At 74.4% G+C, this 176,539-nt stretch carries 153 protein-coding genes and 4 pseudogenes; 77 read left to right on the forward strand and 80 right to left on the reverse strand.

The window, feature by feature from the left end:
- The 8 genes from ACIP67_RS34725 to ACIP67_RS34760 all read left to right on the forward strand — a co-directional run.
- Positions 1–3,324: HAMP domain-containing protein (locus tag ACIP67_RS34725; protein ID WP_401697221.1), on the forward strand; the 3,324-nt coding region annotated here is incomplete at its 5' end.
- Positions 3,325–3,376: 52 nt separating this feature from the next.
- Positions 3,377–5,938 (forward strand): SpoIIE family protein phosphatase, encoded by a 2,562-nt coding sequence (locus ACIP67_RS34730; protein WP_401697222.1) that lies wholly within the window; start codon positions 3,377–3,379, stop codon positions 5,936–5,938.
- 216 nt (positions 5,939–6,154) lie between these two features.
- On the forward strand, positions 6,155–6,547 hold the full coding sequence (locus ACIP67_RS34735; RefSeq protein ID WP_401697223.1) for an STAS domain-containing protein: 393 nt from the start codon (positions 6,155–6,157) through the stop codon (positions 6,545–6,547).
- A gap of 356 nt (positions 6,548–6,903) precedes the next feature.
- Complete coding sequence (locus ACIP67_RS34740; RefSeq protein ID WP_401697225.1) at positions 6,904–7,803, forward strand: STAS domain-containing protein; 900 nt, start codon at positions 6,904–6,906, stop codon at positions 7,801–7,803.
- On the forward strand, positions 7,800–8,216 hold the full coding sequence (locus ACIP67_RS34745) for an STAS domain-containing protein (RefSeq protein ID WP_401697226.1): 417 nt from the start codon (positions 7,800–7,802) through the stop codon (positions 8,214–8,216). The genes ACIP67_RS34740 and ACIP67_RS34745 overlap by 4 nt, the downstream gene beginning before the upstream one ends.
- Entirely contained in the window at positions 8,213–8,656 is a 444-nt protein-coding gene (locus ACIP67_RS34750) for an anti-sigma regulatory factor (protein ID WP_401697227.1), read from the forward strand. The genes ACIP67_RS34745 and ACIP67_RS34750 overlap by 4 nt, the downstream gene beginning before the upstream one ends.
- On the forward strand, positions 8,656–9,699 hold the full coding sequence (locus ACIP67_RS34755; protein WP_401697228.1) for a SpoIIE family protein phosphatase: 1,044 nt from the start codon (positions 8,656–8,658) through the stop codon (positions 9,697–9,699). The genes ACIP67_RS34750 and ACIP67_RS34755 overlap by 1 nt, the downstream gene beginning before the upstream one ends.
- Positions 9,696–11,417: a PP2C family protein-serine/threonine phosphatase gene (locus ACIP67_RS34760; RefSeq protein WP_401697230.1), complete on the forward strand. Its 1,722-nt coding sequence runs from the start codon at positions 9,696–9,698 to the stop codon at positions 11,415–11,417. The genes ACIP67_RS34755 and ACIP67_RS34760 overlap by 4 nt, the downstream gene beginning before the upstream one ends.
- Before the next feature lie 395 nt (positions 11,418–11,812).
- Here ACIP67_RS34760 and ACIP67_RS34765 read toward each other — a convergent pair whose 3' ends face one another.
- Entirely contained in the window at positions 11,813–12,286 is a 474-nt protein-coding gene (locus ACIP67_RS34765; protein WP_401697231.1) for a MarR family winged helix-turn-helix transcriptional regulator, read from the reverse strand.
- Between the two features lie 257 nt (positions 12,287–12,543).
- On the opposite strand from ACIP67_RS34765, the gene ACIP67_RS34770 reads away from it, so the two are divergent.
- Complete coding sequence (locus tag ACIP67_RS34770) at positions 12,544–13,923, forward strand: NAD(P)/FAD-dependent oxidoreductase (protein ID WP_401697233.1); 1,380 nt, start codon at positions 12,544–12,546, stop codon at positions 13,921–13,923.
- Between the two features lie 207 nt (positions 13,924–14,130).
- Positions 14,131–16,341, forward strand: coding sequence for an FUSC family protein (locus ACIP67_RS34775; protein WP_401697235.1), 2,211 nt, complete (start codon positions 14,131–14,133; stop codon positions 16,339–16,341).
- Positions 16,342–16,556: 215 nt separating this feature from the next.
- Here ACIP67_RS34775 and ACIP67_RS34780 read toward each other — a convergent pair whose 3' ends face one another.
- From ACIP67_RS34780 to ACIP67_RS34800, 5 genes are all read right to left on the reverse strand, one after another.
- Positions 16,557–16,988 carry a hypothetical protein gene (locus ACIP67_RS34780; protein WP_401697237.1) on the reverse strand — a complete coding sequence of 144 codons (432 nt, stop codon included), beginning with the start codon at positions 16,986–16,988 and terminating at the stop codon, positions 16,557–16,559.
- Positions 16,989–17,016: 28 nt separating this feature from the next.
- Positions 17,017–17,856, reverse strand: coding sequence for a DUF1206 domain-containing protein (locus ACIP67_RS34785; RefSeq protein ID WP_401697238.1), 840 nt, complete (start codon positions 17,854–17,856; stop codon positions 17,017–17,019).
- Between the two features lie 109 nt (positions 17,857–17,965).
- Complete coding sequence (locus ACIP67_RS34790; protein ID WP_401697239.1) at positions 17,966–18,208, reverse strand: DUF5133 domain-containing protein; 243 nt, start codon at positions 18,206–18,208, stop codon at positions 17,966–17,968.
- 61 nt (positions 18,209–18,269) lie between these two features.
- The gene (locus tag ACIP67_RS34795) at positions 18,270–19,106 is read right to left on the reverse strand and encodes a SigB/SigF/SigG family RNA polymerase sigma factor (RefSeq protein ID WP_401697241.1); all 837 of its coding nucleotides are present in this window, start codon (positions 19,104–19,106) and stop codon (positions 18,270–18,272) included.
- 1,148 nt (positions 19,107–20,254) lie between these two features.
- Positions 20,255–20,698 (reverse strand): ATP-binding protein, encoded by a 444-nt coding sequence (locus tag ACIP67_RS34800; protein WP_401697243.1) that lies wholly within the window; start codon positions 20,696–20,698, stop codon positions 20,255–20,257.
- A gap of 327 nt (positions 20,699–21,025) precedes the next feature.
- Here ACIP67_RS34800 and ACIP67_RS34805 point away from each other — a divergent pair, with 327 nt between their 5' ends.
- From ACIP67_RS34805 to ACIP67_RS34815, 3 genes are all read left to right on the forward strand, one after another.
- Positions 21,026–21,247 carry a hypothetical protein gene (locus ACIP67_RS34805; protein ID WP_401697245.1) on the forward strand — a complete coding sequence of 74 codons (222 nt, stop codon included), beginning with the start codon at positions 21,026–21,028 and terminating at the stop codon, positions 21,245–21,247.
- A 70-nt stretch (positions 21,248–21,317) separates the two neighbouring features.
- Positions 21,318–22,796 (forward strand): aminotransferase class I/II-fold pyridoxal phosphate-dependent enzyme, encoded by a 1,479-nt coding sequence (locus ACIP67_RS34810; RefSeq protein ID WP_401697247.1) that lies wholly within the window; start codon positions 21,318–21,320, stop codon positions 22,794–22,796.
- Positions 22,797–23,094: 298 nt separating this feature from the next.
- A complete protein-coding gene (locus tag ACIP67_RS34815; protein ID WP_401697249.1) occupies positions 23,095–23,553 on the forward strand; it encodes a cyclic nucleotide-binding domain-containing protein in 459 nt (152 codons plus the stop codon).
- A gap of 67 nt (positions 23,554–23,620) precedes the next feature.
- Here the strand turns inward: ACIP67_RS34815 and ACIP67_RS34820 are convergent, their stop codons facing one another.
- Together ACIP67_RS34820 and ACIP67_RS34825 are read right to left on the reverse strand one after the other, a co-directional pair.
- Positions 23,621–25,042: an MFS transporter gene (locus tag ACIP67_RS34820; protein ID WP_401697250.1), complete on the reverse strand. Its 1,422-nt coding sequence runs from the start codon at positions 25,040–25,042 to the stop codon at positions 23,621–23,623.
- 90 nt (positions 25,043–25,132) lie between these two features.
- Positions 25,133–25,747, reverse strand: a complete 615-nt coding sequence (locus tag ACIP67_RS34825) for a LysE/ArgO family amino acid transporter (RefSeq protein ID WP_401697252.1) — start codon at positions 25,745–25,747, stop codon at positions 25,133–25,135.
- A gap of 69 nt (positions 25,748–25,816) precedes the next feature.
- On the opposite strand from ACIP67_RS34825, the gene ACIP67_RS34830 reads away from it, so the two are divergent.
- The 3 genes from ACIP67_RS34830 (at position 25,817) to ACIP67_RS34840 (ending at position 27,392) form a co-directional block, all read left to right on the forward strand.
- Positions 25,817–26,716, forward strand: a complete 900-nt coding sequence (locus tag ACIP67_RS34830; RefSeq protein WP_401697426.1) for a LysR family transcriptional regulator ArgP — start codon at positions 25,817–25,819, stop codon at positions 26,714–26,716.
- A 212-nt stretch (positions 26,717–26,928) separates the two neighbouring features.
- A complete protein-coding gene (locus ACIP67_RS34835; RefSeq protein ID WP_385075835.1) occupies positions 26,929–27,177 on the forward strand; it encodes a WhiB family transcriptional regulator in 249 nt (82 codons plus the stop codon).
- Between the two features lie 86 nt (positions 27,178–27,263).
- A complete protein-coding gene (locus ACIP67_RS34840) occupies positions 27,264–27,392 on the forward strand; it encodes a hypothetical protein (protein ID WP_401697254.1) in 129 nt (42 codons plus the stop codon).
- Positions 27,393–27,503: 111 nt separating this feature from the next.
- Here ACIP67_RS34840 and ACIP67_RS34845 read toward each other — a convergent pair whose 3' ends face one another.
- Together ACIP67_RS34845 and ACIP67_RS34850 are read right to left on the reverse strand one after the other, a co-directional pair.
- Complete coding sequence (locus ACIP67_RS34845; protein WP_401697255.1) at positions 27,504–27,953, reverse strand: DUF6098 family protein; 450 nt, start codon at positions 27,951–27,953, stop codon at positions 27,504–27,506.
- Between the two features lie 80 nt (positions 27,954–28,033).
- Positions 28,034–29,431: a M1 family metallopeptidase gene (locus ACIP67_RS34850; protein WP_401697256.1), complete on the reverse strand. Its 1,398-nt coding sequence runs from the start codon at positions 29,429–29,431 to the stop codon at positions 28,034–28,036.
- Between the two features lie 167 nt (positions 29,432–29,598).
- On the opposite strand from ACIP67_RS34850, the gene ACIP67_RS34855 reads away from it, so the two are divergent.
- Positions 29,599–29,946 carry a DUF488 domain-containing protein gene (locus ACIP67_RS34855; protein WP_401697258.1) on the forward strand — a complete coding sequence of 116 codons (348 nt, stop codon included), beginning with the start codon at positions 29,599–29,601 and terminating at the stop codon, positions 29,944–29,946.
- Positions 29,947–30,146: 200 nt separating this feature from the next.
- Here ACIP67_RS34855 and ACIP67_RS34860 read toward each other — a convergent pair whose 3' ends face one another.
- Positions 30,147–31,820 (reverse strand): FAD-binding dehydrogenase, encoded by a 1,674-nt coding sequence (locus tag ACIP67_RS34860; RefSeq protein WP_401697260.1) that lies wholly within the window; start codon positions 31,818–31,820, stop codon positions 30,147–30,149.
- Between the two features lie 29 nt (positions 31,821–31,849).
- Positions 31,850–32,482 (reverse strand): TetR/AcrR family transcriptional regulator, encoded by a 633-nt coding sequence (locus ACIP67_RS34865; protein ID WP_401697261.1) that lies wholly within the window; start codon positions 32,480–32,482, stop codon positions 31,850–31,852.
- 155 nt (positions 32,483–32,637) lie between these two features.
- On the opposite strand from ACIP67_RS34865, the gene ACIP67_RS34870 reads away from it, so the two are divergent.
- The 3 genes from ACIP67_RS34870 to ACIP67_RS34880 all read left to right on the forward strand — a co-directional run bounded on the left by ACIP67_RS34870 (position 32,638) and on the right by ACIP67_RS34880 (position 35,414).
- Entirely contained in the window at positions 32,638–33,264 is a 627-nt protein-coding gene (locus ACIP67_RS34870; RefSeq protein WP_401697262.1) for an alpha-ketoglutarate-dependent dioxygenase AlkB, read from the forward strand.
- A gap of 155 nt (positions 33,265–33,419) precedes the next feature.
- Positions 33,420–34,169 carry an MBL fold metallo-hydrolase gene (locus ACIP67_RS34875; protein ID WP_401697263.1) on the forward strand — a complete coding sequence of 250 codons (750 nt, stop codon included), beginning with the start codon at positions 33,420–33,422 and terminating at the stop codon, positions 34,167–34,169.
- Between the two features lie 9 nt (positions 34,170–34,178).
- Positions 34,179–35,414 (forward strand): DUF4032 domain-containing protein, encoded by a 1,236-nt coding sequence (locus ACIP67_RS34880; protein ID WP_401697264.1) that lies wholly within the window; start codon positions 34,179–34,181, stop codon positions 35,412–35,414.
- A gap of 302 nt (positions 35,415–35,716) precedes the next feature.
- Here the strand turns inward: ACIP67_RS34880 and ACIP67_RS34885 are convergent, their stop codons facing one another.
- A complete protein-coding gene (locus ACIP67_RS34885; protein WP_401697265.1) occupies positions 35,717–36,589 on the reverse strand; it encodes a universal stress protein in 873 nt (290 codons plus the stop codon).
- A gap of 71 nt (positions 36,590–36,660) precedes the next feature.
- Here ACIP67_RS34885 and ACIP67_RS34890 point away from each other — a divergent pair, with 71 nt between their 5' ends.
- From ACIP67_RS34890 to ACIP67_RS34935, 10 genes are all read left to right on the forward strand, one after another.
- The gene (locus ACIP67_RS34890; RefSeq protein ID WP_401697266.1) at positions 36,661–37,014 is read left to right on the forward strand and encodes a VOC family protein; all 354 of its coding nucleotides are present in this window, start codon (positions 36,661–36,663) and stop codon (positions 37,012–37,014) included.
- A gap of 156 nt (positions 37,015–37,170) precedes the next feature.
- Positions 37,171–38,847, forward strand: coding sequence for an FAD-dependent oxidoreductase (locus ACIP67_RS34895; RefSeq protein WP_401697267.1), 1,677 nt, complete (start codon positions 37,171–37,173; stop codon positions 38,845–38,847).
- The gene (locus ACIP67_RS34900; protein ID WP_401697268.1) at positions 38,844–40,373 is read left to right on the forward strand and encodes an ATP-binding protein; all 1,530 of its coding nucleotides are present in this window, start codon (positions 38,844–38,846) and stop codon (positions 40,371–40,373) included. The genes ACIP67_RS34895 and ACIP67_RS34900 overlap by 4 nt, the downstream gene beginning before the upstream one ends.
- A complete protein-coding gene (locus tag ACIP67_RS34905) occupies positions 40,370–40,723 on the forward strand; it encodes a UBP-type zinc finger domain-containing protein (RefSeq protein ID WP_401697269.1) in 354 nt (117 codons plus the stop codon). The genes ACIP67_RS34900 and ACIP67_RS34905 overlap by 4 nt, the downstream gene beginning before the upstream one ends.
- A gap of 425 nt (positions 40,724–41,148) precedes the next feature.
- Positions 41,149–42,366 carry a serine hydrolase domain-containing protein gene (locus tag ACIP67_RS34910; RefSeq protein ID WP_401697270.1) on the forward strand — a complete coding sequence of 406 codons (1,218 nt, stop codon included), beginning with the start codon at positions 41,149–41,151 and terminating at the stop codon, positions 42,364–42,366.
- Positions 42,367–42,482: 116 nt separating this feature from the next.
- Complete coding sequence (locus ACIP67_RS34915; RefSeq protein ID WP_401697272.1) at positions 42,483–43,850, forward strand: CAP domain-containing protein; 1,368 nt, start codon at positions 42,483–42,485, stop codon at positions 43,848–43,850.
- Positions 43,851–43,941: 91 nt separating this feature from the next.
- Positions 43,942–44,901 carry a pyridoxal-phosphate dependent enzyme gene (locus ACIP67_RS34920; RefSeq protein ID WP_401697274.1) on the forward strand — a complete coding sequence of 320 codons (960 nt, stop codon included), beginning with the start codon at positions 43,942–43,944 and terminating at the stop codon, positions 44,899–44,901.
- Between the two features lie 350 nt (positions 44,902–45,251).
- The gene (locus ACIP67_RS34925; RefSeq protein WP_401697275.1) at positions 45,252–46,907 is read left to right on the forward strand and encodes a serine/threonine protein kinase; all 1,656 of its coding nucleotides are present in this window, start codon (positions 45,252–45,254) and stop codon (positions 46,905–46,907) included.
- Positions 46,908–46,981: 74 nt separating this feature from the next.
- On the forward strand, positions 46,982–47,953 hold the full coding sequence (locus ACIP67_RS34930; RefSeq protein ID WP_401697277.1) for an LLM class F420-dependent oxidoreductase: 972 nt from the start codon (positions 46,982–46,984) through the stop codon (positions 47,951–47,953).
- 129 nt (positions 47,954–48,082) lie between these two features.
- Positions 48,083–48,847 carry a DUF2238 domain-containing protein gene (locus ACIP67_RS34935; protein ID WP_401697278.1) on the forward strand — a complete coding sequence of 255 codons (765 nt, stop codon included), beginning with the start codon at positions 48,083–48,085 and terminating at the stop codon, positions 48,845–48,847.
- Here the strand turns inward: ACIP67_RS34935 and ACIP67_RS34940 are convergent.
- Both ACIP67_RS34940 and ACIP67_RS34945 read right to left on the reverse strand, forming a co-directional pair.
- Positions 48,768–49,193 carry a DUF6328 family protein gene (locus ACIP67_RS34940; protein ID WP_401697427.1) on the reverse strand — a complete coding sequence of 142 codons (426 nt, stop codon included), beginning with the start codon at positions 49,191–49,193 and terminating at the stop codon, positions 48,768–48,770. The genes ACIP67_RS34935 and ACIP67_RS34940 overlap by 80 nt on opposite strands.
- Positions 49,194–49,354: 161 nt before the next feature.
- A complete protein-coding gene (locus ACIP67_RS34945) occupies positions 49,355–50,338 on the reverse strand; it encodes an aldo/keto reductase (protein WP_401697279.1) in 984 nt (327 codons plus the stop codon).
- A 136-nt stretch (positions 50,339–50,474) separates the two neighbouring features.
- On the opposite strand from ACIP67_RS34945, the gene ACIP67_RS34950 reads away from it, so the two are divergent.
- Positions 50,475–52,196 (forward strand): cholesterol oxidase substrate-binding domain-containing protein, encoded by a 1,722-nt coding sequence (locus tag ACIP67_RS34950; protein WP_401697281.1) that lies wholly within the window; start codon positions 50,475–50,477, stop codon positions 52,194–52,196.
- Positions 52,197–52,208: 12 nt separating this feature from the next.
- Here ACIP67_RS34950 and ACIP67_RS34955 read toward each other — a convergent pair whose 3' ends face one another.
- The 3 genes from ACIP67_RS34955 to ACIP67_RS34965 all read right to left on the reverse strand — a co-directional run bounded on the left by ACIP67_RS34955 (position 52,209) and on the right by ACIP67_RS34965 (position 55,790).
- Positions 52,209–52,952, reverse strand: a complete 744-nt coding sequence (locus ACIP67_RS34955) for a TetR family transcriptional regulator (protein WP_401697282.1) — start codon at positions 52,950–52,952, stop codon at positions 52,209–52,211.
- Positions 52,953–52,957: 5 nt separating this feature from the next.
- The gene (locus tag ACIP67_RS34960; RefSeq protein ID WP_401697283.1) at positions 52,958–54,460 is read right to left on the reverse strand and encodes an MFS transporter; all 1,503 of its coding nucleotides are present in this window, start codon (positions 54,458–54,460) and stop codon (positions 52,958–52,960) included.
- A gap of 112 nt (positions 54,461–54,572) precedes the next feature.
- Positions 54,573–55,790, reverse strand: coding sequence for an FAD-dependent monooxygenase (locus ACIP67_RS34965; protein ID WP_401697284.1), 1,218 nt, complete (start codon positions 55,788–55,790; stop codon positions 54,573–54,575).
- A 310-nt stretch (positions 55,791–56,100) separates the two neighbouring features.
- Between ACIP67_RS34965 and ACIP67_RS34970 the strand changes: the two genes are divergently transcribed.
- A complete protein-coding gene (locus tag ACIP67_RS34970) occupies positions 56,101–56,553 on the forward strand; it encodes an SRPBCC family protein (protein WP_401697285.1) in 453 nt (150 codons plus the stop codon).
- A gap of 15 nt (positions 56,554–56,568) precedes the next feature.
- Here ACIP67_RS34970 and ACIP67_RS34975 read toward each other — a convergent pair whose 3' ends face one another.
- Positions 56,569–57,276: a ribonuclease H gene (locus ACIP67_RS34975; protein ID WP_401697429.1), complete on the reverse strand. Its 708-nt coding sequence runs from the start codon at positions 57,274–57,276 to the stop codon at positions 56,569–56,571.
- 73 nt (positions 57,277–57,349) lie between these two features.
- Positions 57,350–57,553, reverse strand: a pseudogene (locus ACIP67_RS34980) (VOC family protein); the annotation flags it as partial.
- A gap of 114 nt (positions 57,554–57,667) precedes the next feature.
- On the opposite strand from ACIP67_RS34980, the pseudogene ACIP67_RS34985 reads away from it, so the two are divergent.
- A pseudogene (locus tag ACIP67_RS34985) lies at positions 57,668–58,336 on the forward strand (SAM-dependent methyltransferase); the annotation flags it as partial.
- Positions 58,337–58,406: 70 nt separating this feature from the next.
- Here the strand turns inward: ACIP67_RS34985 and ACIP67_RS34990 are convergent.
- The gene (locus ACIP67_RS34990) at positions 58,407–58,889 is read right to left on the reverse strand and encodes a VOC family protein (RefSeq protein WP_401697286.1); all 483 of its coding nucleotides are present in this window, start codon (positions 58,887–58,889) and stop codon (positions 58,407–58,409) included.
- Between the two features lie 241 nt (positions 58,890–59,130).
- Here ACIP67_RS34990 and ACIP67_RS34995 point away from each other — a divergent pair, with 241 nt between their 5' ends.
- Together ACIP67_RS34995 and ACIP67_RS35000 are read left to right on the forward strand one after the other, a co-directional pair.
- Entirely contained in the window at positions 59,131–59,784 is a 654-nt protein-coding gene (locus ACIP67_RS34995) for an ATP-dependent Clp protease proteolytic subunit (protein ID WP_401697287.1), read from the forward strand.
- Between the two features lie 2 nt (positions 59,785–59,786).
- Positions 59,787–60,389, forward strand: a complete 603-nt coding sequence (locus tag ACIP67_RS35000) for a ClpP family protease (protein WP_401697288.1) — start codon at positions 59,787–59,789, stop codon at positions 60,387–60,389.
- A gap of 21 nt (positions 60,390–60,410) precedes the next feature.
- Here ACIP67_RS35000 and ACIP67_RS35005 read toward each other — a convergent pair whose 3' ends face one another.
- On the reverse strand, positions 60,411–60,815 hold the full coding sequence (locus tag ACIP67_RS35005; protein WP_401697289.1) for a helix-turn-helix domain-containing protein: 405 nt from the start codon (positions 60,813–60,815) through the stop codon (positions 60,411–60,413).
- A 386-nt stretch (positions 60,816–61,201) separates the two neighbouring features.
- Here ACIP67_RS35005 and ACIP67_RS35010 point away from each other — a divergent pair, with 386 nt between their 5' ends.
- Entirely contained in the window at positions 61,202–62,089 is an 888-nt protein-coding gene (locus tag ACIP67_RS35010; RefSeq protein WP_401697430.1) for an RNA polymerase sigma factor SigF, read from the forward strand.
- Positions 62,090–62,156: 67 nt separating this feature from the next.
- On the opposite strand, the gene ACIP67_RS35015 is transcribed toward ACIP67_RS35010, so the two are convergent.
- Together ACIP67_RS35015 and ACIP67_RS35020 are read right to left on the reverse strand one after the other, a co-directional pair.
- Positions 62,157–62,612, reverse strand: a complete 456-nt coding sequence (locus ACIP67_RS35015; protein ID WP_401697291.1) for an ATP-binding protein — start codon at positions 62,610–62,612, stop codon at positions 62,157–62,159.
- A 108-nt stretch (positions 62,613–62,720) separates the two neighbouring features.
- Positions 62,721–63,962 (reverse strand): DUF6777 domain-containing protein, encoded by a 1,242-nt coding sequence (locus ACIP67_RS35020; RefSeq protein WP_401697292.1) that lies wholly within the window; start codon positions 63,960–63,962, stop codon positions 62,721–62,723.
- 263 nt (positions 63,963–64,225) lie between these two features.
- Here ACIP67_RS35020 and ACIP67_RS35025 point away from each other — a divergent pair, with 263 nt between their 5' ends.
- On the forward strand, positions 64,226–65,563 hold the full coding sequence (locus ACIP67_RS35025) for a streptophobe family protein (RefSeq protein ID WP_401697293.1): 1,338 nt from the start codon (positions 64,226–64,228) through the stop codon (positions 65,561–65,563).
- A 48-nt stretch (positions 65,564–65,611) separates the two neighbouring features.
- Here ACIP67_RS35025 and ACIP67_RS35030 read toward each other — a convergent pair whose 3' ends face one another.
- The 5 genes from ACIP67_RS35030 to mgrA form a co-directional block, all read right to left on the reverse strand.
- Positions 65,612–66,616, reverse strand: coding sequence for a serine/threonine-protein kinase (locus ACIP67_RS35030; protein ID WP_401697294.1), 1,005 nt, complete (start codon positions 66,614–66,616; stop codon positions 65,612–65,614).
- Positions 66,616–67,290, reverse strand: coding sequence for a hypothetical protein (locus ACIP67_RS35035; protein ID WP_401697296.1), 675 nt, complete (start codon positions 67,288–67,290; stop codon positions 66,616–66,618). The genes ACIP67_RS35030 and ACIP67_RS35035 overlap by 1 nt, the downstream gene beginning before the upstream one ends.
- A 7-nt stretch (positions 67,291–67,297) precedes the next feature.
- Positions 67,298–69,637 (reverse strand): FHA domain-containing protein, encoded by a 2,340-nt coding sequence (locus tag ACIP67_RS35040; RefSeq protein WP_401697297.1) that lies wholly within the window; start codon positions 69,635–69,637, stop codon positions 67,298–67,300.
- Positions 69,638–69,737: 100 nt separating this feature from the next.
- The gene (locus ACIP67_RS35045) at positions 69,738–70,148 is read right to left on the reverse strand and encodes a hypothetical protein (protein ID WP_401697299.1); all 411 of its coding nucleotides are present in this window, start codon (positions 70,146–70,148) and stop codon (positions 69,738–69,740) included.
- A gap of 440 nt (positions 70,149–70,588) precedes the next feature.
- Positions 70,589–71,581, reverse strand: coding sequence for an L-glyceraldehyde 3-phosphate reductase (gene mgrA / locus ACIP67_RS35050; RefSeq protein ID WP_401697300.1), 993 nt, complete (start codon positions 71,579–71,581; stop codon positions 70,589–70,591).
- A 127-nt stretch (positions 71,582–71,708) separates the two neighbouring features.
- Between mgrA and ACIP67_RS35055 the strand changes: the two genes are divergently transcribed.
- Both ACIP67_RS35055 and ACIP67_RS35060 read left to right on the forward strand, forming a co-directional pair.
- Positions 71,709–72,596 carry a LysR family transcriptional regulator gene (locus ACIP67_RS35055; protein WP_401697302.1) on the forward strand — a complete coding sequence of 296 codons (888 nt, stop codon included), beginning with the start codon at positions 71,709–71,711 and terminating at the stop codon, positions 72,594–72,596.
- Between the two features lie 223 nt (positions 72,597–72,819).
- Positions 72,820–73,335 carry a DUF664 domain-containing protein gene (locus tag ACIP67_RS35060; RefSeq protein WP_401697303.1) on the forward strand — a complete coding sequence of 172 codons (516 nt, stop codon included), beginning with the start codon at positions 72,820–72,822 and terminating at the stop codon, positions 73,333–73,335.
- On the opposite strand, the gene ACIP67_RS35065 is transcribed toward ACIP67_RS35060, so the two are convergent.
- The 7 genes from ACIP67_RS35065 to ACIP67_RS35095 form a co-directional block, all read right to left on the reverse strand.
- Positions 73,299–74,387: an adenosine deaminase gene (locus tag ACIP67_RS35065; protein WP_401697304.1), complete on the reverse strand. Its 1,089-nt coding sequence runs from the start codon at positions 74,385–74,387 to the stop codon at positions 73,299–73,301. The genes ACIP67_RS35060 and ACIP67_RS35065 overlap by 37 nt on opposite strands.
- Positions 74,388–74,478: 91 nt before the next feature.
- The gene (locus tag ACIP67_RS35070; protein WP_401697306.1) at positions 74,479–74,874 is read right to left on the reverse strand and encodes a VOC family protein; all 396 of its coding nucleotides are present in this window, start codon (positions 74,872–74,874) and stop codon (positions 74,479–74,481) included.
- Between the two features lie 153 nt (positions 74,875–75,027).
- Positions 75,028–75,933, reverse strand: a complete 906-nt coding sequence (locus ACIP67_RS35075; RefSeq protein ID WP_401697308.1) for an aldo/keto reductase — start codon at positions 75,931–75,933, stop codon at positions 75,028–75,030.
- A 52-nt stretch (positions 75,934–75,985) separates the two neighbouring features.
- The gene (locus tag ACIP67_RS35080) at positions 75,986–76,855 is read right to left on the reverse strand and encodes a hypothetical protein (protein WP_401697310.1); all 870 of its coding nucleotides are present in this window, start codon (positions 76,853–76,855) and stop codon (positions 75,986–75,988) included.
- A complete protein-coding gene (locus ACIP67_RS35085) occupies positions 76,852–77,418 on the reverse strand; it encodes an RNA polymerase sigma factor (protein ID WP_401697312.1) in 567 nt (188 codons plus the stop codon). Before ACIP67_RS35085 ends, ACIP67_RS35080 begins: the two co-directional genes overlap by 4 nt.
- Positions 77,415–77,579: a hypothetical protein gene (locus tag ACIP67_RS35090; protein WP_385074466.1), complete on the reverse strand. Its 165-nt coding sequence runs from the start codon at positions 77,577–77,579 to the stop codon at positions 77,415–77,417. The genes ACIP67_RS35085 and ACIP67_RS35090 overlap by 4 nt, the downstream gene beginning before the upstream one ends.
- 233 nt (positions 77,580–77,812) lie before the next feature.
- Positions 77,813–78,250 (reverse strand): MarR family winged helix-turn-helix transcriptional regulator, encoded by a 438-nt coding sequence (locus ACIP67_RS35095; protein ID WP_401697314.1) that lies wholly within the window; start codon positions 78,248–78,250, stop codon positions 77,813–77,815.
- A gap of 85 nt (positions 78,251–78,335) precedes the next feature.
- Here ACIP67_RS35095 and ACIP67_RS35100 point away from each other — a divergent pair.
- The 3 genes and pseudogenes from ACIP67_RS35100 to ACIP67_RS35110 all read left to right on the forward strand — a co-directional run.
- Positions 78,336–78,908: pseudogene (locus tag ACIP67_RS35100) on the forward strand (ABC transporter substrate-binding protein); the annotation flags it as partial.
- Positions 78,884–79,511: pseudogene (locus ACIP67_RS35105) on the forward strand (ATP-binding cassette domain-containing protein); the annotation flags it as partial. The pseudogenes ACIP67_RS35100 and ACIP67_RS35105, both read left to right, overlap by 25 nt.
- A gap of 342 nt (positions 79,512–79,853) precedes the next feature.
- Positions 79,854–80,543, forward strand: a complete 690-nt coding sequence (locus ACIP67_RS35110) for an SDR family oxidoreductase (RefSeq protein ID WP_401697316.1) — start codon at positions 79,854–79,856, stop codon at positions 80,541–80,543.
- On the opposite strand, the gene ACIP67_RS35115 is transcribed toward ACIP67_RS35110, so the two are convergent.
- The 6 genes from ACIP67_RS35115 to ACIP67_RS35140 form a co-directional block, all read right to left on the reverse strand.
- On the reverse strand, positions 80,479–82,353 hold the full coding sequence (locus ACIP67_RS35115; RefSeq protein WP_401697318.1) for an ATP-binding cassette domain-containing protein: 1,875 nt from the start codon (positions 82,351–82,353) through the stop codon (positions 80,479–80,481). The two genes, ACIP67_RS35110 and ACIP67_RS35115, sit on opposite strands and share 65 nt — an antisense overlap.
- Before the next feature lie 318 nt (positions 82,354–82,671).
- On the reverse strand, positions 82,672–84,288 hold the full coding sequence (locus ACIP67_RS35120; protein ID WP_401697320.1) for an ATP-binding cassette domain-containing protein: 1,617 nt from the start codon (positions 84,286–84,288) through the stop codon (positions 82,672–82,674).
- A 378-nt stretch (positions 84,289–84,666) separates the two neighbouring features.
- A complete protein-coding gene (locus ACIP67_RS35125) occupies positions 84,667–84,792 on the reverse strand; it encodes a SapB/AmfS family lanthipeptide (RefSeq protein ID WP_389518227.1) in 126 nt (41 codons plus the stop codon).
- Between the two features lie 108 nt (positions 84,793–84,900).
- Positions 84,901–87,468, reverse strand: coding sequence for a class III lanthionine synthetase LanKC (gene lanKC / locus ACIP67_RS35130; RefSeq protein ID WP_401697322.1), 2,568 nt, complete (start codon positions 87,466–87,468; stop codon positions 84,901–84,903).
- 347 nt (positions 87,469–87,815) lie between these two features.
- The gene (locus tag ACIP67_RS35135; RefSeq protein ID WP_401697324.1) at positions 87,816–88,904 is read right to left on the reverse strand and encodes a GNAT family N-acetyltransferase; all 1,089 of its coding nucleotides are present in this window, start codon (positions 88,902–88,904) and stop codon (positions 87,816–87,818) included.
- 422 nt (positions 88,905–89,326) lie between these two features.
- The gene (locus ACIP67_RS35140) at positions 89,327–90,238 is read right to left on the reverse strand and encodes an ion transporter (RefSeq protein ID WP_401697431.1); all 912 of its coding nucleotides are present in this window, start codon (positions 90,236–90,238) and stop codon (positions 89,327–89,329) included.
- A gap of 292 nt (positions 90,239–90,530) precedes the next feature.
- Between ACIP67_RS35140 and ACIP67_RS35145 the strand changes: the two genes are divergently transcribed.
- Complete coding sequence (locus ACIP67_RS35145) at positions 90,531–90,692, forward strand: twin-arginine translocase TatA/TatE family subunit (RefSeq protein WP_401697326.1); 162 nt, start codon at positions 90,531–90,533, stop codon at positions 90,690–90,692.
- Positions 90,693–90,711: 19 nt separating this feature from the next.
- Here the strand turns inward: ACIP67_RS35145 and ACIP67_RS35150 are convergent, their stop codons facing one another.
- The gene (locus ACIP67_RS35150; protein ID WP_401697328.1) at positions 90,712–92,022 is read right to left on the reverse strand and encodes an O-acetylhomoserine aminocarboxypropyltransferase/cysteine synthase family protein; all 1,311 of its coding nucleotides are present in this window, start codon (positions 92,020–92,022) and stop codon (positions 90,712–90,714) included.
- The gene (locus ACIP67_RS35155) at positions 92,019–93,047 is read right to left on the reverse strand and encodes an isopenicillin N synthase family dioxygenase (protein WP_401697330.1); all 1,029 of its coding nucleotides are present in this window, start codon (positions 93,045–93,047) and stop codon (positions 92,019–92,021) included. The genes ACIP67_RS35150 and ACIP67_RS35155 overlap by 4 nt, the downstream gene beginning before the upstream one ends.
- Positions 93,048–93,914: 867 nt before the next feature.
- On the opposite strand from ACIP67_RS35155, the gene ACIP67_RS35160 reads away from it, so the two are divergent.
- Both ACIP67_RS35160 and ACIP67_RS35165 read left to right on the forward strand, forming a co-directional pair.
- The gene (locus ACIP67_RS35160; protein ID WP_401697332.1) at positions 93,915–95,276 is read left to right on the forward strand and encodes a bifunctional o-acetylhomoserine/o-acetylserine sulfhydrylase; all 1,362 of its coding nucleotides are present in this window, start codon (positions 93,915–93,917) and stop codon (positions 95,274–95,276) included.
- A complete protein-coding gene (locus ACIP67_RS35165) occupies positions 95,273–96,415 on the forward strand; it encodes a homoserine O-acetyltransferase (RefSeq protein ID WP_401697432.1) in 1,143 nt (380 codons plus the stop codon). Before ACIP67_RS35160 ends, ACIP67_RS35165 begins: the two co-directional genes overlap by 4 nt.
- Positions 96,416–96,478: 63 nt before the next feature.
- Here the strand turns inward: ACIP67_RS35165 and ACIP67_RS35170 are convergent, their stop codons facing one another.
- A complete protein-coding gene (locus ACIP67_RS35170) occupies positions 96,479–97,588 on the reverse strand; it encodes a rhodanese-like domain-containing protein (protein ID WP_401697334.1) in 1,110 nt (369 codons plus the stop codon).
- A gap of 214 nt (positions 97,589–97,802) precedes the next feature.
- On the opposite strand from ACIP67_RS35170, the gene ACIP67_RS35175 reads away from it, so the two are divergent.
- The 14 genes from ACIP67_RS35175 (at position 97,803) to tgmB (ending at position 113,415) form a co-directional block, all read left to right on the forward strand.
- Positions 97,803–98,507, forward strand: coding sequence for a GntR family transcriptional regulator (locus ACIP67_RS35175; RefSeq protein WP_401697336.1), 705 nt, complete (start codon positions 97,803–97,805; stop codon positions 98,505–98,507).
- 423 nt (positions 98,508–98,930) lie between these two features.
- Positions 98,931–100,310, forward strand: coding sequence for an LLM class flavin-dependent oxidoreductase (locus tag ACIP67_RS35180; protein ID WP_401697338.1), 1,380 nt, complete (start codon positions 98,931–98,933; stop codon positions 100,308–100,310).
- 98 nt (positions 100,311–100,408) lie between these two features.
- Positions 100,409–101,338, forward strand: a complete 930-nt coding sequence (locus tag ACIP67_RS35185; RefSeq protein ID WP_401697340.1) for an ABC transporter substrate-binding protein — start codon at positions 100,409–100,411, stop codon at positions 101,336–101,338.
- A 136-nt stretch (positions 101,339–101,474) separates the two neighbouring features.
- Positions 101,475–102,518: an ABC transporter substrate-binding protein gene (locus tag ACIP67_RS35190; protein ID WP_401697342.1), complete on the forward strand. Its 1,044-nt coding sequence runs from the start codon at positions 101,475–101,477 to the stop codon at positions 102,516–102,518.
- The gene (locus ACIP67_RS35195; RefSeq protein WP_401697344.1) at positions 102,518–103,537 is read left to right on the forward strand and encodes an ABC transporter permease; all 1,020 of its coding nucleotides are present in this window, start codon (positions 102,518–102,520) and stop codon (positions 103,535–103,537) included. Before ACIP67_RS35190 ends, ACIP67_RS35195 begins: the two co-directional genes overlap by 1 nt.
- Positions 103,534–104,379, forward strand: a complete 846-nt coding sequence (locus ACIP67_RS35200) for an ABC transporter ATP-binding protein (protein WP_401697346.1) — start codon at positions 103,534–103,536, stop codon at positions 104,377–104,379. The genes ACIP67_RS35195 and ACIP67_RS35200 overlap by 4 nt, the downstream gene beginning before the upstream one ends.
- Positions 104,376–105,476, forward strand: a complete 1,101-nt coding sequence (locus tag ACIP67_RS35205) for a phosphotransferase enzyme family protein (RefSeq protein WP_401697348.1) — start codon at positions 104,376–104,378, stop codon at positions 105,474–105,476. Before ACIP67_RS35200 ends, ACIP67_RS35205 begins: the two co-directional genes overlap by 4 nt.
- An 856-nt stretch (positions 105,477–106,332) precedes the next feature.
- Positions 106,333–107,604 (forward strand): hypothetical protein, encoded by a 1,272-nt coding sequence (locus tag ACIP67_RS35210; protein WP_401697349.1) that lies wholly within the window; start codon positions 106,333–106,335, stop codon positions 107,602–107,604.
- A 140-nt stretch (positions 107,605–107,744) separates the two neighbouring features.
- The gene (locus ACIP67_RS35215; RefSeq protein WP_401697350.1) at positions 107,745–108,305 is read left to right on the forward strand and encodes a (2Fe-2S)-binding protein; all 561 of its coding nucleotides are present in this window, start codon (positions 107,745–107,747) and stop codon (positions 108,303–108,305) included.
- Complete coding sequence (locus ACIP67_RS35220) at positions 108,302–109,297, forward strand: FAD binding domain-containing protein (RefSeq protein WP_401697351.1); 996 nt, start codon at positions 108,302–108,304, stop codon at positions 109,295–109,297. The genes ACIP67_RS35215 and ACIP67_RS35220 overlap by 4 nt, the downstream gene beginning before the upstream one ends.
- Complete coding sequence (locus tag ACIP67_RS35225) at positions 109,294–111,396, forward strand: xanthine dehydrogenase family protein molybdopterin-binding subunit (protein WP_401697353.1); 2,103 nt, start codon at positions 109,294–109,296, stop codon at positions 111,394–111,396. Before ACIP67_RS35220 ends, ACIP67_RS35225 begins: the two co-directional genes overlap by 4 nt.
- A 310-nt stretch (positions 111,397–111,706) precedes the next feature.
- Complete coding sequence (locus ACIP67_RS35230) at positions 111,707–111,988, forward strand: DUF1232 domain-containing protein (protein WP_401697354.1); 282 nt, start codon at positions 111,707–111,709, stop codon at positions 111,986–111,988.
- A gap of 233 nt (positions 111,989–112,221) precedes the next feature.
- Positions 112,222–112,413, forward strand: a complete 192-nt coding sequence (gene tgmA, locus ACIP67_RS35235; protein WP_401697355.1) for a putative ATP-grasp-modified RiPP — start codon at positions 112,222–112,224, stop codon at positions 112,411–112,413.
- Between the two features lie 15 nt (positions 112,414–112,428).
- Complete coding sequence (gene tgmB, locus ACIP67_RS35240) at positions 112,429–113,415, forward strand: ATP-grasp ribosomal peptide maturase (RefSeq protein ID WP_401697356.1); 987 nt, start codon at positions 112,429–112,431, stop codon at positions 113,413–113,415.
- Between the two features lie 144 nt (positions 113,416–113,559).
- Here tgmB and ACIP67_RS35245 read toward each other — a convergent pair whose 3' ends face one another.
- From ACIP67_RS35245 to ACIP67_RS35290, 10 genes are all read right to left on the reverse strand, one after another.
- The gene (locus ACIP67_RS35245) at positions 113,560–113,865 is read right to left on the reverse strand and encodes a DUF5133 domain-containing protein (RefSeq protein ID WP_401697357.1); all 306 of its coding nucleotides are present in this window, start codon (positions 113,863–113,865) and stop codon (positions 113,560–113,562) included.
- A gap of 122 nt (positions 113,866–113,987) precedes the next feature.
- Positions 113,988–115,757, reverse strand: a complete 1,770-nt coding sequence (locus ACIP67_RS35250; protein ID WP_401697359.1) for an ABC transporter ATP-binding protein — start codon at positions 115,755–115,757, stop codon at positions 113,988–113,990.
- Positions 115,758–116,136: 379 nt separating this feature from the next.
- Positions 116,137–117,414, reverse strand: coding sequence for an ABC transporter substrate-binding protein (locus ACIP67_RS35255; RefSeq protein WP_401697360.1), 1,278 nt, complete (start codon positions 117,412–117,414; stop codon positions 116,137–116,139).
- Complete coding sequence (locus ACIP67_RS35260) at positions 117,411–118,538, reverse strand: branched-chain amino acid ABC transporter permease (protein ID WP_401697361.1); 1,128 nt, start codon at positions 118,536–118,538, stop codon at positions 117,411–117,413. Before ACIP67_RS35260 ends, ACIP67_RS35255 begins: the two co-directional genes overlap by 4 nt.
- On the reverse strand, positions 118,531–119,427 hold the full coding sequence (locus tag ACIP67_RS35265) for a branched-chain amino acid ABC transporter permease (protein WP_389518202.1): 897 nt from the start codon (positions 119,425–119,427) through the stop codon (positions 118,531–118,533). Before ACIP67_RS35265 ends, ACIP67_RS35260 begins: the two co-directional genes overlap by 8 nt.
- Positions 119,424–120,230 carry an ABC transporter ATP-binding protein gene (locus ACIP67_RS35270; RefSeq protein WP_401697433.1) on the reverse strand — a complete coding sequence of 269 codons (807 nt, stop codon included), beginning with the start codon at positions 120,228–120,230 and terminating at the stop codon, positions 119,424–119,426. The genes ACIP67_RS35265 and ACIP67_RS35270 overlap by 4 nt, the downstream gene beginning before the upstream one ends.
- Positions 120,231–120,424: 194 nt before the next feature.
- The gene (locus ACIP67_RS35275) at positions 120,425–121,207 is read right to left on the reverse strand and encodes an ABC transporter ATP-binding protein (RefSeq protein ID WP_401697363.1); all 783 of its coding nucleotides are present in this window, start codon (positions 121,205–121,207) and stop codon (positions 120,425–120,427) included.
- 849 nt (positions 121,208–122,056) lie between these two features.
- The gene (locus tag ACIP67_RS35280) at positions 122,057–123,460 is read right to left on the reverse strand and encodes a PucR family transcriptional regulator (RefSeq protein WP_401697365.1); all 1,404 of its coding nucleotides are present in this window, start codon (positions 123,458–123,460) and stop codon (positions 122,057–122,059) included.
- Positions 123,461–123,598: 138 nt separating this feature from the next.
- The gene (locus tag ACIP67_RS35285; protein WP_401697366.1) at positions 123,599–126,568 is read right to left on the reverse strand and encodes a LuxR C-terminal-related transcriptional regulator; all 2,970 of its coding nucleotides are present in this window, start codon (positions 126,566–126,568) and stop codon (positions 123,599–123,601) included.
- A 488-nt stretch (positions 126,569–127,056) separates the two neighbouring features.
- Entirely contained in the window at positions 127,057–127,989 is a 933-nt protein-coding gene (locus ACIP67_RS35290; RefSeq protein ID WP_401697368.1) for an alpha/beta hydrolase, read from the reverse strand.
- Positions 127,990–128,425: 436 nt separating this feature from the next.
- Between ACIP67_RS35290 and ACIP67_RS35295 the strand changes: the two genes are divergently transcribed.
- From ACIP67_RS35295 to ACIP67_RS35305, 3 genes are all read left to right on the forward strand, one after another.
- Positions 128,426–129,745: a diaminopimelate decarboxylase gene (locus ACIP67_RS35295; RefSeq protein ID WP_401697435.1), complete on the forward strand. Its 1,320-nt coding sequence runs from the start codon at positions 128,426–128,428 to the stop codon at positions 129,743–129,745.
- Between the two features lie 299 nt (positions 129,746–130,044).
- Positions 130,045–130,314, forward strand: coding sequence for a hypothetical protein (locus tag ACIP67_RS35300; RefSeq protein WP_401697369.1), 270 nt, complete (start codon positions 130,045–130,047; stop codon positions 130,312–130,314).
- Between the two features lie 294 nt (positions 130,315–130,608).
- Positions 130,609–131,493, forward strand: coding sequence for a Gfo/Idh/MocA family protein (locus ACIP67_RS35305; RefSeq protein WP_401697371.1), 885 nt, complete (start codon positions 130,609–130,611; stop codon positions 131,491–131,493).
- Positions 131,494–131,514: 21 nt separating this feature from the next.
- On the opposite strand, the gene ACIP67_RS35310 is transcribed toward ACIP67_RS35305, so the two are convergent.
- Positions 131,515–131,793, reverse strand: coding sequence for a GlsB/YeaQ/YmgE family stress response membrane protein (locus ACIP67_RS35310; RefSeq protein WP_389518195.1), 279 nt, complete (start codon positions 131,791–131,793; stop codon positions 131,515–131,517).
- Between the two features lie 721 nt (positions 131,794–132,514).
- Here ACIP67_RS35310 and ACIP67_RS35315 point away from each other — a divergent pair.
- Both ACIP67_RS35315 and sthA read left to right on the forward strand, forming a co-directional pair.
- Positions 132,515–132,721 (forward strand): hypothetical protein, encoded by a 207-nt coding sequence (locus ACIP67_RS35315; RefSeq protein ID WP_385068197.1) that lies wholly within the window; start codon positions 132,515–132,517, stop codon positions 132,719–132,721.
- Between the two features lie 74 nt (positions 132,722–132,795).
- Positions 132,796–134,199: a Si-specific NAD(P)(+) transhydrogenase gene (sthA, locus tag ACIP67_RS35320; protein ID WP_401697372.1), complete on the forward strand. Its 1,404-nt coding sequence runs from the start codon at positions 132,796–132,798 to the stop codon at positions 134,197–134,199.
- 35 nt (positions 134,200–134,234) lie between these two features.
- On the opposite strand, the gene ACIP67_RS35325 is transcribed toward sthA, so the two are convergent.
- The 6 genes from ACIP67_RS35325 to ACIP67_RS35350 all read right to left on the reverse strand — a co-directional run bounded on the left by ACIP67_RS35325 (position 134,235) and on the right by ACIP67_RS35350 (position 141,485).
- Positions 134,235–134,708, reverse strand: a complete 474-nt coding sequence (locus ACIP67_RS35325; RefSeq protein WP_401697374.1) for a DUF5709 domain-containing protein — start codon at positions 134,706–134,708, stop codon at positions 134,235–134,237.
- A 162-nt stretch (positions 134,709–134,870) separates the two neighbouring features.
- Positions 134,871–135,731, reverse strand: coding sequence for a proteasome subunit beta (gene prcB / locus ACIP67_RS35330; RefSeq protein WP_401697375.1), 861 nt, complete (start codon positions 135,729–135,731; stop codon positions 134,871–134,873).
- A 75-nt stretch (positions 135,732–135,806) separates the two neighbouring features.
- The gene (locus ACIP67_RS35335) at positions 135,807–136,769 is read right to left on the reverse strand and encodes a lysylphosphatidylglycerol synthase domain-containing protein (protein ID WP_401697376.1); all 963 of its coding nucleotides are present in this window, start codon (positions 136,767–136,769) and stop codon (positions 135,807–135,809) included.
- The gene (locus tag ACIP67_RS35340; RefSeq protein WP_401697377.1) at positions 136,766–138,262 is read right to left on the reverse strand and encodes a hypothetical protein; all 1,497 of its coding nucleotides are present in this window, start codon (positions 138,260–138,262) and stop codon (positions 136,766–136,768) included. Before ACIP67_RS35340 ends, ACIP67_RS35335 begins: the two co-directional genes overlap by 4 nt.
- A gap of 131 nt (positions 138,263–138,393) precedes the next feature.
- Complete coding sequence (locus ACIP67_RS35345) at positions 138,394–140,736, reverse strand: glycoside hydrolase family 65 protein (protein WP_401697379.1); 2,343 nt, start codon at positions 140,734–140,736, stop codon at positions 138,394–138,396.
- On the reverse strand, positions 140,733–141,485 hold the full coding sequence (locus ACIP67_RS35350; RefSeq protein WP_401697380.1) for a beta-phosphoglucomutase family hydrolase: 753 nt from the start codon (positions 141,483–141,485) through the stop codon (positions 140,733–140,735). Before ACIP67_RS35350 ends, ACIP67_RS35345 begins: the two co-directional genes overlap by 4 nt.
- A gap of 201 nt (positions 141,486–141,686) precedes the next feature.
- Between ACIP67_RS35350 and ACIP67_RS35355 the strand changes: the two genes are divergently transcribed.
- A complete protein-coding gene (locus ACIP67_RS35355) occupies positions 141,687–142,397 on the forward strand; it encodes a nucleoside/nucleotide kinase family protein (protein ID WP_401697382.1) in 711 nt (236 codons plus the stop codon).
- Positions 142,333–142,929 carry a hypothetical protein gene (locus tag ACIP67_RS35360; protein ID WP_401697384.1) on the forward strand — a complete coding sequence of 199 codons (597 nt, stop codon included), beginning with the start codon at positions 142,333–142,335 and terminating at the stop codon, positions 142,927–142,929. The genes ACIP67_RS35355 and ACIP67_RS35360 overlap by 65 nt, the downstream gene beginning before the upstream one ends.
- Before the next feature lie 38 nt (positions 142,930–142,967).
- Here ACIP67_RS35360 and ACIP67_RS35365 read toward each other — a convergent pair whose 3' ends face one another.
- The 5 genes from ACIP67_RS35365 to ACIP67_RS35385 form a co-directional block, all read right to left on the reverse strand.
- Positions 142,968–144,794 (reverse strand): hypothetical protein, encoded by a 1,827-nt coding sequence (locus ACIP67_RS35365; protein ID WP_401697386.1) that lies wholly within the window; start codon positions 144,792–144,794, stop codon positions 142,968–142,970.
- A gap of 8 nt (positions 144,795–144,802) precedes the next feature.
- Positions 144,803–145,690: a carbohydrate ABC transporter permease gene (locus ACIP67_RS35370; protein WP_401697387.1), complete on the reverse strand. Its 888-nt coding sequence runs from the start codon at positions 145,688–145,690 to the stop codon at positions 144,803–144,805.
- 18 nt (positions 145,691–145,708) lie between these two features.
- Entirely contained in the window at positions 145,709–146,686 is a 978-nt protein-coding gene (locus ACIP67_RS35375) for a carbohydrate ABC transporter permease (protein ID WP_401697388.1), read from the reverse strand.
- 47 nt (positions 146,687–146,733) lie between these two features.
- Positions 146,734–148,053, reverse strand: coding sequence for an ABC transporter substrate-binding protein (locus ACIP67_RS35380; protein WP_401697390.1), 1,320 nt, complete (start codon positions 148,051–148,053; stop codon positions 146,734–146,736).
- Between the two features lie 274 nt (positions 148,054–148,327).
- Positions 148,328–149,461: an ROK family transcriptional regulator gene (locus tag ACIP67_RS35385; RefSeq protein WP_401697391.1), complete on the reverse strand. Its 1,134-nt coding sequence runs from the start codon at positions 149,459–149,461 to the stop codon at positions 148,328–148,330.
- Between the two features lie 832 nt (positions 149,462–150,293).
- Between ACIP67_RS35385 and ACIP67_RS35390 the strand changes: the two genes are divergently transcribed.
- The 4 genes from ACIP67_RS35390 (at position 150,294) to ACIP67_RS35405 (ending at position 156,790) form a co-directional block, all read left to right on the forward strand.
- Positions 150,294–152,210 (forward strand): phosphatase PAP2 family protein, encoded by a 1,917-nt coding sequence (locus ACIP67_RS35390; RefSeq protein WP_401697392.1) that lies wholly within the window; start codon positions 150,294–150,296, stop codon positions 152,208–152,210.
- Between the two features lie 288 nt (positions 152,211–152,498).
- Complete coding sequence (locus ACIP67_RS35395) at positions 152,499–153,422, forward strand: MurR/RpiR family transcriptional regulator (RefSeq protein ID WP_401697394.1); 924 nt, start codon at positions 152,499–152,501, stop codon at positions 153,420–153,422.
- A gap of 361 nt (positions 153,423–153,783) precedes the next feature.
- Entirely contained in the window at positions 153,784–154,158 is a 375-nt protein-coding gene (locus tag ACIP67_RS35400; RefSeq protein WP_401697436.1) for a hypothetical protein, read from the forward strand.
- Positions 154,159–154,258: 100 nt separating this feature from the next.
- Positions 154,259–156,790 carry a SpoIIE family protein phosphatase gene (locus ACIP67_RS35405; protein WP_401697396.1) on the forward strand — a complete coding sequence of 844 codons (2,532 nt, stop codon included), beginning with the start codon at positions 154,259–154,261 and terminating at the stop codon, positions 156,788–156,790.
- Positions 156,791–156,828: 38 nt separating this feature from the next.
- Here the strand turns inward: ACIP67_RS35405 and ACIP67_RS35410 are convergent, their stop codons facing one another.
- A complete protein-coding gene (locus ACIP67_RS35410; protein WP_401697397.1) occupies positions 156,829–157,512 on the reverse strand; it encodes a peptidoglycan-binding protein in 684 nt (227 codons plus the stop codon).
- A 59-nt stretch (positions 157,513–157,571) separates the two neighbouring features.
- Complete coding sequence (locus ACIP67_RS35415; RefSeq protein ID WP_401697398.1) at positions 157,572–158,399, reverse strand: hypothetical protein; 828 nt, start codon at positions 158,397–158,399, stop codon at positions 157,572–157,574.
- A gap of 405 nt (positions 158,400–158,804) precedes the next feature.
- On the opposite strand from ACIP67_RS35415, the gene ACIP67_RS35420 reads away from it, so the two are divergent.
- The 3 genes from ACIP67_RS35420 to ACIP67_RS35430 all read left to right on the forward strand — a co-directional run bounded on the left by ACIP67_RS35420 (position 158,805) and on the right by ACIP67_RS35430 (position 161,045).
- Entirely contained in the window at positions 158,805–159,653 is an 849-nt protein-coding gene (locus tag ACIP67_RS35420; RefSeq protein WP_401697399.1) for a bifunctional methylenetetrahydrofolate dehydrogenase/methenyltetrahydrofolate cyclohydrolase, read from the forward strand.
- 139 nt (positions 159,654–159,792) lie between these two features.
- The gene (locus tag ACIP67_RS35425) at positions 159,793–160,491 is read left to right on the forward strand and encodes a TetR family transcriptional regulator (RefSeq protein ID WP_401697438.1); all 699 of its coding nucleotides are present in this window, start codon (positions 159,793–159,795) and stop codon (positions 160,489–160,491) included.
- Between the two features lie 140 nt (positions 160,492–160,631).
- Complete coding sequence (locus ACIP67_RS35430) at positions 160,632–161,045, forward strand: Zn-ribbon domain-containing OB-fold protein (RefSeq protein ID WP_401697401.1); 414 nt, start codon at positions 160,632–160,634, stop codon at positions 161,043–161,045.
- Between the two features lie 196 nt (positions 161,046–161,241).
- On the opposite strand, the gene ACIP67_RS35435 is transcribed toward ACIP67_RS35430, so the two are convergent.
- Both ACIP67_RS35435 and ACIP67_RS35440 read right to left on the reverse strand, forming a co-directional pair.
- The gene (locus tag ACIP67_RS35435) at positions 161,242–161,622 is read right to left on the reverse strand and encodes a PPOX class F420-dependent oxidoreductase (protein WP_389518173.1); all 381 of its coding nucleotides are present in this window, start codon (positions 161,620–161,622) and stop codon (positions 161,242–161,244) included.
- 59 nt (positions 161,623–161,681) lie between these two features.
- Positions 161,682–161,810 carry a hypothetical protein gene (locus ACIP67_RS35440; RefSeq protein WP_401697403.1) on the reverse strand — a complete coding sequence of 43 codons (129 nt, stop codon included), beginning with the start codon at positions 161,808–161,810 and terminating at the stop codon, positions 161,682–161,684.
- 562 nt (positions 161,811–162,372) lie between these two features.
- Here ACIP67_RS35440 and ACIP67_RS35445 point away from each other — a divergent pair.
- Positions 162,373–163,773, forward strand: a complete 1,401-nt coding sequence (locus ACIP67_RS35445) for a S1 family peptidase (RefSeq protein ID WP_401697440.1) — start codon at positions 162,373–162,375, stop codon at positions 163,771–163,773.
- A 195-nt stretch (positions 163,774–163,968) separates the two neighbouring features.
- On the opposite strand, the gene ACIP67_RS35450 is transcribed toward ACIP67_RS35445, so the two are convergent.
- Both ACIP67_RS35450 and ACIP67_RS35455 read right to left on the reverse strand, forming a co-directional pair.
- Positions 163,969–164,142 (reverse strand): hypothetical protein, encoded by a 174-nt coding sequence (locus ACIP67_RS35450; protein ID WP_401697405.1) that lies wholly within the window; start codon positions 164,140–164,142, stop codon positions 163,969–163,971.
- Positions 164,143–164,263: 121 nt separating this feature from the next.
- The gene (locus ACIP67_RS35455; protein WP_401697406.1) at positions 164,264–164,959 is read right to left on the reverse strand and encodes a L,D-transpeptidase family protein; all 696 of its coding nucleotides are present in this window, start codon (positions 164,957–164,959) and stop codon (positions 164,264–164,266) included.
- 189 nt (positions 164,960–165,148) lie between these two features.
- Here ACIP67_RS35455 and ACIP67_RS35460 point away from each other — a divergent pair, with 189 nt between their 5' ends.
- On the forward strand, positions 165,149–165,685 hold the full coding sequence (locus tag ACIP67_RS35460) for a hypothetical protein (protein WP_401697408.1): 537 nt from the start codon (positions 165,149–165,151) through the stop codon (positions 165,683–165,685).
- Positions 165,686–166,007: 322 nt separating this feature from the next.
- Here ACIP67_RS35460 and ACIP67_RS35465 read toward each other — a convergent pair whose 3' ends face one another.
- Both ACIP67_RS35465 and ACIP67_RS35470 read right to left on the reverse strand, forming a co-directional pair.
- Positions 166,008–166,637 carry an MBL fold metallo-hydrolase gene (locus tag ACIP67_RS35465; protein WP_401697410.1) on the reverse strand — a complete coding sequence of 210 codons (630 nt, stop codon included), beginning with the start codon at positions 166,635–166,637 and terminating at the stop codon, positions 166,008–166,010.
- On the reverse strand, positions 166,637–167,722 hold the full coding sequence (locus ACIP67_RS35470) for an S-(hydroxymethyl)mycothiol dehydrogenase (protein WP_401697411.1): 1,086 nt from the start codon (positions 167,720–167,722) through the stop codon (positions 166,637–166,639). The genes ACIP67_RS35465 and ACIP67_RS35470 overlap by 1 nt, the downstream gene beginning before the upstream one ends.
- Before the next feature lie 175 nt (positions 167,723–167,897).
- On the opposite strand from ACIP67_RS35470, the gene ACIP67_RS35475 reads away from it, so the two are divergent.
- Positions 167,898–169,673, forward strand: coding sequence for an ABC transporter ATP-binding protein (locus ACIP67_RS35475; protein WP_401697413.1), 1,776 nt, complete (start codon positions 167,898–167,900; stop codon positions 169,671–169,673).
- 144 nt (positions 169,674–169,817) lie between these two features.
- Here ACIP67_RS35475 and ACIP67_RS35480 read toward each other — a convergent pair whose 3' ends face one another.
- On the reverse strand, positions 169,818–170,117 hold the full coding sequence (locus ACIP67_RS35480; RefSeq protein WP_401697415.1) for a hypothetical protein: 300 nt from the start codon (positions 170,115–170,117) through the stop codon (positions 169,818–169,820).
- Between the two features lie 170 nt (positions 170,118–170,287).
- Here ACIP67_RS35480 and ACIP67_RS35485 point away from each other — a divergent pair, with 170 nt between their 5' ends.
- Positions 170,288–170,653: a nuclear transport factor 2 family protein gene (locus tag ACIP67_RS35485; protein WP_401697416.1), complete on the forward strand. Its 366-nt coding sequence runs from the start codon at positions 170,288–170,290 to the stop codon at positions 170,651–170,653.
- A gap of 97 nt (positions 170,654–170,750) precedes the next feature.
- On the opposite strand, the gene ACIP67_RS35490 is transcribed toward ACIP67_RS35485, so the two are convergent.
- The 4 genes from ACIP67_RS35490 to ACIP67_RS35505 form a co-directional block, all read right to left on the reverse strand.
- Positions 170,751–172,625 carry an endoglycosylceramidase gene (locus ACIP67_RS35490; RefSeq protein WP_401697418.1) on the reverse strand — a complete coding sequence of 625 codons (1,875 nt, stop codon included), beginning with the start codon at positions 172,623–172,625 and terminating at the stop codon, positions 170,751–170,753.
- Between the two features lie 123 nt (positions 172,626–172,748).
- Entirely contained in the window at positions 172,749–173,249 is a 501-nt protein-coding gene (locus ACIP67_RS35495) for a metallophosphoesterase family protein (RefSeq protein ID WP_401697420.1), read from the reverse strand.
- Between the two features lie 71 nt (positions 173,250–173,320).
- Entirely contained in the window at positions 173,321–173,692 is a 372-nt protein-coding gene (locus tag ACIP67_RS35500; protein WP_401697422.1) for a DUF6479 family protein, read from the reverse strand.
- A 50-nt stretch (positions 173,693–173,742) separates the two neighbouring features.
- Positions 173,743–176,187, reverse strand: a complete 2,445-nt coding sequence (locus ACIP67_RS35505) for a SpoIIE family protein phosphatase (RefSeq protein ID WP_401697424.1) — start codon at positions 176,185–176,187, stop codon at positions 173,743–173,745.
- Positions 176,188–176,539: the final 352 nt, after the last annotated feature.

Raw genomic sequence — 176,539 nt, forward strand, 5'->3', positions numbered from 1 at the left:
GAGATCCTCGAACTGAAGAACACCATCAACACGATGGTCGACCAGCTCTCCGCCTTCGCCGACGAGGTCACCCGCGTCGCCCGCGAGGTCGGCACGGCCGGCAATCTCGGCGGGCAGGCCACGGTCCGGGGTGTCTCGGGCACCTGGAAGGACCTGACGGACAACGTCAACGTGATGGCGTCGAACCTGACCGGTCAGGTGCGGTCCATCGCGCAGGTCGCCACCGCGGTGGCGCGCGGCGACCTGTCCCAGAAGATCACCGTCGAGGCCAAGGGCGAGGTCGCCGCGCTCGCGGACGTCATCAACACGATGGTGGACACGCTCTCGGCGTTCGCCGACGAGGTCACCCGCGTCGCCCGCGAGGTCGGCACGGAGGGACGCCTCGGCGGCCAGGCGCACGTGCCGAACGTGGCCGGCACCTGGAAGGACCTCACCGACAACGTCAACTCGATGGCCAACAACCTCACCGGCCAGGTGCGCAACATCGCGCTGGTGACCACGGCCGTGGCCCGCGGCGACCTGTCGAAGAAGATCGACGTCGACGCCCGCGGCGAGATCCTCGAACTCAAGACGACGATCAACACGATGGTCGACCAGCTCTCCGCCTTCGCCGACGAGGTCACCCGCGTCGCCCGCGAGGTCGGCACCGAAGGACGCCTCGGCGGCCAGGCCGAGGTGGAGGGCGTCTCGGGCACCTGGAAGCGCCTCACGGAGAACGTCAACGAGCTGGCCGGCAACCTGACCCGGCAGGTCCGGGCGATCGCCGAGGTCACCAGCGCGGTCGCCGAGGGCGACCTGACGCGGTCGATCAACGTGGAGGCCTCCGGCGAGGTCGCCGAGCTCAAGGACAACATCAACTCGATGGTGGAGTCCCTGCGCGAGACCACCCGGGCCAACCAGCAGCAGGACTGGCTCAAGACCAACCTCGCGCGGATCTCCGGCCTCATGCAGGGGCACCGGGACCTGCCCGTGGTGGCCGAGCTGATCATGGACGAGCTGGTGCCGCTGGTGTCGGCCCAGTACGGGGCCTTCTACCTCGCCGAGGAGGACGGTCGGGGGCCGGAGCTGCGGCTCGTGGGCGCCTACGGCTACCCCGACGACGACGACCGCCCGACCCGTATCCCGTTCGGCCGCTCGCTGGTCGGCCAGGCCGCGCGCAGCCGCCGTACGATCACGGTCGACGAGCTGCCGGCAGGGTACGTCACGATCTCGTCGGGGCTCGGGAAGGTGGAGCCGAGCGCGCTGATCCTGCTGCCGATCCTGTTCGAGGGGCAGGTGCTCGGGGTCATCGAGCTGGCGTCGGTGAGCGCGTTCACCCAGATCCACCGGGACTTCCTGGAGCAGCTGCGGGAGACCATCGGCGTCAACGTCAACACCATCGTGGCGAACGCCCGCACCGACGAGCTGCTCGACGAGTCGCAGCGGCTGACCGCCGAACTCCAGGCCCGCTCGGCGGAGTTGCAGTCGCAGCAGGAGGAGTTGCAGCGGTCCAACGCCGAGCTGGAGGAGAAGGCCTCCCTGCTGGTGGCGCAGAACCGGGACATCGAGGCGAAGAACCTCCAGATCGAGCAGGCCCGGCAGGAGCTGGAGGCGCGGGCGCAGCAGCTGTCGCTGGCGTCGAAGTACAAGTCGGAGTTCCTGGCGAACATGAGCCACGAGCTGCGCACTCCGCTCAACAGCCTGCTGATCCTCGCCCAGCTGCTCGCCCAGAACCCGTCGCGCAACCTGACGCCGAAGCAGGTGGAGTACGCGGGCATCATCCACTCCGCGGGCTCGGACCTGCTCCAGCTGATCAACGACATCCTGGACCTGTCGAAGGTCGAGGCCGGCAAGATGGACGTCTCCCCGGAGCGGGTGCCGCTGCGGCAGCTCATCGAGTACGTCGAGGCGACGTTCCGGCCGATGACCACGCAGAAGAGCCTGGAGTTCTCCGTCAACACGGCTGCCGGGGCCCCCGCGGACCTGCTGACCGACGACTCCCGGCTGCGCCAGGTGCTGCGCAACCTGCTGTCCAACGCGGTCAAGTTCACCGAGCAGGGCGGTGTGGAGCTGCGGATCGAGCCGGTGGCCGCCGACGAGGTGCCCCAGGGCGTGGTGCGGGGCGGCACGGTGGTCGCCTTCCGGGTGCGGGACACCGGCATCGGTATCCCTGAGCAGCACCTGGAGACCATCTTCGGCGCCTTCCAGCAGGCCGACGGCACCACCAGCCGCAAGTACGGCGGCACCGGACTGGGACTGTCCATCACCCGCGAGATCGCCCATCTGCTCGGCGGTGCGGTGACGGTGGACAGCACGCCCGGCAAGGGCAGCACGTTCACGCTCTACCTGCCGGTCGCCCGGGTGGACTTCGAGGAGCCGGCCGGCAACGGACGGGCGGTGGAGCGCAGGCCGGACGACGAGCCGGTGCCGCTCGCGTCGCCCGCCTCCGGCGCCCTGCCGTCGGCGTCCGGCGCGTCCGCGCAGAAGCCCCGCCGGCTGCTGGTGGTGGAGGAGCGTCCGCGCGGTCTGCTGACGCTGGTCGCCGAGAGCGTGGTGGCGGACATCGCGCGCGGCCGGGACGACGGCAGCCCGCCGCCGCCGGTCGACATCGTCACCGCCGTCGGGGCGCAGGAGGCGGCCGGGGCGCTGGCCGCCGAGCCGTGCCACTGCGTGGTGCTGGAGCTGGGCATGCCCGGCGCGGAGGCCTCCCGCTTCCTGGAGGCGTTCCAGGGGGACTCGGCGCTGGCGGGTGTGCCGGTCCTGGTGCACAGCGGCCACCGTGCCGACCTCGCCCAGGAGGAGACGTTGCAGTCCCGGGCCGCGGGCCGGCCGCTGGAGTTCCTCTCCAGCCTGGACGAGCTGCGGGAGCGGATCACGCTGCACCTGTCGGCCGAGGAGCCCGGGGACGTGCTCGCCCTGGTCCGGCCGGACGAGCCGCAGCCCGTGGGGCCCCCGCCCGTCGACGACGCCGTCGTGGGCCGTACGGTCCTCGTGGTGGACGACGACGCGCGCAACCTGTTCGCCCTGAGCGGCATCCTGGAGCTGCACGGCATCCGGGTGCTGCACGCGGAGAACGGGCGTGAGGGCATCGAGACGCTGCGCGGCAACCCGGACGTCGCCCTGGTCCTGATGGACGTGATGATGCCGGAGATGGACGGGTACACGGCCACGGCCGAGATCCGTACGATGCCGCGGTACGCGGATCTGCCCATCATCGCGGTGACGGCCAAGGCCATGCCCGGCGACCGGGAGAAGAGCCTCGCCTCGGGGGCCAGTGACTACGTGACCAAGCCCGTCGACACCCACGACCTGATGTCCTGCGTCCGCCGCTGGCTGACCGCCTGAGCGCGGCCGTCCTTCCGAGCGCCGGTCGTCCCGGCCGAGGAGTCATCGCACCGTGAGCATTCCCGAACAGCCGCACGACCGGCACGACGGTCCGGCAGGGCCGGCGCCGTCGGCCTCCGTCTCCCCGGGGACCGGGGACGGACCGGCACCGCCGGTCCGGAGCTCCGTCGACCCGTCGTCCCTCGCACCGGCCGGCACCGACCCGTCGGTGCCGGCACAGGTCGCCACCGCCCCGCCGGCCTCCGCACCGGGGGCCGGCCGCGGGTCCGAGGGCGCGAACCCCACCCCGGTGGGCCGCCTCGCGGCCACGGTCGAGCGGCTGCGCCGTGAGGTGCGGGCGGCGCAGGCGGAGGCCGAGGGGCGGGCGCTGGTCGAGCTGGCCAAGGGCATCCTGGTGGAGCGGCTGGGGTGCGGGCCGGCCGAGGCCGCCCGGCAGCTGACCGAACTGGCGGAGCAGGCCGGGATGTCGCCGCTGGAGTTCGCGGTGGACGTCATCAACCAGGCCGCCAAGGACCGGGTGTCGGAGGTGACCGACGCCTTCTTCGCGACCGTCTCGGGTGCCGGGGCGCCGGTCGAGACCTCCGCGGCCGTACGGCTGCGGGCCGCGGAGAGCGGGGCGCTGGCCGCGCACGACGCCCAGGCGGTCGCCGACTCCCTGCTGCAGCACGCCCTGGGCCCGCTGGGCGCGGTGGCCGTGGCGATCTGGGCGGCGGGCTCCGACGGGTCGCTGACGCTGGCCGGGAGCGCCGGCTTCCCCGCCGGCGAGGCCACCCGCTGGCGCTACGTCCCCCCGGACGTCCTCACGGTGGCCCGCCACGGGCTCACCGAGCGCTCGGCGCAGTGGATCGCGTCCCTGGCGCAGACCGGGCTGCCCACCATCGGCCGGCACCTGTACCCCGACGGCGGCCGGGTCGCCCTGCCCGCCGGGACCGGGGGGCGGGTCCACGGGGTCCTGGAGATCGCGTGGCCGGGTCCGCTGGAGCCGCAGCCGCCCCAGGTCGTGCGGCAGGTGGAGGCGCTGGCGGAGCTGTGCGCGCACACGCTCCAGACCTACCCCCGCGGTGCGGGCGCCGACGCGGAGCCACGGATGCTGCCGGACGCGGCGGAGCTGATGGACCTGGCGGACGGGCTGCACGACCCGGCGCTCGTGCTGGTGCCGCACGTCGACGCGGCGGGACAGCTGGTGGACTTCCGCATCCAGCACGTCAACGACCGGTTCCTGGACCCGGCGGGACGGCCGCGCGCGGTGGTCAACGGCGCGCTGCTGCTGGAGGCGTACCCGATGGCCGCGGGCGGCAGCGACCTCTTCCAGCGCATCGAGCGCGTCCACGCCACCGGCGAGCCGTTCCGCGCCCGCCGGATGAGTCTGACCGCGCTGGTCGACGAGGTGCCGCTGTCGGCGGTCGCGGATCTGAGCATCAGCCGGCACGGCACCTGTGTGCTGCTGATCTGGCGCATCGAGGACGAGACGGCACGGCTGGCGAGCCTGTTGCAGCACGCGCAGCGCCTCGGCCGTATCGGCGGCTTCGAGGAGAACGTGCTGACGGGCGAGACCACCTGGAACGGGCAGATGTTCGCCCTGTACGGGAGGGACCCGTCGAGCGCCCCGGTGCCGCTGGAGGAACTGGCGGCGTACGCCCATCCGGACGACGCGGTGGCCATCGGCCGGTTCCTGCGCACGCTGCTGCACAACCGCCGTCCGGCCTCCGCCGCCTTCCGGCTCCAGCGGCCCGACGGGGTGACCCGGCACATGCGGATCGTCGCCGAGCCGGTGCTGGACACCGACGGCCGGCTGGTCGCGCTGCGCGGGGCCTACCAGGACATCTCGGCCCAGCACTGGACGGAGGTGGCGCTCGCCGCCACCCGTGACCAGCTCGCCCAGACCGAGCAGCACGCGAGCGAACGCAGCCGGCTGGCGCTCCAGCTCCAGCACGCGATCATGCCGCCCACCCGGCCACCGCTGGAGGCCCCCGGTCTCCAGGTGGCGGTCCGTTACCGGCCCGCCGAGGAGGAGCACCTGGTGGGCGGCGACTGGTACGACGCGGTGGTGCTGCCCTCGCGGCTGGTGATGCTGTGCGTGGGGGACGTGGCCGGGCACGGCATCGAGGCGGCGACCAGCATGGTGGTGCTGCGCAACGCGCTGCGCGGGCTGGCCGTGACCGGTGCCGGGCCGGGCCAGCTGCTGTCGTGGCTGAACATCGTCGCGCACCATCTGACGGGCGCGGTCACGGCCACGGCGGTGTGCGGTCTGTACGACCCGGTCCGGCGGACCCTGCGCTGGGCCCGGGCGGGCCATCTGCCGCCCGTCCTGGTACGCGCCTCGGGCGCCGCGCCGCTGCCGCTGCCGCTGCTGAAGGGCATGCTGCTGGGGGCGGTGCCGGAGACGACGTACGAGGAGGAGGAGATCCAGCTCGCCGCGGACGACACGCTGCTGATGTACACGGACGGGCTGATCGAGCGGCGGGACCGGTCGGTGGAGGAGTCGCTGACGCACCTGCTGAGCCAGGTCAGCACGGTTCCGCCGACGCTGGACCAGCAGTTGGACCGGCTGCTGACCTACAGCAGGTCCGACACGGACGACGACACCTGCATCGTGGGCATCAGGCTGGGGTAGCGCGGGGTCCTCCGGGTCACCCACGGGGCGGGTGCATGCGGGGACGGTTCCGGGGTATCCGCTCGGGCGCGGTACGACGCGAGAGCCGCAGGTGAAGAGGGGAAGCGACACCGGCCGTGTGGCCGGTGGGGCGTCCCGCCTCCACCCGGCTCTCGCGTCGTACCGCAGTCGCCCGCCGGGCCGCACGGCCCGGACCGTCAGTTTTCGGAGGTACTCGTGTCCATCGCCCAGAACCCGCTGTCCGTCGAGGTCACCCTGCCCCGCGACGACGTGGCCCTGGTCACGGTCGAGGGGCATCTGGACCTCGACACCGCGACCGAGTTCCAGGCCCATCTGGCCAACCAGCTCCATCACGGCCGACGCCACTTCCTCCTGGATCTGTCGGCGGTGCCGTTCATGGACTCGTCCGGTATGAACATCATTCTGCGGGTGTACCAGGAGGCGCGGGAGCTGCCCGGCACCGTGCACGTGATCAATCCCACGCCGGCGGTGCGCCGGGTGCTGGACCTCACCGGGGTCAGCCTCACCGTGCCGGTGTCCGAGAAGGTCGACGACGCCCTGGCGCTCATCGACCGTCCGCAGGCCGCCCCGGGTGACGAAGGGGCCTGACCGGCCGGCCGCCGCACACCGCGAACCCGCAGGTGCGCGGCGACCGGCGGCCCGCCCTCCGGCCGACAGTTGCCGTTTGACAACCATAGGCGCGAGGCAACAGAGTGGGCGGACCACTGACCTGGCCGAACTCCGGTGAGGGGCGCAGCCGTTGGAACGAGGACCGCTCGGCCGTCGAACACGCGTCGCCCCTTCGGGCAGGTGTCACGGCGGCCGCCGCACGAGCGGGTTGCCGGGCCGGAGCGGGGTGTCGTGGGCGATCGGCCCGTGGTTAGGGTTGTCGCCCGGCAAGAGTCACGTCCCCCGCCGTGCGCGGCAGGAGCGCGGCGGCAGGAAAGCAGACGAGGAGTGAGGCAGTGCCGGAGCACCAAGCGGCCGCACCGAACGGAACACCGGCCGACGAGATCGGAACCTTCCTGAGCCGCCGCCGGGAGCAGATCGCCCAGCGGTGGGCCGACGAACCCCTGTTCCGCACCGTGTACACCGTCGCGCGCGAGGAGGCGGTGGAGGCGGGCCGGAGCGTGGCGGACGCCCTGGCCCAGGTCGCCCGCACCGGCCGGGTCGAGGACTCCGACAGTCCGGGATTCGGCGCGGTGCGCGAGCAGTTGGCGCGGATGACGGCCGCCCGGTCCCGCTCCGGCCGGACCACCGCCCAGGTGTGCGGCGAGGTGGACGCCCTGCGGATCCACGCCGTGGACCTTCTGGTCGCCGACCTGCCGGACGCGACGGCGGAGCACCTCAGAGACTGCACCACCGCCTTGACCGTCCTCATGGGGACGCTGCGGCTGGTGGTGATGGAGACCGCGCTGACCGAGGCGCGGGCGCGCAGTGACCGGCAGCAGTTGGAGATGCTGGAGGTCGCCACGCCCGTGATCCGGCTGTGGGACGGCATCGTCGCCGTCCCGCTCATCGGCACGCTCGACAGCGCGCGCAGCCAGGTGGTGATGGAGACGCTGCTGGAGGCGGTCGTCGACCAGCAGGCCCGCTTCGCGATCCTGGACATCACCGGGGTGCCGACGGTCGACTCGCTGGTCGCGCAGCACCTGATGAAGACGGTGGCCGCCGTACGGCTGATGGGCGCGGAGTGCGTCGTCTCCGGCATCCGGCCGGCGATCGCCCAGACCATCGTGCACCTGGGACTGGACCTGGGGACCGTGGTCACCCGGGCCGGCCTGGCCGACGCCCTGTCGTACGCCCTCAACGGGCTCGGCGCCGACATCGTGCACACGACGCCCGGTGGTGCGGGTCCACGGTGAACGACCACTTCTCCCCAGCCGGCGCGGTGCCCGTGCCGGTGCTCAGGCTGGGTGACGTCCTGCTGGTCACGTTGCAGGGGGACCTGTACGACGGCGCGGCGGAACAACTCCAGCAGGACATCGTGGAGGCGATCGCCGGCAGCCGGGTGACCGGCGTGGTCATCGACATCTCGGGCGTGGAGATCGTCGACTCCTTCCTCGGGCGGGTGCTGGCCGAGATCGCGGCGAACGCCCGGCTGCTGGCCGCCCAGACCGTCGTGGCCGGCATGCGGCCCGCGGTCGCCCTCACCCTGGTGGAGCTGGGACTGACGCTCCCCGGGCTGCGGACCGCACTGAGCACGGAGGCGGCCCTGGAACTCCTCGGCCTGGACGGCGCGTCCGTCCCGCGCGGCCCTCGCCGGGAGCCCCGGTGAGCGGGACCGCCGCGGGCATCGAGGCCCGCCTGCCGATCCGCACGGAGCGGGACCTGGTGTGGGTGCGGCAGCATGTGCGGCAGGCGGCCGCCGCGCTCGGCTTCAGTCTGGTCGAACAGACGAAGCTGGTCACGGCGGCCAGCGAACTGGCCCGCAATACGCTGGTCTACGGCGGCGGCGGTGAGGTGGACGCGTCGCCCGTCTCCGACGGGCACCACCGGGGACTGCGGCTGGTCTTCTCGGACGACGGTCCGGGCATCGCCGACCTGGAGCAGGCGCTGAGTGACGGCTACACCTCCGGCGACGGGCTGGGCCTCGGTCTGGGCGGCGCGCGGCGGCTGGTGCACGACTTCGCCATCGACAGCACGCCCGGTGCCGGTACGACGGTGACGGTGACCTCGTGGGCGGCCCGCCCGCCCCGGCCGCGTGAGGAGTTCTGATGCCGCGCGTGTGGGACGTCCCGGTGCACGACCCGACGCGGGTGCGCGACGCGCGCGTGGCCGCGGAGGAGGCCGCGGCGCGCGTGGGCCTCGACGAGTCGCGCGCGGCGGCCGCCGCGCTGGTGGCGACGGAGCTGGCCACCAACCTCCTCAAGCACGCCGGCGGCGGCCGGCTGCTCGTGGACACGGTCGCCCCGCCGGGCGGACGGGGCGGGGCCGTCGTCCAGATAGCCGCCGTGGACCACGGGCCGGGCATGGCCGACGTACCGGCCGCGCTGGGCGACGGGTTCTCCACGGCCGGCTCCCTGGGGGCCGGTCTGGGCACCTGCCGGCGGGTGGCCGACGACTTCCACCTGCACAGCGTCCCCGGACGGGGCACGGTCGCACTGGCCCGCGTCGGCGCGGCGGCGTCGGCGGACACCGGGGAGCCCGTGCCCGTGCGGGCCGGTGGGGTGAACGTGCCGTTCGCCGGTGACGAGTTCTCCGGGGACGCCTGGACGTGGGTGCGCGCCGACGACCGGTACACCCTCATGCTGGCCGACGGGCTGGGGCACGGCCCTGAGGCGGCCCGCGCCTCGACCGCCGCGGTCGAGGAACTGCGCCGCTCGGCCCACCTCGGACCCGCTCAGGTGCTGCGCCGCCTGGACGGCGCGCTGCGCGGCACGCGGGGCGCGGCGGTCGCGCTGGCCCAGGTCGACGTACGGACCGGACGGCTGAGGTGCGCCGGGATCGGGAACGTGGGGGCACGGCTGCGCGAGGGCGACTCCTGGCGCCATCTGCTCTCCCGGCCCGGCATAGTGGGCGTGCACCGCCCGGCCACCCTGACCGAGACCGAGGCCGTGTGGGCCCCGGACCGTGTGCTGGTGCTGCACAGCGACGGTCTGCCCAGCCGCTGGGTGCCGCCGTCCGACCCCCTGCTGCCGGCCGCCGACCCGGCGGTGACCGCCGCGGTGATCGTGCGTGACGCCAGCAGCCCCGCCCGCCCGGTGCGTGACGACACCGCCGTGGCCGTCCTGTCCCCGACCCCGGCGGACCGCCCATGATGCGTACCTGGCAGATCACCTCCGTCACCGACGCGGCACGCGCCCGGATCGCCGCCGCGCGCCTGGCCGCCGCGTTCGGCGTCGCGCCCCTGGAGCGGACGCGGCTGGCGACCGCGCTCAGCGGACGGCTGCGCCAGTGTCTGACCAAGGGCGGCACCTGGCGGCTCACCCTGGAGACGGCCGACGGGCTGCTGCGGGCCGATGTCACCCCCGCCCTCGCCGCCGGTGAACCGCCCTGGCAGGTCGCCGTGGACTGCCCCGAACCCGCGGACGCCACCGCGTGGGCCCTGGTCGCCGACGACCCCGGAGTCCTCGCGGAGGCCCTGCTCGGCGCCGACGAGGACACCGGGCTCGTCCTGGACCGGCTCGCCGAACAGGAGGAACTGGTCGCCTTCCACCGGGAGGAGCTGCACCAGACCAACCAGGGCGTCCTGGCGCTGCACGCCGAGCTGGACGCCGCCGGGCGGGCCCAGCGCGAGGCCTTCGCGGCGGAGCGTGCGGCCCGGCAGGAGGCGGAGAGCGCCCGGCGCCGGCTGAGGTTCCTGGCCGACGCCAGCGCGGTGCTGACGGCCTCCCTCAACCACGAGGAGATCGTGCGCCGGCTGCCCGAACTGCTGGTGCCCGAGTACGCGGGCACGGTCGACGTCTGGCTCTTCGAGGACGGGGACGACGACCGCCACCCCTCGGTCCCGCACCCGGCGGCCGCCGTGACAGCCGCCCGCACCGGACGGCCCCAGTACGCGGCCGACCACCCCGGCGGTCTGTCCGGCGTGGACGACCAGCCGCCGTCTGCGCTGCACCCCCGGCGGCCGCTGCTGTGCGTGCCGCTGCCGACGCGGCGCGCGCCGCTGGGCGTGCTGACCCTCACGCCGCCCGGCGAGCGCTGGGACCCCGACGACGCCGTCATGCTGATCGAACTGACCCGGCGGGCCAGCACCGCGCTCGACAACGCGCGGCGCTACGAGCACAACCGGGACATCGCCGAGACGCTCCAGCGCGCCCTGCTGACCGAGCTGCCGACCACCCCGGGGCTGCGGCTGGCGGCCCGCTACCTGCCCGCGACGTACGGGCTGAACATCGGCGGCGACTGGTACGACGCGTTCCGGCAGCCCGACGGCAGCCTGATCACCGTGATCGGCGACGTGACCGGGCACGGGCTGCACGCGGCGGTGATGATGAGCCAGCTGCGCACCGCGCTGCGGGCCTACGCCGTGGACGGGGGCAGCCCGGGCGTGCTGCTGACCCGGCTGCACACCTTCCTGCACCACCTCCAGCCCGACCTGTACGCGACGGCCGTCATCGCCCGCTTCCAGCCGGGCGAACCCGTCCTGACGTGGGCGGCCGCCGGACATCCGCCGCCCGTGCTGCGCGACCCGGACGGGCGGGTGCGCACGCTGGACGCCAAGCCGGGGGCGATGCTCGGCATCCCGCTGCGGCAGGAGATCGCCGACCACACGGTCCCGCTGGCGCCGGGGTCGACCCTGGCCCTGTACACGGACGGCCTGGTCGAGCGGCGCGCCCACGGCATAGACCCGGGCATCGCCCGGCTCGCGGCGGCGCTCGGCGCGTTCCGCACCGAGGAGCTGGACACGGACCTGGACGCGTCGGCCGAGCGCATCCTGGACCCGATGCTCAGCGACTCCGAGCGCGACGACGACGTCTGTCTCCTGCTCAGCCACATCGACAGCCGGACGGGGGCGGTGACTGTGGGGGCCTGAGGCCGGGGGCCTGAGGCCAGGGCCAGGGCCGGAGACCTGAGGCCAGGGCCGGAGGCCGGGGGCCGAGGGCCAGGGCCGGAGGCCGGGAGCCAGGGCCGGAGGCCGGGAGCCAGGGCCGGAGGCCGGGAGCCAGGACCGGGGGCCGGGGGCCAGGACCGGAGGCCGGGGGCCGGGGGCCAGGGCCGGGGGCCGAGGGCCAGGACCGGAGGCCGGGAGCCGAGGGCAAGGGCCGGAGGCCGGGAGCCAGGACCGGAGGCCGGGGCTTGAGGCCGGAGGCCGGGGCCGGAGGCCGGGGCCGGAGGCCGGGGCCGGAGGCCGGGGCCGGAGGCCGGGGCCGGAGGCCGGGGCCGGAGGCCGGAGGCCGGGCCAGGACCGGGGCCGGGGCCGGAGGCCTGTCAGGTGTCCGGTGTGTCGGTGTTGGCCTGCCGGAAGGCGAAGAGACCGTGCTCCAGGGCGGTGCGCTGCGCCGTCGTCATGCCCTCGAACACGGCCGCCAGCCGGCGGACGCGCCGGTCGGTGACGTCCGCGAGGACACGCCGGCCGTAGGCGGTCAGCATGAGCTGCACCTCGCGCCGGTTGCGTGGCTGCACGGTCCGCTCCAACAGCCCGGCCGCCTCCAGCCGGTCGCACAGGCGGCTCGCGGTGGGCAGCCCGATGCCGAGGTGCTCGGCGAGGCCGGTCAGATTGAGTTCCGGGCTGCGCCGCACCGTTCTGAGGGCGAGCAGCTGCCGGTCGGGCAGCCGGGGCGCGGTCTCCTCGGCGGCCGCGAGCCAGCAGGCCACCAGGCTCTCCACCGCGTCCACGACCCGCCGAGCCGCCGCTTCCCGGGTCTCCCCCCGGTCGTTCTCGGAGCCCTCCGCGCACCCCACGCCGCTACCCTCCGGCCACCGCACTTGTCATGTACGTCGAGCTACCCGAAGGGCCCGGGCGTACACAGGTCCATTGACGGGTACGTCGGTTTCTTCGGAAGAAACGTTCGTCTGCGTGCGCCGCCCGGCTGGCGGAACCGCTCCGGTCGGGGTGGGATCGACGGGACCGGCGCCGACCGGACCGATCAGGTGCGAAGGGGCCGTCCGGCGGGCACGCGCATGACGTCGAGGCAGACCGCCCGGAGCCGCAGAAAGGGATGGACATCGTGACACGACCCAGGATCCTGGTGGTGGGTGCGGGCTTCGCGGGGGTGGGGTGCGTGCGGCGCCTGGAGCGCAGGCTCGCCCCCGACGAGGCCGACGTCACCCTGGTGACACCGTTCAGCTACCAGCTCTATCTGCCGCTGCTGCCGCAGGTCGCCTCCGGCGTGCTGACGCCCCAGTCGATCGCCCTCTCGCTGCGCCGCAGCAGCAAGTACCGCACCCGGATCATCCCGGGCGGCGCCATCGGCGTGGACCTCAAGTCGAAGGTCTGCGTCGTCCGGACCATCACCGACGAGATCGTCGACGAGCCGTACGACTACATCGTGCTGGCTCCCGGCAGTGTCACCCGGACCTTCGACATCCCCGGGCTGACGGATCACGCCTTCGGGATGAAGACGCTCGCGGAGGCCGCCTACGTCCGCGACCACGTCATCACCCAGCTCGACCTCGCCGACGCCAGCCAGAACCCCGCCGAACGGGCCTCACGGCTGCAGTTCGTGGTCGTCGGCGGCGGCTACGCGGGCACCGAGACCGCCGCCTGCCTGCAACTGCTCACGCACAACGCGATCAAGCGCTACCCGCGGCTGGACCCGGGCCTGATCAAGTGGCACCTCATCGACATCGCCCCGAAGCTGATGCCGGAGCTGGGCGACCGGCTCGGCCGCAGCGCCCAGGAGGTGCTGCGCCGGCGCGGGATCGAGATCTCGCTGGGGACGTCCATCGCCAAGGCCGGTCCCGAGGAGGTCACCTTCACCAACGGGCGGGTGGTCCCCACCCGCACGCTGATCTGGACCGCCGGTGTCGTGGCCAGCCCGCTCATCGCCACCCTCGGCGCGGAGACCGTCCGCGGGCGCCTGGCGGTCACGTCCGAGATGTGCCTGCCGGGCCAGGACGGGGTGTTCGCGCTCGGGGACGCCGCCGCGGTGCCCGACGAGGCCAAGGGCGAGGCGGGCGCCGTCTGCCCGCCCACCGCGCAGCACGCCATGCGGCAGGGCCGGGCCGTCGCCGACAACGTCATCGGGACGCTGCGGGGCCAGGGGATGAAGCCGTACGTGCACAAGGACCTCGGCCTGGTCGTCGACCTCGGCGGCACCGACGCGGTCTCCAAGCCCCTCGGCGTGGAACTGCGCGGGCTGCCCGCGCAGGCCGTCGCCCGCGGGTACCACTGGAGCGCGCTGCGCACGGGCGTCGCCAAGGCGCGGGTGCTGACGAACTGGACGCTCAACGCGGTCGCGGGCGACGATTTCGTCCGCACCGGCTTCCAGGCGCGCCGGCCCGCCAAGCTGAAGGACTTCGAGTACACCGACAGCTACCTGACGCCGGAGCAGGTGCGGGCACACGTGGAGGGCACGCGGCCGCCCGGGGACGGGTGAGCCCGGGCGGGTGCGGGAGGCGCCGAAGGACTCCGATAGGTTCGGTGGGGTCGTGAGGTCGCGGATCCGTGAGGTCGCGGATCCGCGAGCCCGCGGGTCCGGGATCCGGTGTCTCCGGGTGTGTGAGAGCCACCGGCCGTCGGGCGGGTGGGACGAGGCGGGAGAGAGTACGGCGGCGTGAAGGCGGCACGGTCGGTCGGGACGAGGGTGTGGGATCGGATCCTGGCGTCCGATCCGGGGTTGCTGCGGCTCGCGGCCGGGCTCCGGACGGTCGGCGCGATCGCCCTGACGCTGGCCGTGCTCGCCTCGCTGGGCGCGGACGTGACGCACCTGGTGGCGGGCGCCATCGCGGCCATGGTCGCCACGTTCGCCATCCGGGAGAAGCAGCGCGGCGCCCAGGCCGTCACCCTGGCCCTGGGCCTGCCCGTGGCGCTCGCCTCGGTCTCCCTGGCGGCCCTGCTCAGCTCGCGGGTGGTGGCGGGCGACGTCTTCTTCGTCGTCCTCATCTTCTGCGCCGTCTACGGCCGCCGGTTCGGCGACCGGGGCACCGCGCTCGGCCTGATCGGCTTCCAGGTGTACTTCATGTCCCTGTTCGTCGGGGCCACCGGAGCGACCCTGCCCGGCCTGTGCGGGACGATCGTCGTCGCGTTCGGGTGCAGTGCGGTGGCGCGGTTCGGGCTGGTGCCGCAGACGCCGACGGGCATCCTCGCACGGCTGCGGCACGCCTTCCGGGCGCGGCTGGCGCAGTTGCTGGACGCGCACCTGGACCTGCTCGACGCGGGCCCCGACGACGTGGAGAAGGTGCTGGCGCAGGTGCGCGAGGGCACCGCCCGGCTGCACGAGACGGCCATGATGATCCAGAGCCGGCTGGAGGAGGGCACCCCGGACGAGGCCACCGCCCGGCTGGTGCAGCGCCGCATCGCCGACGCGGAGATCGCCGCCGAACGGCTCGGTCTGCTGCTGCTCACGGCACGCAGCGCCGAGCGGACGCACACCCTGACCCTGCACCTGCCCGGCGCGCCGTTCCCCGCGAGCGGGCGGCTGCCGGTGCGGGACGAGGCGACCGACGTGCTCCGCCGCGACCTGGGGGCGCTGCGCCTGCTGGTACGGCATCCCGTCGCCGACGGCACGGGTCTGGCGCAGGTGCGCAACCGGCTGCTCGGCTACCGGGAGGAGGAGAACCTGCCGGTCGCCTCCCCGGCCGTGCAGGACGTCTTCCGGGGCGTCGGCGAGGCGGCCCGGGCCGTGCTCGGCCTGCGGATCGCGCTCGACGGGCCCCAGGACGAGTCCGACGACAGCCCCGAGACGGCCCGCTCCCGCGAGGAACTGGACGCCGAGGACGCCGCCATCGCCGGGGAGGACGCCGAGGCGGAGGCGGCGGAGGCCACGGGGCTGCGGAGGCCGACGACCCGGGCGGCCGTGCAGGTCGCCGTCGGCTCCTCACTGGCCATCGTCGGCGGCGAGCTGCTGTCGACGAACCGCTGGTACTGGGCGGTGCTGACCTGCTGGATCGTGTTCATCAACACGGCCTCGACCGGGGAGATCCTGGTCAAGGGCTACCGGCGGCTCCTGGGGACCGTGCTGGGCGTGATCGCGGGCATCGGGCTCGCGGGAGTCGTGGGCCACCACACCGTGACGGCGTTCGCCGTGGTGCTGGTCTGCGTGTTCGCCATGTTCTACACGGCGCCGCTGTCGTACACCCTCATGTCGTTCTTCGTCACCGCGGCGCTCGGGGTGCTGTACACGCTGCTGCACACCTACAGCCCGTCGGTGCTGGTGCTGCGGATCGAGGAGACGGCGCTGGGGGTGGTCTGCGGGGTGGTGGCGGCCGCGCTGGTGCTGCCGGTGCACACCGACCGGCGCACGAACGAACTGCTGACGACGGTGCTGGAGCGGCTGGCCGACGTCACCGAAGGTGCCGTCGACCAGCTCAGCGGGGGCCCTCCCGCCGATCTGCTGGACCGGGCCCGCGACCTGGACCAGGCGCTGGCCGACCTCCGGGCAGCCACGAAACCGCTGACCCATCCGGTCACCCCGCTGCGGACCCGCCGGGACACCGCACGGTACGTCGTCGCCCTGCTGGAGACCTGCGCCTACCACGCCCGGTCCCTCGCGGCGACGGCCGAGCTGCTGCCGACCCATCCGTCCATCGCCGCGGACCCGCGGCTGCGCACAGCCGGGCGGCGCAACCTGGACAACATCCGCACGCTCGCGGCGCACGTCGCCGAGCGAGGCGGTACCGCCGAGGTGCGGACCGGCCCGAGCATCGCCGCGCTGCTGGAGCCCGGCGGGCCCGCGACGCCCCGCTACGGCCGGGTCACCGACCGCGTGCTGCGGCACCTGCAACGCCTGGACGAAGCCGTGGTCGGCCTGGCCCGGCCACTGGCCGTCCCGGTGTCCCGACCACCGGAGCGGTGACCGGGGCGCTGGGCAGCCTGGCAGCCGGGGCCGCTGGGTGGCCTGGCAGCCGGGCAGGCGACGGACCGGAGGGCCGGTCAGTGGTCGCCGGTCCGGTCCGGCCGGACCAGGCCGGAGCGGCCCCGGGCCGGTCCCGGCCGGGGTTCGGCCGGGACGGTGGCCGGGCGGTGGCCTGGCCGGGCCAGCCGGCGGGGTCCACGGGCGGCCCGGGGCGGTCAGAAGTCCGTGGGCATGCCGCTGGCGGCGGCGATCCCGCGCAGTTCCTCGGTGTCGCTCTGACGCCGGCGGATGCAGCCGGCGATCTCGGCGAGCCGCTCCGGGTCGGACGCGGTGACGGCGTCGGTGACGACCCGCACCGGGCCGGTCCCGTCGACGTTGATCTCCACGAGCTGGTTGTCCAGCCGGCCGGTGACGGCGGTGGCGATGACCAGGGCGGCCTCGTCGCGGATCTCCTGCGGCAGATCCTCGGTGTCCTGCGGGTCCAGCGCGAAGTCGAGGCTCTCGGGGGCTTGTGCGTCCAGGGCGCGCAACGCGGGCGCGACGACCTTGAGCAGCATCGCGTAGTCCTCGCTGTCCATGCGGACGCGGAGGAGGTCGAGGTACATGTCCACGGGTCGTCCGTCCGGCGGGAACTCGGATTCGTTCATCTCCCCCGGGTTCCCCGGCAGCCGGACGTCAGACCTTCCGCCAGCGGGCCATGGCGAACGAGAAGAGGCCGAAGAGCACCAGACCGGCCGCGACGCAGGCCAGCAGCCCCGGCCCGGCCGGGGTGTCCGCGAAGGAACGCAGCGTGTCGTCGAGTCCCTTGGCCTCGTCGGGCTCGTAGTCGACCGCGGCCCGTACGGCGAAGGCGCCCGCGGCGGCGAACACCAGGCCGCGCGCCGCGCCGCCGGCCACGCCGGTGAAGTCCACCAGCCGTCGCACGCCCGGCGACATCTGTCCCATCCGCATCTTGTCCCGGTAGGAGCGCAGGACGGCGCGCCCGCCGATCCACAGACCCGCGACGACGACACCGACGGCGGCCACGCCCACCAGCCACTGCCCCGCCGGCCACTCCAGCACGCGGGCCGTGACGTCACGGGACTGCTCGTCGCTGGATCCGCCCCCGCTGCCCGATCCCGCGGCGAACGCCAGGACGGAGTAGGCGACGAAGGCGTAGAAGACGCACCGGACGAGTGCCAGCAGCCGCTTCCGCGCCTTCCGCCCCTCGGGCCCGACCGAGCCGAAGACCAGCTCGGACAGCCGCCACAGCGCCATGCCGACCAGACCGGTGCCCAGCGCCCACAGCAGCACGGAGCCGAAGGGCCGGGCGGACAGTTCGGCGAGGGCTCCCTGGCGGTCGGCCTGCTGCCGCTCCTCGTGGCCGAAGGCGATCTGCAGGGCCAGCGCCCCCACCAGCAGGTAGATCACGCCGCGTGCGGTCAGTCCCGCCCTGGCGGCCCACTTCGTGCCCGACCCCCGCGCCGCGCGCTCGGCGCCCGCCCTGCCGTTGCGCGCCAGGACACTCGCGTTCATTCTCGACCTCCCCGGAAGACTCGGGATTTCGGATGCCCCGGCTCGGGCCCCGCACACGCGGGCGCCCCACCGCGGTGACGTACCGCGATGGGGCGCCCGGCCCGGCCGCTCACGCGTACACGCGAGGCCCGTCGTCGGTGTGCGGCCGCGTCGCCGCGTCCGCCTCGGCCGCCGCGGCGAGCCAGCGGCGGGCCGATTCCAGTGCGAGGGTGACGTCCCGCGTCCCGGTGGAGACGCACAGCGTGTAGGCGAGGTCCTGTGCCCGTGGGTCCGTCTCGGCCGGACCGGTCGCCGTCACGGTCTCGTACTCGTCGACGAGCTTGCGCAGGACGGCCGGGTGGGGCATCAGCATCGGTGGGACTCCTTGTCCGTCACAGAGGGGAGGGATGGGTGCGCGGGTCGCCGGTACGGGCTCAGCTCCGGCCGCCGGGGCGGCCGAGGGCCTCTTCCCGCACCTGGGCGCAGCTGCGGCTGATGAGGCGGGAGACGTGCATCTGGGAGATGCCGAGGCGGTCCGCGATGCGGCTCTGCGTCATGTCCTCGAAGAAGCGCATGTAGAGGATGGCCCGCTCGCGTTCCGGCAGGCGGCGCAGGCTCTCCTTGGCGGACTCTCGGTCGACCACGATGTCGTAGGAGGCGTCGGGTCCGCCCAGGGTGTCCGCGAGGCTGTAGCCGTCGTCGCCGGCGGGGAGCTCGGCGTCCAGCGAGAGGGTGCTGAAGCTCTCCAGGGCCTCCAGGCCCGCGCCGACCTCTTCCTCGGTGAGCCCGGTGTGGGCGGCGATGTCGGCGACGGAGGGCTCGGGCGCGCCGGGGTGCTGGGCGAGTTCGCGGCGGGCCACGCGGACCTTGTTGCGCAGTTCCTGCACCCGGCGGGGGACGCGCAGCGCCCACATCCGGTCCCGGAAGTGCCGCTTGATCTCGCCGGTGATGGTCGGGACGGCGTAGCTCTCGAAGGCGCCGCGTTCCGGGTCGAAGCGGTCGACGGCCTTCACCAGGCCGAGCGCCGCCACCTGCCGGAGGTCCTCGAGGGACTCGCCCCGGTCGCGGAACCGTCCGGCGATCCGGTGGGCCATGGGCAGCCAGGCCGTGACGATCTCGTCGCGCACGGCGTCCCGCTCGGGTCCGTCCTCGAGGGAGGTGAGGCGGACGAAGAGACGGGCGGTGTCGGGAGCGTCGTCGTGGGGTCGGCGTGACTGCGCGGTGGTCGTGGCAGGCGTAGCAGGTCGGCTTGTCGACATCTCGATGAGCATGCGGAATCGCTCCTGAACGGTCGTTTCAGGGTCTGACCACGGGAGGGAGGCTGTCGTCCGGGGCATACGGAGCGCCCCGGAGCAGCTCTGCCGCTCCCGTTGACGCGCCTCCGGTCCGAAGCACGAACCTCCGTCTGCCCTGCCCCCGGAGGAACAAACTCCGCAGACCGGGAAGCGGTCCGGATCGGGTTCGCGGGCCGTCGGCACAGGTGGTGGATCGCACGGGCGGGCCCGCCGGGCGCGGGGCTGGGGTGGCCGGCCTCAGGACGCGGGGTGCCGGTGCGGGTCCCCGTCCCGGGGCCACGGGTCCCGTCCCGGAGACACGGGTCCCGTCCCGGAGAGACGGGTCCGGACGCCCGTCACGGCGTCAGGGCGCGGGTCGCGGGGCTCGGGCGGGGCTCCGGGCCATGGGCGCGGGGCCATGAGCGCCGGGCACCGGGTGCCGGGCCATGGGCGTGGGGCGGCAAGCGCCGGCCCCGCCTCCGGAGGGGCGCCAGGCACGGATCGGCCGGTCTCGGGACCGGGCGCCAGGCACGGATCGGCCGGTCTCGGGACCGGGGGCCGGGGTCGGGGCCGGGGCCGGGGCCAGGGCCAGGGCCAGGGCCAGGGCCAGGGCCAGGGCCAGGGCCAGGGCCGGGGCCGGGGCCGGGGCCGGGGCCGGGGCCGGGGCCGGGGCCGGGGCCGGGGCCGGGGCCGGGGCCGGGGCCGGGGCCAGGGCCAGGGCCAGGGCCAGGGCCAGGGCCAGGGCCGCCGGAGCGCGCCGTCTCTCGTGGCCGGGCGACGCCTCAGCGGTCGGAGGGCGGGGCGCACGGCCCGTACGGGCGACGGCGGGTGCGCACGGCCACGGCGGGTCAGCCTCGCGCGTGGACAGCCAGGCACGTGCTACCGCCGGACACGGCACACCCACGGCGGCCGGAACCGGGCCGGAACCTGCCGCGGGCACGGCACAAGCGCCACGCCGGGCCGCGTCAGGCAAGGACACGCACCGGCCGGCCCGGCTCGGCGCATGCCGCCCGTCCACGGGAGGGTGGACGCACGCGGCACCGGCCGAGGGCGGCACACCGGCCGTGGCCGGCCCCCGCCGGCCGTCCGCCGTTCCTCCGGCACGCCGCGCGGGGGCGTACGCCCCGGGCGGCCGTCCGCGCGGCTCAGTGCACGGGCACCACGGCGGTGATGCGTTTGCCGCCGGACGGCAGGTCGGACACCCTGACGTCCCGGGCCAGCCGGCAGACGATCGGCCAGCCGCGGCCGCCGACGCGGCGCCGCCCCTGTTCGTCGAGGGGGTCGGAGACGACGGGCAGGCGGTCGCTGCGGTCACTGACGGACACCCGCACGGCCTGTCCGTCGACATCGACGTCGTAGCCCGTGACGCCGCCTCCGTGGAGGATGGCGTTGGTGGTCAGTTCGGAGGCGACGAGGAGGGCGTCGGAGAGGGCCTCCTCGTCGTACGGCCGGCCCGTGGCCGCGCAGCGTCCGGCGGCCGCGCGTCGTACGGCGGTGCGCACGTCCGACGGGCGGCACGGCGGCTGTCCGTCGCACCGGCGCGGGCTGTCCGGTGCGTCCGTGCCGTGGGTGATGTGGTGGGCACGCATCCTTTCGCTCCCCTGTGCTTGCGCGGTGGTCGATGGCCCGAGGGACCGGTCGGCGGCTTGCCGCCGGACCGCCCGGCCCCTGCGGCTCCGGGACTTCCGGGCCTCTTCGGCGGTCGGCCGCCGGGCCCCGGACGGTGTGGAGGAACCTGCCGCCGACGGGGTCGGCGGAGGCGGTCGGTGCTCGCCCGACTCCGCGGCCGCCGCGGCCCTCTCCCTGCCGGGCGGCGCGGCCCTCTTGGTCCGGCTGCCCAGCCAGGGCCTTCCAAACCTGCCGCACGGTGTCCGGAACGGGTCATCGCCCCGCCCTTTCTGGGGTACGCGGATTCCATGACGGATGTCGTGGACTCGAACGAACTGCTGCGTCGGATCCAGCGCGCCAGGGCCTGCGCGGGCGAGGAGTTGCGCACCTGGCGGTCCCGGAGCGAGGAACTCGGGCGGACCGACCCGGACGCGGCCCGCGACGCGCACGTGCGGGCCCTGTCCTACGAGGCGGTGCTCGACGTCATGAACGAGATCCTGACGCCGGGCCGCCGTCCCGTGGAGCCCTGACCCGGGCCGGCGGGCGGGGGACGGCGGCCCCGCCTCGATTGACGGCCGGGCTCCCGGGAACCCGGTGCGCATGAGCGTCGATCACACCCGCGCACCCGTTCTGGAAGCACTCGTCGACTACCACCGCCAGAGGCGGCTGGCGTTCTCGCCGCCGGGGCACAAGCAGGCCCGCGGCGCCGACCCCGATGTGCGGGCCGTCCTGGGGGACGCGGTCTTCCTGGGCGACGTGCTGGCGTCGGGCGGGCTGGACGACCGGCTGACGCGGGGGCGGGTCCTGGAGCGCGCCGAGCACCTCATGGCGGACGCGGTCCACGCCGACCACACGTTCTTCTCGACGTGCGGCAGTTCCCTGTCGGTCAAGGCCGCGATGCTGTCCGTGGCCGGTCCCCACGAGAAACTGCTGATCGGGCGGGACGCGCACAAATCGGTGGTGTCGGGCCTGATCCTGTCCGGCATCGAGCCGGTCTGGGTCGAGCCGCGGTGGGACGCCGAGCGGCACCTGGCCCATCCGCCGTCCGCCGAGGCGTTCGAGAAGGCCTTCGAGATCCATCCCGACGCCAAGGGCGCCCTGGTCACCAGTCCGACGCCGTACGGCGCCTGCGCGGACCTGCGGGCCATCGCCGAGGTCTGCCACCGCCGTGGGGTCCCGCTCGTCGTGGACGAGGCCTGGGGAGCGCATCTGCCCTTCCACCCGGCGCTGCCGTCCTGGGCGATGGACGCGGGTGCCGACATCTGTGTGACCAGCATCCACAAGATGGGCAGCGGCCTCGAGCAGGGCTCGGTCTTCCACCTCCAGGGCAGCCTCGTCCCCAAGGAGCTGCTCCAGACGCGCTCGGACCTGCTGAGCACCACCAGCCCCTCGGTCCTGCTGTACGCCGGGCTCGACGGCTGGCGGCGTCAGATGTGCCTGCACGGCGAGGAGCTGATGGGCGGGGCGCTGGGGCTGGCGGCCGAGGTGCGGACCGCGATCGAGGAGATCGGCGGGATGCACGTCAATGACCGGGACGACTTCTGCGGTCCGGGACTGGCCGACGACTTCGACCCCCTGCCGGTCATCATCGACCTCGAGGGGCTGGGCATCTCGGGGTTCCAGGCCGCCGACTGGCTGCACGAGCACCGGTCCCTGGACATGCACCTGACCGACCACCGCCGCATCGGCGCCCAGATCACCCACGCCGACGACCGGGAGACGGTGGGCGAGCTGCTCGCCGCCCTCAAGGAGCTCGCCCACACCGCCCCGGACCTGGGGTCCGCGCCGAAGACGGAGGTGCCGGACCCGGCCGAACTGCGACTGGCTCAGGCGCTGCTGCCGCGGGACGCGTTCTTCGGACCGGCCGAGCACGTGCCGCTGTCCGAGGCGGCCGGCCGGGTCGCCGCCGAGATGATCACCCCGTACCCGCCCGGGATCCCCGCGGTGCTCCCCGGTGAACGGCTGACCGAGCCCGTGCTGCGGTACCTGCGCACCGGCAAGGAGGCGGGCATGAACCTGCCCGATCCGACCGACCCGGAGTTCGGGACGGTCAGGGTCGTCACCCGGGACGCGGAGTGAAACAGGTCACGTAACCCGGTTTCCGTTGCGCAGGACCTCCACGAGTGGTTTACGGTTCCTTCATACGTGGTGCGGGGTCGAGACGCTCCCCCGGACACCACCCCTGACCGCCCTGGCTGGCTTCCCCCGTCCAGCCAGGGCTTTTCTCTGCCCCCGCGCCGCTCTCGCGCCACCGTCGCGACGAGTTCCGTACGCCGAGGTGCCCGGGGCGTCCGCAGCGGCTGAAATGGGTGGGAGGGGAACCCGGTTCGCGCCGTCCGACGGATCCGGCACCCCATCCCGGCGAGGAGCCCGCGCCATGACCAAAGCGACGAAACTGCTGACCGCCCTGCCCCCGCCCCAGCGCCGGCGCCTGGTCTCCCTCGCCCGGGAGGTGTCGTTCCCGGAGGACGCCCGGATCTTCGAGGCGGGCGGCACGGCCGACCGCTTCTGGGTCATCCGCTCCGGCGCCGTCTCGCTGACCCAGCAGGTCACCTCCGTACAGCGGGTGACCGTCGCCGGTCTCGGCGCCGGTGACCTGCTCGGCTGGTCCTGGCTCTTCCCGCCGTACCAGTGGGACTTCGGCGCGGAGGCCTTCAGCCCCGTGCGCGCCTACGAGTTCGAGGCGCAGCCGGTGCTCAAGCTGTGCGAGGAGGATCCGGCGCTCGGGCTGTCGCTGGTACGGATCGTCGCCGAGATCCTCGCCCACCGGCTGGAGACGACCCGGGTCAGGCTGATGGAGCAGTACGGGACGCAGTACCGGCGCCGGACCTTCTAGGCCCTCAGGATCCGGTGCCTGTCCGGCCGGGTGTCCCCGCCGTGTCCCGCACCCGGACGCCCCGGTCTCAGATGCGGTAGCGGCGCAGCGCCGGTACCGCCGCGGCGAGCCCCAGCATCACGGCGACGACGAGCAGGCCGCCGCCCGCGACGGCCGCGCGCGGGCCGAAGGCCGCGCCGGCGGTGCCGTGCAGGACGTCGGCCAGCCGCGGGCCGCCCGCGACGACGACGGTGAAGACGCCCTGCATCCGGCCGCGCATCTCGTCGGTGGCGGCGGAGAGCAGGATCGCCCCGCGGAAGACCATGGAGACCATGTCGGCGATCCCGGCGACGGCGAGCAGGACGACGGCGACCCACAGACTGGCGCTCAGTCCGACACCCGTGATCGCCAGGCCCCAGGCGACGACCGCCCCGATGACCATCCAGCCGTGTCTGCGGGCCCGGGAGAAGGTGCCCGAGAAGAGCCCGCCCAGCACCGCGCCGATGGGTATCGCCGCGAACAGCAGGCCCAGGGCGAGGCCCTCGCCGTAGGGCGCGTAGGTCTCGGCGGCCAGTTGCGGGAACAGGGCGCGGGGCATGCCGAAGACCATGGCGATGACATCCGCGAGGAAGGACAGCAGCAGGACCTTGTGGCGGGAGATGTAGCGGAAGCCCTCCGCGATCTCCCGGATCCCGGCGCGCCGGGCGGCCGACCCGGCGAGCGGTGGCAGGGCGGGCAGCCGGAAGACCGCCCAGAGCGTCACGCACAGGGCGACCGCGTCGAGGAGGTACAGCTCGGGCAGGCCGACGACGGGAATGAGGGCCCCGGCCAGCAGCGGTCCGGCGACCAGGCCGGTCTGCATGACGGTGGAGCCGAGGGCGTTGGCCGCGGCCAGCTCGTGGGCCGGTACCAGGCGCGCGATCGAGGCGTTGCGGGCGGGCGAGTTGAGGCCGAAGAACGCCTGCTGCGCGGCGAGCAGCACCATCAGCACCGCCACCGAGTCCAGTCCCACGAGGGCCTGCACCCAGAACAGCACCGAGGTGACGGCGATGCCGGTGTTGGTGATCAGCAGCAGCCTGCGGCGGTCCATGGTGTCGGCGACCGCCCCGCCCCAGAGCGCGAACAGCACCATCGGCAGCAGGCCGGCGAGGCTGGCGTAACCGACCCAGGCGGAGGACCCGGTGATGTCGTAGATCTGCTTGGGGACGGCGACGGCGGTGAGCTGGCTGCCGACGGCCGTGACGATCGTGGAGGACCACAGGCGGCGGTAGGCGGGCCGGCGCAGGGGGCGGGTGTCCATCGCCCAGCGGCGCCAGCCGCCGCGGGCGCGCTCCCGCGGCCCCGGGTCGGCCTCGGCCTCGGTCCCGCTCCCCGTCTCGGGCTCGGTCGCGGTCTCGGCTGTGGTCCCGGACGTGGCCCCGGCGTTGGGCTCGGCCTCGGTGTCGCCTCCGGTCTCGGGCGGGGTGCTGCTCTCGCTCGTGTCCACGGACTTCCTGGTTGCTCGATACATCTTTCTTGTCGGGGATCACTATCGCAGCACCGGCTGTGCCGACGCGTCCGCCATGGACGGGCCGTCTCGCGATACGGACGGAGCGATGCCTCAGGCTCCTACGACGAGCGTCACTCCGAGGGCGATCATCGTGGCCGCGACCAGGCCGTCCAGGACGCGCCAGGCGGCCGGCCGGGACAGGTGCCGGCCGAGCCGCCGGGCACCGAAGCCGAGCGCGGCGAACCAGCAGAGGCTGGCGACCGCGGCGCCCAGCCCGAAGGTCCAGCGCAGCGGCCCCCGGTCGGCGGCGACCGAGCCGAGCAGGAAGACGGTGTCGAGGTAGACGTGCGGGTTGAGCCAGGTCATCGCCAGACAGGTGAGCACCGCCCGCCGGCGTGAGCCGGTCGCCTCGCCCTCCGTGCGCAGGGCGCCGCCCGGCCTGAGCACCCGGCGGGCGGCGAGGGCGCCGTAGCAGAGCAGGAACGCGCCGCCGACCCAGGCGACGGCGGTCAGCGCGCCCGGCCAGGCCACCACGAGCGCGCCCACCCCGGCCACCCCGAGCGTGATGAGGACGGCGTCGGACAGGGCGCAGATACCGACGACGGCGAGGACGGCCTCCCGGCGGATGCCCTGGCGCAGGACGAAGGCGTTCTGGGCGCCGATGGCGACGATCAGGGAGAGGCCGGTGCCGAATCCGGCGGCGGCGGCGGTGAGTGCGGGCGTCATGCCGTCCACGCTACGGAGCCGATCTCCTTGGGTACAGCTAAAGATTCTTACGTATCATTAGCGCTCGTGATGACAGATCTCCCCCTGGACCAGGTGCGTACCCTGCTCGCGGTGATCGACGAGGGCACCTTCGACGCGGCGGCGGCCGCCCTGCACGTGACGCCGTCGGCGGTCAGTCAGCGGGTCAAGGCGCTGGAGCAGCGCACGGGCCGGGTCCTGCTGCTGCGCACCAAGCCGGTGCGGCCGACGGAGTCGGGGGAGATCGTCGTGCGGTTCGCCCGCCAGCTGGCCCGGTTGGAGCGCGACACGCGGTCCGAGCTGGGCATGAGCGGCGACGGCGAGCCGACGCGCGTGACGGTCGCCGTGAACGCGGACTCGCTCGCCACCTGGTTCCTGCCCGCGCTGAGCCGGGTGCGGCAGGAGCCGCCGGTCTGTTTCGAACTGCACCGCGAGGACGAGACGCGCACCGCGGAGCTGCTCCGCGAGGGGCTGGTCATGGCCGCGGTGACCTCCTCGCCCGAGCCCGTGACCGGGTGCTCGGTGCGCGCCCTGGGCCGGATGCGCTACCTGGCGGCGGCGAGCCCCGGGTTCGCCGCCCGATACCTCGACGGCAGGCCCCTGCCCGAGGCCCTCGCCGAGGCGCCCGTGGTGACCTTCGACCGCAGCGACGAACTCCAGGACGGGTTCGTGCGCGGACTGCGCCGCGCGGCCCCGGGCGCGAGCACGGTCCGGCACGCCGTGCCGACCTCGGAGGGTTTCGTGGACGCCGTCGCCGCCGGACTGGGGTGGGGGATGGTGCCGGAGACGCAGAGCGAGCGCCTGCTGACCGGCGGGCACCTCCTGTCCCTGGCTCCCGACCGGCCCCTGGACGTCCCCCTGTACTGGCAGCAGTGGAAGCTCGACTCGCCGGCGCTCGCGTCCGTCGCGGACGCCGTCGCCCGGACGGCGGCGGAGGTGCTGCGCCGCTGAGCATCCCGGCCCGCCCCGCCCACCCGGCACCCACCCGTCCACGCGCCGACGGCTCCCTCCCCCGCGCCGCCCGGCGCCCCCGCCCCGTACGAACTCGGCGCACACGATACGCCCGACGCGGTTTCACCGCCCGTCGACCGGTGACCCGATCGGGAGCCATTCACGGCAATCATCCGGAACAGCACGGACGACTCGGATCACAGGTGACTTCGATGGACGACTGGCGAGAGCATGCCGCGTGCCGCGACGAGGACCCGGACCTCTTCTTTCCGATCGGTACCTCGGGCCCGGCCCTCCTGCAGACGGAACAGGCCAAGGCGGTGTGCCGGCGCTGCCCGGCACGGGAACCGTGCCTGGAGTGGGCGCTGGAGACGGACCAGACCCTCGGTGTCTGGGGCGGGACCAGCGAGACGGAACGCCGCGCCCTCAGGCGGCGCATCAAGGCGCGCCGCAGTTCGTGACGCGCGGCCGGCCCCGGCGGCCGGTGCGGAGTCGGCCTCCCGGTGCAGACCCGCACCGGCCCCCGGGGCCCCGCCTTCCGTACGGCGTGATCACGCCGTGCACCGACCACCGCAGGGTGGGCGACGTCCGCACCGACCACCACGCGGCGGCTGACGTCCGCACCGACCACCACACGGCGGCTGACGTCCGCACCGAAGCACAGCACGGCGGCTGACACCCACACCGAAACACCGCACGGCGGATGACACCCGAACCGACCACCACACGGCGGCTGACACCCACACCGAAACACCGCACGGCGGTGGCGCCCCCTCCTTCCCCCTCCTCACCGCTCCGATCTGCGCAGCGACCCCCACTCCGCCTCCTGCCGGGCCACCTCGGTCCGCGCCTCCTCGATCACCTCGGCGGCGATCCAGCACAGGGGCCGTACGTCGGCCACGAGGGGCTCGTTGTCGGGGCCCCGGCCCGTCTCCCGGCCGGTCAGGATCCAGGGGCGGACGCCGGGGCCCTTCTCGTGGGGCAGATGGGCGTAGTCGTGCAGACGCCGGGCGACCCAGAGGGTGCGGGAGCGGTCCTCCCACCACTGCTCGACGTCGAGGGGGTTGGCGGACAGGCCGGGCATCTGCACGCCGGTGAGGTCGTCCTTGCTGGACACCGCGCCGATATCGGTCGCGGGGCCACGCGACCAGCGCACGTACAGTCCCGGCTCCCGCTCGTTGAGGCCGGCCAGTTCGGCCAGGGTGTGTACGACCGGCAGGTCGTCCGACGAGCTCATGGCATGACCTCCCTCTTCGCCGTCAGGGCAACGGGGTACCCGCCCCGCCCGAGCGGAATCAGTCCCTCCTGCCACGTCCGTCAGGGCCGGTCCGGTTTCCCCGCGGTGTACAGCCAGGCCCGGAACAGTGCGCTGAGCTCCTCGCCGGACTCGCGCTCCGCCAGGCGCTCGAACTGGGCGGTGGTGCCGTTGCCGTGCCGGTGCGCGCGGGCCCAGGCGCGCAGGACGCGGAAGAAGTCCCGGTCGCCGACGGCGGTGCGCAGGGCGTGCAGGGCCATGGCACCGCGGGAGTAGACGGGGGTGTCGAAGAGGTGCGCCCCGCTGCCGGGGTCGCCGGGCGGGAACGCCCACAGCTCGTCGCCCGCCGGGCGGGCGTACAGGGCGTCGAAGGCGGCCTGGGCGCTGTCGCCGCCGTGCTGCTCGGCGTGCAGCCACTCGGCGTAGGTGGCGAAGCCCTCGTTGAGCCAGATGTCCTTCCAGGAGGTGAGGGAGACGGAGTCGCCGAACCACTGGTGGGCGGTCTCGTGGACGAGGGTGCTCAGGTCGGGGGCGCGGTCGTACACGGGCCGGGTCTGGGTCTCCAGCGCGTACCCGGCCTGCGGGGCGTGGTCGACGATCGCCCCGGCCGCGCGGTACGGGTAGCGGCCGAACAGGTCCTCGCACCACTCCAGGACCGACGGCAGCTCGGCGAGGACGGGTGCCGCGGCGGTCGCCTCGCGGGGGTCGACGGCGTTGTAGACCTCGACGCCGTCGCGGGTCGTGGACCGCTCGGTCCGGAACGTCCCGACGGTGGCGGTGGCGAGGTAGGCGGCCATGGGCTCCGTCTGACGCCAGTGGAAGGTCGTCCTGCCCTGTGCGGTGCGCCGGCCGAGGAGGACGCCGTTGGCGACCGCCGTGCGGCCCTCGGGGACGGTGAGGGCGATGTCGTAGGAGGCCTTGTCCGTCGGATGGTTGTCGGCGGGGAACCAGGTCATGGCGCCCTGTGGCTGCCCGGCGACGAAGGCGCCGTCGTCGGTGGGGATCCAGCCGTCCAGGGAGCCGTCGGGGTCGGTGACCGGACCGGGGGTGCCGGAGTAGGTGACGGTGACGCGGAACCGCTCGCCCTTCCGCAGGGCGCGGGCCGGGGTGACGACGAGTTCCTGGCCGTGGCGCCGGTGCTCGGCCTTGACGTGGTCGACGGTGAGGCCGGTGACCTTCAGCCCGTACAGGTCGAGGTCGAAGCGGGTGAGGAGCTGGGTGGCGCGGGCGGTGAGGACGGCGCGGCCGGTGAGGTGACGGCTGCCCGGGTCGTAGCCGAGGGTCAGGTCGTAGTGGTCGACGTCGTAGCCGCCGTTGCCGGCGAGCGGGAAGAAGGGGTCGCCGACGCCGGAGGCGCCCACCGGTCCGGCCGACAGGGCGGGGTCGGCCGCCGTGAGCAGCGCCGCCACGGCGACCGGCACGGTCGCGAGGAGGGCGGGGCGTCTGCGGAGGTGCGTCACGTGCGCTCCTTCGGGGGGTGGCGTGTGAACGGTTCCGATCAGACTAGGCAGCGGCCGGTGCGGATCGCCCCTCGATCAGGTCATGGCCGGCCGCGTCGCCCACCGTTCGGAGGCACCGTCGGCAGTACGCTCCCGGCACCACCCGCCGCCTTGAGGAAGGCCCGCCCGTGAGCGTCCGCGTACGCCGTGTCCACGAACCCGCCGAGCCCGACGACGGGGTCCGCGTCCTGGTCGACCGGCTGTGGCCGCGGGGGCTGTCCAAGGAGGCGGCGCGGGTCGACGAGTGGCCCAAGGCCCTCACTCCGTCGACCGAGCTGCGCCGCTGGTACCACGCGGGCGAGGGCCCGTACGAGGAGTTCGCCCGCCGCTTCGAGGCGGAGCTGGCCGCCCCGGAGGCGGCGGGGGAACTCGACCGGGTCCGCGCGCTGACCCGTGAGGGGCCGGTGACGCTCCTGACGGCCGTGAAGGCTCCCGAGCACAGCCACGCGGCCGTGCTGGCGCGCCTGCTGGCGTGACGGCTCAGCCCCTCCGGCTGCACGACCACTCAGCCCTCCGGCTGCACGACCACTCAGCCCCTCCCGCTGCACGACCACTCAGCCCTCCGGCTGCACGACCACTCAGCCCCTCCCGCTGCACGACCACTCAGCCCTCCGGCTGCACGACCACTCAGCCCCTCCGGCTGCACGACCACTCAGCCCTCCGGCTGCACGACCACTCAGCCCGTCTGCCGGGCCGCCGCCCGTCCGGCCGCGCGGCCGGAGAAGAGGCAGCCGCCGAGGAAGGTGCCTTCGAGGGCGTTGTAGCCGTGGACGCCTCCGCCCCCGAAGCCGGCGACCTCGCCCGCCGCGTACAGGCCCTCGACGGGCCGGCCGTCGGTGCCCAGGGCGCGCGAGTCGAGGTCGGTCTGGATGCCGCCGAGGGTCTTGCGGGTGAGGACGTGCAGCTTGACGGCGACCAAGGGCCCGGCCGCGGGGTCGAGGATGCCGTGCGGCGTGGCGACGCGGCCGAGACGGTCGCCGATGTAGCGGCGGGCGTTGCGGATGCCCTGCACCTGGGCGTCCTTGGCGTAGGGGTTGGCGAGCTGGAGGTCGCGGGCCCGGATCTGGCGGCGCAGGCCGTCCGCGTCGAGGAGGGGTTTCCCGGTCAGCGCGTTCATCTTCGCCACGAGCCGGTCGAGGGTGCCGGCGACGACGAAGTCCGCGCCGCGGTCGAGGAACGCCCGCACGGGGGCGGGCGCGCCCTTGCCGAGGAGACGGTCGCGCAGGACGGCCTTGCGGTCCTTCGCGGTGATGTCGGGGTTCTGCTCGGAGCCGGAGAGCGCGAACTCCTTCTCGACGATCTTGCGGGTGAGCACGAACCAGGAGTGGTCGTGGCCGGCGATGTCCTCGGTGGTGCGCAGGTGCCGGAGCGTGCCGAGGGTGTCGTAGCCCGGCAGGCAGGGGTCGGGCAGGCGGCGGCCGAGGGCGTCGAACCACATCGAGGAGGGGCCGGGCAGGATGCGGATGCCGTGGCCGGGCCAGACGGGGTCCCAGTTGCGGACGCCCTCGGTGTAGTGCCACATGCGGTCGCGGTTGACCAGCCGGACGCCTGCCTCGGCGCTGATGTCGAGCATGCGGCCGTCGACGTAGGCGGGGACGCCGGTGACCATCTCGGCGGGCGGGGTGCCGAGCCGATCGGGCCAGTGGCGCCGGACCATCTCGTGGTTGGCGCCGATGCCGCCGCTGGTGACGATCACGGCCTGGGCGGTGAGTGCGAAGTCGCCGACGCGGTCACGGCGGGAGGGGACACCGCGCGGGGCGTCGTCGGGCGCGAGGAGCGTGCCCCGCACGCCCCGGGCGGCGCCGTCCTCGACGACCAGTTCGTCGACCCGGTGGCGGTGGTGGAAGGTCAGCAGCCCGTCCCGCGCGGCCTGCTCGGCGTACCGGACGAAGGGTTCGACGACGCCGGTGCCGGTGCCCCAGGCGATGTGGAAGCGGGGGACGGAGTTGCCGTGCCCGTCGGCGCGCAGGTCACCTCGCTCGGCCCAGCCGACCGTGGGCAGCAGCGTGATGCCGTGCCCCGCCAGCCAGGACCGCTTCTCCCCCGCCGCGAACTCGACGTAGGCCCGCGCCCAGCGCACCGCCCAGGAGTCCTCGTCGTCGGTGCGGTCGAACTGCGCGCTGCCCTGCCAGTCGCTCCAGGCGAGGTCGAGGGAGTCCTTGACGCCGAGGCGGCGCTGTTCGGGCGAGTCGACGAGGAACAGCCCGCCGAAGGACCAGAACGCCTGGCCGCCGAGGTTGGCGGCGTTCTCCTGGTCGACCAGGGCGACCCGTCGGCCCCTGCTGGTGAGTTCGTGCGCCGCGACCAGACCGGCGAGGCCCGCTCCGACGACGATGACGTCCGCGTCCATGGCGACCGTGCCCTCTCTTTCCGAAGGTGTCAGCTGTCCGTACGGTGTCCGCCGCCGTCGGTCAGCAGCGCGGTGAGCAGCTGCTTGAGCCAGGCGCGGGCGCCGTCCACGTCCTTGTCGAGCAGCAGTTGGGTGGTGACGCCGTCGTACGCGGCGACGACCGCGCGGGCGGCGGCGTCGGTGTCGCCGAGCACGGCGGGCAGCGCGCGGCGGCCGCCGGCGCGGGCGAGCCGGTCGGCGACGGCGCCGCGCAGTGTGGCGCGGTGGTCCAGCAGTGCACGGGCGACGGCCGGGTCGCGGGCGGCGTGCACCAGGAAGTCCGTCTTCACCAGCAGCCAGTCCAGGTCGAGGAGGAGCACGTCGGTGACGCGGTCCACGGAGGCGGGCACGTCGAGGTCCGCTCCGTCCCCGGCGAGCGCGTCGGCGACCTGCCGGGCGATCAGGTCCGCGCGCTGCCGGTAGAGCGCGAAGAACAGCTCGTCCAGACTGCCGAAGTTGGAGTAGAAGGCGCCCCTGCTGTAGCCGGCCGCCTCGCAGACCTCCTCGATGGAGACCCGTCCGAACCCCTTGGCGGCGAACACCGCGAAGGCCGCGTCGAGCAGCTCGGCGCGCGTGCGCGCACGGCGCCGGGTGAGACGCCGGGCCGTCCGCTCCTCCACCATGCCGGACCTCCGTTCGATACGGGAATGTATCCGATACACCGGTGTATCGAAAGGTGCGTCGAAAGGTGCATCGGTGTGGCACAACGGGCGCGGGAAGTCCCGCGGGCGCACCTCCCCTGGGAACATATTTTCGATTACCGAGTTACGCTGGAGCCATGACCAGGCACCTCCAGGCCTCCCTCTTCGACCAGACCGACGAACCGCGCCTCGGCCCCCTCGACGGGGTCCGCCGGACCGTGCTGGGCCTGGGCGCCTGGATCGACGTGCTGCCGGGCTGGCTCACCGGCTCGGACCTGCTGTTCGAACGGCTGGCGGCCGACGTGCCGTGGCGCGCGGAACACCGGCAGATGTACGACCACGTGGTGGCCGTGCCCCGGCTGCTGGCCTTCTACGGGCCGGACCGCCCCCTGCCCCACCCGGTGCTGGAGGACGCCCGCGACGCCCTCACCGCGCACTACGCCGACGAGCTGGGCGAGCCCTTCGTCACCGCCGGACTGTGCCACTACCGCGACGGTCGCGACAGCGTCGCCTGGCACGGCGACCGGATCGGCCGGGGCGCCCGCGAGGACACGATGGTCGCCATCCTCTCCGTGGGCGCGCCCCGCGACCTGCTGCTGCGCCCCGCGCGCGGCGGCGACACGGTACGGCGTCCCCTGGGGCACGGCGACCTGATCGTGATGGGCGGGTCCTGCCAGCGGACCTGGGAACACTGCATCCCCAAGTCGACGCGCGCGTCGGGCCCGCGCATCAGCGTCCAGTTCCGGCCGCGCGGCGTGCGGTAGGAGACGCGGCGGTGCCGTCCGTCACCCGCCCCGTCCGTTACCCGCCCCGTCCCGCCCCGGCCCGTCCGGCCTTGCCCCGCCCCGCCGTCGGCGCGACCCCCCTGATCTGCTTTGCTGTCCCCCGTCGGGCACGGACCTCACCCCACGGGACGGACATGCGGGCAGACGTACGGCAAGTGGCGGACGGCACCTACCTGGTGCACGGCAGCAACACCAACTGGGTGATCGTCACCGAGGGGGACGCCGTCACCCTCATCGACACCGGCTACCCCGGCGACCGGCAGCAGGTCCTGGACTCCCTCGCGGCGGTGGGCGGTTCACCGGAGGCGGTCACGGCCGTGCTGATCACCCACGCCCACAACGACCACCTGGGCTCCGCCGAGCACCTGCGGGCCGCGTACGGCACGCCCGTTCTGCTGCACCCGGCCGAAGTCCCGCACGCCCGCCGGGAGTTCCTCCAGCAGGTCTCCGTCGGCCAGGTGCTCGCCAACGCCTGGCGTCCCGGTGTGCTGCCGTGGATGGTGCACGCGCTGCGCTCCGGCGGTACCGAGCAGCACCCGGTCACCGCGCCGGAGGCCTTCCCGGCCGCCAGCGGCCCGCTGGACCTGCCCGGCCGGCCCGTGCCGGTGCACACCCCCGGCCACACCGACGGCCACACCGTCTTCCACCTGCCGGACGCCGGCGTCGTCGTCTCCGGTGACGCGCTCGTCAGCGGACATCCGACCTCCCGGATCGAGGGGCCGCAGCTGCTGCCCGACATGTTCCACCACGAGCGCGCCCGCGCCGTGTCGTCCCTGGACCTGATCGCCGACCTCGCGGCGGACGTCCTGCTGCCCGGGCACGGGCCGGTGCACCGGGGCTCCGCGCGGGAGGCGGCGCAGCGGGCACGGGAACGGGCCGTCTAAGGTCGGGCCATGGCTTTGCAGATCAGCGCCACCAACCCGGAACACCCGGCCCTCCTGCTGGAACTGCCCTGGCACCTGCCCCTGGAGGAGTGGCCCGAGGAGGTCCTCGTGCCGCTGCCCCGCGGCATCTCCCGGCACGTGGTGCGCTACGCCCGTGCCGGCGAGGAGGTCATCGCCGTCAAGGAACTGGCCGAGCGCCCGGCGCTGCGCGAGTACGAGCTGCTGCGCGACCTCGACCGGCTGGGCATCCCGGCCGTCGACCCGCTGGCCGTGGTCACCGGGCGCGCCGACGGCGCGGGCGATCCCCTGGAGCCGGTACTGGTCACCCGGCACCTGGGCGGTTCCCTGCCGTACCGGTCGATGTTCGAGACGACGATGCGGCCGGCGACCATGCACCGGCTGATGGACGCCCTCGCGGTGCTCCTGGTGCGGCTGCACCTCGCCGGGTTCGCGTGGGGCGACTGCTCGCTGTCCAACACGCTCTTCCGGCGCGACGCGGGCGCGTACGCCGCCTACCTCGTCGACGCCGAGACGGGCGATCTGCACGCGCAGCTGAGCAACGGTCAGCGCGATTACGACCTCGACCTCGCCCGCGTGAACATCAGCGGCGAACTGCTCGACCTGGAGGCGTCGGGTGCGCTGCACCCCTCCGTGGACGCGATCGAGTTCGGCATGGAGATCTGCGCCCGGTACCACCGCCTGTGGGAGGAGCTGACCCGCACCTCCGTCTACCCGGCGGGCAAGTACCACTACATAGAGCGGCGGATCCGCCGCCTGAACGACCTCGGGTTCGACGTCGCCGAGATGCAGATCGAGCACTCCTCCAACGGCGACACGGTCACCTTCGTGCCGAAGGTCGTCGACGCCGGCCACCACCAGCGGCAGCTGCTGCGGCTGACCGGCCTGGACACCGAGGAGAACCAGGCCAGACGGCTGCTGAACGACCTGGAGAGCTGGATGGCGACCCAGGACGACCACGCGCCCGGCGACCCCCTCGCCGCCCGCCCCGAGGTGCTCGCGCACCGGTGGGTGCGGGACGTGTTCCGGCCCACCGTGCGGGCCGTGCCGGTGGGGCTGCGCGGCTCCATGGACCCGGCGGAGATCTACCACGAACTCCTCGAACACCGCTGGTACCTGTCGGAGCGGGCGCAGCACGACATCGGGCTGGACACGGCGGTCGCGGACTACATCGAGAAGATCCTGCCCAAGGCACGGGAGACGCTGGAGCCGACGACGCCGGAGTGACCCGGCCGTCCGGGGGCCACCCGGCCGTCCGGGCCCCCGGCCGTCCGGGGGCCACCCGGCCGTCCGGGCCCCCGGCCGTCCGGGCCCCAGGCCTCCGAGCCCCAGGCCGTCCAGGCGACCCGGTCGTCCGGGTCTCCAGACCGTCCGCGTCTCCAGACCGTCCGGGCGCCCCGGCCGTCCGGGGCATCCGGACGTCCGGGGCATCCGGCCGTCCGGGGCATCCGGCCGTCCGGGGCATCCGGCCGTCCGGTTCACCCGTGCGTCCGGTTCACCCGTGCGTCCGGTTCACCCGTGCGTCCGGGTCACCCGTGGGGAACGACCGCGACGGGGCAGTCGGCGTGGTGCAGGACGCCGTGCGCCACCGAACCGATCCGGGCGCCGACCGCGGTGCGATGGGCGCGCCGGCCCACGACCGTCAGCTGGGCCCGCCCCGACACCGACAGCAGCACCTGCCCCGCGCTGCCGATCTCCACGTGCTCGACGACCGGCACGTCGGGGAAACGCTCCCGCCACGGCGCGAGCGCCGCGGCCAGCGCCTTCTTCTCGTACGGCTCCAGTCCGCCGGCGTCGTCGAGGAGCTTGAGCGAGGAGGGGCTGTAGGAGAACACCGGGGGCAGGGTCCAGGCGCGCACGGCACGGACGGTGGCGCCGCGGGCGGCGGCCGTCTCGAAGGCGAACCGCAGCACGGGGGCGCTGTCCTCGGGGGCGCCGTGCTGGCCGACGACGATCTCGTGCCCGGCCACCTCGGTGCTGGGGCGGTCCCCGGCACGGACCAGGACGACGGGGCGCGTCGCCTCGGCGATCACCTGCTGGCCGACGGAGCCCAGCAGGAACCCGACGACCCGGCCGTGCCCCCGCGAGCCCAGCACGAGCGTCTCCGCCTCCGCGCCGGCCGCGGCCAGCGTCTCCACCGGGTCGCCCTCCACCACGTCGGCCGTCAGCGGCAGGCCCGGGTGCCGTTCGGTGACCTCCGCGACCGCCCGCTCGACGCCGGCCCGCACCCACCGCTCCTGCGCGTCCCGGTCCGCCACCTCGGCCGCCGCGGCCGACTGGAAGCGCCAGGCGTGCACCACCCGTAGCGCCAGGTCCCGCCGTACGGCCTCCCGGGCCGCCCAGGCGAGCGCCGCGAGGCTCTCGTCCGTCCCGTCGACCCCTGCCGTGATCGGGCCCGTCATCCCGCTGCCTCCCTGTGTCACGCAAAAAAATACCGGTCCGTCGGTCCACAGTCTTCACTACGCTGCCCGGCATGACCTTGGAAGGGGAACAAGTGATCGTCGACGCGGCCGATCCGGTGGCGCTGAGCCGCTGGTGGGCCGAGGCGCTCGGTCGGGTCACCGTCGCCGACGCGCCCGACGAGTACGAGATCCGGCCGGTCCCGGACCGGATGCCGGGCCTGCTGTTCGTACCGGTGCCGGAGCGCAAGACGGTCAAGAACCGGCTCCACCTGGACTTCCGCCCGGACGACCAGGAGGCGGAGGTCGAGCGCCTGCTGGCCCTGGGGGCCCGGCGGGCGGACGTCGGGCAGGGTGATCAGACCTGGGTGACGCCGGCCGACCCCGAGGACAACGAGTTCTGCGTGCTGGGGGCGCGGCGGGGCTGACGGCCGGCGCCGCTTGCCTACCGGCGCACAAGCGTGTGCCGGGAGCGCACACCCCGCGGCCCCCCACGGCGGACCGGAACGATCACGCATACGATGGCGGCAGCCGGCGCGGGCCTCGCCGTGCCGCACGTCGTGACCACTCGGGGTGGGAGACACATGGCACAGGCCGCCGAGACGGCGCGGACCGTCATCCTGACCGTGGACGACGACCCGGGAGTCTCCCGCGCCGTCGCCCGTGACCTTCGGCGCCGCTACGGCGCCTCGTACCGGATCGTGCGCGCGGAGTCCGGCGAGTCCGCGCTGGAGGCGCTGCGCGAGCTGAAACTCCGCGGCGACCTGGTCGCCGTGATCCTCGCCGACTACCGCATGCCGCGAATGAACGGCATCGAGTTCCTCGAACAGGCCCTGGACATCCACCCGGGCGCGCGGCGCGTGCTGCTGACCGCCTACGCGGACACCAACGCGGCCATCGACGCGATCAACGTGGTCGACCTGGACCACTACCTGCTCAAGCCGTGGGACCCGCCCGAGGAGAAGCTCTACCCGGTCCTGGACGACCTGCTGGCGGCCTGGCGGGCGAGCGACCACCGGCCGGTGCCCAGCACGAAGGTGGTCGGGCACCGCTGGTCGGCGCGCTCCTCGGACGTACGGGAGTTCCTGGCCCGCAACCAGGTGCCGTACCGCTGGTACTCCTCCGACGAGCCCGAGGGGCGGCGGCTGCTGGCCGCCGCCGGGGCGGACGGGCGGCGGCTGCCGCTGGTGATCACCCCGGAGGGCACCCCGCTGGTCGAGCCGGACGCGCCCGAACTGGCCGCCCGGGTCGGGCTGGCGACGACGCCGACGGCCGACTTCTACGACCTCGTGGTCATCGGCGGCGGACCGGCCGGGCTCGGCGCGGCCGTGTACGGGGCGTCCGAGGGGCTGCGCACGGTGCTCGTGGAGCGGTCGGCGACCGGCGGGCAGGCCGGGCAGAGCTCCCGGATCGAGAACTACCTCGGGTTCCCCGACGGCGTGTCCGGCTCCCAGCTCACCGACCGGGCCCGCCGGCAGGCCGGCAAGTTCGGCGCCGAGATCCTCACCGCGCGCGAGGTCACGGGACTGGAGGTGAACGGCGCCGCCCGCGTCGTACGGTTCTCCGACGGCTCGGCGGTCGCCGCGCACAGCGTGATCCTCGCGACCGGGGTGTCGTACCGGCAGCTGCGGGTGCCGGGCACCGAGGACCTGACCGGCTGCGGGGTGTTCTACGGTTCCGCGCTCACCGAGGCGCCCTCCTGCCAGGGTCACGACGTGTACATCGTGGGCGGCGCCAACTCCGCGGGGCAGGCGGCGATGTACCTGTCCCGGGGCGCGAAGTCGGTGACGCTGCTGGTGCGCGGGCCGGACCTGTCGGCGTCGATGTCGCACTACCTGATCCAGCAGATCGACGAGGCGCCCCACATCGTCGTGCGTCCGAGGACGGTCGTCGAGGCCGCGCACGGGGACGGCCACCTGGAGCAGCTGACGCTGCGCGACACCGAGAGCGGGCACACCGAACTCGTCGACGCGCAGTGGCTGTTCGTCTTCATCGGCGCGGCCCCGCTGACCGACTGGCTCGACGGGACGGTGCTGCGGGACGACGACGGGTTCATCCTCGCCGGGCCGGACCTCACCTCCGACGGGCGGCCGCCCGCGGGCTGGGAGCTGGACCGGCCGCCGTACCACCTGGAGACCAATGTGCCGGGCGTGTTCGTGGCGGGCGACGCGCGCGCCGAGTCCGCCAAGCGCGTCGCGTCGGCCGTCGGAGAGGGAGCCATGGCCGTGATGCTCGTCCACCGGTACCTGGAGCAGTCGTGAGCGGGCGGACCGTGCCGTGCAGCCCGCGGGAGATCGGCTCCCTGTTCCTGTTCGAGAAGCTCTCCCCCGAGCAGCTCGGACGGCTGTGCCGCGAGGGGCGGGTGGAGCGGTTCGAGGCCGGGCCCGTGTACGCCGAGGGCGCTCCGGCGACCTGCTTCTACGTGATGATCGAGGGCACGGTCGTGCTCTCCCGCCGGGTCGGCGGCGACGACGTCGAGGTCAGCCGTACCTCGCAGCGCGGGGTGTACTCGGGGGCCATGCAGGCGTACCTCGGGGACCGGGTGCCGCAGGTCTACACCAACTCGATGCGGGTGACCGAGCCGACCCGCTTCTTCGTGCTGCCCGCCCAGTCGTTCGCGGACGTCATGCAGGAGTGGTTCCCGATGGCCGCCCACCTGCTGGAGGGGCTGTTCTTCGGGTCGAAGAACACCCAGCGCGCGATCGGGCAGCGTGAACGGCTGCTGGCGCTGGGCTCGTTGTCGGCGGGGCTCACCCATGAGCTCAACAACCCCGCGGCGGCGGCCGTACGGGCCACCGCCACGCTGCGCGAGCGGGTGGCGAAGATGCGGCACAAGCTGGCCGTGATCGCCCAGGGCCCGTACTCGCGCGAGGCCCTGGCCGAACTGATCGACATCCAGGAGCGCACGGCCGAACGCGTCGCCAAGGCACCCGCGTTGAGCCCGCTGGAGGCCTCCGACCGGGAGGACGAGCTCACCGACTGGCTCGACGACCACGGCATCGAGGAGGGCTGGCGGATCGCGCCGGCCTTCGTGCAGGCCGGACTGGACGTGGAGTGGCTGGAGCAGGTCGCGGCGGCCGTGGACGAGGACATCCTGCCGGGCGCGGTCGGGTGGCTGAACTACACCGTCGAGACCGAGCTGCTGATGGACGAGATCGACGACTCCACCACCCGGATCTCCCACCTCGTCGACGCCGCCAAGCAGTACTCCCAGCTCGACCGCGCCCCCCACCGGGTCGTGGACGTCCACGAACTCCTCGACAGCACGCTGCTGATGCTGTCCGGCAAGATCGGGCAGCGCATCCGGGTCGTCAAGGACTACGACCGCACGGTGCCGGACGTCCCGGCGTACCCGGCGGAGCTCAACCAGGTGTGGACCAACCTCGTCGACAACGCCGTCTTCGCCATCGGCAGCACCGGCGGGGAGGGCACCCTGACGGTGCGCACCGCCCGGGAGGGCGACCGGCTGCTGGTGGAGTTCCGCGACACCGGACCGGGTGTGCCGGCGGACATCCGCAGCCGCATCTTCGACCCGTTCTTCACCACCAAGCCGGTCGGCGAGGGCACCGGGCTGGGTCTGGACATCTCCTGGCGGATCGTCGTCGACAAGCACCACGGCAGCCTCCAGGTCGAGTCGGTGCCGGGCGACACCCGCTTCCAGGTCCTGCTGCCGCTGACCGCCCCGCGGCCCGGGACCGCCGACGCCCCCGGGACCGCCACCGACTCCGGGACCGCCACCGACTCCGGCACCGATGCCGCCCCCGAGACCACCGAGGAGCCCGTATGACCGACACCGACGCGCTGGACCCGAGCGTCCCGCCCAGCGGCACCGGCTGCGTCGAATGCGACGCCACCGGCGGCTGGTGGTTCCACCTGCGGCGCTGCGCGGCCTGCGGCCACGTCGGCTGCTGCGACTCCTCCCCCTCCCAGCACGCCACCGCCCACTGGAAGACCACCGGGCATCCGCTGGTGCGCAGCTTCGAACCGGGCGAGGAGTGGTTCTGGGACTACGACGACGACGAGCTGTACGAGTCCGGCCCGGAGCTGGCGGGACCGGCCTGCCACCCGGTGGACCAGCCGGCCCCGGGCCCGGCGGGGCGCGTGCCCGCGGACTGGGCGGAGTCGCTGCACAGCTGACCGCCCCGCGCGTCCCGCGAACCGGTTCCCCCCTCCGACGGCCCCCGACGGCCCTGACGGCCCCGCCGCCCCGATGACAGCGGGCCGGCGGGGCCGTCTCTCCGGTGCGCCCCGACTCCTCGCCGAGTCCGGGCGCACCGTCCGTCTCCGCACCACTGAGGAACCCCATCGAAGAGGCATGTCCACTTAAAGCCGACATCGTCGCTTTTGTTCTCTTCTGCGGCCATACTTGGCCGACCGCACCGCACGGTGATCGACGAACGTCCAACTGTGCGCCGGTCGAGGAGATGTGACGGAACGGAAGAAGGATGCCTCGCATGCATGTGACCGATGCCGCGTCAGCGACTCGCGCGTCAGCGACGGACCCGCGCGAAGGGCGGGCCGGGAGGGGCGCGCGGGCGCTGCGGGGAGGGACGGCGCTCGGGGTGGCGCTGCTGTCCCTCCTGGCGGTCCCGGCGCCCGCCGTGGCCGCCCAGCCACGGCCCACGGCACCTCCCGCCGCGGCCGCCGGCGTGCCGCCGCAGCCGGACCTCGCCGGTCTGCGCGACGTCCTGCGCACGGCGACGGAGCAGGGTGCGCCCGGGGCCATGGCGCGGCTCGACGACGGCGGCACCGCCCACTGGCTCACCGTGGGCGTCGCCGACCGGAGCGCGGGCCGGGCGCTCGGCGCCGGCGACCGCTTCCGGATCGGCAGCGTCACCAAGACCTTCTCCGCCGTCGTCCTGCTGCAACTCGCCGACGAGGGCAAGCTCTCCCTGGACGCCCCGGTCAACCGTCATCTCCCGGGGCTGCTGCCCGACGACCGCATCACGGTCCGCCACCTGCTGAGCCACCGCAGCGGCCTGTACGACTACACCGACGACCTGTTCGCGCAGACCGTGTCGGGCTTCGAGGCGGTCCGCACCAAGGTCTTCACCTACCGTCAGCTGGTCGACCTCTCGCTGCGCCACGCGCGCACGACCGACCCGGGCGGCGCCTACTCCTACTCCAACACCAACTTCGTGGTCGCCGGGATGCTCATCGAGAAGCTCACCGGACACCCCGTGGCCACCGAGTACCAGAGGCGGATCGTCGAGCCGCTGAAACTGCGCGACACCTTCTACGTCCACCCGGACACCGCGATCCCCGGCACCCACGCGCGCGGCTACCTCACCCCCGACGCCCCCGCCACCGCCCTGGTCGACGCCACCCGGCAGACCGTGTCATGGGCGCAGAGCGCGGGCGCGATCGTCTCCAGCACCCGTGACCTCAACACCTTCCTCTCGGCCGTGCTGCGCGGGCAGCTCACCTCGGCCGAGGGACTGGAGCAGATGCGGCGCTGGGTCCCGGCGGGCACCGGGCAGGCGTACGGGCTGGGTCTGCGGCGCCGCGACCTGTCCTGCGGGGTGTCGGTGTACGGGCACACGGGCGCCGTACAGGGCTACTACACGTACGCGTTCGCGTCGGCGGACGGGCGGCGCAGCCTGAGCGCGCTCGCCAACACGTCCAACAGCGCGCGCGTGCACGCCACGATGCTGCGCACCCTGGACTCCGCGTTCTGCGGGACGGGGGCCGGGACCGGCACCGGGACGAAGGCGCGCAAGGGGACGGCAGCGCCGTACGAGCGGGCGGAGGACACCACCCCGGCGACCGTGCGCGAGTGACCCGGTGCGCGGCGGGCGGGGCGGGCGGGCCCGGGGCCGGCGGGAACCCGCCGGCCCCGCCGGCCGTTCTGGGGGCAGGGCCCCGCGGGGCCGGACGACGACACCAGGGCGGCGGGATGAGCGAGTTGGTCCCCGGGGGCAACGTGCCCCTCCCGGGCGGTGCCCTGGCCGTGCGGGTGCCCGGCCCCTTCGACGTCAGCGCGCTGGTCACGGACGACAGCGGCAAGGTCGGCGGCGACGGCGACTTCGTCTTCTACAACCAGCCGACGGCCCCGGGGGCCAGCCTGCGCGGCGACACGCTCACCCTGGACCCGGCCGGGCTGCGGGCCGGCGCCACCCGCGTCACGGTGGTCGTCAGCGCCGCCGACCCGGGCGCGCCACTGGCCCGTCTGCCCCTGCCCACGCTCCACGTCACCGGCCCGGGCGGCCGCCCGCTCGCCCGGTTCGTGCCGCCGCCCCCACGGCAGGAGACGGTCCTGCTGCTCGCGGAGGTCTACCGGCGGGGCACGGGGTGGAAGCTGCGGGCGCTCGGACAGGGGTACGCCGACGGGCTGGCGGGCCTCGCACGGGACTTCGGCGTGGACGTCACCGAGGACGAGCCGGCGCCCGCGCCGCCGACCGCCCGCACACCTCCGCCGTCCGCCCGCACCCCTCCCCCGCCGTCCGCCCCCACGTCCCGGCGGCCGTCCGCTCCCCCTCCCCCGGCGGACCCCGACGGCTTCCTCGCCCTGGTCAACCCGGCCCGCGCGGCGGCCGGTTCCCCCGCCGTCTCGCTGGACGCCCGGCTGGTCTCCGCGGCCCGGGGCCACGCCGCCGCCATGGCCGCCGCCGGACGCCTCGGCGTCGAGGGCCCGGACGGCGTCTCGGTCCACCAGCGGGTCACGGCCACCGGATACCGGTACCTCACCGTGGGCGAGCACCTGGTCTCCGGGCCCCGCACGCCCGCCGAGTTCGTGACGTACTGTTTGGGTGCCGACCGCACCCGGCGCACCCTGCACGACCCGGCGTTCACGCACACCGGACTGGCGTACGTCCGGGACGCGCGGACCGGTGACGTCTTCTGGACCGCCCTGTGGGCGCGCCCGTGCACGCCGGCCGGTCTGGCCCGGACCGAGGCGGACGTCGTCGACCTCACCAACCGCGAGCGGGCGCGCGCCGGGCTGCCGCCCCTCGCCCCCGATCCGCTGCTCGCCACCGCCGCGCGGGCCCACAGCGTGGACATGGTGGCGCGCCGCTTCTACTCCCACACCTCGCCCGAGGGCACCGAGCCGTGGGACCGGGCGGCAGCGGCGGGGTCCGCCCGGCGGACGATCGGGGAGAACATCGCCTGCGGCCAGCGCTCCCCCGCCGAGGTCGTGGAGGACTGGATGAACAGCCCCGGTCACCGCGCCAACATCCTCAAGCCCGCCTTCACCCACATCGGCGTCGGCTTCGCGGGCGGCGGCCCCTCGGGCACGTACTGGACGCAGCTCTTCGGCGCCTGACCTCCCGCCGGCTCCGGTTGACCTCGTCCGTCACGCGCGCCAGGGTGCTCTGGGGCGTGCCCGGACCGGCGCGCCGGAAAGGTGGTCATCCTTGATCGGCATCACGGACATCGAAGCCACGGCGGAGCGGATCGCCGGGCACGTGGTCCGCACCCCGACCCTGTCCAGCCCCGGCCTGTCGGCGCTGCTCGGCGTCCCGGTCACGGTCAAGCTGGAGCTGTTGCAGCGCACCGGGTCCTTCAAGGCGCGCGGGGCGACGGCGAAACTGCTCTCGCTCGGTGCGGCGGAGCGGGCGGCCGGGGTGGTGGCGGTCAGCGGCGGGAACCATGGGATCGCGGTGGCGGTGATGGCCGCCGCCCTCGACGTCAAGGCCACCGTGGTCATGCCGCGTTCGGCGCCCGCCCGGGCCGTCGCGATCGCCGAGGAGGCGGGCGCGTCGGTGCGGCTGACGGACGGCATGGCCGAGGCGTTCTCCCTCGTGGACCGGTTGCGGGACGAAGGACTGACGCTGGTCCACCCGTTCGACGACCCGGTGGTCGTGGCCGGTCAGGGCACGGTCGGGCTGGAGTTCGCCGACGACGCCGACGAACTGACGGACGTCGTGGTCAGCGTCGGGGGCGGTGGGCTGGTCGCCGGTGTCGCGGCGGCGCTGCGGGCCCGCCGCCCGGACGTACGGATCTGGGGAGTGGAGACCGAGGGCGCGGAGGCGATGTCCGCCGCGCTGGCGGCGGGCGGACCGGTGCCGGTGAAGTTGTCGTCCCTCGTCTCCACCCTCAGCGCGCCCGCCGTAGCGCCGCTGACGTACGACCATGTCTCCGCCCTGGTGACCGATGTGCTCGTGGTGCCGGACCGGGAGGCCCTGCGGGGCTGTCACGAGCTGGCCGAGCACGCCAAGGTGTGGACCGAGCCGGCCGCCGGATGCCTCCTCCCGGCCGCCCGGCGGGTCCTGCGGCGGGTGGGGGACGGCGCCCGGCTGGGCCTGGTGGTCTGCGGGGGCAACGCGACGGTGTCGGACATGGCGTCCTGGGCGGAGCGGCACGGATTGCGCTGAGCTCCGGTCCGGACTTCGCGCCGGGGCGGGCAATTTCCGCGGCAGCATTGCGGCGGGCATCACGGCGGGCATCACGGCGGGCATCACGGCGGGCATCACGATGGGAATGGACCAAGCACCGTCGCGGGTTCGCCGGGCGGGTCCCCGGTGAACGTCTCAAGACGTTCACCGGCGGCTGCGCCGCTGGTCGGGCCGCCGGGCCGGGCGAGGTGACGCCGTTGTTCCGGCGCATCCGCCCGGCCATTCTTGAATGAAAGACAGGAATCGCGGCCGCGTGGTGTCCTTTTGAACGCATGCCCCGTCGTCCGCCGTACCACTGGGGAAGGAGTGTTCCGGGGATCCAGCGAGGGATGACCATGGTCAAGGCGCACGTCTCCAGACACGAACTGGTCGCCGGACGGTACCGGCTCCTCGACGTCGTCCAGCGGGAGACGAACCGTGACAGCTGGTACGGGGAGTACGCCGAGGCGGGTGCGGGCGCCCGGCCGTGCCTGGTCACCCGGATCGGACTGCCCGCCGGTCAGGACGCCCAGGGGGCGGAGCAGGCCGCCGACCGCGTGGTGCGCATGTCGCGGACGATGGCCCGGGTGTGTCCCGGCCGGGTCGCCGCGGTCCTCGACGCCGTCGCGGAGGGGGGCTCCCTGTGGACGGTCACCGAGTGGATCGACGGGCAGCCGCTGGGGCAGCTGCTGGAGCAGCGGGGGGCGTTCGGCCCGCTGTGGGCGGCCGCGCTCGGGCTGGAACTGCTCGACGTGCTGGAGGCCGCCCACGGGGAGGGCATCACCCATGGCGAGCTGAGCCCCGGCCAGGTGTTCGTCCGGGCGGACGGGCCGGTCGTCGTGACGGGATTCGGCCTGGCCGGTGCGACGCTCGCGCCCCGTCTCGCGGCGCCCTCGTACGCCTCGCCCGAGCAGGCGCGGGACGAGCGGATCGGACCCGCCGCCGACCTCTGGGCGCTGGGCGCGATCCTCTACACGGCCGTCGAGGGACGGCCGCCGTACCGGGACCGGGAGCAGCCCGGGACGACGTTGCGGAGCGTGGACCGGCTGCCGTTGCGGACACCGCTGCGGGCCGGTGCCCTCGGCCCGACCGTGCAGGGGCTGCTGCGCAAGGACTCCCGGGAGCGGCTGACCCGGCCGGTGGCGCGCCACGCCCTCACCCGGGTCCTCGACGAGCGTCCGCACCCGGTGTCCGCGCCCCGGCCGCGGCGGGCGTACCCCGTCACCCGGATCCCCGTCACCCGGATCCTCGGCCCGCGGTGGAGCGGCCGGGCCATGGCCGCCGGGACCGCCCTGGCCGTGGTCACGGTGGCGGTCGCCGCCCTCGCCGCGACGGGCCGGCTGCCGGGCGGGGGCGAGGCGGCGTCCAGCGGCGCGCAGGCGCGTCCCTCCGCGTCCCCCGCCCCGTCCGGCGGCGACGACGCGGGCGACAGAGCCCCGACCACTGCGGCACCCGGGCCGACCGCGTCGGCGTCCGCGTCCGCCCCGCCGTCGCCCACGGCGTCGCCGACTCCGTCCGCCCCGGCCTCCAGCGGCGCGGTACCCGCCGGCTACCGCCTCTACCGGGCGCCGGAGGGGTTCTCCGTCGCCCTGCCCGACGGCTGGGAGCGGCTGGACACCTCCCGCACCGCCGACGCCTCCTACCGCGTCACCTTCGGCGCGGCGGACGACCCGCGCACCCTCGCGGTGACCTACAGCGAACGCGTCGGCCCCGACCCGGTCGCCGTCTGGCGCGACACCGTCGAGCCCGGTCTGCGGCAGGCGGACGGCTTCCGGCGCGTCGGCACGATCGAGGCGACGACCTACCAGGGGTACGCGGCCGCCGACATGGAGTGGCTCGTCGACGTCGACGGCACCCCGGTGCGCACCTTCGGGCGCGGGTTCCTCCTCGGCGGGCACCGCGGCTTCTCGCTCCGCTGGACGACGCCCGCCGCCGACTGGGAGGAGACCGGGAACCGGCAGGCCCTGGACACCTTCCTGCGGACCTTCCGGCCCGCCGCGGGCTGACGCGCTCCGGGCGACGGCACTCCCCCGCCGCCCGTGGCCCGTTTCCGCACCGTCCCACCGGGGACCCGGGACGCATGGTGCGCATCGGATACACGATGATGACCGAGCAGGCCGGCCCTCGTGACCTGGTCGACCACCTGGTACGGGCCGAGGAGGCGGGCTTTGACTTCTCCGTGACGTCGGACCACTACTTTCCGTGGCTGCGCGCGCAGGGTCACGCGCCGTACGCCTGGAGTGTGCTGGGCGCCGCCGCACAGGCGACGTCCCGCATCCCGTTGATGACGTACGTGACGTGTCCGACCATGCGCTACCACCCGGCGGTCGTCGCCCAGAAGGCGGCGACGATGCAGCTGCTGTCCGGGGGCCGGTTCCGGCTCGGGCTGGGCTCCGGGGAGAACCTCAACGAGCACGTGGTGGGCGGCGGATGGCCCTCCGTGGACGTGCGGCACGAGATGCTCCAGGAGGCGGTGGACGTCATCCGCGCGCTCTTCGAGGGCGGGCACGTCACGCGGCACGGCACGCACTTCGACGTGGAGTCGGCGCGGCTGTGGGACCTGCCGGACGAGCCGACGCCCCTCGGCATCGCCGTCTCCGGGGAGCAGTCCTGCCGGCTCGCGGGCCGGTTCGCCGATCTGGTGATCGCCACCGAGCCGAAGTCCGGGCTGCTGGAGGCGTTCGACCGGCACGGCGGCGCCGGCAAGCCGCGGGTGGGCCAGTTGCCGGTGTGCCACGACCCGGACCGGGAGACGGCGGTGAAGCGGGCGCACGCGCAGTTCCGCTGGTTCGGCAGCGGCTGGAAGGTGAACTCCGAACTGCCGCACCCGGACTCCTTCGAGGCGGCGACCCGGTTCGTGACACCGGACGACGTCGCCTCCTCGATCCCCTGCGGCGACGACCCGGACGACTTCGTGGAGGCCGTACGCCCGTACGCCGAGGCCGGATTCACCGAGATCGCCCTGGTGCAGATCGGCGGCGACTCCCAGCCGGCGTTCCTGGAGTGGTCGGAGAAGACGCTGCTGCCCGCGCTGCGGGACGCCTTCGGCTGACGGGGCCGTGCCGACGGCGGCACTGACTCGGCTGACGGGACCGTGCCGACGGCGGCACTGAGTAGCGGTACTCATGCCGTCGCCCCGGGCGGTGTTCCAGGATGGGGCTCCACCGACAAGGAGCGTCCCATGACCCCTGTGCCCGCCCTGACACCTGTGCCCGTCGCCCCGCGCCGCACCCTTCCCGTCGTGGCGGCCGGGGTGGTGGTCACGGGGCTGGCGCTCTCCGCCTGGCACCCCCACGACCGCACCACCTGGTTCCTGGAGACGGTGTGGATCCTCGTGGGGCTGCCGGTGGTGGTGCTGACCTGGCGGCGGTTCCCGCTCACCGGGCTGCTGTGCGGTCTCCTCGCGGCCCACGCCCTGGTCCTCGCGCTGGGCGGCCACTACACGTACGCGCAGGTCCCGCTGGGCGACTGGGCGCGCGACGCCCGCCACCTGGACCGCAACCCGTACGACCGGTTCGGCCACCTCATGCAGGGGTTCGTGCCCGCGATCCTGGTGCGCGAGCTGCTGATCCGTACCTCCCCGCTGCGCGGCAGCCGCTGGCTGGCGCCGCTGACGGTGTGCGCGTGCCTGGCCTTCAGCGCCGTCTTCGAGATGTTCGAGTGGGCGGCGGCCGTGATCGGCGGGCAGGCGGCGGACGCCTTCCTCGCCACGCAGGGCGACGTGTGGGACACGCAGTGGGACATGTTCTGCGCGCTGATCGGGGCCACGCTGTCGCTCCTGCTGCTGAGCAGGGTGCACGACCGCGGGCTGCGGCGGCTGGAGGCGCCGCGCGTCACCGCGACGTACAGCGGCAACGGGTCACGCGTCACCGCGACGTATAGCGTCGACGGGTCCACATCGGCACCGCGAACCAGCACAGCACGTACCACAGCACCACTGCGCTGACCAGCCAGGGCACGAAGCCGTCGTGGGTCGCCACCCGCAGGATCAGCAGCAGCGCCGCGGTCATCGTGGCGAGCAGCAGCACCAGTCCGACGAAGGTCATCCGGGAGGCCCACCGGACGGCCTGCGGCTTCACGCGTCGCCCGGCGACCAGCCGGTGCAGGGAGACCGGGCCTATCAGGGCGCCGGTCGCGCAGGCGCCCAGGACGACGGTCATGATGTAGATGGCCCGGTCGACGCTCGTCAGCTCCGGGTAGCGCGGAGTGAACACGACCGTGAGCAGGAAGCCGAAGAGGATCTGCACGCCCGTCTGGGCGACGCGGACCTCTTGGATCAGCTCCCCCCACATCCGGTCCGCCCGCTCCTCCTCCGTCTCGTTGCGCCCTCTGCGCCGCTCGGCCTCCGCCGCGGTGTCGGTCACCTGGTCCTCCCCGGGTCGCTCGACTGTTCGGTCGTCTCCCCGGCGAGTACCCCCTGGACGGCGATTTCCTCGGTCCGCCGCCCGGACCGCTACCAGCGGCCCTCGACCTGCTCCTTGATCCGCCGCTCGTACAGGTCCCCGATCGCCGCCAGGGTCGTCTCCGGGAGGGCGGGCAGCCTGGCGGCGGCCGCGTTGGCGCGGGCCTGCTCGGGCGAGCGGGCCCCGGGGATCACGGTGGTGACGCCGGGCTGCTGCACGATCCAGCGCAGCGCCAGCTGGGCCGGGGTGTACCCCTCGGGGGCGAGGGCGGCGAACTCGGCGGCTGCCTCGACACCGGTGGCGTAGTCGACGCCGGAGAAGGTCTCGCCCTGGTCGAAGGACTCGCCGTGCCGGTTGTAGGTGCGGTGGTCGTTCTCCGGGAAGACGGTGTCCTTGGTGTACTTGCCCGACAGCAGGCCGGAGGCGAGCGGGACGCGGGCGATGATGCCGACGCCGGCCTCCCGGGCCGCGGGGAGCACCTCGCGCAGGGGCTTCATGCGGAAGGGGTTGAGGATGATCTGCACGCTCGCCACGCCCGGCCGGGCGATCGCCGTGAGGGCCTCGGCGCAGGTCTCCACGCTGACGCCGTAGTGGGCGACGCGCTCCTCCTCCACCAGGGTGTCGAGGGCGTCGAAGACCTCGTCGGAGGAGTAGACGGAGGTGGGCGGGCAGTGCAGCTGCACCAGGTCGATGCGGTCGACGCCGAGGTTGCGCCGGGAGCGGTCGTTCCAGGCGCGGAAGTTGTCCAGGACGTAGTTCTCCGGGATCTGGTCCACGCGCCGGCCCATCTTCGTGGCGACCAGCACGTGCAGGTCGGGGCGGCTGCTCAGGAAGGTGGCGATGGTCTGCTCACTGCGTCCGTCGCCGTAGACGTCGGCGGTGTCGAGGAAGGTGACCCCCGACTCGGCCGCCGCCTCCAGGACCGCCAGGGCCTCCTTGTCGTCGACGTCCCCCCAGTCGGCGCCCAGCTGCCATGTGCCGAGGCCGACGACGGATGCGTGCTGACCAGACCTACCGAATTCGCGCTCGTCCATGGCGTCAGTCTGTCATCCGTCCCGGCCCCGCGGTGAACCGGCCGTTCCGGCCCGGCACCTGTGAATCTTTCACCCGCACGAGTGATGATGTTCGAGGGTTGGGCCCTCCGCGCGGACGGGCCCCTAGCGTGAGCCCGTGACTGACCGTTCACTGAGCAACCATCAGCCGGGAGACACCACCTGGACCCGCCGCGGCCTGCTGCGCGCCGCGGCCGCCCTGGCCGCCGGGCCGTGTCTGATCGCGGCGGACCCGGCCGCCGCGGCGGCCGAACTGCCCGGCTTCCCGGCGGACGTGACCCTCTCCCGCACGGCGTACCGCAACTGGGACGGCGAGATCACCGCCGTCGGACTGTGGGCCTGCGCGCCCGACGGTCCCGTACAGGCGGTCGCCGTCGTCAACTGGGCGTGGCGGAACGGCTGGACGGTGCGGGCCCGGGGCGCCGCGCACGGCTGGTCGCCGCTGACGGTCGCGGAGGGCACGCCGTCGGAGGCGCGGGTGCTGCTCGTCGACACCGCCCCGCACTTCGACGGCCTGGCCCTGGAGTCGGCCGACGAGGTCCGCGCCGGCACCGGGGTCACACTGGAGGCCCTGCTCACCTTCCTCGAAGGGCACGGCCTCGGCGTCACCGCGTCGCCCGCGCCCGGGGACCTGACGCTGGGCGGCGCCCTGGCCGTCGGCGCCCACGGCACCGCCGTGCCCGCGCGCGGGGAGCGGCGGCTGCCCGGACACACCTACGGGTCGCTCAGCAACCTCGTGCTCTCCCTCACCGCCGTGGTGTGGGACCCCGACAGCGGCGCTTACGCGCTGCGCACGTTCACCCGGGACGAGGCGGACTGCGCCGCGCTCCTCACCCACCTGGGGCGTTCCCTGGTGACGGAGGTGACCCTGCGGGTGGGGCCCGACACCCGTCTGCGCTGCGTCAGCCGTACGGACATCCCGGCGGGCGAGCTGTTCGCGGCGCCCGGCTCGGACGTGCGGACCCTGGAGAGCTTCCTGGAGTCGGACGGGCGGGCGGAGGCGATCTGGTTCGCGTTCACCGAGTTCCCGTGGCTGAAGGTGTGGTCGGTGCAGCCGGCCAAGCCGCTCACCTCACGGCGGGTGACGTCCCCTTACAACTATCCGTTCTCCGACAACGTCCCGACGCCGGTGGCGGACCTGGCCGGGCGGATGGTGTCGGGCGCGGCCTGGTACCTGGCACCGGTGCTGGGCAACGCGCAGCTCGACGCGGCCGCGCTGGGGCTGGTGGCGACGCTGTCGGCGGACATCTGGGGGCCGTCGAAGAACACCCTGCTGTACGTGCGGCCGACCACCCTGCGGGTGCACGCGAACGGATACGCGGTGCTCACCCGCCGGGACGGGGTGCAGCGGGTGGTCGCGGAGTTCACCGCGTTCTACCGGGAGCGGCTCGAGGCGTACGCCGCCGCCGGGCGGTTCCCCGTCAACGGCGCGGTGGAGATCCGCGTCACCGGACTCGACGACCCGGCGGACACCGGGCGGGCGGGAGCGCGGGCTCCGTCGCTGTCGGCGCTGCGGCCCGACGCGGACCGCCCGGAGTGGGACACGGCGGTCTGGCTGGACGTGCTGACGCTGCCCGGCACCCCGCACGCCGAGGCGTTCTACCGCGAGCTGGAGGCGTTCCTGCTGACGACGTACGACGGCACACACGCCCGCACCCGGGTCGAGTGGTCCAAGGGCTGGGGGTACACCGGCACGTCCGCGTGGAGCGACGAGGACGTGCTGGAGACGGCCGTGCCGTCCTCCTTCGGCCCGGTGTGGACCGAGGCGGCGGACTCCCTGGAACGGCTGGACCCGCACCGGGTCTTCCGCGCCCCGCTGCACGCGCGGCTGTTCGGGTAGGGCGCCTGTGGGCTACGGCGTGAGGTGGGCCTGGACCGTCGGTCCGTAGCGGTCGGCGATCTCGTCGGCCGGGGCCGCCCGCAGCTCCGGGCCGCGGGCGATGCCGAACATCACCCCGAGACCGAGCAGGGTGGCCACGGCGAGCTCGGCGCGCAGGCCGGCGTCGGGGCCCGGGAGGCGGGCCGCCAGGCGGGCGGTGACCTGGGCGCGGAAGTTGGCGCGCAGCACGTCGCCGTGGTCGCCGTGCAGCGGGGCGAACGCGATGCGCAGCAGCGGGTCGGCGCCGCGCTCGCGCTGGCTCACCAGCACGTGCCGGACCATGTGGCGGCCGAGCCGCTCCAGGGGGGCGTCCAGCAGGGCGTCGGCGTCCTCCTCGAAGGACATCACGCGCGCGACGAGGGCTTCCTTGTTGCCGAAGTACTTCACGACCAGCGGCGCGCTCACCCCGGCGCGTTCCCCGACGGCCTTGAGGGTGATGTCGGCGGGCGCGTGACGGGCGAGGAGGTGCCGGGCGGCGCGCAGGATGGCCGCCTTGGTCGACTCGGCGTCGCGCCGGACGGGGCCGGTGTCGCGCCGGGCGGCGGAACGGGCCGGGGCGTTCCGCCGCCCGGCGCGGGCGCCGTCCGCGGGCGTGCCCGAGGGCGGCGTGCCGTGCGGGTCAGTGCCGTGCGGGTCAGTGCCGTGCGGGTCAGTGCCGTGCGGGTCCGCGTCGGCCGGCGCGGTCCGGGGCGGGTCGGTTCCGGGGGGAGTGCTCACGGCGGTCATGTTCCCTCCATCGCCCCGTCCGCCACGGACCGGGTCCGGCCCCGTTCCCCGCCCGCGGGGCCCGGCTCGGCGTCGGGGCCGCCGGGGACGGTCAGCGCCACCGCGCACGCGGCGAGCGCGACGGTGCCCGCGGCACCGAACGTCAGCAGGTAGCCGTGGAGCGTCGGTACCGGCAGCCCGCCGACGGGGCTGGTGTGGTGCACCAGGATCGCGGCGACGACGGCGCTGGAGCAGGCCTGGCCGATCGTGCGCATCAGGACGTTGACCCCGTTCGCGGAGGCGGTCTGGTCGGCCGGGACCGCGCGCAGGATCAGCGCCGGGAGTGCCGAGTAGGCGAGGGTGGTGCCCATGGCCACCACCGTGGCTCCCAGCATGATCATCCAGAGTTCGCGGCTGTCGGCGATGCGCACCCCGTACCCGGCGGCGATCACGGCCGCCCCGAGGGCGAGCGTGACGCGCGGGCCCCGGGACGCGGAGACGCGGGCGGCGACCGGGGCGAGGAGCAGCATGCTGAGGCCGCCGGGCAGCAGGCACAGGCCCGTCTGGACGATGGACAGCCCGAGTCCGTAGCCGCTGGCCTCGGGCGCCTGTACCAGTTGGGCCGTGACCAGCGTGTTGGCGTAGAACGCGAAGCCCGTGAGGAGGGCCGCCACGTGCGGGAGGCCGACCCGGGGGCGGGACACCAGCCGCAGGTCCACCAGGGGCTCGGGGGTGCGCAGCTGCTGCCGCCACCACAGGCCCAGGACGACGACGGTGCCGAGGAACAGGCTCAGGACCGGGGCGCTGCCCCAGCCCCACTGGCCGCCCTGGGACACGGCGAGGAGCAGGCAGATCAGCCCGGCGGCCAGGCCCAGCGCGCCCGTGACGTCGAACCGTCCGGGCCGGCGCACCGGCGACGGCGGCACGGCCCACCGGATCAGCGCGACGCCGGTCGCCCCGAGGGCGGCGGTCACCCAGAACATCACGTGCCAGTCGGCGTACTGCACGACCACCGCGGCGGCCGGCAGGCCCAGCGCGGCGCCGATGCCGACGGTGGCGCTCATCAGCGCCACGGCGGAGTCCCGGCGCTGCGGCGGGAGTTCGTCGCGCAGGACGCTGATCGACAGCGGTACGACGGCGGCGGCGGCGCCCTGGAGGACCCGGGCCGCGATCAGCACGCCGATCTCGGACGTCAGGGCGCAGATCACCGACCCGGTGGTCATCAGCGCGAACGACAGGAGCAGCACCCGCCGCTTGCCGTACATGTCGCCCGCGCGGCCGAGGACCGGGGTGAGGACGGCACCGGACAGCAGGGAGGCCGTCACCGTCCAGGAGACCGCCCCCGCCGAGGCACCGGTGAGGCGGGGCAGGTCGGGCAGCAGTGGCACGACGACGGTCTGCATGACGGCCATGAGGGTGCCGCAGTACGCCAGGACCGGGACGGTGAGGCGGGCCCGCAGACCGCCGGGGAGGCGGCCCGCGGCGGTCGGGGAGGCGGGTATCGGACCGGGCGACGCCATGGGCACTCCCTGGACGGAAGGAACTGACGGAAGGCACCCGGAAAGACGGGTGAATGACGATTCACCCTAGTGGTGAATCGTCATTCACCCAAGCCGGTGGAGCCTCTTCGGGTCAGGCGCGCGTGGCCGACGCCCGCGCGTGCGCGGTCCGGGCGAGCCGCGGGCCCAGCCAGCGCTTGAACCGCCGCAGCGCCTCCAGTTGCCCGGCGGCCCGGTCGAGCCGGTGGTAGAGCCGGGGCGGGACGTACGGGAGCAGGGGCGAGTGGCGCTGGCCGAGCAGGGCGAACATCTGCTCCGGGGGGAGGTCGATGTAGCGGGTCAGGCTCTCGTACCACTGGGCGCTGTGCCGGGCGGCGCTCTGCGCGGGGAGGAGGGCGGCCTTGCGTTCGTGTTGGTAGCGGGCGAGCGCCTGCGGGAGGTCGGCGCACTCCCGCAGGGCGTCGGCCAGCGCGAAGGCGTCCTCCAGGGCGAGGGTGGTGCCGGCGCCGGTGGAGTAGTGGGTGGTGTGGGCGGCGTCGCCGAGGAGGACGAGGTTGCCGCGGTACCAGGCGCGGTTGGTGAGGGTGCGGAAGGTCAGCCACCGGGCGCGACCGCCGGCGGGGGCGCGGCCGATGAGGGGGTGGCCGTCGAGGACGTGCGCGAAGAGCCGTTCCAGCAGGGCCAGTCCGTCGGCCTCGCTCGCCCGGTCCAGGCCGAGGCCGGTCCAGGTCCGCGGGCCGCACTCGATGACGCAGGTGCTCCGCTCGGCGCCGCAGGGATAGCCGTAGCACCAGATCCACCCGTGGCCGGTCTCCACGAAGGCGAAGGTGAAGGAGTCGAAGACGCGGGTGGTGCCGAGCCAGAGGTAGGGGTTGCGGCCGGTGGTGAGGTGCGTGCCGAAGTGGTCGGCGTGGCGGGTGCGCAGGGCGCTGTGGACGCCGTCGGCGGCCACGAGGAGGTCGGCCTCCGGCGGATCGTCGGCCGTGATCTCGCGCTCGAACTCCAGGTGGACACCGAGGTTCCGGGCGCGGTCGGCGAGGATCTCGAGCAGCCGGTGGCGGCCGATGCCGTGGCCCACGTCTCCGGGTTGACGGATCGCCAGGCCACGGACGTCGGCGACGCCCTGGTTCCAGCGGACGGAGCCGCCCTCGAGAGCGCGGGCCGACTCGGGGTCGCGGGCGTGGAGTTGGTCGAGGAGGGCCTGCCAGTAGGTGACGCCCCAGCCGTAGGCCGAGCCCTCGGGGCCGCGTTCGTACACAGTGATGTGGTGGGACGGGTCCTGCCGCTTGAGCAGGATCGAGAGATACAGGCCCGCGGGCCCACCGCCGACACAGGCGACCTTCACGCACACCTCTTGGCATGGACGGAGCGCGGCCGGACGGACGGACCGTGGCCGATTGACGACGCAGAGTAGCAGTCGGCTTGTAGGACCCGCTGCCCCGTTCGGCCGATTCCGCCTTGTTTTTCATGTATGTCACACCGCCGACCCGATGGGTCCGGTGTGAACATCACCGGAAGGGATCGTTCCCAGGGAAAGGAATTGCCATTTCCGCGTCCCGCGCGCACCACCCCGCGGTCCCGGCCGGCCGGGGCGGGATTCGGTGCGCGGGCCAGGGGTACCCGGGGCTGCGTACCGGAAGAGAGTGAAGGAGGAGACGACCGTGACGCAGGTCGAGGAATCCATCGAGGTCAGTGTCCCCGTGCACACGGCCTACAACCAGTGGACGCAGTTCGAGACGTTCCCCGAGTTCATGAGCGGGGTGGAGCGCATCGAACAGCGCACCGACACGCTCACGCACTGGGTCACGGACGTGAACGGCGTGCACCGCGAGTTCGACGCCGAGATCACCGAGCAGATCCCGGACGAGCGGGTCGCCTGGACGACGGTCGGCGGGGAATCCCGGCAGGCCGGCGTGGTGACCTTCCACCGCCTCGACGAGGAGCACACCAAGGTGATGCTCCAGATGGACTTCGAGCCGGAAGGCATGACGGAGACCATCGCCGACAAGCTGGGGTTCGTGAAGCGGCAGACGAAGGGAGACCTCAAGCGCTTCAAGGAGTTCATCGAGGAGCGCGGCCACGAGACCGGAGGCTGGCGCGGCGCGGTCACCTGACCGACGCCGGCCCGGTCACCCGGCGGCCGCCGTGCGGCACTCCGGGTGACCCCAGCCCTGGTCGTTCTTGGCGATCGGCTCGCCCGCCGCATAGGACCGTCCACACGCGCAGCGGCCGGGGAACTTGGCCTTGATCGTGCGGGACGACGAACCACCGGACCGCCGGGGTGCCTTGCCCCCGGCGGTCCGGTGTCGTGCGCCCGTGGCCGGCGGGGTGTCGGGCGAGGGCGGCGGCTCGGGCGAGCCGAGGGCGCTGCCCGCGGGCTGCTGGACGACCGCCGCCTGGCTGGCCGCCCGGTCGGCGAAGTCGTTGAGCCGGTCGCCGTCGACCTGGTGGGCGGGCACGTAGCGGAAGTCGACGGTGCGGCCGTCGAGCAGTTCGTCGATGCGCACCACCAGGTCCTGGTTGGCGACCGGTTTCCCGGCTGACGTCTTCCAGCCGTTGCGCTTCCAGCCGGGCAGCCAGGTGGTGACGGCCTTCATCGCGTACTGCGAGTCCATGCGGATCTCCAGCGGCACGTCCGGGTCGACGGCGGCCAGCAGGCGCTCCAGCGCGGTCAGTTCGGCGACGTTGTTGGTGGCCTTGCCGAGCGGGCCGGCCTCCCACTGGGCCGGTCCCTCACTGGCGTCGGAGATCACCCAGGCCCAGCCGGCGGGTCCCGGGTTCCCCTTCGAAGCCCCGTCGCACGCGGCCACCACACGTTCACGCATGCGCACGATGATGCCACGGTGGGGCGGGGTGTCCGGCCACCGGGGGGCGGGCCGCGAGGGACCCGCCGCGACAGCCCGGCCGCCGCTAGGTTCTGTCGTCGGAGACTTCCGTGATCTTCGGCATGTCGCCCTCGGTGGTGGTGACGTCGATCACCGAGAAGTCCGCGCCCTGCGGATCGGTGAGGGCGGCGAACCGGCCGAACGGCGTGCCCATCGGACCGGACCGCAGGGTGGCGCCGAGCCCGGTGGCCGTGGCGACGGCGCCCTCGCAGTCGGGGACGGTGAAGTAGGTTCGTGCACAACGGCGCGGACGACGTCCGGGTCGTGCCGGAGACCCTCACCGAGCTGCCGATCCTGCGCGGCTACGGCGACACCGCCGTCCTGCGGGAGATCGCCGGCCGCGCGGATCACCGCGGAGCTGCACCGGCTGGAACACGCCCAGGCCGAACTCCTCGCCGCCCGGCTCGGCCCCCTCACCCCGTCCGACCGGGTCTTCGACGCCGGGTGCGGGCGAGGGGGCGGCAGCGTGGTGGCGCACCTGCGCTACGGCTGCCACGCGGACGGGGTGACGATCTCCGCGAAGCAGGCCGAGTTCGCGGGCGAGCAGGCCCGCAGGCGGGGCATCGCCGACAAGGTCCGCTACCACCACCGCAACATGCTCGACACCGGTCTGCCGACCGGCGCGTACGCGGCCTCCTGGAACAACGAGTCCACCATGTACGTCGAGCTGGACCTGCTGTTCGCCGAGCACGCCCGGCTGCTGCGCCGCGGCGGACGGTACGTGGTGATCACCGGCTGCTACAACGACACGTACGGGCAGGCCTCGCGCGAGGTCTCGCTCATCAACGCCCACTACATCTGCGACATCCATCCGCGCTCCGCCTACTTCAGGGCGCTGGCCCGCAACCGGCTCGTCCCGGTGCACGTGGAGGACCTCACCGAGGTGGCGCTGCCCTACTGGGAGTTGCGCAGCCGGGCCGAGCACCTGGTGACGGGCATCGAGGAGACGTTCCTGTCCGCGTACCGCAACGGCAGCTTCCAGTACCTGCTGATCGCGGCCGACCGGGTCTGACGGCGCAGCGTGGGCGCCGGCCGGTGACCGGGCGATCCCGGCCGGCGCCCACGGTGAGGGACGGCGGGCGCTACTGGCCGTCGTAGGCCTTGTGGAGGGCGGCGATGTCGAACTTGCCCATGGAGAGCATGGCCCGGGTGGCGCGGGCGGCCTTCTCCGGGTCGGGGTCGGTGACCATCTCCAGGAGCACGGTGGGGACGACCTGCCAGGACACCCCGTACTTGTCCTTGAGCCAGCCGCAGGGGCCGGGCTCGCCACCGCCCTCGACGAGCCTGTCCCAGTAGTGGTCCACCTCCTCCTGGTCGGCGCAGTCGATCTGGAAGGAGATCGCCTCGTTGAAGCGGAACTGCGGGCCGCCGTTCAGCGCGACGAACTTCTGGCCGTTCGCCGTGAACTCCACGGTCACCACGGACCCGGGGACGCCCGGCCCGGCCTCGGTGTAGCGGGCGACGTTGCCGACGCCGGAGTTCTTGAAGATCGACACGTAGTGGTGGGCGGCCTCCTCGGCCTGGCCGTCGAACCAGAGACACGTGGTGAATCCGTCGGTGGTCATGCGGTCCTCCTGGTGCGGTGACGGAACGCGGAGCGCGCTCGTCAGTGTCGACCGGTGCGCGCCCCGGAACTCATCGCCCGCCCGGGAACTCATCACCCGCCCGGGAACGCGCCCGCGCGGCGGGCGCTCTGCCCTCGGCGAATCTGCCGAGGGCAGGGAAATCCGCCGTCGGGCCGGTCCCGCCCCGAGGGTGGGGGGAGCGCGGCGACCGGTGCCGCGCCCGTCCCGACGAGGAGCGCCCATGTCCCCACTCGCCTCCGGTCCCGCGCCGGCCCGCTCGCCCCGGGCCGAGGAGGGCGACACCCCTCCCTCCCGCTTCGACGACCAGCTCGCCGCCCACCTGCTCGGCCAGCGCATCGTGCTGCTCGGCACCCAGGTCGACGAGGTGTCCGCGAACCGGGTCTGCGCGCAGTTGCTGATCCTGTCCGCGGAGGACCCGCGCACCGACATCAGCCTGTTCGTCAACAGCCCGGGCGGGTCGGTCCACGCGGGTCTGGCCATCTACGACACGATGCGGCTCGTCCCGAACGACGTCTCCACGCTCGCCGTGGGATTCGCGGCCAGCATGGGCCAGTTCCTGCTCAGCGTCGGCGCGCCCGGCAAGCGGTACGCCCTGCCGAACGCACGGATCATGATGCACCAGCCGTCGGCGGGGATCGGCGGCACCACCGCCGACATCGAGATCCAGGCGGAGAACCTGGAATTCACCAAGCGGACCATCGAGCGCATCACCGCCGAGCACACCGGCCAGAGCCTGGAGACCATCGCCCGGGACGGTGACCGCGACCGCTGGTTCACGGCCGAGGAGGCCCGGGAGTACGGCATGGTGGACCGTGTCGTGGAGTCGCTCGCCGACATCCGCCCGGCCGCCTCGAAGCGTCGGACGGGGCTGTAGACATGGGGACGTACACGATTCCGAACGTCGTCGAGCGGACCCCGCTGGGCGAGCGGTCCTACGACGTGTTCAGCCGGCTGCTGTCGGAGCGGATCATCTTCCTCGGCACCGAGATCGACGACGGGGTCGCCAACGTGGTCATCGCGCAACTCCTCCATCTGGAGTCGTCGGCGCCGGAGCGCGAGATCGCGGTCTACATCAACTCGCCCGGCGGCTCGTTCACCTCGCTGATGGCCATCTACGACACGATGACCTTCGTACAGGCGCCGGTCTCGACGTTCTGCGTCGGGCAGGCCGCCTCGACGGCGGCCGTGCTGCTGGCCGGCGGCGATCCCGGCCGGCGGTTCGTGCTGGAGCACGCGCGCGTGCTGCTCGGGCAGCCGGCCAGCGGGGGCAGCCGGGGCACGGTCTCCGACCTCGCCCTCCAGGCCCGGGAGATGGTGCGCATCCGCGCCCAGGTGGAGGAGGTGCTGGCCCGGCACACCCACCACGACGTCACCACCCTGCGGGCGGACATGGACCGCGACAAGGTGTTCACCGCACCGGAGGCCGTGGCGTACGGCCTGGCCGACGAGGTGCTGAGCCGGCGTCTGCCGCAGATGTGAGACGCCGGCCCGCACGGTGCCTCAGGCGGCCAGGCAGAGCCCGTCGTACGACGAGGAAGCCGGCGTGCGGCGGGTTCCGGCGCGCCGGCCGGTCGCCCGGACGAGTTCGCCCTGGGCGCGCGCCAGCAGGTCACCGAGGGTCAGGCCGAGGGCGTGGGCGGCGGCCGCGAGGACCTCCGAGGAGGCCTCCTTGCGGCCGCGCTCCACCTCGGACAGGTACGGCATGGAGATACGGGCGGTGTCGGCGACGTCCTGCAACGTCCGCTCCTGCGCCCGGCGTTCGCGGCGCAGGACGTCACCGACCAGGTCACGCCAGAGGGGCTCCCTGGGGACGGGCGGACGGTCGGCGGCGTGGGCGGTTCCCGGGCGCCCGGCCGGTGGGCGCAGCGGGATGACGCGGGCTTGGTTCGGCGCTTGGTTGCTCACCCTCACAGCCTAGGAACGGAAGCCGGGACGGGAAGGGGGCGGCGTTCCGCCCTCAGGGGAATGGCCCGCGAGGAGCGGCGCACGCGGCGCGTGCCGTCCCCCGCGAAGTCCGCGTCGCCGCGTGGGCGTCCCCCGGACGGACGAACGTGTCCCGCCGGCCGCGGCGCCCGCCGGGCCACCGAACCGCCCGGCCTTCCCGGCCGCGTCACCACCGTGTGGCCGGCGCTTTCCCGGCCGGCGTCCCGGCCCCGGCGCGACGGATCGGAATACGCTTGGCATGTGTCGGCCGACTCGGGGTATCCGCCCGATGAGCGGACCTGCGGCACCCGGTCCGCTCACGGGCCGGGAACATCAGACGTCGTACCGTGACTGACGTGGGAGAGGGAATGCACACCGCCGTGATCGGGTCGGAGGCTCAGGTCGTCGAGGACACCGCCGGGACCAGCACGGGTGGCACGCCGCTGCCGGGAGTCGAGGACCCGAGCAGCGTGGCCCCCCGCGACGCGCGGGAGCTGTCCCGTCAGTTCTTCCAGCGGCTGACGGAACTGGAGGAGGGCACGCACGAGTACCAGTACGCGCGCAACACCCTCATCGAGATGAACATGTCGCTGGTGCGGTTCGCGGCCGGGCGGTTCCGGGGTCGCGGCGACGACATGGAGGACATCGTCCAGACCGGCATGATCGGCCTGATCAAGGCCATCGACCGGTTCGAGATCTCGCGCGAGGTGGAGTTCACCTCGTTCGCGCTGCCCTACATCGTCGGTGAGATCAAGCGCTTCTTCCGCGACACGACCTGGGCGGTGCACGTGCCGCGCCGGCTCCAGGAACTCCGCGTCGAACTGGCCAAGGCCCGCGACGAGCTCGCCAGCCGGCTGGACCGCGAGCCGACGGTCGCGGAGCTGGCCACGCTGATGAACCTGTCCGAGGGCGAGGTCGTCGAGGCGCAGATCGCCGCCAACGGCTACAACTCCTCCTCGCTCGACGCCGCGCTCACCGGGGACGGCCCGGAGCACGGCGAGGCGGTGCTGGCCGACTTCATCGGCGTGGAGGAGTACGGGCTGCGGCTCGTCGAGGACTTCCACTCGCTCGCGCCGCTGATGGCCGAACTCAGTGAGCGCGACCGGCAGATCCTGCATCTGCGGTTCGTGGAGGAGGCCACCCAGGCGGAGATCGGTGAGCGGCTCGGCTGCTCCCAGATGCACGTCTCCCGCCTGATCAAGCGGATCATCGCGCGGCTGCGCCAGGGAATGCTGGGCGAGCTGGGCTGCGCCTGACCCCCGACGCCGTGGGGCCCCGGCCCCGCGGCTCACCGCCCGCGGCGCGCCGCGGGCGCGGGCCCGGTCACTGCCGTGCGAGCGCGACCACGGCGTGGACGCGCTTGCCGACCGGGATGCGCTCGGCGGTGACCTGGGCGGCGAGGGCGTGCACGATCTCCAGACCGTGCCGGCCGATGCGCTGGGGGTCCTTGGGGAACCGCAGGGGCAGCGCGTCGCTGCTGTCGTAGACGCACACCGTGACCGAGGTCTCGGTGCCCTCCAGTTCCAGGATGTAGGGGCCGTTGCTGTGCCGGTCGGCGTTGGTGACCAGTTCGCTGACGACCAGGAGGACATCCCCCAGGGCCCGTTCGTCGACGGTGGCGCACCACTCCGTCCTCAACTGGTCGACGAAGTGGGCGGCGAAGGCGCGGGCCTCGGCGATCGAACCGGGTTCGCCGGTGTAATGCGCCGCTCGCCGCAGCGGTTCCACGGGTACGTCGAAACCAGTCGGTATCACTGCCCCGTCCAGGTGCTCGGTCATGCTGTTCTCTCTCGGAGGCCGGACTGGCCGGACGCTACTGCACCTGGTCTCGTACCCCGTGCCGGGCGGCGCAGTCCCCCGCTTCGCGCCCCGCGTGCATGGGCTGGCTCACAGAGCGGGTGAGCTTCCGGCGGGCTGCGGGGGCTCCTCGTGACCGGGCTCGCTCGACGGCCCGGGGGGCGGCGCGCTGGGTGACGGCGGAGCGGGCGGCTGCGGTGCGGACGACTCCGGCTCCGGGGAGGCCGGCGGGGGTGAGGCGGGCGACTGCGGCGGCGGGGAGGGGGCGGCCGACGTCGGCGGACACGTCACGGAGCCGGGAGCGTCGGCGGGGGTCGGGGGGCACGGCGTTCCGGTGCCCGACGGGGAGGCCGGCGGGGGGACGCTCCCGGACGGCTCCGGCGGGTTCTCCGGCGCTTCGGCGGGACGGTCCTCGCGCCCGGTGTCGCCCCTCTCGCGCGCGAACCAGCCGTCGCCGCCGCCGTGGAGCACGAAGACGTCGATCACGGCCGACGAGGGGACGACCACGACGACGTTCGACGGCCGGTACGACGGCCAGGAGTCGCCGGTGGGTCTCGGTGCGGTCTTCTGGGCGATCGGCCGGGTGAGCGGGTTGCCACAGGCGCAGCGGACGCGGGGTTCGCCGCGGGCGTCGACGAGGACGGCCGTGCCGGCCTGGAGGACCGCCTGGTAGCCGGTGGCATCGCCGTCGCGGTAGCCGTGGTTGGTGACACGGGTGTCCATGCGCAGCCGTACGGGGGTCAGGGAGCGCAGGTAGGCCGGGACCTGGTCGGGGGCTACGCGTACGACGAAGGCGAACGCCCGGTTCCTCGCGGGCTCGGCCCGCAGCAGGGCGATCTGTTTCTCCACGTCGCAGGCGGCCACGTTGCGGGTGCCGCCGTACAGTCCGGCGGCTCCCCCGTCGACGGCCCGGACGACGTCGGTGGCGCTCTCCTCGGTCGCCGGGGCGGTGGAGGTGGGCGGGGCGGACGTGGCGGTGGCGGTGTTGTCGGTGAAGGGGTAGGGGCCGGTCCCGCCCGCGGCCTGGAGGAAGACCTCCCCCCGGCCCGCGGGGGTGGTGCCGCCGCCGTCGGTGCGGGCCAGCACGACCGCGACGGCCGCCACGGCCACGACCGCGGCGGTGAGCAGGGCGAGGAGCGGCGCGGACCTCCACCACGGTCTGCGGGGCTCGGGCGTGCCGCCCGGGGGCGGTGCGCCGGGCGGCGGGGACGGCGGGCGGGGAGGCCGGGTGGGCGGGCCGGAGGGAGGCAGTGCGTGCGGGCCGGGGGCGCCCGAGAGGGGGCCGGGGGGCGGTCCCGTAGGGCGGCCTGACGGCGGCGGTTCGACGCTCACGGGCACTCCCGAGGTGGTTCTCCGCGGCGTTCCTGTCCTGTGCGCCACTCGTCCCCGACCTCACTATTGTGTGCTCCGCCCGGCCGTCGCCCGCAAGCGCACACGGACGGCCGTCGCCCGCAAGCGCACACGGACGGCCGTCGCCCGCAAGCGCACACGGACGGCCGTCGCCCGCAAGCGCACACGGACGGCCGTCGCCCGCAGGCGCGCGCGGACGGCCCTCCCGGCAGGCGCGCGGGCCGGGCGCTGCTTAGCGTGGCAGGGTGAGCGCACGCATCCCGTCCGACCGGGCAGGCGGCGTCCCGTCCGGCCCGGCGGTCGCCCGGCACGGCTGGCCGCAGGCGGCCGGTACGGTCCTGGCCGGGGTCGTCGCCATGGGTGTGACGGCCGCGCTGGGGTTGTGGGCGGCCGGAGCCGCGGACCTGCCCGACGGCGCGTTCCCGCGGGTGGTGGCGGCGACCGTCGTCACGGCCGTCGGCGGCGCGGTGGAGCTCTCCGGGGACGCCGGGGGGCTGGCCGGCACCCACGCCGGGCTGTCCGTGCTGCCGTTGTCCGTCACGCTGGTCGGGGTGCTCGTGCTGGCGGCCGGGTTCCTGCGGCCGCTGCGGCACCGGGCGGTCGCCGGGGCGGCCGAACTGGCCGGCTGGGCGGGCCGGGTCGCCGTGCTGTGGCTGCTCGCGCTGCTCGGCCTCGCCCTCGGGGCCCGGCAGACGTTCGCGGTCTCCCTGGGCGACGGCACCCTCAGCGACCTCGGGGACCTTTTCGGCGTCAGCCCGACCCTCGGTTTCACCACCGACGTGCCGCGCACGCTCGGCTTCGGGCTGCTGTGGCTGGCCGGCGTGCTGGCGCTGGCGCTGCTGGTCTCGCGCGGGGCTCCGCTGCCGGCCCGGCTGCTGCGCTTCCAGGAGTCGGTGCGGCCGGCCGCGTACGCCATGGTGGTGCTGCTCCTCGCCTGCGTCGCGCTGGGGGTCCTCGTCGCCCTCTGGTCGGCGGTGACGCGCGGCCGGCCGGCCGAGACCCTCGCGGTGGTGCTGCTGGGCCTGCCGAATCTGGCGTGGCTCGCGTTCACCGTCGGCCTGGGAGCCACCTGGGAGGGCCGGGTCGACGGCCCGTTCGGGCTGCCGATGCCGCCGGTGCTGGACGAGGTGCTGCGCGGCTCGGACACCGCCACGCTGAACCTGCGCACCCTCGCGGAGCACGACGGCCGCGTCGGGTGGCTGGTCGCCGTGGACGCGGTGCTGCTGGCGGCGGCGGCCTTCGTCATGGCGGCCCGCTCGCCGGCCGGGACGCCCCTGTGGCGGCACGCGGTGCGCATGGCGGTCGCCCTGGTCCTCACGGTGCTGACGATCTGCCTCGTCGGCCGGGTCTCCGCCCACTACGGCCTGTCCGTGCTGGGCATCACCGACCTGGGCGGTCTCGGGCTGTCGGGGACGCTGTTCCTGCGGCCCGAGACGTGGACGGCGCTGGGCCTGGCGGTGCTGTGGGGGGTGGCCGCCGGGTTCCTGGGCGGTCTGGCGGCGCGGCGGACGGCGGGACACGGCCGGGTGGACACCCCGTCGGCGGGGCGGCGGGGCGGGGTGGTCCGGGGCCCGCCGTACTGAGGCCCCGTACTGAGAGGCCGCCCGGGGCCGCGCCTCGATCGCGGCTTCCTATTCCCGCCCCCCGAACGATCTTCGCTCCCCGAACACCGGCGCCGCCCAGTCCGGCGGTGGTTTCGGCCGTCCCTCCCCCGCCGCCCCGAGGTCCACCCGGGTCCGCGGGTGGCCGGCGCCCGGGCCGCCCGCCGCGGCCGCCCTCAGGTCGGCGACGAAGGCGAGGCAGGTCGGGTGGCGGGCGTCGGGGTTCTTGGCCAGGGCTCGCGCGAAGACCTCGTCGACGCGTGCGGGCAGGTCGGGGCGGGCCCCGGTGAGCGGGGGCGGGTCGTCGTACCGGTGGGCCCACAGCAGGGCCATGTCGTCGTCGCGGCGGAAGGGCGGACGGCCCGCGAGCGTCTCGTGGACGACGCAGGCGAGGCTGTAGACGTCGCAGCGGCCGTCGACGGGGCGGCCGGAGATCTGCTCGGGCGCGACGTAGTCGAGGGTGCCGACGAACTGGCCGACCTGTGTGAAACCGCTCAGGGACAGCGACTTCTTCGTCAGGCCGAAATCGGTGAGGTAGACGTGCTCGGGGTGGTCGCTGTCGGTGCCGCGGTCGACGAGGACGTTGCCGGGCTTGACGTCCCGGTGGACGAGGCCGTGCTCGTGGGCGGCGTCGAGCGCGGAGGCCACCTGGGCGGCGATGCGGAGGGCGGCCGGCAGCGGCAACGGGCCCCGGCTGTCGAGGAGGTGGCGCAGGTCGCGGCCGGCGACGTGGCGCATGGCGATGTACAGGACGCCGTCGGTCTCGCCGGCCTCGAAGACCGGCACGATGTGCGGGTGGTCGATCGCGGCGGCCGCCTTCGACTCCTGGGTGAAGCGTCTGCGGAAGGTGTCGTCGCGGGCCAGTTCCGGGGCGAGCAGTTTGAGGGCGACGGTACGGTCCAGGCGCAGGTCGTGGGCGCGGTAGACGACGGCCATGCCGCCGCGGCCGATCTCCTGCTCGATGCGGTACCCGGCGATCCGCCGCCCGATCAGTTCGCCGGGCGGGCCGGAGAAGAGGCCGGCCTTTCCGGCCATCAGGGGTCACCGTCGGAGGCGATGGTCCGGGTCGGGGCGGGGTCGTCGTCGGCCGGGCCGTCGTGGGCCGGGCCGACGTGGGCCGGGCCGTCGTCGGCCGGGCCGTCATCGGCCGGGCCGTCATCGGCCGGGCCGTCATCGGCCGGGCCGTCATCGGCCGGGCCGTCATCGGCCGGGCCGTCATCGGCCGGGTGGGGCGGATCGTCGGCCGCGTAGGTGCTCAGGCGGGTGCCGTCGCCGTACGCCCACCGCCCCCGGTCGGCGTCGTAGAGCCACATGGACTCGCCGTCGACGACGACCCCGATGCGCAGGCCCTGGGTGCGGCGGCAGAAGGTCTCGCCGTCGAGGGCACCGCCGGCGAGGTCCTCGACGGCGGCCCGGTAGCGCGCGAGGGCCCGTTCGGCACCGCCGAGGAGGGGACGCGGGTCGGTGACGGCCGTGAGGTCCTCGGCGAGCGGCGGGTCCTGGGGGACGGCCACCAGGTACCGGCCGTCCACCCAGGCCGACCAGCCGTTGGCGCACAGCACGCGTCCCCAGTCCCCGCGCCGTTCGACGAGCCGGACGGGCAGCAGCGGGTCGAGGGGCACGGTGGGACGGGTGGGGTCGGGGGCCTCCCAGGAGGGCATGCCCCGCCGGGGGACGACATGCGTGGGCCGGAACCCGGGAATCGTCACGGTGCGCCTACTTCCGCATCACGGCGGGCTCGTGCCGGCGCAGCAGCCGGGCCACGACGTGGCAGAAGACGGCGGAGAGCACCACGAGCATCCCCACGTCCAGCAGCCACACGCCCGCCGTGTGCCGCAGGAGGGGGTCCGCGGTCACCTCGCCGGGCACGGTCCGGGCCAGGTCGAGCGTGCCGGCCATCGCGCCGAACGCCCAGCGGGAGGGCACCAGCCACGCCACCTGCTCCAGGCCGGGCACCCCGTCCAGCGGCAGCAGCGCGCCGCAGAACACCACCTGGACGACGGCGAGCAGCACCAGCAGCGGCATCGTCACCTCCTCCTTGCGCACGAGCGCGGAGATCACCAGGCCCAGCATCATCGCGGTGAAGGCCAGCAGGGCGACCGCCACGGTGATCTCGGCCAGCGGCGGCATCAGCACGCCGTCGCCGCCGGGCGCGCCGAGGTCGACGCCGAGCAGGGCCACCATGGTCAGGACGACGGCCTGCACGACGGTCACCGTGCCGAGGACGACGACCTTCGACGTCAGGTACGCCGATCTGGACAGGCCGACGGCCCGCTCGCGCCGGTAGATCACGCGTTCCTTGACGAGCTCGCGCACGGCGTTGGCGGCTCCGGTGAGGACGGCGCCGACGCACAGGATGAGCAGCGTGTTCATCGCGGTGTCCCGGGTGAGCGCGCCGCCGGCGAGGGCGCGGGCCATCGCCCCCATCACGAACGGCAGGGCGATCATGACGGCCAGGAAGGTGCGGTCGGCGGAGAGGGCTGCGGTGTAGCGGCGGACCAGGGTGCCGAGCTGGGCGCGGCGGCTGCGGGGCCGGGCCGGCGGCGGCAGGACCACCGGGCCGGAGCGGGGCGGTGCGGACTGGGCGCCGGAGTCGGTGACGTACCGCCGGTGGAACGGCGAGTGGGCGTACTCGCCCGCCCAGTCGCGGTCCGGGTGCCGGTCGAAGGCCTCGAAGGCCTCGGGCCACTGCCGGAACCCGAAGAAGGGGAGGGCGTCCTCGGGCGGGCCGTAGTAGGCGACCCTGCCGCCGGGGGCGAGGACGAGGAGCCGGTCGCAGACCTCCAGGCTGAGCACGCTGTGGGTGACGACGACGACCGTGTGGCCGTCGTCGGCGAGGCCGCGGAGCATGTGCATCACCGAGCGGTCCATGCCGGGGTCGAGGCCGGAGGTCGGCTCGTCGAGGAAGAGCAGGGACGGTCTGGTCAGGAGTTCCAGGGCGACGCTGACGCGTTTGCGCTGGCCGCCGGAGAGGCTGTGCACATGCTGCCCGGCCCGCTGTTCCAGGCCCAGCTCGCGCATGACCTCCTCGACCCGCCCGCGGCGCTCGGCGCGGGCGGTGTCCTGCGGGAAGCGCAGTTCGGCGGCGTAGGTGAGGGCGCTGCGCACGGTGAGCTGGGTGTGCAGGATGTCGTCCTGCGGCACGAGGCCGATGCGCTGGCGCAGTTCGGCGTAGTCGCGGTAGAGATCGCGCCCGTCGTAGACGACCGTGCCGTGGTCGGCGGGGCGCTGTCCGGTGAGGGCGCCGAGGAGGGTCGACTTGCCCGCGCCGCTGGGGCCGACGACCGCGAGCAGGCACTTCTCCCCCACCGGGAACGACACGTGGTCCAGGAGGACCGTACGGCCCCGGTCGACGGCGACGGTGAGGTCCTCCACGTCGAGGGAGACCTCGCCGGTGTCGACGTACTCCTGGAGGGTTTCGCCGACCAGGCGGAACGCCGAGTGGCCGATGCCGACGACGTCGCCCGGTCCGATCGGGGCGGTGGTGACGGGCCTGCCGTTGAGATAGGTGCCGTTGTGGCTGCCGAGGTCGGCGATCTCGTAGCCGCCGTCGGGCAGGTGGTGCAGTTCGGCGTGGCGGCGGGAGACGACCAGGTCGTCGAGGACCAGGTCGTTGTCGGCGGCGCGGCCGACGTGGACCGTGCGGGGAGGCAGCGGGCGGACGCTCGTGGGCTGCCGGAACGTCCCCGTCACGAGGGGGCCGGACACCACGGACGGGCGCTGCGGCGACGGCGGCGGACGGCCGCTCAGAACGGCGTACGGGCCGTCGTCCGGGCTGCCGAAGCGGATCAGGCTGCCGGGGCCGACGGCGTGCGCGTGGACGCGGCGGCCGTCGGCGAAGGTGCCGTTGGTGCTGTGGGCGTCGTAGAGGGTCCAGTGGTCGCCGTCGGGTCGCAGGACCGCGTGGTGCCAGGAGACACGGGCGTCGTCGAGGACGATGTCGCTGAGGGGGTCCCGGCCGATGTGGTAGGCCCGGGTCGGGGTCATCACCGTGGAGCCCGTCTCGGTCTCCAGTCCGAGTTCGGGCGCCATCGGGGCGGCCGACCGCTCCACCATGCCGGAATTCTATCGATTCGCCCTCTTCCGCGCCGCGCCGGGGGAGCACCGGTGCTCTCCCGGCACGTGTCGGCCGACGTCACGTGCCGGCCGACACGTGTCAGCCGACGGGAAGGACGAGCGCCGGGACGACGCGTTGCATCCGCAGGGCGTCGACGGACTCGGCGAGCAGTTCGTACTCGGTGGTGTCGTCACTGGCGGCGATCCGCACCAGCCGTCCGCCGGCCAGCTCGTCGGCGACCCGTTCCTGCTGCTCCACGTCGGCGCACCAGGCCCGCAGCAGGACGGGCACGTCCGGCACGGTGTCGGCGACCGGTACGAGGGCGCCGGTCGGGAAGGGCGTTCCGTCGGGCCGCGGGTCGAGCCGCTCGGCGATCCAGGAGGCCCGGTCCCGCAGCCACCACAGGGCGAGGGCCAGCGTCGGCGCACGGTAGGTGCCCAGCGGTACGCCGATGCGGCGGCCGTCGCAGACACCGTACGCGGTGACGTGGCACAGGAATTCGTCGTGCACGTTCTTCTCCCCCGGTCGCTCTCCTGCCGGTGCGGCCTCGCTTTCCGTGCGGCTCGAGTGGGATGAACTGCCCATGACATCCGAGTATGTTGACTACTGAAACACTGTCACCATGGATTTCCGGCCACTCTCCTGGCATGTTCAGCGCCGTTCATGGCCGAATCCCGGCGGGGATCCCCGGATGTCACGACACCGTCCGCCGCCGGCTCCGGGGAGCCGACGGCGGACGCACACCGGCCCGGCGCGCGTGACGCTGTCCGCCACGCACGCCGGGCCGTCGGAAGCCGGGAGCCGGAGGCCGGGAGCCGGGAGGGCGGCTCCGCGACCGTCCGCCTCACGGCGACGGCTCAGCCGTCGATCACCGCGCCGGTCCGGGGCTCAGCCGTCGATCACCGCGCCGGCGCAAGGCGCAATCGTCGATCACCGCGCCCATCCGGGGCTCAGCCGTTGATCACCGCGTCGATCCGCTTCAGTTCGTCCGCGTCGAAGTCGAGGTTGTCCAGCGCGCCGACGCTGTCCTCGATCTGCCGGGCACTGCTCGCGCCGACCAGGGCGGAGGTGACCCGGCCGCCGCGCAGCACCCAGGCCAGGGCCAGCTGGGCCAGCGACTGGCCCCGGGACCTGGCGATGTCGTCGAGGGCGCGCAGCCTGCCCACCAGTTCCTCGGTGACCGCCTCGGAGTTCAGGAAGGGGCTGTCGCTCGCCGCGCGCGAGTCCTCCGGGATGCCGTCGAGGTAGCGGGCGGTGAGCAGGCCCTGCTCCAGCGGGGAGAACACGATGGAGCCGACCTCGAGCTCGTCCAGGGCGTCGAGCAGGCCCTCGCTCTCCGGGCGGCGGTCGAGCATCGAGTAGCGCGGCTGGTGGATGAGGAGCGGGGTGCCGAGCTCGCCGAGGATGCGGGCCGCTTCCCGGGTCTGCTCCGCCGAGTAGTTGGAGACGCCGACGTACAGCGCCTTGCCCTGCTGGACCGCGGAGTGCAGGGCGCCCATCGTCTCCTCCAGGGGAGTCTCCGGGTCGGGGCGGTGCGAGTAGAAGATGTCGACGTAGTCCAGTCCCATCCGCTGCAGGCTCTGGTCCAGCGAGGACAGCACGTACTTACGGGAGCCCCACTCGCCGTACGGGCCCGGCCACATCAGGTAGCCCGCCTTGGTGGAGATGACCAGCTCGTCGCGGTACGCCGCGAAGTCGGTCCGCAGGAACCCGCCCAGCGCGGACTCGGCGGCGCCGGGCGGCGGGCCGTAGTTGTTGGCGAGGTCGAAGTGGGTGATGCCGAGGTCGAAGGCGCGGCGCAGGATGGCGCGCTGGACCTCGGCCGGGCGGTCCGGGCCGAAGTTGTGCCACAGTCCGAGCGAGAGCGCGGGGAGCTTGAGGCCGCTGCGTCCGGTGCGCCGGTAGGGCATGTCCGCGTAGCGGTCGGGGTGTGCGGTGTACAACGCGACTCCATGAGGGGGTTGGCTCGGCGGATCGGTTTCACGGGAACCGCCGCCCACTCTGGCCCTACCTGCGGGTAGTGGTCCAACAGAAGAATCCGATGGGATTCAGCGGCTACGCTTCTCAATCATGGAACTGCGCCATCTCCAGCACTTCGTCGCGGTCGCCGAGGACCAGCATTTCACCCGGGCCGCCGAACGCCTGATGGTCTCCCAGTCGGGCCTGTCGGCGTCCATCCGGACCCTGGAGCGGGAGCTGCGGGCACCGCTGTTCGTGCGTACGACCCGCCGGGTGACGCTCACCGAGGCCGGGCGCGCGCTGCTGGCGGAGGCGGAGCGCATCCTGGCCCAGGTGCGGGCGGCGCACGAGGCGGTGGCCGCCGTGCAGGGCGTGGTGCGCGGGACGCTCTCGGTCGGCACCGAGCAGTGCATCGCGGGCGTGCACGTGGCGGGGCTGCTGGCCGCGTTCCGGCGGCGGCACCCGGACGTGGAGATCCGGCTGCGGCAGACCGGTTCGGGCGCGCTCGCCGACGAGGTCGCGGCCGGCCGCCTCGACCTGGCCTTCGCCTACCGCACCCGCGGGGACGGCGACCAGCCGCGCTCGGTGCCCCTGGCCGGCGAGCCGATGTACGTGCTGTGCCACCCCGACCACCGCTTGGCCGGAGCGGCGGCCGCGCTCACCCCCGCCGACGTCGCCGACGAGGTTTTCGTCGACTTTCACCCGGACTGGGGCCCGCGCCGCGCCACCGACGCCGCCTTCGCCGCCGCGGGCGCCCACCGCACGGTCGCCCTGGAGGTCAACGACGTGCACAGCCTGCTGGACCTGGTGGACGAGAACCTCGGCATCGCCGTCGTACCGCGCCACTTCCGGCACAAGCGGCAGGCGCTCACCGCGCTGCCCCTGAAGGGGGTCGGCGAGGTGGTCTACGAGACGGTCGCCTTGCTGCCGCCGCCGCAGGCGACCAGCCCGGCGGCCCGGGCGCTGATGGCGCTGCTGGAGGCGGGGGACGCCTCATAGGGGTCCGACGGTCCGACGGTCCGACGGTCCGACGGTCCGACGGGCAAGGGTCCGGGCCACGGCGGGCAGGGGGCAGGCGGTCTCGGTCGCCGAGGGCCGGTCGAGCGGCCTACGGACGGCCGACGGACGGCCCACGGACGGCCCACGGACGGCCGACGGGGGCGGGTGGCCGGTGTCGGCCGGTGAAGCGGCACGCGGGCGCGGGGTGCGCCATGGTGGACGTATGCATGCCAAGGACATCCTCATCGACGGGTACGACCGCATCCGGGAAGAAGTCCACGCCGCCGTCGAGGGCATGGACCCCGACGACCTCAACGCCCGGCCCACCGCCGAGACCAACTCGGTCGCCTGGCTGGTCTGGCACCTCACCCGCGTCCAGGACGACCACGTGGCGGACGCCTTCGGGCTCGACCAGGTGTGGCTGTCGCAGGACTGGGAGAAACGCTTCGGGCTGGACCTGCCACGCCGTGACACCGGGTACGGGCACAGCGCGGCGAAGGTCGCCGAGGTGCGGGTCGACTCCGCCGGCCTGCTGACCGGCTACCACGACGCCGTCCACGCGCGGACGCTCCAGGCGCTGCGCGGGCTGAGGGCGGCGGATCTGGAGCGCGTCGTGGACGAACGGTGGGATCCGCCGGTCACGCTGGGCGTCCGGCTGGTCAGCGTCCTGTCCGACGACCTCCAGCACGTGGGGCAGGCCGCCTATGTGCGCGGGCTGCTGGCGAGCTCGGGCGCGTAACCCGGCAGTACGACGTCCTCGATGAGCGCCCGGCGTTCGTCGAACGGGATGAACGCGCTCTTCAGGGCGTTCACGGTGACGGTGCGCAGGTCCTCGACCGTCCAGCCCGCCTCCGCCACCAGCAGGGACATCTCGCGGGTCATCGTCGTGCCGGAGACCAGCCGGTTGTCGGTGTTGAGGGTGACCCGGAAGCCGAGGTCCTTCAGCGCGGTGATCGGGTGCGCGGCGATGGAGGCGGCGGCGCCGGTCTGGAGGTTGGAGGTCGGGCACATCTCCAGGGCGACACGGCGGTCGCGCACCCATCCGGCCAGCCGGCCGAGCTTGCCGTCGACGATGTCGTCGGTGATCCGCACACCGTGCCCGATGCGCTGGGCGCCGCACACCTGGAGGGCCTGGTGGATGCTGGGCAGCCCGTGGGCCTCGCCGGCGTGGATGGTGAACGGAACGTTCTCGCGGCGCAGGTGCTCGAAGGCGTCCAGGTGGTCGGCGGGCGGGAAGCCGTCCTCGGCGCCGGCGATGTCGAAGCCGACGACGCCCGCGTCGCGGAAGGCGACCGCCAGATCGGCGGTGGCCCGGGTGCGGTCGAACATGCGCATGCCGCAGAGCAGGGTGCCGACCCGGACCGGGGTGCCGGCCGCGGCCGCCTTCGCCATGCCGGCCGCGAGCCCCTCCTGGACGGTCTCGACGACCTCCGGCAGGCTCAGCCCGCCCTTCAGCATCAGCTCGGGGGCGTAGCGCACCTCGCCGTAGACCACGCCGTCGGCGGCCAGGTCGAGCACGTACTCCTCGGCGGCGCGCAGCAGGCCCTCGCGGGTCTGGAGGACGGCGAGGGTGTGCTCGAAGGTGGCTATGTAGCGGACCAGGTCGCCGGAGCCGGCGGCCTCGACGTACCAGGCGGCCAGCTCTTCGGGGTCCTTGGTGGGCAGGGCGTGGCCGGCGTCATCCGCGAGCTCGACGACGGTGGCGGGGCGCAGGCCGCCGTCGAGATGGTCGTGCAGGACGGCCTTGGGGAGCCGGCGGAGGGTGTCGGTGTCGATGCGGGGGGCGGTCATGGACGGTCTTTCCCGGCTTTCTTTCTCTGGAGGTCTGTGGAGGTCCAGGGGGTCTGTGGAGGGCTGTGGAGGGCTGTGGAGTCCGGAGGTCTCAGTGCCGGGCCGGCTGGAGCAGGTCCCAGCGGTTGCCGTACAGGTCCTGGAAGACGGCGACGGAGCCGTAGGGCTCGTGGCGGGGCTCCTCCAGGAAGGTCACACCGGCGGCCAGCATCCGGGCGTGGTCGTGGGCGAAGTCGTCGGTGTGCAGGAAGAAGCCGACGCGGCCGCCGGTCTGGTCGCCCACCCGGGCACGCTGGGCGTCGTGCGCGGCGCGGGCCAGGAGCAGTCCGGTGCCGTCCTGGCCGGCCCCCGGGCGCACGACGACCCAGCGCGAGCCGCCGGGGCGGGGCTCGTCCTCGGCGAGGCGGAAGCCGAGGGCCTCGGTGTAGAAGCGGATCGCCTCGTCGTAGTCGTCGACGACGAGGGTGACCAGGTCGATGCGGGGCATGGGCGCCTTTCAGGAAGCCGGCGAGGGGCCGGGTGACCGGGCTCGGCGGGGGCGGTCAGGGGTGACGGCGGGAGAGGTTATACGTAAAACGTGTGGAACGCCAACGCGGACCGGGCGTGGGTCGGCCGAGCGCCGGTGCGCGCGCCGTCCGCCTCAGACGGCGTACGGCGGAACGCCGTCCAGCCTCGCCAGTTGGTCGTCGTCGAGCCGCAGCGCCCCCGCGGCCACGTTCTCGGCGAGGTGATCGGGGTCGCCGATGCCGGGTATGGCCAGGACGTGCGGGCCCCGGGCCAGGCTCCAGGCGAGTCTGACCTGGGCGGGGCTCGCGTCGTGGGCGCGGGCGACCGCCAGGAGGGCGTCGGCGTGGGCGGTCGTCGCGCCCTGGGGACCCGCCTCGCCGGCGACGGCGTAGAACGGCACGAAGGCGATGTCCAGTTCGCCGCAGAGCCGCAGGACCTCCTCGGTCGCGGGCGGCCGCTCGCCCAGGCCGTAGCGGTTCTGGACACTCACCACGGGGGCGACGGCCCGCGCCTCGGCCAGGTGGCGGGGCTCGACGCCGGAGAGGCCGAGATGGCGGACGAGGCCGGCCTCGCGCAGTTCGGCGAGGGCGCCGAAGTGCTCGGTGATCGACTCCTGGCCCATGCGGCGCAGGTATACGAGGTCGAGGTGGTCCCGGCCGAGTTGGCGCAGGTTCTCCTCGACGTGGCCACGCAGGTCCTCGGGACGGGCCGGGGTGCCCCACTCCCCCGCGGGGTCACGGAAGGGGCCGACCTTCGTGGCGATGAGCAGGTCGTCGGGGTACGGCGACAGCGCGCTGTTGATGAGCTCGTTGGCGGAGCGCAGGGAGGAGAAGTAGAAGGCGGCCGTGTCGATGTGGTTGACGCCGAGGCCGGCCGCCTTGCGCAGGACGGCGATCGAGCGTGCGCGGTCGCTCGGCGTGCCGAGGTGGAAGGCGGCGCTGCCCGTCAGCCGCATCGCGCCGAAGCCGACGCGGTGGACGGACAGGTCGCCGATCGTCCAGGTGCCCGCGGCGTCCGCGGTGATCTTCGCGGTGGTCATCCGTGGAGTGTTCCACGTACCGCGGACGCCGGCGCGGGCAGGCCGCGGTCCCTCAACAGGCCACGGTCTCCTCGCACTTGCGCAGCGCCTCCTGCACGTCGCGGCTCCAGTGCCGGGCCGTGCGGGGGGTGGCCGACGACACCGTGTGCACGGCCGGCTCCCGGCGTGAGGGCAGGGAGCCGGACCGGGCCCGCCGGCGTTCCCCGGCGGACGGTGTGCCACGGGCGACGACCTCCTCCACGATGTCGGCCAGATCGCCGTCCGGCAGCGGGAGTTCGAGGTCGTCGTCGACGAAGCCGACCACCGCCGGCACGTACTCCACCAGCGCCCGCAGCGCCTTGGGCAGCCCCCTGCGGCCGCGTCGCAGCCCGCGCAGCACGTGCAACGCCGTGGCGATCTCCAGCTCGGTGGCCTCCCTGCTCAGCGTGGCGGGAGTGATCTCGGTGTGGCTCAGCCACCAGTCGGCCTCCTCGTCCTCCCCCGTCGAGCGGTGGTGGAGGTAGAGGCAGTACGAGGAGACGGTGTCGGAGGCGCCGGCGCCGTACTGCCACCAGAAGCGGGCGCTGTCCTCGCAGCCGGCCAGGTAGAGGATGCCGCCGAGGATCCGCGCGCCCGAGGGCTCCGGCAGCGCGCTGCCGAGGAAGTTGCCGAGGTCGTGCAGGGCGCCGGTGCGGGTCAGCAGCGCCTCGCACAGCGCCCGCAGGTCCCGGGCCGCGGGGTGGACCCCCGGGGCGCGGCGGGCGGTCGCGGTGTGCCGGGGGCAGGCTCGGGCTGCGGTGGGCTCGTCGCCGGCGCGGGCCGCGACCCGGGCGGCGACACGGGCCTCGGCGGCCTCGATGTCCGAGCGGCTGTAGGGGGCCGTGGGCACGAGGCGTGCCCTGGCCAGCAGGGTGTCCATGTCGCTCGCGGTGTCGAAGGTCATGAGTGCTCCGCCTCCTCCTCGGCGCACGATGCGTAGATCTCCCGCAGACGGCGTTTGGCGTAGCGCTCGGTGGAGCGCACCCCGGCTTCGGTGATGCCCAGGTGGAACGCCACGTCGGCGGTGCTGTAGCCCTCGCAGTAGCGCAGCCGGATGACGTCCCGCTGGCGCTCGGGGAGGCCGGAGATCGCGCGGAACAGCCGAAGGTTCTGTTCGATGACCTCGAAGGCGTCCTCGGCGCACTGGAGGGTGACGGTCTCGAAGACCGCGGTGTCCATGAGGGTGGCACGCCGCCCGCGGGCGCGGGCGTGGTCGATGACGCGGTTCTTCATCACGCGCCAGGCGTAGGCGGCGGGGTTCTCGGCGCGCAGTATCTGCGGCCACTCCTGGGCGAGTTGGACGAACGCCTCGTCCACGGCCTCCTCGGCGTCCGCACGGCTGCGCAGACAGCGCTCGGCCTCACGGACGTAGCGGGGGCGGTGCATCTGGTGGAAGGCGGCGAAGTCCAGGGGCAGTTTCTCCGGTGCCCGTGGCCTTCCGGCCGGCCGCAGCTCCTCCTGGGTCACCGATCGCCTCCCGGGAGCCGGTGGTCCATCTCCCGGACGCCCACCCGCACGAGCGCGGCGGCGACCCGGCGCGCGAGGGCGACGGCAGCGGGCCCGAAGACCCGCAGGGCGAGCAGGGACAGCGCCATGTCCCGGACGAGCTGATCGAACTGGTCGTTCACGGACCCTTCGGTCCTCTCCGCTGGCGGTGCGGGGCTCACGAGCCCCGGAAGGCGACGGTTACACCTTCTGCCCCCACGGCGTCCGGGCGGACGTGTTTCGTGCATGCCAGATTCGAAAGTCCTATGGAATTGGCCGTTTCGGACTACGGAGCGCACCGTTCCGGACTAACGGCCGTGCCGTTGCGACCAACTTGGGGCTATTTCCGCCCATAGGTGTCCGCTTGCCTCGCGTCTCAGACGCGGGACGCGTCGTCCAGCGTCTCCGCGAGGCGGCCCAGCAGGGCGCGCAGCAGCTCCTCGTCCTCGTCGCCGCGGGCCGGCCAGGCCGCGTGCACCGCGCGGTCGACGCGCCGCCAGTACTCCTGGCCGCGCGGGGTGAGGTGGGCGAGGATGCGGCGCCGGTCCAGGGGGTCGACGCGGCGGTGGACGAGGTTCTGGTCCACGAGGTGGTCGACCAGCTCGGTCAGGGTGGGCGCCGGCAGGAAGGCGGCCTCGGCGAGCGCCGTCATGTGGTGGCCGGTGCCGTCGGAGAGCCGGGCGAGCACCCGCCAGGCGTCCAGCGAGCAGCCCTCCTCGTCCAGGGCGGCCCGCAGCCGGCGCGCGGCCAGTCGCTCGGCCCGGGTGAGCAGCTGCATCAGGTCGTGCGGGCCGCGCGGCGACGAGGTGGGCATCCCGGAAATCGCTCCCAGGTCACGAGGTGCGTACATCGTGGGAGACGAGCTGGAGTTCACCCGGCGGACCGGCGAGCATGACGCCGTGGTCCGGCACCCTTCCCCCGGCTCCGGCCGGTTCACGGCCGACGACTCCGTGCTCGGCGTGGCCCTGGTCTTCCCCCAGCAGGGGCCGGCGGGGATCTTCGGGCCGGCCTGCGAGCTGTGCGCGCTGCCGGCGGTGGAGGAGGTCCCCCGGGCGGGCGGGGTGCTCGGCCGGGAGCTGCGGTTGCTGCCGGTGGACGGCGGGGCGCCGCCGCGCGAGGTCGCCGACCGGGTCGAGGCGCTGGTGGACCTGGGCGCCGTACAGGGTGTCACGGGCCGGCACATCTCCTCGGTGCGGCAGGCGCCGGCCCCGACGATCGCCCACCGCGTGCCGTACGTCTACACCGCGCTGTACGAGGGCGGCGAGCACACGGCCGGGGTGTTCCTGACGAGCGAGACACCCCGCGAGCAGTTCCGGCCCGCGATGGTGCTGCTGGCGCACGAGCGGCGGATGCGCCGGTGGTTCGTGGTCGGCAACGACTAGGTGTGGCCCCGGCGAACGGCCCGCGCGGCGCACGCGTACGCCCAGGAGGCGGGCGGCCGGATCGGCGACGAGGTGTACCTGCCGCTGGGCCCAACGGCGCCGGCAAGACCACCCTGGTGGACGCGGTCACCGGGCTGGTGCGGGCCCGGGGGTCGGTGCGGTTCGGCGGCGCGGAGCTCCTCGGGCGCTGGCGAGGACATCACCCGCCGCCCGCCCCACGCACGGGTGGCGCGCGGCATGGCGTACGTGCCGCAGGGCCAGCAGGCGTTCCCGCACCTCACGACGGCGGAGAACCTCCAGCTCGTCGCGGACGGCCGCAGGCGGGGCCGGGAGGCGGTCGCCGAGGCCCTGGACCTGTTCCCCGCGCTCCGGGCGCTCTCCGGCCGGCGCGCGGGCCTGCTCTCCGGCGGCCAGCGCCGGCAACTGGCCATCGCCCGGGCCCTGGTGACGGAGCCCCGGATCCTCCTCCTGGACGAGCCGACCGAGGGAATCCAGCCCTTCGCCGAGATCGAGGAGACGGTCCTCGCGCTGGCCGCCCGCGGCGGTCCGTCGGTCCTCCTCGTGGAGCAGCACGTCGGCTTCGCGATGCGGGCGGCGCGGCGGTACTACGTCCTGGAGGCGGGGCGCGTCACCTCGTCCGGCACGGGCGGCCGGGAGTCGGAGGCCGCCGTCCGTGAGACGCTCAGCGTGTGAACGCACGGCGGCGCCGGGCGCGCGGCGGTGTTCGCACGTCTGCCGTGGCTCGGCCCGCCGGCGTGCGGGCGCGTGAACGCACGGCGGCGGTGCCGGCGGCAGGCGTCCGACGGCGTCCCGCGGCGCCGCTCCGTGCTCTGTGCTCTGTGCTCCGTGCTGTGCTCCGTGCTCCGTGCTCCGTGCTCTGTGACGGAGAGCCCTTGTCGCTGTGGGCGGGGCGGCCGAGGGCCTCACCCGCGGTGAGAACGCACCCCACCTCGCGCCGGCCGCGCACGCCGCACACCCCCCGAACTCGCCCGCTCTCCAGGGCATGGGATGGTGATTTTGGGTATGTATCAGGTTATGGGAGTTCACCTCATCACGGGTGCCGGATCGGGTATCGGCGCGGCGGTGGCGGCGCTGTTCGCCGCGCGGGGGCAGGAGTTGTGGCTGCTGGCACGGGACGAGGCACGCGCGGAGGAACTGCGCGCCCGGTTCCCGCGGAGCCGGACGCTGGTGGCCGATCTGTCCGCGCCGGGGGCGATACGGGACCGGTTGGCGGCGCAGGTGCTGCCCGAGCGGCTGGACTCGCTGCTGCATGTGGCCGGGGTGGTGGAGTCGGGCCGGGTGGAGGAGTTGAGCGCGGAGGTCTGGCAGGACACGCTCGCGGTGAACCTGATCGCGCCGGCGGAGCTGACGGGACTGCTGCTGCCCGCGCTGCGCGAAGGCCGGGGACACGTCGTCTTCGTGAACTCGGGGGCGGGGGTGCACGCGCCTCCGCGCCTGAGCGCCTACGCGGCGTCCAAGTTCGGTCTGAAGGCGCTGGCCGAGTCCCTGAGGGCGGAGGAGTACGCGCACGGGGTCCGGGTCACCACCGTGTACCCGGGGGAGACGGACACGCCCATGCAGGTCAGGCTGCACCGGCAGTTCGGTCTCCCCTACTCGCCGGAGGCCCACATGAGTCCCGCGTCGGTGGCGGCCGCCGTGCTCACGGCGCTGGATCTGCCGCGGGACGCGACGATGAGCGACCTGATGCTGCGCCCGGGCTGCTGAGCCCGTCCCCGGTGCGGTCGGCCCCGGCCGCACCGGTTCCCCAGTGGCCCACCAGGTCGGCGTAGAGCGGGACTTCGGCCAAGAGCGTGTCGTGGGTGCCGGCGCACGCGCCGGCCCCGTCCAGGAGGAGGACCCGGTCCGCGCGGCGGGCCAGGGACATGCGGTGGGCGATGGTGACGACGGTGCCGGGCCGGCGTCGGAACGCCTCCTCGACCTGCCGCTCGGCCGCCGCGTCGAGGTGCCGGGTGGCCTCGTCGAGGACGACCAGCCGGGCGTCGGAGAGATAGGCGCGCGCCAGGGCGACCAGGGCGCGTTCCCCGGAGGAGAGCGCGGCCGGGTCGACCGGGCCGTCGACTCCCCCGAGCCGTGCGGCCAGGGCGTCCATCCCGAGGGCCGCCAGGGCGTCGGCCAGGACGTGGTCGGGGGTGTCGGGCGCGTGGTAGCGGAGGTTCTCCCGCAGGGTGCCGGCGAACACGTAGGGGTTCTGCGGCACCAGGACCCGGGCGTGTGCCAGGTCGTGCCGGGCGACGCGGTCGAGGGGCGCGCCGCCGAGGACGGCCTGTCCACGGTCGGGCGGCAGCATGCCGGCGAGCACCTCGGCCAGGGTGGACTTCCCGATGCCGGAGGGGCCGACGACCACCAGGTGGTCGCCGTCGGCGAGGGACAGATCGATGCCGTCGAGGACGGGTTCGGCCTCCGGGCCGTAGGCGAAGACGATCCCCGACAGCGCGGCCGACCCGTCCGCGGGCCGCAGGGCGGAGCGGGGGGCGGGGGGCGGCTCCGGGCGGCGGGCGGCCTCGGCGAGCCGTTCGGCCGCCACGGCCAGCCGCAGCCAGGAGGCGCCGAGTCCCTGGACCAGCAGGCGGATCGCGGGTTCCAGGGTGGCCAGGACGTAGGCGAGCACCCCCACGATCTCGCCGGCGGTCATGCCGCGGGCGTGCAGTCCCGGCGCGGCGAGGACGACGAGCAGGAGGGGGCTGTGCGCGCCCAGCGCCACGATCAGCCGCCGCACCGCGGACACGGAGGCGAGGGCCCGTGAGGTGCGCAGGTGGTCCCGGACGGCGTCGAGGGCCTCGCGTTGCGCGTGCTCGTGGGCCCCGCAGGCGACGATGTCGCGCAGGGCGGTGACGGTCGCGACCGTGCGCCGTGCCAGCGTCTCCTCGGCGTCGAAGGCCTCGCGCTGTCTGCGGACGGTCGCGGGGGCGAGGACGGCGAAGAGGCCGAGTGCCGTCAGGAGAGGGGCGGCGACGAGGGGGACGGCGGCGGGGGCGAGGACGGCGGTGCCCGCGACGACGGCGGCCACCGTCAGGACGAACTGCCACAGCAGCATCAGCTGGCCGGCGAGCGCGTCCCGGACGGCCTCCACCTGCCGGGTGAGCCGGGCGACGGCGACGGCCGCGCAGTCGTCCCGGGCGGCGCCCGGTGCCACCGCGCGGTGCAGGGTGCCCGTGACGACGTCGCGCAGCAGCCGGTCCCGCAGCGGTTCGACGATCTCGGCGAGCCAGGGGTAGGTCTGCCGGCCCGCCCAGGCGCCGCCGAGGGTGCTCAGGGCGAACAGGCCCAGCCCGAGGGCCGCCGTGCGGGGCCGGTCCATGAGGAAGCCCCGGTCGACGGCGAGGGCGAGGGCCTTGCCGGAGACGAGGGCGGGCGCGGCGGAGAGCAGCGTCCACCAGGTCAGCCGGAACGCGGCGGCACGGCGGTGGGCGAGGGCGTCGCGGACCAGGCGCAGGGCGGTGCCGTGGGCCGCGGTGAGGGACCGGGCGGGCGGGCGCGGGACGGGGCGGGGTGGGCCGGTGGTGCGGTCCGCCATGGGCGTGTGTCCTTTCGTCATCGGTGCTGCGCGTCGGTCCTCCACGGCGTCGGTGGGCGTGGGTCCCCCGCGTCGTCAGTGGGCGTCGGTCCCCCGCGTCCCCGGTGGGCATGGGTCCCCCGCGCCGTCGGTGGGCCTCAGTCCCCCGCGTCCTCGGTGGACGTCGGTCCCCCGCGTCGTCAGTGGGCGTCGGTCCCCCGCGTCCCCGGTGGGCGTCGGTCCCCCGCGTCGTCAGTGGGCGTCGGTCCCCGCGCCGCCGGTGGATGTCGGTCCCCCGCGTCCTCGGTGGACGTCGGTCCCCCGCGTCCTCGGTGGGCGTCAGTCATCCGCGTCCTCCGTGCCGCGGAACATGCTGCGGTAGGTGGGTACGGCCCACAGTTCGTGGTGGGGGGCGAGGGCTCTGACGCGTCCTTCGTGCAGCCAGGCCACGAGGTCCGCGCGGGCGGCCGTGGCCGTCCGGCGCGTCACCACCAGGCGTGTGCGGTCTCGGTGGGAGTCGTCCAGGGCGCGCAGGACGGCGGCCTCGGTGGCGGAGTCCAGGCTGGAGGTGGCGTCGTCGAGGACGAGGAGCCGGCTGTCGCGGGCCAGGGCGCGCGCGAGTCCCAGGCGCTGCCGCTGGCCTCCGGAGAGGGGCGCGTCGTCGAGGAGGGTGTGGTAGCCGGCCGGCAGGCGGCGTACGAAGGCGTCGGCCTGCGCGGCTCGCGCGGCCGCACGGACCCGGTCCTCGGGGAGCGGGTCGGCGGCGGCGCGCAGGGCGTCGAGGACCGTGGGACCGGTGAGGTGCGGGTCGCAGAAGGCGTAGGCGACGGCGGCGCGCAGGTCGGTGGGGCCGATCTCGTCCAGGGGTGTGCCGTCGAGCAGCACGGTGCCCCGGTCCGGGGTCAGGAGGCCGCCCGCCACCGCCGCCAGGAGGGACGTGCCCGCGCCGGAACGTCCCACGAGGGCGACGCAGCTCCGGGCGGGCAGGACGAGGTCCAGTTCGTCGAGGACGGTGCCGCCCGGGGTGCGCACGGTGATCCCGCGCAGTTCGACGCGTCCGGGTCCCGCCGGCAGGCCGCGCAGGCCAGGCGGCTGCCGGGGCACGGCGAGAACCTCCAGGACGCGCCTGCGCCCGGCCCGGGCGCGCGCGAGGTCCAGGAGGCTCTGGGCGGTGCCGAAGCCGCCGAGGCCCAGCGTGGCGTAGCCGAGCGCGGCGACGAGGTCTCCGGGGCCGAGGGCGCCGGTGGAGAGTTCGTAGCCGGCGACGGCGATCACGGTGATCTGTGTCGCGGGGGCGAGCAGGCCGGTGGACCAGGCGACGCGGCGCTGACTGTCCCACAGGGCGCGGCCGTGCCGGGAGAGTTCCGGGACCGGTCGCAGGACCCGCTCGATCTCGCGGTCGACCGTTCCGGCGGCCGCGATGGTGCGGTGGCCGGCCAGCGCGTCCAGCAGCCGGGCGGCGACGGCGGCCTGCGCGCTCTGGTAGCCCTCGCCCCGGCTGACGGTGCGCCGCAGATGGCGGCGCAGCAGCAGCCAGCCCGCGGGGGCCGTGACCAGGAAGGCGGCGGCGAGTTCCGGCGCGAGCAGTCCCAGCGCGAGCACGGAGCCGGCGGCCATGGCGAGCTGGGCGACGGCGTAGACGGCGGCCTGGACGCTCAGTCCCGCCTCGGCGGCGCTCGCGGTGAGGCGGGCGACCAGGTCACCGGTCGCCGTCCGCCGGGCGGGATAGGGGCCGGCGGCCATGATGTGCCGCACCAGGGCGGCGCGCAGCCGTGCCGTCGCCTCGGCGGTGGCGCGCGGACCCGCGTACTGCGCGAGGGTCTCGGCGGCCGTGAGCAGGCCGAGGGTGACGGCGAGCGGGACGAGGCCCTGGCCGGCGCCACCGGACAGGGCGTGGTCGACGGCCGCGGCGAGGACGGTGGGCAGAACCAGTGCGGCGACCGAACTCGTCGTCACCGACAGGGCGAGGAGGGCGGGCCACCCCCATGGCCCGGCACCGTCCCGTGGCCCGGCACCGTCCCGTGGGCCGACACCGTCCCGTGGCCCGGCACCGTCCCGTGGCCCGGCACCGTCCCGTGGCCCGGCACCGTCCCGTGGGCCGCTCCGCGGCGTTCGGCCGCCGCGTGCGGCCCTGCGGAAAGCCGTACGATCGGTGGTCCCGCTCCGCTGCGGCTGCGGTCGGTGGTCCTGTCCCATGCGGGGCTCCTGCGGGCGGGGGGCGGGCGGTCGGCGGGGCGGCACGAGAACGCCGGCCCGGGCTGTCCCTCAGCCCGGGCCGGCTCTTTTCACCAGGTCATCCGAGCGCGGGGCGGACGGACGGCCCGGGCCGTGCGACTACAGGCACAGCAGCGTGCTGACGGTGCTGTTGGTGCAGTTGACGACGGAGAGGGAGCTGAGCACCGACAGGTACTCGGTGGTCTCCTCGGGGGTCTCCAGGGCCTGCAGGCTGAGGATGGACATGGTGCTCTCCTGTCACTGGTGGTGCTTTCCGGCGGTCGCCGGAAACTCTGGGCGCGACGGTGTACGTCGCGGGGAGAGGTGCTGCGGTGCTGCTTCCCGCCGCGGTGGTCAGGGCGTCCGCGGGACGGCGAGGGGCGCGGGCGCCGCGACCCGTCGGCCGGTCCAGAAGGGCAGCCCCGGGGTGTCGGCGAGGGCCGACCCGAGGGCGAGCAGGATGCCCGCGGATCCGGTGGCGAGGTCCATCGACAGGCGCAGGAGCTGCTCGCCGGGGAAGGCCGCGTGCCCCTGATGGGGGACGAGGTGCCAGACGAGGCGCCGGATGTGCCGTCGGATCACCGGTCGGTGGACCGTGCTGCCGTCCTGGAGCAGGTGGAGCAGCAGGATCAGTCCGGCCCGCCCGTTGAACAGGCCGGGCTGGACGATGAACTCGGGCTCCGCGGCCCCGCGCATCTGTTCCAGGCTGCGCTGTCGCTCCGGGTCGGGGCGGTGGCGCAGTGCGGTGTGGAGGACGGCGGCGATGCCCGCGCTGCCCGACTCCAGGTACGGCAGCACCCGGCTGCCGTCGTCGACCTGGAGGGTTCCGTCGTCGCCCAGGACGCAGCGGGCGAGGTCGAGGCCGAGGGCGTGTTCGGCCGTGTCGAGCAGGCCCGTGTCGCCGGTGCTCTCGTACAGGGCGAGGAAGAGCAGGGCCGCCCCGGAGGGGCCGTGCAGGAGGCCGGGACGCCGGCCGGGTGCCGGGCCGCCGGAGCCGGCCTCCAGACGTGCGGCGAGTCGTTCGGCGACGTCGACGGCGGCGGCGTGCAGGGAGGCGTCGGAGGTGGTGCCGGCGAAGTGCAGCAGCGTCAGTCCGATGCCGGGCAGTCCTCCGGCGAGGTCGCCCCCTTGGCCGTCCAGCGGGTCCTTGAGGAGCCGGTCGAGGAGGTTGTGCGCCTGCCGGGGGTGGCCGAGACGGTCCAGGGCGAGGGCCACGCCGTGGGCGCCGGTGTAGAGGCCGGGCCGGCAGGGCTCGCGGGCGACGGCTTCCAGGAGCCATTCGACGTGGCCCGGGTCGACGGGGGCGCCCACGGTGTGCAGGGCCCACAGCACGCCCGCCGCGCCGTAGGCGAGGCCGAGTCCGTCATGGGTGAACTGGCTGGGGTCCCCCGGGAAGAGGCGGTCGGTGCGCTCCGGGGTGGCGCTGGCCGTGATCGCCGCGGCCATGGAGTCGCGCAGCGCCGGCCAGTCCGCGCGGTCGCCGCTGAACAGCGCCGCCGGATCGTCGGGTTCGCGGGACGCGGGGGGTGGTGCGGAGGGCCGGCCGTGATCCGGTCGGGCGGGCAGTCCGAAGCGTCTGGAGGCGGCCCGGGTGAGCTGGTCGCGTTTCCCCGGGTCCAGCGAGACCAGCTGGAGCAGCGGCATGAAGATCCACAGCCGGAGGGCGTCCAGCGCGTACTCGTCGATCGCGTAGCCCTCCAGGTCGGCGGGGGCCGCGAAGCCGGCGGCGCCGAGCCCGGGTCTGACGAAGTCGTCGGCCGGCGAGGCGAGTTCGAAGTCCACGAAGCACACCCGTCCGTCCGGGCGGACGATCAGGTTGCGCGGGTGGAGGTCCCCGAAGACGACTCCGCGGGCGTGGATGGCGCGCAGCCCTTCCTCGATCCTCGCGAGGACGGCCAGCGCCTCCTCCCGGTAGGCTTCCACCGTCTCGGGGGCGGGGTCGGGATGGACCAGGGGGTAGCGCCGCCCGAACCATCTGTTCAGGGGCTCGCCGGGCACGTACTCCTGCACCAGGAAGTGGTGTTCCCAGGCGGTGAGGTAGCCGAGGGCGGCCGGTACGGCGGGTACGCCCTCCAGGCGCCGCAGGATGTCGTGCTCTCTGCCGAGCCGGGACACGGCGTCGTCGCCGCGCTGGTCGAGGCCGGCGTGCGGGCGGGCCTCCTTGAGGACCACCTGGTCGCCGCCGGCGGCGGGCCGCGCGATGTAGATGCCCCCGCCGTTGGAGAAGTGCAGGGCTCGTTCCACCGTGTACGGGAAGTCGGCCGTGCTCGTCGCGGCCCGGTCGGCGAGTGCCTGCGCCAGGACGGCCGGTACGGGAGCCCAGTCGGGCACCTCGAACACGGCGCGCCGCACGTCCGGGCGGAGCCGGCCCGACGGTTCGCGCAGGGCGAGGACGAGTTCACCGGTCTCCGACCGGCAGAACTGCTCGGTGAAGCCGCCGTAGCGCAGGTACAGCGGTCCGTTGCGCCAGCGCAGGTCGCTGAGGATGTACGGTCCCCGCTGGCCGGCGAGTGCCTCGTCGAGGTCGGTGAGACATCGTTCGAGTTCGGTCTCGTCGACCGGGTACAGGGTCATGAACTTGCCGCTGGACCCACGGGAGGCGTACTTCGCGTTCTGCGTCTGCACCAGGGCCGGGCTGCGCAGGAACTTGTAGGCCACGCGCTGCCGGACGCAGTACGCGCCGACGACGGACAGGATGTGCTCCGCGTTGTCCATGCAGGCGGACACGTGGATCTTCCAGCCCTGGTCGGGCAGCTCGACGTCGGCGGGCCGGCGGCCCACCCACACCTCCCTGGCGGAACCCAGCCAGCCGAGCGGTAACGATTCGCCGACTGCCGAGAATTCCTGGACGGTCGCCCAGCGGACCGGCGAGTCGTAGAACATTTTGTCGGCGTACGAATACGCCTCGTAGCGCATGTCCATAACACTCCCCCATCGCAGCGACAGTCGTTTCCCGGACGGATTCATTGAGCGCGGTTCCCGTCCCACTTCCTGGCGGAGTGATACGCTGACCGCTTTTTGTCCTGCGGTGTGAAGGTAAGGTACGCCCGGCTCGGGCAGGCAGGGCGTATTCAGCGCGCACATCGGGGCGCGCGAAGCCCGACGCCTCACCGCCGCGCCCCTCAATTGCACCGCGCATATGCGTTCGACCCTCCGTCTGAACAGTTCGACGAACGCCATTCCTTCGAACTCGAGTACCGTGCATATCTCCCGACCTCGCTCGCGCGCCCACCGATTTCCCCGCGGTACGTCGGCCGCCGCCGCCCGGGTCAGCGTTCCCGTACGGTTCCTACGGCCCGGAGGGTGCGTACCGCCGCGCGTTTCAGCGCGGGCTGATCACGCAGCACCCCGTGGACGAACCTCTTCGGTTCGCGGCGCAGCCAGTGCAGTACCGCGCCCGGACCGGGTGTGCGCAGGGCTCCTTCGTGGACCACGAGGTCGCCTGTTTTGAAGGAGTTCTTGTACGGGGCGTCGCCCCTTCCGAAGTCGACCAGGTGGATGCCGGACGCGGCGGCGGCCTCGATCATGCGCAGGTAGAGGATGCGGCCGGGCGAGAACGTGGCGACGGTGCGGTCGTAGGACGGGAACCAGCAGGAGAGGACCGTGCGGGAGCGGAGGCCGAAGTGGGCGGCGACGGGGGTGTCGGCCGCGTAGAGCACCGACAGGATGCCGGAGCAGTCGGGTGAGGTGGTGCCGGAGAGCAGGTGCACCAGTTCGGTGATCCACCGCTGGGCGAACGGATCCCGGCGTCCCGTCCTGCGGTACTGGGCGGACTTCCACGCGATGAGGGTCCGCAGGGCCGCCGGATTCCGCTCGTCGTGGACGAAGCGCAGCGGACCGAGGTGCCGGCTCATGCGGCGTTCCTGGGCCAGCGTCGCCTTGAGGAAGCTTCGCGCCTGTGTGCGGAGGTGGGTCTCGTACTGCTCGAAACCGTCGGTCAGGTCGACGACGGGTGAGGCGAACTGGCCCGTCGCGTAGGGCAGGAAGATTCCCTGGCCGCTTTCGAGGTGGTTGAAGTCCCAGGCGTTCAGGGAGCAGGCGCGCATGAGGTGCTGCGGGTCCAGCCGTACGCCGTCGGGATGCAGGATGGCGCCCTGGCAGTCCGAGACACCCAGGCCGACCGCGCGGCCGTGGCCCCATCGTCCCCGTTGGTAGGGGAAGTAGCCGACGGGTTCCGGCTTCCGGCGCAGGACCGCCACCCGGGTGTCGGTCCGTACACGGCCGACGGCGCGGGTGAACTGCGCGGTCATGAAGGGGTTGGCGAAGGCCGCGGTCGCGGTCCGCAGCTCGTTCCAGAGGCCGAGGTCCCCCGGTGTCAGGTCGTCGGGGTGCACGACGTCGATACGCGGTGCGTTCATGGGAGCTCCTGCTGTCGCGGGGTGACGAGTGGCCCGGCCCGGCCGGGTGGTGCGCGCGGGCGACCGGCTCAGCGGGCGGTCGCCCGCGGGTGGGGGACAGGCGTGTGCCGACGGGCCCGTAAGGGGTCGCCGAGCTGTTCGGCGGTGCCGGAGCGTGGCGTCACGTACGGCACCGCGGCCGTCCGGCGGACCATGCCGTGCGCGCGGGAGCCGGGTGAGAGCCGGCGGTCGCGCGCGCCGTCGCCGATACGGCGGGGCCTGTGGCCGGCAGCACTCCCGGGCCGGCCGTGTCGCCCGCGGGCGGACGGCCGGGTTCGAGGGGAGGCGGTGGGTGCGCGGTCATACTCGTCCATGGTCGACGAGACGTGTGACCAGCACCTCGAAACAGAGAAACTGCGGTATATGAACGTTCGGTCGGGTGGTCACATCCGCGGGTGAAGGGGCCCCGGCGGCGCGCTCGCCGTCTCCCGGGAGGGCGGAAGGCTCGCTTCGAGGTCGTCGAGGGCCGCTCTCGCCGCGGCGATACGGGCCCGCAGTTCCTGGTCCGGGGCAGGCACCGGCTCCGCGCCGTCGGCGGTCTGCTCCCGTTCCAGTTCGCGGGCCTCCTCCAGGGAGCTGATGACGACTCCGATGAGGACGTTGACCAGGACGAAGGAGGCGATCAGGACGTAGGAGGCGTAGTAGACGATGCTCCAGCGCGATATCGCCAGTCCGGCGTGGACCGCGTCACCGAGGCCGTCCAGGGTCATCAGCAGGAAGAGGGTGAGCACGGCGCGGCCGATCGAGCCGTACTGCTGCGGGTCCTGTCCTCCGAAGAAGACCCAGCCGACCATGGCGTAGACGTACAGCAGCAGGGCGCCCACCAGCAGGAAGCTGACCGTGCCGGGCAGGCTGCGGGCCACCGCGACCATGACGATGCGCAGTTGGGGCAGGAAGCGGGCGGTGCGCAGGACGCGGGCCAGGCGCAGCAGGCGCAGGACGGTGGTGTTCTCGCGGACGACGGGCAGGACCGCGCAGGCCACGATGGCCAGGTCGAACAGGTTCCACGGGTCGCGGAAGAAGTCGCGGGGACGGTCGGCGTGGGCGCAGGCGCGCAGGAGTATCTCGGCGGTGAAGGCGGCCAGGCAGAGGTGTTCGGCGAGGCGCAGCCAGCGGTGCCAGTCCTCGACCAGGCCGTCGTAGGTCTCCGCGCCCAGCAGTGCGGCGTTGGCGAGGATCAGGGTGAAGACGGTGAGGGCGAACCAGCGGGCCTCGGTGACGGCGCGGGCCCGTTCCGCCAGGGCGCTGCGGGCGGGTCGGGGCGCGGCGCCCGCGGATGCGGGGCGGTCGGTCATCGTGCTCAATCTGCTCCTCGGCACAGTGGGCCGTGCCCGCCGGTCACGGCGATCGGCGGGCATGCTCAGCGATCTTGCTCAGCGATCATGCTTCAGGACAGATTTCTACAGCACTGTAGACAGGTGCGGCCAAGTCGCCCACGGCCGGAGGGCGGCGAACCGGCAGATCATCAGGGGCACTTGTTGAACGATCGCCCCCGAGCGATACTTCTACAGACCTGTAGATATGCTCGGGTCGCCGGTGGGCACGCCGTGCCGGTCGGGTGGGCACCATCGAGAGAAAGCGGACCAGATGTTCGGCCTGAGCGAGCTTGCCGTGATCCTCATCGTCATCGTCGTGTTCCTGGGGATCAGGAAACTGCCGGAACTGACGCGTTCGGCGGGCGAGGCGGCACGCATCTTCAAGAGCGAGGCCAAGGCGCTCAGGGAGCAGGACGCCCCGCCCCGCTCCTGACGGCTCGGTCGTCCGCCGCTCACACGACGGCCGCCCTCAGGCCCGTTTCGAGATCGGCGATGAGGTCGTCGACTCCTTCGAGGCCCACGGAGAGCCGCACCAGGCCCGGGGTCACACCCGCGGCCGCCTGCCGATCCGGGTCGAGTTGGGCGTGGGTGGTGGACGCGGAGTGGATGACCAGGCTGCGCACGTCGCCGATGTTGGCGAGATGGCTGAACAGCCGTACGCCTTCGACGAAGCGGCGGCCGGCTTCCAGCCCGTCCACGAGCTCGAAGGCGAGGACCGCTCCCGCGCCGCGCGGCAGGTACCGCTTGGCCTGGCTCCCCCAGGGGCTGGACGGCAGGCCCGCGTAGTGGACCCGTCCGACCTGCGGCTGTGCCTCCAGCCACGCGGCCAGGGTCCGGGCGTTGGAGACGTGCCGCTCGATGCGCAGACTGAGCGTCTCCAGCCCCTGGAGGAGCAGGAAGCTGTTGAACGGGGAGACGGCCGGGCCCAGGTCCCGGACCAGCCGGGTGCGCAGGCGCAGCGCGTAGGCGAGACCGAGGTCGGAGAACCGGTCCCAGAAGGACAGCCCGTCGTACGTCGGATCGGCGTGGGTCAGGCCCGGCCACCGGTCGGGGTCCGCGCCGAAGTCGAAACGGCCGCTGTCGACGACGACCCCGCCGATGCCGGTGCCGTGCCCGGACAGGAACTTGGTGGTGGAGTGCACGACGATGTCGGCGCCGTGCTCGAAGGGGCGCAGCAGCCAGGGCGTCGGCACGGTGTTGTCGACGACGAGCGGCACACCGACCTCGTGGGCGATACGGGCGACCGCCTCGATGTCGAGGACGTTGCCCCGCGGGTTGCCGATGCTCTCGCCGAACATCGCCTTGGTGCCGGGGCGTACGGCCGAGTACCAGGCGGCCAGGTCGTCCGGGTCGTCGACGAAGGTGACCGCGATGCCGAAGTCGGCGAAGGTGTGCTCCAGGAGCGTGCGGGTGCCTCCGTAGAGGGAGGGCGAGGCGACGACATGGTCTCCGGCACGCGCCAGGTTCAGCAGGGCGAGGGCCGTCGCGGCCTGTCCGCTGGCCACGGCGACGGCGGCGGAACCGCCCTCCAGGGCCGCGATGCGCTCCTCGGCCACGGCGGTGGTCGGATTGGACAGCCGGGTGTACGCGTGCGTGGAGAGGTCGTCGAGGGCGAACGCCGCGGCGGCGTGCGCGGTGTCGCGGTAGACGTAACCGGCGGTCTGGTGGACCGGCACGGCCCGCGCGCCGGTGGCCGGATCGGGTACGGCGCCGGCGTGGACCTGACGCGTCTCGAACTCCCAGCTCTTCGGATCGCCGGTCATCGGGCGCCTCCGTGCTTCGCCAGGACGTCCGGCCACCAGCGTTCGGCGACCCGTGGGTGTGAGCGGAGCCAGCCGACCACGGCGTTCTCCCCGAAGGCGGCCAGGAGGGGGTTGTCGGGGTCGTCGGTGACACCGCGGCTGCGGGCGGCGAGCTCCGGCGGCAGCCGGAGCGGCTCGACGACCGCGTCGAGCCGCGGTCCGAGGAAGAAGGGGACGGAGTAGCGGTCGACGCCCGGCCGCGGGCTCACCACCCGGTGCCGCGTGGCCTTCAGATAGCCCTGTGTGGCGATCTCCAGCATCTCGCCGATGTTGACCACGAAGGCGTCCGGTACGGGCACGGCGTCGATCCAGCCGCCGTCCTCCCGCTGGACCTGGAGCCCGCCGACCTCGTCCTGCTGCAACAGGGCGAGGTAGCCGTAGTCCTTGTGTGCGCCCACTCCCTGGCCGGCGTCCTCGGCGGGGCGCGGCGGATAGTGCACGATCTTGACGTGCACGGCCGCCTCGTCGTCGAACCACTGGTCGAAGTAGGCCTCCTCCTGCCCGAGCGCGGCCGCCAGGGCCCGCAGCACCTCCCGGCTCACGCGCAGCGCCTCCGTCTGCCAGCGCAGCACGATGTCGCGCAACTCCGGCAGCGCGGAGGGCCACTGGTTCGGCCCGACGAGGCGGAGGTAGTCGGGGTCGCCGGGTGCGACGTCCAGGGCCGCCCGCTCCGGACCGATGTCGATCTGCTCGCGCCAGTCCGCACCGCCGGCCGTGTACTCGGTCCCGACCCGCGTGTACCCGCGGAACTGCGCCGAGTTGACGTTCTCGATCTCCAGCCGCCGCTCCTCCGGGAGGGCGAAGAAGGCACGGGCCGCGCGCAGGACCTCGTCCCGCAGGGAGGCGGGAACGCCGTGTCCGGTGACGTAGAAGAACCCCACGTCGTGGGCGGCGTCGCGGAGTCCGGCCAGGAAGGCGTCCCGGTCGGTGCCGGGATCTCGGAAGCGGGAGATGTCGACGACGGGGAGGGCGGTGGGCTGTGCCATGGGATTCCTTCGCGGCGGCAGCGGACGTCTGCGCGGCGCCGGGTGGGGCAACGGGCGTACGGGGACGGCCGGTTGCGGAGGAGCAGTCGAGTGCGCCGAGAGCGGTTTCGGGGAAGGGAGGATCGAGATCGCGGGCCGTCACACGGCGGTCAACGACAGATCTGATCGAACTGGTCGGCGCGGCGGCTCACCCAGAACGGGTCGAGCAGCACCGTGTGTGCCTGGCCAGTCGTCTCCATGGCCGGATCAAAGCACACGTTCGCGGGTGCGTCCACCGAGTGTCCCGACGGACGGGACGACGGCCGGGACGGCTGCCGGGACGGCTGCCGGGACGACGGCCCGGCGGACGGCCCGGCGGACGGCCCGGCGGACGGCCCGGCGCGTACCCGGCCGACGGTCCGGCGCGCACCCGGCGGAGGGTCCGGCGGACGGCCCGGCGCACGCCCAGCGGACGGCCCGGCGCGTACCCGGCCGTCGGTCCGGCGCGCACGCGGCGGACCGCCGGCGGAGGGTCCGGCGCGCACCCGGCGGACCGCCGGCGGAGGGTCCGGCGGACGGCCCGGCGGACGGCCGGGGCAGGCGGCCGGGGCAGGCGCCCAGGTGCGCCGTCTCCTCCCCGGCGTGCTGGTGCGCCGTCACCATCTGTGGTTACCTGACTCCATGACCGTGCTCGTGACCCGCCGCCACGTGGACTACGTGCGTGTCACCACCACGTGTTGTTCCGCCGTGAGCTGACGCCGCGCTCCGGCCTTCGATCCCCCTCTTCACCACCGCACCGCGCGGCCCTCCGCCCTGCCTCCTTCCGGTCGGGCGGCAGCCCCGCGGCGTCTGCACAGCACCCCGCACCGCCCCGCACGAGGGAGAACCATGACCCAGCCCATCGACTCCGTCACCGCCGGCCACACCCCCGAGGACGAACCGGCCGGGCCCGACACCTCGGCCTGGTCCTTCGAGACCAAGCAGATCCACGCCGGCGCCGCACCCGATCCGACGACCGGGGCGCGGGCGGTGCCGATCTACCAGACCACCTCGTTCGTGTTCCGCGACACCCAGCACGCCGCCGACCTGTTCTCGCTCGCCGAGCCGGGCAACATCTACACCCGCATCCACAACCCGACCCAGGACGTCTTCGAGCAGCGGATCGCCGCACTCGAGGGCGGGGTCGCCGCGGTGGCCCTGGCCTCCGGGCAGGCCGCGGAGACCCTCGCCCTCCTGACCCTGGCGAGCGCGGGCGACCACATCGTCTCCAGCACGTCCCTGTACGGCGGCACGTACAACCTGCTTCGCCACACCCTGCCCCGGTTCGGCATCGAGGTGTCCTTCGTCGACGACCCGGACGACATCGACGCCTGGCGAGCGGCGATCCGGCCGAACACGAAGGCCCTGTTCGCCGAGACGCTCGGCAATCCGCGCGGCAACGTGCTCGACGTGCGGGCGGTGGCGGACGTCGCGCACGAGGCCGGCGTCCCGCTGATCGTGGACAACACCGTGCCGACCCCCTACCTCCTGCGGCCCATCGAGCACGGCGCCGACATCGTCGTGCACTCGGCCACCAAGTTCCTCGGTGGACACGGCACCACCATCGCCGGAGTCGTCGTCGACGGCGGCACCTTCGACTTCGGCGCGCACGCCGAGCGCTTCCCCGACTTCAGCGAGCCGGACCCCAGTTATCACGGCCTGCGGTACTGGCCCGCCCTCGGCCCCGGCGCCTTCGCCGTCAAGCTGCGCGTGCAGCTGCTCCGCGACATCGGGCCCGCCCTCTCCCCGCACGCGGCCTTCCTACTGCTCCAGGGCGTGGAGACGCTCAGCCTGCGCATCGAGCGGCACTCCGCCAACGCCCAGGCGCTGGCCGAGTGGCTGGAGCAGCGCGACGAGGTCGCCGCCGTCCACTACCCGGGGCTCGAGTCCAACCGGTGGTACGCGGCCGGGCAGCGCTACCTTCCGCGCGGCGCCGGGGCCGTGCTGTCGTTCGAACTGCGGGACGGGGTCGAGGCCGGCAAGCGGTTCGTCGACGGCGTCGAGCTCTTCAGCCATCTCGCCAACATCGGCGACGTGCGCAGCCTCGTCATCCATCCGGCGTCCACCACCCACAGCCAGCTCGACGAGGAGCAGCTGGCGGCGACCGGCACCTCGCCCGGCCTGGTCCGCCTGTCGGTCGGCATCGAGAACCTCGCCGATCTCAAGGCGGACCTGGAGGCCGGGTTCCGCGCGGCGAAGGGCGCGTCCTGAACGCCGTAGCAGCCGCCGAGGTTCCCCTCCCGCCGGTCTCCGGGGCCTGGCGGGAGGGGGACCCTCGGGGCCGCCGCCGATGGTACGTGCGGGAGAAGCCACTGCCGTTGGAGGCAGGGGGCGAACTGCCGGGTGTGCGGCTCGCGTTCGAGACCTGGGGGCGGCCGGCACCGGGCGGCTCCAATGCCGTACTGGTGCTGCACGCGCTCACCGGTGACAGCCATGTCGCCGGACCGGCCGGACCCGGTCACCCCACGCCCGGCTGGTGGGACGGGCTCATCGGGGCCGGTCTGGCACTGGACACGGACCGCTGGTTCGTCGTCGCCCCCAACGTGCTGGGCGGCTGCCAGGGCAGTACCGGACCGTCCTCGACGCGTCCCGACGGACGGCACTGGGGCGGGGCCTTCCCCCGTCTGACACAACGCGACCAGGTCGCCGCGGAGGCCGGTCTGGCCGACGCGCTCGGCATCGACCGCTGGGCCCTGGTGGTCGGCGGTTCCATGGGCGGGATGCGCGCCCTGGAGTGGGCCGTCGCGTACCCGGAGCGCGTGGGCGCGCTCCTCCTGCTCGCCACCACGGCGGCGGCGAGCGCGGAGCAGATCGCCTGGGCCGGCATCCAGCTCCACGCCATTCGCGGTGACCCCCACTGGAACGGAGGCGACTACTACGACACCGGCCGGGGTCCGGACGCCGGACTCGGCCTGGCCCGCCGCCTCGCCCACGTCACCTACCGCAGCGAGCCGGAGTTGCAGGTCCGCTTCGGCCGCGCGCCCCAGGGTGCGGAGGCCCCCTGGAACGGCGGCCGGTACCAGGTCGAGTCCTATCTCGACCACCAGGCCGCCAAGCTGGTGCGCCGCTTCGATGCGGGAAGCTACGTCGTGCTGGCGGACGCCATGAACACGCACGACGTCGGTCGCGGTCGCGGCGGTACGCGCGCCGCCCTGCGCCGCGTGACCGCCAGGACGCTCGTCGCCGGGGTGAGCTCCGACCGCCTGTACCCCCTCGGCCAGCAGGCGGAGCTGGCCGCCGGGATCCGCACGGCGGACCGCCTCCGGGTGATCGAATCCCCCTACGGCCACGACGGCTTCCTCATCGAAGGGGAGCAGGTCGCCGCGCTCGTACGGGAGCTCGTCGGGTGACGGCGGCCGGTGTTCCGCCGGGCGCGGCGCGCGGGCCCCGGTGCCCCGGGCGCCGCTCGGTCCTCACCCCGTCAGGACCGGCAGCGTGCGGTCGGCCGTCCATTCCTCCAGTGAGCCGTCGTAGACGCGCACGTCCTCGACCCCGGCCAGGGTGAGGCCCAGCGCGGCGAGGGTGGCGGAGATGCCGCCGCCGCAGTAGACGACCACGGGGCGTGTGGCGTCGGCGGGCAGCCCTGCGGCGTAGGCGTTCAGCAGCCGGTCGGGGACGACGTCGCCGTGCTCGCTCAGGACGCCCCGCGCGGGCAGGCTGACGCTGCGCGGGATGCGGCCGCGCCGCGTGTAGCGGGTCGGGGCCGTGCCCTCGAAGTGCTCCCGGCCGAGAGCGCAGACCAGCGTGCCCGGCCGCCGGCCGAGGCTGATGTCGTGGACGAGCCGACGGTCGGCCCACAGGTCACGCCCCCGCTCGGGCCAGGCGTCCGGTGCGTGGCGGCCCGGCGGGCGCACGGCGAGCGCCTCGGCGTCGGCGTGGGCGAGCCGCGGGCCCGCCGTGGTGGGGCGCGCGGCGGTGGGATCCGCCGTGATGGGGTCCGCCGTGGTGGGGCGCGCCGTGATGGGATCCGCCGTGATGGGATCCGCCGTGATGGGATCCGCCGTGATGGGATCCGCCGTGATGGGGTCCGCCGTGGTGGGGCACGGCGCGGTGGGGCGCGCCGGGGTGGCGTCGCCGCTCTCGACGGGCAGCCCGAGCCGCCTCCAGCGGGCCAGGCCCCCGTCCAGGACGCGGGCGGCCACGCCGGCGTTGCGCAGTGTCCACCACAGCCGGGTCGCCCACTGCATGCTGCCCGCGTCGTAGACGACCAGCTCCGTGGCGGGGCCGGCGCCCAGCGAGGCCAGTTCCCGGTGTACCGCCGCCGGACCGGGGGCGGCGAAGTGGAAGGGCGCCGCCGGGTCGGTGAACCGGGTGAGCAGATCGACGTGGAGGGAACCGGGCAGGCGGGCCTCGCGCCAGGCCGACCGGCCCGACTCGGCCCGGTAGTCCCCGTCGTGGCGGGGCGGGGCCAGCAGCACGGTGGCGTCGACGATCAGACGATGGCCACCGGGCGGTGTGGCCGCCGCCAGTTCCTCGGGGGTGACCAGCACCTGGGTCCTGTCCGTTCCGCGCTCCTCGGCCACCGCGCCATGACTCCTCACCTGGTCCTTTTCCGGCGCCCGGTCGCATCGGTCCGGCGCGCGCGGCCCACACCGGCCGGGTGGGCACCGCGATGCTAGCCCGGCGTGTATGCGTGTGTCGACACGCGTATACGCTGGTGTACAGAGGGCGGGTCGGTGGTCTACGCTGCGGACGTCGCCGAGGCGGCGCATCGTCGGTCCGGAGCAAGAGGAAGTCATGAGCACAGCGCGCAAGGCGGTCGGTCCGCCCCCGCCGGACCCCGACCGGGACCAGCCGGAGCAGCACGGCTCCGAGCACTACTGGCGGCTGCGGCAGGACATCCTCAACGGCCGCTTCCCCAAGGACGCACCGCTCCTGGAGACCGCCCTGAGCTCCGCGTACGGCATCTCCCGGACACCCGTCCGGGAGGCACTCGGCCTGCTGGAACACGACGGTCTGCTGGAACGCGCCCCCCGCGGCTACCGCATCCGCTCGGGCACCTCCGAGGACGTCGTGGAGATCTACGAGGCGCGGATCGCCCTGGAGTCGGAGGCCGCCGCCTCGGCCGCGCTGCGCCGTACCGACCTGGACCTGGCGCGCCTGCGCCACCAGCACGAACTGATCTGCGATCCCGACAGCGAGCACGCCGCCCGGGCCGCCAACTTCCGTTTCCACGAGGTCCTCTGGCAGGCCGGCCACAACGCGACCATCGCCGAGCTGCTGGTGAAGCTCACCGCCAGGCTGCGGATCTACGACAGCGGTCCGCCCTCCTCCTTCGGCGACCCCGACGTGCTGCGCGAGGAACACGAGCGGATCCTGCGGGCGCTTCAGGACCACGCGCCCGACGAGGCGCGCGCCGCGACGCGGGCCCACCTCAAGCGCAGCCTCGACCAGCGCATCCGCGTCCTGGTCAGCGGCGGGGACACGGAGTCCGGCGGCTGACCCGCCCCGCACCCGTTCCCACCCACCGCGCTCCCCGGCCGGCCGGCCACCACCACACCGGCCGGCCCCAGCCCCAGCCCCAGCCCCAGCCCCAGCCCCAGCCCCAGCAGCATGCTCCGGAGCACAGCACCGGACGAGGACCGGGACCTTCCCGGCGAGACCTGACGAGACCAGACGAGACCAGACGAGAGGAGACCATCGTGGCCGGCCACCCGCCCCGTCTCCTCGTGCCGCGGCGACACGGCGATCCACGCCCGCACACCGACTGTCACTGTCACTGTCGCTGTCGCTGTCGTTGTCACTGTCACTGTCGTTGTTGTCGCGGTCGTCGCGTCCCCTCCGCCTCTCGCCGTCCTCCCCCGTCACTCCCGTCCGCCGGCCCCGCCCCCGCCGCGTCGGCCACCGCACCAGGAGCAGCACCGCATGAGCAGCAGCACCGACCGGCGCATCCGCCTCAACGCCCTCCGCCAGTCCACCGTCGGCCACACCGCCGCGGGACTGTGGCGCCACCCCGACAGCCAGGCCCACCGCTACCGTGACCTCGGCCACTGGACGGAAACCGCCCGCATCCTCGAACGCGGCCGCTTCGACGCGCTGTTCATCGCCGACGCCCTCGGCCCGCTGGAGGTCTACCAGGGGCGGGTCGACGCGGCCCTGCGGGACGGGATCAACACCCCCACCGACGACCCGCTGCTCCTGGTCAGTGCCCTGGCGGCGGCCACCCGGCACCTCGGGTTCGCGGTCACCGTCTCCGCCACCTACGAACTGCCCTACGCGTTCGCCCGCAAGATGACCACCCTCGATCACCTCTCCGGCGGCCGGATCGGATGGAACGTCGTCACCTCGGCGCTGGACAGCGCGGCGCGCAACCTCGGCCTGACCGAGCAGATACCGCACGACGAACGGTACGTGCGCGCCGAGGAGTTCATGGAGGTCGTCTACAAGCTGTGGGAGGGCAGCTGGGAGGACGGCGCCGTGGTGCGTGACACCGGGGCGGGAGTCTTCGCCGACCCCGCGCGCGTCCACCCCGTCGCCCACCGGGGCCCGTACTTCGACGTGCCGGGCATCGCCCTGTCCGAGCCGTCCGTGCAGCGCACGCCGGCCCTCTACCAGGCGGGTACCTCACCCGCGGGGCAGACCTTCGCCGCCCGGCACGCCGAGGGCGTCTTCCTGTCGGCGTACCGCCCCGAGATGGCAAGCGGGCTCGTCGACTCCATCCGGGCCAAGGCCGCCGAGGAGGGCCGCGACCCCTCGGACCTGAAGTTCTTCGCGGGGGTCACCGTGATCACCGCGCGCACCGACGCCGAGGCCCGCGCGAAGTACGAGGACTACCGCGGGTACGCCTCGCTGGAGGGGAGCCTCGCCCGCTACAGCGCCCTCCTGCACATCGACCTCTCGCGGCTCGACCCCGACATCCCCCTGGAGTACGTGGACACCGAGGGCATCCGCGGCATGGTCGAGGTCTTCACCCGGCTCGACCCCACCCGCACCTGGACGCCCCGGGAGATCGCCGACTTCGTGGGGGTCGGCGGCGGGGGGCCGGTCATCGTGGGCTCCCCGTCGACCGTCGCCGACGAACTCGAACGGTGGATCGACGCCGCCGGCGTCGACGGCTTCAACATCGCCGACCCGGTCACCCCCGTCACCCTGCGGGACTTCGTCGACCTCGTCGTCCCCGAACTCCAGCGCCGGGGACGGGTGTGGACCGAGTACGAGGGCGCCACGCTGCGCGAGTACCTCGGCCGCCCCGGACACCCGAGGCTGCCCGTGGACCACCCCGGCGCCGCCCACCGCCGCCCCTGATCCCGTCCCGCCCCCGGGAGGACGCGCGCCGGCGCCCCGTACGCCCCGGGCCGCGCGTCCCGCCCTCCGTCACGCCGTCCGCCCCCTCGGAGCCACCCGTGTCCCAGACCCGCGTCATGCTCGACTACTTCCACCCCTGGCCCAACGCGGCCGGCTTCTACACCGCCCGCGACCGCGGCTGGTACCGCGACGCCGGCCTCGACGTGGAGCTGGTCGTACAGGACCCCGGAGTCGGCGACACACTGGAGTACCTCACCCGCCGTCGCGTCGACTTCGGTGTGTTCCCGCCCAACCGCCTGCTGGCACGCCGGGCCCGCGGTGAACGCCTGATCGGCGTCGCCGCGGTCAACCACCGCGGACTGGAGGCCGTCCAGACCGTCACCGGCAGGGACATCGTGCGTCCCCGCGACCTCGCCGGCCGGCGCATCGCCTTCAACCCGACCCCGCGCGGCCGGGCCATGATCCGCCACCTGATAGCCGCCGACGGCGGCGACCCGGACTCCTTCGTCACCGTCGACGCGGGCTTCCGGGAACTGACGGTGGACGACATCGAAGCCGGCCGCGCGGACGCCACCTTCGGCAACTACTGGTCCTGGGACGCCCTGCGCGGCGACCTGCCCGACGCACGCCGGATCACCTGGCCGGTCGACGAGATCGGCGCCCCCCGCTACCACAGCTACCTCCTCGGCGCCCACGAGGAACTCGTCGACGCCAACCCCGTCCTGGTCGGCGCGTTCCTCGCGGCGACCGCCCGCGGGTACCGCGCCGCCGCCGAGGACCAGGCACGCACCCTCGCCCTCCTCGAACGCGTCATCCCCTACTTCCCGCAACCGCTGATCGCCCGCTCCCTCGCCCTCGTCGCCCCCACGTGGACCGACGCACAGGGCCACTGGGGCGTCGTGGACGCCGACCGCACCGGACCCTACGCACGGTGGCTCGCGGCCCACGGCGCCCTCCCCTCCCCCGAGGGCTGGCAGGCGTCGTACACCAACCGGCTCCTGCCGCTCGCCCCGGCGGTCGCCGCGTGAGGCCCCGCCTGACCCGGCGGGTACCGGTCGACCTCAAACGCACGTGCAGCGCGCTCTGTCGCACGGCCGCCGTACCGCACCCCGTACCGCACCCCGTACCGATCACCGCCGTGCCCGCACGAAGAGAGCCCCCGCCATGACCCGCCGTTCCCCGCTCCGCCGCACCGTCCTGCCCGCCGCGGCCGCCGCCCTCCTGTTCGCGGTGACCGCCTGCTCCGCCGGCACCGAGGCGACCGCCTCCGACCCGTCCGCCACCACGGTCACCCTGGCCCTGGACTGGACGCCGAACACCAACCACACCGGCATCTACGTCGCCCAGGAACTGGGCTGGTTCGAGGACGCGGGCATCGACCTGAAGATCCTCCCCTACGGCTCCACCGACCCCAACACCCTCATCGCCTCCCACAAGGCGGACTTCGGCATCTCCTACCAGGAGGGCATCACCGTCGCCCGAGCCGCCGGCCAGGACATCACGTCGGTGTACGCGGTCACCCAGAAGACCGACGTCACCATCGCGGTCTCCGCGGACCGCGACGACATCCGCACCCCCAAGGACCTCGACGGCAAGACGTACGCCGGCTTCGGCGCCGCCTACGAGAAGCCCCTGCTCCAGAAGGTCATCCGCAACGCGGGCGGCAAGGGCGAGTTCACCTCGGTCGCGCTCAACACCTCCGCCTACGCGGCCCTCTACGCCGGCCAGGCCGACTTCGCCATGCCGATGCCCACCTGGGAAGGGCTGGAGGCCGAGCTCACCGGCAAGCCTCTGAAGAACTTCGCCCTCTCCGACTACGGCTTCCCGGAGATCTACTCCACGCTGATCGCGTCGTCCGACGCCTATCTGAAGAAGAACACCGGCACCGCGAAGAAGGTCGTCGCCGCCCTGTACAAGGGCTACGCCTACGCCGCCGCCCACCCCGAGAAGGCCGCCGACCTGCTGATCAAGGCGAACAAGAGCGAGCTGACCAACACCGAGCTGGTGCACGAGAGCGCCCAGCTGCTCGCCGACGACTACTACCGGGCCGCCGACGGCACCCTCGGCGGCCAGTCCGCCGAGCGCTGGCAGGACTTCGCCGACTTCGAGTTCCAGGCGGGCCTGCTCACCGACGCGAACGGCAAGAAGCTGACCGAGGCGCCCGACGCCTCCGCCTTCTTCACCGACGACTACCTGCCGGAGCAGTGATGGACGCCCCCACGGCCCCGTCCGCCGCCTCCACCGCCTCCACCGGCTCCACCGCCTCCACCGACTCGGCCGCCTCGACCAGCTCCACCGCCTCCACCGACTCGGCCGCCTCGACCAGCTCCACCGCCTCCACCGGCTCGGCCGCCTCGACCGGCTCCACCGGCCGGGCGGCCGCGACGGCAGCCGACCCCGCGGCGGCGCTCCACCGCGCCGCACCGCCGGCCACGCGCCGCGTGCGCGGCCGAGCCGCGGCCGTCCTCGCCACCGTCTGGCCGCCCCTGCTGGTCCTCGCCGTCCTCGTCGCCGGCTGGCAGACCTACACCACGGTCACGGCCATGGACCCCACGGTCCTGCCCAGCCCCGGCCGGGTCCTCGCCCAGGGCTGGGAGAACCGGGCGGACCTGTGGGCCAACACCGTGCCCACGCTCCAGGAGACCGCCGCCGGTTTCGCCCTGTCGTTCGCCCTGGCCTGGGCGGTGGCGGTGCTGCTGGACTTCTCCACCGCGGCCCGCCGCGGCCTGTACCCGCTGCTGGTCGCCTCCCAGACCATCCCGATCGTCGCCGTCGCCCCCCTGCTGATCATCTGGTTCGGCTTCGGACTGCTGCCGAAGATGCTCGTCGTCACCCTGGCCACCTTCTTCCCGCTGGCGGCCAACCTCGCCGCCGGATTCGCCTCCGCCGACCGTGAGGCGATGCGACTGCTGCGCTCGCTGGGCGCCGGCCGCCTGCGCACCTTCCGGCTCCTGCGGGTGCCCAGCGCCATGCCGTACTTCTTCGCCGGACTGCGGGTCAGCATCACCTACGCGGTCGTCGGCGCGGTCTTCGCGGAGTACGCGGGCGCCGAGAGCGGGCTCGGCATCTACATGCAGGCCCAGAAGAGCGCGTTCCGCACCGATCTGGTGCTGGCGGCCGTCACGGTGACCGCCGCGCTCAGCATCGCCCTGTTCGCGGCGACCTACCTGCTCGAACGCCTGCTGCTGCCGTGGCAGCGCATTCTCCGGAACGAGGATCCGTCATGAGCACCGTGGACCCCGCGCCCCCGCACCGCGGCGGACTGGAGGTGCGCGGCGTCGGCAAGTCCTTCGGCACCCTGGAGGTGCTGCGCGACCTGCACCTCACGGTCCGCCCCGGTGAGTTCGCCGCCGTCATCGGCCCCAGCGGCAGCGGCAAGTCGACCCTGTTCGACCTCGTCTCCGGCCTGGAGCGGCCCACCGGTGGCACGGTCCTCGTCGACGGCGAACCGACCGGCCCCCGCTCCCGCCAGGTCGCCCACATGCCCCAGAAGGACCTCCTCTTCCCCTGGCGGACCGTCCTGGACAACACCGCGCTCGGCCTGGAGGCGGAGGGCGTGCGCCGCAAGGAGGCCCGGCGGCGGGCCGACGAGCTCTTCGAGGCGTTCGGCCTGGACGGCTTCCAGCGGGCCTACCCCGCCCAGCTCAGCGGCGGCATGCGGCAACGCGCGGCGCTGCTGCGCACGGTCGTGCCGGGCCGGCCGGTGCTGCTGCTCGACGAGCCGTTCGGCGCGCTGGACTCGCTGACCCGCGCCGACATGCAGCTGTGGCTCGCCCGGATGTGGCAGCGCTACCGCTGGACGGTCGTGCTGGTCACCCACGACATCCGCGAGGCGGTCCTGCTCGCGGACACCGTGCACGTCCTCTCCCCGCGCCCCGCGACCGTCGTCGAACGCATCGAGATCCCGCGCGGCGGACCCCGCGGACACACCGGCCTCACCGAACCCGCCCTGGCGGCCGTGGAACAGCGCGTCCTCGCCGCCCTGCAACGCCGCACGGCGCCCGTCGGCGCGGCCCCCGACGGCGGCGGCCGCCCTCCCGCCCCCGAGTACGAGGAGTCCTCCGCGTGAGCACCCTGCTGGCCCACGGCCTGGGCCACGAGCCGGTGCGCCCCGACTGGGAGCCGCTGACCGAACGGGAGGTCGCCGATGTCCTGGGACGTCCCGCCCGGGTGCTGTGGCGCAGCCCCCGGCCCCTGTCCGCCGCCGCGCTCGTGGACGCCGGACGCCCCCTGTTCGTCAAGCGCCACCACGTCAGCGTGCGCACCCTGGACGGCCTCGCCGAGGAGCACGCCTTCCTGCGCCACCTGCGCGCCAACGGGGCCCCGGTGGTGGACGTCGTGTCCGCCGCCGGCCGCGGCGAGTGGGTGTACGAGGTGCACACCGCCGGCACCGGCACCGACCTGTACCGGGACGCCCTGTCCTGGTCGCCGTTCACGTCCGCCGGGCACGCGCGGCAGGCCGGGGCGGCACTGGCCCGGCTGCACCTGGCCGCCGTCGGCTTCGACGCGCCGCGCCGCCGGGTGCAGCCGCTGGTGAGCTCCTTCACCGTGTTCGCCGACCGCGACCCGGTGACGGCCCTGCACCGCTACGTCGACGCCCGCCCCGCGCTCGCCGACGCCCTCACCGGCCGGCCCTGGCGTGACGACCTGGAGCGGCTGCACCTGCCGTACCACCGTGAACTGGCGCCCCACCTGGGCGCGCTGGAGCCGTTGTGGACGCACAACGACTGGCACGCCTCCAACCTCCTGTGGGACGCCACGCGTTCCCCGGCGACCGTGTCGACCGTCCTCGACCTGGGCCTCAGCGACCGCACCACCGCCGTCCACGACCTGGCCGTGGCGCTGGAACGCAACATCGTGCAGTGGCTGGACCTGCCGTCCGGGGAGGTCCGGGTCCACCTCACGCACCTGGACGCCCTGCTCGACGGCTACACCGCCGTGCGTCCCCTGACGGCCGTCGAACGCGCCGCGCTGCCGGCCCTGCTGCCCCTGGTCAACGCGGAGTACGCGCTCTCGGAGATGGACTACTTCCGGGGCGTGACGCGATCGGAGACCAACACCGCTCTGGCGTACGCCTATTTCACCGACCACACCGCGTGGTTCGGCGGCCCCGCGGGCCGACGGCTCCTCGACCGGCTGCGCGACCGCCTGGGCCTGGCCGGCTGACCGCGGCCACCCGCCCGGGCAGCGCCCCCACCCGGGCCCGGCCCCCGGATCCGGGCCGCTGGGCTCTGCCCGCCCCGAAGCGCTCCGGGGCGGGCAGAGCCGTACGGGCCCGGCGGGCCGCGGAGGAGGTACGGCGGCTCGCCACGGAGGCCGCGATCGTCCCCCAGGCCCTCCGGTCGTGCCCGGAGGTGAGAGCCGTGGGCTCGGGGCAGCCGCGACACCGGGGCACGACCGGGGAAGACCGGGGCACGACCGGGGAAGACCGGGGCACGACCGGGGGCGGGAACAGGGCCCGCCCCGACGCGGATGGCGGGCGAGCCCTGTCCACCGGATCGATTGTCCGGGCCGTGACCGGCCCGGACCACGCGTGCGTGGGGGGCGGCCCGGGTGAACCGTGCACACCCCGTGTGCGGCGGCAGCGTCCGGACCGTTTCAGCGACACGAGCCGACGTGTCCGCCGTCGGCCCGCAGGGTGCCGTCGGTCGTGGACCGCCACGAGCCGACCCTCGGGCCCCCGGCCGCGCGGCTCCTCGACGCCCTTCCCCAGGCACCGCCGACGCCCGTCGACGGCCCGGGACGGGGCCGGGCCGACGGCGATGCCGCACCGAGGCCCTGGGCGGAACCGGTCACCAGTGCGGTGCGTCCTTCGAGCGCCGGATACATCGGGCGCGCCCCCGGTGGCGCTGCCGGTCGCGCCGTCCGTGCCCCCAAGTGGCCGCACCGGCGCGCGTGGCCCGTCCCGCAGGTGGGAAGGCGCTACGCGACCCGGTCCGCACCCGACCCCGCTTGATCACCCACCCGCCGCGACGACGATACTGACTACTCCCCCGTCGTCCCCGCTCTCCCGAATGGACCCATGCTCACCTCCCCGCCCGCCCCGCCCACGACTCCCTCCACCGTGTGGCTGGCCCGCGGCCGGCACACCGGGCCGACCGCGCCGGACGTCCTGCGCAAGCACCTCCGGTCACTCAAGGACGACGCGACGATCCAGGACTTCCTGGAAGTTCCCGAGGAGGACACCGTCGACGGCGAGCTCGCCTTCGAGGCCCGGTGGCTGCTGCCCGACGACGTGACCGTGCGTGCCCGGCTGACCCTCGCGGAGTGGTCGGGGCGCGGGCAGGAGTGGACGCTCGTCGCGGAGGCGGAGCGGCCGTGGGACCTGCGCGGCCCGTCGCCCGCCGCCATGTTCTGGCCCTGGGCCGCGGACGCGGACGCCCCGTGGGGCCACGAGACGGTCACCGGGCAGCGGTACCTGGACATCAACCCGCTCCCGGCGGACGACAAGGAACTGCGGCGCACCCTGCGCGACGCCTGCCGGGACACCTGGACCGTTCACGTGGTCGTCCACGAGGCCATGACGCCCGACGAGCGGGGCCGCCGGTCGCTGGTCCCGCTGCTGCCCGCCGGCCTGCACCACCGCGTGGTGGAGCACCGCGCCGCACCGCACCAGCTGCGCACGGTGAACTGGGCGCTGCGGGACCTCGCCGTGGAGCTGCCGCGCGGCGGTGCCCTGGTGCTGCCCGGATCGCCCGCTCCGGAGGCGTACGAGGCGGGATCCTTCTCGGTGCGCAGCGTGTTCCTGGACGGTTCGCACCCCACCGAGCTGCTGGACGCGGTGACCCGGTTCGCCGTGCTGCCCAAGCCGCTGCCGGAGGGCGGCGAGGCGGCGCTCACCGCGCTGCGCGAGCAGTGGCTGCTGCTGACCCTGGAGGAGGAGCTGGCCCGCGAGCGCTCCCTGGTGGCGATGTACAAGGAGGCGCTCGAGGCGATGACCCAGTCCCGGGACCTCTACCGGGAGGCCGCCGAGCAGGCCCACGAGGCGCTGGCCGCCTACCGCGAGGCGGCCGAACTGGGCGAACGCCCGCAGCCGCAGCCGAAGCCCGTCGGCGGCTCCCCGTTCCAGCAGCTGGGCCGGACCCTGGAGCGGCTGCGGGAGACGGCGAAGGGCCTGCGGCCCGCCCTGCCGACCGCGGGCGGCTCCCGCGAGCCGGACCGGAACGGCCCGGAGACGGTCCCGGACGAGGACGTCACGGAAAGGGACGGTGCGGAGATCGCCGGCGCGGAGAAGGCCGGCTCCGGACAGGACGGCGGGACGCCGGGCGGCGGGACGCGGGGCGGCGCTGCCTAGCGGACATGCGGGCCGTTCCGTGCCCCTCGCGCAGCGTCCTCCGCCCCTTCCGTCTCTTTCCGTGCCGGTACGTGTGGCGCGGCGCGGACTGGATACGCGGTGCCCACGGCATGACGGATCTTCCGGAAGGGATCCATCCCATGGGCAGCGAGCACGGCTCCGCGGGCGGCACCGCCGCGTCGCCTCCCCACCGCTCCGACACGAGGCTGCGGGTCAACGGCAAGCCGCACACCCTCTCCGTCGACCACCGGCGGGTCCTGCTGGACGTCCTGCGCGAGGACCTGGACCTCACCGGCGCCAAGAAGGGCTGCGACCACGGTCAGTGCGGCGCGTGCACGGTGCTCGTCGACGGCCGGCGCGTCAACAGCTGTCTGCTGCTCGCGGTGTCCCTGGACGGCTGCGACGTGACGACCGTCGAGGGGCTGTCCGGCGACGGTGAGGCGCCGCACCCGCTCCAGCGGGCGTTCCTGGAGCGGGACGCGTTCCAGTGCGGGTACTGCACGCCGGGCCAGCTCTGTTCCGCGGTCGGCGCGATCGCAGAGGCGGAGGCGGGCCATCCCTCGCACGTCACGGACGTCCGGGCGTCCTCGGGGCCGGTGGCGCTGAGCCGGGAGGAGATCCGTGAGCGGCTCAGCGGCAACCTCTGCCGGTGCGGCGCCTACCCCCGTATCGTCGACGCGGTCGAGGACGTGGTCCGGTGAAGCCCTTCGCCTACGTGCGGGCCGGCAGCCTCGCCGAGGCCGCCGACGCCTACGCCTCCCACCCCGGCGCGCGCTACCTGGGCGGCGGCACCAACCTCGTCGACCTGATGAAGCTCGGCGTGGAGGAGCCCACCGCCCTCATCGACGTCACCAGGCTCCCGCTGGACCGGGTGACGGAGCTGCCGGACGGCTCGCTGCGGGTCGGGGCCCTGACCCGCAACAGCGACCTGGCGGCGCATCCGCTGGTCCGTGACCGCTACCCGGTGCTGTCGCAGGCGCTGCTCGCGGGAGCCTCGGGGCAGCTGCGCAACGCCGCCACCACCGGCGGCAACCTGCTCCAGCGCACGCGCTGCCCGTACTTCCAGGACGTCTCCAAGCCGTGCAACAAGCGCAAGCCCGGCAGTGGCTGCGGCGCCCGCGACGGCGTGCACCGCGACCACGCGGTGCTCGGACACTCGGAGCGGTGCATCGCCACGCATCCGTCGGACCTGGCCGTGGCCCTGGCCGCGCTGGACGCGCAGGTCGAGCTGTACGGTCTGGCGGGCGTGCGCCGGGTGCCCGCCGCGGAGTTCCACCGGCTGCCCGGCGAGCACCCGGAACGGGACGCCGTGGCCGAACCCGGGGAACTGGTCACCGGCGTGCTGCTGCCGGCCGCCACGGCCGGGCTGCCGTCGGCGTACCGCAAGGCCCGCGACCGGGCTTCGTACGCCTTCGCGCTGGCCTCCGTCGCCGCGGTGCTGGAGGTGGCGGACGGTGTGGTCGCGCAGGTCGGGCTCGCTTTCGGGGCGCTGGCGCACCGGCCCTGGCGGGCCGGGCGGGCGGAGGAGGCGCTGCGCGGCGCGGCGCCGACCGCGGCCTCGTTCGAGCACGCCGTCGGCCTCGAACTGTCCGCCGCCCGGCCGCTGCGCGACAACGCCTACAAGGTGCCCCTCGCCCGCAACCTGGCCGTCGACGTCCTGACACGGCTCGCGCACCCCCGGGAGGAGTCATGACGGCCGCCGCCGTGGGTGCGCCCGTCGAGCGGCGGGACGGACCGGAGAAGGTCACCGGCACCGCCCGGTACGCCGCCGAGTTCCCCCTGCCGGGGCGGCTGTTCGCCCGCCCCGTGCCGGCCACGGTCGCGCGCGGACGGGTGACGGGCGTCGACGTGTCCGAGGCGTCCGGGATGCCCGGCGTCGTCTGCGTCCTCACCCACGAGAACGCGCCGCGCCTGGCCGATCCGGGCGACGCCACCCTGGCCCTGCTCCAGGGCCCCGGGGTCCCGCACCGGGGCTGGTTCGTCGCCCTCGTGGTGGCCGACGGCCCGGAGGCGGCCCGGGCCGGCGCCGCCGCCGTCCGCGTCTCCTACGCCGAGGAGCCGCACGACGTCACCCTGTCCGCCGCGCACCCGGCGGCCTACGTGCCCGAGGAGGCCAACGGCGGTTACCCGGCCGTCCGGGAACACGGCGACCCGGAGGGCGCGTGGGCGGACGCGGCCGTGCGGGTCGACGCCGGTTACCGGGTGCCGCCCCTGCACAACCACCCCATGGAGCCGCACGCCAGCACCGCGCACTGGGACGGCGAGCATCTGACGGTGCACACCTCCAGCCAGGGCACCACGGTCGTCCGGGCCCTGCTCGCAGGGATGTTCGGGCTGGAGGAGGAGCAGGTCTCGGTCGTCGCCGAGTACGTCGGCGGCGGTTTCGGGTCCAAGGGCACGCCCCGGCCGGACGTGGTCCTCGCGGTGATGGCCGCGCGGCACACCGGACGTCCGGTCACGGTGGCGCTGCCCCGCCGTTTCCTGCCCGCGGCCGTCGGACACCGGGCGCCCACCCTGCACCGGATCCGCCTCGGCGCGGACACCGACGGCCGGCTGGCGTCCCTCGTCCACGAGGTCACCACGCACACCTCCCGGGTGAAGGAGTTCGTGGAGCAGGCGGCGGTCCCCGCGCGGGTCATGTACGCCGTGCCGCACAGCCGCACGGTGCACCGGGTGGTGCCGCTGGACGTGCCCACGCCGTCCTGGATGCGGGCGCCCGGGGAGTGCCCGGGCATGTACGCCCTGGAGTCGGCCGTGGACGAACTCGCCGTCGAGCTGGGTATGGACCCCGTCGAGCTGCGGATCCGCAACGAGCCGCGGGACGAGCCGGACACCGGCAGGCCGTTCAGCAGCCGGCACCTCGTGGAGTGCCTGCGCGAGGGCGCGCGCCGGTTCGGCTGGGAGGGGCGGGATCCACGCCCGCGCGCCCGCCGCGAGGGGGCGCTGCTGATCGGCACGGGCGTGGCCGCCGCCACCTACCCGGTGCTGGTGCTGCCGTCGACCGCGGCGGCCCGGGCCCTGCCCGACGGGAGCTTCCTCGTCGAGACCAACGCCACGGACATCGGCACCGGGGCCCGGACGGTGCTGGCGCAGATCGCCGCGGACGCGCTCGACGTCCCGCCGGAACGGGTCCGGATCCGGGTGGGCAGCAGCGACCTGCCGGCGGCGTCACTGGCCGGCGGCTCCTCCGGCACCGCCTCCTGGGGCTGGCCGGTCCACGAGGCCTGCTCCCGCCTCGCGGAACGCCTGACCGGGTTCCCCGGCCCGGTGCCCGAACAGGGCCTGGTCGTGCACGCCGACACGGCGGGCCGGGCCGACGCCGAGAGCCCGTACGCGCGGCACGCGTTCGGGGCGCACTTCGCGGAGGTCGCCGTCGACACGGTGACGGGCGAGGTGCGGGTGCGGCGCCTGCTGGGGGTGTTCGCCGCGGGGCGCATCCTGAACGCCAGGACCGCACGTTCCCAGTTCGTCGGCGGCATGACCATGGGACTGGGCATGGCCCTCAGCGAGGGCAGCACCCTGGACGCCGCCTTCGGCGACTTCACCGAGTCCGACCTGGCGTCGTACCACGTGCCCGTGCACGCGGACGTGCCGGACATCGAGGCCCACTGGGTGGAGGAGGACGACCCGCACCTCAACCCCCTGGGCGGCAAGGGGATCGGCGAGATCGGCATCGTGGGGTCCCCGGCCGCCGTCGGCAACGCCGTGCACCACGCCACCGGGGTCCGGCTGCGCGAACTGCCCCTGACGCCCGACCGGGTGCTGGCGGCGCTGTCGGCGTCCGGCCGGTGAGCACGTGCGGCCGGTGAGCGCGTCCCGCCACCGGGCCGGGCGGCCGTCGGCCCCGGCGGCACCGGACCGGCGCCTGAAATGCCCCCGCACGCCGGTCCGGTACAACTCCTGCGCCCCCCTCGGAGCGACGTGCGAGGGAACCCTGCCATTACCGGGTACGCCGGTACGTTGCGCCGCTCGGGCGTGGCAGTCGTGTGGAACGGCGAGATATTGCCGTCGGAAAGGGGGCATTCGGGAATCGAAAACGGGGAAATCGATGACCGGGGGAACCACCGCACACCGCGCGGCGGACCGCGCACAGGGAGGGCCCGTGGATGCGACGACCACGCTCATCGCCGTCGCGGTGGTGCTGGCGGCGGCGCTGTTCGCCGTGGCCGCCGTCGTGCTGGTCCGGCTGGTCCGGGCCCGGAGAGGGCTGCGGCGGGCGGGTCTGCCGACCGGACCGCGCTGGGTCTTCTGGGGCGCCGTCGCGTACTTCGTCCTCCCGACCGATGTGATCCCCGACCCGGTGTACCTCGATGACATCGGTGTCCTGCTGCTCGCCCTGCGCTCCCTGCGCCGCACCCCCGACCGCGCCGAAATCGCCGACTGACCCCCCGGTGACGAGTTTTCGCCCCGCCCGAGGCCCATCCTCCCTGCTCAGCTCCCCGCGCCGCGCCCCACAGCCGTGTCGAACACGGAGAGTAAGGAAACCATTCACCCGTTCGATTCGTATAAGTGACTGAAGGTCCGGGTGACGGGCCGAAGGTCGCACCACACAGCGGGCCCGAGTGACGTCGCACAGCGGCACCGCTTGATCGAGGCAGTACCGACGAGGGAGAGACGATGCAACCGTTCGCGCTCGACTACGCACGCCCCGCGGCGGAGTTGGAGTTCGCCACTCCGTACGCCTACGACCCAGGACTTCAGTTGAACGTGTTCCTAGACGGCCGGGTCGCCGCCCGCGACCACGCGCTGCTGAGGGAACTCGGGACGACGACCTCGACGGCGGGTTCCAAGACGCACTTCGACGACTGATCACGGGCCGACACGATGACCGTGCTCATCCTGACCTGTGAAGAGGACGTCACGGCGGACATGGTGGTCGTCCACCTGAACGCCGCGGGCGTCCCCGTCGTGCGGCTCGACCCCGCCGACCTCACCCAGACCGTCGCGCTCTCCGCGGAGTACGTGCACGGCGGCTTCCGGGGCCATGTGTCGTCCGCGGGGCGGCTGGTGAGCCTGGACGCGCTGCGGTCCGTCTGGGTCCGCCGGCCGGGTACGGCGGCGGCCCGGGCCCCCGAGCCGTCCGCGTGGCTCACCGAGGAGGCCTCGCAGGCGCTGTACGGGATGCTCCGCGGCGGCGGGGCGCGCTGGATGAACCATCCGGACGCGGCCCGCCGGGCCCGGCACAAGCCCTGGCAGCTGAGACTGGCCCAGCGCAGCGGCCTGCCGGTGCCGGCCACGCTGATCACCACGTTCCCGCAGGCGGCGCGGGACTTCGCGGAGCGCTACCCGGACCTGGTGGTCAAGCCGGTCTCCGGGGCGCATCCGCAGGACCCGCCCCGGGCGGTGCCCACCACCCGGGTGCCGCCGGGCACCGACTTCGCCGCCGTCGCCTACGGTCCGACCCTGCTGCAACGGCGGGTGGCCAAGCGGGCGGACATCCGGCTGACGGCGGTCGGCGACCGGCTGCTGGCCGCCCGCAAGGAGACCCCGGACGACGGCGACTCCGACGTGGTGGACGTGCGCTTCGCGCCGTCCGCCGCGCCGTGGCGCCCGGCGGAGGTCCCGCCGCGCCTGGCCGACTCCGTGCGCACGTATCTGCGCGAGGCGGAACTGGCCTACGGCGCCTTCGACTTCGCGGAGGACGCCGACGGGACGTGGTGGTTCCTGGAGTGCAACCAGTCGGGGCAGTTCGGTTTCGTCGAGGTGGACACCGGCCAGCCGATCGCGCTCACCGTCGCGCGGTGGCTGGCCCGGCCCGAGCCCGGGGGGCACCCGCGGCCGACGGACCGCTGCGGTTCGGCGGCCCACTGAGCCCCTCTCCTCCCTGCTCCTTCGCCCGCCCGGGCCGGAAGCCTGCTCCTTCGCCCGCCCGGGCCGGAAGCCTGTGGAAGCGCTTCCGGCCCGGGCCGGTCGGCACAAGGGCGCACATCGTCCGTTCCCCGGTGGTCCGGGCGCTCAGACGGCCAGGGACAGCCCGCTCTCCCCGTCCCGCTCCTGGTCCCTTCCCTGGCTCTTCCCCTGGTCCGGTTCCTGCCTCGGTACGCGGGCCGCCGGAGGGCTCCCCACCGCGGAGACGAGCAGGGCGTCCGCCGCGGCGACCGCCTCGCGCACGTCGGAGGTGCCCATGAGGACACACAGCGTGTAGGTGACGTCCTCCAACTCGCGGGCCGTCTGCGGGCTCTCCCGCTCCGCCTGAGCGATCTTCAGCGACGCGTACCGGGTCAGCAACGTCCTGACGGCCTTAGGGTCCGGAACGATCACGAGCGCCCCTCTCTCCAGATGTAGTGCGCAGCGTGTGCCCGGACCCGGGCGATTCATGCGTGGGCGCGCCGGGCGTCACCCTCCGGGGGGACGATTTCCGCCACTTGGCCCCCGTCCGGGCATCAGGCGGCCTGACCCCCGTGCAGCGCCGTGTACGCGCCGCCGCGGTGCAGGAGTTCCTCGTGGGTGCCGGTCTCCAGGATCTCGCCGTCCCCCATCACGACGATGCGGTCGGCGCCGCGCACGGTGGACAGGCGGTGCGCCACCACGAACGTGGTGCGGCCGCGCAGCAGACGGGCGAGGGCCTGCTGGACGAGCGCCTCGGAGCGGGTGTCGAGCGCGGAGGTGGCCTCGTCGAGGATCAGCACCTTGGGGTCCCTGATCAGGGCGCGGGCGATCGCCAGCCGCTGCTTCTGCCCGCCCGACAGCCGTGCCCCGCGCTCACCGACGAGGGTGTCCAGGCCCTCGGGCAGCCGGTCGACGAACTCCAGGGCGTTGGCGTCCCGCAGGGCCGTGCGCACCGTCTCCTCGTCGGCCTCGTCCTCCATGCCGTAGGCGACGTTCTCCCTGATGGTGCCGTCGAAGAGGATCGACTCCTGCGGGACGACGGACACGAAGCGCCGGTAGGTGCGCAGGTCCAGCGTGTTCATGTCGGTGCCGTCGAGCAGCAGTCGGCCCGAGGTCGGCCGGATGAAGCCGATGACGAGGTTGAGGACGGTGGACTTGCCCGCTCCGGAGGCACCGACCAGGGCGACGGTCTCGCCCGGTGCCACGGACAGCGTGAAGTCGCGCACCGCCGGCCGGCCGCTCTCGTACGCGTATCCGACCTGGTCGAAGGTCACCGCGCCGTGCAGACGGGCGAGTTCGGCCTTGCCCTCGTTGTCCTCCAGTTCGGGCGCCTGGAGCACCTCACCGACCGAGCGGACCGACTCCAGTCCCTTGGTGATGATCGGGGCGAGACCGGTGAGCGTGGTGGTGGAGTTGGTGAGGGTGGTGAGGAAGGCGCTGAGCATGACCACGTCGCCCGGGGTGACGCCCCACACGTCGTAGTACGAGACCAGCGCGGCGCCGGTCAGCACGAGCACCCCGACGACGTTGAGGACGACCCAGGCGATCGAGCCGAAGCGGCCGTTGAGGAGGTCGAGGCGCATCCCGGAGGTCAGCAGGCGGTGCAGGGTGCCGTCCATGCGGCGCAGCGCCTTGCCCTCCAGGCCGTGGGCGCGGGTGACCGGGATCAGCCGGGTCATCTCCGTCACCCGGGAGGAGAGCGTCTCCACCTCGTGGCGGAAGTCCTCGTTGTGGGTGCGCAGCCGGGACCGGAGACGGGCCACGACGAACGCGGCGGCGGGCACCACGACCAGGAAGACGGGCAGGAACTCCGGGGTGCGCACGGCGATGATGACCAGACCGCCGGTGAGGACGGTGAGCGCGCCGAGGCCGTTCTCCGCGGTCTGCTGCACCATCTGCTCGACGGCCTCGACGTCCCGTACGACCTTGGCCTGGAGCACGCCGGCGCTGACCCGGGAGTGGTAGCCGATGGACAGCTGCTGCATCCGGGTGCACAGCGCGGAGCGCAGGGTGGTGCCCATGCGGCGGACGCTGCCGTAGAGGAGGCGGACGTAGAGCAGGTGCAGCGGGTAGTTGACGACCAGGATGAACAGGATGACGCCGGCGCTCGTCCAGAGTTTGCCGATCGGCTGGTGCTGGACGACGGTGTCGATGATGGACGCGGTGATGAGGGGCAGCAGCCAGATGGGGCTGTGCTTGACGGTGAACACGACGACCGCGCCGGCCAGGCGTCGGCGGTCGGCGCGCAGGAGGTAGGCGAGCGTGCGGATCGGGTGTTCGTCCCGGTAGCGATGGTCGAGGGGCCTGTCGTGCGACGACGCCATCGGCGGTGGTCCTCCCTGGTGCCGGATGAAGGGGCCGTTGCGGGGGGCTCTGGTCGCCCCCCGCACAGCAAGCGCTTTCTTTCCCGGTGTGGCCGGGGATAACCCCCGTCCCGAGCGGCCCGTCGGTCACGGACTCGTGACCTCTCCGCGCCGTCGGGGAAACCGGACAGGTCCGGTGCGCCGCCAGGGGTTTGCGGCACACCGGACCCACAGGTTCCAGCCTGGCCCGACCGTCGTCCGAGGTCCAACGAGAGAAAGCGATTCCATTCAGCAGTGCGGGCGCTGAATCCGGCCGGGCGTCCCCGGACCGGACCGGATGTCACCGGACCGGACCAGGTGTCACGAGACCGGACCGGGCGTCACCAGACCGAACAAGGTGTCACGAGCGGGACGTCAGGTACTCCTCCACGCCCGGGGCGACGTGCGCCTCCTCGACGTTCACCGTCCCGCCGACCGCCTTCGCGTCGGGCTTGAGCACGTACGTCGACTGCGAGGCGGGCCGGGAGACGTCGGAGAAGTCCTGCGGGGTGCCCAGGCCGGTGTCGGCGTTCTTCTGCGACCGGTGCGCCTTGACCAGGTCCTCCCGGGTCAGGCTGCCGGCCGCGCAGGCCTTCTCCAGGTCGGCGCCCAGCAGCCGGGCCGCGTTGTAGCCCGACAGGACGCCGGAGTCGACCTGCGAGCCGGGGTACTTCTTCGTGTAGGCGGCGACCATGCTCCTGACCCCGCCGAGGTCGGAGCTGACGGCCGGCGCGGCGCTGACCACGTTCAGCATGGCCGTCAGGGCCGGCGCGGCCGGGGTCTTCATCAGCTGCGGAGCGAAGCCGGGGGCGCTGCTGACCACGGGGACCGTCAGGCCGCGGGAGGCGGCGACGCCCACCAGGGAGGCGGTCTGCGCGGGTCCGGCGCTGATCAGGACCGCCTTCACCCCGGCCTTCTTCAGCGCCGAGACCTGGGCGGACAGGTCCGTGTCCGTCGCCTTGATCTTCTGGTCGACGATCTTCAGGCCGGCCTGCTGCGCGGCCCAGGTGGAGCCCTCGAGCGCGTTGGAGCCGTAGTCGCCCTCGAAGTAGACGTGGCCGACGCTGTCGCCCTTCTCCAGGCCCTTGGTACGGGTGAGGAAGTCGACCGCGGCGATCATGTCGAGGTCGTAGGTGGTGCCGAGGACCTGGATGGAGTCCTTGCCGAGCAGCGAGGCGGCCCACGCCTGCGGGAAGGTGAGCAGGTGGTCGCGTTCGACGTCGTCGAGGAGGGCGGCGACCACGGGCGAGCCGATGACCTGCGGCAGGGCGAGGACGTCGGGGGCGATGTCGGCGTAGGCGGTGACGGCCTTCTGGACGTCGTAGCCGTGGTCCTTGACGACGATCTCGATCTTGCGGCCGCAGATGCCGCCGTCCGCGTTGGTCTCGTCGGCCCACATCTGCTGGGCCTGGACGATGCTCTTGCCGAGGGTGGCGTATGGGCCGGTGAGGTCGGTGAGGGCGCCGAGCCTGATCGACTTCTCGGTCACGCCGGGGCCGGACTTCACGCCGTCGGCGCCGTCGGAGGTGCTGCCGCCGTCCGCCTTGGAGCTGCAGCCGGTGGCCGCGATCAGCAGCGCGGCGAGGGCCGCGGCGAGGGCGGTGCCGGGGGTGCGGTGTCTGTGGTGCTCGGTCTTCACGGGGTGGGCTCCTTGGCTCGTGCGGGTGAGGCGGGTGTGGCGGGCGGGCGGGGCGCCGGGGCGCGGTCCGCGGAGGGGGCGCGGCGCCGGCGGGCACGGAGGCGGCGGGTCAGGCCGTGCAGTCCGTCGGGCGCGTACAGCAGGATGAGGACGATGGCCGCGCCGTACAGGTAGCGGGCCGCCTCGGTCGGGCCGACCGCGCCCTCGCCGCCCGTGCCGGGGGCGGCGACCAGGGGCAGCTGGTCGGCGTAACGGGTCATCAGCAGCGGCAGGGCGGTGACGAAGACGGCGCCCGCGGTGGCGCCGGCGACGGAGCCCAGACCCCCGATGACGATCATGGCGAGGTAGTCGACGGAGAGGGCCAGGCCGAAGTAGTCGGGCACGACGCGGCGGAAGGACAGGGCGAGGAGGACCCCGGCCAGGCCGGCGTACATCGACGACACGACGAAGGCCGCCGAGCGGTAGCGGGCGACGTTCACGCCCATCACGGCCGCCGCGGTCTCGCTGTCCCGTACGGCGGCCAGGGCGCGTCCGGGGCGGCCGCGCAGCAGTCCGCGCGCGGTGAACCAGGTGAGCGCGAGCAGGGCGAGACCGAGGTACCACAGGCGCTCCTCCGCGCCGAACGGCACGCCGAGCACGGTGAGTTCGGGGTCGTCCGCGGTGAAGGCGAAGCCGCCCAGGGTGAGCGGCGGGACGGAACGGCCGTTGAAGCCGCCGGTGACCGAGTCGGCGGTCAGCAGCACATGGTGGCCGAGGAAGACCAGCGCGAGGGTGGCGACGCCGAGGTAGATGCCGCGCACGCGCCCGGCGACGGGGCTGAACAGGCCGCCCGCCGCGCCGGCCAGCAGGACGGCGAGGACGGTGGCGAGCGCCGGGGGCAGCGCCGGGCCGGGCTCGCCGGCCAGCCAGGTGTAGCCGTAGGCGCCCACGGCGAGGAAGAAGGCGTGGCCGAGGGAGAGCTGGCCGGCGGTGCCGGAGAGCAGGCCGAGGCCGACGGCGCCGATGGCGGCGGCCATGGAGAACAGGCCGATGCGCAGCCAGAAGGCGTCCAGGTAGAAGGGCAGGGCGCACAGCAGGAGGGCGGGCAGCAGCAGCCGGGCCGCCTTGGGGAGCAGCTCAGACACGGACGGCTCCCTTCCCGCCGAACAGGCCGGTGGGCCGCACCAGCAGCACGACCACCATCACGGCGTACGGGGCGACGTCGCCGAACCCCTCGCCGAGGACGTGCAGTTCGGACTGGTAGCCGGCGGCGAGCGCCTCGGTCAGGCCGATGATCAGGCTGCCCGCGAGGGCGCCGGGCGGTGAGGCCATGCCGCCGAGGATGGCCGCCGGGAACGCCTTGAGGGCGATCTGGCCGGTGGTGCGTTCCAGGCCGGGTGCCGGGAAGGCGGCGAGGAACACGGCGGCGAGGGCGGCCAGGCCGCCGGCCAGGCACCAGGCGAGCATGCGCACCCGGCTGAGGCGTACGCCCATCAGGGCGGCCGCCTCCACGTCCTCGGCCGCCGCCCGCAGGGACAGCCCCCACGGCGTGAACCGGAACAGGGCGAAGACGCCGCCGATGACGACGGCGGAGACCAGGATGGCGGCGAGCCGGCTGTCGGCGACGGTCACCGGGCCGAGGCCGGTCACCGCGTCCCCCCAGGGGTCGCCGAGGGTGAGCAGGTCGCCGCCGATGCGCCGGGCCAGGTCGGTCAGCAGGACGATGTCCACGCCGATGGTGACGATGGTCTGCACGTGGGCGGCCTTCGGATCGGGGTCGCCGCGTTGCAGCAGCAGCCGGTCCAGGGCGCCGGCGACGGCCGCGGTCGCCAGGACGGCCACCGCGAGGGCGCCGGCGAAGCCGAGGTCGTCGTGGAGGACGGCGACGAGGTAGCCGCCGAGCAGGAGCAGCGAGCCGTGGGCGAAGTTGAGGACGCCCGAGGCCTTGAAGATGACGACGAAGCCGAGCGCGACCAGGGCGTAGACGGCGCCCAGGGCGAGGCCGTTGAGGAGGGTGTCGAGGAAGGTGGTCATCGGGTCTCCTCCCCGGCGGTCGCCTGGCCGGTGGTGGCCTCCGCGTCGGTGGCGGCTTCCGCGTCGTCCTCGGGGGCGCCGGTGCCGAGGTAGGCGCGCAGGACCTCGGGGTGGCGGCGGACCTCGTCGGGGGTGCCGTGGGCGAGGGGGCGGCCGAAGTCGAGGACGGTGACCTCGTCGGCGAGGCGCATGACCAGGCCCATGTCGTGCTCCACGAGCAGGACGGACAGCCCGAGCCGGTCGCGGACCGTCCGGACGACCTCCGCGGTGCGCTCGCGCTCGGCGCCGTTCATACCGGCCACCGGCTCGTCCAGGAGCAGGACCCGGGGTTCCAGGCAGAGGGCTCGGGCCAGCTCGACGCGTTTGCGGTCGCCGTACGACAGCAGGGCCACGGGTGCGTCGAAGCGGTCGGCCAGGCCGGTGAGTTCGGCGATCTCGCGCACCCGGTCGAGGTGCTCGCGCTGCTCGCGCACGGCGTGCGGCAGGCGCAGGGCGCTGGCGGCGAAGCCGGCCCGGGTGAGGGCGTGCCGGCCGAGCATCAGGTTGTCGGCGACGGTGCCCTCGGTGGTGACGATGTTCTGGAAGGTGCGGGCCACGCCCAGCGCGGCGATCCGGTGGGGGGCGAGCCCCGTCACGTCGGTGTCACCGAGCAGGACCTGGCCGGCGGCCGGACGGTACAGGCCGGACAGGACGTTGAAGCAGGTCGACTTGCCGGCGCCGTTGGGTCCGATGAGGGCGTGCACGGACCCCGGTGCCACGGTGAACGAGACCCCGTCCAGGGCGGTGAGCCCGGCGAAGCGCACGGTGACGTCCCGGACGCGGAGCTCGGGGGGCGGGTCCGGGAGCCGGTCGCCGTGAGCGCCGAGCGGGTGGGCTGCCGCAGGGCCGCCGACGGGGCCCGGTCCACGGCGGGCGGAGCGGTCCGTCGTACGGCGGGCGGAGCGGTCCGTCGTACGGCCGCTGGAACGGTCCGTCGTACGGCCGGTGGAGCGGATGTTCACGCGGCCCCCTGGTCGCCGGCCGTGTCGCCGAGGTACAGGCGGCGCACCTCGTCGGTCCGGGCCAGGTCGTCGGCGCGGCCGGAGAGCCGGATCTCGCCCACGTCGAGGACGTACGCGTGGTCGGCGAGGGAGAGCGCCATCCCGGCGTTCTGCTCGACCAGCAGGACGGCCGTGCCCTGCTCGTTGATCTCCCGGATCACCTCGGCGATCCGGAACACCATGCGCGGCGCGAGGCCGAGGGAGGGCTCGTCGAGCAGGAGCAGGCGCGGGGCGGCCATCAGGGCGCGGCCGATGGCGAGCATCTGCTGTTCGCCGCCGGAGAGCAGACCGGCGGCCTGGCGGCTGCGCTCCGCGAGCACCGGGAACAGGCCGTAGACCCGGTCGCGGGCCTCGCGGACCTGGTCGGGCCGGCGCCGGCCGAGGCCGAGGCCGCCGGTGCGCAGGTTCTCCTCGACGGTGAGACCGGCGAAGACGCGTCTGCCTTCGGGGACCTGGACGACGCCCGCCCGGACCGCGGCTACCGGGTCGCGTCCGTCGAGGTCGGTGCCGCCGTACCGGGCCCGGCCGGCGGTGACGGTGCCGCGGTGCAGGCGCAGGGTGCCCGAGAGGGCCCGCAGCAGCGTGGACTTGCCGGCGCCGTTCGCGCCGAGCAGGGCCACGACCGCGCCGTGCGGGACGGTCAGGGACACGGAGCGCAGAGCTGACAGGGCTCGCCCGTACGTCACGTCCAGGCCTTCGACGTGCAGCGCGGGCGGGTCCTGCGGAGGTGCTTCGGGCATCGCGGCTCCTCGGGTCCGTGCCACGGGGACACGGCACTTCGTGGGACTTCGTGGGAAGGGGAGCTCACGACAGCACGCGGGCTACGCGCCGGTACAGGCGTGTGAGCCCTCTCGCTGCGCGGGCCCAGCGGCGGCCCGGGAGGGTTGTGCGGGCGCCCAGGGGGCGGGGGCGGAGCTGGGGCGGGGGGAGCGGGGTCTGGGCGGGGGGGTGTGGGCAGGGGCGGAGTCTGGCGGGGGGGCGGTGCGGGGCGGCGGTGGGCTGGCGGTGGGGTGGGGGCTTGCCGACGGGCCAGGAGCGGGTCGGCTGCCGCGCCCACCCACGGTGGGCGTTCCCGGCCGTGCGCCCCCGGGCCGAAAACACTGACCGTGGGCGGAGCCTGCTCCGGACGGCAGCCGACGGTCCAGCCGGAAGCGCGCTCACGAGCCCGGAAGCCGGCCACCGGGCTGGGGCCGACAGCCCAGGCGGGAGCCGACCGTCGGACGGTCGACCGACCGTCGGAGGGGCCAGCCGCCCGGGGGGCAAGGCGCCAGAGGGGGGCAAGGCGTCAGGCCGGAGGGCGGCCGGCGCAGGCCAGCCGGCGCAGGGCCGTCGACGCAGGGCCGTCGACGCAGGGCGGCCGGCGCAGGGCCGTCGACGCAGGGCCGTCGACGCAGGGCCGTCGACGCAGGGCGGCCGGCGCAGGGCCGTCGACGCAGGCCAGCCGGCGCAGGGCCGTCGACGCAGGGCGGCCGGTCGGCTGACGGGCCGGTCGTCGGGGCAGGGGTGGTCGGCGGGCGGGGGGCTGTCGGTGGTGCGTGTCGGGGGGGCTGGGGGTGCCCAGAGGCCGGGGGCTCAGGGACGGCTTCGCGTCATCCTCGGTGCGGGGTGCGGGTCGCCAGGGCCAGGCTGATCTCCACGACGTCGGCCGGGCGGGAGAGACTGCGTCCGGTGAGTTGTTCGTAGCGGCGCAGGCGGTTGAGGACGGTGTTGCGGTGGCAGTAGAGCCGCTCCCCCGCCCGCTGCGCGGAGCCGTCGCAGGCCAGCCAGGTGGCCAGGGTGTCCAGCAGGACGGCCGTGTCGGCGGGCTCCAGGGCGCGCAGCGGGCCGAGGACGCGCTCCGCGAGCGCCGCGGCGAGATCGGGTGAGGAGATCACCAGCGCGGCCGGGAGGTGCTCGGTGAGCCGGATGGTTCCGCCGGTCTGCGGGCACATCCGCAGGGCGGTGTCCGCGAGGCGTCGGGCGTCCCCGACGGCGGCCAGCCCGGACACGGCCGTACTGATGCCCACGCGCGCGGCCGAGGGCGGGCCGCCGTCCCCGGCCTCCGTGGCCGGACACGGGCGGCCGAGCGGGCCGGCGGACGTGCGGCCCGTGCCGCCGCCGATGCCGCCGATGCCGGCGCTGCCGCCGCCACTGCCACCGCCGCTCGCTCCGTCGCCACGGCCCTCGGAGGCGCCCTCGCCCTCACCGTCACCGTCGCCCAGCAGGACGATGCCGTAGTCGACGTCGACGCCCGTGTTCCAGTACACCCGTGCCTCCCGCCCGGCGGCGGCGCGGGCCGCCGCCGCCTCGGAGGGGGTTCCGCCGGCCACCGCCACGACCGCGTAGCGGCCGTGCTCGGGGAGGTCGAGTGCCTGCGCGGCCTCCGGGAGGTCGGCGATGCGGCTGGTCCCGTCGAGGAGGGCCGCGGCCAGCAGCCGCAGCCGGTTCTCGCGCCGCCACGCCAGCTGCCGTTCGACCTGCCGGTAGGCGTCCGCGACGAGGGTGCAGTGCTCGTCGACGAAGTTCCACACGTCGGCGGCGACATGCACGAGGAGGCGTACGTCCTCGGGGGCGTTCCGGGAGGTCTCCTCCACCAGGCACTGCCACACCAGCGAGCCGCCGAGCCGGAACGCGTGCAGCAGGGCGTCCAGCGGCAGTCCCTGCTCGGCGCGGGTCGCCCCGATCTTCCAGGAGCAGCGGCGCGCCGCGTCCCGGCTGCCGCGCGGGTCGAGCAGCGAGGACACGCTGTGGCGCAGTGAGCGGTGGGCCTCCTGCCAGGTGGCGGCGGCTTCGCTCTCCACGGCCGCCCGGTAGGCGGGTTCCTGCTCCTGGAGCGCGGCGACCAGCCGGTCGGTGAGGTCGGGCAGGTCGTCCAGCAGGGCCCTGGCGGCCCGGTGCAGGACGGACAGGGCGTCGGCGTCGATCAGCGAGCGGACGCGTGGCGGGCGCGGCCGCAGGGCCGGTCCGGCCGGTGCGGGGCGCAACGCGGTCCGTGGCCGTAGGGCGTGGTGCATCCCGGTCCTCCCCCAGGTGGTGTGCCGGTGGCCCCGCGCGGCGGGGCTCCGTCCGGCTCCGGGTGGGCCGTGAAGTCCGCGCGGGGCAGCCGTCTGGCTCGTCCTGCCCCGCAGGATGACATACCGTCCGGTCGGTCCCTAGGGGTGTGCAGCGCTCTTTTCGGCCTGTTCGACCATTCTGGCCAGTTCGAGACGGGAGCGGACGCCGAGCGCGGCGAAGACCTTCCTCAGGTGGTAGTCGACGGTGCGGGTGCTCACGGAGAGGGTCAGGGCCACCTCCCGGTTGGTGGCGCCCTCGGCGACGCACCGGGCGATGCGCAGTTGTTGCGGTGTCAGCAGCGACAGCCCGGCGCCGGCCCGCGTGCCGCTCGGCGAGGCACCGCCTGCGCGCAGCTCGTCGCGGGTCTGCTCCGCCCAGGCGCGGGCGCCGCAGCGTTCGAAGCCGACCAGGGCGGCGCCGAGGCGGTCGCGCGCCTCGCCGAGCCGGCGCCGGCGGCGCAGCCATTTGCCGTGCAGGAGCTCGGTGCGGGCCCGTTCGAAGTCGCCGCCGGCCGCCTCGTGCAGGTCGAGGGCGTGCCGGTAGAGCGCGTCGGCCCGGTCCGGCGGGGCCAGCAGGGCCCGGCAGCGCAGCAGCAGGGCGGGGGCCTGCGGGTCGGCGCCGAACCCGGCCCACAGCGTGTAGTCCTCGACGGCTGCCCGTGCGCCGTCGGGCTGTCCGGCGGACGCGGCGGCCTCCACGAAGCAGGGCACGGCCAGCATCCACACCGCGAAGTGCCCGCGCCGGGGGCCCGGCCGCACCAGCGGTCCGAGCCGGTCCGCGGCTTCCCGGGGGCGCCCGCGGGCCAGGTCGGCACGGGCCGCCGCCCACTCCGCGAGGGTCGTGGCCTGGGCGAGTCCATGGCGCCGGGCGATGGTCAGCGCCGCGGCCACGTGCCCGGCGACCAGGTCGGTCTCCCCCTCGATGGACGCCGCCAGGGCCAGTACGGCGTGGTGGTGGGCGGCGGTGTTGCGCTGCCGGGCCGCCTGCGCGGCGCGCAGTCCCTCCTCGGCGTGGGTGCGGGCGAGGGCGTGCCGCCCGGCGCGCAGTTCGACGTAGGCGAGGTACTCCCGGGCCCGGGGCACCGCCGGGACGCTGCCCAGCGTGCGGGCGGCGGCCAGCGCCCGGGTGCCCGCCCGGCGCCCGGCGTCCAGCTCACCGACCATCAGCGCCGCCCCCGCCGCGCGCAGGGCGTCCTCCGGCTCGTCGCCGCCCTCCGCCCGCTCCAGCACCCGCCGCAGTGGCTCGGCCGCCGCCGGGAAGTCGCCTTCCAGCAGGGCGAGCAGGCCGCGCCGGTAGTCGGAAGCGAGTGCTACGCCCCGCTCGGCGGCCGTGCGCCCCGCCTCGGCAGCGGCGCCTCCCACGACCGTGGCCTCCACGGCGGCGACACCGCCCCCCGAGGACGACGCGGCGTCCGCCACGGCAGCGCTCCGCGCTTCCGCCCCCGCGCGCGCCGCGGCGTCTGCCGAGGACGAACCGCGCGCCGCGGCGTCTGCCGAGGACGAACCGCGCGCCGCGGTGTCTGCCGAGGGCGAGCCGGTCGGCCCGGCCGTGCCGGTCGCCGCAGAGGTTCCCGGCTCCCCCGCCGTGGCCGCCTTCCCGGGAGTCGCCCCCCTCACCACGGCCAGCCCCGCCCGCGCGGCCGCCCCCGCACTCGTCGTCCCAGCCGCACCCGCCGCCGGGGCCGCGTCCCCGCTCCGGCCCAGCGCCCGCAGGCACCCGGCGGTGTCGCCCGCCGCCCAGGCCGCGTCCGAGGCGCCGAGGGCCGCTCTCGCCGCCTGGTCGGGGGCCGGCCCGGCCAGCAGCGAGGTGGCGAGCAGCAGGGAGGCGCGGGCCTCGTCGACCGGTCCGTCGTGCAGCAACGTCGTGCCGCGCAGCAACTCGGCACGGCCTCGTACGAGAGCGGGCGCCCCACCGGTCCGGGCGGCGTCGAGCAGCCGTGACGCCCGGTGCCGACGGCCGGCGAGCAGGGCCTGTTCGGCGGCGGCCAGGTACCACTCGGCGCGTCGTGCGGCGTCCTCGGTCAGTTCGGCGGCGCGGGTGTACGCGGCGCACCGCAGCCCCCGGGGAGCCGAGCCGGCCGGGTCGGCCGCCGCGGCCGCCAGTTCGGCCGCCGTGCCGGCTCCGGCCCACGCGCGGTGCAGCAGCGTGCGCAGCGCCGGGTCCCCGCCCTCCGACGCCCGGGCCAGTGCGCGGTGCACGGCCCGGCGCCGCTCGGCCGGTGCTCCCTCGTACACCGTCCTGCGCAGCAGTTCGCTGTGGAACCGCACCTCGCCGTCGGCCTCCGTCAGCAGGTCCGGCAGCGGGTGGCCGGAAGCGTCCGGGGGCCCGCCGTCGCGGAGGTACTCCACCGCGCGCAGGACGAGTCCGACGTCGACGGCGGGGTGCTCCGGGACGACGGCGCCGGCGGGGCTCCCTCCGGCGGTACCCGCGTGCTCCACGCGCCCCGCGTACCCCGCGCCGTCGGCGTCGCGTACGGCGGCGGCCACCGTCAGCAGGACGTCCCGCTGCTCCGGCGTCGCCCCGGACAGCAGGCCACCGGCCAGGCCGGTCAGCACGTCGCCGTCGGCCAACGGCAGCGGCAGCCGGCGTTCGCCCCGCAACTGGGCGGGCGAGAGCCGCCGGACGACGGCGAGCAGCAGCGCCGGGTTGCCCTCGGCCGCGTCGACGACCTCGTCCCGTACGCCCGCGTCGACCGCCCCGCCCGCGGCCTCGTCCACCAGGGCGGCCGCCTCCTCCGGGGACAGCGGGTCCACCCGCAGCGGCGGCAGTCCGGCGAACTCGGGGTCGGGCGGGCGGTGTCCGGGGATGCTGAGGAGCAGGCTCACGCCCGCCGTGGCGGGAAGGCGTGCGGCGGCGTGGCCCAGGGCCGCGCGGGAGGTGGCGTCCCACAGGTGGGCGTCGTCCACGCACACCAGGAGCGGGGGTCCGACAGCGCGCAGCACGTCGAGCAGGGCCCCGCCCGACGCCCCCGCGGGCGCTCGCCCGGTGATCTCGCCGAGGGCGCGCAGCAGGGTGCGCAGACCGCTGCCGGGTACGGCCGCGAGCGCCGGATCGGCCCGGACCCGCACCACCGCTCCCCCGCCGGCACCGACCGCACCACCCCCGACGCCGTCGGCGGCACCCGGGCCCGCGACGGCCTCCGCACCTCCCGCAACTCCGGCAACTCCCGCGACTCTGGCAGTCCCATCGCTTCCAGTGGCTCCGGCGGCTCCGGCGGCTCCGGCGGCTCCGGATGAGAACGCGTGCGCCACGGAATCGAGGAACCGCGTGCGGCCGCAACCGGGTTCTCCTGTCACGGCCCGTGCACACCCGCCCTGAACGGTCAGCTGTCCGGTCATTCACGCGACGTTACGCACGCGTAACGAGAGACGGAAGGCTTGCGTCCGCGCCGCGGGGAACACGCCTGCCACCGGTGAGCTGGGCGTTCACGGGTGACGGACCGGATGCGGCTTGTGCCGACGCCCAGCGCCGGCCGTTCCCGGCCGTGCGCGGGCACAACGACAGCGGCGGTCGCGCGGGATGCGCGGCCGCCGCTCGTCCGGTGCCGGGACCGGCGTCACGAGGTGTGCGGGCAGTTGCCCCGGTACTCCTCGATCGTGAGGCTCGCCCGGGGCAGCGGGCACAGGAACTGCTCGTAGCGGGTGTCGTTGTCGATGAACCGCTTCAGCCACGAGATGCTGTACTTCGCGATCGTCGTGTTCGACGTGTTCGGGGTGAAGTGGGTGGCGCTGTTCAGCTCCAGGTAGGCGCGGTCGAGCGAGGACGGCAGGGACGTGTAGAACGGCTCGGCGTGGCTGGCCACCGGGGCGACCGTGTCGCCGTCGGCCCCGACGATCAGGGTGGGGGTGGTGATCTCCGGCCAGGTCTTGTCGAGGTTCCAGGGCGTCAGCGGGATCGAGGCCTGGAGGGAGGGGCGGGTCTTGGCGGCTTCGAGGCTGCCGCCGCCGCCCATCGAGTGGCCCATCACACCGAGCCGGGAGCTGTCGATGCGGGTGCGGACGGAGCTGCGCTGGGTGAGGTAGTCCAGGGCGGCGAGCAACTGGTCCCCGCGCGAATCCGGCTGGTCGGCCGTGGTGATCGTGTCGATGGTGAAGACGACGAAGCCCTGCGAGGCCAGCCGCGGTCCCAGCCAGGCGATGGAGGACTGGTAGGCGGTGAAGCCCGGGGAGATCGCGATGGCACCGAAGGTGCCGTCCGCGGTGCTGGTCGGGTAGTAGATGGTGCCTCCGCCGAAGCCGGTGACGACCAGGGAGGAGACGGAGGTCTCCGAGACGGCGTACGGGCCCTGCGAGGCCTCGATGCTCGAGGTGGTGGGCGCCGGGCCCCGCTCGTAGGGGTTGTCCGCGGCCTGTGCCCCGGGGCCGCTGAGGGTGGTGAGTCCGACGACCGCGGCGATCGCCGCCGCCAGGCCGGCGATCCGGCCGGACCTGTGGTGGGGGAAGCCGGTGGGCCTGCGGTGGGCGGCACCGGTGCGGGCTGTCTGCTGCACGACGAGTCGTCCTCTCGGTCGTGACGGCCCGCCCAGCCGGGCGGGCCGTGGGCGGGCTGGAGGTGTCACTGTCGGAGCAGCGCGGTGGCGGGGGGACCGGCAATGTCACCGGTCTTCGGCGCGACGGGGCCCTGACGTCGGTGCGCCGCCACGGGGGTTCCGTGCTCTTTGTGCGGGCCGCCGAAGACGGACGGCGCGGGGAGGGGCGAACCTGGAGTCGACCGCCCGTTCCCGCAGCAGCGAAGGAGACCAGGACGTGTCGTTCCCCGGGGAGAACAGGGAGATCGAGGACAGCAAGGACAGCAAGGAGACGAAGGAGTCGAGGGAGGCAAGGGAGACAAGGGAGACCCGGGGCATCCGGGACAGCCGGGACACCCGGGACACCCGGGACGGCCAGGACGCCCGGGACACCCGGGACACCGCCGAGGGCGGCGCCGTGCGGGTGGCGTCCGTCCTCCGCCGGGCCGTGGCCGAAGGGCTGATCGGCGAGGACCGGCCGCTGGCAGGGTTCGTCGACGTCCAGGGGGTGCGCGACAGCGTCGCCGGGCTGCACGAGGCGTTCGCGGGGGTCCCGGAGGTGCTGCACACCTTCGCGGCCAAGGCGTGCGCCCTGGTGCCGGTGCTGCGGCTGCTCGCCGAAGCCGGGATGGGCTGCGAGGTGGCGAGCCAGGGGGAGCTGCGGCTGGCGCTCGACGCCGGCTTCCCCCCGGCGCGGATCGTGCTGGACTCCCCCGCCAAGACCCGCGCTGAACTCCACGAGGCCCTCTCCCTGGGGGTCGCGGTGAACGCCGACAACCTCGCCGAACTCGAACGCGTCGACGCCCTGCGCCCGGCGGACTGCGGGTCCGTCGTCGGACTGCGGGTCAATCCGCAGGTCGGCAGCGGGACCATCGGGGCGATGAGCACCGCGACGGAGCACTCCAAGTTCGGTGTGGCGCTGCGCGATCCGGGGGCCCGCGCCCGGGTCGTCGAGGCCTTCGCGCGGCGGCCCTGGCTGACCCGGCTGCACGCCCACGTCGGCTCGCAGGGATGCCCCCTGCCCCTGATCGCCGAGGGGCTCGCCGCCCTGCACCGCCTCGCCGAGGAGATCGACGCCCGGGCCGGCCGCCGGCAGGTGACCAGCCTCGACCTCGGCGGCGGCCTCCCGGTGAACTTCGCCGACGACACCGTCACGCCCACCTACGCCGAGTACGTGGCCGCGCTCGCCGCGGCCGAACCGGCCCTGCTGGACGGCCGCTACCGGCTCGTCACCGAGTTCGGCCGCTCCCTGCTCGCCAAGAACGGCTTCCTCGCGGCGCGTGTGGAGTACGTCAAGGACGCGGGCGGCCGTCGGATCGCCCTCACCCACGCCGGCGGGCAGGTCGCCACCCGCACGGTCCTCATGCCGGGCGCCTGGCCGCTGCGGGTGTCCGCCCACGGTCCGGACGGGAGCCCGAAGCGGACGCCTCCGCTGCCGCAGGACGTCGCCGGGCCGCTCTGCTTCGCCGGGGACGTCGTGGCGCACGAGCTCTCGCTGCCCGAGCTCGCCGAGGGCGACCTGGTCGTGCTGCACGACACGGGCGCCTACTACTTCTCGGCGCCGTGGGCGTACAACAGCCTGCCCCGGCCGGGGGTGTACGGCTGCCTGTCCCGGGACGGCCTCGTCACGTTCGCCACGGTCCGCCCGCCGCAGACGCTGCGGGAGATCTCCCTGGAGAGCGGGCTGGAACAGGCCGACGCACTGCTGACCGGCTTCCCGGCGCCCGCCCTGCCCTGACACCACGGCCGTTCCCGCACGACCCCGCCCCCGGCCCGCACCACCACGGTCCCCACGGCCCCCATCCACCGCAGCACCACCACGGTCCCCACGGCGGCCCCCTCCGCACCAGCCGGGTCCGTGCGGTACCTGCCTGTGCCCACCCCGGCACGCCCGGCCCACACGACCCGCGTCCCGGCGCTCCCGGCCCACACGACCGGTGTCCCGGCGCTCCCGGCCCACACGACCGGTGTCCCGGCGCTCCCGGGCCCGACGGTGCGCCCGGCACAGGCATCACGGGCCCGAATCGGAGCACCCGGGTGGTGTCGCCTGACGAGGAGAACACCGTGCTGTGGGTCGCCGTTCTGCTGCTGCCGCTGATGTCCGTACTGCTGGTGGTCATGGACCGCGTCGAGGACCGTCTGTCCGGCCCTGCCCCGGCCGGGCCGGGCCGCGGCATGCCGCCCGCAGGCGACACCTGCGCCTGGTCCGGGACCCCGCCGAAAGCGGGGAACCGGCGACGGGCGACGGACACCCGGAGCCCCGGGCGGCCTGACCGCCACGGAGACCCGGAGCCCCGGGCGGCCTGACCGGCCACGGACACCCGCGCCCCGGGGCCGCCTGACCGCCACGGACACCCGCGCCCCGGGGCCGCCTGACCGGCCACGGGAGTCCCGGCCGCCACGGGAGGCCCGACCGCCATGACAGGTCCGACCGCCATGGCGGGTCCGGCCGCCCCGACCGCCCCGGCAGGCCCGACCGCCCCGGCAGGTCCGACCGCCCCGGACTGCCGCAGGCGCCGTCCGTGTGCGAGGCTCGCCCGCGGACGGTGCCGCTCCCGGCGCCGGCCGTCACCTCCTCCGGCAGCAGGGAGAGTCAGCGACATGCGCATCGGTCTGCTCGGCACGGGCCCCTGGGCGCAGATGGTGCACGCCCCCGCCCTGAGCGAACACGGGAGTGTCGACCTCGTCGGTGTCTGGGGCCGCCGCCCCGCCGCCGCCCGGGAACTGGCCGAACGCCACGGCACCCGGCCCTACGACGACGTGGACGCCCTGCTCGCGGACGTGGACGCGGTCGCCGTCGCGCTGCCGCCGGACGTCCAGGCGGACCTTGCGGTACGCGCCGCCGAAGCCGGCCGGCACCTGCTGCTCGACAAGCCCGTCGCCGCGACGGTGCCGGGGGCGCGGGCGGTGGCGCGGGCCGTACGGGAGGCGGAAGTCGCCTCGGTCGTCTTCTTCACCACCCGCTTCCTGCCCGAGCCCGAGGCCTGGATCGCCGAACAGGCTTCGGCGGGAGGCTGGTTCACGGGGCACGCGCAGTGGCTGGGGGCGGTGTTCACGGGGGACAGCCCGTTCGCCACGCCGTGGCGCCGGGAGAAGGGCGCCCTGTGGGACGTGGGGCCGCACGCGCTGTCCGTGCTGCTTCCGGTGCTGGGGGACGTGCGCCGGGTGTCGGCCGCCGGGCGGGGGCCCGGGGACACCGTGCACATGGTCCTGGACCATGCGGGCGGGGCGTCCAGCACGCTGACGCTCAGTCTGACGGCTCCGCCCTCGGCGGCGGGCTCGGCCGTGGAGCTCCGGGGCGAGGCCGGGGTGGTGCGGCTCCCGCCGAGCGCCTCGGACGCCGTCTCGGCCCTCGGCCGGGCCGCGGACGCGCTGGGCGCCGCGGCCCGGGACGGCCGTCCGCACGCGTGCGACGCGCCGTTCGGTCTGCGGGTCACCGAGGTACTCGCCGAGGCGGAGGCCCTGTCGTCCGGCAGCCTGGGCTGAGGCCGCGGTGGCCGCGGCCGGTCAGGCGTGCCGGTGCGAGCGCCGGTTGCCGGTGACGGCCCGGTAGAGGATGAGCAGGATGAGCGAGCCGACGATCGCGGCGACCCAGGTGGACAGGTCGAAGAAGCCGTCGATCGAGTCCACGCCGAAGATCACCTTGCCGAGCCAGCCGCCGAGCAGACCGCCGGCGACGCCGATGAGCATCGTGACGATGATGCCGCCGGGGTCCTTGCCGGGCAGCAGCAGCTTGGCGATGGCACCGGCGAGCAGGCCTATCAGAATCCACGCGATGATGCCCACGGTTCCTCCCTTTTCCTTTGGAAAACGTGTACGTCTCCCGAATGCACGGACACGGGATCCGCAAACCTGCCGGAGGCCACCAGTCGTTCCCAACGGCCGGTGACCGTAGGGGAAGCGGGCCCGCGTCCGGGCCGCCTCTCCCCCTCGGACGGCGTCGACGTCCCCCTCCCGGACGACCGGACACCCGGCCCTGGTGGAGGGGCGGCGATGGGGACGTCGCCCCGGTCCGTGGCACCGGCGGCGAACTCGGCGCCGTGCGCGACGAAATGGCGGGCGCACTCGGCGAGCAGGCCGTCCGCGTGCCCGTGGCCGCGGTGCTCCGGGGTCGGTGTCGCCGTCGCCCGCTCCACCGGACGGCGCGGGCGACGGCCCGGCCGTCGCGCAGGACGGCCCGCTTCCCGTCGGGGCGGTACACGGTGAGCCGGTACGCCGGTGCGGGACGGTCGCGGGCGCCGAGCGGCTCGGGGCGAGGCGACGCGTCGGACAGGGGGACGTCGCTCGCAGACGGAGGTCGCTCGCGTCGAGCGCGCGAAGAGCCGGATCGGGTTGCGTCGCGTCCGGTGCGGTACTCGTGCGCCCGAGGGAGCCTCCCGGTTCCGGGCCGGTGCCCCGGTGCGTCGGCGTCTCCGGATGCGGGGTGCGCTCCCTCGGTGAATGGTGATAGTGGACTCGGTGACCGCACCGGGTCCGAAGCAGCCCTCCGGACCGAGGAGCACAGATCATGTCGACCTCACAGCCCGATGCCTCCCGGCCGTCCTCCGACCGCACCACCCCGGACAACCTGCTGCACAGCCGCACCGGCACCGAGGTGTCGCCGGAGGACATGGTGCTGGCGGCGGGCAGGGACCTCACCCCGCGCAACCTGGAGTGGGCGCGGCGCAAGCTCGACGAGGAGGGTCCCGCCGCCATCGAGAAGCTGCTGCCCTGACCGGGCGGCGGACCGTCCCCGGTCCGCCCTTCCGCCCTTCCGCAGGGAGCCCCCGGGCTGTCAGACTCCGGAGGGTGCCCGACTTCGACATGCTCGTCCTCGGATCAGGTCCCGGCGGCCAGAAGGCCGCCATCGCCGCCGCGAAACTCGGCCGCCGTGTGGCCGTCGTCGACCGCCCCGACATGCTCGGCGGGGTCTCCCTGCACACCGGAACCATCCCCTCCAAGACCCTGCGGGAGGCGGTGCTCTACCTCACCGGCCTCACCCAGCGCGACCTCTACGGGCAGAGCTACCGCCTGAAGGAGGACATCACCGTCGCCGACCTGACCGCGCGGACCCAGCATGTGCTGGGGCGTGAGGTCGACGTCGTGCGCAGTCAGTTGACCCGCAACCACGTCACCCGGTTCACCGGCACCGGCCGGTTCGTCGACGAGCACACGGTGGCCCTGGGCGAGGCCGGCGGCCAGGAGCGGCTGGTCACCGCCGAGCACATCGTGATCGCCACCGGGACGCGGCCCGCGCGGCCGGAGAGCGTGGAGTTCGACGGCCGCACCATCCTCGACTCCGACAACGTCCTGACCATCGAACGGGTCCCGCGGTCCCTGGTGATCGTCGGCGCGGGCGTGATCGGCATGGAGTACGCGTCCATGTTCGCCGCCCTGGGCAGCAAGGTCACCGTGGTCGAGAAGCGGGCCGGCATGCTCGACATGTGCGACGTCGAGATCGTCGAGTCGCTCAGGTACCACCTGCGGGAGCTGGCGGTGACCTTCCGGTTCGGGGAGACCGTCGCCGCCGTCGAGCGGCACCCGCGGGGCGCGCTGACCGTGCTGGAGAGCGGCAAGAAGATCCCCGCGGACGTGGTGATGTACTCGGCGGGCCGGCAGGGCCTGACCGACGGGCTGGAGCTGGAGCGGGCGGGGCTCGCGGCGGACGCCCGCGGCCGGATCGCCGTGGACGAGCACTACCGCACGGGGGTGCCGCACATCTACGCCGTCGGAGACGTGATCGGGTTCCCGGCGCTCGCCGCGACGGCGATGGAGCAGGGGCGCGCGGCCGCCTACCACGCGTGCGGCGAGCCCGTCGGGCGGATGCACCGGCTCCAGCCGATCGGCATCTACACGATCCCGGAGATCAGCTTCGTGGGGCGGACGGAGGACCGGCTCACCGAGGAGCGGGTACCGTTCGAGGTGGGCGTGGCCCGCTACCGGGAGCTGGCCCGCGGCCAGATCATCGGGGACGCGTACGGCATGCTGAAGCTGCTCGTCTCGCCCGCGGACCGCACGCTGCTCGGCGTGCACTGCTTCGGCTCGGGCGCGACCGAACTGATCCACATCGGGCAGTCCGTGATGGGCCTCGGCGGCACCGTCGACTACCTCGTCGACGCCGTGTTCAACTACCCGACGCTCGCCGAGTCCTACAAGGTCGCGGCCCTCGACGCCACCAACCGGCTCCGTCAGCTGGACCGCATCGGGGAGTGAACGGGGACACCGCCCGCGGGGCGGGCGGCCCCCTCTCAGGGCAGCTCGTCGTCGTCCACCACGTGGACGGCGGCCTCCTCCGCGCCCGCGGCCCCCGCGTCGATGCCGATGTCCTCGGCGATCTCCTCCTTGGTGGCGTCGGGGTGCGCCCCCTCGTCGGGGGCGACCAGGCGGCCGGCGCGCTCCCCGCCCGCCTCCGGGTCGACCGGCTCGCCCTCACCGCCGGGGACGTCGCCGATCCCGTCCCCGGCGGGCCCGGTCATGTCCGGCACCTCCTGCGCGAGGCGCTGGTCCAGGGTCTCGCCGTCGTGCTGTTCGGCCGCGGTGGTGCCGTACTTGGTGACGCCGAGCGGCTTCTCCGGCGGGGAGTAGCCCTCGTCCAGGATGTCGTCGTAGGTGCGCTCGTCGACGGCGTCCTGGAGGTCGAGCGGGGCGGCGTCCTCCTGCTCCTCGTTGGTGCCGGTGGGCTGGTGGACGTCGTCGCCCGTGATCTCGGGCTCCGTACCCATGGGTCCTCCCTGTGCCGATGCGTCGCGTTCTCCCCGTCCGCGTATCCCGCCACACGCGCCCCAACCCTGGGTGACCGCCGGCCGGTACCGGTGACCGGTCGTCCGTCCGGCGCGTGGGTGACGAGCGGGTGACGAGCGGCCCCCGAGGTCACGGCGTAGCGGTCATGGTGCGGGGGCGGCGTTCGGTCCGTCCGGTCGGGTGTGGCGCTGGGCGATCGTCTCGCGGCTCAGCTCCTCCGTCTCCGGTTCGGACAGCCGCTCGAAGCCGTCCTCGGTGATGACCGAGACGACGGGGAAGATCCTCCGGTTGAGGTCGGGGCCGCCGGTCGCGGAGTCGTCGTCCGCCGCGTCGTACAGCGCCTGGAGGGCGGCGAGGACCGCCTCCCGCCGGTCCATGTCCCTGCGGTAGAGCTTCTTCAACGCGCCCCGCGCGTACGGCGAACCGGAGCCCTCGGCGTGGAAGTCCCGCTTCTCGTACAGGCCGCCGGCCAGGTCGAAGGAGAAGATGCGGCCGCGCCGGCCCTCGGGCGCGGAAGGGTCGTAGCCGGTGAGGAGGGGGACCACGGCGAGGCCCTGCATGGCCTGGCCGAGGTTCTGCCGGATCATTCCGGCCAGGCGGCGCGCCTTGGCGCCGAGGGTCATCGCGGTGCCCTCGATCTTCTCGAAGTGCGCCAGCTCGACCTGGTAGAGCTTCACCAGGTCCAGCGCCAGCCCCACGGTGCCGGCGAAGGCGACGGCGGTGTGGTCGTCGGCGGGGTGCACCTTCTCCAGGTCGCGCTGGGCGATGAGGTTGCCCATGGTGGCCCTGCGGTCGCCGGCGAGCAGCACGCCGTCGCGGAAGGCGAGGGCGAGCACGGTGGTGCCGTGCGGTACCCGGTCCGGCGCGGCCCGTACGCCGTCGGGGAGGATCCGGCGCGTGCCCAGCAGCTCCGGGCGGTGCGCCGCCAGGAAGTCGGTGAAGGACGAGGTGCCCGGGGTGAAGAACTCCTCCCCCAGCCGCCCGCCGTGGTCGTTCCCCGCCATGGCACTCCCCCTCGTCCGCCGGACCGGCCACCGGACTCCTACCAGGTGCCGGCGCCCGGGAAACCCCGGACCGGGTCACAGCGCCCCGCGGCGGACCAGGACGCCGAGCACCAGCAGACCGGGCAGCAGCGGCAGCCAGACGGTCAGGAGCCGGTAGCCGAGCACCGCGGAGGCGGCCGCGGAGGCGGGCGCGCCGGCGGTGGCCAGCGCGAAGGCGAGTGCCGCGTCCAGTGGGCCGAGTCCGCCCGGTGTGGGCAGCAGGGCGGCGGCGCTGCTCGCGGCGAGGTAGAGCAGCGCGACCCGTGCCGCGGGCAGGGGCAGCGCGACGGCCCGGGTGACGGCGATCAGCACGCATGCGTGCAGCGCGGCGAACGCCGCCGAACCGCCCCACAGGGCGGCCGCCCGCCGCGGCCGCGCGTGCACGGCCCGGATGTCGGCCGTCACCCCGGCCACGATCCGCCGGCACCGCGGCCGCAGGAGGCCTGCCGCGAGGACGCAGGCGCCGAGGGCCGCGCAGGCACCGGCCGTCCCGCCGTTCCAGCCGTGCGGGATCCGCGGCGCGCCCGGGCAGGCGGCGGCGAGGACGGCGACGAGGGCGGCGCGCGCCACCCCGCCGGCCGTGGCCTTGGCCCCCACGGCGGTCGCCGCGCGGCCGGCGGGCAGTCCGCACCGCATGAGGAAGCGCAGGGTGACGGCGCCGGCGCCGAGCCCGGCGGGCAGGACCTGGTTGGCGGCGGAGGCGGCGAACTGCGCGGCCACCAGCCGCCCGGTCGGCAGGGGCCGCAGCACGGACCCCTGCTGGGCGAGGGCCGCGCACGGCCAGGTGACGCAGGCGGCGGCCGCCGCGGCCAGCAGCCAGCCCTGGTCGGCGACCGCGAGCCGCCGGACACCGGTCTCCAGGACGGGCCAGTGCCGGCCCGCCAGCCAGCCGGCGGCTCCGAGGACGGTGAGGGTGAGGGCGGTCTGCCAGTAGACACCCTTGCGGGCCGCCACGGGGCCGACGGAGAGCCCCGCGGCCGGGGCCTGCCCCGACGTCATGCGGGTCCGTTCGCGCGGGGCGGGGGCGCGAGGCGCAGGTCGAGACCGGCGGAGGGGTGGCGCTCCCAGTCGCGGGCGTAGGGCGGTGGCGGGCCGCCGGGGCGGGAGAGGGCGGCGGTCGGGATCCTGCGGGCGGTGCCCAGGATGCCCGCCTCGGTCGCGTTGACGTTGTGCCCGCGCGGGTTGGCCGAGGAGCAGCCGGTGTAGAAGGCGACGGGAATGGCGTCGGTCCCGGTGAGCAGACAGGGCGGGCGGACGCCCAGCCGGTGCAGGTCGGAGGCGGTGCGGCTCCAGTCGCGGCGGTCGGCGGCGGTGCGGTCGACGGTGCGGTGCAGGACGGCGTACTGCACCGCCAGGTGCCCGGCCAGGCCCACCGCGACCAGGGCGGCGGCGACCGGGCGGCACCGGCCGTCGGCCCTGGTGACCAGGTGGAACAGGGCGTCGGCGACCGGGATGGCGAGCAGCAGGTACGCGGGGAGCAGGAAGCGCGGTGCCGCGTAGCCGATCAGGAACAGGTAGGGCAGGGCGGCGGTGGTGGCGCAGGCCAGTGGGAGCAGGGTGGGGGTGGTGCGCCGGGCCCGGGCCGCGACCGCGAGTCCGGCGGCGGCGAGGACCGGCAGGAGGCACCACCACGCGATGACGGCCGGGTGCGGCAGGGGGCCGGTGCAGGGGCGGCACAGGGTCCGGCCGACCAGGCCGCGCAGCTGGTCGTCCACGGCGATGTTCCAGCCGAGCCCGCCCTGGACGCGGGATCCCTCGGACAGCCGCTCGGCGAGCCCGCCGAAGGCGAGGTGGGCCTCGATCACCCACTGTCCGACGCCCGTCGCAAGCCCCGCCAGGAGGACGAGCCCGAGGCGTACCCTGCGGCCCGCCACCGCCAGGGCGAGCAGCGGCAGGGCGATCCACACGGCGTCGGTGGGCCGCATCCACGCCATGAGCGCGGCACCCGCCGCGACGCCCCACGGCGCGGCCCGGTCCCGGTGGTCCGCGCGGACCCGCAGACAGCAGCCGGCGCAGGCGAGGGCGCCGAGGGCGACCCAGAGGTTGGGCATGGCGGCCGGGCCGTAGAACAGCGTCACCCACAGGGAGGCGAAGAGGGCGCCGGCGGCGGCGAGCACGCGGGCCGGGAAGAGGCCGCGCCAGACGCGCAGGGCCAGCAGGAGGCCGAGGCCGGACAGCAGCGCGAGGTAGCCGCGGAGCAGTTCGGTGGAGGTCGACCAGGACGTGATCGGCGCGACCAGCAGGGAGACGCCCCGGGCGCGCGGGGCGCTGAAGAACGCCGGGGGCGCCTGGGCGCTGTTCTGGCTGACGTACACGGTCTCGTCCCAGCCGAGGCCCAGGGTGGGCCGGACGAGGACCAGCTGGGCCACGGTGAAGGCGGCGGCCACGGCGGCGAGCAGCCACGCGCCGCGCGTGCGCCCGCGGCCGCCGTGCTCGGCCGCCGGGGTGCCTCGTCGCGCGCCGACGGACATGGCGTTCGTGCCGTGGGCCATCGTCCACCCCTTGGGTCCGGAGCCGGAGAAACCGAGAAACCATGGAACCGTGGAAAACACGGCCAAAGTAACCCGAGGGGGACGGACCCGCAGGGCGGGGTTGGGCCGGCCGGCGGACCGCCGGCCGGCCGTCAGCGGGCGTTGGGGCGGCGGTGCGGGGGCTGCTCGGGCGCCGGGCGCTCCGGGGCCGGCGGGATGTCCCGTACGGCCGGGCCGTCCCCGTTGAGGTGCACCCGGGTGCCGTGGTGGCCGATCGTCAGGGGCGGGCCGGAGAGCAGGGTGTAGGTGGCCTTGTCCGGGCCGACCTCCACGTGCAGGCGGCGGCCGAGGATCTGGAGGGAGAAGGCGAGGCGGCCGAGCCGGTCCGGCAGGCGGGGGGCGAAGCCGATGCGGTCGCCGTCGCGGCGCAGCCCGCCGAACCCGGCGACCAGTGCCGTCCAGGTGCCGGCGAGGGAGGCGATGTGCAGGCCGTCGCGGGTGTTGTGCTCCAGGTCCGCCAGGTCCATCAGGGCGGCCTCGACGGTGTAGTCGTAGGCCAGGCCGAGATGGCCGGCCCGGGCGGCGACGACGGCCTGGCAGCACGCCGACAGGGAGGAGTCGCGGACGGTCAGCGGTTCGTAGTAGGCGAAGTTGCGGGCGGTCTGCTCCTCGTCGAAGAAGCTGCCGCAGGTGTACATCGCCAGCACCAGGTCCGCCTGCTTGACCACCTGCTTGCGGTACAGGTCGAAGTAGGGGAAGTGCAGCAGCAGGGGGTACTGGTCGGGGCGGGTGCCGTCGAAGTCCCAGCGCTGGTAGCGGGTGAAGCCCGCGTGCTGTTCGTGCACGCCGAGTTCGTCGTTGTAGGGGACGGCCACCGCCTGCGCGGCGTCCCGCCAGGACGCGCTCTCCTCCGGGTCGACGCCGAGCGCGGCGGCCCGCTCGGGATGGCGTTCGACGACGTCGGCGGCGGCGAGCAGGTTCTGCCGGGCCATGAGGTTGGTGTACACGTTGTCGTCGGCGACGGCGCTGTACTCGTCGGGGCCGGTGACGCCGTCGATGTGGAAGACGCCGTGTGCGTCGTGGTGGCCGAGCGAGCGCCACAGGCGGGCCGTCTCCACCAGCAGTTCGACGCCCGTGTCGCGTTCGAAGAGGGTGTCGCCGGTCGCCGCGACGTAGCGGACCACGGCGTCGGCGATGTCGGCGTTGACGTGGAAGGCGGCCGTGCCGGCCGGCCAGTAGGCGGAGCCCTCCGAGCCCTCGATGGTGCGCCAGGGGAACGCGGCGCCGCGCAGGCCGAGTTGGGCGGCGCGCTCGCGGGCTGCGGGCAGGGTGTTCTGCCGCCAGCGCAGCGCTTCGGAGACGGCCTCGGGAGCGGTGTAGGTGAGCAGGGGCAGCACGAAGGTCTCGGTGTCCCAGAAGGCGTGGCCGTCGTAGCCGGAGCCGGTCAGCCCCTTGGCCGGTATGGCGCGCTGCTCGGCGCGGGCGCCGGCCTGGAGGACGTGGAAGAGGGCGAAGCGGACGGCCTGCTGGATCTCCTCGTCGCCGACGACCTCGACGTCGGCGCGCGCCCAGAAGTCGTCGAGGTAGGCCCGCTGGTCGTCGAGGAGGCCCTGCCAGCCGCTGTGTCCCGCCGCCGCGAGCGCCGCCTCCACCTGGTCGCTCATCGCGGGCCGGGAGCGGGCGCCGGACCAGCCGTGCGCGACGAGCTTCTCCACCCGCAGCCTCTCGCCCGGCTCCAGCACGGAGGTGACGGTCAGCCGGGCCACGTCGACGTTGCTCTCGCTGTCGGTGGTGGTGCGGTCGGGGCCGGTGACGGTGTGGTCGGCGGCGACGGCGACGCGCAGGCCGCTGCGCCTGGTGCGGTGCACCAGGCGCAGGCGGTGGCCCGAGGTGGTGTCCTCCTCCGGTTCCAGCGGCGACTTCAGGGCGCGGGCCGCGCGCGGGTCGCCGTTCGGCTCCGGGATGCTCTCGTTGGCGACCAGCTCCGACTGGATGACGACCCGGGAGCGGCTGCCGACGGCCTCCACCTCGTAGGCGACGGCGGCGACGGCCCGCTGGGTGAGGGAGACCAGCCGCGTCGAGCGCACCCGGACCGTGGTGCCGGCTGGCGAGGTCCATTCGCAGGTGCGCTCCAGCACGCCCCGGCGCAGGTCCAGGACGCGCTCGTGGGAGACGAGGCGCCCGTAGCGCAGGTCGAACGGCTCGTCGTCGACGAGCAGCCTGAGGACCTTGCCGTTGGTGACGTTGATGACGGTCTGGCCGGACTCCGGGTAGCCGTACCCGGCTTCCGCGTAGGGCAGCGGGTGCAGCTCGTACACGCCGTTGAGGTAGGAGCCGGGCAGTCCGTGGGGTTCGCCCTCGTCGAGGTTGCCGCGCCAGCCGACGTGCCCGTTGGACAGGGCGAACACCGACTCGCTCTGGGCGAGGACGTCGAGGTCGAGGTGCGTCTCGCGCACGCACCAGGGGTCGACGGCGTAGGACCGGTCGGTGATCAAGCGTGTCCCCCCGCTCCGGCCAGGTCGGCCAGGTCCTGCACGACGACGTCCGCGCCGTGCGCGTACAGGGCGTCGGCCTGGCCCGTCCGGTCGACGCCGACGACGTATCCGAAGTGCCCGGACCGGCCCGCGTCCATGCCGGCCAGCGCGTCCTCGAAGACGGCGGCGCGGGCCGGTTCGACACCGAGGTCGCGGGCGGCGGCCAGGAAGGTGTCGGGGTGCGGCTTGCCCGGCAGTCCGCGCTCGGCGGCGACCACGCCGTCGACGCGCACCTCGAAGAAGTCCTCGGCGCCGATCGAGCGCAGCACGTCCCGGGTGTTGGCGCTGGAGGAGACGATCGCGGTGCGCAGGCCCGCCGCGCGGACGGCCTCCAGATAGCGCAGGGTGCCGTCGTAGGCCTGGACGCCCTGGGTGCGGATCTTCTCCAGCAGCAGTTCGTTCTTGCGGTTGCCGAGGCCGTGGACGGTCGCGGCGTCCGGCGGGTCACCGGGGCCGCCCTCGGGCAGGTGGATGCCGCGGGAGGCGAGGAAGGTGCGGACGCCGTCGGCGCGCGGGCGGCCGTCGACGTACTCGTCGTAGTCGCCGGAGCTGTCGAACGGCCGGAAGTCCTCGCCCTCCCGTTCGCGCAGGAACGCGTCGAACGTCTCCTTCCAGGCGGCCGCGTGCACCACCGCCGTCCTGGTGACGACCCCGTCGAGGTCGAAGAGGCAGGCCTGGATGGTGTCCGGGAGTCCGAGCGTCGTCGTCATACAGGACCGGTTCCCCCGCCCGGGGGTGCCCATCGGTGTGGCGCGCGCCACATCCCGCCGGTGACGGTGTGTCAGGCGGGCGGGAACGAGTGGTGGTGCCGCGCGCTCCCCCACCGGTCGCGCCGCGTGCGCGGAGCGGACACCGGCCGCAGCCGCCCCTCTCCGTGTCCGGGGCGCCGCCGGACTGCGACACTCGGTTCCGTGCTCACCTTCGACGATCTGCTCCTGCGTGCGCGTTCCCTGGCTCCGGGCGGCCGACGCGCCCTCCTCGGCATCGCCGGCGGCCCCGGCGCCGGCAAGACGACCCTCGCCGAGCACCTGGTGCGGGAGCTGAACGGCACCGGGCAGCCGTGGGTGGCGCACGTCCCGATGGACGGCTTCCACCTCGCCGACGCCGAGCTCGACCGGCTCGGCCGCCGCGGCCGCAAGGGCGCGCCCGACACCTTCGACGCGGCCGGGTACGCGGCCCTGCTGCGCCGGCTGCGCGAGGATGCGGAGGGCGACGACATCGTGTACGCGCCCGGCTTCGAACGGGTCCTGGAGCAGCCGCTCGCGGGCGCGGTCCCGGTGCCGCCGACGGCCCGGCTCGTGGTCACGGAGGGCAACTACCTGCTGCTGAAAACAGGCGCGTGGGCGCGGGTGCGGCCCGAGCTGGACGAGGTGTGGTTCTGCGAGACGGACGAGGCGGAACGCGTCCGCCGGCTGGTCGCCCGGCACGAGGAGTTCGGCAAGGCGCACGAGGCTGCGGCGGCCTGGGTGCGGGACTCCGACCAGCGCAACGCCGACCTCGTCGCGACGACCCGGGAGCGGGCCGACCTGGTGGTGCGGGACGTCGTAGGGTGGCCGCATGGGGCTGGACATCACCGTGCTGGGGCTGGACTGGGCGGAGTTGGAGCGGACACCGGCGGCTGAACGGCAGGACCTGCTGTACGAGGCGGCCTGCCCCGAGGACGCCGCGTGGGACGCGGAACCCGCCGTCGGCTGGGTGCTCCCCGCCTCCCCGAAGGTGCCGTGGAGCGGCCGCTACGAGTTCCGCTGCACCAACGGGTCCTACAAACCGCACTTCTGGGCGGCCGAGGGCTGGGACACCGCACGGGAGTTCGCTGGGCCCGCGCTGCGGGAGTCCCTGGACGGCTTCCTCTTCCATCTGATCGGGGAAGGGGACGACCTGCCGGAGTCGGGCCTCTTCCCCGCGGACGCCACCCCCTGGAAGCCGAGGCTGCTGCTCGCCTGCCCGCCCGCCCTCGTCCCCGGCATCGCCGCGCACTGGGCCCGCGCCGAGCCCCTCCTCGAGGGCCTGCGCGAGGAGTACGACCGGCACGCGGCGGACCCCGGGGGCCGGATCGAGGACTTCGACGCCTTCACGGTGCTGCTGCGCGAATGGGCCGTGGTCGTCGACGAGACGGCGCGGCGCGGCTGGGGCCTGCTCGGGCTGCCCGTCTGAGCCGCGCGGACGGCCCGCCGCGTCCGGCGGGTGCGCGATCAGGCCCCGCGCAGCGTCAGCCGTGGCTCCCCGTGCGCGTCGTCGTCCCCGAGTACGGCGGTGAAGGCGGCCGTCCGCACGGTCAGCCCCTCCTCGCCCCACGCGACGGACACCGCCAGTGGCTCCCGCGAGCCGTACCGCACCGCGAACACGTGCAGGTCCTCCGGCGCGTCCGGGACCGGGTCGGCCTCCAGGGCCGTGGAGGCGACCAGGTGCTTCCAGCCCTCGTCGGGGTCGCCGTAGCCGCGCGGGTCGGCGGCGAGGGCGAAGGCGGCCTGCTCCTGGGTGAGGTCGGCGCGGGCGTCGAAGTGGTCCGGGCCCGCCGGGTCGGGGTGCGTCAGGCGCAGCGCGCCGGCCGAGGCGACCGCCCCCCGGGCCGTGCGCCGCACCCGGTCGCCGTCGTCCTCGGCGTACGGCATCCCGGCCAGCAGGTACGGCGTGCCGTCGAGGCGTTCCACGGCCACCGTCGTCCACAGGGTCGCGCCGTCGGTGACGTACAGGGAGCGCACGTGGCGCAGGACGTGGTCGCGGCCGACCACGGGCTGGGTGACCAGCTTGGCGGCCAGGCCGTCGGCGCGGACGTCGCGGACGCGGACCTCGCCCATGGGACGGCACAGCAGGAAGCCGTCGGTGACGGGGCCGAAGCCGTGCCGGCGGTCGACGGCGGCGGGGAGGTAGTAGGTGCCGCCCGCCTCGACCACGGCCGGGGTCATCCGGTCGTCGAAGGCGACGGAGACCGTGCCGGCGCGCAGTTGGTGCCGGGTGGCCGTGGTGGACGGCTCCCGGTGCCAGCGCGTGGTGTCCTGGATCTGCCAGACCAGCATCCACGCGAAGTGGCCGTCGACGCCGCCGTCCGCCTTGACCGCGTGCCGTGCCCAGCGGGTGTCGCCCCGGTAGCGGCCCAGGTCGGAGCCGATGCGGCGGCTGAAGTAGCGCAGGCCGAGGACCGACTCGAAGGCGGAGTGCTGTTCGCTGTAGCGGGGGCCGCCGTTGTCGAAGCCGCCGCCCGTCAGGCGGGCGTCGATGTAGCGGGCGAGCGCGTCGCCGTCCTCGGCGAAGACGTCCTCGCCGCTGATCCGGTGGGCCTGGGCCAGGAAGGACAGGGAGATCGGGCCGTAGTTGTTGTCGTAGGCGCCGCCGTGCTCGGGGGGCAGCAGGGCGCCCCGGTCGCGGACGCGGTGCGCCCGGATCTCGTCGCGGTACAGCGCCATCGCCCGCGCGCGGACCGGTTCGCCCTGCGCGGGCGGGAGGTGGCGCGCGAGCATCAGGCCGCCCACCACGCAGCCGATGGCCTGGTTGCCCGCGTGCTGCGGGTTGAAGAAGGTCGCCTCGGTCAGCCATCGCCAGTAGCCGTGCGCCACCTCCAGCAGGTCCGCGCGCAGGTCGTCGTCGACCGGGCCGTCGGCCGTGTCGAGGACGTTCACCGCCTGGAGCAGCGCCCACACCGTGCTCGGCCAGTCGCCGATGGGATGGGCTCCGGCCGCCAGGGTGTAACGGGCGTACGGCAGGCCGGAGGCGCGCACCCTGAGGTTGGGGTAGCCGGGGTTGTCGTCCCGGTAGACCCGTTCGCGCAGGTGGAAGGCGAGGCTGCGGCGGACCGCCTCGGGCAGCCGCGGGTCCCGGGTGCGCTGCCAGGCCAGGGCCAGCAGGGAGGTGATGCCGAGGGAGGTGTCGCCGATGTCGTCGACGCAGTCGGGGTGTTCGAGGTTGCCCTCGGGCGTGAGCCGGGCGAGGGCCTGCTCGGTGACGTCGGCGAGGACGGCGTCGTACGCCTCGGGGGTGTCCGGGAGGTCGTGCAGCGGGCCGCGCTGGTGGGGGAGGTGCATGTCGCGGATCAGCCCTTCATACCGGAGGTCGCCAGGCCTTCGACCAGCCTCTTCTGGAAGACGAGGAAGCAGATGAGCGTCGGCAGGAGCGCGAGTGTCGACATGGCGAACATCGCGCCGTAGGAGGAGCCGCTGGTCTGGTCGAGGAAGAGGGTCAGGCCGAGGGGGACGGTGAACTTGTCGTTCTGCTGGAGGTAGACGAGCTGGTGGAGGAAGTCGTCGTAGGTCCAGATGAAGGTGAAGATCGTGGTGGTGATCAGGGCCGGCTTCATCAGCGGCAGGATGATCTTCCAGTAGATCTGCAGCGGGTTGGCGCCGTCCATCATGGCCGCCTGGTCCAGTTCGCGCGGGATGGAGCGGATGAACTGCACCATCAGGAAGATGAAGAAGGCGTCCACCGCGAGGAACTTCGGCACGATCAGCGGCAGGTAGGTGTTGATCCAGGTCAGGTTGTAGAAGATCGTGTACTGCGGGATCAGGACGGCCTGGGTGGGCAGCATGAGCGTGCCGAGCATCAGGCCGAACCAGATCTTCTTGCCGCGGAACTCGAAGCGCGCGAAGGCGTAGGCGGCCAGCGAGCAGGAGATCACGTTGCCGATCACCGCGCCGATGGTGACGATCAGCGAGTTGGTGATGTAGAGGGAGAAGGAGTTGCCGGAGCCGCTCCAGCCCTCGGAGTAGTTCTCCGGGCGCAGCGCGTTCGGGACGAGTCCGGGGTGGGTGAAGATCTCGGTGTCGGGTTTGAAGGAGCTGCTGAGCATCCACAGCAGCGGGTACAGCATGACGACCGCGACGCCGACGAGCAGGGTGTGGAGGAGGATGCGGCGCGAGCCGGTGGCCGAACGCAGTCGGTGCAGCGGGGACTTCGGGGTGCGGGCCGGGGTGGTGGCGGACATGGGGTGGGGACTCCTCGCTCAGTCGTCGTAGTGGACCCAGTAGCGGCTGGCGATGAAGTTGACCGCCGTGAAGCCTGCGATGACCAGGAACAGCACCCAGGCCAGCGCCGAGGCGTATCCCATCTGGAGGTCGGTGAAGCCCTTCTTGTACAGGTAGAGGGAGTACAGCATGGTCGAGTTGAGCGGTCCGCCCGAGCCGTTGCTGATCACGAAGGCCGGCGTGAAGGTCTTGAAGGCGTCGATGATCTGGAGGACGACGTTGAAGAACACGATCGGGGTCAACAGCGGCAGGGTGATCCTGAAGAACCGGGTGACGGGGGTGACGCCGTCGATCGCGGCCGCCTCGTACACGTCCTTCGGCAGTTGCTTGAGGCCGGCGAGGAAGATGACCATCGGGGTGCCGAACTGCCAGACGGCCAGCAGCACGAGTGTGTAGAGCGCGCTGTCGGGGCTGGAGATCCAGTCCTGGCCCTGGATGCCGAACCAGGCGAGGAAGTCGTTGAAGAGGCCGTCGCCGCCGAAGACCTGCCGCCACACGATGGCGACGGCCACCGCGCCGCCCAGCAGCGACGGCAGGTAGAAGGCGGCCCGGTACAGGCCGATGCCCTTCAGGTCGCGGTTGAGGAGCATCGCCACGCCCAGCGCGAGCGCGAGCTTCAGGGGGACGGAGACGGCGACGTACACGAGGGTGGCGTGCACCGAGTCCCAGAAGACCGGGTCGTCGGCGAACATCTTCTCGTAGTTCCGGGTGCCGGCCCACTGCGGTGGGGTCAGCAGGTCGAACTTGGTGAAGGACAGGTACAGCGAGTCGAGCATCGGGTAGATCGTCAGCCCGAACAGGCCGACGAACCAGGGGGCCAGGAAGAGGTACGGCCACCATCCCCCGCCCCGCCGTCTGGCGAGGCGGCGGCGCATCCGGTCGCGCTCCCGCGAGCCGGACGGCGTCGCCCCGGCGGGCGGCTCCTTCACGACCCGGTCGGTCTTCGCGGTGGTCATACTCATCTCCCTGGCCCCTCTCCCGGTGTGCTGACGTGCGCTGCGGCCTACTCGGCCAGGATTCCGGCCGCCTGGTCGAAGAACTCGCCCAGCTGGGCCTTGATGGACTTCTTGCCGAAGGCCACCGCGAGGTTGGACTGGAACAGCAGGTCCCAGACCTGGTCGGCGCCCTGCGGCGGGGGAACCGGCGCGGGCAGGGCGTTCGTCGCCTTGGCCACGCGCTGGGAGATGTAGTCGGCGTTCTCCATGTTCAGCTTGTCCGTCTCGGACAGGCCCGAGGCGATCAGGGAGCGGGCCTTGTCCGTGGGCGGGATGCCGCGCAGCAGCTGCATGTCCTCGATGGCGGTCTCGTCCTGCGCGAAGAACGACATGATCTTGACGGAGTCGCCGATCTTCTTGCTCGTTTTGGTGGCGCTGAGCAGCACACCGCCGTTGACGAAGTTGCCCTCGCGGGCTCCGGAGAAGTCGCCCTGCGGGGTGGGCAGGAAGTCCAGCTGCGCGTCGGTGATGGAGCCGCCCGCGCCGTAGACGCCGGAGTCGAAGGTGAACAGGGCCTTGCCGATGACGACCGCGTTCTTGGTGAGGTCGTTGTGAGCGGCGGAGGTGATCGCCGGCGGCGGGGAGGCGTTGGCCTTGCGCATCGCGGCCCAGTACTCCCACCACTCCTGGAGGGTGTCGGCGGTGAAGCCGAGCTTCTTGCCGTCGTCGGAGAAGAAGGTCTGGCCCTTCTCCCGGGCGAAGATCTCGAAGCACTGGAGGGTGGAGCCGCCGCCGTCGTCGACGCCGTAGGTCTTGCCGCCGCTCTTCTTGTACACCTGCTGGGCGACGTCCTTGAGGTCCGTCCAGGTCCACTCGCGGTCCGGCAGCTCCAGTCCCAGGGCCTCCAGGCCGCTGCGGTTGACGGTGAGCTGGTTGACGCCGATGCCGGAGGGGACGCCGTAGAGCTTGCCGTCGACGGTGCCGGCGGCCAGGAGCGTCGTGGAGAAGCCGGTGAGGTCGAGGGTCTTGCCGACGTAGGAGTCGAGCGGGGCGAGGACACCCTTGCGGGCGTACTGGGCGACCAGCGCGGTGTCCATCTGGAGGAGGTCCGGTGCGCTGCCGCCGGCGACGTTGGTGTTGAACTTGTCGAAGTAGCCGTCGTACCCGGAGTAGGTCTCCTGGACCTCGATCTCCGGGTTGTCCTTCTGGAAGGTGGCGAGCGCCTTCTTGTAGGCCGCGTGGCGCTCGTCGCTGCCCCACCAGATCATCGTCAGCTTGTCGCTGGTGGTGCCGGCGCCGGTACCGCCGGCACAGGCGCTCAGCGCGCCGGCGGCGGCGAGACCGCTCGCGGTGCGGAGAAGGGTTCTGCGCGAGAAGTGGTGACCCACCGGGTCCTCCCTGGAAGGTGCGTGACGGATTTCCCGGCCGGTCGCGGCGGCTCGGGCACGGTCTGCTCGGAAGGGCGCCTTCCGGGGGTGCGGCCTCGCCCGGCCGCGCCGTCCTCACGGGTGGGGATCCCCGGCCGTCCTGGCCGTCGTCGCGCGAGCACGCCCTCGCGCGGCTGCCGTACCTCGGGTACGGGCGGGACGCTCACCCCAAGCCGGTGTCCCGACCGGCTTAGAAAGCGCTTGTCCGGACATTGGCAGACCGAGTCGGAAGCCGTCAATCCTCCGCCCTCGCCGCCCGGGTCACGTTTTGGACTCCCCGGGCCACCGCGAGCCGTGCCGCGCCGACGACGGTGCCGAGCTCCCCCACCGTGCTGCTGACCACCTCGGTGGGCCAGCTCAGCCGGTCCAGCTCGGCCCGCACGCCGGGCAGGAGCCGCGGGTCGGCGCCGGTGCTGCCGCCCAGCACGATCAGCCCCGGGTCCAGTACGGCGGTCACGGCGGCGGCGAGCCGGCCCACGTCCACGGCGTGGCGGTCGACGACCGCGCGGGCCGCGGGCCGCCCCTGCCGGGCGAGCGCGAACAACTGCCCGGCGGTGCGCGGGCACGGCCCGTCGCCGTCCCGCCAGGCCTCGGCCGCCCGCCGTACCAGGGAGCGCTCGCCGATGTACTCCTCCAGGGCCTCGCGGCGGGGCTCGCTGCCCTCGGCCCACGGGTAGGGCAGCCGGGCCAGTTCCCCGGCGGCGCCGTTCGCCCCGCGCAGCACCCGCCCCCCGACGACGATGCCCAGGCCGACGCCCACGCCGATCCGCAGGTAGCCGAAGGTGTGCCGGCCGCGGGCCGCGCCCTCGTGCAGTTCCGCGAGCGCGGCGCAGTTGACGTTGTTCTCGACGTGGACGGGGACGCCGGGCGGCAGCGCGACGGCCACGGCGTCGAAGACGGGACCGGCCTTGGCGGTCGCGGGGCGCGTTCCGGTGCCGCCCTCGCCCCGCGCGGTGACGTCGCCGACGGCGACGACGATGGTCCGCAGCGGGGCGCCGCCGGGCAGCGCGCCGAGCGCCCGGCGTACGACGTCGGCGGCGTCCGCCCGGGAGCCGGTGGCCTCGGCGAGCGGGGTGCCGTCCAGGGCGCAGCCGCGCACCCGGGTGAGGGCGGGTCCGAGGTCGACGGCGAGCACGGCCCCGGCGGCCGGTCCCAGCCGGTAGACGGCCGCCGAGCGGCCCGTGCCGCTGGAGGCGGTGCCGGAGTGGGCGGCGAGCCGGGCGCCCTCCAGTTCCGCGACGGCGGAGGACACCGTCGGCTTGGACAGGCCCGCCAGGCTCGCGAGCTGCGGCCGGGTCGCGCTGCCCGCCCCGGCCAGCACGGCGAACACCGCGCTCGCGCTCTCGGTGAGGCGGGGGGCTCTTGCCACGTCGTGTTCCACAGTTCCCCCACTCGGGTCAGGGGCCGCGCTCCCGGGTCGACGGCCCGTACGGGACACGGCGACGCGCCCCCGGGTGGACGGCCCGTACGCTCGCGGCGACGCGCTCCCGGGTCGACGGCCCGTGCGGGAGGCGGCGACGGTTGCCCGGGCGCCACGCCGTCGCGCTCCCTTGCGCTCCCTCGACGGCCGGTCGGACGACCGGCCGCGTGACGACTCTTGACGCACTGTACTTCGTTAGTTAACTTCCTAACGAACGTAACGGTACTCGCCTGCCGTACTCCGTCCGAGGCCCGTCCCGGGGCTTCCCCGACTTCTCGACTCCCGGTCTTCCGGGCGCGGTTCACTCCTGATCCCCAGGCGCGGTTCACTCCTGGTCCCCAGGTCCGTTTCCTTCCTGGTTCCCAGGCGCGGTTCGCCCGCCGCCGCAGCCCGGCGCGACGCCCGCGCGGGGCCGCCGCAGCACGGCCACGCGGTGGCGGCGGCCCCACGGGACACGGCCCCTCGGCTCCCGCGCGCGGAACACACCGCGGCCCGCCCCTCTCGCGGTCACCCTCCGACGGGAGAGGGGCGGGCCCGCCGTCCGTGGTCGGCCCCCACCGGCACGCAGGCAGTTCCTGTGAACCCGCGCCCCCCGTTCACCCGCAGGACGCACCACGGTCGCCGCGCCCTCCCCGACGGGACACGGCCTGGCCGTAGATCTTCGCTCGGGCGCACCACGCGGCTCGGCTCACCGACTGCCGGACCCGCCGGACCCGTACCGGTCCGCGCGTCCTCCCCCGCTCCCGGCCCCACGGCCGCAGAACCGAAGAGAGGCACATCCATGCCGTCCCCCGCCGGGCACCGCACGCACTCGGCCGTGAACAGGAGGGGCTTCCTGAGGGTCTCCCTGGGAGGTTCCGCCGCGCTGGTCGCCGCCCCGACGCTCGTCTCCTGGCCGGCCGCCGCCGACGCGAAGGCCGCCACGGCACCCCTCGCGTTCGTCGACGACTACCGGACGAACGTCCTGACGAACCTCACGCCCGAGACCAACGCCGTCGTGCGGATCCTCGGCGGCATGGCCGAGGTCTGGAAGACGGGCGCCGCCTGGAACACCGGCACCGCGCTGCGCCCCGAGGTGCTGCGCGCCAACATGCGCTACTGCGCCCGCGTCACCGCCGCGCGGACCGAGGCGCAGGCGAAGGAGGCGTTCGTCCACGACCGCCAGCACCAGAGCTACGCGATGATCGCCGCCCTGGGCCCGCTCGCCGAGCTCTACAAGGCGGGCGCCAAGGCGGTCACCTCGATCACCAGCGCCCCGGACACCACGCCCGCGACGACGATCAGCGACGCCGTGCCCGCCGACGCCCCGGCCGGTTCCGCGACCGGCGCGGGCGCGTACACCTCGGACCTCGGGGACGTCGCCCGGCTGGTCGACACCGTGCGCGGGCCGTACGCCTCCGGCAACCCCGGCAAGTACGCCTTCCAGTACCCGCGGCCGTGGCGGATGAACGAGGACAGCGAGGTCGTCGACACCGGCCGCACGGACGCGCTCGGCTACCCGGTCTACGACTCGAAGGTGGTCGTCGTCCCCCAGCTGCTGCGCCAGCGCAGCACCTCCCCCGTCGACGACGGCGGCTTCCCCAGCGGCCACACCAACGCCTTCCACCTGGCCGCCCTGGCGTTCGCGTACGCCGTGCCGGAGCGGTTCCAGGAGCTGGTGACGCGCGCGTTCGAGCTGAGCCACACCCGGATCGTGTCGGGCATGCACTCCACCGTCGACGTCCTCGGCGGCCGCATCATGGCCACCGCCCTCGCCGCGGCCACGCTCGCCGACCCGGCCAACGCCGAGCTCAAGCAAGCGGCGCGGGCGCAGGCCCTGGCCTACTTCACCGGGCGGACGGGCAGCACGCCCGACACACTGTTCGCGTACGCCCACTCCGACGCGGACGACGCGTACGCCGACCGGGGCGCCAACGCCCGCGCCGTCGAGCCGCGTCTGACCTACGTCCTCACCCGGGAGGGCCGTGCCGAGCCGCTGACCGTGCCCAAGGGCGCGGAGGTGCTGCTGGAGACGCGGCTGCCGTACCTGGACGCCGCCCAGCGCCGCGAGGTGCTGCGCACGACCGCGCTGCCCTCGGGCTACGTGCTGCTCGACGGCTTCGAGCAGTGGGGGCGGCTCGACCTGTTCACGGCGGCCGACGGTTACGGCTCGTTCGCCTCGGACGTCACGGTCACGCTGGACGCGTCCGCGGGCGGTTTCCACGCGGCCGACGCCTGGCGCAACGACATCGGCGGCCGGGGCGGTCTGACGAAGAGGGGCACCGGCACGCTCACCCTGTCCGGCCGCAACCGGTACACGGGCGGCACCGTGGTGGAGGACGGCGTGCTGGTCTCCGCCGCCGTCCACGCCCTGGGCCACGGTGACGTGCGGGTGCTCGGCGGGACGCTGCGGATCGACGAACCGGCCGCGGTGCGCGGGCTGTTCGCTCAGGAGGCCGGCACGCTGGAGGCGACGCTGGGCGCGGGCCGGCATCAGGCGGTCCTGACGGCGACCCGGCGGGTCGTGCTGGGGGCGGGCGCCGTGCTGTCGCTCCGCCTCGACACCGAGCGGCCCCCGGCCGCCGGCAGCACCGTGCGCGTCCTCGACGCCCCGGCGCTGCGTGGCCGCTTCGACCGCGTCGAGCTGGACTCCGACACACTGCGGGCCGTGCCCGTGTACACGGCGGACGGACTGTCGGTGCGGCTCCTGAAGCGGTAGCGCCCCCTCGGCCGGGAGCCGCCCACCGGCTCCCGGCCGGACCCTGCCCGCCCGCCGCGGCGCGCCCCGCCCCGCGGCGGCACCGACCCCACCGCCTCACCCCTCCCGCTCCCCCTCCCAGTCCCCCCTCCCGCCCTCCCTCGCACGGCACCCTGCCTCCCCCCTCCCGCCCTCACGCCCTCCCTCGCACGGCACCCCGCCTCACCCTCCCGCTCCCCCTCGCACGGCGCCCGGCCCGGCAGGCCCTGAGCTATGTTGAGCCCCGTGGGAGACAAAGGAGGAGGACCGGTGCCATCGCCTCAGCAGGCACGCGCACAGGCGACCACGATCACCTCGGGCAAGACCGCTCCGGAGGCGGAGGCGTCCCCCACCTCACGGCTGCGGGCCCTGTTCGACGGGCCCCATCTGTCGCCGGGGCAGCGGCGCATCGCCCAGTACCTGATCGAGCACCTCACCGAGGCGGCGTTCCTGTCGATCACCGACCTGGCCGAGCGCGTCGGCGTCAGCCAGCCCTCGGTGACCCGGTTCGCGGCCGCGGTGGGGTTCAGCGGGTATCCGGCGCTGCGGGAACGGCTCCAGGCGATCGCGCTCGGCACCCGGGCCGGCGGGCCGGCGGCGGCCGAGGTGAACCGGGGCAACGAGCTCCAGGCGGCGGTCGACGCGGAGATCGAGAACCTGGAGAACCTGCGGCGCGACTTCGCCGACCCCGACGGGGTCATCGACCTCGGCCGGCAGCTGTCGGCGTCGACGCCGCTGACGATCCTGGGCCTGCGCATCTCCGCCTCGCTCGCCGAGTACTTCGCCTACGCCGCCCGGCGCATCCACCCGGACGTGCGGCTGGTGACCCGGGGCGGCAGCGTCGCCTACGACGCGCTGTTGCAGTCCCGGGAGGCCGGCGGGACCTGGGTGCTGGCGTTCTCGATGCCCCGGCACGCCCACGAGACGCTCACCGCCGTGCGGGTCGCCCGCGGCGCGGGGCTGAAGGTCGCGCTGGTGACGGACCTGGCGCTCGGCCCGGTGGCCGACGAGGCCGACGTCACCTTCGCCACCGGTACCGGCTCCCGGCTGGTGTTCGACTCCTACGCCGCCCCCGGGGTGATGGCGGCCGCGCTGCTCCAGGCGATGACGGACGCGGGCCCCGAGCGCACCCAGGCCCGCCTGGAGGAGTACGAGCAGATCGCCGAGCAGCACCGTTTCTTCCTGCGGGAGTGACCTCCCGGCCGCCGCGCCCCCCTGACCGGCCTTCCCCACCCGTCGCCCACGCGACGCCTCCGCTACCCCCTCACAGAAGAGGCACAGAAGAACGTTTCCGGCCATTCCGCGCATGAATGTTTTCATACGTCTTGCGCGGGAGACGGCATATATAAATACTGCTCACGGCCGCACCCGCCCGTCGAGGGCCCGAGTACGGGCATCCGAAGCCGCCGTGCCCTACCCGCGTCGGCGCCCAGGATGTCCGGGCCTCGCCCGGCGCGAGGCCCCCCGGAGCGGCCCCGGTCACCCCCTGGGCCGGGGCCGCTCCACAACGTCGGACCACCCGTCACGACGCCGCACACCGGAAGCGATGATCATCATGCCCCTGACGACGACGCGCATCAGCCCGGACTGGCCGTGCCAGGTCAAGACCCCCGGCAGCTACGACTGGCAGCGCTCCGCGGCCAAGTGGCTGCGCGAACTGGTGCCCGCGCGGTACGCGAGCTACCCGGCGCTGCTGCGCCACCCCGTGCTGCTCGCCCGCCACGCGCAGATCCAGGTTCAGCACGAGATACGGATCGCCCGCACCGCCCTCCAGACCGCCCGCGCCGACCTGCCGCGCCTCGGCGTGCCCGAGTCGGTCATCGAACACACGATCAAGCTCTACGCCGCCGAGGTACTCCAGCTCCAGCACATCGCCCGCAGCGTCCGCGCGGTCACCGAGGCCCTGGCGGACACCGGCTCCGGACGCTGAACGGCGACCTCCGTCCGGCGCCCGCGCCGGACATCACGCCTGGCGGCGGCGTTGCCGCAAGACCCCGATCGAAGACTGATCGGTGTGCCATGCTCGTGGCGTGACGAGCGAACCCGCCCGGCCGGCCCCGTCAGGTGCCGCGCCCGACATGGCCGCCCTCACCAGGGTCGTGGCGCGCCAGCGTGCCGAGATGGACCGACTGCAGGACCTGGCGGCCACCACAGCCGTGGTGGAGCGTGCCAAAGGGGCCGTGATGGCGCTGGCCGGGTGCTCCGCGGAAGCCGCCCAGGAGGAGCTGCGACGGCGCGCGAAGGAGGCCCGGCGGACCCTGCTGGAGGAGTGCCTGCTCACCCTCGACGGACTGGGCGCACCGGCGGGTCCGTCCCCCGGGCGGCCGGACCCGCCCGACGCCGTCACCGGCATGAGTCCCGGCGCCCCGCAGGAACCGGAGGAACCGACCGACGCCGCAGCCGTCGGGCTCGCGGGGCTGGGGCAGGCCCTCGCCCACGTCGGCAGCCCCCAGGACCTCGCCCGCTGCCTGCTGGACCACCTCGCCCCGGACACCGGCGCCGACGCGGTCCTGATCGTCGCCCGGCTGCCGTCCGGCGGGCTGGAACTCCTCGGGCACGCCGGCCTCGACACCGCCCCCGCCGGCCGGTGGAGCGGGGTGCCGCCGCTCGGCGGGACCGCCGCCCTGGACGCCCTGGACGCCGGGGAGCCGCGCTGGCTGGAGGACCCGGAGGAGGACCGGACGCGGTATCCGCTGATCGGCGATCCGCCAGAGCGGTGGCCGAGCCGGGCCTGGCTGCCGGTGCAGGCCGGGGAGCCGGCCGGCCTGGCCCTCGGCATACTCCGTCGCCGCGAGGGCCCGTTCACGCCCGAGGTCCGCCGGCGGCTGCTGGCCGCCGCCGGGCTGTGCGCCGGGCCGCTGCGCGTGCTGGGCACCCGGCAGGACCCGGCCGTCGGGGCGGACAGCGACACCGTGCAGACGGTGTTCGACCGGCTGCCCGCCGCCGCCGTCCTGCTCACCCCGCTGCCCGCCGCCCCGGGCCGGGTGGAGGACTTCCGTATCGACGCCGCCACCCCCGGGACCGTCGATCCGGCCGGCCGCAGCGGCCGCCGACTGGTCGGGCTGCGCGTCCTGGAGTGCTGGCCGGAGCTGGCCGGAGAGCCGCTGTGGCAGGGCTGCCTCACCGCGCTGGCCTCGGGACAGCCGTACGAGAGCGAGCCGTTCGCCCACCGGCGGGCCGGGACCGGGGCCGGGGCCGGGGCCGGGGCCGGGGCCGGGGCCGGGGCCGGGGCCGGGAGCGGGGCCGGGGCCGGGAGCGGGGCCGGGGCCGGGAGCGGGGCCGGGGCGGGGAGCGGGGCCGGGACCGGGAGTAGTGAGCCGCCCGCCTGCTCGGCGCGGGCCGCGCGGCTGGGCGACCGGCTGGTCGTCAGCTGGATCCGGCAGGACCCCTCGGACCGGCAGGAGCAGCGGCTCGCGGACGTGCAGCGGCTGGGCAACCTCGGATGGGTGAACTGGAACCTGGTCACGGGCGAGGTGAACTGGTCCTCCCAGGTCTTCACCATCTTCGACCGCGCCCCCGAGCGGGGCGCCGTGCCCCTGCCGCGGCTGACAGCACTGGCGCTGCCGGAGGACAGGCCCGCGCTGGCCCGCGCCCTCGGGAACCTGATGCGGGAGGGGCGGCCGTGCGACGTGCCGTTCCGGATCGCCGCCGGGGAAGACGTCCGCCATCTGCGGGCGGTGGCCGAGGCGGTCACGGACGCCGACGGCACGCCGGTCGAGGTGCACGGCTTCGTACAGGACCTCACCGACCGGCGCACCACCGAACTCGCCCTGCTCGCCAGCGAACGGGCCATCCTCACCCAGCACGGCGTGCTCCAGGCCGAACGCACGGTGGCGGCACGGCTCCAGGACGCGCTGCTGCCGCTGCCCAAGCGGCCCGCCCGGCTGACGGGGCTGCACGTCGACATCGCCTACCTGCCCGCGCAGTCGGGACTCAACGTCGGCGGCGACTGGTTCAGCGCCATCGAACTGCCCGACGGGGACGCGCTGTTCGCCGTCGGGGACGTCGCCGGGCACGGCATGGACGCCGTCGCCGCGATGGCCCTCCTGCGCTTCACCGCCAAAGGCATGATCATCACGGGTTCGTCGCTGACCGGGGCGCTCGCCCGGCTCAACGCCCTGCTGCTGCACTCCCGCGACCCGCACGGCACCGCGACCATGGTCCTGGCCCGCTACACCCCGGCCCGACGGCGGCTGGTCTGGGCGCAGGCGGGTCACCCGCCGCCGCTGCTGCTGCGCGACGGCGAGGCCCGCTACCTCGCCCGGCCCCGGGGAGTGCTGCTCGGCGCCACCGAGACCCCGCACCACGAGGAGGCGGAAGTCGTTCTCCGGCCCGGCGACCGGCTGGTGCTGTACACCGACGGTCTGGTGGAGCGGCCCTCGGAGAGCATCGACCGCGGCCTGGAGCGGCTCGCCCGCGCCGCCACCGCGGCCGTCCCGGCCGGGTCCTCGCCGTTGGAGCGGCTGCTCGGCACCCTGCTGGAGCCCGAGCAGCGGGACGACGTGTGCGTGCTGGACATCCGCGTCCCGGACGACGGGGAGGGGCCGGCCTCCGCCCCGTAGCCCCGTCCGTCCGGCCCCGCCGGAGGGGCGCGGTCGCGTCATCCGGTGCGGGACTCCAGATCGCGGCGGGTGTCGTCGCCGTAGACGCCGGTCTCGTCGCCGCGGACGCCGTACCAGAGCTGGAAGCGGGCCACGGCCTGGGTGAGGACGGTGCCGTAGCGGCCGTCGGTGGGGCCGTCGTCGTAGACGTTCGGGATGCGGCGCAGACGCTGCTGGAGGTCGGTGACCTCGGGGCCGGTGTCGCCCTCGCGCAGCGTGCCGGGCCCGTCGGGGTCGCTCGTGGCGGCCTGGCCGCCGGCGGTGCTGGTGGCCGGTGCGGGGACGGTCGCCGGGAGTGTCCGCGCGGTCGCCCCGTCGTCGCGGCCGGGCAGCAGCAGGGCGCAGGCGAAGCCGGCCAGCGCCGCCGCGAGCACGGCGACCGAGGCGACGGCCGCGCGGTGCGGCCGGGCGCCGCGCCTCAGTCGCGGCCCGCCCTCCCCCACCGGCGGGAGTTCCCGGGTCTGGGCCTCGGCGTCGGTGGGCCCGTCCGGCAGGGGGACGGCTTCGTAGGGGCCGGCGTCCTCCGTCATCTCCCGGAAGAGTTCCGCGAGGGCGTCGGTGTTGCGCGGTCTGAGCACCCGGATGGGCTCCAGGACCGGGCGGTCCGGGCTGCCGGCGCTCTCCGTGCTCTCCCGGGGTGCCGGGCGATCCGGCGGTCGTCCGGGTTCGGCCGGTGTCGGCACGCTGCTCTCCCTCCGTCCCGTGTCCCCGGGGAGGGATACGTGCGCGGGCGCGCTGGGGTTCAGCCGGCGAGGAAGCGGTGCAGGGACCGGGTCAGGGCGGCGACGAAGGCGTCCCGTGCGGCGTCGTCGAGGGCGTCCAGGGACAGGTACGGATTGAGGTCCTCCAGCTCCACCAGCAGCAGCTCGCCGCCGGGGGCTCGGCAGGCGTCGACGCGCTGGACGCCGTGCGCGAGACCGTTCCAGTCGATGAAGCGGCGGGCGAACGCCAGGTCCTCCGCGGTGGCCTCGTACGGCTCCAGCCGCCAGCGGCGGTCGGGGTGCGGGGCGTACAGGGCGTACTGGAAGGCGTCGTCGACGAAGTAGAAGGAGACCTCGTAGGCGAAGTCGACGCGGGGCTGGACGAGGGTGGCTCCGTCCGCCAGGGCGGGCAGCGCGTCGGCGGTGACGACGCGCAGGCCCAGGGAGTCGGCGCCGAGCTTGGGCTTCACGACGTAGCGGTCGGCCGGGGGCAGCCGATGCAGGTCCTCGGGGCGGTCGACGGTGGGGATGACCGGGAGGCCGGCCGCGCTCAGGTCGACGAGGTACTGCTTGCCCGCCATGTCGGCGCGGCCCGTGAGCGGGTTGTAGACACGGGTCCCGGCACTCGACGCGCGCTCGCGGAAGGCCTCGTACGCCTCCCGGTGGCCGAGCACGGGACCGCTGTTGCGCACGACGACGGCGTCGAAGGCGTCCATCAGCGCGGCCGCGTCCCCGGGGTGGCACAGGGCGAGGTCGAAGTCGGCGCGCAGCCGGGAGGTGAGGAGGATGTCCTCGTCGCAGTAGCGGCGCCCGCGGGCCTGGTACGCCAGGTCGGTGACGTAGAGCAGGCGGGGGCGGACGGCGGGCATGCGGACTCCTCGGACGGGACGGGCTGGACCGGCGGGACGGCGGGACGGGCAGGACCGGCCGGACGGGCGGGACGGCGGGACGGGCGGGACCGGCCGAACGGGCGGGACGGCGGAACGGGCAGGACCGGCGGGACGGCGGGACGGGCGGGACCGGCCGAACGGGCGGGACGGCGGGACGGGCAGGACCGGCCGGACGGGCGGGAAGAGACAAGGCGGGAAGGGACAGGGCGGGCGCGCGGGACGGCCGGTGGTGCGGGAAGCGTACGCGGGCGCGCGGGCGGCGTGCGGGGCGCCCCGGAGTGCCGCCCCGGGCCGCGTCCGGGCGGAGGAGCGCGACCGGGCGTCGCGGGCGGGCCGTACGATGAGCGGACCGGCTTTCTTCTCCTGAAGGGCTCCCGCACTCCCGTGACCACCGCAACTCTCCTCGACGGCAAGGCCGCAGCGGCCGACATCAAGAGCGAACTCGCCCTCCGGGTCCAGGCGCTGAAGGAGCGCGGCATCACCCCCGGGCTCGGCACGATCCTCGTCGGCGACGACCCGGGCAGCCGTTCGTACGTGGGCGGCAAGCACCGGGACTGCGCGCAGGTCGGCATCGCCTCGATCCGGGTCGAGCTGCCCGCCGACGCCTCCCAGGCGGACGTGGAGGCCGCGGTGCTGCGGCTGAACGACGACCCGGCGTGCACGGGGTTCATCGTGCAGCTTCCGCTGCCCGCCCACATCGACACCCACGCCGTGCTGGAGCTGATCGACCCGCTGAAGGACGCCGACGGGCTGCACCCGACGAACCTGGGCCGGCTGGTGCTGGGCATACCGGGCCCGCTGCCGTGCACCCCGCGCGGCATCATCGACCTGCTGCGGCGCAACCACGTGCCGATCACCGGGCAGCAGTTCTGCGTCATCGGCTGCGGTGTCACCGTGGGCCGCCCGCTGGGGCTGATGCTGACCCGCAGCACCGAGCACGCCACGGTCACCCTGTGCCACGAGGCCACGCAGGACACGGCCGCGCACGCCCGGGAGGCGGACGTGGTGGTGGCCGCCGCGGGGGTGGCGCACCTGGTCCGGCCGGACTGGATCAAGCCGGGCGCGACGGTCCTCTCGGTCGGCCTGACCCGCACGGTCGAGGGTGTCCTCGGCGACGTGCACCCGGACGTCGGCGACGTGGCCGGCTCCTTCGCACCGCCGATCGGCGGGGTGGGTCCGATGACGCGGGCCATGCTGCTGACCAACGTGGTCGAGGCCGCCGAACGGCTCTGACGCCCAGGGGTCGACAGCCCCGGCGGCCCCCGCCCGGTCCGCCCGAGCGCACTCGGTTCCCGCCGGAGGGAACCGAGTGCCGTCCCGTGCTACGTTCCCGGGCATGAGCAGCAGCACGCCGCGGGCCGGGAGACCGCCCATGCGGGACGCCCTGGTCACGGCGGCCTTCCGGCTGTTCCTGGAGCGCGGCTACGAGCGGACGACCGTCGACGACATCGTGGCACTGGCCGGCGTCGGACGGCGCTCCTTCTTCCGGTACTTCCCCTCCAAGGAGGACGTGGTCTTCCCCGACCACGAGCGGTGCCTGGCCGACATGACCGCCTTCCTCGCCGCGAGCGGCGAGGAGCACGAGCCGGTGCGCCGGGTGTGCGACGCCGCCCGCCTGGTGCTGCGGATGTACGCCGAGAACCCGGCCTTCTCCGTACAGCGCTACCACCTCACCAAGCGGGTGCCCGGCCTGCGCGCCCATGAACTGGGCGTCGTCCAGCGCTACCAGCGCGCCCTCGCGGACTACCTGCGCGGACGTTTCGCCGGGCGCCGCGACGGGATTCTCCGAGCCGACGTGATCGCCGCCGCCGTCGTCGCGGCGCACAACAACGCGCTGCGCGCCTGGCTGCGTTCGGGCGGCCGGGCCGATGCGACCGCCACGGTGGACCACGCCCTCGGCTACGTGGAGTCGGTGTTCGGACGGCCGCCCGCCGCCGAGCCGCCGACGGCACCGACGGCACCGGCGACGCCGGAGGACGTGGTGGTGGTCGTCGCGCGGCGCGGGGCACCGCTGTGGCAGGTGGTGCGGGAGATCGAGACGGCTCTGGCGCACGACGGAACCCACCCCTGATTCGGGTACGCAGTGCCTTTACGCGTGGCACTGAGTGCCATACTCTGGGCGCGTGCACGGTGGCACGCTCCACCGCGCACGGGCGTGCCCGGGTGAGCCGCGCACGCGGGATTCCGGCCGAGCGCAGGGAGTTGACCAGCGTGTACCACCACTCAGGCGGCACCGTTCAGCAGGCGGCGGGCTCCCCGGCGGGAGTGCTCGACCAGCACGCCGCGGACGGCGAGGCGATCCTCTTCCAGCGCTGCACCTGGTGCGGCACCGCCATGTACCACCGGATACTGTGCCCGGTCTGCCAGGGCAGCGACCTGCGCACCGAGCGCAGCCAGGGCACCGGCACGGTCCGCCACTCCACGGTGCTGCACCGCAACACGCCCTCCGCGCGCAACGTGTCCCTGATCGAGATGGCGGAGGGCTTCGTCGTGCGCGGCCGGGTCATGGGCCCGCCCATCGGCATCCACAGCGGTGACCGCGTCCGGCTGTCCACGGCCAAGGACCCGGTCCGGGGCGAGCCGGTCTTCCAGCTCGTCGACGAGCCGTACCGGGCCTGGTACTGACACCCGCCCGGACCGGCACCGCCGGACGGCCAGCAACCGGCGCAACCGGCGCCGCCGGACGGCCCGCGACCGGATCGCCGACTGCCGGCCGGACGACGGGGAGCGCACCTCCCCGCCCGGTTCCCGAACGGGACGCGATCCCACCCGGTCGCCTGGTCTCCCGGTCGCCTGGTCTCCCCGGTCGCCGGGGCCCGGGTCACAGCGTGACGCGGATGCCGACGGTCCCGTCCAGGCCGCGCCGCAACCGGCTGCCCAGGAGGGTGAGGCGGCCGACGAGACCGTACTTGCGGGCGATCAGGGTGCGGTAGCGGGCGGTGGTCTCCGGGTCGCAGACCTCGGCGGTGGCCGCGACCTGCCTGCCGGACGGCCTGCCGCGCACATCGCAGGGGCCCACCAGGACATCGCCGCGCGCCCTGATCCGCTTCACCTTCCAGGAGTCCGCGGCCGTCCAGACCCCGAGCGTGTCCCCGTCGCGCACCACCCACACCGGGGTGGCGACGGGGCTTCCGTTCTTCCGGTGGCTGGTGAGCAGCAGGTACTTGCCCGCCGCCAGTGTGTCCAGAGCCGTAGCGTCCATGCCCTGAAGTCTAGGCAGCGCGCGGCCGCTTCACCTCGGCGCCCGGCGCTCCCCCGGCGTCAGCGCACCGCGGCCGCCATCCGCCGCACCCCCCGCCACTTTTCGCTCGTACGACGGCGCAGACGGTCGAGGGAGAGGCCGTGCAGGGGATTCGGCTCACCGGACGTCTCGTGCGGGGTCCTGGTCATCGGCACACGACAGGGCGGCTCCGGCGTGCCGCCGGATCATGCGAACGGGACGCCTCCGGCGGGCGCGTTCCGACGCCCGTGTGCGGCTCTCCGGCTTCCTCGCCGGGACCGCCCGCGGATTCGCCTCGGACGAGCTGGACGGCGGTCCGGGCGACCGCGCGGCGGGGCCCGCGGCGGAAGGCGGAGGCGCCCGCGCGCCGGTCAACTCGGCCGTGTGGATTGCTCCTTGACCGTGGCTCACCTTCTCCCAGGCATGACCAGGAGCTGCTGCGTGACCGAGAACCCGCCGGCCGTGGACGAGGCGGCGCAGTCGCCGCGCGACCGCATCGACACCTCCCAGCCGCACACCGCCCGCATCTGGAAGTCGCGCTGGCGCCCCGAGGGGACCGACGGTGCGCGGCCGGAGGAGGTCACCATGTTCGGCGGGGTGGCCCGCACGGCGTGCCCCGCTCGCTCCCGGGCTGAACGCGGCGCGGCTCCGGCACGTATGGAGTCGGGGGCGCTCGACGACCGGAGGGCCCCGCGGTGCCGGCACCGCGCGTTCGGCTTTCGGGAGCCCTGTATGAGGCACGTACGACGACGGATCGTCCGGCGGGTGACACGGCTGGCGGCCGTCGGCGGACTCCTCCTGGGAGGGGCCATGGTCACGCAGGCCGCCATGGCGGGTGAGCCGCCCGCCGCGTCGGCGGTGCCGGGCGATGCGGCACGGTCCGCCGCGGGCGACGGGGCGGACCTGGTGGAGCGGCTCGGCACCGCCCGCACGGCGGGCACCTGGATCGGCGCCGACGGGCGTCCGGTCGTCGCCGTCACTGACGAGACGACGGCGACGACGGTCCGCGCGGCGGGCGCCGAGGCCAAGGTCGTCGGCCACAGCATGAACGAGCTGAGGTCGGCGGCCGAGACGCTGCGTTCGGCGCCCCGGGTGGCGGGGACCGCGTGGGTGATGGACTACCGGTCCAACCAGGTCGTGGTGCGGGCCGACAGCACCGTGTCGGCCACCGACTGGTCGGCGCTGACACGGGTCGCGTCGGGCATCGGCGGTTTCGTCCGTATGGAGCGCACCTCCGGCACCTTCACCACCCGTGTCAACGGCGCCGAGCCCATCCTGTCGACGGGCGGGCGCTGTTCGGCGGGTTTCAACGTGACCGACGGATCGCGCGACTTCATCCTGACGGCCGGGCACTGCGGACCCGCCGGGTCCCTCTGGTTCGCGGACGGCCAGGGCGACCGTCAGGTGGGCCGGACGGTCCAGTCCACCTTCCCCGGCAATGACTTCTCCCTGGTGGAGTACGCGGACGGGGACGCGGGCGACGGGGCCGACGTGGTGGCCATCGGCAACGGCAACGGGGTGCGGATCACGGGCGTGGGCGACGCGGCCGTCGGGCAGCGGGTGTTCCGCAGCGGCAGCACGACCGGGCTGCGCGACGGCGAGGTCACCGGCCTGGACGCGACGGTCAACTATCCGGAGGGCACGGTCTCCGGGCTGATCGAGACGACCGTGTGCGCGGAGTCCGGCGACAGCGGCGGCCCGTTGTTCTCCGAGGGCATCGCGCTCGGCATCACCTCGGGCGGCAGCGGTGACTGCACGGCGGGCGGTACGACGTTCTTCCAGCCGGTGGCGGCGGCGCTCGACCGGCTCGGTGTGCAGTTGATCGTGGCCGCGCCGTCCGACGGCGCGCAGAACGGCGCCTCTCCCGCACCGTCCGAGGGCGCCGCCGAGCCGTCGTCCTCACCGACGCAGGCCGCGGCCGCCGCCGGTGGGGCCTCACCGGGCTCGACGACTCCGGTGACGGGCGCCTTCGACGGCTCGTCCCTCGTCTCCCGGCTGACCGACCCCCGTAACGTCGGCCCCGGACTGCTGGTGATCGCGGGCAGTCTGGTCGCGCTCGTGGCGACACGGTACATCCGCGCCGAGCAGGACCGCAGGGCGTACCAGCGCTACTACTCGGCGACCTGGGGCTGAGCCGCCCGCGGACCGGGGGCGGGGACGACGGGCGGGGCGGTGACGGTGGCGAAGCGGAGGCGGCGGGACGGGATGCCGCCGAAGTAGTCGACGAGGCCGTGGAGGACGGCCGAGGTCAGTGCGAGGAGAGCACCCGTGTGCCGGGGGGTGCCCCGGGACGGCGCTCCGCTGCCGGAGTGCCGCGACGGACGGCCGTCAGGCCGCCCGGAGGGACTGCGGGGCCGCGGCGGCCCACTCCAGGACGAGCCGCTGGTACTCCTCGCGCTGCTCGACGCTCAGTGTCCCGCCCGACCGGAGCCACAGGGCCCGGATCTCCTCGTTGACCTCTTCGGCCGATCGCTCGGAGAGGGGTTCAACAGTGGTGGACATGGTGTGAATCTTACGGCGTCGGGGGTGAAGGCCACGTGAGTAATACAGGGATTAAACGGACAAGGCGGACGTGTGACTGGTCACGTCCGCCTGTCATATGTCACGGCTCACAGCCGCTCCGTCAGGTGCCCGGCTTGCGGCCGTAGACGAAGACGTCGTCGCCGGTCTTCAGCAGCGACCAGTACTTCTTCGCGGCCGTCTTGGTCATGTTGACGCAGCCGTGCGAGCCCGGCGGGTTCCACATGCTGACGCCGACCGAGTGGAAGGCCTGCCCGCCGTCGAAGAACTGGCTGTACGGCATGGGCACGTTGTAGATGGTCGACACATGGTCGATGTTCCGCCAGTAGATCTTCTTCAGGCCGGTGCGGGTCTCGTAGCCGTTGCGGCCGGTGCGGACGGGCACGGGCCCGTAGACGAGCTTGCTGCCGTCCTGGATCCAGCTGAGCTGGAGCGTGAGGTTGACGCAGGCGATGCGGCCCTTGTTGGTCGGGCACTTGCCGGCCGCGTTGGGTTTGTTCCCCACCGCCTTCTGCTTGTTCATGAGGTCCATCACGCCCCAGGTGACGGGCCCCGCGTAGCCGATGGCCGGCGTGATGCCGTGCTTCTTCTGGAAGGCCTGGACGGCCTTGCAGTCGGCGGACGACTGCTTGCCGTCGACCGGCCGGCCGAGGAACTTCTCCACCTGCTTCTGGTACGGCCCGGCCTGCGTGGTACAGCTCGCGGCCTGCGCCGGCGCCGTGCCCAGCGCGAGCGTCAGCGGAGCGACCAGCCCCGTGACCCCGAGCGCTGCCGCTGCTCGTCTGCGTATGTCCCCCATGGCTGCCCTCTCCCTGGCCCGGAACGGCGATCTCGCCTTCCTAGACCCGTGGGAGGGGGCGGCGGTTGTGGTCCGGCCCTAGCTGTGACGAAACGGTGAACTTCCTGTCCGCCGGACCTTCCCGTCCGCCGGACCTTCCCGTCCGTCAGGTCTTCCCCTCTGCCGGACGGGGGCCGGTAGCGTGCGCGCATGTCCGCGTTCCTTCAGCAGCTCCCCGCCCTGATAGGCGTCGTGATCGGCGCCCTGGGTTCGTATCTGGCGCTCGTGCGCAGCGACCGCGAGCGGTTCCGGCGCGAGGCGTCGGCCCGCTGGGAGGAGCGGCGGCTCGCCGTGTACGCCGACTACGCCCGCACGTTGAAGAAGTCGGTCACCCTGACGTACCGGGTCGCCGCGCATCTCGGCAACGACCCGCACCCGCACCCGATGTCCCCGGCGGAGGCCGAGCCGCTGCTGGCGGAGGCCACCGAGGCCCGGGACCCGTCCGGCGAAGCGCTGATCATGCTGGGCAGCCGGGAGGTGGTGGAGAGGGCGCGGGTGTGGGTGACCACCGTGATGGAGATGGAGCGGTTCCTGCGGGAGAGCACGCACGACCCGCGGGCCTGGCAGGCGCTGCTGGAGCGGCAGCGGGCCGGCCGCGAGGGCTACTACGCCGCCGTACGCGACGATCTGGATCTGCCGCCGGGGCACTCGGCGCGGTGGCCGCTGCCGCCCGGGGCGGACGGCTGAGCGGCCACGGCCGGCGGGCGCGCCCGGCTCACCGGTACCCCGTCGTGTCCAACGGCTTCCCCGGGTCCCGCACCGCGTCCCGCACCCCGGGTCGCCCCCGCACCCCGGGTCGCCCCCGCGACCAGCGCGACCCTGCCCTGAAGCGGACCGGACGTGTGCGACCTCCTGTGCGTCCCGGCGTCGATGCCCTCACCGAGGACCGCCGGGAAACCGGACGTCTTGTGTCGCCGGACGTCTTGTGTCGCCTTCGCGGGGGTCACCCGGGTGGAGTCGCGGGCCGGGCGGGCCAGGACGTCGGTCGGCGCTCCGGCCCGCCGGGTGCTCAGTGGCCCCGGGCGATCCACTCCTCCAGGTGGGGTGCCTCGGCGCCGATGGTGGTGGAGTCGCCGTGGCCGGTGAGGACCTTCGTCTCGGGCGGCAGGGTCAGCAGCCGGTCACGGACGGAGGCGATGATCGTCGGGAAGTGGGACCAGGACCGGCCGGTGGCCCCGGGGCCGCCCTTGAACAGGGTGTCGCCGGTGAAGAGCACACCGAGTCCCGGGTCGTACAGGCAGACCGCGCCGGGCGCGTGGCCGGGGGTGTGCAGGACGGTGAGGTCGGCGCCGGCCGCCTCGATGACCTGGCCGTCGAGGAGGTGGGCGTCGGGATCGCGGTCGGGGTGGGTCTGTTTCCACAGCGGCAGGTCGTCGGGGTGCAGCCAGATGGTGGCGCCGGTCAGGTCGGCGAGGGCGGGCGCGGCCCCGATGTGGTCGTCGTGGGCGTGGGTGCACACGATCGCGGTGAGCCGTCGGTCGCCGACGGCGGCGGCGATGGCCTCCGCGTCGTGCGCGGCGTCGATGACGATCACCTCGTGGTCGTCGCCGACGATCCAGACGTTGTTGTCGACGTCCCAGGTGCCGCCGTCGAGGCTGAAGGTGCCGGAGGTGACGAGGCGTTCGATGCGCGCGGTCATCACAGCACCACCACCGAGCGCAGGACGTCGCCGTGGTGCATCCGCTCGAACGCCTTCTCCACCTCGTCGAGCGCGATGGTCTCGGTCACGAACGCCCCCAGGTCCAGGCGGCCCTGGAGGTGCAGGTCGATCAGCATGGGGAAGTCGCGCGAGGGCAGGCAGTCGCCGTACCAGGACGACTTCAGCGCCCCGCCCCGGCCGAACACGTCCAGCAGGGGCAGCTCCAGCTTCATCTCCGGCGTCGGCACACCGACCAGGACGACCGTCCCGGCCAGGTCGCGGGCGTAGAACGCCTGCCGGTACGTCTCCGGGCGGCCGACGGCCTCGATCACGACGTCCGCGCCGAACCCGCCGGTCAGCTCCCGGATCGCCTCCACCGGGTCGGTCGCGCGCGAGTTGACGGTGTGCGTGGCGCCCATCGCACGCGCCGTCTCCAGCTTGCGGTCGTCGATGTCCACGGCGATGATCCGCGCCGCGCCCGCCAGCCGCGACCCGGCGACGGCCGCGTCGCCCACCCCGCCGCAGCCGATCACGGCGACGGTGTCGCCCCGGCCGACATTGCCGGTGTTGATCGCCGCGCCGATGCCCGCCATCACCCCGCAGCCCAGCAGACCGGCCACCTCGGCCGACACCGCCGGATCGACCTTGGTGCACTGCCCGGCCGCCACCAGCGTCTTCTCCGCGAACGCCCCGATCCCCAGCGCCGGGGAGAGCTCGGTGCCGTCCGTGAGGGTCATCTTCTGCCGCGCGTTGTGCGTGTCGAAGCAGTACCACGGGCGGCCGCGCAGACAGGCCCGGCACTGCCCGCACACCGCCCGCCAGTTCAGGATCACGAAGTCGCCCGGGGCGACGTCGGTGACGCCGTCGCCGACCGACTCCACCACCCCGGCGGCCTCGTGTCCCAGCAGGAAGGGGAACTCGTCGTTGATCCCGCCCTGCTTGTAGTGCAGGTCCGTGTGGCACACCCCGCAGGCCTGGATCTTCACCACGGCCTCTCCGGGGCCCGGGTCCGGCACCACGATCGTCTCCACCCGCACCGGCTCGTCCTTGCCCGGTGCGATCACGCCACGCACTTCCTGCGCCATGGTGCTGCCCTTTCGTCGGCGACCCTCTGTCCGTGTCCGACCCTACGCGCGATCCATCGGTGACGACACGCACAACATGGCAGGTCATCGCCCGGAGGCGCCCTCCGGAGATTTCGCGCGGGGGCGGTCCGCGTAGCCTGAGCGGCGCCGGCCGGACCCACCCGTGAGGAGCCCTGTGAGCACAGCAGAGAACGCCGCCGACCTTCCCCCGTGGCGTCTGCTGCTCGGCTATGTACGGCCGCACCGCCGGGCCCTGCTGGCGGGGGCGCTGCTGTCCCTGGTCACCGGGGCCACCGGGCTGCTGCTGCCGCTGGTGGCGCGGGGGTTGATCGACGACCTCTCCCGGGGCCGTGCGATCACGGGCGCGTTGCTCGCGCTGTCGGGTCTGGTGGTCGCCAACGCGGCGGTCGGCGCGCTGGGTTCCTACGTGCTGCGGCGCACGGCCGAGTCGGTGGTGCTCGGGGCGCGGCGCGCACTGTCGTCGTACCTGCTGCGGCTGCGGATCACGGCGGTGGACCGCAGTGAGCCCGGTGATCTGATGGCGCGCGTCACCTCGGACACCACCCTGCTGCGGGAGGTCACCACCAACTCGCTGGTCGGCCTCGGCACCGGCGGTCTGACGCTGGTGGCGACGGTGGTGCTGATGGGCGTGGTGGACCCGGTGCTGCTCGGGGTCACCCTGGCGGTGATCCTCGGCGCGGGCACCGTCCTCGGGGTGATCGTGCCGCGTGTCAACCGGGCGAGCCGGCAGGCACAGGACGCGGTCGGTGTGATGGGCGCCTCGCTGGAGCGGGTGCTCGGGGCGCTGCGCACGGTGAAGGCGTCGGGCGCCGAGGAACGCGAGGAGCGGGCGCTGCACGCGGCGGCCGAGGAGTCGTGGCGGCAGAGCGTGCGGGCGGCCAAGTGGTCGGCGGCCGCGGGCAACACCGCCGGACTGGCCATGCAGACCGCCTTCATCACGGTGCTGGGGGTCGGCGGGGCGCGGGTCGCGACGGGCGCGATCGACGTCGGGACCCTGGTGGCGTTCCTGCTGTACGTCTTCTACCTGATGGCGCCGATCCAGCAGGTCGTCGGCGCGGTCACCCAGTACCAGACCGGCTCCGCGGCCCTCGCCCGCATCCAGGAGGCGCTGCGGCTGCCCGCCGAACCGCCGGCCCGGCCCGCCGCGCTGCCCGCGCCCGCCGCCGCACCGGCCCGCGTCGCCTTCACCGACGTGCGCTTCCGGTACGCCGAGGACCTGCCGTACGTCCACCATGGGGTGACCTTCGAGGTGCCGTCCCGGGGCATGACCGCGTTCGTCGGCCCGTCCGGCGCCGGCAAGACGACGGTGTTCTCGCTCATCGAGCGGTTCTACGAGCCCGACTCCGGCACGATCACCCTGGACGGCCGCCCCCTCACCGACTGGGAGCTGCCCCGCCTGCGGTCGGCCATCGGCTACGTCGAGCAGGACGCGCCCGTGCTGTCGGGGACCCTGCGCGACAACCTGCTCCTGGGGAATCCACAGGCCGGCGACGACACCGTGCGGCGGGTGCTGAAGACGACCCGGCTCGACGACCTGGTCGCCCGGCTGCCGCAGGGCCTGGACACGCCGGTCGGGCACCGCGGGACCAAGTTGTCCGGCGGGGAGCGCCAGCGGGTGGCCATCGCCCGCGCCCTGCTGCGCGGTCCGCGCCTGCTGCTGCTCGACGAGGCGACCTCCCAGCTCGACGCGGTCAACGAGGCGGCCCTGCGGGACACGGTCGCCGACGTGGCCCGCACGACCACCGTCCTGGTCGTCGCCCACCGGCTGTCGACGGTGACGTCCGCCGACCGGATCGTCGTCATGGAGGCGGGCCGGGTCCGCGCGGTGGGCTCGCACCGCGAGCTCGTGACGGCCGATCCGCTCTACGCCGAACTGGCGGCGACACAGTTCCTCGCGGGCCACGACCTGCCGGACGCGACCGGCGGCTGAACGCGCGGGGGCCGCCCGGCGATCCGGGCGGCCCCACGGGAGGCGACGACGTCGCGGGCGCGTCGACGGATCGGACTCCGACGGATCGGCCCCCGACGGATCGGATCCGCGGGCCCGGACGTCGGCGGCTCAGGCGTCGGCGGCTCAGGCCTGGACGGCGGGCGCCAGCTGGGTGACCGGGGCGGCGAGGTCGGTGACCTGGTGCAGCTCGTTCAGCTTGTCGAGCTGCTGCACCTTGTTCAGCTCGCCGAGCTGCCGGGAGAGCGGCGGGAGTTCCGCCCGGTGCTCGGCGGGGATGTCGCTCGCGGCGAGCGAGTCCAGCAGGGTCATCGGGTTCAGCCGGCCGGTGTCCGGGGCTTCGGCCGCGTTCGCCAGGGGTGCGGCGAGGCCGGTGATCGCGGCGGCGAGAGCGGCGGCGGCGGCGATGCGTCGAGTGGAGATCATGCCCTCAGCAACGGCGGCGGGCGCCCGGCGGACACGGGTGCGCGGGCCCGCTCACCCGACAGGCGCACCCGGTCCGCCGCGCTTGCCGAGCCCGGTGAGGCGGAGGAGCCTCGAAGGTGAGGGCCCGGCGGCCCGTCTCCCCGGGGCCGCGGTCCCGCGAGGAGGTCACCATGGGCACTGCGGCAGGCTCCGCCTTCGACACCGAGACGCTGCGCAGGGGCATAGAGGGGGACACGGCGGCGACGCTGCTGTCGCTCTACGCCGACGACGCGCAGCTGCGGATCGTCGACCACCAGACCCAGCCGAGCCGTCCCAAGGTTCTGCGCGGGCGGGACGAGATAGCCGAGATGCTCGACGACGTCTACAGCCGTGACATGACGCACCGGCTGGAGGACTGCGTCGTACAGGGCGATCGCGCCGCCTACAGCGAGTCGTGCCGGTACTCGGACGGGGTGCGCGTGCTGGCCGAGTCGATGGTCTCGCTGCGCGACGGCAAGATCGTCGAGCAGACGATGATCCAGGCCTGGGACGAGTAGGACGGACAGGGAGGAACATCCGGGGCGGTCAGGGCGGTCAGGGCGGTCCGGCGGAGGTGGTCCGAGGCCCGGCCCCGCCGGGCCCGCTACCCCCCCGCTACCCCAGCTTCTGCGCCGCCCACGCCGACAGTTCCGAGCGGGCGGCGGCCAGCAGGGACGCGGACGGCGCGGTCGCCCCGTTGGTCACCAGGGCGTAGTGCACGGTGCCCGAGTCGGCTGCGGTGAGCAGCAGGCGGCGGCTGCCCGTGCCGCCCGGTTCGGGGGCCGCGGCGATCCCGGTGGCGCCCGTGTACGCCGGCGGGGCGTGGACCGTGCCGAGGTCGGAGACGACGGTGGTGGACGCGGTCGGGAAGGACGCGGGCAGGTGCAGCTCGGTGGGGGCCGCGGCGCCGTTCGAACGCCACGCGAGCAGGCCGTACTGGCCGGAGCCGACGAGCTGGGCCACGTTCGGCAGCGAGCCGGGGACCGGGTTCCAGGTGAGGGTGGTGGAGCCGTCGCGGGAGCGGTCCTCGTAGGTGAAGGCGAGGGTGGTGCCGGCCGTGGCGCTCGGGTAGAGGCGGTCGAGCAGCCGGGCGTCCTGACGCAGCGTCACCTGGCCGCTGTCGTCCAGGCGCACGGCGGAGAGGTCCTCGTCGTTCCAGGCGTCGGCGTCGGTGAGGACCTTGTCGGGGTTGCCGTTCATCAGCTCGTGGTGACGGCCGTGGTAGATGTCCCACTGCCACTGCTGGCCGGACAGGACGGGCCCGGAGGCGGCCGGTGTCGTCCACCAGTCCGCGCCCTTCACCCGGGAGTCGAGGGACTGGTACATGGCCTTGAGGACGGTCGGCGCCTTGTCCGCGACCGTGCCCGCGAGGGGGTGGCCGAACTCGCTGACCACGGCCGTCGTCCCGGCCGCCGCCGCCCGGTCGCGGACCGTGCCGAAGTCGGTGACGTACTGGCCGTCGGCCGCCTTGCCCCACATCAGGATCGCGGAGATGGCCTTCTGGTCGTAGAAGTGGGTGTTGAGGACGTAGCGGGAGCCGAGGGTGCCCGCGTCGAGGAGGCCGCCCTCCTGCCGCTGGGAGTCGATGTTGGCGTTCCAGAAGAGGTTCGGTTCGACGAGGGCGGGCTTGTCCTGCCAGCCCGCCGCGTCCATCCGGGCCCGGAACCTCACGTAGAACGGCCACAGCAGGTCGCGCTCCCAGGTGCGGCTGGTCTGGCCCGAGTCGTAGGTGCCGGCGTACGGCTCGTTGTAGGGGTCGAAGCCGAGGACGCCCGCGAACTGTTCGGCGCTCAGATGCTGCCGGACGTATGTCATGGTCTGCTCGGCCATGGACAGGAAGGAGTCCTGGAGGCCGTACGCGTTGTGCCAGAAGTCGTACTGGGCGGCCTTCACCGCGCCGTTCTGGGTGATGTTCTGTCCCCAGAAGAGGCAGATGCCGCAGGATTCGTCGGGGTAGTCGCCGAGGTCCACCGCCCACTGGGGGGCGCCGTCGCCGGCGTACCAGCTGTCCGGGTCGAAGAGGTACCGGGAGTAGAGGTCCTGGTGGAAGTCCGGGTAGACGCGGATGCCCGCGTCGAGGAAGGCCTCCATCTGGGCCGTGGCGGCGGCCAGGTAGGCGGTGTCGACCTGGCCGCGGACGGGTTCGGCGTAGGCCCAGGAGAGCAGGAAGCGGACGGAGTTGCCGCCGCCGAGGGCGCGCAGGGCGGTCGCCGACTTCCGGGCGTCGGCGACCGAGGCGAAGGGCAGGCCGCCGTTCTCGGCGAGTTTGGTCTCGCCGGAGACGTCGTAGCCGCGCAGGACGACCGCACGGCCGGTGGCGTCGACGAAGCGTCCGCCCGACACGGTCAGGGCGGTGCCGTCGAACGCGAGGGCGTCGGGGAGCGCGGTGGCGAGGGCGGGGCCGGCGGTGGCGGTGGGGGGTCCCGTCACCGTGAGCACTCCGCAGAGGACGACCAGAACAGCCAGCAGACGCGCCCGGACATTCGACATGTCCACTACAGTCCGGCCTTTCCCGGGCACCGTCAATACCATCTGACCCACGAGTAAGTCGTCGGTCGGCCGGACCGGCGGGAAGCGGCCGGGCGGGCGGGAAGCGGCCGGGCGGGCGGGATCTCAGCGCGGTGGCAGCCGGTGCAGGACGACGTCCGTCAGGCGGCCTTCGTCCACCGCTGCCGTCAGGTAGGTGCAGTGCGGCTGACGGCGGCGGTCGGTCGGGGACCCCGGGTTGAGCAGCCGCAGTCCGCCGGGGGCGGTGGTGTCCCAGGGGATGTGGCTGTGCCCGAAGACGAGCACGTCCAGGTCGGGGAAGCGGGCGGCGCACCGCGCCTCGCGGCCCTGGGCGGGACCGGTCTCGTGGACGACGCCGAAGCGCAGCCCGCCCAGGTCGGCGTAGGCCACCTCGGGGAGCCGGGCCCGCAGGTCCGCGCCGTCGTTGTTGCCGTGGACGGCGAGGAGCCGGCGGCTGCGGCCCGCCAGGAGGTCGAGGGTGGCCGTGTCCACCCAGTCCCCGGCATGGATCACCACGTCGGCGCGCGGGATCTCGTCGAGCAGCGGCGCGGGCAGGGCCTTGGCGCGCTTCGGGAGGTGGGTGTCGGACATCAGCAGCAGGCGCACGCCCTCAGCGTACGGCCGCGGCGGGCGGCGGCCGGGAACCACGTCAGGGGGCCGGGGTCAGCGGGCCGGGGTCAGCGGGCACCGGGTCCGCCGCTGCCGAACGAGCCGCTGGAGCCGGCGTCCCAGCGTGGGCGGCTCTGGTCGTCGCTGTCGCGGCCGCCGGTGGGACGCAGCTCGTGCGGGGTGAGGCGCTCGCCGTCCGCCGAGCGCGGCATCTCGTTGGGCTCGCGGACCTGACGGCTCTCGCGGACCGGGCCGGAGGCCGGCATCTGCGGCTGTTCGTGGGGCCGGGGCGGTGCGGGCTCGCTCCTGCGGACCCGGAAGCCGAGCCGGAAGGCCCAGATCAGGCCGCCCACGAGAGCGACGCCGACCACGACGAAGGCGACGGTGGCCAGCACGGACGGGCCGGTGGCCGCCAGGTAGGCAGTGGCAATGGTGTCCATGGACCGCGGGTACCCTGCCCGCCCCCGTGGACACCCGTGCGCGTCCTGGTTCACTCCCCCGGCGGCAGCTCGCACCACACCTGCTTGCCGCCGCTGACCGGCACCGTTCCCCAGGTGTCGGACACGGCCTCCACCAGGAGGACGCCGCGGCCGCCGGTGGCCTCCCAGCCGGGGTCGGTCGGCTGGACGGGGGTGCGCGCCGAGGTGTCGGTGACGGCGACGCGCAGCCGGTGGTGGATCAGGGTGAGGTCGAGGCGGACCTGGCCGTCGGTGTGCACGAGCGCGTTGGTGACGAGCTCGGAGACGACGAGCAGGGCGGCGTCCATGGTGTCGTCGGAGACGCCCCAGGCGCGCAGGGCGCGCCGGGTGAAACGGCGGGCGTGCCGGGCCGCCTCGGGCACCCGCCACACCGTCCAGCCCTCGCGCAGGGGCCGTACGGCCATGCCGTCGTAGCGCAGCAGGAGCAGGGCCACGTCGTCGCCGCGGTGGGCGTCGCCGAGGAGGACGTCGGCGACCGGGCCCAGGTGCGCGGGGTCGGAGACGGACAGTCCGTGGGCCAGTCGCTCCATGCCCGTGTCCATGTCGGACGCGGCGGACTCCACCAGCCCGTCGGTGGTCAGGGCGAGGACGGTACCGGGCAGCAGCCGCAGCGGGGTCATCGGGAAGTCGGCCTGGACGACCACTCCGAGCGGGGGGCCGCCGTCGGTCTCGGCGATGTCGGTGGAGCCGTCCGGGTGCCGCAGCACGGGCGGCGGGTGCCCGGCGCGCACGCACCAGGCCGTGCCGGTCTCCAGGTCGAGGTCGACGTAGCAGCAGGTGGCGAAGAGGTCGGTCTCCAGCTCCAGCAGGAGCCGGTTGGCGTGCGAGACCACCACGTCCGGGGGGTGGCCCTCGGCGGCGTAGGCGCGCAGGGCGGTGCGCATCTGGCCCATGAGGGTGGCGGCGCCGGTGCTGTGGCCCTGGACGTCGCCGATGACGAGGGCGACGTGGTGGTCGGGCAGCGGGATGACGTCGTACCAGTCGCCGCCGACCTCCAGGCCGGCTGTGGCGGGCAGGTAGCGGGCGACGGCGACCGCGCCGGGGAGCTTCGGCAGGCGGCGCGGGAGCAGCTGGCGCTGGAGCATGCCGACGAGTTCGTGCTCGGCGTCGAAGGCGCGGGCGCGCATCAGGGCCTGTCCGGTGAGGCCCGCGGAGGCGGTGAGCAGGGCGCGTTCGTCGGGGCCGAAGTCGTGCGGGGTGTCCCATCCGATGAGGCAGACGCCGGCCGTGCGGCCCGCGGCGGGCAGCGGCAGGACGGCGAGACCGCCGGGACCGACCTCGGCGAGGGCGGGTTCCAGCGCGGCGCCGGCGGGCCAGATCCGGGCGCGGCCCTCGCCCAGGGCGGCGGCGAGCGTCGGCATGGCCCGCACCGGCGCGTCGGGCCACTCGGTGCGCCACTCCTGGCGCCAGAGCTCGGGCCAGGCCTCGGGCTCGGGCGGGTCGAGGACCGTGACGACGAGGCGGTCGTTCTCCAGTTCGGCGAGGGCGATCCGGTCCGCCCGCAGGGGGACGCGCAGGGAGGAGACGACCGCCCGGCCGACGTCGCGGACGGTGCTCGCGGTGGCGAGCGCGGCGGCCAGGCGCTGCACGCGGGCCACGTCGGTGACGGCGGAGCGCAGGGTGGAGGCGTCGGCGACGGTGCCGACGAGGCGGGTGGCGTGGCCGTCGCCACCGGGCACGGACCGGCCGCGCAGCCGCAGCCACCTGGGCGGGCCGTCGGGCTGCAGCACGCGGAACTCCAGCTCGCGTTCCCCGACCGACAGATGGTCCGCCTCGACCACGGACATCAGGGAGGGGAGGTCCTCCGGGACGGTGAGGCCGAGCAGGGTCTCCACCCGGCCGTCGAAGGCGTCCCGGCCGAGGGCGAACAGCTCCAGGATCCCGTCGCCCACGTCGACGCGTCCGGTGTCGACGGCGAGGCTGAAGGCGTTGGCGGGCAGTTCGCCGCCCTCGGCCGGCGCGGCGGACACCGGCGGGGTGACGGCCTCGGCGACGAGCGCCAGGCAGGCCCGGTCGTCGCCGCCGAAGCCGCCGGGCCGCTCGCTCACGGCGAGCAGACAGCCGCCGGCACCGTCGGGCACGGGCAGGACCGCCAGGTGGACGTCCCGGGTGGTGCCGCGGCGCGGCTCGACGCCGTCGGCGGGGCCGTCGGGGCCCAGCCACAGCGGCCGTCCGCCCCGGTGGACGTCGGCGACCGGGGAGTGCCCGTCGGCCGGGTAGCCCGCACGCAGCCCGTACAGGGTCCTCGGGACGCCGGCCGACTCCACCAGGCACAGCAGTGCGCCGCCGTCGCCGGGTGTGTAGACGGCGGCGAGGGTCGCGCCCGCGAAGACGAGCGCCTGTTCGAGGACGCGCCGTACCCGTTCGGGCGAGGCGGGGTCCGCCGCGATCGTGTTCAGGGCGACCTCGGCACGCAGCGCTGCCGTTCCGCGCTCCGCAGCACCCTGACCGACCACGTCCGTATTACAGCGCTTGTGGGACGGTCCCGCAGCCCCTGCGACGGTCGGGCGGAGATCGGCGGGGCGGGGCGGGGCACGGGAGACGCCCGGGGGGACGGGACGCGTCCGGCGCCCGAGTCCCGGGTGCTGGAACTCGTCCAGCGCCCGAGTCCCGGGGCTGGACGCGGGCAGCCCCAGAACCCTTGCGGGTCGCGGAAAGCGCTCCGACAGGCGGCGCGGGCCACCCGAAGGCCCCCGCCACAGGCGGCACGCGCCCCCGTTATGTTTTTCGCGGTCCTGCAAGAGGGCCGCTGGCCTCCGGGCCCGGCATGACTGTTGCCCCCTGTCGAAGGCATGACCTGGGGGGTGG

Origin of the sequence: Streptomyces sp. NPDC088812 (assembly GCF_044750285.1) — a bacterium.
In the GTDB taxonomy this organism is placed as follows: domain Bacteria; phylum Actinomycetota; class Actinomycetes; order Streptomycetales; family Streptomycetaceae; genus Streptomyces.

Coding starts and splice junctions, on each gene's coding strand:
- ACIP67_RS34885 (WP_401697265.1), bottom strand. CDS start 36,589: ATGACGGGCCCGATCACGGCAGGGGTCGACGGGACGGACGAGAGCCTC.
- ACIP67_RS34895 (WP_401697267.1), top strand. CDS start 37,171: ATGGCACAGGCCGCCGAGACGGCGCGGACCGTCATCCTGACCGTGGAC.
- ACIP67_RS35175 (WP_401697336.1), top strand. CDS start 97,803: ATGAGCACAGCGCGCAAGGCGGTCGGTCCGCCCCCGCCGGACCCCGAC.
- ACIP67_RS34875 (WP_401697263.1), top strand. CDS start 33,420: ATGCGGGCAGACGTACGGCAAGTGGCGGACGGCACCTACCTGGTGCAC.
- ACIP67_RS35195 (WP_401697344.1), top strand. CDS start 102,518: ATGGACGCCCCCACGGCCCCGTCCGCCGCCTCCACCGCCTCCACCGGC.
- ACIP67_RS34860 (WP_401697260.1), bottom strand. CDS start 31,820: ATGGACGCGGACGTCATCGTCGTCGGAGCGGGCCTCGCCGGTCTGGTC.
- ACIP67_RS35145 (WP_401697326.1), top strand. CDS start 90,531: ATGTTCGGCCTGAGCGAGCTTGCCGTGATCCTCATCGTCATCGTCGTG.
- ACIP67_RS35280 (WP_401697365.1), bottom strand. CDS start 123,460: ATGCACCACGCCCTACGGCCACGGACCGCGTTGCGCCCCGCACCGGCC.
- ACIP67_RS34810 (WP_401697247.1), top strand. CDS start 21,318: ATGAGCGTCGATCACACCCGCGCACCCGTTCTGGAAGCACTCGTCGAC.
- ACIP67_RS34925 (WP_401697275.1), top strand. CDS start 45,252: ATGACCATGGTCAAGGCGCACGTCTCCAGACACGAACTGGTCGCCGGA.
- ACIP67_RS35440 (WP_401697403.1), bottom strand. CDS start 161,810: ATGACCAGGACCCCGCACGAGACGTCCGGTGAGCCGAATCCCCTGCAC.
- ACIP67_RS34890 (WP_401697266.1), top strand. CDS start 36,661: ATGACCTTGGAAGGGGAACAAGTGATCGTCGACGCGGCCGATCCGGTG.
- ACIP67_RS35065 (WP_401697304.1), bottom strand. CDS start 74,387: ATGACCGCCCCCCGCATCGACACCGACACCCTCCGCCGGCTCCCCAAG.
- ACIP67_RS35470 (WP_401697411.1), bottom strand. CDS start 167,722: ATGGCGCAGGAAGTGCGTGGCGTGATCGCACCGGGCAAGGACGAGCCG.
- ACIP67_RS34785 (WP_401697238.1), bottom strand. CDS start 17,856: ATGAACGCGAGTGTCCTGGCGCGCAACGGCAGGGCGGGCGCCGAGCGC.
- ACIP67_RS35325 (WP_401697374.1), bottom strand. CDS start 134,708: ATGGGTACGGAGCCCGAGATCACGGGCGACGACGTCCACCAGCCCACC.
- ACIP67_RS35070 (WP_401697306.1), bottom strand. CDS start 74,874: ATGCCCCGCATCGACCTGGTCACCCTCGTCGTCGACGACTACGACGAG.
- ACIP67_RS35450 (WP_401697405.1), bottom strand. CDS start 164,142: ATGTCCACCACTGTTGAACCCCTCTCCGAGCGATCGGCCGAAGAGGTC.
- ACIP67_RS34800 (WP_401697243.1), bottom strand. CDS start 20,698: ATGCGTGCCCACCACATCACCCACGGCACGGACGCACCGGACAGCCCG.
- ACIP67_RS35360 (WP_401697384.1), top strand. CDS start 142,333: ATGGGGCTGGACATCACCGTGCTGGGGCTGGACTGGGCGGAGTTGGAG.
- ACIP67_RS35350 (WP_401697380.1), bottom strand. CDS start 141,485: ATGACGACGACGCTCGGACTCCCGGACACCATCCAGGCCTGCCTCTTC.
- ACIP67_RS34830 (WP_401697426.1), top strand. CDS start 25,817: ATGACAGATCTCCCCCTGGACCAGGTGCGTACCCTGCTCGCGGTGATC.
- ACIP67_RS35125 (WP_389518227.1), bottom strand. CDS start 84,792: ATGTCCATCCTCAGCCTGCAGGCCCTGGAGACCCCCGAGGAGACCACC.
- ACIP67_RS34790 (WP_401697239.1), bottom strand. CDS start 18,208: ATGCTGATGCCCCACCCGGCCGTCCTGCGCAAGCTCGTCGACGAGTAC.
- ACIP67_RS35340 (WP_401697377.1), bottom strand. CDS start 138,262: ATGGCCCACGGCACGAACGCCATGTCCGTCGGCGCGCGACGAGGCACC.
- ACIP67_RS35055 (WP_401697302.1), top strand. CDS start 71,709: ATGGAACTGCGCCATCTCCAGCACTTCGTCGCGGTCGCCGAGGACCAG.
- ACIP67_RS35425 (WP_401697438.1), top strand. CDS start 159,793: ATGCGGGACGCCCTGGTCACGGCGGCCTTCCGGCTGTTCCTGGAGCGC.
- ACIP67_RS34995 (WP_401697287.1), top strand. CDS start 59,131: ATGTCCCCACTCGCCTCCGGTCCCGCGCCGGCCCGCTCGCCCCGGGCC.
- ACIP67_RS35180 (WP_401697338.1), top strand. CDS start 98,931: ATGAGCAGCAGCACCGACCGGCGCATCCGCCTCAACGCCCTCCGCCAG.
- ACIP67_RS35445 (WP_401697440.1), top strand. CDS start 162,373: ATGAGGCACGTACGACGACGGATCGTCCGGCGGGTGACACGGCTGGCG.
- ACIP67_RS35075 (WP_401697308.1), bottom strand. CDS start 75,933: ATGACCACCGCGAAGATCACCGCGGACGCCGCGGGCACCTGGACGATC.
- ACIP67_RS35030 (WP_401697294.1), bottom strand. CDS start 66,616: ATGGCCGGAAAGGCCGGCCTCTTCTCCGGCCCGCCCGGCGAACTGATC.
- ACIP67_RS34760 (WP_401697230.1), top strand. CDS start 9,696: ATGATGCGTACCTGGCAGATCACCTCCGTCACCGACGCGGCACGCGCC.
- ACIP67_RS34770 (WP_401697233.1), top strand. CDS start 12,544: ATGGACATCGTGACACGACCCAGGATCCTGGTGGTGGGTGCGGGCTTC.
- ACIP67_RS34795 (WP_401697241.1), bottom strand. CDS start 19,106: ATGCTCATCGAGATGTCGACAAGCCGACCTGCTACGCCTGCCACGACC.
- ACIP67_RS35415 (WP_401697398.1), bottom strand. CDS start 158,399: ATGCCCGCCGTCCGCCCCCGCCTGCTCTACGTCACCGACCTGGCGTAC.
- ACIP67_RS35210 (WP_401697349.1), top strand. CDS start 106,333: ATGCTCACCTCCCCGCCCGCCCCGCCCACGACTCCCTCCACCGTGTGG.
- tgmA (WP_401697355.1), top strand. CDS start 112,222: ATGCAACCGTTCGCGCTCGACTACGCACGCCCCGCGGCGGAGTTGGAG.
- ACIP67_RS35110 (WP_401697316.1), top strand. CDS start 79,854: ATGGGAGTTCACCTCATCACGGGTGCCGGATCGGGTATCGGCGCGGCG.
- ACIP67_RS34905 (WP_401697269.1), top strand. CDS start 40,370: ATGACCGACACCGACGCGCTGGACCCGAGCGTCCCGCCCAGCGGCACC.
- ACIP67_RS34780 (WP_401697237.1), bottom strand. CDS start 16,988: ATGAACGAATCCGAGTTCCCGCCGGACGGACGACCCGTGGACATGTAC.
- ACIP67_RS34940 (WP_401697427.1), bottom strand. CDS start 49,193: ATGTGGGGGGAGCTGATCCAAGAGGTCCGCGTCGCCCAGACGGGCGTG.
- ACIP67_RS34935 (WP_401697278.1), top strand. CDS start 48,083: ATGACCCCTGTGCCCGCCCTGACACCTGTGCCCGTCGCCCCGCGCCGC.
- ACIP67_RS35140 (WP_401697431.1), bottom strand. CDS start 90,238: ATGACCGACCGCCCCGCATCCGCGGGCGCCGCGCCCCGACCCGCCCGC.
- ACIP67_RS35115 (WP_401697318.1), bottom strand. CDS start 82,353: ATGGCGGACCGCACCACCGGCCCACCCCGCCCCGTCCCGCGCCCGCCC.
- ACIP67_RS35040 (WP_401697297.1), bottom strand. CDS start 69,637: ATGGTGGAGCGGTCGGCCGCCCCGATGGCGCCCGAACTCGGACTGGAG.
- ACIP67_RS35370 (WP_401697387.1), bottom strand. CDS start 145,690: ATGTCCGCCACCACCCCGGCCCGCACCCCGAAGTCCCCGCTGCACCGA.
- ACIP67_RS35435 (WP_389518173.1), bottom strand. CDS start 161,622: ATGGACGCTACGGCTCTGGACACACTGGCGGCGGGCAAGTACCTGCTG.
- ACIP67_RS35190 (WP_401697342.1), top strand. CDS start 101,475: ATGACCCGCCGTTCCCCGCTCCGCCGCACCGTCCTGCCCGCCGCGGCC.
- ACIP67_RS35490 (WP_401697418.1), bottom strand. CDS start 172,625: ATGTCGAATGTCCGGGCGCGTCTGCTGGCTGTTCTGGTCGTCCTCTGC.
- ACIP67_RS35485 (WP_401697416.1), top strand. CDS start 170,288: ATGGGCACTGCGGCAGGCTCCGCCTTCGACACCGAGACGCTGCGCAGG.
- ACIP67_RS34880 (WP_401697264.1), top strand. CDS start 34,179: ATGGCTTTGCAGATCAGCGCCACCAACCCGGAACACCCGGCCCTCCTG.
- ACIP67_RS35215 (WP_401697350.1), top strand. CDS start 107,745: ATGGGCAGCGAGCACGGCTCCGCGGGCGGCACCGCCGCGTCGCCTCCC.
- ACIP67_RS34815 (WP_401697249.1), top strand. CDS start 23,095: ATGACCAAAGCGACGAAACTGCTGACCGCCCTGCCCCCGCCCCAGCGC.
- tgmB (WP_401697356.1), top strand. CDS start 112,429: ATGACCGTGCTCATCCTGACCTGTGAAGAGGACGTCACGGCGGACATG.
- ACIP67_RS35500 (WP_401697422.1), bottom strand. CDS start 173,692: ATGGACACCATTGCCACTGCCTACCTGGCGGCCACCGGCCCGTCCGTG.
- ACIP67_RS34845 (WP_401697255.1), bottom strand. CDS start 27,953: ATGAGCTCGTCGGACGACCTGCCGGTCGTACACACCCTGGCCGAACTG.
- ACIP67_RS34960 (WP_401697283.1), bottom strand. CDS start 54,460: ATGGCGTCGCCCGGTCCGATACCCGCCTCCCCGACCGCCGCGGGCCGC.
- prcB (WP_401697375.1), bottom strand. CDS start 135,731: ATGGCGGGGAACGACCACGGCGGGCGGCTGGGGGAGGAGTTCTTCACC.
- ACIP67_RS34755 (WP_401697228.1), top strand. CDS start 8,656: ATGCCGCGCGTGTGGGACGTCCCGGTGCACGACCCGACGCGGGTGCGC.
- ACIP67_RS34990 (WP_401697286.1), bottom strand. CDS start 58,889: ATGACCACCGACGGATTCACCACGTGTCTCTGGTTCGACGGCCAGGCC.
- ACIP67_RS35365 (WP_401697386.1), bottom strand. CDS start 144,794: ATGCACCTCCCCCACCAGCGCGGCCCGCTGCACGACCTCCCGGACACC.
- ACIP67_RS35315 (WP_385068197.1), top strand. CDS start 132,515: ATGTCGACCTCACAGCCCGATGCCTCCCGGCCGTCCTCCGACCGCACC.
- ACIP67_RS35015 (WP_401697291.1), bottom strand. CDS start 62,612: ATGACCGAGCACCTGGACGGGGCAGTGATACCGACTGGTTTCGACGTA.
- ACIP67_RS35010 (WP_401697430.1), top strand. CDS start 61,202: ATGCACACCGCCGTGATCGGGTCGGAGGCTCAGGTCGTCGAGGACACC.
- ACIP67_RS35060 (WP_401697303.1), top strand. CDS start 72,820: ATGCATGCCAAGGACATCCTCATCGACGGGTACGACCGCATCCGGGAA.
- ACIP67_RS35200 (WP_401697346.1), top strand. CDS start 103,534: ATGAGCACCGTGGACCCCGCGCCCCCGCACCGCGGCGGACTGGAGGTG.
- ACIP67_RS35250 (WP_401697359.1), bottom strand. CDS start 115,757: ATGGCGTCGTCGCACGACAGGCCCCTCGACCATCGCTACCGGGACGAA.
- ACIP67_RS35460 (WP_401697408.1), top strand. CDS start 165,149: ATGTCCGCGTTCCTTCAGCAGCTCCCCGCCCTGATAGGCGTCGTGATC.
- ACIP67_RS35080 (WP_401697310.1), bottom strand. CDS start 76,855: ATGACCTTCGACACCGCGAGCGACATGGACACCCTGCTGGCCAGGGCA.
- ACIP67_RS35135 (WP_401697324.1), bottom strand. CDS start 88,904: ATGAACGCACCGCGTATCGACGTCGTGCACCCCGACGACCTGACACCG.
- ACIP67_RS34865 (WP_401697261.1), bottom strand. CDS start 32,482: ATGGTGGAGGAGCGGACGGCCCGGCGTCTCACCCGGCGCCGTGCGCGC.
- ACIP67_RS35225 (WP_401697353.1), top strand. CDS start 109,294: ATGACGGCCGCCGCCGTGGGTGCGCCCGTCGAGCGGCGGGACGGACCG.
- ACIP67_RS35265 (WP_389518202.1), bottom strand. CDS start 119,427: ATGACCACCTTCCTCGACACCCTCCTCAACGGCCTCGCCCTGGGCGCC.
- ACIP67_RS35095 (WP_401697314.1), bottom strand. CDS start 78,250: ATGCCCACCTCGTCGCCGCGCGGCCCGCACGACCTGATGCAGCTGCTC.
- ACIP67_RS35160 (WP_401697332.1), top strand. CDS start 93,915: ATGACCCAGCCCATCGACTCCGTCACCGCCGGCCACACCCCCGAGGAC.
- ACIP67_RS35335 (WP_401697376.1), bottom strand. CDS start 136,769: ATGACGTCGGGGCAGGCCCCGGCCGCGGGGCTCTCCGTCGGCCCCGTG.
- ACIP67_RS35480 (WP_401697415.1), bottom strand. CDS start 170,117: ATGATCTCCACTCGACGCATCGCCGCCGCCGCCGCTCTCGCCGCCGCG.
- ACIP67_RS34835 (WP_385075835.1), top strand. CDS start 26,929: ATGGACGACTGGCGAGAGCATGCCGCGTGCCGCGACGAGGACCCGGAC.
- ACIP67_RS35465 (WP_401697410.1), bottom strand. CDS start 166,637: ATGACCGCGCGCATCGAACGCCTCGTCACCTCCGGCACCTTCAGCCTC.
- ACIP67_RS35400 (WP_401697436.1), top strand. CDS start 153,784: ATGCCCCTGACGACGACGCGCATCAGCCCGGACTGGCCGTGCCAGGTC.
- ACIP67_RS34915 (WP_401697272.1), top strand. CDS start 42,483: ATGAGCGAGTTGGTCCCCGGGGGCAACGTGCCCCTCCCGGGCGGTGCC.
- ACIP67_RS34870 (WP_401697262.1), top strand. CDS start 32,638: ATGACCAGGCACCTCCAGGCCTCCCTCTTCGACCAGACCGACGAACCG.
- ACIP67_RS35155 (WP_401697330.1), bottom strand. CDS start 93,047: ATGGCACAGCCCACCGCCCTCCCCGTCGTCGACATCTCCCGCTTCCGA.
- ACIP67_RS34820 (WP_401697250.1), bottom strand. CDS start 25,042: ATGTATCGAGCAACCAGGAAGTCCGTGGACACGAGCGAGAGCAGCACC.
- ACIP67_RS34930 (WP_401697277.1), top strand. CDS start 46,982: ATGGTGCGCATCGGATACACGATGATGACCGAGCAGGCCGGCCCTCGT.
- ACIP67_RS34825 (WP_401697252.1), bottom strand. CDS start 25,747: ATGACGCCCGCACTCACCGCCGCCGCCGCCGGATTCGGCACCGGCCTC.
- ACIP67_RS35305 (WP_401697371.1), top strand. CDS start 130,609: ATGCGCATCGGTCTGCTCGGCACGGGCCCCTGGGCGCAGATGGTGCAC.
- lanKC (WP_401697322.1), bottom strand. CDS start 87,468: ATGGACATGCGCTACGAGGCGTATTCGTACGCCGACAAAATGTTCTAC.
- ACIP67_RS34805 (WP_401697245.1), top strand. CDS start 21,026: ATGACGGATGTCGTGGACTCGAACGAACTGCTGCGTCGGATCCAGCGC.
- ACIP67_RS35150 (WP_401697328.1), bottom strand. CDS start 92,022: ATGACCGGCGATCCGAAGAGCTGGGAGTTCGAGACGCGTCAGGTCCAC.
- ACIP67_RS35390 (WP_401697392.1), top strand. CDS start 150,294: ATGCCGTCCCCCGCCGGGCACCGCACGCACTCGGCCGTGAACAGGAGG.
- ACIP67_RS34945 (WP_401697279.1), bottom strand. CDS start 50,338: ATGGACGAGCGCGAATTCGGTAGGTCTGGTCAGCACGCATCCGTCGTC.
- ACIP67_RS35375 (WP_401697388.1), bottom strand. CDS start 146,686: ATGACCACCGCGAAGACCGACCGGGTCGTGAAGGAGCCGCCCGCCGGG.
- ACIP67_RS35275 (WP_401697363.1), bottom strand. CDS start 121,207: ATGCCCGAAGCACCTCCGCAGGACCCGCCCGCGCTGCACGTCGAAGGC.
- ACIP67_RS35000 (WP_401697288.1), top strand. CDS start 59,787: ATGGGGACGTACACGATTCCGAACGTCGTCGAGCGGACCCCGCTGGGC.
- ACIP67_RS35455 (WP_401697406.1), bottom strand. CDS start 164,959: ATGGGGGACATACGCAGACGAGCAGCGGCAGCGCTCGGGGTCACGGGG.